The organism is Prauserella shujinwangii, assembly GCF_003001955.1.
Taxonomy (GTDB): Bacteria; Actinomycetota; Actinomycetes; order Mycobacteriales; family Pseudonocardiaceae; genus Qaidamihabitans; species Qaidamihabitans shujinwangii.
This window is the reverse complement of sequence record NZ_PVNH01000012.1, coordinates 1-224491: the sequence shown is the minus strand read 5'-3', so window position 1 is coordinate 224491 and position 224491 is coordinate 1. Positions and strand designations below refer to the sequence as shown.

The window sequence follows — 224491 nt, the reverse complement described above, 5'->3', positions numbered from 1 at the left end:
GCGCCCGCACGGGGCGCCCGCACGAGCTCGCGCCCGCCGCCGAGCTCGCCGCGCGGGTGGCCGGGACGCACCCGCGGCTCCGCACGCTCGTCGCCGACGGGCTGCCGTTCCACGAGGCGGGCGGCGCCGACGCGCAGGAGCTCGGCGCCACGATCGCCGCGGGGGTCGCCTACCTGCGGGCGCTGACCGCCGCCGGGCTCGACGTCGACACGGCGGCCGCGCAGCTCGAGTTCCGCCTCGCGGCCACCACCGACCAGTTCCTCACGATCGCGAAGTTCCGCGCCGCGCGCAGGCTGTGGGCGCGGGTGCTGGAGGTCTGCGGCGCGCGGCCCGGCGGGATGGCGCAGCACGCCGTCACCTCGCCCGCGATGCTCACCCGCCGCGACCCGTGGGTGAACATGCTCCGCACGACCGTGGCGGCGTTCGCCGCGGGGGTCGGCGGCGCGGACGCGGTGACCGTGCTGCCGTTCGATACCGCGCTCGGGCAGCCGGACGCGTTCGCCCGGCGCATCGCCCGCAACACCCAGATCATCCTGCTGGAGGAGTCGAAGCTGGCCGGGGTGATCGACCCGGCCGGCGGTTCGTTCTACGCCGAGAACCTGACCGACGAGCTCGCCAGGGCCGCGTGGCGGGAGTTCACCGCCATCGAGGCGGCGGGCGGCATCGAGGCCGAGCTGGACTCCGGCGCCCTCGCCGCGCGGCTCGCCGGGACATGGGAGCGGCGCAGGCGGCGCATCGCGACTCGCGAGGATCCGATCACGGGCGTCAGCGAGTTCCCCGACCTCGCCGAGGAACCCGTCGAGCGCCCGCCCGCACCGTCCCCTGTGGACGGCGGTGGACTGCCGCGGGTGCGCTATGCGGAGGATTTCGAGGCGCTGCGTGACCGCTCGGACGTCCACCTCGCCGAGCACGGTTCCCGCCCGAAGGTCTTCCTCGCCACGCTGGGCCCGCTCGCCGCGCACACGGCCCGCGCGACGTTCGCGGCCAATCTGTTCGCCGCGGGCGGGATCGAGCCCGTCAATCCCGGCGTCACCGAGGACACCGCAGCGCTCGTGGCGGCGTTCCGGGACAGCGGAACCCCCGTCGCGTGCCTGTGCGGCTCCGACTCCGCCTACGCCGAGCGGGCCGGTGAGGTGGCGGCCGCGCTGCGGGACGCCGGAGCGCGGGCCGTGCTGCTGGCGGGAAAACCGGCCGAACACACGGGCGTCACCGGGTTCGTCCACACCGGATGCGACGCGCTCGCCGTCCTGTCCGGCACCCTCGACACGCTGGGAGTCGCGTGATGAGCATCCCGAACTTCGCCGACGTCGAACTGGGCACACCCGGCCCCGCGGACGCCGCGGCCTGGAGTGAGGCCCTGCAGGCGAGCACCGGCAAGGGCGCCGACGCGCTGACCTGGGAGACCCCCGAGGGGATCGGCGTCAGGCCGCTCTACACCGCCGACGACCTGTCCGATGTGGACTTCCTGCACACCTACCCCGGCATCGCGCCGTACCTGCGCGGGCCGTACCCGACGATGTACGTGAACCAGCCGTGGACGATCCGGCAGTACGCCGGGTTCTCCACCGCCGAGGAGTCGAACGCCTTCTACCGGCGCAACCTCGCGGCGGGGCAGAAGGGCCTGTCCGTCGCGTTCGACCTCGCGACCCACCGCGGCTACGACTCCGACCACCCGCGCGTGGCCGGGGACGTCGGCATGGCCGGCGTCGCGATCGACTCGATCTACGACATGCGGCAGCTCTTCGACGGCATCCCGCTGGACCGGATGAGCGTGTCGATGACCATGAACGGCGCCGTGCTCCCGGTGCTGGCGCTCTACATCGTGGCCGCCGAGGAGCAGGGCGTCGAGCCGAAGCAGCTGGCGGGGACCATCCAGAACGACATCCTCAAGGAGTTCATGGTCCGCAACACCTACATCTACCCGCCGCAGCCGTCAATGCGGATCATCTCCGACATCTTCGCGTTCACCTCGCGGAACATGCCCCGGTTCAACTCCATCTCGATCTCCGGCTACCACATGCAGGAGGCCGGGGCGACCGCCGACCTGGAGCTGGCGTACACGCTCGCCGACGGCGTGGAGTACATCCGCGCGGGCCTCGACGGCGGCCTCGACATCGACGCGTTCGCGCCGCGCCTGTCGTTCTTCTGGGCGATCGGCATGAACTTCTTCATGGAGGTCGCGAAGCTGCGCGCGGCCCGGCTGCTGTGGGCCAAGCTCGTCAAGCGGTTCGATCCGGCGAACGACAAGTCGCTCTCGCTGCGCACGCACTGCCAGACGTCGGGCTGGTCGCTGACCGCGCAGGACGTCTACAACAACGTGGTCCGGACCTGCGTCGAGGCGATGGCGGCGACCCAGGGGCACACGCAGTCGCTGCACACCAACGCGCTGGACGAGGCGCTCGCGCTGCCCACCGACTTCTCCGCGCGCATCGCCCGCAACACCCAGCTGCTGCTGCAGCAGGAGTCCGGCACGACGCGGGTGATCGACCCGTGGGGCGGCAGCGCGTTCGTCGAGCGGCTCACCTACGACCTGGCGCGCCGGGCGTGGGCCCACCTCGGCGAGGTCGAGGCGGCGGGCGGCATGGCCAGGGCGATCGACGCCGGTATCCCCAAGCTGCGCATCGAGGAGGCCGCGGCGCGCACCCAGGCGCGGATCGACTCCGGGCGGCAGCCGGTCGTCGGCGTCAACAAGTACCGGGTCGACGCCGAGCAGCAGGTCGAGGTCCTCAAGATCGACAACGCCGGGGTGCGCGCGCAGCAGCTGGAGAAGCTGCGCAGGCTGCGTGCGGAACGCGACGAGGAGGCGACGCGGGAGGCGCTGCGCAAGCTCACCGCGGGCGCCGCGGCCGACCAGGGTGAGGCCAACCTGCTCGCGCTGGCCATCGACGCGGCCCGGGCCAAGGCGACGGTCGGGGAGATCTCCGACGCCCTGGAGCAGGTGTGGGGGCGGCACGCCGGGCAGATCCGTACGATCTCCGGCGTGTACCGCGACGAGGCAGGCAAGTCCGAGGGCCTGCGGCAGGCGCGCGAGCGGGTGGAGCGGTTCGCCGAGTCCGAGGGGCGCAGGCCGCGCATCCTCGTGGCCAAGATGGGCCAGGACGGGCACGACCGCGGCCAGAAGGTGATCGCGACCGCGTTCGCCGACCTGGGCTTCGATGTCGACGTGGGCCCCCTGTTCTCGACGCCGGCCGAGGTGGCGCGGCAGGCGGTGGAGGCCGACGTGCACATCGTCGGTGTGTCCTCGCTCGCGGCCGGTCACCTGTCCCTCGTGCCCGCGCTGCGCGCGGAGCTGGCCGAGCTCGGCCGCGCGGACATCATGGTCGTGTGCGGCGGTGTCATCCCGCCGCAGGACTACGACGAGCTGCGCGCGGCGGGAGCGGCGGCGATCTTCGGTCCCGGCACGGTGATCTCCGAGGCCGCCGTCGACCTGCTCGACCAGCTCGAAGCACGGCACGCGTAGCTCGATGCCCCGGCAGATCGACGTCGGCGACTACGCCAAGGGAGTGCTCGCGGGGGACCGCGGGACGCTCTCGCGGGCGATCACGCTCGTCGAGTCGCAGCGGCCCGACCATCGGGAGCGTGCCCAGGAGCTGCTGGTGGAGCTGCTGCCGCACGCGGGCGGCGCGCAGCGGGTGGGCATCACCGGCGTGCCCGGGGTCGGCAAGTCGACCTTCATCGACCAGCTCGGCACCAACCTGACCGGTGCTGGGCACCGGGTCGCCGTGCTCGCGGTGGACCCGTCCTCGACGCGCACCGGCGGCAGCATCCTCGGGGACAAAACGCGGATGGCCAGGCTCGCCGTCGACGCGGGCGCGTTCATCCGGCCGTCGCCGACTTCCGGCACGCTCGGCGGCGTGGCCAGGGCGACGCGGGAGACGATCGTGCTGATGGAGGCGGCGGGCTACGACGTCGTCCTGGTGGAGACGGTCGGCGTCGGGCAGTCCGAGGTGGCGGTGGCCAACATGGTCGACTGCTTCCTGTTCCTCACCCTCGCCCGCACCGGCGACCAGCTGCAGGGCATCAAGAAGGGCGTGCTGGAGCTGGCCGACGTCATCGCCGTGAACAAGGCCGACGGCGAGTACGAGCTGCAGGCGCGCAAGGCGGCGCGAGAGCTGTCCGGGGCCCTGCGGATGCTCTACGGCCCCGACGCGGCGTGGACGCCACCCGTGCTCACCTGCAGCGCGCTCACCGGTAACGGCCTCGGCACGGTGTGGCAGCAGATCGGCAGGCACCGGGAGCTGCTCGAGTCGTCCGGGCAGCTGGCGGAGAAGCGGGCGCGGCAGCAGGTGGACTGGACCTGGTCGATGGTCCGCGAGCGGCTGCTCGACCAGCTGTCCGCGCACCCCGGGGTCCGGGCGGTCGTGCCCGAGGTCGAGCGTGCCGTGCGGGACGGCGAGCTGACGGCGACGCTGGCCGCCGAGCGCATCCTGGCCGCCTTCTCCTCGCCCGGTCGGGGCGACACACCGCGCGCCGAGTGACGTCCACCGCGCCCGGCAGGGCAGACTTGGCGGCGTGCGCGTGCTGATTGCCGGGGTGCTGGTCGTCCTCGTCGGAGTGCTCGCCTGCGGCGGGCCCGCCCAGGCGGCGGTGCCCATCGCGGCCGCGGAGCCCGGGGTGGCGATGGGCAGCGGGGCTCCCGTGCTCGTCCAGGACCCGTCGCCCGAGCCGGGGCCGCAGCTCGACCCGCAGACCGAGGCCGACTCCCGCAAGACGAAGAACAAGCTGATCGTCGGCGGCGCCGCGCTGGTCCTGCTGCTCATCGTCATCTGGGGCCGCAAGCAGCGGAACAAGAACCGGCCCGGTAAGTAGCGCTCGCGGCGGTCCCGGACTACAGCCTGGCCGAACACTCCGTAACCGTTCAACGCAGATCCACTACCGGCTGTCTCCTCATTAGGACATCCGGGGATTACCTTCACCTGTTTGGTGCAAGACTAGGATCAAATGCGTACGACAATCATCACCCAGCGAGAGACCGCTGTTGCAGCGAGTGCTGCGCGCGTCCCGCTGGGTCCGCGCGGAGGTGCGGAGTGACGATTCTCGATTCACGGCCGGAGCGGCCTGGTGAGCCGAGCGGTGCCACCACGGCCTCGTCGTCCGGCGCGCTGATCTCCGAGACCGGCGTCAGCATGGCATCCGTGCAGGATCTCGGAGCGGGCCGCGGACCGTCCTGGCTCGACGAGTGGCTCCAGGCGCACGCCGCGGACGTGGTGGCGTGGCGCAGGCACATCCACGCCAACCCCGAGCTCGCCCGCCGGGAGTACAAGACGACCGAGCTGGTCGTCACGCTGCTCCGCTCGGCGGGCCTGCGACCGAGGGTCCTGCCGGGCGGCACCGGCGTGCTGTGCGACATCGGCAGCGGGTCGAAGTGCGTGGCCCTGCGGGCCGACATGGACGCGCTGCCGCTCACCGAGGCGACGGGGCTGCCGTTCTCGTCGACCGTGGACGGCGCGGCGCACGCCTGCGGGCACGACCTGCACACGACCGTGCTGCTGGCGGCGGCGCTGGCGCTGAACTCGGCCCCCGAGCTGCCCGGCCGGGTGCGGCTGATCTTCCAGCCCGCCGAGGAGGTCATGCCCGGCGGCGCGCTCGACGCGATCAACGCGGGCGCGCTCGACGGCGTCGACCGGATCTTCGGGCTGCACTGCGACCCGCGCCTCGAGGTGGGCCGGATCGGCACCCGGATCGGTGCGCTGACCTCGGCGGCGGACCTGGTGGAGCTGCGGCTCACCTCGCCCGGCGGGCACACCTCGCGGCCGCACCTGACGGCCGACCTGGTGCACGCGCTGGGCACCGTCATCACGTCGCTGCCGTCCGTGCTGTCCCGGCGGGTGGACCCGCGCTCGGGCACCGTCCTGGTGTGGGGTGCCGTGCACGCAGGCGAGGCCGCCAACGCGGTGCCGCAGGAAGGCCTGCTGCGGGGCACGCTGCGGACCGCCGACCACCAGACGTGGACGATGCTGGAGCCGCTCGTGGCGTCGTCGGTGGACTCGCTGCTGGCGCCCACCGGGGCCGGCTACGAGCTGAACTACCGGCGGGGCGTGCCGCCCGTAGTGAGCGACGAGCAGAGCACGATGCTGATGCGGGCCGGGGTCGAGGCCGCGCTCGGCGCGGAGGCGCTGGCGCCCACCGAGCAGTCGTCCGGCGGTGAGGACTACGGCTGGTACCTGGAGCACGTGCCGGGTGCCTTCGCCCGCCTCGGCGTGTGGCCGGGTGAGGGCGCCAAGCGGGACCTGCACCAGCCGACCTTCGAAGCCGACGAACGCGCCCTGCTCACCGGCGCGCGCGTCATGGTGCACACCGCCCTGGCCGCCCTCACCTAACCCGCGCACGCGTGTCCGCCATCTGTGTACACGTGTCCGCGACGTGCGACGCAGACACGGGTACACAGCTCGCGGACACGACGTGGGCGGTTATCCACAGGATGGGGAGTTGTCCACATTCTGTGGATTGCTGCTGTCCGAGGTGCCGCCGGACCGCAGCCTGGAGTCCATGGACATACCTGGGGATCCCCGTGGGGCGGTGCTGCGGCGCGATGCGGCCGCCGCCATCGGCGAGCGGCCGTTGCGAGCGGCGCTGGCCAACGGCGTACTCACGCAGATCTGGCGCGGTGTCGTCGTCCGGTCCGCGCACGCGCTCGACCTGCGTACCCGTGCGGCGGCCGCGGTGCTGCTCGTCGGACGTCATGCGGTGCTCTCCGGCGCCACGGCCGTCGCCCTGCACGGTTGCGCCGCCGCTGGGGACGTCGCGACGGTGCACGTGACCGTCCCGTACTCCCGGTCGGTGCGGTCCCGGCCCGGGCTGGCGGTGCACCAGAACAGGTTCGCGCCGGGTGACGTGGTGAGCGTCGACGGCCTTCCCGTGTTCGCGCTCGACCTCGCACTGGCCGACTTCCTGTGCGAGGGGACCAAGTCGGTCGCGTTCGCGAGCCTGGACCAGGCGCTGCACCGGTTGCCGGAGGAGGAACGGGACGGGTTCCGGCAGCAGGTGACCGGACGTCTGGCTTGCCGGGACGACCGGCGCGGGGTGGTGCAGGCGTCGATGCTGGCGGAGTTGGCGACCGGCAAGGCCGACTCTCCACCGGAGAGCGAGTTGTTGCTGACCGTGGTCGAAGCCGGATTCCCGGTGCCGACCGCGCAGCATCCGGTGCACACGATCGACGGCAGGCTCCTGTACGTCCTCGACCTCGCGTGGGTGGAACGACGCATCGCGCTGGAGTACGACGGTTATGCCGCGCACGAGGAGCGGGCCGCCTACGACGCCGAGCGGGACGAACGCCTGGCCAGGAGAGGGTGGATCGTCATCCGGGTACGCGCCGAGGACCTGCGGGATCCGTCGCGGGTCTTCACGGAGTTACGGGAAGCGTTCGCCAAGCGCTCGCGGTAGTGTCCGCGTTCTGCGCTCGCGTGTCCGCGTCGCGCGACGCGGACACGCGTACCCAGAACGCGGACACGGCGGCTAGGGGCCGATGCCCTGGCAGGGGCGGGTGCGGAGGTCGTTGACGTAGTCGGCGGGGGCGCCCGCCTTCTCGGCGGCGTCGGCCAGCACCCCGAGGTACCGGGCCGACGGCAGCCCGCCCTCGTAGGCGTCGAGCACGTACAGCCACGCGAGCACGGACCCTTCCATGGTCTGCACGCGCAGCCGGATCTTGTTGTGCAGGCCGAGCTCGCCGCCCTCCCACCGGTCGAGCATCGACTCGTCCAGGTGGGTGACGTCGTAGAGCACCACGAACACCCGCGACGCGGGATCCTCGACGATCGTCGCGAGCGCACCCTCCCAGCTCAGGTCCTCTCCGCCGAAGGTCAGCCGCCAGCCCTCCAGCCAGCCGGTCCCAGCCATCGGCGAGTGCGGGGCACGCTCCTTCATCTGGGCGGGATCCATGTTGGACCCGTACGCGGCATACAGAGGCACGGCCACAGCCTAACGACCACGTCCTCCCCCGAACGGATGCACTCCGCGTGTCCCTGCCTAGAGTGGGTGCAGCGCCGGGATGAGGAGGAAGGTCAGTTGACGAAGATCGTGATCATGGGCGGCGGGCCTGCGGGTTACGAGGCGGCGTTGGTGGCGGCCCAGCACGGGGCGGACGTGACCGTCGTCGAGCGGGACGGCCTCGGCGGTGCCTGCGTCCTCTACGACTGCGTTCCCTCCAAGACCTTCATCGCGTCCACCGGCGCGCGGGCCAGCCTGCACGGCTTCCACGAGCTGGGCATCAACATCGACGTCGACGACACCCGGATCGACCTGAACACCGTGCACGGCCGGGTCCGCGGGCTCGCCCTCGCGCAGTCCGCCGACATCCGGGCCCGCGTGCAGCGCGAGGGCGTGCGGGTGATCAGCGGCACCGCCCGGTTCGACGACGAGGAACCGGGCCTGGCCACCCACAAGGTCGCCGTCACCGGCCCCGGGGCGGACGAGGTGCTCGACGCCGACGTGGTGCTCATCGCCACCGGCGCCACCCCGCGCGTGCTGCCCGGCGCGGTGCCGGACGGCGAGCGCATCCTCGACTGGCGCCACCTCTACGAACTGCCCGAGCTGCCCGAACACCTCGCGGTGATCGGCTCCGGCGTGACCGGCGCCGAGTTCGCGTCGGCCTACACCGAGATGGGCATCAAGGTCACCGTCGTCTCCAGCCGCGACCGCGTGCTCCCGCACGAGGACGCCGACGCCGCCGCCGTGCTGGAGGAGGTCTTCTCCCAGCGCGGTACCGAGGTGGTCAAGCACGCGCGCGCCGACCGTGTCGAGCGCACCGAGAAGGGCGTGCGCATCCACCTGACCGACGGCAGGGAGATCGAGGCCAGCCACGCGCTGATGACGGTCGGCTCCGTGCCGAACACCACCGAGATCGGCCTCGATCGCGTCGGTATCGAGCCCGGTCCCGGCGGGTTCATCACCGTGGACCGGGTCTCCCGCACCAGTGCCCCCGGCGTCTACGCGGCGGGCGACTGCACCGGCGTGATGATGCTCGCCTCGGTCGCCAGCATGCAGGGCCGCATCGCGATGTGGCACGCGCTCGGCGAGGGGGTCGCCCCGATCAAGCTGAAGACGGTGGCCGCGAACGTCTTCACCCACCCGGAGATCGCCACGGTGGGCATCAGCCAGCAGGCGATCGACTCGGGCGAGGTGCCCGCGCGCACGATCATGCTGCCGCTCGCCACCAACGCCCGCGCCAAGATGGAGGGCCTGCGGCAGGGCTTCGTCAAGCTGTTCTGCCGGCCTGCCACCGGCGTCGTCGTCGGCGGCGTCGTGGTGGCGCCGACCGCCAGCGAGCTGATCCTGCCGATCGCGCTGGCCGTGCAGAACCAGCTCACGGTCGAGCATCTCGCGCTGACGTTCTCCGTCTACCCGTCGCTGTCCGGCTCGATCACCGAGGCCGGGCGGCAGCTGATGCGGCACGACGATCTCGACTAGCAGCGCGGGCACTCCCGTTCGCCGGTGCGTGCGGTGACACTGGTCACCTCAGGAACCGAGTCCCCGGAGTGCGACATGACGATCCGTGACACCCCCTGGCCCGACGGTACGCCGTGCTGGGCCGACCTGGTGGCGCCCGACCCGCGCATGGCGATGGACTTCTACGGTGCGCTGTTCGCGTGGGCGTTCGCCGACCAGGGTGATGAGGCGGGCAACTACCTGCTGTGCTCGCTCGGCGGCCGGACCGTGGCCGGGATCGGGAGTGTCCCGCCCGGCCAGGAGGGCATGCCTGCGGCCTGGACGACGTACCTGGCCACGTCCGACGTCGACACGTCCGTGTCCGCGGTCACCGGTGCCCACGGGCAGGTGCTGGTGCCGCCGATGGACGTGCTGTCCGCGGGCCGCATGGCCGTCGCCGCCGATCCGACGGGCGCGGTGTTCGGCCTCTGGCAGGCCGGTGACACCCTCGGCGCCCAGCTGGTGAACGTGCCCGGCGCCATGATCTGGAACGAGTGCATGACCAGGGACGCCGAGACGGCGCGGGACTTCTACCGGGACGTGTTCGGCCACGAGTTCGACGACCTGTCCGCAGGCGGGTTCCGCTACGTCACGGTGCGCGTGCGGGGTGAGGTGGCCGGCGGCCTCGGCGAGCTGCCCGGTGAGGTGCCCGCATCCGTGCCCGCGCACTGGTCGGTCTACTTCGGCGTGTCCGACCCCGACGCCGCGGTCGAGCGGGTCGAGCGGCTGGGCGGCCGCGTGCTGCGCCCGCCCTCGGACACGCCGTTCGGCCGGATGGCGCAGGTGACCGACAACCAGGGTGCCGCGTTCTGCGTGATCTCCACCGAACGGGCCACTGGCTGACCCCGCACCCGGCCGAGAAGGGGGAGCGAGGGAGCTTTACTACCGCCAGACGGGAGTAAAGCTCCCTCGCTCCCCCCTTGGCGGTGGGGGAACGGGTGGTTCAGTCCTCCTCGACCCAGTCGAAGGTGCGGGTGACCGCCTTCTTCCAGTTGCGGTACTGGCTCTCCCTGCGGTCGGGGTCCATCGCCGGGTCCCACTGCTTGTCCTGGGCCCAGTTGGTCCGGATGTCGTCCTCACTCTCCCAGAAGCCCACGGCGAGACCCGCCGCGTAGGCGGCGCCCAGTGCGGTCGTCTCGCTCACCACCGGCCGGATCACCGGCACCCCGAGGATGTCGGCCTGGAACTGCATCAGCAGGTCGTTGGCCACCATGCCACCGTCCACCTTGAGCGACTTGAGCGGAACGCCCGAATCGGCGTTCATCGCGTCGATCACCTCGCGGGTCTGGAACGCCGTCGCCTCGAGCACCGCCCTGGCGAGGTGCCCCTTGTTGACGAACCGGGTGAGGCCGACGATCACCCCGCGCGCGTCCGAGCGCCAGTACGGCGCGAACAGACCGGAGAACGCGGGCACGAAGTACGCGCCGCCGTTGTCCTCGACGGTGCGGGCGTGCTCCTCGATCTCGGCCGCGGACGAGATCATGCCCAGGTTGTCCCGCAGCCACTGCACGAGCGAGCCGGTGACGGCGATCGCGCCCTCCAGCGCGTACACCGGCTCCTGCGAGCCGATCTTGTAGCAGACCGTGGTGAGCAGCCCGTTGCGCGACAGCACCTTCTCCGTGCCCGTGTTGAGCAGCACGAAGTTGCCGGTGCCGTAGGTGTTCTTCGCCTCGCCGGGGGACAGGCACGCCTGGCCGAACGTCGCCGCCTGCTGATCGCCGAGGATGCCCGCGATCGGCACGCCGCCGAGCGCGCCCCGGGCGCGCACGTGGCCGTACTCCTCGGACGACGACCGGATCTCCGGCAGCATCGACAACGGAATGCCCATGTCGGCGGCGATGTCCGGATCCCACGACAGCGTGCCGATGTCCATCAGCAGCGTGCGGGAGGCGTTGGTCGGGTCGGTGACGTGCACCCCGCCGTCCGGGCCGCCGGTCATGTTCCACAGCAGCCACGTGTCCATGTTGCCGAACAGCAGGTCGCCCGCCTCGGCGCGCTGCCGGGCGCCCTCCACATTGTCCAGGATCCACTTGATCTTCGGGCCGGAGAAGTACGTGGCCAGCGGCAGCCCGGTCCGCTCCCGGTAGCGCTCCTGCCCGCCGCCGAGCTCGCCCAGCTCGGTGACGATGCGGTCGGTGCGGGTGTCCTGCCAGACGATCGCGTTGTAGACGGGCTTGCCGGTCGTGCGGTCCCACACCAGCGTCGTCTCGCGCTGGTTGGTGATGCCCACCGCCACGACGTCGCTGGCGTGCAGGTCGGCGTTGGCGAGCGCCCCCGCGGCGGTGGCCCTGGTGTTGGCCCAGATCTCCTCCGCGTCGTGCTCCACCCAGCCGGCCTTGGGGAAGATCTGCTCGTGCTCCCGCTGGTCCACGGCGACCACGCGGCCGGCGTGGTCGAAGATCATGGTCCGCGTCGACGTGGTGCCCTGGTCGATCGCGGCGACGTACGAACTCATGCTTGCTCCCTCGGCGTTGGCGGGTCAGGTCGTGGGCAGGACGAGGTACAGCAGCGCGGCGAGACCACCGCCGACCAGCGGGCCGACGACCGGCACCCACGAGTATCCCCAGTCGGCGCTGCCCTTGCCCCGGATCGGCAGGATGAAGGCGTAGGCGATGCGCGGCCCGAGGTCGCGCGCCGGGTTGATCGCGTAGCCGGTGGGGCCACCGAGCGAGGTGCCGATCACGAGGACGACGAACGCCACGCCCGCGTAGCCGAGGGCGGCGTTGCCGAACACCGGGATGCCGTTCGGGCCCGCCTCGGCGCCCGGGCTCAGCAGGATCCACGCGACCAGCACGAACGTGCCGATGATCTCGGTGACGAGGTTCCACGGCAGGTTCCGGATCTGTGGCCCGGTGGAGAAGATCCCCAGCGTCCCGCCCGGCTCGGGGAAGTCGTCGAACTGCAGCTTGTAGGTCAGCCAGCACAGCACGGCGCCGAGCACGCCGCCCACGAGCTGGCCCGCCATGTAGATCGGGACCTCCGCCCAGTCGAGCTGGCCGGCGACCGCCAGCCCGAACGTGACCGCCGGGTTGATGTGCGCCCCGGTCGGGTTGGCGATGCTGGCGCCGGTGAACACCGCGAACGCCCAGCCGATGTTGATGAACAGGAACCCGTTCCCGGTTCCCAGCGTCTTGCGCAAGACGTGGTTGGCGACGACCGCGGTGCCGAGCAGCACCAGCACCGCCGTACCGAGCATTTCCCAGACGAAGATCTGACCCGCGTTCATGCCTCAGCCCTCCACACTGGACACCCCTTACGCGCAGGTCAGACGCGGCGGGCAGAAGGCTTCGTCGCCGACCCACGGATCTCGAACGCTACTGCCTCGCGGGCGATCGTTCCAGGGACCGGCCGTCGTAATTCGAATCCGGGATGCGGGTGCCGGTGGACGTGTCATCCTGGAGACTGGCCATGTCGGGGCAGGCCGACCACCGTGTCCGGGGAGGATCATTCGTGGCTGCGCAGCGCGTACGGGGAACCGAGGGGCCGAGTCCGGCGCGGCTGGGACCCGAGACCAGGGAGCAGGCGTGGGATCGCCTGGGCACGGAGACCTTCGACATCGTCGTGATCGGCGGCGGCGTGGTCGGTGCCGGAACCGCGCTGGACGCCGCCACCCGCGGGTTGCGGGTGGCGCTCGTCGAGGCCCGCGACCTGGCCTCCGGAACGTCGAGCCGGTCGAGCAAGCTGTTCCACGGCGGCCTGCGGTACCTGGAGCAGCTCGAGTTCGGCCTGGTGCGGGAGGCGCTGCGGGAGCGGGAGCTCATGCTCACCCGGCTCGCGCCGCACCTGGTGAAGCCGGTCAGCTTCCTCTACCCGCTCACCCACCGGGTGTGGGAGCGGCCGTACACCGCGGCCGGGCTGGCGCTGTACGACACGATGGGCGGCGCGCGGTCGGTGCCGGGGCAGAAGCACCTCACCAAGGCCGGGGCGCTGCGGATGGTGCCCGCGCTCAAACGCGACGCCCTCGTCGGCGGCATCCGGTACTACGACGCGCAGGCCGACGACGCCCGGCACACGATGGCGGTCGCGCGGACCGCCGCCCACTACGGTGCCGTCGTGCGAACGTCCACTCAGGTCGTCCAGTTCGTGCGCGAGGCGGACCGCGTCTCCGGGGTCAGGGTGCGCGACGCCGAGGACGGCAGGGAGACGGAGGTCCAGGCCAACGCGGTGATCAACTGCACCGGGGTGTGGACCGACGAGCTGCAGCGGCTGTCCGGCAGCCGGGGCCGGTTCCGCGTGCGGTCGAGCAAGGGCGTTCACATCGTCGTTCCCCGTGACCGGATCGTCTCCGAGTCGGGGCTGATCCTGCGGACCGAGAAGTCGGTGCTGTTCGTGATCCCGTGGCGCAACCACTGGATCATCGGGACCACCGACACCGACTGGCACCTCGACCTGGCGCACCCCGCGGCGACCCGGTCGGACATCGACTACCTCCTCGACCACGTCAACGCGGTGCTCGCGACACCGCTGACCCACGACGACATCGAGGGCGTCTACGCGGGCCTGCGGCCGCTGCTGGCCGGGGAGAGCGAGGAGACGTCCAAGCTGTCGCGCGAGCACGCCGTCGCCCGGGTCGCGCCGGGCCTGGTCGCGATCGCGGGGGGCAAGTACACGACCTACCGGGTGATGGCGGCCGACGCCGTGGACGCCGCCGCGGTGGACCTGCCGGCGCGGGCGCAGTCGTCGATCACCGACAAGGTGCCGCTGCTGGGCGCGGACGGCTACCACGCGCTGGTGAACCAGGCCGACCACCTCGCCGCCGCGCACGGGCTGCACCCCTACCGCGTGCGGCACCTGCTGGACCGCTACGGCTCGCAGGTGCGCGAGGTCCTCGCGCTGGCCGAGGGGCGGCACGAGCTGCTGCGGCCGCTGGAGCACGCCCCCGACTACCTGCGGGTGGAGGCGATGTACGCGGCGAGCCACGAGGGCGCCCTGCACCTGGAGGACGTGCTGGCGCGGCGCACCCGCATCTCGATCGAGTACCCGCACCGCGGCGTCGACTGCGCCGAGCAGGTCGCCGAGCTGATGGGGGAGGTGCTGGGCTGGTCGCCCGAGACGAGGGCCCGTGAGGTGGACGTCTACCGGGCGCGCGTGGAGGCCGAGCGGGAGTCGCAGAGCCAGCCGAGCGACGAAGCGGCCGACGCCAGCCGCGCGGCCGCCCCCGAGGCGCGCCCGAAGCTGGTCGCCTCCGTGTCGTGAGTGAGCAACGTCGTTCCCACCACGTTGTCCACACACGAGCCGGTCAGGCGATGCCGCGGGAGTGGCCCGCCCAGTGCGGGGCCCGCAGCGCCTGCTTGTCCACCTTGCCGATGTCGGTCAGCGGCAGCGCACCGGCGAACTCGATCCTCGCCGGCACCGGATGGTCCTGGTCGAGCAGCGCCCGCACGTGCGCGCGCAGAACGTCCTCGCCGGGGCCGCCCGGGTCGGCGACCACCACGGCGTGCACGCGCTCGCCCTCGCCGTCCGGGCCCGGCACCCCGAACACCGCGGCCTGCCGCACGCCGGGATGGCCGGTGAGCGCGTCCTCGACCACGGTGGAGTAGACCTTCGTGCCGTGCTCCCCGGTGACGATCACGTCGTGCAGGCGGTCGAGCAGGTACAGGTAGCCGTCGGCGTCGAACCGGCCGACGTCGCCGGTGCGCAGCCAGCCACCGGTGAACGCGCGCCGGGTGAGGTCGGGCCTGCCGACGTAGCCCTCCATCAGGGCGAGGCCGCGGACGAGCACCTCGCCGACCGCACCATCCCCGGCGCCGTCGGCACCGTCGATGCGGGCCTCCATGCCGGGCACGATCCGGCCGACGGAATCGTGCCGTCCGGGGTGTCCCGCGTAGTCCTCCGCGGAGATGCTCGCGATCATCGGCGCCTCGGTGAGCCCGTAGCCCTGCCCGACCACGGGGCCGAACGCGGCGAGCGCCTGCCGCAGTCGTCGTGACGGCAGCGGGCTCGCGCCGAGGGACAGCCGCCGCACGCTGGCGGTGTCCGTGTCGGCGAGCGCGGGGTGGTCGAGCAGCCGGGCCAGGCGGGGCGGGGTGAGCGAGAGGTGGGTGACCCGCTGCCCGCCGATCGCGGCCAGCACCGCCTCGGGATCGAAACCGTCGTGCAGCACCACCGTGTCCCCGCAGAGCAGGGCGCCGAGCACGGCGCAGTTCCCGGTCAGGTGCGTCACCGGCGACACCACGAGTGTCCGGTTCGGACCATCCGGATCAGGCCGGAAGATGTGCGCCATGCCGTCGTAGATGCCGCGGTGCCCGATCAGCTTGGGCGCGCCGGTCGTGCCGCCGGAGAGGAAGACGGCGTGCACGGAGGCGGGTGGCCGCGGCGGCGCGGGCGTGCCGGGTCCGGACCCGGTGAGCGGCAGGACGCGGGGGACACCGTCCCGTGCCGGGTCGCCGAGACCGGGGTCGGCGAGCAGCACGGTGACGCCGGCCGCGGTCAGCGCGGCGCGCCGGTCGGGTGCGGTGGCCGAGGCGCCGACCAGCAGGACGCTCGCCCCGCGCAGCTGGGCCGCGAGCTGGGCGAGGACCGTCTCCGGCCGGTTGCCGCCGCGGACGGCCACGACGTCGCCGGGTCCCACGCCCTCGGCCGCCAGCGCACCGTGCAGCCGGAACAGGGCGCGGTACGCCGCGCGGTAGCTGGTGACCGTGCCGCCGTGCCGGAACGCGGGACGGTCGCCACCCGCGCGCAGGCCGTCGAGCAGCCGGCTGAGGAACGCGCTCGTCACGGCACCTGGTCCGCCGTGCGCAGCCACACCTCGTCGGCCGGGTCGGCGGAACCGGCGTGCCGGAACCCGCACCGCGCGGCGACGGTGGCCGACGCGCGGTTGTCGCGGTGATGCCGGTAGCGCACCTCCCGCAGGCCGAGACCGCCGAACCCGAAGCGCAGCGCCGCCTCCACGGCGGCCACCGCGACGCCCCGGCCCCGCGCGGGCGGAGCCACCCACACCGACGCCTCGGCGGTCCCGGCGCCGGGGTCGAGGTCCTTCAGTCCCACCTCGCCGAGCAGGTCGCCGGTGGTGGGTTCCGCGACGGCCCAGGAGCAGCGCCGCCCCCTGGCCCATTCGGCAGCGCGCAGGGCGACGTAGTCACCGGCGTCGGCGAGGGTGCCGAGCGAGACGGTCACGAACCGGCGCATCTCCGGGTCGGCGAACGCCGCCACCAGCGCGGGCCGGTCGTCCATGCGGTCGTCGGCGCGCAGTTGGCGCAGGTAGTAGCCGCCCGCGTTGATCTCCACGGGGTCCATCGGCGCCACTCTAGTCAGCGGCGGGGACGCCGGTTGCCGAGTGACCCGGCGAGCAGGGCCACGACCACGGGGATGAGGAACACGAAGATCATGCCGCGCAGCACCGTGAGGAACAGCACCAGCGCGACGATCGCGGCGATCGGCACCGCGCTCGACGCGAGCCGCCGCTGCCACGTCACGGGCGGCGCCGGTGCCGCGCCCTGCGGCGGCAGCCGCCGCAGGGTGCGCAGCACGCTCGGGCGTGGCTCCGGCAGGTCGGCGAACAGCGGTTCGAGGTCGCGGCGGACCTTCGCCGCGCTCGCGCGTGCGGAGCGCTCGTCGAAGTCGACGATGTCGAGCCGGCCCGTGCGCACGTGCTCGGACAGCGCGTCCAGGGCTTCCTGCCGCTCAGCGTCGCTGAGTCGGAACTCCGGTCTGTCGACGCCCACGTCCCCATCGTACGTGGGCCCGGCCGGGACCTCAGTCCTTGATCTCCAGCAGCACGGCGCCCTGGCTGACGGAGGAGCCGGTCTCCACGGCGAGGCCCGTGACGGTGCCCGCCTTGTGTGCGGTGACCGGGTTCTCCATCTTCATGGCCTCCAGCACCACGATCAGCTCACCGGCCTCGACGTGCTGGCCGTCCTCCACGGCGACCTTCACGATCGTGCCCTGCATCGGCGCGGTCACGGCGTCGCCGCTGACGGCGGTCTTGCCGCCGCTACCGCGCTTGCGGGGCTTGGCCTTCGCCGCGCCGCCGCCGTTGCCGCCGCCGAGCGCCAGGTCCCCCGGCAGGGAGACCTCGAGCCTGCGGCCACCGACCTCGACGACCACCGTCTGCCTCGGCGCGGCCTCCTGCTCGGCCGCCGAGGACTCCGCGGGCGCGGTGAACGGCTCGATCGTGTTGTCGAACTCGGTCTCGATCCAGCGCGTGTGCACCGAGAAGCCGGAGTCGTCGCCGACGAAGGCCGGGTCGCGCAGGATCGCGCGGTGGAAGGGCAGGACGGTCGCGAGGCCCTCGGCGACCATCTCGTCCAGCGCGCGGCGGCTGCGTTCGATGGCCTGCCGGCGGTCGGCGCCGGTGACGATCACCTTGGCCAGCATCGAGTCGAACTGGCCGCCGATCACGCTGCCCGTCTCCACGCCGGAGTCGACGCGGACGCCGGGACCCTCCGGGAACACGAGCCGGGTGACGGTGCCGGGCGCGGGCAGGAAGTTGCGGCCCGCGTCCTCGCCGTTGATCCGGAACTCGATGGAGTGCCCGCGCGGCACCGGGTCCTCGGTGAACGGCAGCGTGCCGCCCTCGGCGATCCGGAACTGCTCGCGGACCAGGTCGATGCCCGTGGTCTCCTCGGACACCGGGTGTTCCACCTGCAGCCGGGTGTTGACCTCGAGGAACGAGATCGTGCCGTCCTCGCCGACCAGGTACTCGACGGTGCCCGCGCCGGAGTAGCCCGCCTCCTTGCAGATCGCCTTCGCGGAGGCGTGGATGGTGGCGCGCTGCTCGTCGGTGAGGAACGGGGCGGGCGCCTCCTCGACGAGCTTCTGGTGCCGCCGCTGCAGCGAGCAGTCCCGGGTGCCGACGACGACCACGTTGCCGTGCTTGTCGGCGAGGACCTGGGCCTCGACGTGCCGCGGCCGGTCGAGGTAGCGCTCGACGAAGCACTCACCACGGCCGAACGCGGCCACCGCCTCGCGGGTGGCGGACTCGAACAGCTCGGGGATCTCCTCCAGCGTGCGGGCGACCTTCAGGCCGCGTCCGCCGCCGCCGAACGCGGCCTTGATGGCGACGGGCAGGCCGTGCTCCCGTGCGAACGCGACGATCTCGTCGGCGTTCTTCGCCGGGTCCTTCGTTCCCGGCACGAGCGGGGCGCCCGCCTTCAGCGCGATGTGCCGGGCGGTGACCTTGTCGCCGAGGTCGCGGATGGCCTGCGGGCTGGGGCCGATCCAGGTGAGGCCCGCGTCGAGCACGGCCTGGGCGAAGTCGGCGTTCTCGGAGAGGAAGCCGTAGCCGGGGTGCACGGAGTCGGCGCCGGACCGCGCGGCCGCGTCGAGCAGCTTCTCGAACACCAGGTAGCTGTCGGCCGCCGTGGTGCCGCCGAGCGCGAACGCCTCGTCGGCCATGCGCACGTGCGGGGCGTCCCGGTCGGGGTCGGCGTAGACGGCGACGCTCGACAGTCCCGCATCCCTGGCGGCTCTGATCACGCGGACGGCGATCTCGCCACGGTTGGCGACGAGCACCTTCGTGACGCTGGCTGCTTCGGGCACCCCTATCTCCTCCTCGCTCGCGCTGCGGAGCCACCGGTGCGCCAGGCGGCGCTCCTGCGGGCCTCGAAGCAGTCTACGAGCAGCGATGAGGCTCGTGGTGAGAGGAGGCTCACGCCCGGGAGCCGGTGTGCCGCAGCTCGTCCGGGATGAACCCGTCGAGCATGATCACGTCGTAGGGCTGCGCCTCGTAGATCTTGTCCAGGTGCTCGGTGCGCACCATCACCCACGGCTGGTGCTCGCCGCAGCCGTAGACGAGACGGTCGACGGCGGAGAACGCGATGAGCGCGACCCGGCCGTCCTCGGTGCGCCGCAGCTCGACGTTGGTCTGCTCGCCCGAGGCGTCGCTGGTGGGCAGGTACAGGACTGGGGGAAGGCTGGGATTCGTCACCCTCCCAACATAGACGTGCGCTCTCCGCCATCTCCCTTACGCTCTGCATCGCGAGGGAGGTGACGATGACGGGGACGACGGCGCCGCGGCCCGTGGTGGTGACCGCGGTGCTCGCCGCGCTGGTCACCGCGGGTGCGCTCGTCGCCGCCGCCGTCCTGCGGCCCGGTGCCGGCCCGGCCGCGGGCAGCGGGCCCGGCGCGGAGGTGTCGGCCGGGCCCGCGGCGGGCGACGGCTGCGGGGCCGCGCCGTGCCAGGTGCTCGACACGGCGTCCGTCGGCGGGATGACAGTCGAGCTGCTCGCCGACGGCGAGGGCGGGTCTGGGCGCCTGCGCGCGGGCGGGCCGACGAACGGCATCACCGCCGAGACCTCGATCACCGCCATGGGGGCCCGGCTCGGTCCCGGATCGCTGGACTGCGTGGACGCGGCGGAGCCGGTGTGCCTCGTGCGGGGCCCGCTGGACGGCGGGATCGTCGGCGAGGTGCTGGTGTGGCGGGGCGACAGCTGGCGTGCCGCCGAGCGGCCGTACTTCTCCGACGTGGGCGCGATCGTGCTGGACACCGTGTCGGGCGACGAGGTGCCCGAGATCATCGTGGTGCGGCACGAATGCGCCGGCGTCGAGTCGGCGGCGGACTGCGGGCAGACGCCGGTGCTGGCCGAGGTGTTCGACCTGCGGGGCGAGCGGCTGGGCTGCACCTACCAGTACGAGTCGCCGGGGGAGCTGCGCGGCTGGCCCCGGGTGGAGCTGGTCGACTCCGACCTGCGGGAGTGCCCCTGAGCCCGGTCAGCCGAACGCCGCGGCTCGGGCCCGCCGCACCGCGGCCTCCGTGCCCAGCTCCGCCCTGGCGTCCGCGTGCTCGAGGTAGTAGCCGAGCAGGTGGTAGACGATCACCGGGTCGGCGGAGAGAAACTTGCCGGGGATGACGATCATCGGCACCTCCCGTTCGCCCCGGCGCGTTCCCGGCAGCCGGTCCTGCCGCCACAGCCTGGTGATCTGCCGGCGCCGCCATGCCGCGTTGTCCGTCGCGCGCACCACGACGACCGGGCAGTCGCGGTAGGTGGGGTAGATCCCGACGACGTCCTGCCAGCGCAGGAACGACTCGAAGGTCCAGCCGCGCTGGTGAATGCCCTCGGGGGTCAGCAGCACCCTGCCCCGCGCGAACCTGCCGGTGGCCATGAGCGCGGGGAACGACGCGAACACGGCTGCCAGCGCGGCGAACAGGTAGCCGCTGTTGGCGTAGCCCGTACCGGGCACGGTCAGCGCGTGCCCGGCGGCAGTGGCGAAGAGCAGTGCGATCGCGGTCATGAGCGCCCCGTAACCCCGGTACAGGCTCGCGGAGTAGGGGATCTCCAGCCCCGCCCTTCCGTCGTCCGTACCGCGGCTGCCGATCGAGTCCGTGCTGGTGTGCCCGCGGAACCTCGTCTCGTAGCCGACCCAGAGGACGAGCAGCGCGATCACCGCGAGGGCCAGGCTGTACCCGCCCGTTGCCTGTCGGCCGTTCCGGAAGTAGTACAGCGCGAGCGCGACCGGCACCAGCACCAGCACGACGGCGACGAAGGCAAACGCGGCGACAACGGCAGGCCGGGTCGACCGCGGCCACTCGGCAGGTCTGGGCACCGTGTCAGAAGATGGCATCCCAGGCCTCTTTCACTCCACCAGCGACCGCGCTGGCGGCATCGCCAATGCCGTCGCCGACGACCTCAAGGGTGTCGGTCACCGCTTTGGCTCCGTCGTCGATCGCTTGACCCACGGCGCCGATTCCGTTCTCGTACAGTGAGTCGACCATTCCGGACGTGAACACTCCGACACCGGCACCAATGACAGCGCCGACGGCCGTGCCGACAGGGCCTCCGATCACGGTGCCGACAGCGGCGCCGGCACCCACGGAGGCGGCGAATCCGGCTCCACCCGAGACGATGGCCTGGTCGACCGGCTTTCCGTGAGCGATGTCGTAGGCGATTCCGCCCACCGCGAGCGCGCCACCGAGCCGGAGCCCGGAGACCTTCGCCCTGCTGGTGGCCCTCGTGGCGTCGTCGGTGAGCGCGGCCGAGGCACGGGTGCTCGCCTGCGCGCGATCGAGTTGCGTGTAGAAGCCTTTGTGGTCGAGAACCACGTCTCCGTAGGCGCGCACGTGGCGCAGGGCCTGCGCGGCGTCGTCGGCGTAGTTCCGTGCTCCTTCGAGCAGAAAGGAGCTGTATCTGGCTCCCGCCGCGGCCGCGATGGTGTTACCCGCAACATCGCTGACGGTGAGCCAGGCCTTCGGACCGACGCTGTTGGCCTCGGCGGCGATCGTCTCGACGCTGCCCTGCCATGCCCGCCGCACGGCGTCCGCGTCGTTCCGCGCCTGTTCGTACGCGCTGACCCGCGCGTCGTGAGCCTGCTGTGCCCGTACGGCGTCGTGATAGGCCTGCATCGCTTCGGGCGTTGCCGCATCGCCGGTCGGTTGCGGGCCTGGCGCCCCCGGGGCGGGGCCCGGGTCGTGGATCATGCTCCTGTCCACCGTCAGCCCGGCTTCCGATGCCTCGCCGCGGATCCGCTCCATCTCCGCCTTGGCCCGTCGCGGGTCGGCGGCGAGCTCGTCGAACTTTTGTGCCATCTTCCGCGCCGTACCGGCGAACTCGTCCGTGAGCTGGGCACCCTGTGTCATCCGGTCGCGGAACACCTCGGCCGCGGGGCCGTGCCAGCCGGCGTCGGCGTTGTTGCGGGCGTCGTAGATCTTGCTCGCCGTGTCGGTGACGCGGCTGGCAAGGGCATCCCGTACCCACGCCGCGACCTCGGTCACGCTCGCCGGGTCGCCTTCGATCCTGGTGTCGATCGGCACGGCTCACCGTCCTCCCGAGGCGCGGACGGCCTCGCCCGCCGACGTTTCGGTCTCCGTGTACGCGCGGCCGCCGTCGGCGACGGCGGCCCCCGCGGCCCGGGTGCCGATCACCAGCTGACCCGCACTGTCGGCCAGCTTGGCGAGGATCGCGGCGACAGCCGCACGCGCGTCGCCGGCATCCGGCGCCGGAGGAGCGGTGGTGCCGATCTCGTCGAGTCGGTCGGCCGCGGTACGCAGTGTGCCGGCGATGCCGTCGATCACCCCGGGGTCGGCGCGGAAGCCACCTCCTTCAGGCATCGGGGGCTCCCTGGGCGGCGTGCCGGTGTTCCGGCGGGATGATGACGTCGAGGAGGATCAGGTCATAGGGCTGGGCCTGGCGGATGTCCTCGAGAACCGGGGTGGGCACCACCATCCATGGCTGGTCGTCGCCGCAGCAGTAGTGGAGCCGGTCGAGGGCCGAATAGACCATGAGCGCCATCCGTCCGTCCCGTGTTCGCCGCAGTTCCACCACGGCGTCCGCGGGACTGCTGACGTGGGTCGTGCAGGGCAGATACACCACAGGCGGAAACTCCGGTGGTACCGGTCTGGGCGACGCTGTGGAGTTCATGCGCGGTCTCCCTCCGCGAACCAGGCTGCGTCGGACGTGGCTGGGACGAGTGTCGTGGCGGGGCCGGTTCCGCGCAATTCCGCTGGTGAGGGAAAGCTGCCGAGGGGGGTCAGGACCGCCAGAGGTCGGTGACGCGGATCCCGACCTCGGCCAGCAGGCGCCGGGTCAGCGGGAGGCTGATGCCGATCACGCTGGACGGGTCGCCGTCGACCCCCTCGACGAACCAGCCGCCGAAGCCGTCCAGGGTGAACGCGCCCGCCACGCCGAGCGGTTCGCCGGTGGCGAGGTAGGCGTCCAGCTCGTCCGGGTCGGGGTCGGCGAACCGGACGCGCGTGCGCTGGCTGCCGGTGGCCTCGCGGGTGCGGCGGCCGCCGTCGAGCCGGAGCACCGCGTGCCCGGTGAGCAGGTCCCCGCTGCCGCCCGCCATCGCCGCCCAGCGCTTGCGGGCGATCTCGGCCGTGCCGGGTTTGCCGACCATCTCGCCGCCGATCGACAGCATCGAGTCGCAGCCGACGACGACGGCGTCGTGCCCGCCGTCGGCGATCGTGTCCGCGACGGCGGCGGCCTTGGCGGCGGCGAGCGCGGTCACCAGCTCCGCCGGGCTCGGATCGGCCAGCCCGGCGGCGACGGCGTCCTCGTCGACACCGGACACCACGACGCTGGGATCGATGCCCGCCGCGCGCAGCACGGCGAGCCGGGCGGGCGAGGCGGAGGCGAGCACGAAACGCACGCCGCGAAGGCTACCGCGTGCGGTGAAGGCCACCCTGCGTGCGTTCAACGCAGTGAAGGTGGCCTTCACTGCCCCACCTGGGGGTGGGGTGGGGGTGGGGTGGGGTGTTAGGTGCCGGGGAGGTGGGAGTAGCGCCACGCGCCCTCGCCGGGGCGGGGCAGCGGGCGCATCCGGGCGGCGGGGTCGCCCCAGCGGGACCGGCGCACCGGCCGCTGGTCGCCGTTCCCCGCCGTGGACGCCGCGGAGGCCAGCCCGGCCACCACCGCCGCGAGGGCGGCGAGCTCGGTGTCGTCCGGCTCGCCGCGCACCACCCGTAGCAGCGGCGGAGCGGGGGAACGATCGTCGGTCATGGGAACCCTTCGTCGCGGGACGGTCAGAGGGGGATGTTGCCGTGCTTCTTCGGCGGCAGGGTCTCGCGCTTGTCCCGCAGCATCCGCAGCGCCCGCGCCACGTAACCGCGGGTGTGCGCGGGCGGGATCACGCCGTCGACGTAACCCCGCTCGGCGGCCACGTACGGGTTGCACAGCGTGTCCTCGTACTCCTGGATCAGCTCCGCCCGCAGCGACTCGACGTCCTTGCCCTCCTCGGCGGCGGTGGCGAGCGTCTTGCGGTGCACGATGTTCGCCGCGCCCTGCGCGCCCATCACCGCGATCTGCGCGGTCGGCCACGCGACGTTGACGTCGGCGCCGAGGTGCTTGGAGCCCATCACGTCGTACGCGCCGCCGTACGCCTTGCGGGTGATCACCGTGACCAGCGGCACCGTCGCCTCCGCGTAGGCGTAGATCAGCTTCGCGCCGCGCCGGATGATGCCGTTCCACTCCTGGTCGGTCCCCGGCAGGAAGCCCGGCACGTCGACGAAGGTCAGCACCGGCACGTTGAACGCGTCGCACGTGCGGACGAACCGCGCCGCCTTCTCCGAGGCGTCGATGTCGAGGCAGCCCGCGAACTGCGTGGGCTGGTTGGCCACGATGCCGACGCTGTGCCCGTCCACCCGGCCGAAGCCGACGATCACGTTCGGCGCGAACAGCTCCTGCACCTCGAGGAACTCGCCCTCGTCCACGACGCGGTTGATGACCTCGTGCATGTCGTAGGGCTGGTTCGGCGAGTCCGGGATGAGCGTGTCGAGCTCCCGGTCGGTGTCGGTGACCCCGTCCGGAATGGACTCACCCGTGGGCTCGGGGGCCTCGAACACCGGGGGCTCGGACAGGTTGTTGCCCGGCAGGAACGACAGCAGCTCCTTGACGTAGGAGATGGCGTCCTCCTCGTCGGAGCCGAGGTAGTGCGCGTTGCCGGACTTGGTGTTGTGCGTGCGGCCGCCGCCGAGGTCCTCGAACGTGACCTCCTCGCCGGTGACGGTCTTGATCACGTCCGGCCCGGTGATGAACATGTGTGAGGTCTGGTCGACCATCACCACGAAGTCGGTGAGCGCGGGGGAGTACACGTGCCCGCCCGCGTTGGCGCCCATGATCAGCGAGATCTGCGGGACCACTCCGGAGGCCTTCACGTTGCGCGTGAAGATCTCGCCGTAGAGGCCGAGCGAGACCACGCCCTCCTGGATCCGGGCACCGCCGCCCTCGTTGATGCCGATGATCGGGCGGCCGGTCTTGATCGCCAGGTCCATCACCTTGACGATCTTCTCGCCGTACACCTCGCCGAGTGAGCCGCCGAAGACCGTCACGTCCTGGCTGAACACGCACACGGGGCGGCCGTCGACGGTGCCGTACCCGGTGACGACGCCGTCGCCGTAGGGCCGGTTGCGGTCCTGGCCGAAGTTGGTCGAGCGGTGCCGGGCCAGCTCGTCGAGCTCGACGAACGAACCGGGGTCCAGCAGCAGGTCGATGCGCTCGCGAGCGGTCTTCTTGCCCTTCGCGTGCTGCCGTTCGACCGCCCGCGCCGAGCCCGCGTGCACCGCCTCGTCGTACCGGCGGTACAGGTCGGCGAGCTTGCCGGCCGTGGTGTGGATGTCCGGCTCTTCTGCGGGAGGCGTCCCGATCGGCTCCGTCGCGCTGCTCATGAAATGGGAGCCTAACCACCGTGCAGGGGGGTCCGCTTGTGGCGTAGGCAACGTCGGCCCTGTTCTAGGGTGTGGCGCATGCCTTCCCTCGACGCCGCCCGACTGCGTGCGGAACTGGTGCGGCCCACGGGGCCCTACGCCGCGCTCGACGTCGTGGCCAGCACCGGATCCACCAACGCCGACCTGCGTGAGGCCGTCACCGAGGGGGCGGCCGACCGCACGGTGCTGATCGCCGAGCAGCAGACCGCCGGGCTCGGCAGGCGGGGCCGGATGTGGGTGTCGCCGCCGGACACCGGCCTGTACCTCAGCGTGCTGCTGCGGCCCGAGCGGGTGCCCTTCTCCGGGTACGGCTCGCTGGCCGTCGCGGCGGGCCTCGCGGTGGTCGACACGGCCACCGAGCTGGGTGCGCGGGTGGTGCTGAAATGGCCGAACGACGTGCTGGCCAGGGACGGCAGGGGCAAGTGCGCCGGGATACTGGCCGAGGCGGTGGCGAGCGACGAGAACGCCGTGGTGCTCGGCCTCGGCGTGAACGTGCGCCGGGCCCGCGAACCGGTGCGGCCGGGTCCCGGCTCCCTGCCCGCGGTCTCGCTCGCCGAGCTGGGCGCGCGGGTCACCGACCGCACCAAGGTGGCGCGGCTGCTGCTCGCCTCGCTGCACGCCAGGGAGAAGCGCTGGCGGGCGGCCCGCGGCGACCTGGCCGCGGCGGGGCTGCTGGCCGACTACCGCGCGCACTGCGCCACGCTGGGCCAGGAGGTCAAGGTCACCGTGGCCGGGGCGAAGGCGCTCGTCGGCCGCGCGGTCGACGTCGACGAGGCCGGGGCGCTGGTCCTCGACACCACGAGCGGCAGGCGCACGGTGTTCGCGGGTGACGTCACGCACCTGCGCCCCGCCGTCGAATAGCCCGGTCGGGGACGGGACCGCGCGGTACGGTGAGCACCTCGTCAAGGACTAGCCCGGGGAGCGTTCGCGTGGCCTATCCGAGGGACCTGCTCGGCGCCGACGAGCACGTCGTCGTGCACCGGCATCCGCACTTCAAGATGCTCGTCCTTCCCGTGTTCACCCTCGTCGTGACGCTCGGCCTGGGGAGCTGGCTGGCGGTGCTGGCGAGCGACCTGCAGGCGCCGTGGGACCTGGTCGCGCTGGTCGCGATCGGCGTGGTGGCGCTGGTGCTGCTCGCCTGGCTGGTGCTGGCGCCGTTCGTGCGCTGGCGGACCACCCACTTCATCGTCACCACCGACCGCGTGATCGTCCGGGAGGGTGTGCTGCGGCGCACCGGCATCGACATCCCGATGGCGAGGATCAACAGCGTGCAGTTCGAGCACGGACTGTGGGACCGGGTGTTCGGCTGCGGCACCCTGGTCATCGAGTCGGCGGCCGACGAGCCGCTGCGGTTCGACGACATCCCCGGCGTCGAGCGGGTGCACTCGATGCTCTACCGCCAGGTCAATGTCCAGGCCGACAATCCGCACGACGACCGGGACGAGGTCGACGATGTCGACGACTTCGACGATCTCGAACCCGGACCGCGCGAGCCGGGGGAGGAGAACCCGCGGCCACGAGGACGGAGGCGCTGATCGCATGGGTGCACGGGAACTCGGCCTGCCCGAGCGGGTGCCGTCGCGGGACGGCCTGCCGGAACGGGTGACGATCTGGGAGGTCGGCCCCCGCGACGGGCTGCAGAACGAGCAGGCCGTGGTGCCGGTGGAGGTCAAGCTCGAGTTCCTCGACCGGCTGGCCGCGGCGGGGCTCGGGGTGCTGGAGGCGACGAGCTTCGTGCACCCGAAGTGGGTGCCGCAGCTCGCCGACGCCGAGGAACTCCTCGGCAGGCTCGACCGGCGCCCCGGCGTGCGTTACCCGGTGCTCGTGCCGAACGAGCGCGGCCTCGACCGCGCCCTGGCCGCCGGGGTGCGGCACATCGCGGTGTTCGGCAGCGCCACCGAGACCTTCGCCCAGCGCAACCTGAACAGCACCGTGGACGGGCAGTTCGCGATGTTCGAGCCCGTGGTGGGCCGCGCGCGGGCCGAGGGACTCGAGGTGCGGGCCTACCTGTCCATGTGCTTCGGGGACCCGTGGGAGGGGCCCGTGCCCGCCGAGCAGGTGGTCCGCGTGGGCAGGCGGCTGCTGGACCTCGGCTGCTCCCAGCTGTCCCTCGGTGACACCGTCGGCGTGGCCACCGCGGGGCAGGTGGAGCGGCTGCTCGACCTGTTCACCGGGGCGGGGGTCGGCGTCGACGCGCTGGCCGTGCACTTCCACGACACGTACGGCCAGGCCCTGGCCAACACCCACGCCGCGCTGCGGAAGGGGGTGTCCACGGTGGACTCCTCGGCGGGTGGCCTCGGTGGCTGCCCCTACGCCGAGTCGGCCACCGGCAACCTCGCGACCGAGGACCTGGTGTGGCTGCTCGACGGGCTCGGCATCGAGCACGGGGCCGACCTCGGCGAGCTGGTGGCCGCGAGCCGGTGGATGGCGGAACGGCTGGGCAGGCCGAGCCCGTCCCGGGTGGTCCGGGCCCTCGGTGGCTGACCGCGGCGGTCAAGGAACGATCGCGGCGTGCCGATCTGTACCACGGCACCCCGCGGATGGTCCGCACCGCCGGAACCCGGGCACGGCCGGAACCGGGCGGGCCGCGCGTGCGTCGAATCCCAGCCGACCGCTGTACCGCAGAACACCGACGTCGGGGAGTGTGCGCTGTGACCGAGCATCGGGCCCAGGTCGACGAGTTGCTCGCCGACTACCGGCGCAGCAGGGAGCGGCTCGCCGCCGTCCAGCGGGAGCTGGCCACCGTCAGCGCGTCCGTGACCAGTGACGACGGCCTGGTCACCGCGACGGCGGGCGCCCGGGGCGTGCTCACCGGGCTGGTGATCGCCGACGAGGCCTACCGGCGCTACCGGCCGGCCGAGCTGTCCGCGCAGGTCGTGCGCACCGCGGGGGCCGCGGCGGTCCGGGCGCTCGCCGCGGCGGGGGAGGTGCTCGCCCCCGCGCTGCCCGCGGGCAGCGACCCGCAGGCCCTGCTGCTCGGCACCGCCGACCTCGGCGCGGCCGAGCTGGTCCCCGACCCGGTCGCGGCCAACGGCACCGCCGACACCGACGATGCCGACGAGAGCTTCGAGGACCAGAACTGGCTCGAGGACGCCGAGTGGCCGAGGCCGCGATGAGCGACGGGTTCGAGGTCGACGCCGATCGGCTCGGCAGGCACGCCGGGGAGTTCGAGGCGCTCGCCGAGCGCGCCGCGCGGGTGGCGGAGGAGCTGCGGCGGGCGCTCGACGCGACCGGTGAGCCGTGGGGCGCCGATGCCGTCGGGCGCAGCTTCGCCGCCGCGCACGCGGAACCCGCTGCCGGGGCGCTCGACCGCCTGCGGCGGCTGCCGGACGACCTGGCCGGGGTCGGTGAGCGGTTCACGGCCGCGGCCGCCGCCTACCGCGCGGGTGACGAGCGGGCCGTGTCGGACGTCACCGACGCGGGCCGGACCCGGTAGCGGGGCGCGATGGGGATCGAGCTGCCCGCGGAGCTGGCCGGCATCGCCGCGAAGGTGGGGGTGCGGTGGCCGGAGGCGGACGAGGACGCGCTGCGCGAGCAGGCCACGGCGTGGCGTACCGCGGAGCGGGAACTGACCGCCCTGGCGGCCGACGCCGACGGCGCGGCGAACGGCGCGCTCGCCGCGATGTCCGGTCCGGCCGCGGACCAGGCCAGACGGATGTGGTCGGGGTTCGTGGAGCCGGACAGCGGGCGGCTCACCACCGCGGCGCGCGACGCGGGACAGGCCGCGCAGCGTCTGGAGCACGCCGCCGAGCAGGTCGGCGCCGCCAAGGCCGAGCTGGTGCGCCAGCTCGTCGACGCGGCCAAGCACGCCGACGCCGCGACCGGGGCGGCGGACGCCGGCCATCCCGCCGCCCTGCTCGGGCTGGACACCGCGCTGCGCGGCACCGCGGCCAACGTCGGGGCGGTCACCGACGGTCTCGCGGACGCGGTCGGCCCCGGCGCGGGGCAGGGCGGTCCGCCGGGGGAGCTGGCCGGCACCCACCCCGGCGCGCGCACGGCGGACGGGCAGGCGGGGCTGCTGAGCGCGGTGACGGGCCTGCCCGGGGCGGTGGTCGAGGCCGCCCTCACCCCGGTGGAGACCGTCGGCGCCGAGGTGGGCATCCGGCCGGGGCTCGCGGAACCACCCGACGACGTGCGGATCGACGACGTGCCGCCGCGCGCGCCTGCCGTGCCCGGCGAGCCGCCCGCCGTGCCCCCGGTGGCCGCGCCGTTCCGGCCCGACCCGCTCCCGCTGCCGCCCGCCGCCGACGCCGACACGGGACCGATCCCGATCGGTCCCGGGGCCGTCACGCCCCCGCGTGGCGTCGCCGGGGGAGGGTTCGCCGACGCGCCGACCCCGCCGTCCGGCTTCTCGCTCCGCCCCGACGTGCCCACCCCGCCCGCGCAGACGAGCCTGTCCGGATTCACCGGGGGTCCCGCGCCGTCGGCGGCGGGCCCGCCGGGGCCCGGACCGGCCCCCGCGCCGCCACCCCCGCCGCCCGGAGCGCCGCCGGGGCCCCAGTTCGGGCCCGCGCCCGGCGGCTACGCGGGCGGCCCGGTGGGCGGGCCCGTCCCCGGAGCTCCACCCGGGGCCGCTGGGCCGCCGCCTGGCGGGTTCTCCGGACAGCCGCCGCCCCGAGCGGGCGGGGGTTTCGCCGCTGCTCCCCGCTGGGGTCCGCAGCCGGACCAGCCCGGCCAGTACGCGCCGCACGGCAGGCCGCCGGAACCGGTCCGGCCGCAGCCGCCCGCTGCGCCCGTGCCGCTCGGCTCGCCGAGGCAGGAGCGGGCGAGCATCATCGCCCTGTTCTGCGTGCACATGTTCCCGATCGGGCACCTGCCGGTGGCGACCGACCGCCCCGCCCGGCAGCTGCCCGCGCCGCCCGCGGACGTCGACTACGCGGCCGGGCTGCGGTTCCCGCCGCACGACCACCCCCGGTCCGACGTCCTCGATCCGGGGCACGCCCTGGCCTGGCTGCGCCACGGCTGGCGGCAGCCCGCGCCGCCCCCGGCCGAGGTGCTGCCGTGCCCGCCCGCGGCGCTGACCGAGGGCCACGACCCGCTCGGCGGCCTGTCCGAACGGGAGTGGGACCACCGCTACCTGGTGCATCCCGGGGAGCGGCCCGAGTACGCGTGGCCGCCGGGGGAGCGCTACCCCGAGGGCGGGTGCACCGAGGGGGAGCCGGTGCTGCTGCCGGAGGGGACCCTGCTCGACCGGTTCGGCACCGCGCACGGCCGGGTGTTCGCGGCCGACGGCACGCCGTTCGCGCGGCGCTCGCTGCCGCCGTCGCACCTGGCGGCGGGCTACCGGCGGTACCGGGTGCGGCGCGAGGTGCCGATGTGGCGCACCCTGTCGGCGGGCTGGTTCGGCCAGCCGGGGGGCGGTGAGCGGTTCCGGTCCGTCTACTCCGCCGCCGAGCTGGTGATCCTGGGCTACCTGGCGGATGTCACGTTCGAGGAGGTCGGACAGCGGTGAACACCGAGTCGATCGTGCGGTGGCTGGAAGCGGTCGGAGTGCCGCACGAGGTGGTGTCGGTCGGCAGCGAGGCGGACAACAGCTGGTGCCTGCTGCGCAACGAGGAGCCCACCGACGACGGCGAGGTGACGTGGGAGGTGTTCTGGCGGGAGCAGGGCAACCGCTACGACTGGGCCCGGTTCACCAACGAGCAGGTCGCCTGCCACTACCTGTTCGGCAGGCTCGCGTGGGCCCAGGTCGCGCGCGGCGCCGTCGGCGTGCTCCCCTGATCGTCAGCGCACGCGGAGCAGGGCGAGCGCGGCGTCGTGCACGTGGCCGTTGGTGGACAGCGCGGAGCCGCCGTCGAACCGCTCGGCGCCGGTGAGATCGGTGAACCGGCCCCCGGCCTCGGTCACCAGGACCTGCGCCGCCGCGACGTCCCACGAGTTCACGATCGGCTCGGCGGCGACGTCCAGCGCGCCCTCCGCGACCAGGCAGTGCTGCCAGAAGTCGCCGAACGCCCTGGTCTCCCAGCACGCGTCGGTGAAGGCCAGGTACGCCTCCCTGGAGTGGTACTCGGTCCACGAGCCCAGGTCGGTCGTGGAGGCGTAGGCGTCGGCCAGCGTCCGCACCCCGGACACCGACAGCCGGTGCTCGCCCGCGTCGTCGCGCACGAACGCGCCGCCACCCGCGCTCGCCCACCAGCGCCTGCCCAGCAGCGGGGCGCTCACCAGGCCGACCACGGGGGTGCCGTCCTCGACGAGCGCGATCAGCGTCGCCCACACCGGCGCGCCGCGCAGGAAGTTCTTCGTGCCGTCGATCGGGTCGAGCACCCACACCCGGCCGGGGGCCGCCGCGGCGCCGCCCCGTTCCTCACCCGCCACCGCGTCGCCGGGCCGCTCCGCCGCCAGCACCGTGCGGATCGCGTCCTCCACCGCCGTGTCCGCGTCGGTCACCGGCGTGCGGTCGGGCTTGCTGCTGACGTCGAGATCCAGGGCGCGGAACCGCGCCGTGGTGATCTTGTCCGCGGCGTCGGCGAGCCTGCCGGCCAGCGTGAGATCGGCACCGTAGGAGGACACGGTCACGATGTTTTCATGCCCTGCCACCGTAGAGTTGGCGAGGTGAGCACCGTCCTACTTGCCGAAGACGATCCCGCGATCGCGGAGCCGCTGTCCAGGGCGTTGCAGCGCGAGGGCTACGACGTCGAGATCGTCTCCGACGGGCCGGGGACGCTGGCGGCGTGTACCCAGCGGCGGGTGGACCTGCTGGTCCTCGACCTCGGCCTGCCCGGCATGGACGGACTGGAGGTCTGCCGCAGACTCCGGGCGGGCGGGGCCGAGATCCCGGTGCTCATGCTCACCGCGCGGACCGACGAGGTGGACTTCGTGGTCGGCCTCGACGCGGGCGCCGACGACTACGTGGCCAAGCCGTTCCGGCTGGCGGAACTGCTGGCGCGGATCCGGGCGCTGCTGCGCAGGCGGGTGCCGGAGGTGCTCGACGTGGGCGGGGTGCGGATGGACGTGGGAGCGCGGCTGGTCACGGTCGAGGGCCAGGAGGTCCCGCTGGCGAACAAGGAGTTCGAGCTGCTGCGCGTCCTGATGAGCCGGGCCGGGCACGTCGTCAGCCGGGACGAGATCCTGGCCGAGGTGTGGAACGACCTGGAGTCGAAGACCTCGAAGACCCTCGACATGCACATGTCGTGGCTGCGGCGCAAGCTCGCCATCGCCGTCGAGGAGGCCACGGGACAGGCCCCGAAACCCGGTGACGGCGAGCGCATCGCGACCGTGCGCGGCGTCGGGTTCCGCTTCAACACCGAGTGACCCGTGCGCCGCCGGATCCTGCTCGCCATCCTCCTCGCGGTCGCCGTCACGGGCACCGCGCTCGGGGTCCCGCTCGGGGTGACCGGGCTGCTGCTGGTGGAGAACCTGGCCCGCGAGGACCTGGCGTCCAACGCCCAGCGGATCGCCGCGATCCTGGACGACCAGCTCGCCGACTCCCGGCCGCTGGACCTGCAGCCGGTGCGCGCGGCCGTGCCCAGGGCGGGGGAGCTCGTCGTCCGGCGGCCCGGCGCCGAACCGCTGCGCTACGGCACCGACCCCGGCGACGACGTCGTCGTGGAGAGCGTGCCGATCGCGAAGGGCGGCACGGTGCAGCTCGCCATCCCGGCGACCCCGCTGCGGACCAGGCAGACCCAGGTGGCTGTGGCGGTGATGCTGCTCGTGGTGCTGTCCGTGGGCATCGGCACGATCGTGGCCACGGTCACCGCGCAGCGCCTGGCCCAGCCGCTCCGGCACGTCGCGGGCCGGGCCGCGCGGCTCGGCGGCGGCGACTTCCGGCCCGACCCGCGGCGCTACGGGGTCGGCGAGCTGGACATGGTCGCCGAGGCGCTCGACGCCTCCGGCACCGCGCTGGCGCAGCTCGTGCAGCGCGAGCGCCAGCTCGTCGGGGACGTCTCCCACCAGCTGCGGAGCAGGCTCACCGCGTTGCAGCTGCGGCTGGAGCCGCTGGCCGCGCATCCGGACCCGGATGTCGCCGAGGACGCCCAGGCCGCGCAGGAGCAGGCGGACCGGCTGGCCGAGGCGCTGGACGAGCTGCTGGCCGCCGCCCGCGCCGCCAGCGAGGTCGGTGCCGAACCGGTGGATCTCGCCGCCACGCTGCCCGAGATCGTCGAGGAGTGGCGGCAGCTGCTGCGGGCCGAGGGCCGGACGCTGCGGCTGCGGGTGGCCGGCGCGCCCATGGCCAGGGCCACGCCGGGCCGGTTGCGGGAGGTCGTCGGCGTGCTGCTGGACAACGCGCTGCGGCACGGCGCGGGCACCGTCACGGTCACCGCGTGGCGCCCGGACGCCGAGGGCACCGTGGTGATCGAGGTGAGCGACACCGGCGCCGGGATTCCCGACGACCTCGCCCCGCACATCTTCGACCGGGGCTTCTCCGGCGGCGGGTCCACGGGCGTCGGGCTGGCGCTGGCGCGCGCGCTGGCCGAGGCCGACGGCGGCAGGCTGGAGCTGTCGGTGAAGCGGCCCGCGACGTTCAGCCTGTTCCTGCGGGTGCCCACGGCCGCCGACGTGGCCGACGTGCGCTGGCCCGCCGAGCGGGTGCCGCGCTAGACCGTCAGGCCCGGTCGCCGGTGAGCGCGGGCTCGGGCTCCTCCTCGACCTCGTTGCGGCGCTGCCCCAGCTCGTCGGGGAACACCCACTTGCGCAGGCCCCAGAACCGGAACAGCATCGCCAGCAGCATGCCGACGATCGAGCCGCTGACGAAGTCGGCCGTCTCCTGGACCAGTAGCGACACGTTCGGCTGCTGCAGGTCGAGCACGTACCGGGACGCGTACAGCGGGATCAGGTTCACCACCAGCGCGCACCCGCTGATCAGGAAGAACAGCGCCGCCTCGTGGTACCGCTCGCGGCCGCCGCGGGTGCGGAACGACCACTCCCGGTTGAGCACGTACGACACGACCATCGCGACGATGATCGCGATGCCCTTCGCCGTGGTCGGCTTCGCCTCCAGCACGGTCAGCTTGAGCAGGTACCAGATGCCGTTGTCGACCAGGAACGTGGTGCCGCCGACGATCGCGAACTTCAGCAGTTCCCGGTGCCTGACCAGCAGCGCCCGCACGGGTGCGGGCACATGCGCGAGCACGGTTTCGACAACGGCCACGACGGCAGTCTACGCATCGGGCACCCGTCCGTGCCGCCAAAGGGGTGAACGACCTCACTCCGGCGACCGGCGGTGAATGGCACATCCCCTGCGTTCAGCGCAGGCGATGTGCCATTCACCGCCCGGGGCGGGGCGTCAGCCGAGCCAGGGCACCCAGTCCCACCACCGCGGGTCGTCGGGCTCGTGCCGGGCGGGCGGGGCCGGTGGCGACGGCCGCCCGCCGGACGTCTCCGGCTCGGTCCGCTCGCCGTCGCCGGGCCGCTCGGTGGGCAGCTCTCCGGGCGCCGTGGGGGCGGGCCGGTCCGGCGTGGTCGGCTCCGGCCGCCCGTGCTCGCCGGGGGTGCTGCCCGGCTCGTCCCCGGGCGGGGAACTCTCGCCGGTCCCGGTCGGTGTCGGCGTGGTCGTCGCGGTGGTCGGGGTCGTCACGGTCGCCGAGGCCGGGGGATCCGCCGGTTTCGGCCCGCCGGGGTCCGGCCAGCGGCACGACCAGGGGCGCAGGTACCAGCACTCGAACCGCACCGTCTTCGCCGCGCTCGCCGTGCCCAGCGTGGCCGTGACCGTCACGTCGTCCACGGGCCGGAACGTCTGCGGCACGCTGATCCAGAACCGCAGCTCCTCGCCGGGTTCGAGCGGGTCCCTGCTGGTGCACCGCATCGCGCCGGTGCCGGACCCGCAGTCGACCCGGTGCCCGCCGATCACCGGGTAGGCCTCGGTGTCCGTGCCGACCTCTGCCGTCCTCGGCTGCGTGCCGTCGTTGCGGACGACGACGCGCACGGTCCGGCTCCACGGGTGCCACGCGTTGGCGGCCTGCAGGAACACGTCGTCCCTGGCCGCCACGGCCACCGGCACGCGGATGGTCACCTCGACCGGGCTGCCGGAGCTCACCGTGCCGGTGACCTCGCCGGGCCGGGCGGTCTCGTCGGCGCGCAGCCGGAAGCGCAGCACCGCGGACTCCCCGGGACGCAGCCCTTCGGTGGTGCGGCAGGTCACGGTCCCGGTGCCGCCCGGGCAGTCGACCGTCTCGGCGACCGTCCCGGCCTGGCGCGGCGCTCCGGCCGGAGCGCCGCCGCCCCCGCCCGGTGGTCCCTCGGCGGACACACCCGCAGGCAGGTTCAGGGTGACGACCACCGGGTCGGAGGTGCTGCCGCCGCCGTTGCGGACGGTGATCGGCAGCTCGACCGTGCCCGCGCCGGGCACCAGTTCGATCCCGCCGGGCGGTCCCTCGGCGGTGACCTCCGGGGGCGCGGGCGGGGGCTGTTCCGGCGCGGGCGCCGGTGCGCCGGGTGCGGGCGGCGGTGGGGGCGGGGGCGCCGGTTCCGGCTGGGGTTCCGGCGCCGGTGGCTGCGGCTGCGGTTGTGGCTGTGGTTGTGGTTGCGGCTGGGGCTGCGGTCGCGGTGGTGGCTGCGGGTTCGCCGGTGCCTCCACCGCGGGCGGCGGTTGCTGGGCGGCGGGGATGCTCGGGGCGCCCCCGCCCGCGGTCAGCGCCACCGCGACGGCGGCGGCCATCGCCACCCCCGACGCGGCCACACCCACGAACTGCCGGGGACCGCCGGCCGCGGCACCGGCGGCCGCGCCCCCCGACGAGCCCGCCGCGGCACCGGCGGCGACCGCACCGGCCGTGGCGGCGGACGCCTTCCCCGCCCCCGCCGTGGCGAGGTAGCCGAGGGCGGCGCCGCCCAGCACGAGCGGGGCCACCACCGCGCGCAGGGCGCCGTTGACGTCGGCGAGCTCGGCCGCCAGGGCGCGGCACTGCGCGCAGTCGTCGAGGTGTGTCTCCACCTGCGCGCGTTCGCGCTTGGACAGCCCGTCGCGGGTCCACGCGCCGAGCCGGTCGGCCGTGGCGCGGCACCGCTCCGCGGCCGTCTCCGCGAGGTGCACCTGCAGATACGCCTGCCGCAGGCCCTCGCGGGCCCGGTAGGCGAGCGCGGAGACGCCGTTGGGCGTGAGCCCGAGGATCGGCGCGACCTCGGCGGGGGACTGCTGCTCGATCTCGGTGTGCCACAGGACGGCCTGCCAGCGCTCCGGCAGCCGCGCGAACGCCTTGGCCGCCATCGTGCGTTCCAGCCCCGCCACCGCCGTGTCGGAGAACGGCACGGTCAGCGCCTCGGCCGCCGCCCCGCCGACCGCGGTCATGTCCTCGTTGAGGTCGACGCGCTTGTCCTTGCGCGTCTTGTCGTAGGCGGTGTGCCGCAGCGCGGTCAGCAGGTACGCGCGGAACGCGCTGTCCGGCCCCTTGCCCGCGCGCAGGGTGTCGAGCACCTTCGCGAACGCCTCGGACACGAGGTCGTCCGCCTCGGCCGTCGACCTGGTGAGCTGCCGGGCGAGGTTGCCCGCGGCGGCGACGTGCCGCTCGTAGAGGGTGCCGTACGCCGTCAGGTCGCCGTTCCGCACCGCTGCGATCAGCTCGGCATCGCTGTTGCCGTCGGGATCGGCGGGAACGGTGGACACGGTTCTCCTCTCGCGGCGCCTCTCTCGACTGTCAAGAGGCCAGGCAGCGCCAAGTGTGACGCAGCGACTCGGGGCCGTCACCTCGCGGGTGAGCCGATGACCCGAAGGGCGCAGGCGGGTTCACCCGATGACCGGAAGTCCCGAACGCCGTCACAGGTGGCCGCCGCGCTCGTCCCCTCCTCGGTGAACGAGTCGCAGCGGGACAAGGGCGGTGGTCTGTGGACGGGCCGGTGAAGGGCGTGCTGCCCGACCCGGACGGCGAGCAGCCGGAGTACGGCAGCCGGTCGCTGCTGGAGCGAGCCGCGCGCGACCGCTCCCTGCGGGCGCTGCGCGCACGCTGGCGCACCGCGAGCCTCGCCTCCGGCTGGCGGTTCCCCGGCGACTGGGCGCTGCCCGAGGTGGACGTGGTGTGCGCGGCGGTGCTCGACGGCGGCGGCGCCGATCCGGCGCCCACCGCGCTGGCCGGGCTCGGCCGGGCGCGGGCCGGCGCGGGCGCCGGGCTGGCCGAGACGCTCGCCGACCTCGCCGCCCTGCACGCGGTGCTCGCCGACCCGCACGCGAAGGACGGGTTCGTCGCGCCGGACGTCGACGCCATCCCGGCCCGGTCGATCCGGGTGACGGCGGTGGCGTGGGCGGAGGTCGCACTGGACGGTGCGACCCGGGCCGAGGTGACCGATCCGCTGACCGGCCTGCCCACGATCGCCTACCTGCGGACCCGGCTCGGCGAGCTGTACCGGCAGGCGGCGCGGGACGGGCGGCCGGTGCCGGAGGCCCACGCGCTCGTCGTGGTCACCGTCGATCTCGGGGAGACCCCCGGCTGGAACCGGCTCACCGGCATGATCCTCGCCGCGGACGCGTTGCGGGAGACCTTCGACGGCGGGGAGAGCCTGGCCGCGCTCGGTGCGTCGGTGGTGGCGGCCGTGGTCGCGCGCGACGACGGCCTCGCCGGCAGGGCGGTGCTGCTGCGCCGGGCGCTGACCCGGCGGCTGCACGTCGACGCCGACCTGCGCGACGCGGGCACGCCCCGGATCCGGCTGGTGCGCCTGCCCACCGGTCACGACGAGGCGTGTGCCCTGCTCGACCGGCTGCGCCACACCTGAACGCCCTGGTCACCTCTCGTGAGTGAGAAACGTGGTTAGAACCACGTTTCTCACTCACGAGTCGTGACCAGGCAGGGGGCTTGCGGCGGGGCTCGTCCGGTTCATGATTTCCTGGTCCGGTGAGCCACACCCTGCCCAGAACACCGCCCGGTGAGCCGTCCTCGCCGGTGCCGCCGCGCCTTTCGCTGCGGGAGTCGTTCGGCAGGCTGTCGGTTCGCCCGCGCTCGATCGCGCTGCTGGCGGCCGCCCCGGCGGTGTTCGTGCTCGCCGGGGTGCTCGGCTGGGCCTTCGACTGGCACCTCGGGGTCGACAGTGCCGTCTACCGGGCCGGCGCGGTGACCCTGCTCAGCGGCGACCCGCTGTACGAGGGCACGACGCTGTGGCCCGAGCCGTTCTGGGCGCTGCTGCCGTTCACCTACCCGCCCGCCGCGGCGCTGCTGTTCGTGCCGCTGGCCGTGCTGCCCGTCCAGGTCGCGTGGGGTGTGCTCGCGGCCGTGTCGATCCTGGCGATGGCGCTCGTGATCCGCGTGACGATCGGCGTGCTGCCGATCCGCTCCGGCGAGCTGCCGCGCTGGACCACACCCGCCCGCGCCACCCTGGTGTTCTCCGTCGTCTTCCTCGCTCTCGAACCCGTCTGGCGCACCCTGTTCCTGGGGCAGATCAACCTGGTGTTGATGGCGTTGATCGTGGTGGATGTGCTGGTGTTGTCGGTTCGGGGGAGCCGGTGGGGTGGGGTGCTGGTGGGGGTGGCGTCGGCGGTGAAGTTGACGCCGTTGATTTTCGTGCCGCATTTGGTGTTCACGGGCCGGTGGCGGGAGGCGGTGCGGGCGGTGGGGACGTTCGCGGGGTTGCAGGCGCTGATGTTCCTGCTGGCGCCCGGCGACGCCGTCCGGTTCTGGACCCACACGATCTCCGAGCAGGGCCGCATCGGCCCGATGCACTGGGCGGGCAACCAGTCCCTGAACGGGCTGCTCAACCGCGTCACCGACCTGGCGCCGTGGGCGACGCTGGCCGCGTACGGGATCGGCGCGTTGCTGGCCCCGGCCGCGATCTGGCTGATGCTGCGCTTCCACCGGCGCGGGCAGGCGCTCCCCGCGCTGCTGGTCACCGCGTTCTACGGGCTGCTCGTCTCGCCGGTGTCGTGGTCGCACCACTGGGTGTGGTGCGTGCCGCTCATCGTGCTGCTCGTGTCGCGGCTGCCGGAGACCACCCCGGCGACGGCGTGGCGGCGCTGGCTGTCGGCCGGCGCGGTGATCGTCGTGTTCGTCAGCTGCGTGCTGCTCGTGTTGCCCAACGGCCGCAACCTCGAACTGCACTGGGAGTTCTGGCAGTTCGTCGCGGGCAGCGCCTACCTGCTGGTGCCGCCCGCGCTCGCCGTGGTTCTCGCCGGTCGCTGGCTGTGGCGGCGGCGCGCCCGCACGGAACCGGGGGACGATGTCGACGCGGCCGCTGCCCACTGACCATCCGCCGCGTGCCGGCGCGTCCCGTCGCGGGTCGTCCGGAGGTCTCGCCGTGGGCGGGCTGGTCGCGCTCGCGCTGGCGCTCGGCGTGGTGGCGTGGCTCGCCGGATGGCGGCTCGGGGCGGACAGCGCGGTGTACCGCGCGGGCGCGCTGACCTTCCTGCACGGCGACCCCGTCTACACCGACCTGCGGCTGGGGACACTGCCGGACTGGGTGTCGCTGCCGTTCACCTACCCGCCCGCCGCCGTGCTGCTGTTCCTGCCGCTGGCCGCCCTGCCCCCGGGTCTGGTGTGGGGCGTGCTGCTGGCGGGATCCGTGCTCGCGCTCGCGGTGGTGGTCCGCACGCTGCTCGGGACGGGCCCGGACCGCCCCGCGGGGGCGCTGCTGCTGCCGGGGCTGACGCTGGCCGCGCTGCTGCTGGAGCCGGTGTGGAAGACGCTGTTCCTGGGGCAGATCAACCTGGTGTTGATGGCGTTGATCGTGGTGGATGTGCTGGTGTTGTCGGTTCGGGGGAGCCGGTGGGGTGGGGTGCTGGTGGGGGTGGCGTCGGCGGTGAAGTTGACGCCGTTGATTTTCGTGCCGCATTTGGTGTTCACGGGCCGGTGGCGGGAGGCGGTGCGGGCGGTGGGGACGTTCGCGGGGTTGCAGGCGCTGATGTTCCTGCTCATGCCGGGTGACGCCGCGCGCTACTGGACGCAGTACGCGCTCGATCCGGACCGGGTCGGGGCCGTGCACTGGATCTTCAACCAGTCCCTGAGCGGGCTGGTCAACCGAGCCAGCCAGGTGGCGCCGTGGTCGCCGCTCGCTGCCCTCGCCGCCGGGATCGTGCTCGCGGTGCCCGCCGTGTGGCTCGTGGTCCGGCTGCACCGCCGGGGCGACGCCGCCGGTGCGCTGCTGGTCACCGCCTGCTACGCGCTGCTGTTGTCGCCGGTGTCGTGGTCGCACCACTGGGTGTGGTGCGTGCCGCTCGCCGTGCTGTTGCTGGTACGCGGCCGCCACGCGCTGGCGGCCGCGGTCACCGTGCTCTTCCTCTCCGCGATCATCATGTGGGTGCCCAACGGCGGCGACGCCGAGTTCCGCTGGGGACCCGTCGCGTTCGCGCTGGGCAACAGCTACGTGCTCGGCGCCACAGCCGCGCTGCTGGCGCTGGCCGCCCGCGAATGGCGCCGGGGCAGGCAGCTAGTCTGAGTGCGTTATGGACACTCGGACCGGACTTCCCGTCGTGGGCATGGTGGGCGGCGGCCAGCTCGCGCGGATGACGCATCAGGCCGCGATCTCGTTGGGTCAGTCCCTGCGCGTGCTCGCGGCGGGCGAGCACGACTCGGCGGGCCTGGTCGCCGGTGAGGTGGTGTACGGCCACCACACCGATCTGGAGGCGCTGCGGTCGTTCGCGCGCGGGGTCGACGTGCTCACCTTCGACCACGAGCACGTGCCGGGAGAGCACCTGCTGACGCTGGCCATGGAGGGCTTCACCGTCCGGCCGGCGCCGGACGCGCTCGCGCTGGCGCAGGACAAGCTGCTCATGCGGGAGACACTGGCCGGGATGGGCTTCCCCGGGCCGCCGTTCGCCGAGGTGTCCGAAGTGGACGACGTGGTCGAGTTCGCGGAGAAGCACTCCTGGCCGGTCGTGCTCAAGGCCGCGCGCGGAGGCTACGACGGGCGCGGCGTGTGGGTGCTCGACGGCGTCGAGCAGGCGCGCGGGCTGGTGCCGGAACTGCTGGACGCCGGGACTCCGCTGCTCGTCGAGGCGAAGGTGGCGATGCGGCGCGAGCTCTCCGCGCTCGTCGCCCGCTCCCCGTTCGGCCAGGGCGCCGCGTGGCCGGTGGTGGAGACCGTGCAGTCCGGCGGTATCAACACCGAGGTCCTCGCGCCCGCGCCCGGCCTGACGTCGCGCCAGGTGGACGAGGCACAGGGCATCGCGCTGCGCATCGCCGAGGAGATCGGGGTCACCGGCGTGCTCGCGGTCGAGCTGTTCGAGACCGACGGCGGGCTGCTGGTCAACGAACTGGCGATGCGTCCGCACAACTCGGGCCACTGGACGATGGACGGCTCGGCGACCTCGCAGTTCGAGCAGCACCTGCGCGCGGTGCTCGACTACCCGCTCGGCACCACGGATCTGCTGTCCCCGACGGTGATGGCGAACGTCCTCGGCGCTCCGGAGCCGCCCGCGATGCGGCCGGACGAGCGGCTGCACCACCTGTTCGCGCGGTTCCCGGACGTCCGTGTCCACCTGTACGGCAAGGGGGAGCGGCCGGGCCGCAAGCTGGGGCACGTCAACGTGCTCGGCGAGCTGACCGACAGCCTGCGGGAGCGAGCGAGGCTGGCCGCGCACTGGCTATCCCACGCGGAATGGCTCGACGGCTACTCCCACCACTGAACGGAAGGGGCGCGATGAGCGCGGACGTCGGCGTGATCATGGGCAGCGACTCGGACTGGCCCGTGCTGGAGGCCGCTGGGCAGGCACTCGACGAGTTCGCGGTGCCCTACGAGGTGGGGGTCTACTCCGCGCACCGGACACCGCAGCGGATGCTCGACTACGCCACTTCGGCCGCCGACCGCGGGATCAAGGTGATCATCGCGGGCGCGGGCGGTGCGGCGCACCTGCCGGGCATGGTGGCGTCGGCGACGGTGCTGCCCGTGATCGGGGTCCCCGTGCCGCTGAAGCACCTCGACGGCCTCGACTCGCTGCTGTCGATCGTGCAGATGCCCGCGGGGGTGCCGGTGGCGACGGTGTCGGTGGGCGGCGCGCGCAACGCCGGGCTGCTCGCGGTGCGGATCCTCGCCGCGGGGGACGCCGCGCTGCGGGAGCGGATGGCCCGCTTCCAGTCCGACCTGGCCCAGCTGGTGCTGGACAAGGACGCGGCCCTGCGCTCGCAGCTCGTGAGTGAGGATCGTGGTTAGAACGACGTTCTTCACTCACGAGGTGAGATGCCCGCTTCCAGCAGCTCGACGGCCCGCCGGGCGGCGGGGTGGTCCGCGATCGACTTCTTCACCGCGACCGCGATGTGCCGCACCGGGGTCGGTGACACGACCGGCACGGACCGCAGCCCGGCGGGCAGCCCGCCGATGCCGAGCCGCGGGATCACGGTGATGCCGACGCCGGTGGCCACGAACGACATCGCGGTGCGGTAGTCGTGCGTCTCGACGGCGAACCTCGGGGTGAACCCCGCCTCGGCGCACGCGGCCAGCAGGATCCGCCTGCACGGACCGTTGCGCAGGTCGTTGTCCACCCAGCGCCGGGCGGCGAGGTCGGCCAGCGGCAGCTCCGGCAGCTCAGCCAGGGGGTCGTCGCCGGGCACGACGGCGAGGTACGGGTCCGAGGCGAGGCGCCGCACGTCGGCCGGGGTGCCGCGCTCACCCTTCGCTCCCTCGACGAAGAGGTCGATGTCCGGGTCCGCCGACGCGGTGTCCTGCCGCTCCGTCATCCGCAGGTCGAGCCGTAGCTCGGGGAACTCGGTGTGCAGGGCGGCGACGACCGGCGGCAGCCACGCCTCGCCCGCCGATCCGAAGTAGCCGATCGACAGGCTGCCCACCCGGCCGGCCCTGAGGTCGCCGACCAGGGCCTCCACCCGGCTCAGTGCCTCGAACAGCGGTTCCGACTCGGCGGCGAGCGTCTGTCCCGCCGAGGTGGGTTCGATGCCCCGGCCCGCCCGGTCGAACAGCCGCAGCCCGGTCTCCCGTTGCAGCGCGGCGAGCTGCTGGCTCACGGCGGAGGGGGTGTAGCCGAGCATCGTGGCGCTCGCGCGGATCGATCCGGTGGCGACGACGGCCCGTAGCAGCCGCAGCCGGGTGACGTCCAGCATGCTCCGAATAGTACAGAAACACTGAACGGTTGTGTAGAACTCATCGCTTGTGCTGTTCAATACCGCAGGGCGAGGATGGTGGCATGACCGAGCGACTCGATGCCCCGCCCCGGCTGTCCACCTCGACCAAAGCCGCGCTGGCCGCCGCGCTCACCGTGGTGCTGTGGGCGTCGGCGTTCGTGGCCATCCGGGACGTCGGGCACAGCATCTCCGCCGCGCCGCTGGCGCTCATCCGGCTCGTCGTGGCCGCCGCCGCGTTGACGGTCCCGATCCTCCTCCGGCGCGGCCGCGCGACCCGGATGCCGGTGACCGGCAAGGCGCTCGGGCTCATCGCCCTCTACGGCGTGCTGTGGCTGGCCGGCTACACGGTCGCGCTCAACGCGGGGGAGCAGCACGTCGACGCGGGTACCGCGGCCCTGCTGGTGAACATCGCCCCGCTGCTGGTGGCCTTCGGCGCCGGGCTGTTCCTCGGCGAGGGCTTCCCCCGGCCGCTCCTGGTGGGCTCGGCGGTCGCGCTGGGTGGCGTCGCGATCATCGCCGCGGGCTCCGGCGGCCGCAACGACGGGGCCGGTGTCCTGCTGTGCCTGCTGGCCGCGGTCCTGTACGCCGCGGGCGTGCTGATCCAGAAGTTCACGCTCCGGCACGCCGACGGGCTCACCATCACCTGGCTCGGCTGTGTCCTCGGCGCCGTGGCGCTGCTGCCCTGGCTCCCGCAGCTGGTCGCGGAGCTGCGCTCCGCTCCGGCGAGCGCGGTGCTGGGCGCGGTCTACCTCGGGCTGGTCCCGACCGCGCTGGGGTTCAGCACCTGGGCGTACGCGCTGCGGCGTACCGACGCGGGCAGGCTGAGCGCGTCCACCTACGCCGTGCCCGCCGTGTCGGTGCTGCTGTCCTGGTTGCTGCTCAGCGAGGTGCCAACGGCCTACGGTTTCGTGGGCGGCGCGATCTGCCTCGTCGGCGTGGCGATCTCCCGGCGGCGGCCGCGCGGGCGGCGCTCAGCCGTCGGCCAGCCGCAGGCCGACGACGCCGGCGACGATGAGCGCGAGGCAGCCGAGGCGCGCTGCTGAGGCGCTCTCGCCGAGGGCGATGATGCCCATCGCCGCCACGCCGAAGGCGCCGAGCCCGACCCACACGGCGTAGGCGGTGCCGACGGGCAGGTCGCGCAGCGCCAGCGTCAGCAGCACCACGCTGATCGTCGCGACGACCAGCCCGGTGACGCTCGGCCAGAACCGCGTGAAGCCGTCCGCCTGCTTCAGCGCGAACGCCCACACCAGTTCGAGCAGGGCGGCGAGGATCAGGATCAGCCAGGCCACGGACGTGCCCCTCACGCGTTGGCGCCCGCGTCGACCAGGATCGACGTGCCGGTGATGTTGCGCCCGTCCCGGCCCGCGAGGAAGGCGACCGCGGCGGCGACGTCCTCGGGTGCGTTGAACCGGCCGAGCGCGGTCAGTCGCCGCTGCAGGTGCGCGTGCTCGCCGTCGGCGGGGTTCATGTCCGTGTCGGTCGAGCCGGGGTCGACCACGTTGGCCGTGATGCCCCGCTCGCCGAGCTCGCGGGCGAGTCCCCGGGTGAGGCCGATCAGGGCCGACTTGCTCGCCGAGTACAGCGTCGTGCCGCCGTCCGGCACCCGCGTCGCGAGGTTGCTGCCGATCGAGATGATGCGGCCGCCGTCGGTCATGTGCTCCACCGCGGCCCGCGCCGCGAGCAGGACCGAGCGGACGTGGACGGCCAGCGTGCGGTCGATGTCGGCCACGGTGACCTCGGCGAGTGGTCCGTGCGGGAAGATCCCGGCGTTGTTGACGAGGATGTTGAGCCGTCCGAACTCCGCGGCCGCGTGGTTCACGGCGGCGGCGACCTCCTCCGTCCCGGTGTTGTCGGCGCGGATCGCCAGCCCGCGCCTGCCGAGCGACTCGATCTCGGCCACCACTGTCTCCGCCCGCTCGGCCGCCGTGGTGTAGGTCACCGCGACGTCCGCCCCGTCGCGGGCCAGCCGCAGCGCCGTCGCCGCGCCGATCCCGCGGCTTCCTCCGGTGACCAGCGCGGCCCTGCCTTCCAGCATGTCGTACCCCTTTTTCTGTATCAATCGATACATAAATGGTCGCGGCGGCGCCCTGGCGGCGTCAACTAATATGTAATGGTCGACACAGAAAGGGGTGCCGGATGGCGGGACGCGGCCGCCCACGCGGGTTCGACCGGGACGCCGCGCTGGACGCGGCGATGCGCCTGTTCTGGGAGCGCGGCTACGAGGCCACGTCACTGAGCGAGCTGACCGAGGTGATGGGCATCCGCTCGCCCAGTCTGTACGCGGCCTTCGGCTCGAAGGAGGAGCTGTTCCGCAGCGCCGTGGCGCGGTACCTGGAGACCGAGGGCGAGCCCGCGCAGCGCGCGCTGCGGGAGGAGCCCACCGCGCGGCAGGCGGTGGAGGTCTACCTCCGCCGCAACGCGTGCGCCTACACCGAACCGGGTGTCCCCCGCGGCTGCATGGTGGTGCTGGCCGGCACCAACTGCTCGGCGGGCAACCGCGGCGTCCACGAGTTCCTGGCCGAGATCCGCCGCCAGGACAAGGCATCGCTGCGGGAACGCCTCGACCGGGGCATCGCCGACGGCGACCTGCCCGAGGGCGCGAACACCGGCGCGCTGGCGTCCTTCTACAACACCGTCCTGTACGGACTGTCCATTCAGGCGCGGGACGGCGCCTCCCGCGACGAGCTGCTGGAGATCGTCGACGAGGCGATGGCGGCGTGGCCGGGTGCGCCGGTCAGGTGAGCTGCTCGCGCAGCTCCCGCTTGAGCACCTTGCCCGCGGCGGACATCGGGATCTGCTCGACGAAGCGCAGCTCGCGCACCCGCTTGTACGGCACCACCTGCCCGTTCACCCGCTCCAGCAGCTCCTCGGCGGTCACGTCGTGGCCCTGCGCGCGGACGACGAAGGCCACCGGCAGCTCGCCCACCTCCGCGGTGCGCCTGCCCACCACGGCGGCCGCGGCCACCTCGGGCAGGGCGACCAGCAACTCCTCCAGCTCCCTCGGGTACACGTTGTAGCCCTTGTAGATGAGCATGTCCTTCTTGCGGTCCACGATGGACAGATAGCCGTCGTCGTCGATGGTGCCGATGTCCCCGGTGTGCAGCCAGCCGTCGACGAGCGTGGCGGCGGTCTCCTCCGGCCGGTTGTGGTAGCCGGTCATCACCTGCGGGCCCCGGATGCACACCTCGCCCGGGGTGTCCGGCGGCAGCGGTTCCTCTCCGCCCTCCGGCGGGACGACCTTCACCTCGGTGTCGAAGATCGGCACCCCGACCGAGCCGACCTTGCGCGTCCCGGAGCGCCAGCTCGGCGAGAGCGTGGCGCCCATCGTCACCTCGGTGAGGCCGTATCCCTCCGCGATCACCGCGTCGGGGAGGCGCCGCTGCAGCGCATTGATCATCTCCCTGGCCAGCGGAGCGGCGCCCGACGTGACCGTCCGCACCGAGGAGAGGTCCGCCGTGTGGAACTGCGGGCACGCGAGCAGGGCGGCGAACAGCGCGGGGGCACCGCTCATCGACGTGACGCGCAGGCGCTCGGCGTCGGCCACGTAGGCGGGCGGGTCGAAGAGGTCGTGCAGCACCACCGTCCCGCCGGTGGCCACCGCGACGTTGAGGGCGCCGATCGTGCCCATCGCGTGGAACCAGGGAGTGAGGTTGATGCCGATGCCGGTGCCCAGCCGGACGGGCCACTCGTCGGCCGGCCCGGTCTGGTCGAGCGTCGGGTGGCCCGCATCGTCGAGCACGGGCACCGAGCCGGTGCCCCAGCACGCGTACTGCAGGGTGTTCACGACGACGTTGCGATGGGGCAGCCGGACGCCCTTCGAGCGGCCCGTGGTGCCGCCGGTGTAGGCCAGGTGCGCGAGGTCGGTGTGCACGTCGAGGCCGGCGTCCGGCGGCGTCTCCGGCGCGTCGCGGTGGAACGCGGCGAAGTCGGTCTGGTCGTCGGTGGTCGGCCGGTCGACGAGCACGAGCGGCACGTCCGCCTGCGCGAGGGCGCCCGCGACCGGGCCGAACGTGACCACGGCGGCGGCCTCGCAGTCGGCCAGCTGGGCGGCGAGGTCGTGCGGCGGCAGCAGTGGGTTCGCCGGGCTGAACGTGGCGCCGGAGAGCAGCGTCCCGTAGTAGGCGACCGGGTAGGCCAGGCAGTTCGGCAGGTGCAGGGCCACGGTGCTGCCCCGGCCGATGCCGTGCTCGCGCAGGGCGTTGGCGAACCGGCACGCCGCGCGCCACGTGTCCGCGAACGTCAGGTGGTCCTCGCCGTGCAGGAACGCGATGCGATCGCCGTAGCGGGCCGCGGCGGCGGCGAGAATCGAGCCGACCGGAGCGTCCGGGTAGGTCAGCGACGTGGGCAGGCCGGGCGGGTACCACTGCGTTGTGATCGTCATCACTCGACAGTAGGAACAATGCGGCCAAGGACACAAGGACGCGTGTGTGAACGACCGCTAACATCGACACTGGTACCGACTGTCGTTGAGAAAGGTGGCGCTGGTGACCGAGGGTCCTGGGCTCTACCGGCTGGCCGAGGAGCACGAGGAGCTGCGCGCCGCGGTGCGCGCGCTGGCGGAGAAGGAGATCGCGCCCTACGCCGCCGAGGTCGACGAGCAGGAGCGCTACCCGGTCGAGGCGCGCGACGCGCTGGTGCGGTCCGGCTTCAACGCCGTGCACATCCCCGAGGAGTTCGAGGGGCAGGGTGCCGACGCGATCGCGGCCTGCATCGTCATCGAGGAGGTGGCGCGGGTCGACGCGTCGGCCTCGCTGATCCCCGCGGTCAACAAGCTCGCCACGCAGCCGATCCTGCTCTCGGCGTCGGAGCAGCTGAAGAAGACCGTGCTGCCGTCGATCGCCGCCGGTGACGCGTCGGCGTCCTACGCGCTGTCCGAGCGCGAGGCCGGTTCCGACACCGCGTCGATGCGCACCCGGGCGCGGCTGGACGGCGACTCCTGGGTACTCAACGGCACCAAGTGCTGGATCACCAACGCGGGCGAGTCGACGTGGTACACGGTGATGGCCGTGACCGACCCGGAGGCGGAGAAGAAGGCGAACGGCATCTCGGCGTTCGTCGTGCACGCCGACGATCCCGGCTTCTCGGTGGGCGCCAAGGAGAAGAAACTGGGCATCAAGGGCTCGCCCACGTGCGAGATCCACTTCGAGAACTGTGTCATCCCGGCCGACCGCATCATCGGCGAGCCGGGCACCGGGCTGAAGACCGCGCTCCGCACACTCGACCACACGCGGCCGACGATCGGCGCGCAGGCACTGGGCATCGCGCAGGGCGCGCTCGACGCGGCGCTGGGCTACGTCAAGGAGCGCAAGCAGTTCGGGCAGCGCATCGCCGAGTTCCAGGGCGTGCAGTTCATGCTCGCCGACATGGGCACCAAGATCGAGGCGGCCCGGCACCTGGTCTACGCCGCCGCGGCGGCCACCGAGCGCGGCGACGCGCGCGCGTCGTTCATGGCCTCGGCGGCGAAGTCCTACGCCTCCGACGTCGCGATGGAGGTCACCACCGACGCGGTACAGCTCTTCGGCGGCGCGGGCTACACCCGGGACTTCCCGGTGGAACGCATGATGCGCGACGCGAAGATCACCCAGATCTACGAGGGCACCAACCAGATCCAGCGCCTCGTGATGGCCAGGAACCTGCTCAAGGGCTGAGCCTCCTCGTGAGTGAGGAACGTGGTGAGAACCACGTTCCTCACTCACGAGGAGGGCGGTGCCGTCGCGTCCGGGTCGGTCAGCGGCAGCGCAACATTTCCAGGTTGCGATCCGGGGGTCCGCCTGCGGGTTCGGTGACGGTGTACCCGAGTCTGCGCAGCACATCCGCTGCCTCTCGAGGCGAGTCCCGGACGATCGCTCTGGTCTGGAACGTGCGCCAGCGCTCGCGTCCGGCGTGGATCTCCTGCTCCCACTTCGGGAGTGTGTCGATCCTGAATTCGACGATGAGCATCTCGAGGAAGTCCTCGAGACACGGGCGGTGTCGCGTGCCTCCAACAGGGAGGTGCACGCGGGAGAGCAGTCCTTCATGTTGTGGATTGCAGCGGGCGAGCAGGACCGAGGTCGCGCCGCGTTCCGCGTGCACGTTCCAGTGCGCGGCCGGGATGGAGTGGGCATCGTGCACGTAGTCCACTCTCAGCAGCGGGGTGCCCTCCTGGCGGGAAGACAGCTGAAAAGTGGACTTGCGCGTCGCCAGGAACATCCGCGACCGGTCCGGGGCGCAGTGGTACGTGAGCCAGAGATCCGCGACATGCTCGCCGTTGTGCAGCAGGGGTATACCGCCTGGCTTGTCCCTTGTGCCTGGACGAATGACGCGAAAGTCGCCCTGGACGAGCACATTGAGCTGACGCAGCCTCGGATCTGCGCTGGGGCTGGGAGGCAGGACGGCGTCAAGCCGATCTTGGATCTCCTGCGCGAACCCGGTTGCCGCGTTGTCGAGGTCGAAGGTCAATCCTGCTCGCCCAGTAAGAACGCGATCTCGTCGAGCCGCTCCAGCGCGACCCGCTCGGCCGTGGTAGCGGTTTCGTGGGTGACGCGGTCGCGTAACTCCTCAGTGGTCATGCGAAGGTCGTGCAGCAGCTTCTCGCGACTCTCGATGAGTTCTTCGCGTGTCAGGTTGATCACGGTGACCGTCATCATGACCTCCCTTCCCGCGACACCTGATTGTGTATCCACCTACCGACAGTTTTATCGACAGGAGACGCCAACCCGTGAGGTTCGTCACTGTATCGTTGTGCGTGACCTGCGGTTTTCTGATCAATCATCACACGAATAGAGCAACGTTCAGCGCCGAGACACCGCGCGGGCGCCGGGACCGCGCGTGGCTCATCGGCCGGTCCGCGGTCTGCTCGGATCCCGGCTGCACGGGCCGCGACAATCGGCGCATGGAGTCTCTCACCGTTCGCCCTCCCGAGGAGGAGGAGATCCCTGCCCTCGCCGAGCTTCGCTGGCAGTGGATCCTGGAGAAGGGCGCATCCCCCTCGACTGGCCGCGACGAGTTCGTCTCGGCCTTCGCGCGGTGGGCGCGCGAGAACCGGTCCTCGCACCGGCCCGTGATCCTGCTCCGGGGCCGGGAGATCCTCGGCATGGCGTGGCTGGCGCTCGTGCCGCGGGTGCCGACACCGCTTGCCGTCGAACGTTCCTCCGGTGACGTGCAGGGTGTGTACGTCGTGGCGCACGAGCGGGGCCGGGGCCATGGCGGCCGGCTGATCGCGGCCCTCCTGCGGCTGGCCGAGGACCTCGGTCTGGAGCGGGTCACCGTGCACTCCAGCGAGCGGGCGGTTCCGGTGTACGAGCGCTCCGGGTTCACCGCCTCGCCCCGCCTGTTGCAGGCCGGGATTCCGAACCCGGCTCGTTGACGAGATCGCGGTGCGGGCCCTCGTCGTCGCCGGGTCCCCGGCGCGGCCGTCGTGACCCGGCCCGTAACCGATGGGACGGTGGTTCTCCGGAGTTCACTCGCGATGCCCGGCGGCCCGCACGAGGCACACCAGGGACACCGCGATGCCGATCGCCGATCCCACGACGGCGAAGCCCAGCACCACCCGCGCGACCAGCGCCCAGCCGACATCGGGGTCGCCGAAGTCGAACGGGAACACCGCCCAGATCCGTACGAGCGCCGCGAGGCCGATGCTCGTGGTCACGATGTCGCCGAGGGACCGCAGCCAGCGCGGATCGCGGACGAGGTAGGCCACGTTGGCGGCGATCCCGGCGACCAGGGTGGCGGTCACCAGCCCGAGCACCTCGTCCGTGCGCTCGGTGAGGAACGGAACCGCGGCCCAGCCCGGCCACGCGTGCGCCGCGTAGAGCAGGGCTCCGGAGAGGAGCGCGGCGACGAGGTAGCCGCTCCGCCGGGCCGATACGGCGCGGCCGTCCGGTCGCGTGTCTGTCGGCATCGTGCCTCCTCGGGGGCTCCGGAGCGACCGTAAGCCGGGCGTAGCCGCTCCGAGCAGGGCCGAAGGGCCTCCCAGCGCGGCCGAAGGTCCGTCCTCGCGCACGCGAGGGGAGCGCGTCCTGCTGCTACAGTCGGCACGTAGTTGAAATTTCATCTATCTGGAGGTGAAGGTGTGTCCGACTGGCTCCGGGACGTCACGGCACTGGCGGGCCGGCTCGCGGTGGCGGTGGTGTTCTTCGCGCACGGCCTCGACAAGTGGCAGCTGGGCATCGGCGGCACGGCGGACATGGTCGGCGGCATGGGGATCCCGCTGCCGACGGTGACCGCGCTGTTCCTGATCGGCGTCGAGGTGATCGGTTCGATCGCCTTCGCGGCCGGGCTGGCGCTGCCGCTGGTCGGCATCCTCTACGCGATCGACGGACTCGGCGCGCTGTTCCTCGTCCACCTCGACGCGGGCCTCACCGGGCAGGGCGGCTACGAGCTGGTCCTCGTGCTCGCGCTCGCCGGGCTCGCGCTCGGCTTCAACGGCGGCAGGCTCTCCCTGGACCACCTGCTCGTCGGCCGCAGGCGAGGTGGTGTGTCCGCGTCGCGCGGCGCGGACACGCGTGCACAGACGGCGGACACGCCGGTCAGCTGAGGTCGACCGTGGTCCGCTCCGCGTCGCGGTGCGCGGCCAGCCTGCCGGGGTCCGCGCTGGTCACCTGGACCACGTGGGCCCCGGCGGTCAGCGGCGCGAGGAGCGCGTCGATCACGCCGCCGGGCAGCGTCCACTCCCGGGTCGACAGCACCCGGTCGCCCTGCCCGATGCCCGAGGCCGTGGCGCTCTCCCGCGCCCGCCGCAGCACCTCGTCCACCGTGGCGCCGAGCAGCGCGGGCGTGTCGCCGGGGACCGGCACCAGCGGCGAGAACTCGTCGCCCGCGACGCGCGCCTCGGACAGGTAGTCCAGCGCCCCGTCGGGCACGGCGCCGCCGAGTCCCCGGCCCAGCGGATCGAGCGCGACCACCGCGACCGCTTCGGCCTCGCCCCGGTCCGCATCCGGTCCCACGAACGCCACCCGTGCGCTGGTGTCCGGGCCGACCACGTGCGCCCCGCACCACCACGCCCCCAGCAGCACACCCGCCGTCTGCCAGTGCGCGGGCAGTGCGACGGTCACCTCGTCGCCCGCCTCGACATCGAACTCCTCGACCAGCCAGTTCGCGGTCTTGGCCGCCCAGTTCGCCAGCGTGGCCACGGACAGCTCGATGCGGCTGCCCGCGGCGTCGTCGTAGTGCGTGACCGCGGGGCGGGCGGCCGCCGATGCCAGCAGCGGGTGGAGGATCTGCTCGGTGAGGCTCACGGTCTTCAACCCTAGTGCCCGCGCGGGCGGGGGACTCGCGGGTCAGTTCACGCAGGCCACGCCGTCGGCGGTGATCTGGCGCGGCGCCGCGCCCGGGGCGGCCCCGCCGCCCGACGGCGCGGGCGCGCCCCGCGCGACGCTCTGGACGAACCCGCGGACCTCGGCGACGTCGACCTCCACGATGCTCTGGCCGTCGGCGCTGTAGGTGCCGACCGCCCGCACCGGGATCGTGACGAACTCGATGTCCCCGGACGCGATGCCCTTCGCCTGCTCGGCGAACTTCAGCAGGTCCAGGTCGGGGTCGAGAACCAGCGAGCGGCGCAGCGCCTCGGTGAGCTTGTCCAGCTTGGCCGGGCTGGTCAGCGTGCCCGCGGAGAGCACCTGGTGCAGCGCCGACGCGAGGAACGCCTGCTGGCGCACGATGCGGTCGAGGTCGCCCCTCGGCAGGTTCTTGCGCTGCCGCACGAACGACAGCGCCTCGCCGCCGGAAACCACCTGCGGGCCCGCCGCGAAACTCGCGCCCGAGTCCTTGTCCGAGGTGGCGTGGTTCAGGCAGACCTTGACCCCGCCGAGCGCCTCGGTGAGCAGGTAGAAGCCGAAGAGGTTCACCTCGGCGTAGTGGTCGATGCGCACGCCCGTGAAGTCCTGGACCGTCTTGACCAGCGCGCGCCTGCCCGCCTGGTCGGATTCCCGCTCGATCTCCGCCTGGTCGGTCATGCCCTCCGCGCGCAGCCGCCGGGCGGTGGTCAGCTTCGCCGCGCCGTACGCCGAGTTGATCTTGGCCTTGCCCCCGTGGGGGACGTCCACCCACGTGTCCCTCGGGATCGAGACCGCCGTCGGCTTGGTGCCGTCCCGCGGGATGCGGAGGATGATGAGGGTGTCGGTGTTCACGCCCTGCTTGCTCTCGGTACGCAGCGTCCGCAGCACCTCGGGGGGCAGCGGGTTGCCCTGCATGTCGGTGCGGGCGTCGGCGCCGACCAGCAGGATGTCGGTGGCGAGGTCGTCCTCGGCCGGGGCCGTCGCCTCCACCTCCTCGTTCTGCCGCAGTGCGTCGGTGGTGTGGACGTTGTCCTGTGCCTCGTCGAGGGTCGAGTAGGCGTAGCCGGTGGCGAGCAGCGCCGCCGCGGACACCAGCGCCACGACGGTCCTGACCGCGCCGCGCAGCGCCCGCCCCAGCCGCCGGGGCCGCCCGGGCGGTGGGCTCTCCTGGCGCGGGTACGGCGTCGGCCTGGGCGCTGGAGTCCCGGCGGTCGCCGTGGGCTCGGCGTCGTCGGTGTTGCCCGTGTTCCCGGTGTACTCGGTGTTTCCGGTGGTGCCGGCGTCCCCCGTACCTCCCGGGGCCTCCGGTGTCTCGGCCGCCCCCGTCTCCGCCGCTTGTCCGGTATCAGACTGTTCGTCCGGCTTTTCGCCGTCGCCCTCGGCCACGCTGGTTACCTCCCCGCCCCGCGCGTGCTCCGCGTCCCCCAACTCTAGTTGACGCAGGGCACCTCGCCCGCGGTGATGGGATCACCGGTGGTCCGGTCCTCCGTGGTCGCCGGGGATTCGGCGGTGTCGGTGGCCGTCGCCGGGGTGCTCGGCTCGGACGTCCGGCGAGCGGGAGCCGGGCGCGCGACGTCGGACCGCATGGCCGAGACGGGCTCCAGGTCGAGGTCGGAACCGAGGAGCACGATCAGGGAGCCGCTGTCCACCTGGCTGTCCTCCGCCAGCTCGACCTCCTCCCCGAGCGCCTGGCGGAGGGCCTCGGCCCCCGCCTCGTCGCCCGGGGCGTGGCGGACCACCGTCGTGCTCCGGGAGTCCACAATGGCGTATCCCTCGCCCTGGAAGCCCTTGCCCTGCAGCAGCTCGCGGACCTCGGCGCCGAACCGCGCGATCCCGGACCCGTCGAACAGCTCGACGGTGAACTCCGCGGCGTCCGCGAGGTCGGTGCTGGCGGGCCCGTTGCCCGGCTCGCTCTCGGGGATGAGCTCGTCCACGAAGCCGCGGACCTCCTGCCGGTCCACCTCCAGCACGTCGGCGCCACCGATCGTGGTGTTGCCCACCACCGGGATGGTGTGGAACTCCACCTTGCCGCCGGAGAGATTGCGCATCTGCGAGGCGAACTGCAGCAGGTCCCAGTCTTCCGACAGCACGACGGACCTCTTGACCGCCGCCACGACGTCGGAGAGCTTCGACGGGCTGGTCAGCACCTCCGTGGACAGCACCTTGTGGATGACCCCGGAGAGGAACGCCTGCTGGCGCTGGATGCGGCCGAGGTCGCCGCCGTCCAGGCCGTACCGCTGCCGCACGAAGGCCAGCGCCTGGACCCCCGAGATCTCCTGCCTGCCCGCGGGCAGGTGCACGCCGGACATGGGTTCGTTCACCGGGTTCTTCAGGCACACCTCGATGCCGCCGATCGCCTTGGTGATCTCGTAGAAGCTCGCCAGGTTCACCTCGGCGTACCGGTCGATCATGCCCTGCCTGCCGATGAACCGCTCGATGGTGGCGATGAGGTTGCGCCGCCCCGCCTCCGCGGCCTTCTCCTCGGCCTCGTCCAGGCTCAGGCCGTCCCGCTGGCGCAGGGTCTGGAACGTGTCGTTGAACGCGTAGACGAACGCGCTGTTGAGCCGGTGGGTGCCGTAGCCGCCCGCGAGCTCGACCCAGGAGTCGCGGGGGAACGAGAGGGCGACCGCCCGCGTGCCGTCCTGGGGGATGTGCACCAGGATCATCGTGTCGGTGTGCCGCTCGCCGTCCGCCTCGCCCGCGTGCAGCTTGTCGAGCACCTCGCGTGGCAGGGGGTTACCCTGCGCGTCCGTGCGGCTGTCCTGGCCGACCAGCAGGATGTCGACGGCGCCGTCGAGCGGTTCCGCCTGGGGCTCCGAGTCGAACACGTCCGTGGTGGCGACACCTTCGTTGACGTCGCCGACGAACTGCCACCCGTACCAGGTGAGCGCGAGCACCGTGACCGAGACCAGCGCGACGATCACCCTGCCGGTGTGGAGCGCGACCCTCCGGATCCGCCGCCGGCGGCGGACCGGTGCCTGGACCGGTTCCCACGGCCAGTCGGTCACGCTCGCTCCTCCCAGTCAGCGGCTTGCGAGGTCCACATTACTGATGTGTTAGTTGCACGTCCGTAGGATCGGAAAACGTTGTCTGGATGTTGCGTTCTCGATCCGGTGGGGGCGTGGCAGACTGCGCGGACCGTGGCGGAAGGGAAGCAGATGCGGGTGCTGGTCACCGGGGGTGCCGGGTTCATCGGGTCGCACTACGTGCGGCAGGCGCTTACCGGCGAGTACGAGGCGGTGCGCGATGCCGAGATCGTGGTGCTGGACAAGCTCACCTACGCCGGCTGCGAGGAGAACCTGGCGCCGGTGGCGGACAATCCGCGCCTGCGGTTCGTGCGCGGCGACATCTGCGATGTGACCACTGTGACCCAGGTGATGGCCGGGGTCGATCTCGTGGTGCACTTCGCCGCGGAGTCGCATGTGGACCGCTCCATTGCCGGCGCGGCGGACTTCGTGCTCACCAACGTGCTCGGCACGCAGACCCTGTTGCAGGCCGCCGTCGACGCGGGGGTGGGCAAGTTCGTGCACGTCTCCACCGACGAGGTGTACGGCTCGATCGAGTCGGGATCCTGGACCGAGGACCACGCGCTGGAGCCGAACTCGCCGTACTCGGCCTCCAAGGCCTCGTCCGATCTCGTCGCCCGCGCGTTCCACCGCACGTACGGGCTGCCGGTGTGCGTCACGCGGTGCTCGAACAACTACGGTCCGTATCAGTTTCCCGAGAAGGTCATCCCCCTGTTCGTGACGAACCTGCTCGACGGGGAGCCGGTGCCGCTCTACGGTGACGGCCTGAACGTCCGGGACTGGTTGCACGTGGACGACCACTGTCGGGGCGTCCAGCTCGTGGCCGACCGCGGCAGGCCGGGGGAGATCTACAACATCGGCGGGGGCACCGAGCTGACCAACCGGGAGCTCACCGGGCGGCTGCTCGCCGCGGTGGGCGCGGACTGGGAGATGGTGCGGCCGGTTGAGGACCGCAAAGGTCACGACCGGAGGTACTCGGTGGACATCACGAAGATCACCACCGAGCTGGGCTACCGGCCGCGGGTCGACTTCGAGACCGGCCTCGCCGACACCGTGCGCTGGTACGCGGACAACCGCGACTGGTGGGAACCGCTGAAGAACCGTTCCGCGCTTGCTGGAAGGTGATCGTCCTTGTCCCGACTCGCAGTTCTCGTCCCCGGCGGCTCCGGCCAGCTCGGCCGGGACCTCGCCGCCCTCGGTGGCGCCGACGGTTCCGATATCGAGGTCCGCGCACCCGGCTCGGCCGAGCTGGACGTGACCGAGGCGGGCGCGGTGGTGGAGGCCGTCGCGACGCTGGCCACGTCCGCCCGCGAGAGCGGCCGGGTGCCCGTCGTGATCAACGCGGCCGCCTACACGGCCGTGGACGCCGCCGAGGACGACGAGGAACGCGCCTTCGCCGTGAACGCCGACGGCCCCAGGGTGCTCGCCGCCGCGTGCACCTCCCGCCGGGTGCCACTGGTGCACGTGTCCACCGACTACGTGTTCTCCGGCGACGGCGACCGGCCGTACGAGCCGGACGACGCGCTCGGCCCGCGTACCGCCTACGGGCGCACCAAAGCGGCCGGTGAGGACGCCGTGCTCGGCTCCGGCGCGCAGGCGTGGATCGTCCGCACCTCCTGGCTCTACGGCGCGGCGGGTGAGAACTTCGTGCGGACGATGGTGCGCCTGGAACGCGAGCGCGACACCGTGTCCGTTGTGGACGACCAGCGGGGTAGTCCGACGTGGACGGCCGACCTCGCGGGCGGCCTGCTCGAGCTGGCCGGTCTGGTGGCGGCGGGCGAGGGGCCCCGGCGGCGGATCCTGCACTGCTCAGGTGGTGGGGACACCACGTGGTGCGGTCTCGCCCGTGCGGTGTTCGCCGAGCTCGGCGCCGACCCGGAGCGTGTCCGGCCGTGCGGCACGGACGAGTACCCCCGGCCCGCGCCACGTCCGGCCTACTCGGTGCTGTCGGACGCGTCGTGGCGGGAGGCCGGGCTCACCCCGCTGCGCCCGTGGCCGGAGGCCCTGCACGCGTTCTTCCAGGACTCGTGAGTGAGAAACGTCGTTCTTACCACGTTTCTCACTCACGACGGGCGGCGCGGCGGTAGGCGGTGACGGTCGCCTCGGCACAGCGGCGCCACGTGAAGCTCGCCGTGTGCGCGCGGCGGGTCGCCGACGTGGACGCCGCGTGCGGGTCGTCCACGGCGGCGCGCAGGGCCTCCACGAGGCCGTCGACATCGCCGTAGGGCACGAGAGCGGCCAGCCCGCCGGAGACCTCGCGCAGTGCCGGGATGTCCGTGCACACCACCGGCACGTCACACGCCATCGCCTCCAGCACCGGCAATCCGAATCCCTCGTCTCGCGACGGCAGGACCAGCGCCGACGCTCCGGCCACCACCCGCTGCAGCTCCAGGTCGGTCAGGTAGCCGAGGTGGTGCGCGCGGGCGCCGGGGGGAAACGGCCCCGGCCCGGCGAACACCATGGGCGGCAGCCCGGGGTCGGTGGCGTGCGCCTTCGCCAGCCAGTCGAGCCCCTTGCGTGGCCCCGCCGCGCCGGTGAACAGCAGGTACCGCGACGGAAGCCCGAGCCGGTCCCGCAGTTCCTGGCTCGGCGGCCTGCCGGTGAACCAGCCCGCGTCGATGCCGAGCGGTGTCACCTCGATCTTGCCGCGGTCGACGTCCAGTCGCTCGGCGACGACGTCCGCGACCGCCGCGGTCGGCGTGCAGATCACGTCGGCCCGCGCGGCACCCTTGCGCACCAGCTCGGGCAGTTCGGCGTCGCTCGGCGGCAGGTCCTGCGGGGCGTCGAGGAACGCCAGGTCGTGGATGGTGAGCACGCCCGCGGCCCGGGCGGTTCCGGGCAGGACGAAGTTGGTGCCGTGCACGACATCGGTCGGCCCGGCGAACAGCTCCACCGGGGGAAACGTCGAGCGCAGCCACATCGACCGCAGCACCCGCGCCGCCACCGGCATGCCGCGGGCCCGCACACCGTGCGGCAGCACCGTGCGCAACCTGCGCCAGCCGCGCAACGTGAACGCCACCGCGCGCGTGTCCACAGTAGACAGCGAGGCGAGCTCCTCGGACAGCGACGCCGTGTACCGGCCGATGCCGGTACGTTCGCCGAGCAGGGGCGTGCCGTCCAGCAGGACGCGCAGCGGTTTCGCGGAGGGCTCAGCCACGGCGGTGTCCACCGCGCCCACGGCGTACCAGCTTGCGCACCCGCCCGCCCGCGCGGCGGGCCAGCTCCGCGGGTCCCCCGTCGGCGAGGTACTCCCGCACCAGCGCCAGGTCCCGGCGCACCAGCTCCCGGCCGCGCACCGGCGCCGAGGGCACCAGGTCCGCCGCACCGGGCAGCCGGTCGGCGGCGGGACGCGGGTTCCGGCAGAACTCGGTGAGCGGCGCCAGCACCTCCGGCCACGTGTACCGCCGGGCGACGTCGGCGATCCGCTCCCGGCAGCCCGCGGCGAACCCGGGGTCGTACAGGCACTGTTCGAGCGCGCCGGCCAGCGCCTCCGCGTCCTCGGCCGGCACCACGGCGCCCAGCCGTTCGGCGCGGACCAGGTCGGCGAACGCGTCACCGTCGGTGGTGACGATCGGCAGCCCGGCCCACAGGTAGTCCAGCACGCGGGTGCGGAACGCGAACGTCGTCTCCACGTGCTCGAAGTGCGTCGTCACACCGCAGTCGGCGTCGAGCAGCCAGTTCTGCCGCTGGCCGTACGGCACCCACTGCTCGTTGAAGAACACGTGCTTGCCGGTGAGGCCGAGCGAATCCGAGAGCCGGACGGTGCGGGTGCCGATGTCCATCTCGGCGACCTCGGGGTTCGGATGCCGCATGCCGAGGAACACCAGCCGCACGTCCGGCCGCCGCTCCCGCAGCAGCTCCACGGCGCGGACGAGGGTGAGTGGGTCGAACCAGCTGTAGACCCCGCCCGCCCACAGGATCACGCGGTCGGTGTCGGCGATCTCGTCGAACGCCGCGCGCAGGCCGGGCCCGGTGCGCCGGGGTGGCTCGGCGGGCAGCCCGAACGGCACGACGGCCAGCAGCGAGCGGGTGGTCGGGTCGGCGTCGTACAGCCGGGGCGACAGCCGCCCGAGCGCGGCGAGGTGGCCGAGCCAGAAGTGCCGCTGCCGCTGCGAGGCGCACAGGAAGAAGTCACCGCGTTCCAGCTGGGCGTCGAGCACCCGCGTGACCCCGGCGAGGTCGGCGGCGCGCCGGTCGTCGGGCGCGGCCTTGCCCTGTTCGAGCAGTTCGAGGTGCATCGGGTCGTAGAGGTCGCACACCACGATCTTGTGCGCGTGTTCCCGCTTCAGCGCGGGCGCCATCTCCAGCACGTGGCCCTGCAGGATCACCACGTCCGCCCACGCCACCGGCTCGGTCAGGTCGCGCCTGCGCGCGGCGCTGACCGGGAACGGCGCCGGTGGCGGGTCGGCGAGCGGGTTGACCGTCACCAGCCGCACGTCGTGCTCGGCGGAGAGCACCTGCGCCATGTTCCACGCCCGGATGGCGGGGCCGGCCATGCGCTCGGTGATCGCGTCGCCGGTGAGCACCAGCACCTTGCGCCGGGCGCCGAACGCCCGCTCGATGCCGAAGGCCTCCACCAGGATGTCGTGGGCGGCCAGGTAGCGGGGCAGCGGGTACGCGGGCTCGAGCGCCGTGCGCAGCAGCGGCAGCAGGTCCGCGTCGGTACGCACGCGCGCCGCCTGCTCCTCGGCTCGCGATCCGGCGAGCGAGGGGAGCAGCTCGACGAACTGGTCGATGGCGAGGACACCGGCCAGCGCCGTCCGCGGCAGCGGTACGGGATCGGTGTCGTCCGGGGAGCCGCCCCGGCGCAGATCCAGCTGACCGGGGTCCAGCTCACCGCGCGCGGTGGCGCGCCGCACGGCGAGCGCGAGCGCGGCGGGCAGCGCCCTCGCCAGCGCGTCGTCGGAGAGGTTCTTGTACAGGGCCGCCAGCGCGTTGCGCTCCAGCAGGAACGTCTCGCGGCCGGTGTCCGGCGAGTCCACCGCCGCCATCGTGCCGTGGTGGCGGTGGTAGGCGACCGACCCGGGCACGTAGCGCACTCGCCAGCCGCGCAGGTTGAGCCGCCAGCCGAGGTCGACGTCCTCGTAGAACATGAAGAAGCGCTCGTCGAAACCGCCGAGCTCGGCGAACACCGACGCGCGGACGAACATCGCCGAGCCGGTGCCGAACAGCACGTCCTTCGGCGCGTCGTGCTCGCCGGGCGGCAGCTCGGCCAGCGCGGTGCCCGCGTGCCGCTTGTAGCCCATACCGAACCAGGTGAGGCCGCCGTCCACGAAGTCGGCCGCGGTGCCCTCCCAGTCGACCACCTTGCTGGCCACCGCGGCCACCGCCGGGTCGGCGCGCAGCGCGGCCACCGCCGCCTCGACCCAGCTCTCACCGGGCCGGGCGTCGTTGTTGAGGAACCCCAGCACGGTGCCGTTCGCCTCCCGGGCACCGAGGTTGCAGCCGCCGGCGAAGCCCAGGTTCTCCCCGGCCTCGACCAGCCGCACGCCGGGCACGGCGGCGCGGATGCGCGGCACGTCGTCGCCGGGCGAGCCGTTGTCCACGCAGATGATCTCCAGGCGCGGGTAGGGCAGCCCGGTCAGCGCCCGCAGGCACGTGATGGTGTCGTCGGCCCCGCGGTAGTTCACCACGACCACCGACACGAGCGGATGTCCGGATTCCCCCTGAGCCCCGTTGGCCAACGCCGCGCTCCTTCCCACTGGCCCCCAAGATTAGCCGCGGGCCCACGCGCGCCAGAGCGCGTGTCGCCCGACCGTGCGGCGACGGCTGATCGCCCGCCGTGCGAGCAGTGTGGCAGGCAGCAGCGCGGCGACCTCGGCCAGGACCCGGCAGCGGAGCCAGGGCCGGAAGTTCGCGGCGCGCGGGCGGCCGCGGCGCAGCGGCAGCACGACGGTCAGGGCGGCGAACCGGGCGAGCTCGCGCAGCGCGACGCGGCCCGGGGCACAGCGCAGCAGCATGAGCAGCCGGTTGCGCTCGTTCCAGCGGTGGAAGCGCGGTGAGCCGGGGTGCGTGCTGGCGCCGTGCCGGTGCCGCACCACGGCCCCCGGCGCGGCGACCACGCGCCGCCCGGCCAGCCGCAGCCGCCACGCGGTGTCGGTGTCCTCGTAGTAGCAGAAGAAGCGGGCGGGCACCCCGCCCGCCTCGCGCAACGCGTCGGTGCGCAGCAGCGCCGCCCCGCCGCAGAAGCCGAACGGCTCGCCGCCGGCGGTCGCGGTGAGATCGGTCAGGTCGGCGCCGTGCCCGTCGGCGGTGAGCCGCACACCCAGCGACTGCGCGGTGCCGTCGGCGTACTCCAGCCGCGACGAGACCGCGGCGACGCCGGGCGCCATCGCGTCCTCCAGCGCGGCGAGCCAGCCCGGCGTCGGGGCGGCGTCGTCGTTGAGCCAGGCGACGTAGGGCGTGCGCACGGCGGGCAGCGCGGCGGCGATCCCGCCCGCGTAGCCGGTGTTGCGGGGCAGCCGCAGCACCTCGGGAGCCGACGGGTGCGCGGCGAGCAGCGCGGCCGTGCCGTCCGTGGAGGCGTTGTCGACCACCAGCGTCCGGTGTGGACGGTCCTGCGCGGCGAGCGCGTCGAGGCATTCGGCGACGTGCCCCGCGCCGCGCCAGGTGACGACGACGACCGTGGTGAGCACGTCGAGCAGAATAGCGGGGTGCCCGAACTCGTCGTGCTCGCCGAGCAGCTGCTGTCCCCGGTCCCCGGCGGGACCGGCCGCTACACCGCGGAACTGCTGCGCGCGCTGGCCGCGACGGCCCCGGAGGGGTGGACGGTGGGCAGCGCCGTCGCCCGGCACGCCGACGTGACGGCCGCCCGCGTGCCGGGGGTGCGGGGTCCCCGGCGGCTGCCGCTGCCGCCGAAGGCGCTGGTGGCGGCCTGGCAGGCCGGGGTGCCGCTGTGGCCGGGCGGGGCCGCCGTGCACGCCCCGACGCCGCTGGCCCCGCCGAGGGCGCCCCGGGGCCGCAGCCTGTCGGTGACCGTGCACGACACGGTGCCGTGGACGCATCCGGAGACGCTGACCCCGCGGGGCGTGCGCTGGCACCGCGCGATGATCGGCCGCGCCGCGCGGGGGGCGGACGCGCTGGTCGTGCCCACCGAGGCGGTGCGCGGCGAGCTGGCCGGGTTCGCCGCGGGACCGGCGCCGGTGCACGTGGTCGGGCACGGCGTCACCACCCTGCCCGTCGCGGAGCCGCCCGCCGGGCTGCCGCCGCGTTACGTCCTCGCGGTCGGCACCCTGGAGCCGCGCAAGGGCATCGACGTGCTCGTCGCGGCCATGGCCCTGCTGGCCGAGCCGGAGGTGCCGCTGCTGCTGGCCGGCCAGCCGGGCTGGGGCGGGCTCGACCCACTGGCGCTGGCGCGGGAGCACGGGCTCGGCGAGCACCGCGTGCGGGTGCTCGGCAGGCTGTCCGACGCCGAGCTGGCCGCCGTGCTGCGCGGGGCGAGCGTGCTCGCCGCGCCCAGCCTCGCCGAGGGCTTCGGGCTGCCGGTGCTGGAGGCGATGGCCGCCGGGGTGCCCGTGGTGCACTCGGACGCGCCCGCGCTCGCCGAGGTGGCCGGGGGCGCGGGCCGGATGGTGCCGCGCGGCGACGCGCGGGCACTCGCCACCGCGCTGCACGAGGTGCTGTCCTCCGGCCCGCTCGCCGCCGGGCTGGCGGCCGCGGGCCGGGAGCGGGCCGCCGCGTTCAGCTGGCGGCGGGCGGCGCTGGCCGTGTGGCGGCTGCACGTGCCGGGGGCCTGACCACGAATTACCGCATTCCACCCAACCGGCCGTGGCCGGCGTCGTAGTCTGCACGGGTGGCTGAACCACGCGTGCTGCTCGACGCCACGGCCGTGCCCGCGGACCGGGGTGGCGTCGGTCGCTATGTCGACTCGCTCGTCGCGGCCCTGGACGCCGGGGGCGCGCGGGTGGTCGTCGCGTGCCAGCCCCGGGACGCCGAGCTGTACGGCACGCTCGCCCCGCACGCGCAGGTGCTGCCGACGCCGCAGTCCGTCGCCACCCGCACCGCCCGGCTCGCCTGGGAGCAGACCACGCTGCCCGGCCTCGTCCGGAGACTCGCGGTGGACGTCGTCCACTCGCCGCACTACACGATGCCGCTCGCCAGCCGGGCGGCATCTGTCGTCACGCTGCACGACGCGACGTTCTTCACCGACGCCGTGCTGCACTCGTCGGTCAAGGCGCGGTTCTTCCGGGCCTGGACGGTGGCCGCGCTGCGCGGAGCGGACCTGTGCGTGGTGCCGAGCCAGGCCACCGCGCGGGAGCTGGCCAGGGCCACCGGCACCCGCCCGGCGCGGCTGCGGGTCATCCAGCACGGCGTCGACCTGGAACGCTTCCACCCGCCGTCACCGGAGGAGATCCGCGCCGCCCGCACGGCCGTCGGGCTGGGGAACACGCCGTACGTGGCGTTCCTCGGGGCGCTCGAACCACGCAAGAACGTGCCCGCGCTCGTCCGGGGCTTCGCCGAGGCGGTGGCGGGGCGCCCCGACCCCCCGGCGCTGGTGCTGGCCGGGCAGCCGGGCTGGGACGGCCAGGTCGAGCGGGCGCTGGACGCCGTGCCGCACCGGCTGCGCGTCATCCGGGCCGGATACCTGCCGTTCGACACGCTGGCGGGATTCCTCGGCGGGGCGGAACTGGTGGCCTACCCGAGCCTCGGCGAGGGATTCGGGCTGCCGGTGCTGGAGGCGATGGCGTCCGGGGCCTGCGTGCTGACCACGCGGCGGCTGTCGCTGCCGGAGGTGGGCGGCGACGCCGTCGCCTACTGTGGGGTCGGCGCGGGCGACGTCGCCGTGGCGCTGCGCGAGCTGCTCGACGACCCCACCCGCAGGGCCGCCCTGGCCGAGGCCGCGCAGCGCAGGGCGAAGGAGTTCTCCTGGGAGACCACCGCCGACCAGCACCGCGAGGCCTACGACGTGGCCTGGCACCGGTGGCGCTCCCGCCGCTAGTGCCGCGAGTGCTGCGCTCGGACCGGTGAGTGCTGCGTTCGGGCCCGCCGCCCCTCGGTCGCGCCCACGCTCGGTGACCGGTGCACAATGGCCGCGTGACCGAGCCGAAGACCTACGGCGACCGGCTCGCCGTGGTGACCGTGACCTACTCGCCGGGGGAGACCCTGGAGCGCTTCCTCGACACGCTCACCAAGGCCACCACGCGGGACGTCCACGTGGTGCTCGCCGACAACGGGTCCACCGACGGCGCGCCGGAGAAGGCCGCCGAGCGCGAGCACGTGCACCTGCTGCGCACCGGGGAGAACCTCGGCTACGGGGCGGGGGCGAACCGGGGGGTCGCCGAGCTGGACGACAGCTACGGCTGGGTCGTCATCGCCAACCCGGACCTGGAGTGGGAGCCCGGTTCACTGGACGAGCTGCTCGCGGTCGCCGAGCGCTGGCCGCGCGGCGGCGCGTTCGGCCCGCTGATCCGCGAACCCGACGGCACCGTGTACCCGTCGGCACGGCTGCTGCCCTCGCTCGGCCGCGGCATCGGGCACGCGCTGTTCGGCAAGGTGTGGCCGGGCAACCCGTGGACCCGCGCGTACCGGCAGGAACGCGGTGAGCCGGTCGAGCGCACCGCGGGCTGGTTGTCCGGGTCGTGCCAGCTGCTGCGGCGGGAGGCGTTCGACTCGGTCGGCGGCTTCGACCCGCGCTACTTCATGTACTTCGAGGACGTCGATCTGGGCGACCGGCTCGCCAGGGCGGGCTGGCTCAACGTGTACGCACCCTCGGCCGCGGTCATGCACCTCGGCGGGCAGGCCACGTCCCGGGCGTCGGCCCGGATGCTCGCCGCGCACCACGAGAGCGCGTACCGCTACCTCGCCGACCGGCACCGCGGCCCGGCGTGGCGCCCGCTGCTGCTGGCGATCCGGCTCGGCCTCGCGATCCGGCTGCGCCTGGAAACCCGCCGCTCCTGACCCGTTGGCCTACCGGCCTTCGAGGCGGCGGGAGAGCTCGGACTGGCCGCGCCGCGTGGTCGTGGTGGGCACCAGCCCGTCCAGCCGCGTCTCCTCCACCTCGCCGCCGGGCTCGTCGAGGCGCGTGGTGGGTTGCTGCTCGGTGAGGTGGCTGGGCCGCCCGTCCCCGTCCGCCATCGACTCCTCGATCATGGCGTGCGGTAGCCGGGTGGTGCTGTCCGGATCCTGCTCGTCGATGCTCCGGACGACGGATCTCGGGATCTGCTGGGTGTTCGAGGCATCCATGGGGGACGTCATGTTGTCCGGCGTCACCACCCCCTCGCGCGCCTGTGCGCGCGAGAGCAGGGCGTCCGCCCGATCGCGGGGGTCCATGCCCTCGCCTCCCGTACCTCACCCGAGGCCCTCTCCGAACGGGGCCGCCGCTGTCTGGGTCTAGGGTAGGCCCTCCGGCCTCGGACCGTCAGCGTTTCACACGGTCTGTCGTCACCGGTGGGCCAGTGAGGGAGGAATGCTCGCGATGACCGCCGTTTCCGGCGTCGATGCCGTGATCCTCGTGGGGGGCAAGGGCACGCGGCTGCGTCCGCTGACCCTGTCCGCGCCGAAGCCGATGCTGCCGACCGCGGGGGTGCCGTTCCTGTCGCACCTGCTCTCCCGCATCCGCGCTGCGGGGATCACCCATGTCGTGCTCGGCACCTCGTACCGGGCCGAGGTGTTCGAGGAGTTCTTCGGCGACGGCGCCGCGCTGGGCCTGGAGATCGACTACGTCGTGGAGGACGTGCCGCTCGACACCGGCGGCGCGATCCGCAACGTGGCGGACCGGCTGCGGGCCGACGACGCCGTGGTGTTCAACGGCGACATCCTGTCCGGCGCCGACCTCGGCGAGCTCGTCGGCACCCACCGGCGCGCGGGCGCGGACGTCACCCTGCACCTGCAGCGCGTGCCCGACCCGAGCCGGTTCGGCTCGGTGCCCACCGACGCCGAGGGGCGGGTCACCGCGTTCCTGGAGAAGACCCCGAACCCGCCGACCGACCAGATCAACGCGGGCTGCTACGTGTTCCGCCGCGAGGTGATCGAGGACATCCCGGCGGGCAGGCCCGTCTCGGTCGAGCGGGAGACGTTCCCCAGCCTGCTCGGTGACGGCGCCCACGTGCACGGGTTCGTCGACAGCTCCTACTGGCTCGACGTGGGCACGCCGGAGGCGTTCGTGCGGGGTTCCGCCGACCTCGTGCGCGGCGTCGCTCCCACGTCGGCGCTGCCCGGCCCGGTGGGCGAGGCACTGTGCCTCGACGGGGCGAAGGTGGCCGACGGTGCCACCGTGACCGGTGGTGCCACCGTCGGCAGCGGCGCCGAGGTCGCCGCGGGCGCCACGGTGGACGGCGCGGTGCTGTTCGACGGTGCCGTGGTGGCCCCGGACGCGGTCGTGGAGCGGTCGGTGCTCGGCGCGGGCGCCCGGGTGGGCGAGGGCGCGGTGCTGCGCGGGGTCGTGCTGGGGGACGGCGCCGTGGTGGGCGCGGGCTGCGAGCTGCTCGACGGCGCGCGCGTGTGGCCCGGCGTCACGCTGCCCGACGGCGGGATCCGGTTCTCCTCCGATGCCTGAACAGCCTGAACGGTACCGGCGGTGGCGCGCGCCGTTCCCGGTCGACCTCGCGGGGGTGCTGGCGCCGCTGCGCCGCGGCCGTGGCGATCCGTGCCTGCGGTTCGACGACGGCGGTCACGTCTGGGTCACGGCGAACACGGCCGACGGTCCCGGCACGCTGGTGCTGCGGGCCGGGGACACGGTCGTGGAGGCGAAGGCGTGGGGCACGGGAGCCGGGGTGCTCCTCGACGGTGTTCCCCGGTTGCTCGGCGCGGAGGACGACGACTCGGGTTTCGCCGCCCATCACGATGCCGTCGCGCGGGCGCGCCGCCGGTTCCCGCTGCTGCGGCTGGGCGCGACCGGCCGCGTGTGGGACGTGCTGGTGCCGTCGGTGCTGGAGCAGAAGGTCACCGGCTACGAGGCGCGCCGGTCGTGGCGCGAGCTGTGCCGCCGGTTCGGCGAGCCCGCGCCGGGGCCTGCCCCGGCGGGGATGCGGGTGCCGCCCACGCCCGCCGCGATCCGGTCCGTCACCGACTGGGACTGGCACCGCGCGGGCGTGGACCTGGCCCGGCGCACGACGCTGGTCGCGGCGGCCAGGGTCGCGCACCGGCTGGAGCGGGCGGCCGAGCTGCGCGGGGTGCCGGGCCGCGAGTTCCTGCGGCAGGTGCCGGGGATCGGCGTGTGGACGTCGGCGGAGATCGCGCAGCGGGCGTGGGGCGATCCGGACGCCGTCAGCTTCGGTGACTTCCACATCCCGGCTGTCGTCGGGCACGCGCTGGTCGGCAGGGAGCTGGACGACGCGGGCCTGCACGCCGAGCTGGCGCCGTACGCACCGCAGCGGCACCGCGCCGTGCGGTACCTGGAGGCGGTGGGGTTCTCGCGACCGCGGTTCGGCCCGAGGGCGGCGGTCCGGGACTACCGCGCCATCTGACCCCGCCGTGTCCGCGGTCTGTGCACGCGTGTCCGCGGTCTGTGCACGCGTGTCCGCGCGTGGTGTCGGCGTGTCCGCCGTCCGTGCGCGGCCGCGCGGCGCGGATGGCGGACACGTGAGCGCAGGTGGCGGACACGTGAGCGCGGATGGCGGACACGTGAGCGCGGATGGCGGACACGTGAGCGCGGATGGCGGACACGCCGTCAGCCCGCGAGCTCCCGGTAGGCCTCGACGAGCTGGGCCTCGGCGGCGTCGAAGTAGTCCTCGAGCCTGCGTTCGGCCGCGCCGATCTCGCCCGCGGTGACCAGGTCGGTGATGGCGCGGTTGGCCGCGAGGTAGGGCTCGTGGAACTCGCGCGGCCGGGACATGACGTGGAACGCCAGCCGCAGCTCGGCCAGCAGCTGCCGCATGGTCTCGTCCACGCGCGGGCTGCCCGCCAGGCCCGCCACGGCCTGGTGGAAGCGCATGTTCGCGGTGCCGACGTCGAGCCAGCGATGCTCGGCCGACGCGGTCTCGCCCGCCCGGACGGCCGCGTCCAGCGCGGCCACCCGCTCGCCGTCCGCGTCGCCCGCTCTCCGGATGGCGCTCGTCTCCAGCATCCGGCGGATCCGGTAGAGGTCCACGACGTCGTCGGCGGTCAGCTTGCGGACGAACACACCGCGGTGGAACTCGTGCACCAGCAGCCGCTCGTGCACGAGCAGCCGGAACGCCTCCCGCAGGGTGTTACGCGACACCGCGAGCGCGCGCCCCGCGCTCTCCTCGGACAGCCGGCTGCCGGGCGGCAGGGCCCCCTCGATGATCCGCTGGCGGAGCACGTCCGCCACCCGCTCGGCGGTGCTGGTGCGGTCGAGCAGCGAGCGCTCGCCCGCGAGCAGGTCCACCCACGGGTCCGTGGTGGTCATCCGGCCTCCGTTCTGTGACGTCTCAGTTTAACAAAGACGTTCGACAAGAGCCTTGCAGGATTGTTCAACAATTCAGTACGGTCCGGGGACCCGAGACGAGGGGAGTCCCCCATGGCCGACAAGACCAGCAACGCGGGCACGGTGGGTGCCGCGGTCAAGCGCAGTGCTCTGCTCGGCGCGGTGTTCCTGATGGCGACCAGCGCCATCGGACCCGGCTTCATCACCCAGACCACGCAGTTCACGGTGCAGCTCGGCGCGGCGTTCGCCTTCGCGATCGTCGTGTCGATCGTCATCGACATCGCGGTGCAGCTGAACGTCTGGCGCGTCATCGGCGTCTCCGGCCTGCGCGCGCAGGAGCTGGGCAACCGGGTCCTGCCCGGGGTCGGCTACCTCATGGCCGCGCTCGTCGTGTTCGGCGGGCTCGTGTTCAACATCGGCAACATCGCGGGCACCTCGCTCGGCCTGGACGCCCTGCTCGGGCTGGAGGTCAAGATCGGCGGCACGATCTCCGCGGTGATCGCGATCGGCCTCTTCCTCAGCAGGCGGGCCGGAATCGCGATGGACCGGCTGGTCGTCGTGCTCGGGCTGCTGATGATCGGGCTCACCGCGTACGTCGCGATCGTCTCCGGCCCGCCGGTCGGCGACGCGCTGCGGCAGTCGGTCGTGCCCGACACCGTCGACTTCCTCGCCATCACCACGCTGATCGGTGGCACGGTCGGCGGCTACATCACCTACGCCGGCGCGCACCGGCTGGTCGACGCCGGTATCACCGGCCCCGAGCGGGTCGCCGAGGTCAGCCGCAGCTCGGTGACGTCCCTGCTGGTCACCGGCGTGATGCGGATCGTGCTGTTCCTCGCCATCCTCGGCGTGGTCGCCGGTGGCGCCACGCTGGCCACCGACAACCCGCCGGCCGACGCGTTCGCCCACGCCGCCGGTGAGGTGGGGCTGCGGCTGTTCGGGATGATCCTCTGGGCCGCGGGCATCACGTCCGTGCTCGGCGCCTCCTACACGTCGGTGTCGTTCCTGGTGTCGTTCTCGCCCGCGCTGCAGCGGCGGCGCAACTGGCTGGTGATCGCGTTCATCGCCGTCTCGGTGACCGCGTTCCTGCTGCTGGAGCAGGCTCCGACCACGTTGCTGATCCTCGCGGGCGCGCTCAACGGGCTGATCCTGCCCGTCGGTTTCGGCGTGCTGCTGTGGGTCGCCGCGCGGCGGGCGGACCTGCTCGGCGGATACCGTTACCCGCGGTGGCTGCTGGCGGTCGGCTCGGCCGCCTGGCTGCTGACGGTGTACCTGGGGTGGAAGTCGCTGAGCGGCATCGTCGAGTTGTGGAGCTAGGAAGATGCGTGTCCTGCCGTGTGCCGACTCTGGGCTGCTCGTGGAGCTCGACGACCTGGACGCGGTCCGGGGTCTGCACGCGGCACTGCGCGCGGCGCCGCCTCCCGGCGTCACCGACCTGGTGCCCGCCGCCCGCACCCTGCTGCTGCGGCTGGACCCGGAGGTCGCCGACTCGGTGGAGATCGAGCGGGTGGTGCGGGGGACCAGGCCGGTGCCCGGCACGGAGGGGAGCGGGGAGCTGGTGCGGGTGCCGGTGGTGTACGACGGCGCCGACCTCGCCGAGGTGGCGCGGCTGACCGGGCTGACCGAGCACGAGGTGGTCGCCGAGCACACCCGGCGGGAGTGGACGGTCGCGTTCGGAGGGTTCGCACCCGGCTTCGGCTACCTCGTCGGTGGTTCGCCACGGCTGGAGGTGCCCCGGCGGGCGGAGTCCCGCACCCGGGTCCCGGCCGGCGCGGTCGGACTCGCCGGGACGTTCAGCGGCATCTACCCGAGGTCGTCGCCGGGCGGCTGGCAGCTGATCGGCCGGACCGGCCTGGAGATCTGGCGGCCCGACCGGGACCCGCCCGCGCTGCTGCGGCCGGGGGTGCGGGTCCGGTTCCAGGAGCAGCGATGACCGCGGCGCTGGAGGTGCTCGACACCGGTCCACTGTCGACGGTGCAAGACCTCGGCAGGCCCGGCTACGCGGGCATCGGGGTCGGCACGTCCGGGGCGGCGGACCGCGCCGCGCTGCGCCTGGCGAACCGCCTCGCCGGCAACGACGAGGGTGCCGCGGCGGTCGAGGTGACCTTCGGTGGGTTCGCCGCGCGGGCGCTGCGGGACCTCACGGTGGTGGTCACGGGAGCGCCGTGCCCGGTGACCGTCGGCGGGCGGGGCGCGGCGACCGACACGGTGCTGCGCGTGCCCGGGGGCGCGCTGCTGCGGCTCGGCGCACCCGAGCGGGGACTGCGCAGCTACGTGGCGGTGCGCGGAGGGCTCGACGTGGAGCCCGTGCTCGGCTCCCGGGCGACGGACGTGCTGTCCGGGCTCGGCCCGGAACCGTTGCGCCGGGGCACGGTGCTGGCCACGGGCCCACCGCCCGCGCACTGGGCCCCGGTCGGGTTCGCTCCGGTCGCCGCGCCCGCGGCGGAGGAACTGGTGCTCACGGTGGTGCCCGGCCCGCGCGACGACTGGTTCACCGCGCGGGCACTCGCCACACTGTTCGGTGCGCCGTACACGGTCACGGCCGACTGCGACCGCGTCGGCATCCGGCTCGACGGGCCCCGGCTGGACCGTGCCAGGGACGACGAGCTGCCGAGCGAGGGCATGGTGGCCGGGGCGTTGCAGGTGCCGCCAGGGGGCAGGCCGACGCTGTTCCTCGCCGATCATCCGGTGACCGGCGGCTACCCGGTGATCGCGGTGGTGGTCGCCGCCGATGTCGACAAGGCCGCGCAGGCGCGTCCTGGCCTCCGGCTCAGGTTCACCGCGCGGGGAAGGAGAGGACCATGACCAACGCGGCGCTGACCCCCGCCGAGGCGAGGGCGAAGTTCCGGGCCGGGCTGCGCGTGCCGACCTCGGGTTTCTGCGCGGGCTGGGCGCAGGCCAACCTGATCAGCCTGCCGCGCGACCACGCCTACGACTTCCTGCTGTTCGCGCAGCGCAACCCGCAGGCGTGCCCGGTGCTCGACGTCACCGAGCCCGGCGAGACCAGCGCGTCGATCTTCTCCGGCGACCTGCGCACCGACCTGCCTGCCTACCGCGTCTACCGCGACGGGGAGCTCGTCGACGAGTGCGCGGACGTGACCGGGGTGTGGCGGGACGACCTGGTGTCGTTTCTCGTCGGCTGCAGCTTCACGTTCGAGACGGCGCTGCTGGACGCGGGCGTGCCGGTGCGGCACATCGAGGCGGGCACGAACGTGCCGATGTACCGCACCAACCGGGAGTGCAGGCCCGCGGGCCGCCTGTCGGGCTCGCTGGTGGTGTCGATGCGGCCGGTGCCCGCCGAGCTGGTCCCGCTCGCGGTGCGGGTCACGGCGCGGTACCCGGCGGTGCACGGCGCGCCGGTGCACGTCGGCTCTCCCGGCCTGCTGGGGCTGGAGGACCTCGACCACCCCGACTTCGGCGACGCGGTGGAGATCCGGCCGGGGGAGCTGCCGGTGTTCTGGGCCTGCGGCGTGACCCCGCAGGCGGCGGTGATGCGGTCGCGGCCGCCGTTCGCGATCGGCCACGCCCCCGGCCACATGGCCATCACCGACGCCCGCGACCACGACTACCTCTCGTGAGTGTTTTCCGTGGTAAGAACAACGTTTCCCGCTCACGAGCGCAGGGCGGCGGTGACGATCGCCAGCGCCTCGTCGGGGCCGATGCCCATCCGGTGCGCCACCGCGGCGTACTCCGCCGCCGCCTCCCGCACCCGCTGCCTGCTGGTGTCGCCCGACGAGCCGACGAAGCTGCCCGCCCTGCCCCGCGTCTCGATGAGCCCGGCCTCCTCCAGCTCCCGGTAGGCCCTGGCGATCGTGTTCGGCGCGATGCCGAGGTCGGCCGCGAGCCTGCGCACCGTGGGCAGCTTCGTGCCCACGGCCAGCGTGCCGTCGTTGATCTGCCTGGCCAGCTCCGAGCGGACCTGCTCGTACGGCGGCACCTTGGAGTCCGCGTCCACACTGATGATCATCGCGTCGGCTCCGCGGCGGTCCGGGGCAGCGGGCGGCGGTGGTCGGTCAGGTACGTCGCTCCCCACAGCAGCAGGGCGACGGCGACGTACCCGAGCAGCAGCCCGGTGAACACCGGGCTCACCGTCATCATCGACATGACCAGCGCGACCGGCAGGCTGTAGGGCACGCCCTGGTGAGAGTCCTGGGTGCGGAGCAGGTCGTCGACGGCCAGCGCGGCGTCGCCGTCCGCGAGGGCGGGCCTGCGGACCTCCTCCCCGGCCACGAGCGCGGTGAGGACCCCGAAGACCAGGGTGCCGGCGGTGAGGATCAGCCCCAGCACCCGGTCGACGAGGTGGCCGCCGAACAGCAGCATGCCCGCGCCGAGGGCGACCCCGCCCGCGTAGGTGACCGCGACGGCGGCGAGGAACGGCGCGCCGAGCACCTCGCGGGGCAGCCGCACGGCGCTGTGCGCGGTCCTCCGGGGCAGGGTGGCGGCGATCCGTTGCTCGGCGCGCCGCTTGCGGTGCGCCAGCCACCACGCCGAGGCCGCGGCCAGCAGGTACGCCCCGGCCAGCAGCAGCGGGCCCATCAGCTCCACGCCGTCGACGGCGACGGAGAACCGGACGAACTCCCGCAGCACGGCGAACCCGATGACGAGGAACGCCAGCATCAGCGCGTGCAGGATCAGCTGATGGCGCATCCGTTCCCGCACGGTCATCCGGGCGGCCAGCAACCGGTCCGGCTCCTGGCCTGGTGCCCCGTGCCGGACCAGCCACCGGCGTGCGCGGCGCAGGCCCGCGTCGTCGACAGGTACGTTCACAACCCCTCCTTTGTAGCATTGCTTGTCCCAAGAAGGTGACACAAAACATGCTACAAAGTCAACCCCGCCCCGGTCTGGGGCAGTGCCATTCACCGCCGGGGACGGCGGGCGGCCCCGGGCGTCAGGCGCGGTCGAGCGCGGTGGCGAGCAGCTCGGTGAGGTCCTCGGTGTCCGGGGGCAGCGCCGTCGCGGGCCACCAGCGCAGGTCGTCGGACTCCGCGCTGCGCACGGCCTGCGCGCCCCGCGGCGCGCGCACCAGGAAGCGCACGTCGAAGTGCCGGGTCGGCACTCCCAGCGAGCACGTGATCGGATGCACCTCCAGGTGCAACGGCTCCGGGTCGATCCGCAGTCCGGACATCCCCGACTCCTCCCGCGCCTCGCGCAGCGCGGCCGCCGCCAGCGACTCGTCACCAGGCTCGCAGTGCCCGCCGAGCTGCAGCCAGCGGCCGACCCGGGGGTGCAGGGTGAGCAGCACCCGCTCGCCGGTGTCGTCCAGCACGACGGCCGACGCCGTCAGGTGTCCCGCCGCGCACTCCCGCGCGCAGGCGTCGGCACGGGCCACCAGGAAGCCCAGGTAGGCCTGCCGCAGCGACTCCTGCGCCGCCGTCGGGGGCTGCCAGCTCTCCAGGCTGGACAGTGCGGAGGCGTGCAGGCTCACCACTCCACCAGCCCTTCCCCGAGGTCTCTCGGCTCGCGCGGCCCGGAGGGGCCCGCCGCAGGGTGGCCGATCGCCACGGCGCCCAGCGGCTCCCACTCCGGCGGCAGGCCGAGCGTGCGGCGCACCACGTCGGCGGCGAAGATCGTGGAGCCGATCCAGCACGAGCCGAGGTCCTCCGCGGCGAGCGCCACGAGGAGCCCCTGCACCGCGGCCCCGGCCGCGACGGTGAACATCGTGTGCTCGCACGCGTTGCGCCGGTCGTCGGGGTAGGTGTGCGCACCCTCGGCGACCAGGAACGGGACCACCACCTCGGGCGCGTCGAACAGGATGTCGCCGCGGCGCAGCCGCTTCGTGATCTGCTCCTCGGTGAAACCGTCGCCGGCCAGGTCGGCCCGCCACGCCTCCCGCATCGCGCCGAGCAGCTCCTCCCGGCGCGCCCGGTCCCGCAGCCAGCCGAACCGCACCGGCCGGGTGTGGTGGGGCGCCGGTGCGGTGAGCGCGGCCCCGATGGCGCGGCGCAGCACGTGCTCGTCCACCGGCTTACCGCTGAACTCGCGCACCGAGCGGCGCACCAGCACCGCCTCGCGGCGGCCCTGGGCGATCGCCTCGGCGGTGCCGAGCCGGAACAGGTCCTCCTCGGCCGGCCGCACGAGGTCCCGCGCGGTCGACGACTCGTCGCCGACGCGCAGCCCGCGGACGACGGCGACCGGGGTGCCGCCGAGCTTGCCCTTCACCAGATCCGCCGCGGCGGCGATCTCGTCGGCCACGGCGATCTCGGTGACTTCCAGCTCGTTGCCCTGCCCGTCCACCGAACCGGCGTAGGAGTGCAGCACGCGCAGGCCCGAGGACCCGATGGCCGCGTCGGTCTGCCCGTTGCGCCACGCCCGCCCCATCGTGTCGGTGACCACCACCGCCACCTCCACGCCGAGCCGCTCCCGCAGCCCGTTGCGCAACGCCAGCGCGGAGGCGTCCGGGTCGGCGGGCAGCAGGGCGACCTCGTCACCGGCCACATTGGACGCGTCGACACCGGACGCGGCCTGTACCACGCCGATCCGGTTCTGGGTGATGACCGTCCGCCCGATCCGCGCCAGCACGCGCACGGACTCCTGCTCCACCAGCCTGCGCCGGGCGGCGTCGCGAGCCTCCGGGTCGCGGGGCACGCGGATCAGCCTGCCCTCGATCTTGGACACGATCTTGCTGGTCACCACCACGACGTCGCCGGAGCGCAGCCAGCGTGCCGCGTCCGCGATGGCGCCGGTCAGGTCATCGCCGGGCCGGAACTCCGGCAGGCCCTCCACCGGGAGGATCTCCAGCCGCTCCGCCGCGTGGTCGTGCTCAGTCAAGGTCCACCCCGGCCAGGTTCAGCGCCGCGCGGGCCATCCCCGCGGTGGCGTCCACATCGGACATGATGAGCGGCACGGCGCGCACGGCGACGCCCGGCACGTCCACCGACTCGCCCGCCTGCACCAGCCACCCGTCCAGCAGTCCCTCGTCGGACGTCTGGCGGGAGCCGTAGTGCCTGCCGACGCCCTCGGCGGACGTCTCCACGCCGATCGCCGCCAGGCACGCGTCGGCCATGCCCCGCAGCGGCTTGCCGCCGATGATCGGGGAGACGCCCACGACCCCGGCCTCGGTCTTGCGCACGGCGTCGCGGACCCCGGGCACCGACAGCACCGTGCCCACCGACACCACCGGGTTCGACGGGGCCAGCAGCACCGCGTCGGCCTCCGCGATCGACTCGAGCACCCCGGGCCCCGGCACCGACTGCTCCGCGCCGACCGGCACGATCGAGTGCGCGGGCAGCTGCGCCCGGTAGCGCACCCACCACTCCTGGAAGTGCAGGGCCTTGCGCTGCCCTGGCAGGTCCGGGTCGTCCACGACGACGTGCGTCTCCACCCGGTCGTCGGTCATCGGCAGCAGCCGGGCCCCCGGCCGCCACCGGTCGCACAGCGCCTCCGTCACGGCGGAGAGCGGGTAGCCCGCCTTGAGCATCCGGGTCCGGATGAGGTGCGTGGCGATGTCCTTGTCGCCGAGCCCGAACCAGCTCGGCTCCGCGCCGTAGGCGGCCAGCTCCTCCTTGACCGTCCACGTCTCGCCCGCGTGCCCCCAGCCCCGCTCGGGGTCGATACCGCCGCCGAGCGTGTACATGCAGGTGTCCAGGTCGGGGCAGATCCGCAGACCGTGCAACCACACGTCGTCGCCGGTGTTGACGATCGCGGTGACCTCGTGCGGGGACGCCTCGGCGGGCTCACCGATCCCGGGCAGGCCCAGCGCGGCCTTCACCCCGAGCAGGAAGCGGGCACCACCCACTCCGCCGACTACAACCACAACCTTCACAGGGCCCGATCCTTCCACGCCGGACGGTTCACCGGGCGCCGGGAACCCAGTACCGGTAACGGTGGTGCTCGCCGAACCCGAGCCGCTCGTACAGGGCGAGTGCCCGCTCGTTGCGCACGGACACCTGGAGTGCACAGCGCGTGGCGCCGTGCCGCCCGGCCCAGCCGCCGACGGCCGCCATCAGCGCGGTGCCGAGGCCCTGGCCCCGGTACTCCGGCCGCACCGCCAGCCTGGCCACGAGGAGCACGCCGCCCGCCACCGCGCCGCGCACCGCGCCGACCGTGCGGCCCTCGCGGGTCGCGACCCCGTAACCGACCCGCGCGCCGCCGGTGAGCACGTGCCGCTCCGCCTCGGTGGGCTCGGGCCGGTCCACGGTCAGCTCCCACCAGCCGGGCGTCGGCGCGCCGAGCACGCGCACCCCGTCCTCGCCGGTCCCGCGGGCTCCCGGCCGGAGCGGTCCCAGCAGCACGGACACCTCGTGCCCGTTCACGTAGGTCTCGTGGGGCACCCAGCCCGCGCGGGCGAGCGCGTCCTCGACGGGGCCGCCCCGCACGGCCTGCGCCATGGGCTCGATGCGGTGGGCGTGGGCGAACTCACAGATCTCGGACAGCGCGTCCGGCACCGGGCGGCCCGGGTCGCCGAGCGCCAGTGCGCTGTTGGCCCGGCCGGTGAAGCCGCCCGCGGCCCGCAGGCGCCAGTCGCCGAGGCGCCGTTCCACCTGTGCCGGCCACGCGTCGGCGCACGCCTGCTCGAGCTTCTCCGCGGGGTTCACCACTAGATTGGTACCAAAGGCGCAGACAGGAGGGCCGATGAGCATCGCGCGAAGGGACGACCGGCACAACGCCGACCTGGCCAAGGAGATCGCCGACAGCTTCAACCGGGCCGTGCGACCTCCCCGGGGTGACGAGAACGACGCCGACAACACCGACAACACCGACGGCACCGAACCGGAACGTCCCCGGTTCGTGGTGACCGGTGATCGCCGCGTACCGGAGCGGAAGCCGGAGCGGGACCGGTAGGCCGCATAGGATGCCGGGCGGGACAGCTGTAATGTCCGCATTCGGGCCAGACCACTGAACCAGGAGTACGCAGTGACCTACGTGATCGCCGAGCCCTGCGTCGACGTGCTCGACAAGGCATGCATCGACGAGTGCCCCGTCGACTGCATCTACGAGGGCGAGCGGATGCTCTACATCCACCCCGACGAGTGCGTCGACTGCGGAGCCTGCGAGCCGGTGTGTCCGGTCGAAGCCATCTACTACGAGGACGACGTCCCGGACGAGTGGAGTGCCTACACCAAGGCCAACGTCGACTTCTTCGACGAGCTGGGCTCGCCGGGCGGCGCGTCCAAGGTCGGCAAGACCGCGCACGACCCGCAGTGGATCAAGGACCTGCCGCCGCAGGGCGAATGAACCGCCTGCCCGACTTTCCCTGGGACTCGCTGGCCGGTCAGAAAGAGCTGGCCGCCGCGCATCCGGACGGGATCGTCGACCTGTCGGTCGGGACGCCGGTCGATCCGGTGCCGGAGAGCATCCGCGCCGCGCTGGCGTCCGTGTCCGGCGTGCCCGGCTACCCGGCGACGCACGGCACGCCTGCGCTGCGGTCCGCCGCCGTGGCGGCGCTGCGCAGGCGGCACGGCGCCGAGGGCGTCGAACCCGATGCCGTGCTGCCCACGATCGGGTCGAAGGAACTGGTCGCGTGGTTGCCGACGCTGCTCGGCGCCGGTCCCGGCGACCTGGTCGTCATTCCCGAGCTCGCCTACCCGACCTACGAGGTGGGCGCCCTGCTGGCAGGCGCCTCCGTGCTGCGGGCGGACGGCCTCACGGCGCTGGGCCCGCAACGGCCCAGGGTGCTGTGGCTGAACTCACCGTCCAACCCCACCGGGCGGGTGCTCGGAGTCGAGCACCTGCGCAAGGTCGTGGAGTGGGCGCGCGAGCGCGGCACGATCGTGGTGTCCGACGAGTGCTACCTCGCGCTGGGCTGGGAGGGCGAGCCGGTCTCGCTGCTGCATCCGTCCGTCCACGGCGGGCGGCTCGACGGCCTGCTCGCCGTGCACTCGCTGTCGAAGTCGGCGAACCTGGCCGGGTACCGGGCCGGGTTCGTCACCGGTGATCCGGCGCTGGTCGCCGACCTGCTCGCGGTGCGCAAGCACGCGGGCATGATCGTGCCGAGGCCGGTGCAGGAGGCCATGACCGTCGCGCTGGGCGACGACGAGGCCCTGCGGGAGCAGCGCGAGCGCTACGCCGCCCGCCGCGCCGTGCTGCGCAAGGCGTTGCAGGACAGCGGTTTCCGCATCGACCATTCCGAGGCGGGTCTGTACCTGTGGGCCACGCGCGACGAGGACGCGGCCGTCACGGTCGACTGGCTCGCCCGGCACGGCATCCTGGTCGCGCCCGGCTCGTTCTACGGGCCCGCGGGCGGCCGCCACGTGCGCATCGCGCTGACCGCCACCGATGAGCGGGTGGACGCCGCGGCCGCGCGGCTCAGCGCGCTCTGAAGGTGGCCTGCACTGCCGTCACGGCAGCACGGCCCTCGCCGCCGCGTCGATGTCGGCCACCAGGCCGCGCCACCGCCGCCTGGCCTCGGCGCGCTTGGCCAGCTCCCGCTCGACGATCCGGCCCGCGACGAAGCCCACGTGGGCGTCGGCGCCGGTCGCCGTGCCGAGCAGGTCCCGCATGCGCGACACCGCCACGACCGCGTCCTGGTGGTCGCCGAGCACGGTCTGCAGCCGCTTGGCCGCCTTGACCAGGCCGCGCAGCCTTTTCGCCTGCTTCCTGCCCGCGGCGGGCCGCGCGAGCTCGGCCGCGTACCGCAAACGCTTGCTGTGGATGCGCAACGCGTGCAGGTCGTCGTCCGGCGGGTCCTCCGGGAGCGCGGCGGCCGCCTTGACCAGCCTGCGGTGCGGCTTGCGCAGCGACCCGACCAGCACGGTCCTCGCCTCGCCGTCCTCGGCCTCCCCCTGCCCCGGCTCGATGTCGGGCCGCTGGGTGAGCCGGGCGGCCGTGCTCAGCAGTGCCGCGTAACGCTCGGACGACAGCGCCCGGTTCAGCCTCCGCTTGGCCTGCCCGCGCTGCCGGACGAACTCGGAGACCAGCCTGCGCCCGGCCGCCTGGTCGGCGACCTCGAAGTCCGCGACCACCTCACGCAGGTGCCCGATGAGCACGTCGTAGTCCCGCACCTCGCCCAGCGCCGCGCCGAGCCAGCCCAGCTCGGCCCGCACCTGCTCCGCCTCCGGGCCGAGCAGCTGCCTGCCCAGCTTGAGCACGCTGCGCATCCGCCGGGTGGCCACCCGCATCTGGTGCAGGTCCTCGGGATCCTTGCCGGCCCGGGTCCCCGGCTCGCGGGAGGTCAGGGCACGCAGCTCGGTGTCCAGCTTCGCGCGCAGGTGCTGGGCGGGGGAGTCACCGGGGCCGGCCACGACCGGTTCGGCGGGCAACGAAACGGTAGTCACCGGATGAAGTGTAGGTGAACACGCCGCGTGGCGGTCGTGAGTGAAGAACGTGGTTAGAACAACGTTCTCCACTCACGACCACCACGCGGCGGGCAGGCTCGGTGCGCCTCAGTCGTTGGCGTGCAGGGCGGCGTTGAGCTCCACGCCGGCGCCCTGCTTGGGCACGACCTCCACGGCGCCGGTCGACGAGTTCCTGCGGAACAGCGCACCCGAGATGCCGGACAGTTCGCGTGCCTTGACGGCCCTGCCCTCGGCCTGCACCTTCGTGCCCGCCGTGACGTACAGCCCGGCCTCGATCACGGAGTCGTCACCGAGCGAGATGCCGACGCCGCCGTTCGCGCCGATCAGGCACCGCTCGCCGATCGAGATCACTTCCTTGCCGCCACCCGACAGCGTGCCCATGATCGACGCGCCACCGCCGACGTCCGTGCCGTCGCCGACCACGACACCGGCCGAGATGCGGCCCTCCACCATGGAGGCGCCCAGCGTGCCCGCGTTGAAGTTGACGAACCCCTCGTGCATCACGGTCGTGCCGCTCGCGAGGTGCGCGCCCAGGCGCACCCGGTCGGCGTCGGCGATCCGGACGCCGCTGGGCAGCACGTAGTCGACCATGCGCGGGAACTTGTCCACGCCGTAGACGGTGACGGCGCCCCGGGCGCGCAGCCGCAGCCGCGTGGCCTCGAAGCCCTCCACCGGGCACGGTCCGTGGTTGGTCCACACGACGTTGGACAGCAGTCCGAAGATGCCGTCGAGGTTCTGGCCGTGCGGGCGGACCAGGCGGTGGGAGAGCAGGTGCAACCGGAGGTAGACGTCGTGCGTGTCGGCGGGCGCGGTGGCCAGCGCGGGGATCGTCACGCGCACGGCGACGACCTCGACCGCGCGGTCGGTGTCGGGGCCGAGCAGGCCCGCGACGGCGTCGCCGAGGCTCGCCACGGCCTGCTCCGTGGTCAGCCGCTCGGTGCCGCCCTCGGCGTCCGGACCGCCCTCGATCAGCTTCGGGTGCGGGAACCACGTGTCCAGCACCGTGCCGTTCGCGACGGTCGCGAGGCCGACGCCGGTGGCGCCGGTGGTTTCGGGATTCGGGGTCTCGCTCACGGCCGTAACCGTAACGCGTCGGGTCAGCGGGGATTCGCCGTGACGCCGGGCAGCGTCGCGATCTCGGCCTCGACCTCCCGCAGCGCGTCGGCGACGTCCCGCAGCGCCTGCGAGCACGCCGGGGCCGCGGCTGCCTTCGCGCAGCCGTTGTCCCGGTACGCGGCGATCGCCTCGCCCAGCGCGCTGCCCGCGTCCTTCAGCTCCGGATGGTCGCCACCCGCGTACTTCGCCGCGTTGCCCGGCACGCTGGCGAGCTGGGTGACGTACTTCTCGCACTCCGGAGGCGCCAGCCCGGTGGGCTCGCGGAAGCACGGGTCGTTCATCAGCAGGTCGATCTTGTCGTACAGCGCTCCGGGGCCGGGGTCCGGCGACCGCTTCGGTTCCGGCCCGGCCTCCCCGGAGCAGGCCGCCAGCGGCAGCAGCGCGGCCGCGGCGACGGCGGCGAGGACAACTCGGGTGCGCACGCCCTCACCGTACGCAGCTCCCAGTACCGTGCGTCCATGGCCTCGCTCGATCCCCGCACCGATCCCGTCGATCTCACCGCCGCGCTCGTCGACATCGAGAGCGTGTCCGGCCACGAGGCGGTCATCGCCGACGCCGTGGAGGCCGGGCTGCGCGAGCACGCCCCGCACCTGGAGGTCGTGCGCCACGGGGACGCCGTGCTGGCCCGCACATCGCTGGGCAGGCCGTCCCGGGTGGTGCTGGCCGGGCACCTGGACACGGTGCCGGTGAACCGGAACCTGCCCGCGACGTGGACGGGTTCCGGAGCCGACGCGGTGCTGCACGGCCTCGGCACGGTGGACATGAAGGGCGGCGACGCGGTGTTCCTGCACCTCGCCGCCACGCTCCGCGCGCCGAGGCACGACGTGACGTTCGTGTTCTACGACTGCGAGGAGGTGGAGGCCGAGCGCAACGGGCTGGGCCGCATCGAGCGCGAGCTGCCCGGCTGGCTGCGGGGCGACCTCGCGATCGTGGGCGAGCCGTCGAACGCGGTGATCGAGGCGGGCTGCCAGGGCACGATGCGGGTGGAGCTGCGCCGCACCGGCGCCCGCGCGCACACCGCGCGCGCCTGGATGGGCGACAACGCCATCCACGGCCTCGCCGAGCCGCTGCGCAGGCTCACCGCCTACGAGCCGCGTGTGGTGGAGATCGACGGGCTCACCTACCGCGAGGGCCTGCAGGCCGTCCGCGTGACCGGCGGCGTTTCCGGCAACGTCGTGCCCGACGAGGCGGTGCTGTCGGTGAACCACCGGTTCGCGCCGGACCGCACGCCCGAACAGGCGGAGGCGCACCTGCGCGAGGTGTTCGACGGCTTCGATCTGTCCGTTGTGGACTGTTCGCCGGCCGCCCAGCCGGGGCTCGGCGCGCCCGCCGCCGCGGAGCTCGTGCGCGCCGCCGGGGGGCGGGTCGCCGCGAAGCTCGGCTGGACCGACGTCGCCCGCTTCGCCGCGCTCGGCATGCCCGCGGTGAACTTCGGGCCCGGTGACCCGACGCTCGCGCACACGCGGGAGGAGCACGTGCGGGTGGCGGAGATCACCCGCGTCGCGGAGGTGCTCCGGTCCTTCCTCGGCGGAACCTCCTAGGGTAGGCGCCGTGAGCGAGCACGTGAGCCAGAACGCGGAGACCGACGCGGAGCACCCGCCGGAGAAGCACCGGGGCCCGGTGGTGCTGCGCCGGGGACGGCGCGCCGAGGACACGACGACCGACCAGCGCCTGCTGGACTCCCGGGGTCCCAGCGACTGGGTCCACACCGACCCGTGGCGGGTGCTGCGCATCCAGGCGGAGTTCGTCGAGGGCTTCGGGGCGCTGGCCGAGGTGCCGCGCGCGGTGACGGTGTTCGGATCCGCCCGCACGCCGCGCGACCACCCCGAGTACGAGCTGGGCAGGCAGATCGGCGCCGCACTGGCCAACGCGGGGTTCGCGGCGATCACCGGGGGCGGGCCGGGCTCGATGGAGGCCGTCAACCGCGGTGCCTCGGAGGCGGGCGGGCTGTCCATCGGCCTCGGCATCGAGCTGCCGTTCGAGCAGGGCCTCAACCCGTGGGTCGATCTCGGCGTGAACTTCCGCTACTTCTTCACCCGCAAGACGATGTTCATCAAGTACGCGCAGGCGTTCATCTGCCTGCCCGGCGGGTTCGGCACGCTCGACGAGCTGTTCGAGGCGCTCACGCTCGTGCAGACGAAGAAGGTGACGAAGTTCCCCGTGGTGCTGTTCGGCTCGGCGTACTGGGGCGGGCTCTACGAGTGGGTGCGCGGCACCGTGCTCTCCGAGGGCAAGATCGGGGAGCGGGACGCGGCGCTGCTGCACGTGACCGACGACATCGACGACGCGGTCGGGATCGTGCTCGAGGCCTACAAGGCTTGGGAGGACACGCATTGATCGGACGGGTCTGCGTCTTCTGCGGCTCCTCGCCGGGGCGGGACGCCCGCTACGCGCGGGACGCCGCGGCGGTGGGCACGCTGCTGGCCGAGCGCGGGATCGGTGTGGTGTACGGCGGCGCGAGCGTCGGGCTCATGGGTGCCGTCGCCGACGCCGCGCTCGCCGCGGGCGGCGAGGTGATCGGCGTGATCCCGGAGAACCTCCTGCGCGTCGAGATCGCCCACGAGGGCCTCACCGAGCAGCACGTGGTGGCCAACATGCACGAGCGCAAGGCGAAGATGGCCGCGCTCGCCGACGGGTTCCTCGCGCTGCCCGGCGGCGCGGGCACGCTCGAGGAGCTGTTCGAGGTGTGGACGTGGGCCCAGCTCGGGCTGCATGCGAAACCGATCGGGCTGGTCGACGCGGGCGGCTACTACACGCGGCTCGGCGAGTTCATCGACCACATGGTCGAGGAGGGTTTCCTGGACACCCGCAGCCGCGACCTGGTGACGATCGACGCCGACCCGGCCGCCCTGCTCGACGCCTTCGCCCGCCACCGTGCCGAGCCGGTCGACAAGTGGGCCAGCTGATCGTCCCCCAAGGTGGCCTTGGGGGACGGCGTCCGGCTCAGGCGGCGTCGGGACGCCGGTGGTAGGCGTCCACGTACTCCTGGCCGGACAGCTCCATGATCGCGTACATGATCTCGTCGGTGACGGCGCGCCGGATCGCCGGTGCCGCGTCGAGCCCGTCGTAGCGGGAGAACTCGAGCGGCTCGCCGAAGCGCACCGTGACCCGGGCCGGTCGCGGGATCCTGCGGCCCACCGGCAGCAGCCGCTCCGTGCCGGTCAGCGCCACCGGCACCACCGTCGCCCCCGTCGCCAGCGCCAGCGCGCCCACACCGGTGTGCCCGCGGTGGAGCCTGCCGTCCAGCGAGCGCGTGCCCTCCGGGTAGATGCCGAACGCGCCTCCCGCGTCGAGCACCTTGCGCGCCGCCTCCAGCGCGGCCAGCCCGGCCTTGGCGTTGCCCCGCTCCACCGGCACGTACCCGAGCGCGGCGAGGAAGTTCGCCACGAACCGGCCGCGCAGGCCCCGGCCCGCGAAGTACTCGGCCTTGCCGAGGAACTTCACCGGGCGCGGCGTGACGATCGGGATCACCGCGGTGTCGACCGCCGACCGGTGGTTCGCGGCGAGGATGACCGGCCCGTCCAGCGGGACCTTGTCCGCGCCCCGCACGTCGGGCCGGTACAGCGCCCGCGCCAGCGGTGCCAGCAGCCAGCGGATCAACAGGTGCAACACATCTCCTCCCGGGGCTCGGCCGCCAGGATGGCACGATCACAGCCATGACGTCGCTGCGCTGGTTCGCCGAACGGACCTGGCAGGCCCCCGGGTGGCCGGTCGCCGAGCTGGTGCGTGCCAAGGGGGCTCGCACCGTGTCCGTCGTGCTGCCCGCGCTGAACGAGCGGGAGACGGTGGCCGGGGTGGTCGGCTCGGTGCGCCCGCTACTGGGTTCGCTGGTCGACGAACTGGTGGTGGCCGACTCGGGTTCCACCGACGACACCGCCGAGGTCGCCGCCAGGGCCGGGGCACGGGTGGTGCACCGCGAGGACGTCCTGCCGGACTGGGCTCCGCGGCCCGGCAAGGGCGAGGTGCTGTGGCGCTCGCTCGCGGCCACCGGCGGCGACGTCGTGGTGTTCCTCGACTCCGACCTGGTCGACCCCGACCCGGCGTTCGTGCCCGCGCTGCTCGGGCCCGTGCTCACCGAGCCGGGCGTGCACCTGGTCAAGGGGTTCTACCGGCGCCCGCTGCGGCTGGAGACCGCCGAGATCGGCACCGGCGGGGGGCGGGTCACCGAGCTGCTGGCCAGGCCCGTGCTCTCGGCGTTGCGGCCCGCGTTGTCCGGGCTGGTGCAGCCGCTGGGCGGGGAGTACGCGGCGACGCGGGAGCTGCTGGAGTCGGTGCCGTTCGCGGCGGGGTACGGCGTGGAGATCGGGTTGCTGCTCGACGCCGAGGCCCGCTACGGCGTGGACGCGCTGGCACAGGTGAACCTCGGCGTCCGCAAGCACCGCAACCGCTCGCTGCTGCAGCTGGGCGTGATGGCACGGCAGATCCTCGGCACCGCGCTCGCCCGCTGCGGCGTCGACGCCGCGAGCACCGAGCTGACGCAGTTCGTGCAGGTCTCCGGCGAGTGGCTGCCGGACGTGACCGACGTGCTGGTCGCCGACCGGCCCCCGATGCGGGAGGTGCTGGCGGCGCGCGGGTGAGCGCGGGGGTGTGTCACGATCGTGGCGTGACCACCGCGCTCATCTACCTCGTCATCATGCTGCTCGTGGCGGCTGTGGTGTTCCTGCTGGCCGCCGTCGTGTTCGGGCGGGGCGAGGAGCTGGCGCCGCTCGCTCCGGGCAGCTCGCCGACGAGGCTGCCCGCCGAGGACATCACCGGCGAGGACGTGGGCGCCGTGCGGTTCCAGCTGGTGCTGCGGGGTTACAAGATGTCCGAGGTCGACTGGGTGCTGAGCAGGCTGGGCTCCGAGATCGACGGCCTCCGGGAACGGGTGGCGCAGCTGGAGGCGGAGCTGGCGGAGCACCGGCTGGCGGACCGCCGGGAGGCGTCGCGATGACCGACGTCGTCGTGTCCGTCGACGTCGCCGCGCCCGCGGGCACGACGTGGCTGGCGCTCACCGACTGGGGCAGGCAGCGCGAGTGGATGCTCGGCACCGAGGTGCGCGTGGTGTCGGGCAACGGGCGCAGCGTCGGGTCGCGGCTGGAGGCCTTCACCGGCATCGGCGGGATCGGGGTCACCGACACCATGGAGATCACCAGCTGGGAGCCGCCGGTGCGGTGCACCGTCCGGCACCTCGGGAAGATCGTGCGGGGCACCGGCGCCTTCCACGTGCAGGAGCGCGGCCCGCAGCGGTCGGTGTTCATCTGGTCGGAGCAGCTGGACCTGCCGCTCGGCGTGGTCGGCAGGCTGGGCTGGCCGCTGGTGAAGCCCGCGTTCGTGCTCGGGCTGCGGCAGTCGCTGCAGCGGTTCGCGCGGTTCGCCGAGTCCTACGTGGTGGGCGGATGACCGAGCTGCTGGGGGAGGACGGTGTCGCGCGCTGCTCCTGGGGCAACACCGCACCCGACTACGCCGAGTACCACGACACCGAGTGGGGTTTCCCGCTGCGCGGTGAGGCCGCGCTGTTCGAGCGGCTCTCGCTGGAGGCGTTCCAGTCCGGGCTGTCGTGGCTGACGATCCTGCGCAAGCGGGAGGCGTTCCGGCGGGCGTTCGCCGGGTTCTCCCCGGAGCGCGTCGCCCGCTTCGGGGACGACGACGTCGCCCGGCTGCTCGCCGACGCCGCGATCGTGCGCAACCGGGCGAAGGTGCTCGCCACGATCAACAACGCGCGCGCGATCGCCGACCTCGACGTGCCGCTCGACGAGCTGCTGTGGTCGTTCGCCCCACCGGCCGAGGGCAGGCGGCGGCCGCGCACGATGGCGGAGGTGCCCGCCGTGACGGCGGAGTCGAAGGCGATGGCCAAGGAGCTGAAGCGCCGCGGGTTCGTCTTCGTCGGCCCGACCACCTGCTACGCGCTCATGCAGGCCACCGGCATGGTCGATGACCACGTGGCCGGCTGCTTCCGGGCCTCCGGGATGTCCTGAGTGGCTCGTTACTGACGTTCTTCGCCAGTAACGAGCCACTCATGACCGTCACTTGCCGGAGAAGTCGGGCTTGCGCTTCGCGACGAAGGCCTCCACGGCCTCGGTGTGGTCGGCGGTCGCGCCGAGCGCGGCCTGCGCGGCCTCCTCGGCGGCCAGCGCCTCCTCCAGGGTGCTCTCCGCCGCGGTCGTCAGGGTGCCCTTGATCTTGGCGTACGCCACCGTGGGGCCCGCCGCGAGCCGGGCGGCCAGCGCGTGCGCCCTCGTGGGCAGCTCCTCGTCGGTGACCACCTCGCTCACCAGCCCGATCCGCAGCGCCTCGGTGGAGTCCACCGTGCGTGCCAGGAGCATCAGCTCGGCCGCGCGGCCGTAGCCGATCAGCCGCTGCAGGGTCCACGAGGCTCCGGAGTCCGGGCCGAGCCCGACGTTGGCGAAGGCCATCATGAAGTTCGCCGAGCTCGCCGCGATCCGCAGGTCGGCGGCGTAGGCGAAGGCCGCGCCCGCGCCCGCGGCCGGCCCGTTCACCGCGGCGATCACCGGCTTCGGCATGTCGACGATCGCCCGCACGATCGGGTTGTAGTGGTCGGAGACCGTGCGCAGGGGTGCCGGATCGCCCGACTGCAGCATCCCGACGTGTTCCTTGAGATCCTGCCCGGCGCAGAACGCCTTGCCGGAACCGGTGAGCACGACCGCCCGCACGTCGGCGTCCTCCGCCGCCCCGCGCAGCGCCCCCAGCAGCCGCTCCTTGAGCTCGACCGTGAGCGAGTTGTACGCCTGGGGCCGGTTCAGGGTCAGGGTGCGCACGCCGTCGGCGTCAGCGCTTCGCAGCACGTCCTCTGTGGTCACTGGAAAATCCTTCCGTTACGCGTTCCGCCCCGCGAGTCTGACAGCCTCGCGAGCCGCATACCAGCACCTATGCCGCACGTTAAGATCGGTCCGTGTTCGCGGCCTTCGGCTGATGGGGGACAATGGTCACAACCCGGTTGCTTTGGCGAGCGCGACCCGGGCGCGCTGGTTCAGACGGAGGGAGCACGCTATGGCGGCCATGAAGCCCCGGACCGGAGATGGTCCCCTCGAAGTGACCAAGGAGGGGCGGGGCCTCGTGATGCGCGTACCGCTCGAGGGTGGTGGGCGACTCGTCGTCGAACTGTCGGCCGAGGAGGCCAAGGATCTCGGTGCGGCCCTTCAGGAGGCCACCAGCTAGAACGCCGTTCCCCACCGCTCGCCAGCACCGACTCGCTTCGGCTGGCCCGTTCACCGTGCCCAGGAGGCAATCCGATGGCCCGCTCCCCGCTGCCGTCCGTGCCCAGCCGGCTGCCCGACGTCGAGGTCGCCGACGCCGCCCGCCGGGGGACACCGCTGGCGGTCGTCATCCCCCAGCGGTCCGCGGAGGGCGAACCGTCACCGTACGCCGGGCTGATCGCGGACCTGCGGGCCACTGGCAAGGCGGGTGAGGTGCAGACCGTGCCGGGCGACCCGTCGGCGGGGCCCCGCTGGCTGGTCGGCGCGGGCGACGGCGAGGGAAGGCACTACCGCGGCGCGGGTGCGGCGTTCATCCGTGCCGCGAACGCGTTCGCGGCCGCCGCGGCGGACACCGGCGCCCGCCCGCCCCGGTCGGTGCAGGTCGAACTGCCGGGGGACGCCGGGGCGGAGGCCTGCGCCGAGTTCGTGCTCGGCGCCCTGCTCGGCGGCTACCGCTACGACGCGGGCAGCGGGGAGCCGAAGCCCGAGGTGCGCTCGCTGCGGCTGCTGCCGGGAGGCGGTGCCGAGGAGGTCGAGCGGGCCGCCGACGCGGTCCGCCGGGCCCGCGAGCTGGCGGCCGCCTCCGCCTTCGCGCGGGACCTCGCCAACACCCCATCCAACGTGAAGAACCCCGCCTGGCTCGCCGGGGTCGCCGAGCGGGTGGCCGGTGAGGTGCCCGGCCTCGCCGTGACCGTGCGGGACGAGGAGTGGCTCGCCGCGCGGGGCTTCGGCGGCGTGCTCGCGGTGGGCGGCGGCTCGGCCAGCCCGCCCCGGCTGATCGAGCTGAGCTACCGGCCGCGCGGGGCGAGCGGGCACCTGCTGCTGGTCGGCAAGGGCGTCACGTTCGACACGGGCGGCATCTCGATCAAGCCTGCCGAGGGCATGCACCTCATGCGGACCGACATGTCCGGCGGCGGCGCGGTGATCGCCGCCATGCGGGCCATCGCCACGCTCGCGCCGCGCGTGCGGGTCACCGCGCTCGTGCCCGCGGCCGAGAATCACGTGTCCGGCTCCGCGTACCGGCCCGGCGACATCGTGCGGCACTACGGCGGCCGCACGACGGAGGTCGCCAACACCGACGCCGAAGGGCGGATGATCCTGGCCGACGCGCTCGCCTACGGTGTGCGCCGGTTCTCGCCGGACGCGGTGGTGGACGTGGCGACGCTGACCGGCGCGATGAAGGTGGCCCTGGGCCTGCGCACGGGCGGGCTGTTCGCGACCGACGACGCGCTCGCCGAGCGGATCGCCGCCGCGGGGGAGCGGGCCGGCGAGCGGTGGTGGCGCATGCCCCTGCTCGACGCGCACGCCGACGACGTGCGCGGCGAGATCGCCGACGTCCGGCAGGCGCCGCCGGGTCCCGGCGGCATCACGGCGGCGCTGTTCCTGCGCGAGTTCGCCGGCGGACTGCCGTGGGCACATCTGGACATCGCGGGGCCCGCGCGGTCCGAGAAGAACTACGACGAGGTGGTGCCCGGCGGCACCGGCTTCGCCGCGCGCACGCTCGTGGAGCTGGCGGTGTCCTTCTCCGCCTGAGCCAGCACGAAGTCGCGGAAGCCCGCGACGGCCGGGCTCAGCGGCGGGTGCGCGGGCCACACCAGCCCGATCGCGCGCGTGACCCTCGGTCGCAGGGGCACCTCGACCACCCCGGCCGGTGCGCCCGGCTCGAACTTCGGCAGCAGTGCCACCCCCAGCCCGGCGGCGACGAGCCCGCGCACGGTGTCCGACTCCTGCCCCTCGAAGGCGACCTTCGGCGTGAACCCCGCCCGCGCGCACAGCTCGTCGGTGATCCGCCGCAGCCCGTAGCCGGGTTCGAGCTGCACGAACTCCTCGCCGGCCAGCTCCCCGACCTGGATCCGCCGCCGCCCGGCGAGCCGGTGGTCCGCCGGGACGGAGAGGAACAGCTCCTGCTCGGCGAGGGTGCCGGAGGCCAGCGCCGGGTCGTCCGGCGGCGGCGCGACGAGCGCGAGGTCGATCTCCGCGGCGGCCAGCCGGTCCAGGATGTCCTGGCGGGATCCCTGCTCCAGGCTGAAGCGCACGTGCGGGTGCCGGGCGCGGAAGTCGCGCAGCAGCCCGGGCACGAGCGAGCGGCCGAGCAGGTGCAGGAAGCCGAGCACGACGTGCCCGCGTTCCGGCTCGATCTCCTCCCGCGCCGACCGGACCCCGCCGCGCAGCACGCCGACCGCCCGCTCGGCGGCCTCGGCCAGCAGCGCGCCCGCCCTGGTCAGCCGGATGCCCCGGCCCGAGGGCGCGGTCAGCGGAGCGCCGAGCAGGTCGCCGAGGGCCGCGATGCGCCTGCTGGCGGTGGGTTGCGGGACACCGAGCAGTTCGGCCGCGCGGGTGACGTTGCCGGTGTCGCGCAGGGCGGCCAGCAGCGCGGCGTGCGGCGCCAGCTCGGCCGCGACGCGGTCGTCCTCCCACTCATTCGTCATGGTATTGATTATGCGCGTCGTACGTATTGGACGTATTGGTTAGCTGCGCTTAGCGTCGACCGTATGACGACCGTGGTGCCGCAGCGGGTGTCCGTGCGCCGGGTGACCGTCGCCGTCGCGGCGGCGGGAATCTGCTCGTTCACGCTGCTCTACGCGCCGCAGCCGCTGCTGCCGCAGCTCGCGGCCCGGTTCGCGCTGGGCCCGGGTACCGCGTCGCTCGCGGTGAGCGTCGCGACCGGAGCGCTCGCGGTCATGGTGCTGCCGCTGGCGGTGCTGTCGGAGTTCGTCGGCAGGCGGCCGGTGATCCTCGGGTCCGTCCTGGCCTCGGCCGCGCTCGGGTTGCTCCTGCCGCTGGCCCCCTCGTTCGAGGCGCTGCTCGTGCTGCGGGCACTGCAGGGCGCGGCGATCGCGGGCTTCCCCGGGGTCGCCGCGGCGTACCTGGTGGAGGTGCTGGGCCGGTCGGGCGTCGCCGCGGCCGTCGGGGCGATGATCGCGGGCAACACGGTCGGGGGCATGCTCGGCAGGCTCGCCAGCGGGTTCACCACCGGCTGGCTCGGCTGGCCCGGCGCGCTGGCCTGCGCCGGCGTCCTCGGCCTCCTCTTCGCGCTACTCACCGTCACCACCCTGCCCCCCACCCCGGAGGAGCGAGGGAGCTTTACTACTGACAGACGAGAGCAAAGCTCCCTCGCTCCCCTCGGGGCGGGGTGGGGGCGGCCGGGTCGGTTACGGAGCGTGCTGGCCGGGGTGGGGGTGGCGCTGCGGCGGCCGGTGCTGCTCGCCCAGTATGCGGTGGCGCTGCTGGGGATGGGCGCGTTCGTCGCGCTTTACAACGCCGCCGGCTTCCGGCTCACCGGCGAGCCGCTGGCGCTGAGCCCCGCCGTCGCGTCCCTGGTGTTCCTCGCCTACGCCATGGGCTCCGTCTCGTCGGCCACCGCGGGCAGGCTCGTTGGCCGGCTCGGTCGCCGCCGCTGCCTGCTCGCCGCGCTCGCAACCACGGCCGCGGGCGCCGCGCTGACGCTGCCCGACTCGCTGCCGCTCGTGGCCGCCGGGTTCCTCGTGCTCACCGGCGGGTTCTTCGCCGCGCACGCCGTCGCCAACGGGTGGGCCGCCGCCGAGGCGCCCGCGCGGGCCCGCGGCCAGGCCGCCGGGCTCTACACGTTCGCGTACTACCTGGGCAGCAGCGTCGGCGGGACGGTCGGCAGCGTCGTCTACGGCCACGCGGGCTGGGGCCGGCTCATCGCCGCGGTCACCTGCTGGCTGGCGGTGGCGTGCGCGCTGGTCGCCGTCGTCAGCAGGTCGCCGCGGCCAGCAGGCCACCGCCCACCGGGATGAGCGCGGGCACCAGCCGCGCGTCCTCCCGCACCGCCCGCACCACCTCCCGCAGGGCCAGCGCCTCCGGTTCCCGCCGGGCGGGCTCCACCGCCCTGCCCCACGGCAGCACGTTGTGGAACACGATCGCGCCCCCTGGCCGCAGCAACTGCACGCCCAGCTCGCAGTACCCGGGGTACTCCAGCCGGGCGGCATCGACGAACACCAGGTCGTAGCCGCCCGAGGTGAGCCGGGGCAGCACGTCGAGCGCACGCCCCATGATGAGCCGCATCCGCCCCGCCGCGAAGCCCGCCTCCAGGAACGTCGCGCGGGCCGACCGGTGGAACTCCGGCTCGATGTCGATCGAGGTGAGCACCCCGTCGGGCGCCATGCCCCGCAGCAGGTAGAGCCCGCTCACCCCCGCGCCGGTGCCGATCTCCACGACGGCACGGGCCTGCAACGACGCGGCCAGGAAACTCAGCGTCGCCCCACTGGCCGGCGTCACCGCCGAGCAACCGAGGTCCTCCGCCCTGGCCCGAGCGGCGACGAGCACGTCGTCCTCGGGGAGGAATCCCTCGATGAAGTCGCCGAGATCGAGCGACCCGGCGAGGTGCGTCTCGGAGCTCACGGGGTGAGGTTAGCGCGACCGGGCTACATCGACGGTGAACCACGCAGTTTTACCTGGCGATATCGGTCGTCGGACTCTCAGGTTCCTCTCAGTGCCGTCTCACTAGAACCATAAGGAAACCGGCGAGACTTCGTCTCAACCCGGGGAACACCGGACGCGTCCCGCGCGTTGAGCCGAGTAGTTAGGGGATCAGCCCGATGGAGGTGCCTCCGCTGCCGTCGCAGAACAGCCTGAAGGCCGCAGACCAGCCGGCCACGCCCGCAGTGGTGAGCGCCGCGGGTGACCAGGGCGAAGCCGCCTGGACGCCACCGTCCTGGGACGAGGTCGTGCGCGAGCACGCCGACCGCGTGTACCGCCTGGCCTACCGCCTGACCGGCAACGCCCACGACGCCGAGGACCTCACGCAGGAGACGTTCATCCGCGTGTTCCGCTCCCTGGCCTCCTACAAGCCGGGCACGTTCGAGGGCTGGCTGCACCGCATCACCACCAACCTGTTCCTCGACATGGCCCGCCGCCGTTCGCGCGTGCGCATGGAGGGGTTGCCGGACGACACCGACCGCATCGTCGGCGACGACCCCAGCCCCGAGCAGGTGTACTCCGACACCCACCTCGACCCCGACCTGCAGGCCGCGCTCGACGAGCTGCCGCCGGAGTTCCGGGCCGCCGTCGTGCTGTGCGACGTCGAAGGCCTCTCCTACGAGGAGATCGGCGCGACCCTCGGGGTTAAGCTCGGCACCGTGCGCAGCAGGATCCACCGCGGCAGGCAGGCGCTGCGGGCGTCGTTGGAGCGCAGGCGCGCGCTCAAGCAGGAGGCGTACGCATGACGGAACGCCGGGGCTGGGATCTCGGGGAGTCGCATCTGCTGCCGGATGCGATCGTCGCTTTCGTCGACCGTGAGCTGACCCTGGGCGCCCACGAACGCGCGGCCGCCCACGTGGCCCGCTGTCCCGGTTGCGCCGCCGAGGTCACCGCGCAGCGGCAGGCCAGGGCCGCCGTGCGCACGGCGCAGGCACCCGCGATGTCGCCGGGGTTCCTCGCGAGCCTGCGGTCCATCCCCGAGCACACCGACCTCTCCGGTACCCCGGACAACCTGGCCGTCGACCCCAACGGCCAGCTCGTCGCCGTCCAACGTCCCGACCGCGTCGCCGGCCTGCGGGACGGGCTGCCGCCCGCCGCCGCGCTGACCTCCGGTCCGCTCGGGTCCGCCCCGCTGGGCAGCTCGCCCAACGTGCTCGGCAACGGCCAGCGCCTCGGCTCGACGCGGCGCCGCGCCGCGCAGGGAGCCGGGGTGGTGGTCTCCGGGCTCGTGCTCAGCGCGCTGGCCTTCGTCGTCACCCCCGGCGGCGACGTCGCCGACGAGCCGTCCCGGCGTCCCGGCGAGGTGCTGCCCGCGCAGTTCGGCGCCTACCACAGGGCCACCGCGACACCCACGAAGACCACGGCGCCGCCGACCACCTCGACCCACGCCGCCGCCGCGCCGATCTCCGGCCCACGCTGACTTCACCACCGTCACGGCAGAATTCCCCTTCTGAGCGTGGCGTATCGTCACGCCGGGCACTCCGCGTGCCAGGTCAAGCACTGAAGCCGTCTGCCGGGGAATGATGAGCCAGCCACCGAACTCGCACCACGAGGAGGCGGGCGGGCAGGAGGGCAGGCTCCGGCCGCGCCCACTGCACCGCCCTTCCGTGGACCCGGCGCAGGCCGCGACGTTCGGCAGGCCCCGTGGCGTCGAAGGCTCCTTCGACCCGCCCGCGCAGGGCCGGGAACACGGCGGCGGCCATGGCAACGGCAATGGCAACGGCAACGGGGCAGGCCACCAGCTCGTCTCGGCACCACCGCCCCCGGAGTCCCTGGTCGAGGCGTTCCGGCGCCCGCCGGGCGCGGACGGTGTCGTGCTCCAGCGGCCCGACGACGACCCGGGCACCGGTTCCCGTGCCGACGGGGAACCCGAGGCGCCGCTGTGGTCGTCGTCCGGGGATCCCTGGCGCGACCCCGGTTCCGGTGCCGTCCTGGGCGGCCCCGCCGTGCCCGCCGCCGACGGGGCGGACGAACGCGCCGAACGGCCGCGCGGACCGCTGCTCAGCCTGCCCGAGGTGCTCTTCGGCAGGCGCGTCAAACCCACCGCGCTGGCGCTGCTCGGCGTCGTCGCGCTGCTGGTCGGGGCGGCGGGCGGGTTCGTCGGCTGGGGGCTGGCCAACGCGGGCAACTCGCTCACCGGCGAGCTGAACATCGCGGAGGCGCAGGCGGGCAAGGAACGCCCCGCCGGCTCGATCGCCGACATCGCCCGCCGCGTGTCCCCCGCCGTGGTCTCCATCGAGGTCAAGTCCGGGCAGTCCGGCGGGGTCGGCTCCGGCGTCGTCATCGACCCCGAGGGCTACGTCGTCACCAACCACCACGTCGTGTCCCAGGCCGCCCGCGACGACGCCGCCGGGATCACCGCCGTGTTCATCGACGGCACCCGCGCCGAGGCCAGGATCGTCGGCACCGACCCGAAGACCGACCTCGCCGTGCTCAAGGTGAACGTCTCCAACCCCGTGGCCATCGAGGTCGGCAGGTCGGCCGACCTCGCACCGGGCGACGCCGTGGTGGCGGTCGGTTCGCCGTTCGGCCTGGAGAACACCGTCACCGAGGGCATCGTCAGCGCGCTCAACCGGCCGGTCACCGCACCCGGCGAGAACGGCGAGCCGCCCATCACCTACGACGCCATCCAGACCGACGCGGCCATCAACCCCGGCAACTCGGGCGGCGCGCTCGTCGACTCCACCGGCGCGCTGGTGGGGATCAACTCGCTCATCCGGACGGTCGGCACCGGCGGCGAGGGCGGCAGCATCGGGCTCGGCTTCGCCATCCCCGTCGACCAGGTCGTGCGGATCAGCGAGGCGCTGATCGCCGACGGCGAGGTCAAGCACGCCGACATGGGCGTCAACGCCGCCTCCGTCGCGGCCAACACCTCCGAGGGCGCGCAGGTGCGGAACGTCGTCACCGACGGCCCCGCCGACAAGGCGGGCATCACCGAGGGCGATGTGATCACCATGGTCGGCGACCGGCAGGTGCGCAACGCCGCCGAGCTGACCGTGGCCGTGCGCGAGCACGAGGTCGGTGAGGTCGTGCCGGTCCGGATCGTCCGCGAAGGCCGACCGTTCACGGTTGATGTCACCTTGGGTTCAGACTGACGAGGTACCCTGTCCGCAGCGGGACCCGAGGCGGAGGTTCGACGTGTTCGAAAGCATTGGCTGGGGCGAGATCGTCGTCCTCATCGTCGCCGGCCTGTTCATCCTCGGTCCGGAGCGGCTGCCGGAGGCGGCGGCGTGGCTGGGCCGCAGCGTACGGAAGATGCGGGACTTCGCCACCGGAGCCCGCCAGCAGCTGCGCGAGGAGATGGGCCCCGAGTTCGACGAGTACCGCAAGCCGCTCGAGGATCTGCGGAACCTGCGCAGCTTCGACCCCAAGCGGGCGGTCACGCAGCACCTGTTCGACGGCGACAGCGACCCGCTCGGGCTCAACGAGATCAACGGCAACGGCTCGAACGGCGGCACCAAGCCCAACGGCCACCCCGCCCCGGCTGCCCAGCAGACCGAGCCGCTCAAGCCGGGCGAGAAGCCCCCGGTCGACCCCGACGCCACCTGAACCCCGCCGTGTCCGCGATCTGCGCACGCGAGTTCGCGTCGCACGACGCGGCCACGTGTGCGCAGATCGCGGACACGGCTCCCGGCGCTAGGCCGGGCTGACGTTCAGCATCTTGCCGGCGAGGCCGCGGGCCCGCACCGACAGCTTCCGCGCGGCGTCGGCGAGCACCTGCGCGGCCGCCGCGTCCGGGTGCGAGAGCACCAGCGGTGTCCCGGCGTCGCCCTGCTCCCGCAGCCGCGGGTCGAGCGGCACCTGACCCAGCAGCGGCACCTCGGCACCCACCGACGTGGTCAGCGAGTCCGCCACGGTCTGCCCGCCGCCGGTGCCGAAGATCTCCATACGGGAGCCGTCCGGCGTCTCCAGCCACGACATGTTCTCGATGACCCCGGCCACCCGCTGCCGGGTCTGCAGCGCGATCGCTCCCGCGCGCTCGGCGACCTCGGCCGCCGCCTGCTGCGGCGTGGTGACCACCAGCAACTCCGCGTTCGGGATCAGCTGGGCCACCGAGATGGCGATGTCACCGGTGCCGGGCGGCAGGTCGAGCAGCAGGATGTCCAGGTCGCCCCAGAACACGTCGGCGAGGAACTGCTGCAACGCGCGGTGCAGCATCGGGCCACGCCACACGACCGGGGTGTTGCCGGGTGTGAACATGCCGATCGAGATCACCTTCACGCCGTGCGCCTGCGGCGGCATGATCATCTTCTCGACCTTGGTGGGCTTCTCGCCCGCACCCAGCATGCGCGGCACCGAGTGGCCGTAGATGTCGGCGTCCACCACGCCGACGGACAGCCCCTGCTCGGCCATCGCCGCGGCGAGGTTGACGGTCACGCTGGACTTGCCGACGCCGCCCTTGCCCGACGCGACGGCGTACACCCTGGTCAGCGAACCGGGCTGGGCGAAAGGAATCACCGGCTCCTCGGCGTCCCCGCGCAGCGACTTGCGCAGTTCGGTGCGCTGCTCGTCGCTCATCACGTCGAGCTCGACGTGCACGTCACGCACGCCGGACACCTTCTTGACCGCCTCGGTGGTGTCGCGGGTGATGGTCTCCTTCAGCGGACAGCCCGCCACCGTCAGGTAGACGGCGACCGTGACCGTGCCGTTCTCGCCGACCGTGACGTCCTTCACCATGCCGAGGTCGGTGATCGGCTTCTTGATCTCCGGGTCCTGGACGTTCTTCAGCGCCTCGCGCACGTCCTCGACGCTGGGGATCTCCTTCGTGGTGGTCACTGCTCGGGCACCCGACCTTCTTCCGAGGGGACGCGGTTTGCACTCCCCATGCTACGTGCCCGCTTCCGCCGTCAGCCCGGCTGTGCCGCGCCCGACTCCTCCCGCCGGGCGCGGCCGCGGACGGCACGGCCGTCGCCCGCACCGAGGTCCTCCCGCAGCCGGTCCAGCTCCCCGCGCAGGTAGTCGCGAGTGGCGACCTCCCCGACGGCCAGCCGCAGCGCGGCCAACTCCCGCGCCAGGTACTCGGTGTCCGCCTTCGTCTGCGCCGCCCGCGCGCGGTCCTCCTCCAGCGAGACGCGGTCGCGGTCGTCCTGCCGGTTCTGCGCGAGCAGGATCAGCGGCGCCGCGTACGCGGCCTGGGTGGAGAAGGCGAGGTTGAGCAGGATGAACGGGTAGGGGTCCCAGCGCAGCGACGCCGCCGTGATGTTCACGATGATCCACACGATCACGATCAGCGTCTGCCAGAACAGGTACTTGCCGGTGCCGAGCAGTCGGGCCAGCCGCTCGGAGAACCGCCCGAACGCCTCCGGGTCGATGTTCACCGTGAGCCGCCGCGAGCTGCGGGGCTGGTCGAGGCGGCGGCGGGGGATCGGCTCAGGCACGTTCGTCCTCCTCGGACGGCTCGGTTCCGACATCGTGCAGCCCGGTCTCGCGCCACCCCTCGGGCAGCAGGTGGTCGAGCACGTCGTCCACCGTCACGGCGCCGACCAGGTGATCCTCGGCGTCGACGACCGGCGCGCACGCCAGGTTGTACGCGGCGAAGTACCGGGTGACCTCCGCCAGCGACGCCGAAGGGCGCAGCGCGGGCAGGTCCGTGTCCGCCGCCGCGGCCACCAGCTCGGCGGGTGGCTCCCGGAGCAGCCGCTGGAAGTGCACGCAGCCGACGTACCGGCCGGTCGGCGTCGCGCTCGGCGGCCTGCACACGAACACCATGCTGGCCAGCGCCGTGGTCAGGTCCGGGTTGCGGATGTGCGCGAGCGCCTCGGCGACCGTCGCGTCCGGGGTCAGCACCACCGGCTCCGGTGTCATCAGCCCGCCCGCGGTGTCGGCGGAGTACTCGAGCAGCCGCTTCACCGGCTCGGACTCGTCCGGGTGCATCAGCTCCAGCAGCCGGTTCTGCTCGGCGGGCGCCAGCTCGGACAGCAGGTCGGCGGCGTCGTCCGGGTTCATCGCCTCGAGGATGTCGGCGGCCCGCTCGTCGGCGAGGTAGCCGACCAGCTCCTTCTGGTCCTCCTCGGGCAGCTCCTCCAGCACGTCGGCGAGGCGCTCGTCGTCCATGGCGTCGGCGACCTCGTGCCTGCGCTTGAGCGGCAGGTCGCGCAGGGTCGCCGCGACGTCCACCGCGCGCATGGTGTCGAACAGCATGAGCAGCTGGCCCGCGCCCTGCGGCTGCCCGGTGAGGTCGGTGAGGCCGAGCCCGGCGACCTCGTCCCACGGCACCACGCGCAGCGGCGACCGGCGGCGGGCCAGGCCGAGCCTGCCCCTGGGCTCGCGGATGGCGAGCCTGGCGAGCACCCAGTCGCGGGTGCGGGTCGGTTCCATCGCCGCGTCGACCACGGTGACGCGCGTCCCGGTCTCCGCGAGCCAGGCCCGCGCGTCGAACAGCTGGCCGAGGACGAGCACCTCGTTGGGGCGCTGGTGGAAGCGGCGCATGTTGACCGAGCCGCTGCCGAGCGTGACGGCGTTCGGCTCGATCGCGGTGACCCGCAACATGGGCACGAAGACTCGGCGACGGGTGGCCAGCTCCACGACCAGGCCCAGCACCCGGGGCGGCAGCTGGTCCAGGCGGAGCCCGACGACGAGGTCCCGCACCTTGCCGATCGACTCACCGTCGGGACCGAACACCGGTAGCCCGGCCAGCTGAGCTGCGTAAACCCGGTTGACGGGAGCCATGGCGCCAGCCTATTGCGTGCGCCGCGAGGATGCCCGTCGCGCGCGGCGCGGCGTAGCATCGAGCGAACAGGGGGCTCGGGCACCCGGGAGCGGGCCATGTTGGTGGAGATCCTGACCGCCGCCGTCGTCGTCGCCGCCGTGGGAGCCGCCGGGCTGGCGGCCGGCGTGCGGGTCGTCAAGCAGTACGAACGCGGTCTCGTGTTCCGCTTCGGCCGCGTGCGGCACCCGCCGCGCGAGCCGGGGCTCGTGCTGATCGTTCCCGGCGTCGACCGCATGCGCAAGGTCAACCTGCAGATCGTGACGCTGCCGGTGCCCGCGCAGGACGGCATCACCCGCGACAACGTGACGGTCCGGGTGGACGCGGTCGTGTACTTCAAGGTGATCGACCCCGTGCAGGCGGTCGTGGGTGTCGAGGACTACCGGTTCGCCATGGGCCAGGTGGCGCAGACGTCGCTGCGCTCCATCATCGGTAAGAGCGACCTCGACGACCTGCTCTCCAACCGGGAGCGGCTGAACGAGGGGCTCGAGCTGATGATCGACAGTCCCGCGCTGTCGTGGGGCGTGCACATCGACCGTGTGGAGATCAAGGACGTCGCCCTACCCGAGGCGATGAAGCGGGCGATGTCCCGGCAGGCGGAGGCGGAGCGGGAACGGCGCGGCCGGGTGATCGCCGCCGAGGGCGAGCTGCAGGCGTCGGAGAAGCTGGCGCAGGCGGCGGCGCGGATGGCCGACACCCCGTCGGCGTTGCAGCTGCGGTTGCTGGAGACGGTCGTGGAGGTGGCGGCGGAGAAGAACTCCACGCTCGTGCTGCCGTTCCCGGTGGAGCTGCTGCGGTTCCTGGACCAGCGCGCCCGGGAGGGGGAGCCGGTGGAGGCCCCCGCACACCAGCGGCAGGGGGCCGACCGTGGCGCTGCCCACCCTGTCTCCACGGAGTGACCGTTTTCGGGTCATACTCAGCGGTAACCCGCGCCGGGGCGTCAGCGCTTCGGCGCCCCCGTGCCCGAAGGGAAGTTGCATGGCCCGCCTCGCCCAGACCGCCGGCCTGACCGACGTGCAGACCGAGATCCTCGCCACCGTGCGTGCCTTCGTGGACAAGGAGATCATCCCGCACGCGCAGGAGCTCGAGCACGCCGACACCTATCCCGCCGACATCGTCGAGGGCATGAAGGAGATGGGGCTGTTCGGCATCACCATCCCCGAGGAGCACGGCGGTCTTGGCGAGTCGCTGCTGACCTACGCCCTGGTGGTGGAGGAGATCGCGCGCGGCTGGATGAGCGTGTCCGGGGTGATCAACACGCACTTCATCGTGGCGCACATGATCTCCCGGCACGGCACGGAGGAGCAGAAGCGGCACTTCCTGCCGAGGATGGCCACCGGCGAGGTGCGCGGCTCGTTCTCGATGTCCGAACCGGACCTCGGCTCCGACGTGGCGGCCATCAAGACCAAGGGCACCCGCGACGGTGACTCCTACGTCATCGACGGGTCGAAGATGTGGCTGACCAACGGCGGCACGTCGAACCTCATCGCGCTGCTGGTGCGTACCGACGAGGGCGCGGAGAAGGCGCACCAGAACCTCACGACGTTCCTGGTCGAGAAGCCGGAGGGCTACGGCGAGGTGCTGCCCGGCCTGACCATTCCCGGCAAGATCGACAAGATGGGCTACAAGGGCGTCGACACCACCGAGGCGGTGTTCGACGGCTTCCGCATCGGTGCCGGCAAGGTGCTCGGTGAGCGCCCCGGCAAGGGCTTCGCGTACATGATGGACGGTGTCGAGGTCGGCCGGGTGAACGTGGCGGCGCGGGCGTGCGGCATCGCGATCCGCTCGTTCGAGCTGGCGATCGAGTACGCGCAGCAGCGCAGGACGTTCGGCAAGCCGATCGCCGAGCACCAGGCCGTCGCGTTCAAACTCGCCGAGATGGCCACCAAGGTGGAGGCCGCGCACCTGATGATGGTCAACGCGGCGCGGCTCAAGGACTCCGGCGCGCGCAACGACGTCGAGGCCGGGATGGCCAAGCTGCTCGCGAGCGAGTACTGCGCGGAGGTCACGCAGGAGGCGTTCCGCATCCACGGTGGCTACGGCTACTCGAAGGAGTACGAGATCGAGCGGCTGATGCGCGAGGCACCGTTCCTGCTCATCGGCGAGGGCACCAGCGAGATCCAGAAGACGATCATCAGCCGCGGCCTCCTCCGGGACTACAAGCTCCGCTCGTGAGGGTGAACTCGGTCACGAAGACGAGTCGGACGGGCCGTCGGCCGCCAGGCGTTCACCCGGCCGGACCAGCGCCGGCGCCGGCCGCGGGTCGTCCGGCCAGGTGGGGTTCGCGCCGGTTTAGCGATGTTGGCAGGATGGATACATCCACGAGTAGCCGCTGCGGACGTGCGGGCGGCTGACCACGCAGCAGGGCTCAGGTGATGATCGTGACCGGTCCATTCTCGTCGGGGCGGCAGGCCGCGGGCCAGCCACGCCTGCCGACGCCGCCCACCGGGTGGCCGATCGGCTCCTACGGGACCTACGAGGAGGCGCAGAAGGCCGTCGACTACCTCGCCGACAACGACTTCGCGGTGCAGGACGTGACCATCGTCGGTGTCGACCTGATGCTGGTCGAGCGCGTCATCGGCAGGCTCACGTGGGGCAAGGTGCTCGGCACCGGCGCGCTGTCCGGGGCCTGGTTCGGTCTCTTCGTGGGGTTCCTGCTCGCCCTCTTCGGCAGCGGGCAGGGCATCTCGTACGCGCCGGTGCTGGTGGGCCTGATCGCCGGTGTGCTCTTCGGTGTCGTCTTCGCCGCCACCAGTTACGCGTCCACGCGTGGCCGCCGGGACTTCTCCTCAGCCAGCCAGCTCGTCGCGGGCCGCTACGACGTACTCTGCCAGCCGCGCAACGCGGAACGCGGGCGTGACCTGCTCGCCCGGCTGGCCATGGGGACATCCGGCTGATCGACTCCTCACGCGTCCGGGTGCCGGAATCATTACTGTCGGTGCTTGCGCCGGCTACCCCGCAGGAATAGGTTTTCCTCCTGCACGACGGGGTGCGGGCGCGGCTCCCCCCGCGCCGGGCGTCCGACCGGACGCGAGCGCTTCGGCGTGCGCGTTCGGAAGGAGACCCGATGGGGAAGGTCAACGCACGCCACCGCCGGGGGCGCTCACCAGGCAGGGCGGTGGCGGCAGCCGGCGCGGTCGCCGTGGGCGCCGGGATGCTCACCGCCTGCGGTTCCGAAGGCGGCATGAAGATCAACGTCTATTACGCGCCCGAGGACAACTTCCAGGCCGTGGTGGACCGCTGCACCGCCGAGGCGAACGGCCGCTACGAGATCGTCTACAACAAGCTGCCGCGCGGCGCGGACGGGCAGCGGGAGCAGATGGTCCGCAGGCTCGCCGCCGGTGACGAGACGATGGACGTGCTGGGGCTCGACGTCACCTGGGTGCCGGAGTTCGCCGAGGCCGGCTGGGTCGAGGAGTGGACCGGCGAGGACAAGGCCGAGGCCACCGAGGACGTCCTGCCGGGCCCGCTGGAGACGGCCACCTGGGACGGCAAGCTCTACGCGGCCACCAAGAACACCAACGTGCGCCTGCTCTGGTACGACGACCGGATCACCCCCGAGCCGCCGAAGACGTGGGACGAGATGATCGCCATGTCCCGCGAGCTGAAGCGGCAGGGCAAGCCGCACGAGATCCTGTTCACCGGCGCCCAGTACGAGGGCCTGGTCGTCACGTACAACTCCCTCGTCGAGTCCGCGGGCGGCCGCATCCTGTCCGAGGACGGCCAGTCGGTGGTCATGGACCAGGGAGCCGTGCGGGCACTGGAGATCCTGCGCGAGGTCAGCGCCTCCGGGCTCACCGACCCGTCCCTGACCAACATGAAGGAGGACGAGGTCCGGCTCGCCTTCCAGGGCGGAGGCGGCGCGTTCCAGCTCAACTGGCCCTACGTCTACGCCTCCTACGCCGCCGAGAAGCCGGACGACCTGGCGCACTTCCAGTGGGCGCCGTACCCGTCGGTGCTGCCGGGGCAGGCGGGCCGCACGACCATCGGCGGGTACAACCTCGCGGTCAGCGCGTCCTCGCGGCACAAGCCGGAGGCCTTCGAGGCCGCACTGTGCCTGCGCAGCGCCGAGAACCAGAAGTTCTCCGCGCTCAACGACGGCGTGCCGCCGACGATCGAGTCCGTCTACACCGACCCGGAGCCGCTCGACCCGAGCCGGCCCGCGGATCCGGAGGACAACCCGAGCATGGCGACCGAGTACCCGATGAAGGACACGATCCTCGAGTCGTTGAAGAACGCCGCCGTGCGCCCGCTCACCCCGGCCTACCAGAACCTGTCCACCGTCATGTCCAAGGTGCTCTCCCCGCCGTCGGACATCGATCCCCAGGGCACGGCCGAGGAGTTGCGGCAGCAGCTCTCCGACGCGCTCGACTCGAAGGGCGTGATCCCATGAGCGAGACGGTTCAGCAGCGCGCGGACACGGGGACACCGGCCCCGCCCGCGCGGGGCAAGCCCGCGTTGTCGGAGGGCAAGAAGGCGGAGCGGCGGCTGGGCCTGCTGCTGTGCGCGCCCGCGGCGATCGTGATGCTCGCGGTGACGGGCTGGCCGATCATCTACTCGCTCTGGCTGTCCCTGCAGCGCTACGACCTGCGGTTCCCGGCCGAGCGGCAATTCGTGGGCATCGAGAACTACGTGGCCGTGCTGTCCAACTCGTACTGGTGGACCGCGTTCGGCACGACGCTGTTCCTCACCGTGGTTTCGGTGGCCATCGAGCTGGCGCTCGGCATGGCGCTGGCGCTGATCATGCATCGCACGCTGGTCGGGCGGGGTCTCGTGCGGACGGTGACGCTGGTGCCGTACGGGATCGTCACCGTGGTGGCGGCGTTCTCCTGGTACTACGCGTGGACACCGGAGACCGGCTACCTGGCCAACCTGCTGGCCGGCGAGGGCGCCCCGCTGACCGAGCGCTGGCCGTCACTGATGATCATCATCCTGGCCGAGGTGTGGAAGACGACGCCGTTCATGGCGCTGCTGTTGATGGCCGGGCTGGCGCTGGTGCCGGACGACCTGCTCAAGGCCGCGTCGATGGACGGCGCGAACGCCTGGCAGCGGTTCACGAAGGTCATGCTGCCGGTGATGAAGCCGGCGATCCTGGTGGCGTTGCTGTTCCGCACCCTGGACGCGTTCCGGATCTTCGACAACATCTTCGTGCTGACCGGCGGTTCGAACGACACGTCGTCGGTGTCCATGCAGACCTACAACAACCTGATCAAAGGACTGAACCTGGGTATCGCCTCCGCGATGTCAGTGCTGATCTTCATCAGCGTGGCGATCATCGCGTTCATCTTCGTCAAGGTGTTCGGCACCGCCGCGCCGGGCAGTGACCAGGAAGGGAGGCGCTGATGGTGATGGGGACATCCACCGCGGCCCGGAAGGCCCGGTGGGCGATACTGGACATCATCGTGGTGGTCTACGCGCTGGTACCGGTGCTGTGGATCGCGTCGCTGTCGTTCAAGACCAAGGAGACGCTGGCCGACGGCAACTTCGTCCCGCGCGAGTGGACGCTGCAGAACTACGCCGAGATCTTCGCGACCTCGGAGTTCATCCGCCCGCTGATCAACTCGATCGGGATCGCGAGCATCGCGACGCTGATCGCGGTGGTGCTGGGCATGATGGCCGCGTACGCGATCGCGCGGCTGGACTTCCCCGGCAAGCGGACGCTGATCGGGGTGTCGCTGCTGATCGCGATGTTCCCGCAGATCTCGCTGGTGACACCGCTGTTCAACATCGAGCACGCACTCGGCCTCTTCGACACCTGGCCGGGGCTGATCCTGCCCTACATCACCTTCGCCCTGCCGCTGGCGATCTACACGCTGTCGGCGTTCTTCCGGGAGATCCCGTGGGAGCTGGAGAAGGCGGCGAAGATGGACGGGGCCACCCCGGCGCAGGCGTTCCGGCGGGTGATCGCGCCACTGGCGGCGCCCGGCGTGTTCACCACGGCGATCCTGGTGTTCATCTTCGCCTGGAACGACTTCCTGTTCGCCATCTCGCTGACGTCCACGGAGGCGTCCCGCACGGTGCCCGCCGCGCTGGCGTTCTTCACCGGGACCTCCCAGTTCGAGGATCCGACGGGGACGATCTCCGCGGCCGCCGTGGTGATCACCATTCCGATCATTGTGTTCGTGTTGTTCTTCCAGCGCCGCATCGTGGCGGGGCTGACCTCCGGTGCGGTGAAGGGGTAACCAATGGCTGAGATCGTGCTCGACAAGGTGACCAAGACCTACCCGGACGGGGCGCGTGCGGTGTCCGACATGGACATCCAGATCGCCGACGGCGAGTTCGTCATCCTGGTCGGCCCCTCCGGCTGCGGCAAGTCCACCGCGCTCAACATGATCGCGGGGCTGGAGGACATCTCCGACGGCGAGCTGCGCATCGACGGAGTACGGGCCAACGAGAAGGCACCGAAGGACCGGGACATCGCGATGGTGTTCCAGTCCTACGCGCTGTACCCGCACATGAGCGTGCGCGAGAACATGGCCTTCCCGCTGCGGCTGGCCAAGATGGACGACGCGTCCGTGCGGGCCAAGGTCGAGGAGGCCGCGAGCATCCTCGACCTGACCCAGCACCTCGACCGCAGGCCGTCGAACCTGTCGGGTGGCCAGCGGCAGCGGGTCGCGATGGGCAGGGCGATCGTGCGCAGCCCCAAGGCGTTCCTGATGGACGAGCCCCTGTCCAACCTGGACGCGAAGCTGCGCGGGCAGATGCGGACGTCGGTGTCGAAGCTGCAGAAGCAACTGGGCACCACCACCGTCTACGTCACGCACGACCAGACCGAGGCGATGACCCTCGGCGACCGGGTCGTGGTGCTGCGGGGCGGCGTGGTGCAGCAGATCGGCTCCCCGCAGTTCCTCTACGACCAGCCCGCGAACCTGTTCGTGGCCGGGTTCATCGGGTCTCCCTCGATGAACTTCGTGCCCGCGAGCCTGGAGGACGGCGCGTTGCGCAGCCCGCTGGGCACCATCCCGCTGGGCGACCGCATCCGCAGGCTGGTCGAGGCCGCCGACGCGCCGAGGGAGGTGATCGCGGGCATCCGGCCCGAGCACTTCGAGGACGCCGCGCTGCTCGAGGAGGGTCATCGCGGGCAGGGCGCGACGTTCACGGCCCCCGTCGACGTGCTGGAGTCGATGGGCTCGGAGAAGTACGCCTACTTCACCGTGGAGGCTCCGCTGGCGAGCACGGCGGAGCTGCAGGAGCTCGCCGCCGACGCGGGCGCCTCGGACGTCCCGGGCAGCGGCTCGACCATCGTCACCCGGTTGTCCGCGTCGTCGGCGGCCAGGGAGGGCGACAACGTCGAGGTCTGGTTCGACACCGACAAGCTCCAGCTGTTCGACCCGTCCTCGGGCCGGAACCTGACCTACTCCGGCTGACCGGCCGCCCCGGCTCGTGAGTGGCAACCGTGGTTAGAGCCACGGTTGCCACTCACGAGCGCGCCTGGGCGGATTCTCAGGGAACAGGTGCCACGATCTCCGTGTTGCTGCGAGCAGGGAGGTCGGAGCGTGCACGAGCAGGGGGAGCTTTCCGAGCGCCGCGCCCGCTGGAGTGGCGCGTTCTCCGTCGTGTCCGGGGCGCTGGCCGTGCTGGCGTTGTTCGGGCTTGCCCGGTCCGTGCTGGCGATGACGTATCTCAACGTCCGCTTCGTCGACGAGGTCGACCCGCTGTCGCGGGCCGTCAGCTACTACGTCTTCGTGGAGCGGGGTGCCGACGTCTTCGACGCCACGCTGGGGATGGTCGCCACCGCCACCGTGACCCTCCTGGTCGGCATGGCCCAGTTGCGTGTCCGCCTGGGGACGCCCGCGGTGCTGTTGTTCGTCGCCTGGTCGGTGGCGCTCGTGCTGTGCGCGCTGTTCCCCACGGACAACGCGCCGCGCATCGAGACGGCGAGCGGCTGGATCCACCAGTTCGCAGGTGCCTCGCTGTTCGTGACCCTGCCGCTGGCCGGGCTGACGCTGGCCAGGTCGCTCGCCGGGCAACGGGGGTGGGCCACCGCCGCGCGGATCGTGCGCGGGCTCGCGCTCGGCGGGGTCGCGCTGGCCCTCGGCTACCTGGTCGCCCGGCTGCCCGACCTGTTGCCGTGGTGGGAGTTCCCCGCGGTGCTCGACCTGCGGCGGATCTCGGGGCTGGTCCAGCGGGCCCTGTTCGCGGTGGAGCTGGGCATGCTCGTGGTCCTCGCGGTGACGCTGCTGCGGTCGGCGCTGGCGTCCCGCCGGGTGACCGCCGGGCCCGCCGCCGCGCGCGCCGAGACCGCCGTGCGGGACGCTGGTGGGGAGTACGCGGCTTCCCGGGAGACGTCATGATGCTGGTCGCGATCGTCTGCGCGGTGCTGGGCGCCGCCTGCAGCGCGGTCGGCGCCCAGCTCCAGCACCGCGGGGTGCGCGCGGAGACCACCGAGAGCGGGTTGACGCTGCGCAAGCTCGGCAGGTTGGTGCGCAACCCACAGTGGCTGCGTGGTTTCCTCGTGCTGTTCGCCTGCGCGGTGCTGCAGATCCTGGCGCTCACGTTCGCCCCCGTCACGGTGGTCGCGCCGATCGTGGTGCTCGCGTTGCCGATGGTCGCGTTGCTCAACGCGCGGGAGCTGGACGTCGCGGGCTGGATCGCGGTCGCCGCCACCTCGGCCGCGATCGCCCTGTTCGTGTCCAGCACGGCCGGGGCCGTGGTGGAGGAGCGGGACATCGTGCCCAGCGCCGTGCTCAGCGCGGGGCAGTACGTCGGCCTCGGCGTGCTGGTGCTGTGCCTGCTCGCGTTCGGCACCCAGGGCACAGTGCGCTGCATGGCGCTCGCGATGGCGGCGGGTGCCGCGTACGGGCTGGTGGCCGTGCTCGTGCGGGACGTGACGTTCACGGTGCGCACCGAGGGTCTCGCGGCGACGCCGCTGCTGTCGCTGGCCGGCCTGGTCCTGGCCTTCCTCGCCGGATCCTGGCTCATCCAGCTCGGCTACGCGAGCGGCCCGCCCGATGTCGTGGTCGGCTCGCAGACCGTGCTGAACCCGGTGGTCGCCACCGCGATCGGGTTCTTCCTGCTCGGGGAGGCCCGCGGTGTGGAGGCCGGCCTGCTCACCCGGCTGGTGGTGTGCGGTGTGGTCGCGATCGCGGGGGTGGCGGTGCTGGCCCGGCACCATCCCGACGCCATCGAGCGCAGGCGGCTGCGCCGCGCCGCGAGGACCGCCGGGACATCCTGAGCGCCCGGCCGCGGAGCCCCGCCGTGCGGCGGGGCGGCTCACTCGCTGACCGGTCCCGGACGGTCCTCCTGGGCGAACGCCGCGTCGAGCAGCATCCGGGCCAGCCTCGCGAGTTCCCGGTCGCCGTGCATGCGGAGCCTGGCGACGGCGAGGTTGTAGCACTCGGCGTCCGCGCGAGGCCCGATCACCCACACCACGACGGCGGTCCCGTCGGCTTCGACGCGGTACACGATCCGGAAGGCGCGGTTTCCGACGACCAGCTTGCGGAAGGTGGTCAGGTCCCCGCCGGGGCGTGAGCCCAGCGGCTCACCGCGTTTCTCCGGTTCGTGCTCCAGCTTCCTGAGCGCCTTCAGCACCACGACCCTGGCCGAACCGTCCAGGTCGCGAAGGTCCTCCCGGGCGTCGTCGGTCAGCTGAACCCGTGCCATCCGCGCTCAGGTCCTGTCGTCCTCGTCCTCGGCGTCGACCTCGTCGAGGTCGACGCCGAACTCCGCGGCGACATCGGTCAGATCGTGCCGTCGGCCGGAGTCGGTGATGGTGCGCGCGAGGGCGATGCTCAACAGCCGCAGGTTCTCCTCGGCTTCCTCGATCCGCTCCAGCCGGTTGAAGGTGCCGATGTCGGCCAGGACGGCGGCGGGTTTGTTGTTCTTGACCACGACGAAGTTGCGACCGGTCTCGGTGACGTCGCGGACAAGGCTGGAGAAGGTCTTGGCGGCGTCGGTGACGCTCACGATGTCGTCGGTGTTGAACTTCACGGTGCCCTCCCCGGTACGGGTGCAGGTCCGATACTACCCCGATCACCACAGAATAGACTTCTCGAATCTACGGCGAAATCGGAGTAGAAGTCTCAGTGCCGCTGGACGCGCAGGGCCTCGATCACGTCGTCGTCCCAGCGGTGGGTGCGGATGAGCCGGTAGCGCTCGCACGCGACCCACAGGTACGCCTCCGCCTCGGTGCGCTCGCCGACCAGCTCGGCCTGGCGCACCATGCGGACCACGGGCACGTACTCCGAGTCGTACCAGCGGGCGGCGACGGCGGCGCGGTCGAGGAACGTGCCCTCGTCCTGCATCAGCCGGAAGCCCCACGCCTCGACGTGCTCGCCCAGCCTGGCGTAGTCCCACGGGTCGGTGAGCACGATCGCCGCCCGCGCCTGCCCGGTCAGCGGCACCCGCTCCAGGAACAGCCTGCGATAGTCCTTGACGATCAGGTCGCCGCGGAAGCGGATGCCGGCCGGGTCGAGCTTGGTCCGCACCTCGGTGACGTAGGCGTCGATCGTGGCCAGCCCCAGCGCGTGCGCCACCGACACCCGGTGGTGGCCGTCGACGACGAAGTGCAGCTCGCCGACCCGGTACACCTCGATCGGTGGAATCGCCTCACCGCGCCTGCTCGCCAGCGCGAGCCGTTCCCAGCGCTGGCGGACGCGGCCGGACGTGGGCCGGAACCGGCGGTCGAAGTCGCGGCCGCGGTCCACGCTGCCGACGATCGAGGCCAGCCGGATCACCCGCAGCCCGATCCTGCGCTCGCCGTCCCAGCCGAGCGCGGCGATCACCTCGTCGAACGGCAGCATGATGTTGACGTCGTCGGGTTCCCGGCGCAGCCACGCGGCCAGCCGCGAGAGCACCTGCCTGCGGCGGGCGCGGAGGAAGTCGTGCTCGGCGTCGGCCCTGGGGAATCCGGTGTCCCTGTTCACGGAGAACCTCCGCTGCCGAGTTCGAGCACGTGCCTGCCCACGACGTTGCGCACCCGAGTATCCCCGATCCGGTGCTCGGCGGGCCGTTCCCCGTGCGGGTGGACGTGCCCGTGCAGCAGCCAGGCGGGCCGCAGCCGCTCGACGGTCCGGTGCAGGCAGGTGAAGCCGCGGTGCGCCGGGTCCTCGCGGTCACCGACGCCACGCGGCGGAGCGTGGGTGAGCAGCACGTCGACGTGCCGGCCGTCCCGGCGCGCCCGCCACCACGCGCGGACGGCCAGCCGCCGTGCCCGGCGGGCCTGCTGCGCCTGTGTCCACTGGTTGGGGCCCTCGCGGTAGCGCGGGGAACCGCCGAGGCCGGCGATGCGCAGCCCGGCGACGTCGACCACCCGGCCGTCGGCGTTCACCCCGCCCACCGGACCCGGCCACGGCTCGGGGAAGCCGGCGCGCAGCGACAGGCCGGCGGAGCGGGTGAAGCCGGAGAGGTCGGGGTCGTGGTTGCCCGGCACGAACACCAGCGGCCGGTCCAGCGCCGAGGCCAGGAACTCGAGGTAGTCGAACGGCAGGTCCCCCGCGGCCAGCACGAGGTCGACGGGGAGGCCGCGGACCTGGTCGGTCCACAGCCGCTCGTCGACCTCGTCGGCGACCACGAGGGCCCTGGGCATGGCCCGAGCGTACGGCCGTCAGTGCGTGGTCAGCGCGGCGTCGGGGTTCTTGGTGATGATGACGGTGACGATGACGAGCCAGGTCAGGGCACAAGCGAGGCCCCAGAACTTGAGGTTGGTGAGCATCCGTGCCATGGCGGAACTCCCTTGCTGGTCGAAGATCGCGGAAGGACGACTGGAGGCGGGGCCGACGGCCCAGGGCGTCTCTCCCAGTCCCGTGGCCTGCCGCACCGCGGTGTCAGCGCGGCGCGACGGCGGAAGACCGGGAGACACGCCCTAAAGCCATCGGTTCTTCCGGAATATTCGATAGAGCAGCAGGCAGAGCCCGAGGATGACCGCGATGGTCACCGGGTAGCCGTAGCGCCAGTTCAGCTCCGGCATGTAGTCGAAGTTCATGCCGTAGATCCCGGCGATGGCGGTGGGCACCGCGATGATCGCCGCCCACGCCGTGATCTTGCGCATGTCCGAGTTCAGCTGGAGGGTGATCTTTCCCAGCGTGGCGTCGACGAGCGTGGTGAGCAGCTCGTCGAACGCCGTCACCCGCTCCGCGACCGTCGTGACGTGGTCGTGGACGTTGCGGAAGTAGGAGTGCACCTCGGCGGGCACCAGTCGCGAGTAGCCCTCCGAGAGCCTGCGCAGCGGCGTGGCCAGCGGTGCGACGGCGCGGCGCAGCTCGAGGATCTCGCGCTTCATCAGGTAGATCTGCTCGGAGGTCACCCTGGTGCGCGGCGCGAAGACCTCGGTCTCCATCTCGTCGATGTCGTCCTCGATGCGGTCGGTGACATCGAGGAAGTGGTCGACGACGTGGTCGGCGATGGCGTGCAGGACCGAAGCGGGGCCCGAGGCCAGCCGCTCCGGATTCCCGTCCAGCTCCCGGCGCAGGTGCGTCAGGCCGGCGTGGTTGCCGTGCCGCACGGTGATGATGAAGTCGGTGCCGAGAAACGCCATGAGCTCGCCGGACTCGACGATCTCGTTGGCCGTGGTCGGCGAGTCGTGCTCGACGTAGCGCACGGTGCGGAACACCATGAACAGGGTGTCGTCGTACCGCTCCAGCTTGGGCCGCTGGTGGGCGTGCACGGCGTCCTCGACGGCCAGCTCGTGCAGTCCGAACGTCTCGGCGATGCCCTGGATCTGGTGGGCGTCGGGCTCGTGCAGGCCGATCCAGACGAAGCCCTCACCGCGCGAGCGGACCTCCTGGACGGCCTCGGTGTGCGTCCAGCGGCCGGGGAGACGCTCGCCGCCCACGTACACCCCGCAGTCGACGACGTACGCCGACAGCGGCACGGGCACGGGGGGCCGTACGGTGCGGTTCGCACGGCCGTTGGCCCGGCCGCGCAGGCCGCCGAGGGAAGGAATCGCGGGCATGGGGATCTCCTGGCTGTGACGTCGTTGGCCATGACGACGCGCCGTGCGGAAAGGGGTCCGCTCGGCACTACCAGCGTCCCGGCCGCAGCCGGACTACGGAGCCAGGAAGAAGGCTTCGCCGGAACTGGACGCGGGAACGCTGGTGCTACTAGGGAGCGGACTATCGCCACTACTCATCGTGCGTTCCTCACCTCCTTCGGCCGGCGGGCGTGGTGTTGCTCGCGTTGACGGGATCTGTCCCGATAGTCGAGGGTACTCCTCAACATCAGGGTATGTCGCCGCAGGGCGGTGTGACGTTACTTCCGGCACGTCCGGCTTTCCAGCGAGGAGGATCCCAGGTGCAGTTCGGGCGGTACTACGAGGAGTTCGAGGTCGGTGCGGTGTACAAGCACTGGCCGGGCAAGACGGTCACCGAGTACGACGACCACCTGTTCTGCCTGCTCACGATGAACCACCATCCGCTGCACATGGACGCGCACTACGCGGAGGAGACCACCGACTTCGGCAGGAACGTGGTGGTGGGCAACTACGTCTACTCCCTGCTGCTGGGCATGTCGGTGCCCGACATCTCGGGCAAGGCGATCGCGAACCTGGAGGTGGAGTCGCTGCGGCACGTGAAGCCGACCTTCCACGGCGACACCATCTACGGTGAGACCGAGGTGCTCGACAAGACGCCCTCGAAGTCGAAGGACGACCGCGGGGTGGTGTACGTGGAAACCCGGGGGTACAAGCAGGACGGTCAGATCGTGTGCACGTTCCGCCGCAAGGTGATGGTGCCGAAGCGGTCGTACGGCGAGGCGCGCGGCGGCGAGCAGCCCGGGCGCCCGGTTCCCCATGAGTGAGCCGGCATGACCGACCTGGAACTCGTCCGCACCCGCCTGCGCCGGTTCGCCGAGCGCGAGGCCGCGGGACTGTCGCCCCTCTACGAGCACCTCGCGGCACGGGCTGCCGAGGACACCGACGTGGCGGCGCTGCTCGCCGAGGCGCCCGAGCCGGACGCGCGTCCCACCCTGCTGCTGGCCGCCGCGCACCGGCTGATCCAGGCCGAGCCCGTTCACGACCTGTCGCGGTACTACCCGTCGCTCGGCGGGTTCGACGGGGTCGACGCCGAGACGTGGCCGATGTTCCGCGCGTTCCTGCTGGAGCGCGCCGACCGGGTGCGCGAGCTGGTCCGGACGCGGTCCACGCAGACCAACGAGGTGCGCCGGGCCGCCGCGCTGTACCCGGCCGTGGCGCTGGCCGCGCGGCAGGCGCGGGGCAAGGTCGGGCTGCTGGAGGTGGGGTGCAGCGCCGGACTGCTGCTCGGTATGGACACCTACGCCTACCGCTACCAGTGCGAGGGCGGGGAGCAGCTCGCCGCGGGCCCGGCGAAGGCCGCGGTCGGCCTGCACTCCTCGCTGGAGCTGGCCGGCGGCGCCGCGCTGCCGAAGATCCCGAAGAAGCTGGCCACGGGGGCGAAGGTGGGTCTGGACCGCTCCCCGGTCGACGCCTCCGACGAGGAGGAGCTGGCCTGGCTGGAGGCGTGCGTGTGGGCCGACCAGCCGGAGCGCATCCGGCTGCTGCGCACGGCGGCTGCCGCCCAGCGCAGGAACCCGCCCGAGCTGGTGGCCGGTGACGCCGTGGACGACCTGGCGGCGGCGGCCGGGCGGGTGCCCGCCGAGCTGCCGCTGGTGGTCTTCACCAGTCACCTGCTGGCCTACCTGCCGGAGGAGCGCAGGGCGGGACTCGTGGACGCGCTCGGCGATCTGGCCTCGGGCCGTCCACTGTGGTGGGTCAGCCAGGAGGTGTACGACGCGGCGCTGCGGTACGTGCTGCCCGGCCGGGAGGACCTCGCCTTCGACCGCACTCAGCAGGCCGTGCTCGGCGTCGCGACGTGGGACGGCGGCGTGCCGCGCGGCCAGGCACTGGCCCTGGTGGCGCCGCACGGGGGCCGGATGACCTGGGTGGCCTCCTGAGATCCCGGGACCCGGTCTCCAGCCGGAGATTGTGAGCCGCGCGGGCGGTGGCGAGGATGGGGTGATGGGCGCCACACCCGAACCCGAGACCTGGTACACGCCGCTCACCCCGCTGTCCTTTCTGGAGCGTTCCGCCGAGGTGTTCGGCGACAAGACCGCGATCGTCCACGGTGACCGGCGCATCGGCTACCGCGACTTCGCGGCCGAGGCCACGCGGGTGGCCCACGCGCTGCGCGCCTCCGGGGTCGAGCCCGGGGACCGCGTCGCCTACCTGCTGCCGAACATTCCCGAGATGCTCGTCGCCCACTTCGCCGTGCCGCTGGCCGGTGGCGTGCTGGTCGCCGTGAACACGCGGCTGGCTCCCGCCGAGATCCACTACATCCTCGCGCACTCCGGCGCGAAGGTGCTGGTGGTGGACGCGGCGTTGCACGGCTCCGTGCCCGCGGACGCCCCGGTCGGCGAGATCGTCACGGTCACCGACCCGGTCTCCGGCGCGCGACCGGACCCCGCCGTCGGCGGCATCTCCTACGCCGACCTGCTCGCCAGGGGCGGCGCCGGGCCGGACGAGCCACTGCCGTGGACGGTGGCCGACGAGCGCGCCACCATCTCGATCAACTACACGTCCGGCACGACGGGCAGGCCCAAGGGCGTGATGTACCACCACCGGGGCGCGTACCTGAACGCGCTCGCCGAGGTGATCCACTCCCGGCACACCACCGAGTCGCGCTACCTGTGGACGCTGCCGATGTTCCACTGCAACGGCTGGTGCACCACCTGGGGCGTCACGGCGGCAGGCGGCACGCACGTGTGCCTGCGCGCGGTCGACGGCGCCGAGATCTGGCGGCTGCTGGACACCGAGGGCATCACCCACCTCAACGGCGCGCCGACCGTGCTGAACACGATCACCGGGCACGAGGCCGCGCACCCGCTCGACCGGGAGGTGGTGGTGACGACCGCGGGTGCCCCGCCGAGCCCCACGGTCATCCGGCGGATGTCGGCGCTGGGAGCGCGGCTGGTGCACGTCTACGGGCTCACCGAGACCTACGGCCCGTACACGGTGTGCGAGTGGCAGGACGGCTGGGCGCGGCTCGACGTGGAGCGGCGCAGCGCGCTGCTGGCGCGGCAGGGGGTCGGGATGGTCGTCACCGACGGTGTGCGCGTGGTGGACGACGAGATGCGGGACGTGCCGCGCGACGGCGCCACCATGGGCGAGGTCGTCATGCGCGGCAACAACGTGATGTCCGGGTATTTCGCCGACCCGGAGGCCACCGCGAAGGCGTTCCGGGGCGGCTGGTTCCACTCCGGCGACCTGGGCGTGTGGCATCCCGACGGCTATGTCGAGCTGCGCGACCGGGCGAAGGACATCATCGTCTCCGGCGGGGAGAACATCTCGACGATCGAGGTCGAGGCGGCGCTGGACTCGCATCCCGCCGTGCACGAGGTGGCCGTCGTCGGCGTCCCGGACGAGAAGTGGGGCGAGCGGCCGAAGGCCTACGTGGTGACCAGGCCGGGCGAGTCGGTGGACGCCGAGGCGCTGCGGGAGCACGCCCGCGCGCGGATCGCCCGCTACAAGGTGCCGGACGCCGTGGAGTTCGTGGCCGAGCTGCCGAAGACGTCGACCGGCAAGATCCAGAAGTTCCAGCTGCGCGAACGCGAGTGGGCAGGGCACGCCAACCGCGTCCAGGGCTGAGCGGCGGAGCCGATCGTCCCGGCGCAGGTCAGGTGCGGGGGAGGGCGTTCCAGGCACGGAGCGTGCCCGCCAGGCCGTCGGTGAGCTCGCCCGCGCGCTCCATGGCGGCGAACGTGGCCGCGTCGACCCAGCGGGCGTCGGCGGCGTCGTCCGCCGCGGTGAGCCTGCCGCCCGCGACCTCGCAGGCGTAGTCGAAGATCTCGTACGGCCCGCGCGCGACGCTGCCGACCAGCGGGCCCGGTCGTACGCTCAGCCCGGTCTCCTCCCGCAGCTCCCGCACGACGGCGTCGGGGTCGGACTCCCCGGCCTCGACCCGCCCGCCCGGCAGTGACCACCTTCCCCTGGCCGGCTCGTGTGCCCGCTGGATCAGCAGCAGCCTGCCCGCGTCGTCGTGCACGATCGCGCCGACGCAGCGCACGGTGCTCACACCCGCACCGGGAGCCGTTCGGGGCCGCGCAGGTTGATGCGGCCGTTCCAGGCGACCTCCCCGTCGAGCGCGAGGCCGGGGAAGCGCCGCACGAGCCCGCCGATGGCCGTCCTGGCCTCCAGCCTGGCGAGCGCGGCGCCGAGGCAGTGGTGCGGGCCGCCGCCGAACGACAGGTGCTGGCGGGCGTCGGGCCGGCCGAGCCGCAGCTCGTCGGCGTCGGTGCCGAAGAAAGCGGGGTCGCGGTTGGCGCCGGCGAGGTTGGCGAGTACGAACGAGCCGGCCGGGATCTCCCGGTCGCCCACGCGGTACGGCGCCAGCGTGATCCGCCTGCTGCTCTGCACGGGGCTGTCGTAACGCAGCAGCTCCTCGACGGCGTTGCCGATCAGCCCGGGGTCCGCGCGCAGCGCGGCGAGCTGGTCCGGGTGGCGCAGCAGCGCCAGCGTGCCGCCCGCGATGAGGTTCACCGTGGTCTCGTGCCCGGCGACGTACAGCAGCACGACCTGGGCGACGAGCTCGTCGTCGCCGAGCACGTCACCGTTGTCCTCGGCCGTGATCAGCGCGGTCAGCAGGTCGTCGGCGGGGTGCTCGCGCTTCCACGCCACCACGTCGGCCGTCATCGCGGTGAGCTCCGCGTCGGCGGCCGCGATGGCGCGCACCACGTCGGGTTCGGTGACCGGCTCCAGCGAGCGGACCAGCAGGCCGGTGAGGCCGCGGAGCCGCTCGTGGTCGGCGGGCGGCATCCCGAGCATCCGCGAGATGACGGCGAACGGCAGCGGGAACGCCAGCGCCTCGACGAGGTCGGCGGAACCCGCGTCGGCGATCCGGTCGAGCGCCTCGTCGACGAGGGTGTCGACCCCGGGGGTCAGCGCCTCGACCGCGCGCGGGGTGAACGCCTTCGACACCAGCCGCCGCAGCCGGGTGTGGTCGGGCGGGTCCTTGTCGAGCATTGACATCCCGCCCGCGCGCCGGTCGCCGAGGTCCGCGCCGAGCTCCTCGTAGAGTTGCCCGAGCGGACCGGGAGTGGCGTGCCGCGCGTCGACGGAAAGGCCAGCCCGCAGCAGTGCGGACACGTCCGCGTACCGCGAGAGCAGCCAGAACCCGAGCGGGTGGTGGTGCACCGGGACGCGTTCGCGCACCTCGCGGTAGTGCGGGTACGGGTCGTCGGTGAAGCCCGGGGCGAACGGGTTGAAGACGAAGTCCTCGTCGGCTGTGTCGGCGGCGGCACCGGTCATGCTCCCACTGTGCCCGAGACCGGGCCCCGGATGGAGCCCTGACCGGAGCGTGTGGCGGACAACGGCTCCGTGTGATCACGGAGGGTAGTTATCGAATGTGATTTCCGCTGTCTACTGACCCAAGCGACGGACTTTCCTCCCGTAACGCTGTGCAGTGCGGTACAAACTTAGTGGCACCTTGCCGGACAGGTCTGCACTCGAGAGACGGGATTGATCGCCGTGAACGCGAAAAAGCTTGCGACAATCGCTGGTATCGCGTTGGTCCTCTTCTTCGTGATCGCCCAACCAGGAAACGCGGCGGGCCTCGTGAACAACATCATCGGCTTCCTCCGCGACGCGGCCGAGTCGGTCATCACGTTCGTGAGCAACGTGTTCAGCTGACAGGGGTTAGCCTTAGCGTATGTTCGCGCCGCGCGACCCCGACGAGTATCTGCTCGACACGGAGCGGAGGGTCATCCGCATCCGCAGGCACTGGGCGTGCCTGATCTGGGACATGTTCGAGGCCGTCGCGCTGATCGCGATCTGCGTCATGGTCTCGTACATCCTGCCGCCCGCGATGTGGGTGCTGCAGAACGTGCTGTGGTACGCGGCGCTGTTCGTGGTGCTCCGCTTCGCCTACCAGGTCATCGAGTGGTGGGTGGAACGGCTGGTGGTCACCGACAAGCGGTTCATCATGACCACCGGGGTGTGGACCACGAAGGTCCTGATGATGCCGATCACGAAGGTCACCGACCTCACCTACGAGCGGTCCTTCTGGGGCCGCATGTTCGGCTACGGCACGATGGTCGTCGAGTCGGCGGGGCAGATCCAGGCGCTCAACCGCATCAGCTACCTGCCCCGGCCGGAGGACTTCTACGACACGATCTCCGAGCTGGTCTTCGGTGACAAGCAGAAGCAGGCCGAGCGCTTCTCCATGATCAAGGCCCAGCGGGCGGCGCGCGGGAAGAAGATGGTCGGCTGATCGCGCCGCGCACCGCCGTCGGAGAATGGCGGGGTGCGCATCGACCTGCATACCCATTCCACGGTCTCGGACGGGACGGACAGTCCCGCCGAGCTGGTCGAGGCCGCGTTCCGCGCCGGTCTCGACGTCGTCGCCCTCACCGACCACGACACGACCGCGGGCTGGCAGCCCGCGATCCAGGCGCTCCCGCCCGGGCTGCGGCTCGTGCCCGGGGCCGAGCTGTCGTGCGAGTCGGTGGGTGCGGGCGGCAGGCGGGTGAGCGTGCACCTGCTGGCCTACCTGTTCGATCCCACGTCGCCCACGCTGGTCGCCGAGCAGCAGCGGCTGCGGGTGGAGCGCCGCAGGCGGCTGCGCGCGATGGCGGCGCGGATGGCGGAGGACGGGCTGCCGGTGGACCCGGACGAGATCATGGGCCTGCTGGACCCGGACGCGCCTGCCGGCCGCCCGCACCTGGCGCAGGCGCTGGTGCGGGCGGGCCTGGTGGAGACCGTGGACGAGGCGTTCGCGACGTTCCTCGGCAACGGCCGCGGCTACTACGTGCCGCGGGCGGACACCCCGGTCGAGGCCGCGATCGACATGATCCGCGACGCGGGCGGGGTGACCGTGCTGGCGCACCCGTTCGCCTCCTCCCGGGGGCCGACGGTGACGGCGGAGGTCATCGCCGCGCTCGCCGAGCGCGGCCTCGCCGGGCTGGAGGTCGACCACCCGAACCACGACGACGCGGCGAGGGCCGCACTGCGGGACCTGGCGAAGCAGCTCGACCTGCTCCGCACCGGGTCCAGTGACTACCACGGCACCAACAAGACGATCGGGCTCGGCCAGGAGACGACCGACCCCGAGCAGTTCGAGGCGCTGACCGAGCGGGCCACCGGTGCGGCGGTGCAGGTGGGCCGGGCGTGACCGTCGCCGACTACTTCGACGTCACGCTGTTCTTCGAGGCGACCATCACCCTGGTGGTGATCATGGATCCGCCCGGGACCGTGCCCGTCTTCCTCAGCCTGGTGGGCCGCAAGGCACCGGCCGCGCGGGCGCGGGCGGCGCGGCAGGCCGTGCTCGTGTCGCTGCTGGTGGTCACGCTGTTCGCGGTGGCGGGGCAGGCGATCCTGGCCTACCTGGGCATCGGGATCCCGTCGCTGCAGGGCGCGGGCGGGCTGCTGTTGCTGCTGATCGCGCTCGACCTGCTCACCGGGAGGGGCAGCACCGAGCCGCAGGCCGCGGAGGACGTCAACGTCGCGCTCGTGCCACTGGGCACGCCGCTGCTGGCCGGGCCGGGCGCGATCGCGGCGACGATCGTGTTCGTCCGCGAGGCGCACGGGCACGTCGGCGCCTACGTGGCGCTCGGGCTGGCGATCGTGACCGTGCACCTGGTGCTGTGGGCGTGCATGCGGTACTCCGGCGTGGTGATCCGGGTGATCCGGGAGAGCGGCATCACCCTGCTCGCCAAGATCGCCGGCCTGCTGCTGGCCGCCATCGCCGTCCAGCTGATCGCCGACTCGGTCCGCGGCTTCGTCGCCGGCACCTGACCCCACCCCGCCGGGGGAGCGAGGGAGCTTTACTACCGCCAGACGGGAGTAAAGCTCCCTCGCTCCCCCGGGGCGTGCGGGGGTGTCGGGGCGGGTGCGTAGGGTGAGCGATCGGGGGACCGTCCGACCGGGGGTGAGACATGGCGCAGCTCGGGTTCGACTTCGGGGTCCAGCCGCGCAGGCTGACGAAGGTCACGCCGGCCCGGCTGTCGACGTTCGACGACTGCCCGCGCCGGTTCCGCATGAGCTACCTCGACCGGCCGACGCCGCAGCGCACCGGCCCGTGGGCGCACAGCACGCTCGGCGCGGTGGTGCACAACGCCCTGCGCGCCCTGTTCGACCTGCCGCCCGACCGGCGCACCCCGGCCAGGGCGGCCGCGCTCGTCACCGAGCAGTGGCAGGACGGCGGCTTCGCCGACGCCGCGCAGGCCGACGCCTACCGCGAGCGCGCCCGCCAGTGGGTGGCCGACTACGTGGAGCGACACGACGTCACGGCCGATCCGATCGGCGTCGAACGCTGGATCTCCGCGCCGGTCAGCGTCGACGAGGGCCCGCCCTCGCTGATCGTGGAGGGCCGCGCCGACCGCATCGACGTGCGGGACGGCGAGCTCGTGATCGTCGACTACAAGACCGGCAAGCGGGAGCCCGACGAGTACGAGGCGAGGGGTTCGCAGGCGCTGGCCATGTACGCGGTCGCGGCGGCGCGCACGCTCCGCAGGCCGTGCCGCCGGGTCGAGCTGCACCACCTGCCGACCGGCGAGGTCGCCGCCGCCGAGCACACCGGGGACAGCCTGCGCAGGCAGCTGCGCCGCGCGGGGGAGACGGCCGACGAGATCCAGCTCGCGACGGATACCCTTGCCGCGGGAGGGGACCCCGACGAGCTGTTCCCCGCCCGGACCGGACGGCGCTGCGCTTGGTGCGACTTCCGGCCCAGCTGTGCCGAGGGACAGCAGGCCGCGCCCGCCGCGCGCTCCTGGGAGCTGCTGGCGCCATGAACTGGAACAACGCTGGAACGGACGTGCCCGGCATCGACGGGGCCGACACGGTGGAGCTGCACGCGCACGCGCCGGGCGCCGCCGAGCCGAGGCGGGTCCGGCGCGGTCGCTGGTGGCGCGCGCTCACCGGGTCATTGGCCGCGGGCCTCGCGGTGGTCGCGCTCGTGCTCCTCGGGGCGCAGATCGCGGGCTGGCTGTCGGGCTGGGCGGGTCCGGGCGGCGTCCCGGTGGCCGGTCACCTGATCGGTGCCGTGCTCGCGCTCGCCGCGCAACGCGTGGCCGACCGCGCGCGGGGGCCTGCCGCCGCGGCGGCCGCGGCCGGGGTGCTCGGAGTGACAGGCGCGGTGCTGTGGCTGTTCTGGTGGTGGTGAGGCTCAGCCGCGCGGCAGGAACGCGCGCAGCGCGGCCGTGACATCCTCCGGCCGCTCCAGCGGCGGCAGGTGCCCGGTGCCGGGCAGGTCCACCCGCCGCGCGCCGGGGATCCGCTCGGCCAGCAGCACCGACACCTCCTGGATCTCCGGCACGTCGGCCAGCCCGCGCACCACGAGCGTCGGCACGGTGACCTCGGCCAGCCGCTCCTTCGCCGGTGGCCGCAGCAGCTTCCCCGGCCGCTGCGGCCGCGACCAGTGCCGCCGGTTCAGGTCGGTGTCCATCGCCAGCGCGAGCCGCCAGACCTCCGCGGGCAGGTCGCGCCACGACCGGTCCGGCCCGGCGACCAGGAACTCCGTCTCTGCCCGGGCGTAGACCGCGAGCTCGGTCTCGTCGATCTCGGCCACCTCGCCGCGGCGGTAGGCGCTCAGCCGGTCGGCGCCCAGCACGTCGTGCACCCGCCGCCGGTAGCGCTCCAGCATCGACGGCGGCCACTCGTGCCCGGAGAGGCCGGGTGCGGCCAGCGCGAGCGCGGCGATCCGGCCGGGCTCGGCCAGCGCGGCGTCCAGGGCGGTCCGCCCGCCGTCGGAGGCGCCGACGAGCGCGGCCTCCGGGACGTCCAGCGCGTCCAGCAGCGCGAGCAGGTCCTCGTGGTAGGCGAAGTCGCCATCCGCGTCGGTCGATCCGCCGTACCCGCGCCAGTCGTACCGGATGACGCGGTACGTGTCCGCCAGCGCGTGGAACTGGTGCTCCCACATCCTCCGGTCGGCGCAGCCCGCGTGGACGAACACCACGGTGGGACCGGAGCCCGCCTCGTCGTAGGCGAGCCGGGCGCCGCCGACCGCGACCGTGCTCATCGCCCGTCCAGCCAGGACAGCCACTCGGTACGCAGGATCTCCAGCAGGCCGGGCGGGTTCTCCGTGTTGGGAGCGTGCCCGGCCCGCTCCACCAGGGCGAACGGCACGTCCAGCCGCCGCGCCATGTCCTTCTGCGCCGGCAGCGGCCAGGCGTCGTCGTGCTCGCCGGCCACCACGAGCCCGGGCACGTTGCGCGCCCGCAGCGCCGCCGCCAGCTCGTCCACGCGGTCCGGCTCGGTGCGCAGGCCGACGGCCATGCCGAGCAGGCCGTGCCGGCTGGAGCGCACGAACCGTTCCCGCAGGAACGCGCGGAGCTCCTCGGCGAGCACGGCGCGGGCCGGGTTGGCGGCGTCGAGCTGCTCCCGCAGCGTGTACACGGCCTCCACGCCGCGCTGCCGCAGCATCGGCTCACCCACCTGCAACGCGTCGAGCCGCGCGCCCGACGGCAGCCTGCCGGGGCCGCTGCCGAGCAGCGTCAGGCCCGCGACGTCCGCCCCGGCGAGCACGGCCGCCCTGGCGACCAGGCCACCGAAGGAGTGGCCGAGCAGCAGCACCGGCGATCCCCACCCGGCCAGGGTGCCGACCAGCTCGGCGACCACCTCACCGAGCGCGGAAGGCAGGTACCGGGACTCGTCGTCGGGCCCGGGAGACTCGTACTGGCCGGGCAGGTCGACGGCGACGGGCCGCAGCCCGGCCTCGGCGAGGGGGTCGAGCAGCGGGGCGAAGTCCTCCTTGGACCCCGTGTAGCCGGGCAGCAGGAGGGCGGTGGCACGGGCGCCCGCGAGCTCGGGTCCGAGGAGCGCCGCGAGGGGGCCGTGCCGGCCCGGTAGCTCGGCCCGCCGCCCGCCGTGCGGCGACAGCTGCGAGAACGCGGCGGTCATCGCAACGCCACCAGGGTGCCTCCCCGTTGTTCCAGCAGTACCGGCCCCGCCGAGGCGGTACCGATCTCTCCGCGGTAGCCGCCCCGGTCGACCGAGACCGTGCGCACCAGGCCGCCGGTGCGCTCGTCGAGCACGGCGAGCCCGCCCTCGATCGGGACGACCACCTGCCCCGCGTACAGCGTACCGGGACCGAGCGTGTCCTGGAGAGTCCATTGTGGAGCAAGGTCGGTCGCGGACAGCGCGATGGTGCGCGATCCGGTGAACCAGAAGACGGTGTCCTCGCCGCGCGCCGTCGGCACCACCCGGCCCGGCGGGACGGCCGCCAGCTCCTCCTCGGGCACGTCGAGCGGGTAGGTCGCGCGCTGCTCGCCCCGCGGGCCGTACACGACGAGCTGCCCGCGCTCCGGGAGGGCGACGGCCGCGACGTCACCGGCAAGGGCCACGAGCTGCCCCGTGCGCTCCGGAAGCAGGGTGCTGAACTCCTCCTCCGGCTCGTCGCTGTTCTCCGGCGCGGCCTTCAGCACGGTGAGGCGGTCGGCGCGCTCGCCTGGACAGCGCTCGACCACACCGACCTTCCCGGTCGCGGCGGCCACGGAGCGGTAGGCGCAGCCGGTGCGGGGTTGCTTGCCGGGGTTGACCTTGGCGTAGACCTCGCCGTACTCCATGCTCCGCACGAGGTCGTCCCGCCAGGTGTTGAGCAGCCGCTCGCCGGTGGTGGTCACGTGGCTCTCGCCGACCACCAGCCGGGTGCCGAGCTCGGCGTCGCCGTTGCGCTGCGCGGTCCTGGCCCCGGTGTCCGGGTCGAGCTGCGTGACCTCGCTGCACCCGGTGCCCTTGGTGTAAACGGCGAGCACCTTCGACCACGCGCCCGCCACCGTGCACAGCTCGAGATCCCTGGCGTAGCGCCAGCGCACGTCGCCGGACAGCGGGTCACGGCCCGCGACCTCGCCATCCGCGCCGGTCACCACCGCGTTGCCCTCGGCGACGGGAACGGGGGTGGCCTCGCTCGGCGCGCGCCAGGCCTCCGTCAGCGTCGCGGGCACCTGCTCCGGCGCGGCGGGCAGGGCGGGGCCGGGCGGCGCCGTCTCCTGCGTGGTGGCGCGGCTGTCGCTGAACGTCCAGACGAGCGCCCCCGCCGCCAGCCACGCCACGGTCAGCAGCGCGGCGATGGCCCGGTCGCGACCCCGGCTCCACGGTGAGCGCCCGCGGCGGGACGGCACCGCGTGCCGGGGCCCGCGCGCGATCGGCACCGGGGACACGTACCGGCCGTCGGCGGCGTCACCGCCTGCCCCGGTGCCGTCCGTGCTGTGCCACCCGTGGGGCTCGTTCACCTGCCCGTGCTCCTGCTCTGGCTCCTGACGACGGGTCGGGGTCAGTCTGCCGAAGCGGGCGTTTCGACGGTGTTGGCCGTACCGCCGCGCCGGCTGCGCCTGCGGCGGCGCGCGGGCCGCTCACCGCCCTCGCCGGAGCCGGACTCGGTCTTGTCGTTGGTGGCCGACGCCTCGCCGGTCGGCTTGCTGCCGCCGCCCCTGCTCCGGCGGCGCCGGGGACGGCCGCCACCCTCACCGCTGTCGCCCTCGGTGTCACGCTTGCCCTGGTCGGCGGCCCTGGCCGCGTCGACGGCGGCCGAGGCGTCGCTGCCACCGCGCGTGCGCTTGCGGGGCCTGCGCTTGCGCGTACCGGAGCTGGAGCCCGAGCCGGAGCGTTCCCTCCGGCCCTTGCCGCCCAGGTTCTCCTCCGGCTCGGCCGCGAGCCCGGCCCTGGTGCGCTTGGCCAGCGGAAGCCTGCCCGTTGCGTCGGCGGGGATGCCCAGGTCGGTGCGGAGGTGCTCCGACGTGGAGTAGGTCTCCACCGGCTCCGGCATGTCCAGCCCGAGCGCGTCGGAGATCAGCTTCCAGCGCGGCTCCTCGTCCCAGTCGACGAGGGTGACCGCGACGCCGGTCTTGCCCGCGCGGCCGGTGCGGCCGATGCGGTGCACGTAGGTCTTCTCGTCCTCGGGCGTCTGGTAGTTGATCACGTGCGTCACGTCGGTGACGTCGATGCCGCGGGCCGCGACGTCGGTGGCGACCAGCACGTCGACCTTGCCGGAGCGGAACGCGCGCAGCGCCTGCTCGCGGGCGCCCTGCCCGAGGTCACCGTGCACAGCGGCCGCGGCGAACCCGCGCTCGGCGAGGTCGTCGGCCACCTTCTGGGCGGTGCGCTTGGTGCGGGTGAAGATCATCGTCAGCCCGCGGCCCTCGGCCTGCAGCACCCGCGCGACCAGCTCCGGCTTGTCCAGCGAGTGCGCGCGGTAGACGAACTGCCTGGTGCGCTCGTGCACCGCGCCCGCGTCGTTCTCCTCGGCGCGGATGTGCGTCGGCTTGTGCAGGAAGGTGCGGGCCAGCGTGATGATCGGGCCGGGCATGGTGGCCGAGAACAGCATCGTCTGCCGCTGTTCGGGCACCATCCGCAGGATGCGCTCGATGTCCGGGAGGAAGCCGAGGTCGAGCATCTCGTCGGCCTCGTCCAGCACCAGCATGCGGACCTTGCCCAGCACCAGGTGCCGCTGCTCGGCGAGGTCGAGCAGCCTGCCGGGCGTGCCGATCACGACGTCGACGCCCTTGCGCAGCGCCTCGATCTGCGGCTCGTAGGGGCGGCCGCCGTAGATGGCGAGGGTGCGGACGCCCAGGTGCTTGGCCGCGTCGGTGAGGTCGTGGGTGACCTGCAGGCACAGTTCCCTGGTCGGCACCACGACGAGCGCCTGCGGGGTGCCGTCGCCCGGCACGTCGATCCGCTGCAGCAGCGGCACGCCGAAGCCGAGGGTCTTGCCCATGCCCGTGCGGGCCTGGCCGATCACGTCGTCGCCGGCCAGCGCCAGCGGCAGGGTCAGCGACTGGATCGCGAAGGTGCGCTCGATGCCCGCCTCGGACAGCGCGCGGACGATCTCGGGGTGGACGCCGAACTCGGCGAACGTCGGGTTCTCCGGCTCGACGGGGGCGCCGGCCTGCAGCGGGTGGGAAGGATCGGTGGGCGGCACCCCGGTCTCGCTGTGCTCCAGCGTCACCGGATCGGTGCCGTGGTTGTCGTTCTGGTCGATGGGAAATCGCCTCTCTCATACCAGCGCGCACGGCCAGGTATTGCCCGACACTCGACCACGCGGAGTCCGTTTCCGCTTCGCGGACTCGGCGAAGCCGTCCCGGCGCGGGAATGCCGCTCGAGGCGCGCACGCACACTCGGTTCTGCCTGAAGGCCGGGGGCGGCGCGTGGCCGCAGCACGTCAACCGACCTTCTCTATCACTTGGCAGTGTAGCCGGACCACCTGGGCGCTCGGTGAGCATGGTCGCACCGGACGGCGTGTCGTAGGTCTCCCTCCGTGGCACTACGGTGGCTGTCGTGAGTGAGGCGAAGGCTCAGCCGACTGGGATCGGCTCCGGGGTGGTGGATCTCCTCGGCGTGCTCGCGTACGGCGAGCTGTCCGCGTTCGACCGGCTGGCCGAGGACGCGCGGACCGCGCCGACGCTGTCCGGGCGGGCGGCGCTGGCCGAGATGGCCGCCGCCGAGATCGGGCACTACGGCAGGCTGCGCGACCACCTCGCCGCCCACGGCGTTCCGGTGGAGGACGCGATGGCCCCCTTCGTGGCGCCGATCGACGCGTTCCACGCCTCCACGGCGCCGAAGTCCTGGCTGGAGTCGCTGGTCAAGGCCTACGTCGGCGACGGTCTCGCCGCCGACCTCTACCGCGAGATGGCGCAGTGGCTCGACGAGGAGACGTGCGGGCTGGTGCTGGCGGTGCTGGCCGACACCGGGCACTCGGCGTTCGCCGAGCGCGAGGTGGCCGCCGCCATCGAGGCCGACGGCAAGCAGCGGGACCGGCTCGCGCTGTGGGGCCGCAGGCTGCTGGGGGAGGCGCTGACCCAGGCGCAGTACGTGGTGGCCGAGCGGGACGGGCTGGCCGAGCTGATCGTCACCGGCTCGGGGGACCTCTCGGGCATCGCGGCGCTGTTCCGGCGGCTGCAGCAGGGCCACACCAAGCGGATGCAGGTGCTCGGACTCGGTTAGCCTGGGACCGGCAGGCAACGATCCAACGGAGGCGGAGGTCGCACGTGGAGGTCAAGATCGGCATCAAGGACACCCCGAGGGAGCTCGTGGTGTCCAGTGGCCAGTCGGCCGACGAGGTCGAGAAGCTGGTCTCCGAGGCGCTGGGTGCCGACGACGGCCTGTTCCGCCTCACCGACGACAAGGGCCGCAAGTACCTCGTGCCCGCGGACCGGATCGCCTACGTCGAGATCGCGCCGTCCGACGTGCGCAAGGTTGGCTTCGCCGTCGGCTCCTGAGCCCGGCCGACTTGAGTGAGGGCCACCTTCACTGCGTTGGACGCAGTGAAGGTGGCCTTCACTGCCCGGGCGGCTAGACCTCCTCGAGGGAGGTGGGGACCGTGAACGGCGGGGTGCTGGTGCCCAGCAGCCGGTAGCGGTCCCACGGGTCCGGATCCGACAGCTCGCCGCTCGCGGAGCCCTCCGGGGTGCGGATCTCGATCTTCCGCTTCTTCCCGGCCGCGAGCTCGGACACGCGCTCGTCGGCCCGCACCCGGCCGTACCAGTGGTAGTAGCCGTCGATCGGCTGGAAGTGCCCGCGCAGCTCCACCTCGACGGGCACCTCGGCGCCCTCCAGCAGCAGCGTCGCGGGGCCGGTGTAGCCGTCCTCGTGATCGGCGTGGTCGGCGTGCTCACTCATGCCGGGTCTCCCGTCCTCTCGGTCTTCCGGTCGGCCAGCTTGACGACCTTGTTCTCGTCCAGCGGCTGATCGGGGTCGATCACGATGCCGCGCTGGCGGCACAGCCCGTCGATGGCGGCCCAGATGATCTGCGTCAGGTACTCGACCACGCTGTCGCGGCTCATCGTCCGCTTCTCCAGCCACCACTCGCCGGTGTTCTGGACCATGCCGACGATCCCGTACGCCCACGGCTCCGCGGCGCCCGAGTCCATGTCGAACATGCGCATGTAGTCGCCGAGCAGCGCGGTCAGCGCGGTCGCGATGACCTCCTTGTCCTCCGCCACCACGTCGGCGTCCACCGGCTTGTCCTGGAACGTGCCGCGCGCGAGCAGCCGGTACAGGTTCGGGTGCTCCTCGATCACGGTGAAGAACGCGTCGAGCGCCATGCGGATGCGCGGCACGGGCGCCAGTTCGGCGTTGATGGCCGGGATCAGGCGCTGGAACAGGATCTCGGTGCCGCGCTGGCCGAGCGCAAGGTAGAGGTCCGCCTTGTCCTCGAAGTGCCGGTAGAGCACCGGCTTGGTCACGCCCGCCGCCGCGGCGACGTGCTCCATGCCCAGGTCGGGACCGTGCTCGTCGAGCGCCCGCAGCGCGGCCTCCACGAACTCGGCGCGCCGCGCGATGCGGTGCTTGCGCCAGCGGTCCCGGCGGGCGTCGCCCGCGCTGCCCGCCTCCTGCTTGCCGGGGTGCTTGCTGTCGCGCTTGACACGGTCGGACATGCCGTTCATGCTACCAGAAGTAACTGTTACCCGAAGTTACATACGTGGGGAAGGTGGGTGTCGACGATGACGCGGACCCTCGGCGAAGCCGGCCGCGAGAAGACCGCGGAGCGGCTGCTCAAGTCCTCGGCGAACAAGTTCTACGACCCCGAGGTCGACATCGACTGGAACGCGCCGCTGGCCGAGGGCAAGCGCTACATCCCGGAACACCGCTCCACGCTCTACGGCACCGACCTGTGGGAGCGGCTGACTCCCGAGCAGCGTGTCGAGCTGGGCAAGCACGAGCTCGCCAGCGTGGCCACCAACGGCATCTGGTTCGAGATCCTGCTCATGCAGATGCTGCTCAAGGAGCTCTACGACGCCGACCCGACGACCAGCCACGCGCAGTACGCGCTGACCGAGATCGCCGACGAGTGCCGGCACTCGACGATGTTCGCCCGCATGGCCGAGCGCATCGGCTGCCCGCCGTACGGCCCGGTCGCCTTCCGCAGGCGGCTCGGCAAGATCCTGCCGACCATCGGCTACGGGCCCGCGCTCTACGGCTCGATCCTCGTCGCGGAGGAGGTCCTCGACCGGCTGCAGCGCGAGCAGATGAACGACCCGCAGATCCAGCCGCTGGTGCGGATGGTCAACCGCATCCACGTCCTCGAGGAGGCGCGGCACGTCACGTTCGCGCGCGAGGAGGTCACCCGCGGCATGGCCCGGCTGTCCAAGGCCGAGCTGGGCTACCAGCGGCTGCTCATCGCGATCGTCTCCCACGAGATCACCCGCAGCCTGGTGAACCCGGCCGTGTACAAGGCCGTCGGCATCCGGCCACGGGACGGCTACCGGGCCGCGATGAACAACCCGCACTGGCAGGAGACCGTCCGCTACTCCGGCGAGCGGATCATGGAGTTCCTCGGCGAAGCCGGGCTCGTCGGCGCGCCCGGCATGTACTGGTGGCGCCGCTCCTTCCTGGTGCGGGACCGGTGAGCGCCCCCGCCGCCACACGCCAGCCGCCGTTCGTGACCACGGACGGCACGCCCCTGCACGTGACCGTGACCGGGCCCGGTGCCGCCGCGACCACGCTCGTGCTGGTGCACGGGTGGACGCAGGACCACCGGACGTGGGACCGGGTGCTGCCGCGGTTGCCGCGCTCGCTGCGGGTGCTGCGGTACGACCTGCGCGGGCACGGCGCCTCCGCACCCGCGCGGCCCGGCACCGCCACCATCGACCAGCTCGCCGACGACCTCGCCGAGTTGCTCGCCGACCGGGTGCCCGAGGGCAGGATCGTCCTGGCCGGGCACTCGATGGGCGGGATGACGATCATGGCGCTGGCCGACCGGCACCCCCGGCTCGTCGGCAGCCGGGTCGACGGCGTCGCCTTCGTCGCGACGTCGTGCGGCCAGCTGGACCGGATCACGCTCGGCCTGCCCGGGGTGGCCGGCAGCGGGGCGGCCCGCGTCGAGCGGCGGCTGGCGAACCTGCTGGTCTCCTACCGCAGGGACGCGCTGCCGCTCCGCCCCGCTGCCGCCAGGGCGGGCGCGCGCCTGCTCGTGTTCGGCAGGCGCCCGGACCGCGCGGCCGTCGCCTCGGTCGCCGACCAGCTGCTGCGGGCCCACCCCGCCAGCGTCGGGGGGTTCCAGCAGGCCATCTCGCTGCACGACCGCCGCGTCGCGCTCGCGGCGTTGCGCACCACGTCCGCGGTGGTACTGGCGGGCGACCGCGACCGGCTCTGCCCGCCGCGGCACGCCGAGGCGATCGCGGCCGAGCTCCCCGGAGCCCGCTTCGTCCGCTACCCGGGCGCGGGTCACATGCTCCCGCAGGAACGGGCCGCCGACGTGGCGAGCCAGCTCGCGACGCTGCTGCGCACGGCCGCGCGGACCGGCTGAGCCAGGCAGGCGGCACTCGCCGGGCGGGTCGTGCGGGGCGCCGCTCAGGACTGCGGTGGCTGCTGCTGCAGCGGGAAGCCGCCGCCGATGCCCCGCCACGCGAGCGTGGACGTCAGCGCCACGGCCTCCTCGCGGCTCATCGAGCTGTGGTGGGCGAGCCAGAACCGCGCGGAGACCTGGCTCATGCCGACCAGCCCCACGGCCAGCAGGCGCGCCTTGTCCTCGTCCAGCCCCGCGTCGGCCGTGATGGTCTCCGTGATGGCGTCCACGCTCGCCGACGTGGCGCGGTCCACGGCCTCCTGCACCGCGGGCTCGCCGCGCAGGTCCGACTCGAACACCATGCGGAACGCGCCCGCGTCGCCGTTGACGAAGTCGAAGAAGGCGCCGACCGCGTTCTGCACGCGCTGCTTGTTGTCGGTCGTGGAGTTCAGGGCCTCCTCCACCCGGCTGACGAGGTGGTCGACGTGGCTCTCCAGCAGCGCGATGTAGAGGTCCAGCTTGCCGGGGAAGTGCTGGTAGAGGACGGGCTTGCTGACCCCGGCCTGCTCGGCGATGTCGTCCATGGCGGCGGCGTGGTAGCCGTTCGCCGCGAACACCCGCTGGGCGGCGGTCAGCAGCTGGGCGCGGCGCTCGTTGCGCGGCAGCCGTACCCCCCGGCCGAACTGCGTCCCGGTGCCCTCACCGCCGTTGTCGCGCTCCAGCCGCGCCGTCTCCGTCATCCCGCCTCCACTTCACGCGTTCGCCGTGCGAGCGGGTTCGCCGCTCGCGAGGCACCCCTGAACATTACTCGCCGGTATGCACACGGCCCAAGGGCGAGGCATCCTGGACAGGTGTCCGAGACCCTGTCCCGCCGGGAGACGCCTTCGGTGGAAGGCCCCAACCGGCGCGCCCCGCTGACGCACGTGCCGTTCACCCATCGCTCCCTGCCGCCGCTGGACCAGACGCGGGCACCGTGGACCGGTGCGGTGGAAACGGTAGGCGATGTGACTCTGCACGTTCGCCGAACACCGGGTGCGGACGAGGAGACGGTGGTGTACGTGCACGGTCTCGGCGGCTCGTCCACCAACTGGACCGACCTCGCGGCCCAGCTGTCACCGTTCGCCGGTGGCGTCGCCGTGGACCTGCCGGGCTTCGGCTTCTCCGAGCCCGAGCCGGACTTCGACTTCAGCCTCGCCGCGCACGCCCGCGTTCTGGGCGAGTTCGTCGCGGGCCTGGGCGAGGGGCCGGTGCACGTGATCGGCAACTCGATGGGCGGGGCGGTGGCGCTGCTGCACGCCGCCCAGCGGCCCGAGCTGGTCCGGACGCTCACGCTGATCTCCCCGGCGATGCCCGACCGGCGGCTGGATCCGCGGCGGCTGTCCGACCCGCGCATGGCGCTGGCCTACCTGCCGTTGCTCGGCAAGCCGGTGCGCCGCAAGCTCGCCGCGCTGCCACCGGAGGAGCGGGCCGAGCAGGTGATCCGGCTCTGCTACGCCGATCCGGACGCGTTCCCCGGCCACCGGCTGGCCGAGCTCGCCGAGGAGCACGGTGCGCGGGCCGCGCTGAGCTGGTCGAACAGGGCGATGGCGCAGAGCACGCTGGAGATCTTCCGCACCTGGTTCTGCATCGGCCAGCGGTCGCTGTGGTCCGTGGCGCCCACCGTGGAGGTGCCCACCCTGGTGGTCTGGGGCAGCCAGGACAAGGTGATCTCGGTACGGCGCGCCCCGCGGACGGCGTCGCGGCTGCCGCGCGCCCGGCTGCTGGTGCTGCCCAGGACCGGGCATGTGGCGCAGATGGAGCGCCCGGTGACCGTCGCGAAGGCTGTTCTGGGTATGTGGGAGGCCGTCGAGGCCGGCACCTGGTAGCCCGTTCGTGTGATCCCGATTCCGCCGGTGACCAGCCGGTCGCGCGGGGTGTGACCGTCCGCATATGGCACCCTGGGGCCGTGGAACGGGTGACGTACGGAGCGCGAGGGGAAGGGACGCGGCCCGCGTCCTCGTCTTCGCGGTCGTCCTACTCCCGGGAGCACTACGGGCGGTCCCGGCCGGGTCCGGGCAGGGCACGGCCCGCGGAGGACCGGTACGAACCGGGGGGACGGCGCACGACCGCCGAGCCGCTGCGGGCGTCCTGGCAGCCCGCCGCCGAGGAACGGGGTGCCGGGGCGGAGCCGCCCTCGCGGGTGCGGCGGATCACGCGCACCTACGGCTGGCGGGCCTACGCGGTGCCGGTGCTCGTCGTGCTCACGGCGCTGGTGGTGTTCGACACCGCCCGCTCCGGCGAGCAGCCCGCGCAGGGCAGCCCTTCCCCGGGGCCGAACAGCCCCGTGGCCAGCGCGAGCCAGGACCCGCTGGTCAGCGAGAACCCGGCCGAGCCAGCGGACCTGGACATCCCGACGGCGAAGCTGCCCGAAGGCGGCGGCTACACGAAGGCGGGCCGCGGCACGTGGCACGTCGTCCCCGGACACGGCGAGAAGGTCGGGGACGGGCAGCGGCTCTACACCTACACCGTCGAGGTCGAGGACGGTATCGACCCGGCGAGCTACGCGGGGGACGACAGCTTCGCGAAGGCCGTCGAGGGCGTGCTGTCCGATCCGCGGAGCTGGACGAGCACCGGCGACATCGCGCTGCAGCGGGTGGACGCCAGCGACCCGCCTCCCGACTTCCGGGTGAGCCTCACCACGCCCGACACCACCCGCAGACCCGACATCTGCGGCAACTCGATTCCCTACGACGCGTCCTGCTACCGCAGCGACGTGCAGGGGGAGAGCCGCGTCGTGATCAACCTGGCGCGCTGGGTGCGCGGCGCGCTCGCGTTCGGCGGTGACCTGGTCGGGTACCGGCAGTACGCCATCAACCACGAGGTGGGGCACGCCCTCGGCCTCGGTCACAAGCCGTGCGCGAAGGACGGCGCGCTGGCGCCGGTGATGATGCAGCAGACGTTCGGCGTGGCCAACGACTACGTCGCGAAGCTGAACGACACCCCGGGCGGCGACCAGGGCTCGGTGCCCGCCGACGGCAAGGTCTGCAAGCCCAGCTCGTGGCCCAACCCGCAGGCCAAGTAGGGCACCGCGGTTCCCTGGCCACCCGTCCAGTATGTGGACGCGGGAAGATGAGGCGGCCCGCACCGGTTATAGATGGGTGGACCGCGATTCGCGCGAGATGGAGGACCCGATGTCAGGCACGCTGCCGCCGCTCGTCGAGCCGGCCGCCGAGCTCACGAAGGACGAGGTCGCCCGGTACAGCAGGCACCTCATCATCCCGGATGTCGGGATGGACGGGCAGAAGCGGCTGAAGAACGCGAAGGTTCTGGTCATCGGTGCGGGCGGCCTGGGCAGCCCGGCGCTGCTCTACCTGGCCGCCGCCGGGGTCGGCACGCTCGGCATCGTCGACTTCGACGTCGTCGACGAGTCCAACCTGCAGCGCCAGGTCATCCACGGCCAGTCCGACATCGACAAGCCGAAGGCCGTCTCGGCCAAGGAGTCGGTGGCGGAGGTCAACCCGTTCGTCGAGGTCCGGCTCCATCAGGAGCAGCTGACCAGCGACAACGCGCTGGACATCTTCCGCGACTACGACCTGATCCTGGACGGTACCGACAACTTCGCCACCCGGTACCTGGTCAACGACGCCGCCGTGCTGCTCGGCAAGCCGTACGTGTGGGGCTCGATCTTCCGGTTCGAGGGCCAGGTCAGCGTGTTCTGGGAGGACGCGCCGAACGGCAGGGGCCTCAACTACCGCGACCTCTACCCCGAGCCGCCGCCCCCCGGCATGGTGCCGTCGTGCGCCGAGGGCGGGGTGCTCGGCGTGCTCTGCGCGTCGATCGGCTCGATCATGGTGAACGAGGCGATCAAGCTGATCACCGGTATCGGCGAGCCGCTGCTCGGCCGCCTGATCAGCTACGACGCACTGGAGATGCGCTACCGCGAGGTGAAGATCCGCAAGGACCCGGAAACGCCCAAGATCACCGAGCTGATCGACTACGAGGCGTTCTGCGGCGTGGTGAGCGACGAGGCGCAGCAGGCCGCGACCGGCCACACGATCACCCCGGCCGAGCTGAAGGCGAAGTTCGACGCGGGGGAGGACTTCCAGCTCATCGACGTCCGTGAGCCGCACGAGTACGAGATCGTGAACATCAAGGGCGCGAAGCTCATCCCCAAGGACCGCATCCTGTCCGGGGAGGCGCTGGCCGAGCTGCCGCAGGACAAGCCGATCGTGCTGCACTGCAAGTCCGGTGGCCGGTCCGCCGAGGCGCTGGCCGCACTGCACAAGGCGGGCTTCCGCGACGCGACCCACCTCGGTGGCGGCGTGCTCGCGTGGGCCAGGCAGATCGACCAGAGCCTGCCCACGTATTGACGGCTCCGTTGCCACCCCGCCAACGGCAGCATCCCGGCGGAGCAAGGGAGCTTTACTACCGTCAGACGAGAGTAAAGCTCCCTTGCTCACCCGGAGAGGGAGCGGAGGAGTTGCGCGAGTTCGTGCAGCACGGCGGAACCGGCCGGGGCGCCGGGGACCGGCTCCGGTAGCCAGACGGCCAGCGCCACTCCCGCCAGGGACACGGCCAGCGCGGGGCCCCGCACCGCCCACCGGCGGACCAGGACGGCCGCCACGAGCGGGAACGGCAGCGTCAGCAGCGGGATGGTCACGACCGCCACTCCGGGCACGTCGAGCGCGGTGAGCGTGGCCGCGACGAACAGCACGCCACCGGAGCAGAGCGCCGTGTACACCAGCGCCCAGCCGAGGCGCGTGCCGTGCCCGGCCGTCAGCCACGCCACCCCGGGCGTGGCCGAGGCGGCCGCGTAGGACAGCACGGCGAGCATGCCCAGCGGGGGCACGAGCAGCGCCGGGGCGCGCAGGAATCCCGCGAGGACGACGAGCCAGCCGGCCAGCAGCACCGTCAGCGCGCCCACCAGCCACAGCGCCGCGACGTGGGCGGCGACGTGCCAGGGGCCGTCGTGCCGCCGGGTCACCTCGGTCATCGGCGTCATGACCGGCAGCCTGCCAGGCCCCGCGCCCGGCGCCGTCCGTAGATCTACGCAGAATCCGCGTCTCCACCACGGCGGCGCGGCGGCGCCGCGGAACCGCCGGCGCGCGGTAGCTTCCTGGGCTGTGGCCCACCGCAGCGCACCACCTCCCGCGCACGTGTGCGCGGCGTTCGGCGTGGCCGCGGCCACGGCCGAGCCGCTGCCCGGGGGCCGCGCGTGGCGGTGCGGCGGGATCGTGCTCCAGCCGGTCACCGACCGCGCCCACGCCGTCTGGCTCGCCCGCACACTGGCCGCGCTCGACGTGCCCGACCTGCGCGTGGCCCGGCCCGTGCGGGCCACCGACGGCCGGTCGCTGATCGGCGGCTGGCGCGCGAACCACTACGTGTCGGGCACCCCCGAGCCCCGGCCCGACGACGTCGTCCTCACCGCCCTCAAGCTGCACCAGGCCACCGCGGGCCTGCCGCCGCCGGACCGAAGACCCGGTCCCGCCGACATCACCGCGGCCGCCGACCGCATCGCGTGGGACGAGCGCGACCACCAGCTCGACGAGACCAAGGGCGGCCGCTGGTTCGAGATCCTCGCCCCCGCCCGCAAGCCCGTCCGGCTGCCCGACCAGCTGGTGCACTGCGAGCTCTTCGGCAACGTCCTGTTCGACGGGGACGCCCCACCCGGCATCGTGGACTTCGTCCCGTGCCTCCGTCCCGCCGAGTACGGCGCGGCCGTGGCCGCCGTCGACGCCGTCGCCTGGGGCGACGCGGGCGCCGAGCTCCTGCGCCGCTGGTCCCACCTCCCCGAGTGGCCGCAGCTGCTGCTGCGGGCCGTGCTGTTCCGCCTCGCCTTCCACGCGCTGCACCCGCGGTCCACCGCCGCCGCCCTGGACGGCCTGCGCGCCGCCGCCAGCGAGGTCAGCGAGCTGCTGTGAGGCTGAGCACCGACCTCGCCGCCGCACCCGAGGACGTCTGGCGGCACGTCACGAGTTTCGCCGGTATCAACGACGAGCTGCGCCCGCTGCTGTCCATGACCGTGCCCCCGGCCCTGCGGGGCCGTGCCGCGCTCGACGCCGCCGCGCCCGCCGTGCCCGTGCGGCTCGGCCGCAGCGTGCTGCTCCTGTTCGGCGTCCTGCCGGTCGAGTGCGACGACATCGGCCTGGTGGAGTTCGAGCCACCGCACCGCTTCCTCGAACGGTCGCGCATGCTCACCGCCGACGTCTGGGAGCACGAGCGCACCGTGGCGCCGCTGCCCGCCGGGCACTGCCGCGTCACCGACCGGGTGCGCTTCCACGCCCGGTTCCCTCCGGCGGGGCTGGTCCTCGGCTGGACGGTGCCCCGGCTGTTCCGGCACCGGCACGCCCGGCTCGCCGCGCGCTTCGGCCGCTCACCGGCAGTGTCCTGATGTCATGAGTGTCCGGCGTGCGCGGGTCCCGGCGGATGCCGATCTCACCGGGGTGGCGGTTCGCGGAGCGAGCAATGTCTCCTGCGCGAAACATTCAGCCACGCGGGAGTAACACGGCCTCCCTAACGTCGGGCACCGCCGACGAGCAGGAGGTGCCCGTTGACGCCGGTGACCCTCGCCGCAGCAGCCACCCACCCGACCGACCCCGCGGCCGGGCAGGTCGACACCCACTGCCCGTACTGCGCCCTGCAGTGCGGCATGACGCTCCGCACCGGTGCGCGCACCGCGATCGCGCCGCGGGAGTTCCCCACCAACGCGGGCGGCCTGTGCCAGAAGGGCTGGACCGCCGCCGCACTGCTGGACTCGCCGGCCCGGCTCACCACCCCGCTCGTCCGGGTGGCCGGGGAGCTCCGCCCGGCGAGCTGGGACGACGCGCTCGACCTGGTCGCGGGCAGGCTCCGCGACCTCCAGGCCGCGCACGGCCCGGACGCCGTCGCGATCTTCGGCGGCGGCGGCCTCACCAACGAGAAGGCGTACCTGCTCGGCAAGTTCGCCCGGGTCGCGCTGGGCACGTCGCAGATCGACTACAACGGCCGGTTCTGCATGTCCGCCGCGGCGGCCGCCGGCGGCAGGGCGTTCGGCGCCGACCGCGGCCTGCCGTTCCCGCTCACCGACCTCGCCGGGGCCGACGCCGTGCTGCTCGCGGGCGCCAACCCGGCCGAGACCATGCCGCCCTTCGTCCAGCACCTGCGCGGTGCGGCCGCCAAGGGCGGGCTCGTCGTCGTGGACCCGCGCCGCACCCCCACGGCGGAGCAGGCCAGCCTGCACCTGGCTCCGGTTCCGGGCACCGACCTGGCGCTGGCACTGGGCATCCTGCACGCGGCCGTGGCCGACGGCCACCTCCGGCAGTCCTATCTGGACGAGCGCACCACCGGATTCGCGGCCGTGTGGCGGATCGCCGCCGCGTACTGGCCGGAGCGCGTCGAGCGCATCACCGGTGTCGCCGCCGCGGACCAGCGTCGCGCGGCGGACCTGCTCGCCCGCGCCCGCAACGCCTACGTGCTCACCGCCCGCGGCACCGAGCAGCACGCCACCGGCACCGACACGGTGAGTGCCTGGATCAACCTCGCGCTCGCGCTGGGCCTGCCGGGCACGCCGGGATCCGGGTTCGGCTGCCTCACCGGTCAGGGCAACGGCCAGGGCGGCCGTGAGCACGGGCAGAAGGCCGACCAGCTGCCCGGCTACCGCAGGATCGACGACCCCGCCGCCCGCGAGCACGTCGCCCGGGTCTGGGGCGTGCCCGCCGCGTCGCTGCCCGGTCCCGGCCGGTCCGCCTACGAGCTGCTGGACGCGCTCGGCACCGAGGGCGGCCCGCGCGCGCTGCTCGTGTTCGGCAGCAACGTCACCGTCTCCGCGCCGCGCTCCGCGCACGTCACCGAACGGCTGTCCGGGCTGGACCTTCTCGTCACCGCCGACCTCGTGCTGTCGGAGACCTCGGCCACGGCCGACGTGGTGCTGCCGGTCACCCAGTGGGCGGAGGAGGACGGCACCATGACCAACCTGGAGGGCCGGGTCCTGTTGCGGCGCAAGGCCGTCGATCCGCCCGAGGGCGTGCGCACCGACCTGGAGGTGCTGTCCGCGCTCGCCGGGCGGCTCGGTCAGCCGGAGGACCGGTTCCCCGCCGACCCGGAGACCGTGTTCACCGAGCTGCGGGCCGCCTCGGCGGGCGGGATCGCCGACTACTCCGGCGTGAGCTACGGGCGACTCCGCGCCGGGGAGGCCCTGTACTGGCCGGTGCCCGGCGACGACCACCCCGGCACACCCCGGATGTTCCTCGACGCCTTCGCCCATCCGGACGGCAGGGCCCGCTTCGTCCCGGTCACGCACACCGGCCCGGCCGAGGTGCCCGACGCGGAGTTCCCGCTGCGGGCCGTCACGGGCCGCGTGCTGCAGCACTACCAGTCCGGGGCGCAGACCCGCGCGATCGGCGAGCTGGCCGCCGTCGTCCCGGAGGCCTTCGTCGAGCTGCACCCGGACACCGCCGCCCGCGCCGGGCTCGCCGAGGGCGACCTCGCCCGCGTCGCGTCCCGGCGCGGCGTGATGCGGGCCAGGGTGCGCTGCGTCGGCTCGCTGCGGCCCGACGTCCTGTTCCTGCCGTTCCACTTCCCCGACCGGCAGCGCGCCAACCTGCTGACCAATCCCGCGCTCGACCCGGTCAGCCGGATGCCCGAGTTCAAGGTCTGCGCCGTGCGGGTGACCAAAGAGGACGGTGCGGCATGAGCCCGCGGAACGTGGTGGTGCTCGGTTACGGCATGGCGGGCGCCCGGCTGGCCGAGGAGATCCGGCACCGGGACCCCCTGGCCGAGCGCGTGGCGCTCACCGTGGTCGGCGCCGAGCCGCACCACGCCTACAACCGCGTGCTGCTGTCCTCCGTGGTCGGCGGCACCCTGCGGCCCGAGGCCGCCGCGCTGCACGACCGGGACTGGGCCGCCCGGCACCACGTGGACCTGCGGCTCGGTGTGGCGGCGACGGCGATCGACCGGGCCGTGCGCCAGGTCACGCTCTCCGACGGCGGCACGGTCGGCTACGACGCGCTCGTGCTCGCCACCGGCAGCACGCCCTGGCTGCCGCCGGTGGAGGGCCTGGTCACCGACTCCGGGCCCGCGGAGGGCGTGGTCGCGTTCCGCACCCTCGACGACTGCGCGCGGATCCTCGACGCCGCCCGGGTCGGCGCGCCGGTGGCGGTGCTCGGCGGCGGGCTGCTCGGGCTGGAGGCCGCCAGGGGTCTCGCCGGACGCGGCAACCTCGTCACGGTCGTGCACCCGATGGGGCACGTGATGGAGCGGCAGCTCGACGCGAGTGCGGGCCGGGCGCTCGCGCGCACGCTCGCCGGGATGGGCATCGACTTCCGGCTCGGCACGGCCGCCGCCCGGTACGTGCCCGGCGACGGGCTCAAGCTCGCCGACGGCGGCCACGTGCAGGCCGACCTGGTCGTCGTGTCGGCCGGGGTGCGGCCCGAGACGGCGCTGGCCGAGGACGCCGGCCTCGCGGTCGACCGCGGCGTGCTGGTGGACGACGCGCTGCGGACCACTGACGGGCGCATCCACGCGATCGGCGACTGCGCCCGGCACCCCGGAACGGTGTCCGGGCTGGTCCAGCCCGCGTGGGAGCAGGCAGGGATCCTGGCCGACCTGCTCACCGGCGCCGACACGGCGGCCCGGTACCGGGGCACCCCGGTGGTCACCCGGCTCAAGGCGCGGGGCGTCGATCTCACCGCGCTCGGCGACACCCAGACCGACGTGGCCGACGAGAGCGCCGAGGTGCTGGCGTTCGACGACCCGGCCCGGGGCCGGTACGCCAAGCTCGTCCTGCGCGACGACCGGGTGACCGGGGCGATCCTGCTCGGGGTCCCGGACGCGGCGGCCACCATCGCCCAGCTCTTCGACCACGGCGTGCCCGCGCCCGGCGACCGGCTCGCGCTCCTGCTGGGGCGGGCGCTGCCGTCGGGCGCGCCGGCCGCCGCCAGCCCCGCCGACCTGCCCGCGTCCGCCGTGGTGTGCCGCTGCAACTCGGTGACCAAGGGCGCACTCGTGGACGCCTGGCGTGGCGGCGCGTGCTCGGCCGCCGAGCTGGCCACCGCCACCAGGGCGAGCACCGGCTGCGGCAGCTGCTCCGGCGCCGTCCGCGGCATTGCCGACTGGCTCGCCAGCACCGCTTGAGTCCCCCGGCTCGTGAGTGAAAAACGTCGTTCTCACCACGTTTCTCACTCACGAGCCCTGACCAGCAAGGAGAGGCACGTGACCGTCACCGCCGAGAGGCAGCTGGAGGACTCCCCGCCGAAGCGGGGCCGCTGGATCGACCACTGGGAACCGGAGAACCCCGAGTTCTGGCAGCGCACGGGGAAGCGGGTGGCGTGGCGCAACCTCGCCTTCTCCATCCTCGCCGAGCATCTCGGCTTCAACGTCTGGATCCTGATGAGCATCGTGGTCACCTTCCTCGGTGACCTCGGGTTCGGCTTCAGCGTCGGGCAGACGTTCTGGCTGCTGATCCTGCCCAACCTGATCGGTGCCGCGCTGCGCGTGCCCTACACGTTCGCGATCCCGAAGTTCGGCGGCCGGGCGTGGACCACGATCAGCGCCTCCCTGCTGCTGATCCCGTGCGGCATGCTGCTCACCGCCGTCACCACCGGCGCGCCGTACTGGTTCTTCCTGCTGACCGCGGCGGCGATGGGCTTCGGCGGCGGCAACTTCTCCTCGTCGATGACCAACATCTCGTTCTTCTTCCCCGAGGGCAAGAAGGGCCTGGCGCTCGGCCTCAACGCCGCGGGCGGCAACATCGGGGTCGCGGTGACGCAGCTGTTCGTGCCGATCGTCATCAGCATCGGCACCGGGATCCATCTGGCCTACGCCGCGCTGATGTGGATGCCGGTGATCGTCGTCTCGGCGGCCTGCTCGTGGCTGTTCATGGACAGCCTCACCTCGGCCAAACCCGACGGGCAGTCCTACCGGATGGCGATGACCAGCAAGCACACCTGGGTGATGGCGTTCCTCTACATCGGAACGTTCGGCTCCTTCATCGGCTTCTCGTTCGCGTTCCCGTCGCTGATCAAGATCAGCTTCGTGGACTTCGAGGGGTTCGTGGCGCTGGCGTTCCTCGGGGCGCTCATCGGATCGGTGTCCCGCCCGCTCGGCGGGTTGCTGGCCGACCGGCTCGGCGGCGCGCGCATCACGCTGTGGAACTTCCTCGGCCTCGCCCTCGGCGTGGCCGGCGTGATCGTCAGCGTCGAGGCGAACAGCTTCGCCCTGTTCTTCGGGGCGTTCATCTTCCTGTTCGTGCTCACCGGGATCGGGAACGGCTCGACGTACCGGATGATCCCGATGATCTTCGCGGCGGAGACGCGCAGGCGCGTCGCGTCGACCGGTGAGGACGCCGGCGCCGCGCTCAAGGCGGCCAAGCGGCAGGCGGGTGCCGTGGTCGGCGTCGTCGGCGCGGTGGGCGCGTTCGGCGGCGTGCTGATCAACCTGGTGTTCAAGTTCTCGCTGGAGGGCGGCGGCACGCTGACGCCCGCGCTGGTGGCGATCCTCGGCTTCTTCCTCGTCTGCACCGCTACGACGTGGTGGTTCTACCTGCGGCGCAGCTTCGCGGTGCGGCGGGTGCCGAGCCTCGCCCACGCGCGGGTGTGAGGCGTTGGTAACGCGGCCGCAACACGGCGGAAGCGGCCGTGACACGAGTCGTGGTGAGCATGAGAGCAGTCTCGACGGAGGGTTGCAGATGAGCCGAACGGTGGTTGTCGCCGGACACGGGATGGTCGCGCACCGGCTGGTGGAGGCGATCCGGTCCGAGGACACCGACGGGCAGTGGCGCATCGTCGTGCTCGGGGAGGAGCGGCGGCCCGCGTACGACCGGGTCGCGCTCACCTCCTATGTGGACGGATGGGACGCCGGCGCGCTGGCGCTGCCCGGCGCCGACTACGCCGGTGCCGACGCCGTCGAGCTGCGCCTCGGTGACCCCGTGGTGGAGGTCGACCGGGCGGCCAAGCGGGTGGTCACCGCATTCGGGCACGTCCAGCCGTACGACGCGCTCGTGCTCGCCACCGGGTCGCGGCCGTTCGTGCCGCCGGTGCCGGGGCACGACCTGCCCGGCTGCTTCGTCTACCGGACGATCGAGGACCTCGACGCCATCCGGGCGGCCGTGGAGCGCGCGCGAGCGGGCCGGGGCAGGCCGGCCGCGGCGGTCGTGGGCGGCGGGCTGCTCGGCCTGGAGGCGGCCAAGGCGCTGCGCGACATGGGCCTGTCGCCGCATGTCGTCGAGATGGCGCCGCGGTTGATGCCGCTGCAGGTCGACCAGGGCGGTGGTGCGCTCCTGCGCAGGCTGATCACCGACCTCGGGCTGACCGTGCACACCGGCACGTCCACCGAGGCGATCGAGGCCGACCGGGGCAGGCTGTGCGCGCGGCTCGGCAACGGCACCGAACTGGACGTCGACCTCGTGGTGTTCTCGGCCGGTGTGCGGCCGCGCGACGACCTGGCCCGGCAGTGCGGGCTCGACCTGGGCGAACGCGGTGGCGTGCTGGTGGACGCGGCCTGCCGGACCAGCGACCCGGACATCTACGCGATCGGCGAGTGCGCGGCGCTGGAGGGCCGGGTGTACGGCCTGGTCGCGCCCGGCTACTCGATGGCGGAGGTCGCCGCCGCGGTGCTGCTCGGCAGGGACGCCGCGTTCCCCGGTGCCGACACCTCCACCAAGCTCAAGCTCATGGGCGTCGACGTGGCCAGCTTCGGCGACGCCCACGCCACCACCGAGGGGGCGCTGGAGGTCGCCTTCCACGACGCCGTGAACGGCACCTACAAGAAGCTCGTGGTGTCCGAGAACGCCGGAGCCTCCCGCACGCTGCTCGGCGGCGTGCTGGTCGGCGACGCGAGCGACTACAACCTGCTGCGGTCCCTCGTCGGCAGCCCGCTGCCCGCCGACGCCGCCGCGATGCTCGCGCCCGCGGGCGCCGACGGCGGTGCGGTGGGCGTCGACGCGCTGCCCGAGCAGGCGCAGATCTGCTCGTGCAACGCGGTCACCAAGGGTGCCATCGTCAAGGCGGTCACCGAGGACGGCTGCGACTCCGTCCCGAAGATCAAGGCCTGCACCAGGGCGGGGACGTCCTGCGGGTCGTGCGTGCCGATGCTGGGCAAGCTGCTCACCGCGTGCGGGGTCGAGCAGTCCACGGCGCTGTGCGAGCACTTCGCGGTGTCGCGGGCGGAACTGTTCGAGATCGTGCGGGCCACGCGGATCACGACGTTCAGCGAGCTCATCGCCAAGCACGGCAAGGGCAGCGGCTGCGCGATCTGCAAGCCCGCGGTGGCGTCGATCCTCGCGTCGCTCGGCACCGGGCACGTCCTGGACGGCGAGCGGGCCACGCTGCAGGACACCAACGACCGGTTCCTCGCCAACCTGCAGCGCAACGGCACCTACTCGGTGGTGCCGCGCATCCCCGGTGGCGAGATCACCCCGGACAAGCTGATCGTGCTCGGCGAGGTGGCCAAGGAGTTCGGGCTCTACACCAAGATCACCGGCGGGCAGCGGATCGACCTGTTCGGCGCGACCGTGGAGGCGCTGCCGCGGATCTGGCGCCGCCTGGTCGACGCCGGGTTCGAGTCGGGGCACGCCTACGGCAAGGCGCTGCGGACCGTGAAGTCGTGCGTGGGCAGCACGTGGTGCCGCTACGGCGTGCAGGACAGTGTCGGCCTCGCGATCGCGCTGGAACTGCGCTACCGGGGGCTGCGCTCCCCGCACAAGCTGAAGTCGGCGGTGTCCGGCTGCGCCAGGGAGTGCGCGGAAGCCAGGGGCAAGGACTTCGGGATCATCGCCACGGAGCAGGGCTGGAACCTCTACGTCTGCGGCAACGGCGGCGCGACGCCCCGGCACGCCGACCTGCTCGTGTCCGACGTGGACACCGACACGCTGGTGCGGATCATCGACCGGTTCCTGATGTTCTACATCCGGACCGCGGACCGGCTGCAGCGCACCGCGTCCTGGCTGGAGGACCTGGAGGGCGGCCTCGACCACCTGCGGGAGGTGGTCGTCGACGACAAGCTCGGGATCTGCGCGGAGCTGGAGGCCGCGATGGCCGAGCACGTGGCGAACTACGCGGACGAGTGGAAGGGCGTGCTGGACGACCCGGAGAAGCTCGCCAGGTTCACCTCGTTCGTCAACGCGCCCGGCGTCCCCGACCCGACCGTGGAGTTCCGCACCGAACGCGAGCAGCCGGTGCCCGTGCTGCTCGGAGTACCGGAGGTGGTGAGCCGATGACCGCGGTGCCCGAACTGGCCGGGCTGACCTGGGTGCGCGTGTGCGAGGTCGACGCCGTCCTGCGCGGCGGCGGTGTCGCCGCGCTGCTGGCGGACGGAACCCAGGTCGCGGTGTTCCGGACGCAGCACGACGAGTTCTTCGCACTGTCCAACCGGGACCCGTTCAGCGGCGCCGCGGTGCTGTCCAGGGGCATCGTCGGGGACGTCGGCGGCGTGCCGGTGGTCGCCTCACCCGTCTACAAGCAGCAGTTCGACCTGACCTCGGGGGTCTGCGTCGAGGACGGTGGGGTGCGCGTCCGGACGTTCCCGGTGCGCGTCGCCGACGGCGTGGTCCACGTCGGCTCGCCGTGACGGGGATCCCGCCGCTGGCCGGGTACGCCGTGGGCATCACGGCGGCCCGCAGGGCCGACGAGCTGGGCGCGCTGCTGGTGCGCAAGGGCGCCACGGTCCGCTACGGGCCCGCGATCCGGATCGTGCCGCTCGCCGACGACACCGAGCTGCGCGGGGCCACCCGGGAACTGCTCGACGAGCCCGCGGACGTGGTCGTCGCGACCACCGGCATCGGCTTCCGCGGCTGGATCGAGGCCGCCGAGGGGTGGGGACTGCGCGACGAGCTGATCGCCTGCCTTGCCCGCGCCACCGTGCTCACGCGGGGCCCGAAGGCGAAGGGCGCGGTCCGGGCCGCCGGGCTGGCGGAGGCGTACTCGCCCGCGTCGGAGAGCAGTGCCGAGCTGCTGGCGCACCTGCTCGGCTCCGGGGTGGCGGGCAAGCGGGTCGCGGTGCAGCTGCACGGCGAGCCGCTGCCGCACTTCGTGGACTCCCTGCGCTCCGCGGGTGCCGAGGTGGTGCAGGTGCCGGTGTACCGCTGGGTGGGCCCGGCGGATCCCGGCCCGCTCGACCGGCTCATCGACGCGGTGCTCGACGGCTCGATCGACGCGCTGCCGTTCACGAGCGCACCGGCGGCGGCGAGCACGCTGGCGATGGCGCGGCGCACGGGCAGGCACGCCGAGCTGGTCGACGCGCTCACGCGGCGGGTGGTGGTGGCCTGTGTCGGACCGATCACGGCGGGGCCGCTGGCCGCGCTGGGAGTTCCGGCCGTGCTGCCCGAGCGGGCCCGGATCGGCGCGCTCGCCCGGACGCTGGCCGAGGAGCTGGTGGCCCGCTCGCCGCGGCTGCGCGCGGCGGGGCGGCGGATCGAGCTGCGCGGTCAGGCGGCCGTCGTGGACGGCCGGCTGTGCGAGGTGGCACCCGCGCCGATGGCCGTGCTGCGGGCGCTCGCGCGGCGGCCGGGGCACGTCGTGTCACGGCGTGAGCTGACGGCCGCGCTGCCCGGCGGGGGCGAGGAGCACGCCGTGGAGACGGCCGTCGGCAGGCTGCGCACGTCGCTGGGCGAGAGCAGGCTCGTGCAGACCGTGGTCAAGCGCGGCTACCGGCTCGCGGTCCCGACGGGGGAGGACGCGTGATCGTCCTGGTCGCCCACGGCACGCGCGACCCCGAGGGACCGCGCGCCATCGCACTGCTGGCGCGGCGGGTGCGGGCGCGCGGCGTCCCGGTGGCGGTCGCCTACGCCGACGTGCGGGCTCCCGACGTGACGACCGTGCTCGACCGGGTGCGCGGGCCCGCGGTGGTGGTGCCCGCGTTCCTCGCCGCCGGGTACCACGTGCGGACCGACGTGCCCGCGCAGATCGCCGCCAGCCGCAACGGCGACGCCGTGCTCGCGAAGCCGTTCGGCCCCGCTCCGGAGCTGGTGGCGGCCGCGGCCGACCGGCTCAGCCAGGCGGGACACACTCCCGGTGACGCGGTCGTGCTCGCGGCGGCGGGTTCCCGCGACCCGAGGGCGCTCGCCGACGTCGGCACCGCCGCGCGGTCGCTCGCGGGGCGCCTGGGCGCGCCCGTGCGCGTCGGGTACGCGGCCACCGCGGAGCCGCGGATCACCGATGCGGTCGCCGCCGTCCGGGCGGGCGGCGCGCGGGTCGCGGTGGCGTCGTGGCTGCTGGCGCCGGGCCTGTTCCAGCGGCGGCTCGCCGAAGCCGCGCCGGACGTGCTGGCCGAGCCGATCGGCGCCCACCAGGCGGTGGTGGACCTGGTGCTGCGCCGCTACGCCGAGGCCCGCGCCCTCGTGCGCGCCTGACGTTTCCTCACGAGCCGGGCCAGCGCACCGCGACCTTGTCCTGGCCCCGGACGGCGGCCACCAGCTCGGCCTCGGCCTCCACCCGCGCCCGGACGGAGCGCGGCAGCGGCCGGAACGGGTCCACGGTGATCTCCAGCCGCCTGCCGGACGCCTTCGCCCGCCACGTGCCCGCGATCTCGCCGTCGGCGAGCAGCGCACCCGGGTTGCCGAGCACCCGCCACAGCTCCTGCTGCCGGGCCTTCTCCGGTACGAGCAGCGCCCGGTCCCGCGCCTGCAGGTACGGGTCACCCGGCGGGAGCAGCCGCACGAGGTCCGGTTCGGGTGGGTGTTCCAGCTCGGCGAGCCGGTCCGCGGGCAGGTGGGCCGTACGGCCCTCGACGCGGACCTCGGCGAGGTCACCGGGCCACAGCTGCCCGGCGACGATCGCGCGGGTGGAGCCGACGAACCCGGCGGCCTCGCCCGCGGTGGCCGGGCCGTGCAGGCGCAGGTAGCACTGCACGGTCCCGGTCGCGCCGGGCACATCCGCCTCCGCCGGGATCCGGGGCCTGCCCGGGACCGGGACCAGCGTGGCCGGGCTGGCCCCCGGCACCAGCGCCAGCCCGGCCAGCGGGGCGGCCAGCCGCATGAGCTGCTCGTGGATATGGGTGGCCTGGCAGCCGCGGCACCAGCGGCTCAGCGCGTCCGGCACCAGCCTGGTGACCGCGGCGCTCGCCGCGCCCTTCGTCATCGCGTGCCCGACCGCCTTCCGCAGGGACCGCGCGGCGGTCAGCAGGATCTCCCGCGCGGGCATCCCGGCGGCCTCGGCCTCCGCGGGCCGCCACCCCAGGCGCGCGAGCGCGTCCGCGTCGTCCACCGGGAACAGGGCCGGGAGCAACCCGGGGAACTCGCTCGCCCGGTGGTAGTGCGGCGCGCCGCGATGGGTCCAGGCGAGCGTGAACCGCTCGTCGTCCTCCAGCGACAGCGCGGCGGAACCGGTCCGGGCCGCCACGGCGAGGGACGCCGTGGCCCGGCCGCCCACGTCCTGCACGCCCAGGTCGAGGACCGCCAGCGCGGCCGGGTCGGTCCCCGCGCGGTGCAGCCCGTGCGCGGCGATCCGGTAGGCCAGCACCTGTGCGCGCTGCACGTCGGGCATCGTGCCCTCCCCTCCCGCCGATCAGCCGAGCCGGTAGTCGAACGTGTACGGCATCGACTCGGCGTTCCCGGCCATGGAACCGGTCCCGGTCAGGCCCGTCAGCTCACCCGTTCCGGAGCCGGGAACCACCGACCAGGTGTCGCGGATGCCGCTCGCGTCGTAGGCGACGTCGTGCCGGACGAGGAAGCTGCCCCGCCTGCCGTCCACACTGCCCTCGATCCGCTCGAAGCCGGGTGCCGTCTGCCCGGCCCCTTCGTAGCCGGGCTCCGCGTAGTACAGCAGGTAGTCGCAGGTGGAGGTGCCCTCGATGACACCGGTGTAGCCGAACGTGGTGTGGGCGTGGGCGAACCGGGGGCCGTCCTCGGGACCGGCCACGACGTGTTCCTCCCAGGTGCGCATCGTGCAGGTGTTCTCGCTCATGAGCCGCACTCTGCCGGATCCACCTGACACCTTCTGTCAGGTTTTCCGGGCAGAATCGGGAGCATGCGGGCGAGCAGGCTGCTGTCGGTGCTGCTGCTGTTGCAGAACCGGGGGCGGATGACGGCCGAGGAGCTGGCCGGGGAGCTCGAGGTGTCGGTGCGCACGGTGTACCGGGACATCGAGGCGCTGTCGGCCGCGGGCGTGCCCGTGTACGGCGACCGCGGCCGGGCGGGCGGCTACCAGCTGGTCGCCGGGTATCGCACGCGGCTGACCGGGCTCACCGAGGAGGAGGCCCAGTCGCTCTCGCTCGCCGGGCTGCCGGTGGCCGCGGCCGAGCTGGGCCTGGGCACGGTGCTCGCGGCCGCCCAGCTCAAGCTGCACGCCGCGCTGCCCGACGAGCTGCGCGACCGCGCCGGGCGGGTCGCGCAGCGGTTCTTCCTGGACGTGCCCGGCTGGCACCGGGGCGTCGAGAGCCTCGACCAGCTGGCCCCGGTGGCGCGGGCGGTGTGGGAGCAGCGGCGGCTGCGCGTGCGGTACCGGCGCTGGGACCACAGCGCGGTCGAGCGGGAACTGGAACCGCTCGGGCTCGTGCTCAAGGCGGGCAGCTGGTACCTCGTGGCGCGGTGCGACGGCGGCGAGCGCACCTACCGGGTGTCCCGCATCGACGCGCTGGAGGAAGGGGAGACCTTCGCCCGGCCGGACGGCTTCGACCTCGCCGCCTACTGGCGGGACTGGTCGGCGGGCTTCGAGCGGCGGATGTACCCGCGGACCGCGCTGGTGCGGCTGTCGCCGCTCGGCCGGGACCTCGTACCGTTCTTCCTGGGGGCCGTCGGCGCACGAGCGCTGCGGGACAGTGGGACGGAACCGGACGAGGACGGGTGGTCGCTGGTGGAGCTGCCGGTGGAACAGGGCGCGCCCGCGCTCGGCCAGCTGCTGCCCTTCGGGCCGGAGCTCGAGGTGCTGGAGCCCGCCGACCTGCGGGAGCGGGTCGCCGGGGCGGTGGCCCGGATGGGCGCGCTGTATGGGTGAGCTGAGCGGGGTGACCATCGGGGTCACGGCGGAGCGGCGCGCGGAGGAGTTCATCGGCGCGCTGGAACGGCACGGCGCCACGGTGTGGCACGCGCCGACGATCCACATCGTGCCGCTGCCGGGCGACGAGCGGCTGCGGGCGGCCACCGAGGACGTCGTGGCCGGTGCGGCCGACCTCGTGGCGGTCACCACCGGCCAGGGCTTCCGGGGCTGGGTTTCCGCCGCCGAGGAGTGGGGCCTGGCCGACGAGTTGCTCGCCACGCTGGGCCGGGCGCGGCTGTTCGTGCGGGGACCCAAGGCGAAGGGCGCCGTGCGCGGCCAGGGGCTCACCGAGGCGTGGTCGGCGCCGGGCGAGACCAACCGCGAGCTGTTCGAGCGGCTGCTCGCGGAGGGCGTGCGGGGCAGGCGGGTCGCCGTGCAACTGCACGGGGCGCCGCTGCCCGAGTACACCGGTGCGCTGCGCGAGGCCGGCGCGTCGGTGGTGGAGGTGCAGCCCTATCGCTGGCAGTGGCCCGCCGACCTCACCCCCGCCTACCGGCTGCTGGACGGTGTCCTCGCGGGCCAGGTGCGGGCGCTGGCCTTCACGAGTGCCCCGGCCACGGCGAACCTGCTGACGCTGGCGCGGGACGGCGGGCGGCTCGACGCGCTGCTGGCGGCCCTGCGGGAGCGGGTGCTGTGCGCGTGCGTCGGCCCGGTGACGGCGGCGCCGCTCACCGACCTGGGGGTGCCGACCCGGCAGCCGGAACGGCAGCGCCTGGGTGCCCTGGTGAAGCTCCTGGTCGCCGAGCTGCCCCCCGCGGCTCGTGAGTGAGAAACGTTGTTCTAACCACGTTTCTCACTCACGACCGGTACCACCTCGACCAGGTCCTCGATGCCCACCAGGTCGCGGGCATTGCGGGTGTAGAGGCGGGCGTCGTGTGCATGGGCGGTCGCCGCGATCAGCAGGTCCATCGTGCGGGCCCGGGGTTGGCGACCCGTCCTGGCCACCGCGGCGGTGAGCTGGCCGTAGCTCGCGGCGACGGCATCGTCCACGGGCAACGGATCGAAGCGCCGTTCGAGCGCGGTGAGCCGCCGCAGCCGGGCAGCCCTGGTCCGGTCGTCCCTGGCCACGAGCACGCCGAAGTGGAGCTCGGCGAAGGTCGCGGCGCTGATGGCCAGCTCGCCGGGCAACGGTGACACACTGGGCGCGATGACGACGCTCGTGTGGAGAACGCCCTTCATCGCTCGGGCCACGGATCCCGCACAGTCTGGTCGATCAGGTCGCGATCCCGTTCCCAGTCCTCGTCCGGTTCGCTGCCGAACACGTCCGCGATGTCGGAGAACGCTCGCCAGCGCCGCGGCGCCACCGGGACCAGCCGGGCGCTCGGCCTGCCGGCCACGGTGATCGTGACCTCCTCGCCCGCCTCGACCTGCCGGACCAGGTCGGAGGCGTACTGGCGCAGCTCGCGCAGGCCCACTGTCGTCATGACACCACTATGGCACTAGTGCTACCCCGGTTTCCCCGGTTGCGGCGAAGGGCTACTCCTCTTCCTCGAGGGGTTCACCCGCGTCGAGTTTGCGCAGGTTCTCCCGGCCCGCGTCCTCCTCGCTGGCGCCCCGGCGCCAGTAGCCGCAGAAGGTGATCGCCCGCTTGTCGACGCCGCGCTCACGGACCAGGTGCCTGCGCGTGAACCGCACCAGGCTCGACTCGCCGGCCAGCCACGCGTACGGCTGCCCGGCGGGCAGGTCGGCGGCGCGGACGGCGGCCAGCACGGCCTGCCCGTGTGCCGCGCCGGAGCGGTGCACCCACCGGAGGTCCACCTCGCCCCGCGTGGCGAGGTCCAGCTCGTCCTCCGGTCCCTCCACCTCGACGAACACACGGGCGGCCGCGCCGTCCGGCAGCGCCTCCAGCAGCGCGCCGATCGCCGGGATCGCCGACTCGTCGCCGACCAGCAGCTGCCACGAGGTGCCCTCCGGCACCGCGTAGAGGCCGTGCGGGCCGAGCAGGGCCACCTCGTCGCCCGGCTCGGCGCGCTCGGCCCACGCGGAGGCGGGTCCCGGGTCGGCGTGCAGCACGAAGTCGATGTCCAGCTCGCGGGCCTCCGGCCGGTGCGCGCGGACGGTGTAGGTGCGCATCGGCGGCCGCACGCCGTCCGGCATCGCCAGGTAGGTGCGGTACCAGGAGACGGTGTCGTCGCCGTGCACCGGTGGCGGCAGCCGTGGCCGCCGGTGACCCTCGGGCGGGAAGAACACCTTGACGTACTGGTCGGGCGCCACGCTGGTGAAGTCCCGCAGGTCCGTGCCGGTGAACGTCACGCGGGTCAGTCGCGGCGCGATCCGCCGGGCCGAGGTCACCTGGACGGTGCGGTAGGTCAGCTGCGGACGCGTCGCCTGCGTGGTCATTAGGCTAGGCTAACCTATTCTGGCTGCCACCGATACCTCCGCAGGTCGACCCGCTGCCCGTCGGCCAGCACGCCCTCACCCCGCAGCAGCTCGAGCTGGCGGTGCACCAGATGTGGCGCCGGGGTCCCGTTCGCCCGCAGCACCCGGTGCCACGGCACGTCCTGGCCGTCCTCGGCGAGGATCCGCCCGACCAGCCGGGGCGTCGGCGCGCCCGCGGCGGCCGCCACGTCGCCGTAGGTGGCCACCCTGCCCGCCGGGATCGTCGCGATGATCTCCCGCACCCGCTCGTGCAGTTCCTCGTCCATGCGCCCGCCCGCCGTGCCGCTGTCCGGTTCTGTCCCCCGCTCATGATTCCATCAGCACGTGAGCGGACGACGGCCACAGACCCACGCGCGGCTGGTGCGCTCACCCGCGCAGCCACCGCCGCCCCGCCGGTGGGACGACGCCGCGCGGGCACTCCTCGCCGGTCCGCGCGGGTTCGTCCGGGTGCTGGGCGGCCCGGGTTCGGGCAAGACGACCCTGCTGGGCACGGCCGCCGCCACCCGCGTCCGGCAGGGTGCCGACCCGGAGAGCCTGCTCGTGCTCACGGCGTCCCGCCGCGCGGCCGACGCCCTGCGCACCGACATCACCCGCGGTCTCACGGCGGACCCGGAGCACGCGGGCCGCACCGTCCGGGAACCCGTCGTCCGCACGGTCCACTCGTACGCCTTCGCCGTGCTGCGCCTGCAGGCCGGGCTGCGCGGCGAACCGGCGCCGCGCCTGCTGTCCGGCCCCGAGCAGGACGTCGTGGTACGCGAGCTGCTGGCGGGCGACCTCGAGGCGGGCGCGGAGTACTGGCCCGAGCACCTGCGCCCCGCGCTGACCGTGCCCGGTTTCGCCGAGGAGCTGAGGGATCTGCTGCTGCGGGCCGCCGAACGCGGGCTCGGCCCCGAGGACCTGGTGAAGCTCGGCCGCCAGCAGCAGCGTCCCGAGTGGACGGCCGCGGGCCGGTTCTGGCGGCAGTACGAGGAGGTCACCCTGCTGCTGGGTGCCGGTGGCAGCGGGCTCGGCAACCCGGGCGCGCCCGCCCTCGACGCGGCCGAGCTGGTGGCGAGCGCGCTGGTCGAGCTGGAGGGCGACCCGGCGTTGCTGGCCAGGGAACAGGGCCGGGTGCGGCACCTGTTCGTCGACGACGCGCAGCACCTGGATCCGCTGCAGTTCCGCCTGCTGCGCCTGCTCGGCAGCGGCGCGGACGACTTCGTGCTGGCCGGTGACCCCGACCAGGCCGTGTTCTCCTTCCGTGGCGCCGATCCGCGGCTGCTCACCGACGCCGACCCCGACGGTGCCCGCACCATCACGCTCACCAGGGGGCATCGCATGGCCGCCGCGGTGCGCGCCGCCGTCGGCACGGTGGCCGCCGGGCTGCCCGGCGCGGCCCGGCACCGCGCGCCCGGCCCGACGGACGGCGCGGCGGACACGGAAGGCACCGTGCGCACCCGGCTGCTGCCCACGCCCGCGGCCGAGGCGAGCTGGATCGCCGACCAGCTGCGCCGCGCGCACCTCGTGGACGGCGTCCCGTGGTCGGAGATGGCGGTGCTCGTGCGCTCGCCCGCCCGCTCGTTCCCGGTGCTGCAGCGCGCGCTCGGCGCCGCGCGGGTGCCGATCGCCTCGGCCACCGAGGAGATGGCGCTGGCCCGGCAGCCCGGGGTCCGGCCGTTGCTGACGGTGCTGCGCCTGGCCGCCGACCCGGACACCCTCGACGCCGACGTCGCCGAGATGCTGCTGGCCTCGCCGCTCGGTGGCGCCGACCCGCTGGCGCTGCGCAGGCTGCGGCGCGGTCTGCGCAGGCTGGAGGTCGCCGCGGGCGGGGAGCGGGGCAGCGACGAGCTGCTCGTTGAGGTGCTGCGCGAGGGCGACGTGCTCGCCGGGCTCGGCGACGCCGAGGCCGCGCCGGTGCGCCGGGTCGGGCGGCTGCTCACCACCGCGCGCGACGCGATCCGGCGTGGCGCCGGGGTGGAGGACGTGCTGTGGGAGGTGTGGCAGGCCAGCGGGCTGGAGTCCCGGCTGCTGCACCAGGTGACGCGGGGCGGGTCGCTCGCCGCGCAGGCCGACCGCGACCTCGACGCCGTGGTGGCGCTGTTCCACGCCGCGGGTCGCTATGTCGACCGGCTGCCGAAGGCGAGCGTGGCCGGTTTCGTCGACTACCTCGGCTCCCAGCACATCGCGGGCGACAGCCTCGCGCCGGTCGCCGCGCGCGGCGAGGGGGTCTCCCTGCTGACCGCCCACGGTGCCGCCGGCCGGGAGTGGACGGTGGTGGCCGTCGCCGGTGCGCAGGAGGGCAGCTGGCCCGACCTGCGCCTGCGCGGTTCCCTGCTCGGCGTCGAGCGGCTGGTCGACCTGCTGTCCGGGGTGGACGACGACGTGGTGTCCGCGACCGCGCCGATCCTCGCCGAGGAGCGCAGGCTGTTCTACGTCGCCGCCAGCCGTGCCCGGCGGGCGCTGCTCGTCTCCGCCGTGCAGGGCGAGGACGAGCAGCCCTCCCGCTTCGTCGACGAGCTGGTCGGCGAGGTCACCGGCGAGCCGGGCCCGGACGTGCGCCAGTACACGCGCGAGCGCTCGCTCGTGCTCGCCGAGCTCGTCGGCGAGCTGCGGTCGGTGGTGTGTGACGCGGAAGCCGACCCGGGCCGCAGGCGGCTGGCGGCCCGGCAGCTGGCGCGGCTCGCCGACGCGGGCGTCCCCGGCGCGCACCCCGACTACTGGTACGGCCTCGCCCAGCCGTCCACCGAGACGCCGCTGTACGCGCCGGGCGACGTCGTGCGGGTCAGTCCGTCCACTGTGGACGTGCTGGCCAAGTGCCCGCTGCGGTGGCTGCTCGAACGGCACGGTGGCAGCGACCCGGCCCAGCTGGCCGCGGTCACCGGCACCCTGGTGCACGCGCTGGCGCAGGCGGCCGCGACCGGCGCCGACGAGGAACAGCTGCGGGCCGAGCTCGACCGGGCGTGGGCGCGCGTCGACGCGGGCGCGCCCTGGTTCTCCCGCCGGGAGCGCCGCCGCGTCGAGCAGATGGTGCGGAACTTCCTGACCTGGCTGCGGACCAGCCGCGACGAGCTGACCCAGCTGGCGGTCGAGCTGGACATGGAAGCCGAACTGCCCGCCGAGGCCGAGGAGCTGCGGGTGAAGCTGCGGGGCCGGGTCGACCGGCTGGAGCTCGACCGGCAGGGCAGGCCGGTGATCGTCGACGTCAAGACCAGCAAGAGCGCCGTCAGCGCGGGCGACGCCGAGAAGCACCCGCAGCTGGCCGCCTACCAGCTCGCGACCCTGCTCGGCGCGTTCGCCGAGCACGGCCGCGAGCCCGGCGGCGCCCGGCTGGTGTACGTCGCGAAGGCGAACCAGAAGACGGGTGCCACCGTGCGCGACCAGCCCGCGCTCGACGACGAGTCCGGGCGGGAATGGCTGGCGCTGGTGCGGGCCGCCGCCGCGTCGGCGGCGGGCCCCGGCTACGCCGCGCACGAGAACGCCGACTGCGACCGCTGCCCCGGCCGGGGCGCGTGCCCCCTGCGGCCCGAGGGCAGGCAGGTGACGGGACCGTGAGCATCACCGGCACCGCCCGCGCCAGCGGCACTGTCGTGCCACCCGCCGAGATCGCCCACGCGCTCGGCCTGCACCCGCCGACCGAGGAGCAGGCGGCGGTGATCGCGGCCCCGGCCGAGCCCGCGCTCGTCGTGGCGGGCGCCGGAGCCGGCAAGACCGAGACGATGGCGGCACGCGTGGTGTGGCTGGTCGCCAACGGATTCGTGACGCCCGACCGGGTGCTGGGCCTGACGTTCACCCGCAAGGCGGCCCGCCAGCTCGCCGACCGCGTCCGCGCCCGGCTGCGCAGGCTGGCCGGGTCGGGCCTGCTGGACCGGCTGGACCCCGGCGGGCAGCGCAGGCTCGCGGTGCTCGCCGGCGAGCCGACCGTGCTCACCTACCACGCCTACGCCGGGCGGCTGCTCGCCGAGCACGGCCTGCGGCTGCCCGTCCAGCCGGGGGCGCGGCTGCTGTCGGAGACGGCGTCGTGGCAGCTGGCGTACCGCGTCGTGTCCTCATGGGACAGTGACCTGGAGACCGACCGGGTGCCCGCCTCGGTCACGGCGCACCTGCTCGGTCTCGCCGGGGAGCTGGGGGAGCACCTGGTGGACCCCGACCGGCTGCGGGAGTACACCGAACGTTTCTGCCGCATCGCCGAGAACGCGCCCCGCGCCAAGGGGCAGCGCGCGGCCCCGCCGGTCGCGCTCACCGAGATGGTGGCCGCGCAGCGTCTCCGCCTGCAGCTGCTCCCGCTGATCGAGGACTACCAGCGGCGCAAGCGCGCGGAGGGCGCGCTCGACTTCGCCGACCAGATGGCGCTGGCCGCCCGGCTCGCCGACACGCACGCCGACGTGGTCGCGGGCGAGCGCGCGCGGTACGGCGCCGTGCTGCTCGACGAGTACCAGGACACCGGGCACGCACAGCGGGTGCTGCTGCGGGCGCTGTTCGGCGGCGCCGACCCGATGCCGGTCACGGCCGTGGGCGACCCGGCGCAGGCGATCTACGGCTGGCGCGGGGCGAGCGCGGCCAACCTGCCCCGGTTCGCCACCGACTTCCCCCGGCACGAGGGCGACCGGCCGGTGCCCGCCTCGCGGTACGGGATGCTCACCAGCTTCCGCAACCCGCCGGAGGTGCTCACGCTGGCCAACGCGGTGGCGGAGCCGCTGCGCGCGGCCGGTCTCGGCGTCGAGCGGCTGCGGGCGCGCGAGGGCGCGGGACCGGCGGACATCCGCTGCGCGCTGCTGGCCGACGTGCGCGCGGAGCGGGAGTGGCTCGCGGACGCGCTGGCGGAGGTGTGGTTCGGTGAGCGCGCCGAGAGCGGGAGCCCGCCCACCGCCGCGGTGCTGGTGCGCAGGCGGGCGGACATGGCGCCGATCGCCGCCGCGTTGCGGGCCCGCGGCCTGCCGGTCGAGGTGGTCGGGCTCGGCGGGCTGCTCGACGAGCCCGAGGTCGCCGACCTCGTGGCTACCCTGCGCGTGCTCGCCGAGCCGCTCGCGGGCACGGCCGCGGCGCGGCTGCTGACCGGCGCCCGCTGGCGGATCGGCGCGGCCGACCTCGCCGCGCTGTGGCGGCGGGCGCAGGACCTGTCCGCCCCCGCGGGAGACGAGTCCGCGATCGTCGCCGAACGCGCCGAGCAGGCGGGTCTGGTGGACGCCATCGACGACCCCGGTGACCCGGAACGGTACGGCTACTCGCGGGAGGGCCTCGCCCGCGTCCGCAGGCTCGCCACGGAGCTGGCCGCGCTGCGCCGCAGGCTCGACCAGCCGCTGCCGGAGCTGGTCGCCGACGTCGAGCGCACGATGCTGCTCGACGTCGAGGCGCTCGCCCGGCCGGGCGGCGCGGGCCGGGCGCACCTCGACGCGTTCGCCGACGTCGTCACCGAGTACGCCGAGAACGCGCCCACCGCCACCCTGCTGTCCTTTCTGGACTACATCGCGACGGCGGAGCACGCGGAGGACGGGCTGCCACCGGGCGAGGTGGAGGTGGTGCCCGACCGCGTGCAGGTGCTCACCGTGCACTCCGCCAAGGGCCTGGAGTGGCGCGTCGTGGCCGTGCCGCACCTGGTGCGGGACGTCTTCCCCGGCAGGCGCCGCTCGTCGTCGTGGCTGAAGACGGTGCCCGAGCTGCCCGCCGCGCTGCGCGGGGACGCGCAGGACCTGCCCGAGCTGACGTGGCGCGGCGACGAGGACCGCAAGGAGGTGCTCGACGCCTGCGCCGAGCACGAGCGGCGGTTCGCCGAGCGACACGCCGAGGAGGAGCGGCGGCTCTGCTATGTGGCGCTCACCCGGTCCGAGCACTGCCTGCTCGTGTCGGGTCACTGGTGGAACGAGGGCAGCGGCAAGCCGAAAGGCCCCTCCGACTTCCTCACCGAGATCGCCGGCGTGCTGGCCGAGCAGGACGGGGTGGGGACGGTGGCGCACTGGGCTCCCGAGCCGGAGCCGGACGAGCCCAACCCGCTGCACTCGTCGGCGCGGGCGGCCGCATGGCCCGCCGACCCGCTGGGGCAGCGCCGTTCCGCCGTGCGCGAGGGGGCCGAGCTGGTGCTGGCCGAGCTGGCCGGGCTCGCGGGCCCCGGCCAGACCGCGTTGTTCGGCGGCGGTGACGTGGCCGACCCGGCGGATCAGGAAGGCGGCTCACCGGACACGGCGCAGGACGACCCGGACGGCTGGATCGCCGACACCGACGTGCTGCTCGCCGAGCGGGCGCGGGCCGTGGGCACGGGGGAGCGCATCCTGCTGCCCGGGCAGCTCTCGGTGAGCCAGCTGGTGGAGCTGGCAGGTGAGCCGGAGGCGCTGGCGCGCAGGTTGCGCAGGCCGCTGCCGGTGCGGCCCAACGTCTACGCCCGCCGCGGCACGGCCTTCCACGGCTGGCTGGAGCGGCGCTTCGCCGGGGAGCGGCTGTTCGAGATCGACGAGCTGCCCGGCGCCGCGGACGCCGACAGCGCCGACACCGACGCCGAGCTGGAGTCGCTGCGGGAGGCGTTCGAGCGCAGCGAGTGGGCACACCGCACCCCGCACGACGTGGAGGTGCCCTTCTCCACCGACATCGAGGGCGTGACGGTCCGGGGCCGGATGGACGCGGTCTTCGCCGATCCGGACGGTGGCTGGACCGTGGTGGACTGGAAGACCGGCGCGGTGCCGGACTCCGCGCGGCTGCCCGCGCTGGCCGTGCAGCTCGCCGCGTACCGGCTCGCCTGGGCTGGGCTCACCGGCGCGCCGCTGGAGAAGGTGCGCGCGGCGTTCCACTACGTCCGTGCCGACCGGACCGTGCGGCCGGTGGACCTGCTCGACGCGGAGGGGCTGCGGGCGCTGCTGAGGTCGGTACCGGAGGCCGGGTGAGCCGCGCGGCCGGGTCCGCGGCACAGGCCCGGCGGAAGGCCGGGGCGCGGGACTAGGCTCCCGGCTGTGGTGATCAAGCGGATGGGCCGGCGGGCGGGTGCCGAGCAGCTGGCCGACCTGCCGGGGCATGCCCTGGCCGGCGTCGTGCGGATGCCCGAGACGACGGTGAGCCCGCTCAACGCGATCGTCCGCCGGGTCGTCGGCGCGGTCCTGGTGCTGTTCGTGGTCGTGCTCGTCGTCTACCTCGACCGCGACGGCTACCAGGACTCCAAGGGCGACGGCGTGTCCTTCCTGGATGCCATCTACTACGCGACCGTGTCCCTGTCGACCACCGGGTACGGCGACATCTCGCCGGTCACGGACACGGCGCGACTGGTCAACATCGTGCTCATCACGCCGCTGCGGGTGTTGTTCCTGATCGTGCTCGTCGGCACCACACTGGAAGTACTCACCGAGCGGTCCCGGCAGGCGCTGCGGATCCAGAAGTGGAGGCGCACCGTGCGTGACCATGTCGTGGTCGTCGGGTTCGGCACCAAGGGCCGGTCCGCGGTGAACACGCTGCTCGTCGACGAGAACGTCGAGCCCAACCAGGTGGTCGTGGTGGACACCGACCAGCAGGCGCTGGACTCCGCGGCCGCCAGGGGACTGATCACCGTGCACGGTTCGGCCACCCGGGGCGACGTGCTGCGCGTCGCGGGCGTGCAGCGGGCCAGGTCGGTGGTGGTCGCCGCCAACCGCGACGACACGGCGGTGCTCGTCACCCTCACCGCCCGCGAGCTGGCCCCCAAGGCGCACATCATCGCGTCCGTGCGGGAGGCGGAGAACGTGCACCTGCTCAAGCAGTCCGGCGCCGACCAGGTGGTGGTGTCGAGCGACACCGCGGGCCGCCTGCTCGGCATGGCCACGCGCACCCCGCTGGTGGTGGCGATGGTGGAGGACCTGCTCACCCCGGAGGCGGGGCTCGCCATCGCCGAACGGCAGGTCGAACCGGAGGAGGTGGGCGGCTCGCCGCGGCACCTGCCCGACATCGTGCTCGGCATCGTGCGCGAGGGCAGGCTGTTCCGGGTCGACGCGCCCGAGGCCGACGCCATCGAAGCGGGCGACCAGTTGCTCTACATCCGCAAGGTCACCCCCGCCGAGGAGAAGGCGAACCGGGCGAACAGAACCGGCTGACCGGGGACGCGCCGGTCGGGTGACCCCCGGCGGGGCCGGTCAGCCTGGGTTTCGCCGCCCCCATCTGGAACCATGGACCGTGTGCGACAGCGAGTGAAGCGAGGACGGCGCCCGCCGTCGCTCACCTGGAAGGTACTCGGTGTCGCCAGCCTCGCCGGCCTGTGCGTCGTGCTCGCCGCGTGGTGGGCAGGCCCGTCCCTGTTCAGCGTCCCGGAGCCGGAGCAGCGGCGGGTCGTCACGGCCACGGTCACGTTGCCCGCCGAGTGCACGACACCGGACGCGGAGGAGACCGTGCGGTTCGAGCTGGACGGCACGACCCGCGACGGCACGCTCAGCGGCTGCGGCCACGACCAGGACGAGCAGGTGCGCATCGCGGTGCCGTCCGATGCGGGCGGCAGCGGCCTGGTCGAGGTGAGCCTCGCCGGCACGGCGCCGGGGATCGGCGACCTGCGCCGCCCCGCCGGCTTGTTCCTGCTGGTGCTCAGCTGCGCCGCCGGGGGTGTGTACGCCTACCTCGTGGTGCGCGGGCCCCGGCTCCGTACCGCCCTCGCGTAGCGCGCCCGGCCGGTCAGCTCACGTCGGCGGGGGCGGCGGCGAAGGTGTTGCACTGGGCGATCCGGTTGTGCACGGCCCCGGTCCGCCACCAGCCCGCGTAGTGGGCGTTGCTGCCATGGTCGTGGGTGCCCGACGTGTCGTCGCCGCGGGTGTCCTGGTCGCGCCACGCGTTCTCGTACATCTCCCGGGTGATGGACCCGCCCCGCTCGACGTGCGAGCCGAGGAACATGCCCGAGAAGCACTGCGCCTGCAGCTCCTTGCGGCGGGACATCTCCTGCCCGGCGGGGCTGTCCTGGCCCACGGCGTAGATGCGTTCCCACGCGGCGTCCATGATCCCGGCCAGCTCCTGCACGTGGTGGCCGTACTCGTGCGCGAACAGCGCGAGGTACACGCCCGGGCTGTCGCCGTACTGGTCCGTCTGCAGCCCGGCGAACGGCACGTACAGGTCGTTCTCGCAGTAGTAGGCGGCCGTGGCGATCCCGACCTGGATCGTGCCGCATTCGGTCTGGAAGCTGCTGCGCTTCGGGAAATGCAGTTCGGGCGAGGAGAACGGGAGGTCGTAGTGCTCCAGCAACGGCCGCCACGCGGCGTCGAGGCAGCGCCGGGCGGCCGTGAAGAAGGCCTCCGCCGACGCCTGGTCGCTGCGCCAGGCGGGCAGGTGGCACGCCAGGTTCTGCAGGCCCGCCTCGGGGTCCCGCAGCAGCGGGTGGTCGGCGAGCTTGAGGACCTTCCGGGGACCCGGCGCGGCGGACGGGGAGGGCAGGGTCGTCGTGGGGGCGGGCGGCGACATCGTCGTGGTGGTCTCGGCCGGGCCGCTCGGGGAGGGGCTGGGGGACGCGTCGCTCGTCGTCGCGCCCGGGTAGCTGCGGAACCCCGACCCGGCCGACGGCCGGTCGTCCCCGCCGGGCACCGTGAGGGCGATCACCAGGATCACCACGGCGAGCGCCGCACCGCTGACCACCGCCGCGATGGCGGGCCCCCGCGAAGGCCGCCGGGGCGGGACGGCACCCGCCCAGTGGCCGGGCCACTGCGGGCCGTGCGGTTGCGTCATTCGTGGGGTCCCCGGGTCGGCTGGTCTCCTGCGAAGCATAACGAGCACGCCACGGGCGATCGTGTGCTGCGGAGAAACTCCGCGGAGCTTGCATAATCGCCCCCACGATCCATGACCAGAGGACAGGAGCGAGGATTTCCCCATGACGGATTCGACCGGCTGGTCCACGCCGAACCCGGACGACGATCCACGGCACGGCCAGGGCCCGCAGGGGCAGTATCCCCGCTACCCCGGGCAGCCGGAGGGCAGCGGTGCGGGCGGCGCGGGTGGCCCGCTCGGCCACGGCAAGCCGGGGGTGATCCCGCTGCGCCCGCTCGGCCTCGGCGAGATCCTCGACGGCGCCATCACCACCATGCGCAAGCACGCGGGCGTGGTCTTCGGCTCCTCGGCGATCGTCGCGGTGATCAGCGCCGCGCTCTACCTGATCACGGACTTCTTCGTGCTGGACTCGCTGAACCAGGTCGTCACGATCGACCAGAACGCGAGCCCCGAGGAGCAGCTGGACCAGGCGTTCGCCGCCATGGGCGACAGCCTCGCCACCAACGGCGTCGCCGCCCTCATCACGCTGCTCACGCAGACGTTCCTCGCCGGTTTCCTCACCGTGGTGGCGGGCAAGGCGGTGCTCGGCAAGCCGATCGGCGCCGGTGAGGCGTGGGCCGAGCTCAGGCCCAGGCTGCTGCCGCTGTTCGGGCTCACCGTCGTGGTGACCCTGATCGTGATGGTGGGCCTGATCCTGTGCATCCTGCCCGGCATCTGGCTGTGGGTGCTGTTCGGTCTGGCCACGCCCGCGCTGATCCTGGAACGCGGGAGCATCGGGCAGTCGCTGGGCCGGTCCCGGCTGCTCGTGCGGGGTGCCTGGTGGCGCGTGTTCGGCGTGCTGCTGCTGGCCATGGTCATCACCACGCTGATCGCCCTCGTCATCGGCGTGCCGTTCAGCGCGATGGGCGGCGCGTTCTCCACCGCCGAGCTGTCCTTCGGCGACATGCTGATCATCCGGATCGGTGACGCGATCGCCCAGACCATCACCGTGCCGTTCGTGGCCCTGGTCACCGCGCTGCTCTACATCGACCAGCGGATGCGCAAGGAAGGGCTGGACCTGGAGCTGGCGCGCGCGGCGGGGACGGCGTAGCGCCGGTGCCGCTCGCCGACGTACCCGTCGACATCGGCCGCGACGACGCCCGGCGCGCCGCCCGCGCCGAGCTGGCCGACCCGGCCTACGCGGACGCCGAGCCGTCCCCGCTGGCGGCGGCACTGCGGTGGGTGGGCGAGCGCCTGGCCGACCTGTTCGCGCTCGCCGGTTCGCTGCCGGGCGGCCCTGCGGCTGTGGTCGTGCTCGTCGGGCTGGTGCTGGCGCTGGTGGTGCTGATCCGGCTGCGGGTCGGGCGGACGGCGCGGCACCGCGCTCGCCGTGCCGGTGCGGTGTTCGCGGGCAGGGCACGCTCGGCGGCCGACCACCGGCTGGCCGCCGAGCAGGCGTTCGGCAGGGGAGACCTGGCGGAGTCGGTGCGGGAGCGGTTCCGCGCGATCGTGCGGTCGCTGGAGGAGCGCGGTCTGGTCGACGAGCGGCCGGGCCGCACCGCCGACGAGGCCGCGGCCGAGGCCGCCAGGGTCCTGCCCGTGGCGGCGGAGGAGCTGCGGGCGGCCGCACGGCGCTTCGACGCCGTTCACTACGGCGGCCTCCCGGCCGGCGCGGAGGACTACCGCAGGCTCACCGTGCTGGACGAGACGCTGGCGGGCAGCAGACCGGCAGGCGTGCCGTGACCGCGGCGGACACGTCGGTCTCGCCGGACGCCCGGCGCGTGTGGCGGGCCGCCCGCGCTCCCGTCGTCATCGTGCTGGCCGTGCTCCTGACCGGGGTGGTGCTGGTGCTCGCCCGGGGCGGCGGGGACGCCGCGCTCGATCCCCGCTCGTACGGGCCCGGCGGGACCAGGGCGCTCACCCGGCTGCTGGCGGAGCAGGGCGTGCGCGTCGAGCCCGTGTACTCCAGCGCCGACGCCGACCCGGCCGGCGCGACCGTGCTCGTCGCCAGGCCGGGGCTGGTCGAGCCGGACACGCTGGCCGCGCTCGCCCGCCGGTCGGCACACCTGGTGCTCGTGGCCCCGGACGAGGCGGCGCTGGAAGCCGTCGCCGATGCCGTCACCACCGCCGGGGACGGGCAGCTCGGCACCGAGGCCCGGCCGCCGGACTGCGCGCTGCCCGCGGCCACCGGTGCGGGTGTGGCCGAGCTGGGCGGGACCGCCTACCGGGGCCCGGTCACCTGCTACGGGGGCGGGCTCGCGCGGGCAGGCGACGTCACCGTGCTCGCCGGGGGGCACCCGCTGACCAACGGCGCGCTGGCCGAGGAGGGCAACGCGGCGCTGGCGATGCGCCTGCTCGGCGCGCACGAGCGGCTCGTCTGGTACCTGCCGTCGGCGGGTGACCCGGGCCTGCGCGACGGGGACCGGTCGCTGTACGCGCTGCTGCCGCGCGGGTGGGTGTTCGGCGCCGTGCAGGCGGGGATCGCGGTCGCGCTGCTCGCCCTGTGGCGGGCCCGCCGCCTCGGCCGGGTCGTCACCGAGCCGCTGCCGGTGGTGGTGCGGGCGGCCGAGACCGTCGAGGGCCGGGCGCGGCTGTACCGCCGCGCCGCCGCGGCCGACCACGCCGCGCAGGCGCTGCGCGAGGCGTCCCTGCGCAGGCTCCGGCCGCTGGCCGGGCTGGGCCGGGACGCCGCGCCGGAGACGGTGGTCGCCGCCGTCGCCGCCCGCACCGGGCGCGCTCCCGCCGAGGTCGGCGCCGTGCTGTACGGTCCGGCTTGGCCTGGCGGGCCCCCGCCGTTGACCGACGATTCCCAGCTGGTCCGGCTGGCGGACGCGCTGGACGCACTCGAGAGGGAGAGCGAGGTCAGGCAGTGACTGCAGGGACCGCAGGGACCGCAGGGAGCGCGGGGACCGCACCCCGCGATGCGCTCATCGCGCTGCGCTCGGAGGTCACCAAGGCCGTCGTCGGCAACGACGCCGCCGTGACCGGGCTGATCCTCGCGTTGCTCTGCCGGGGCCACGTCCTGATCGAGGGCGTGCCGGGGGTGGCGAAGACGCTGCTGGTGCGCACGCTCGCGGCGGCGCTCGACCTGGAGACCAACCGCATCCAGTTCACGCCGGACCTGATGCCGGGCGACGTCACCGGCTCGATCGTCTACGACACGCACTCCGCGGAGTTCTCCTTCCGCGAGGGCCCCGTGTTCACGAACCTGCTGCTCGCCGACGAGATCAACCGGACCCCGCCCAAGACACAGTCCGCGCTGCTGGAGGCGATGGAGGAGCGGCAGGTGTCGGTGGACGGCAGCCCCCGGCGGCTGCCCGACGAGTTCGCGGTGGTGGCCACGCAGAACCCCGTCGAGTACGAGGGCACCTATCCGCTGCCGGAGGCACAGCTCGACCGGTTCCTGCTCAAGCTGGTCGTGCCGCTGCCCGCGCGGGAGGAGGAGATCGGCATCCTCACCCGGCACGCGCAGGGCTTCGACCCGAGGGACCTGGGCGCCGCCGGGGTCGCTCCGGTCGCCGGTGCGGCCGACCTGCGCGCGGCTCGCGCGGCGGTGCGGCAGGTGACGGTGGGTCCTGAGGTCATCGGCTACGCCGTGGACGTGTGCCGCGCGACGCGGGCGGCCCCGGGCGTGCGGCTCGGCGTGTCGCCCCGGGGAGCGACCGGGCTGCTGGCCGTGGCCAGGGCCTGGGCGTGGCTGTCCGGCCGCGAGTACGTGACTCCCGACGACGTCAAGACCCTGGCCAAGCCCGCGCTGCGGCACCGCGTCGGCCTGCGGCCCGAGGCCGAGCTGGAGGGCGCGACCGCGGACGGTGTGCTCGACCGCGTGCTGGCGTCGGTCCCGGTGCCACGCTGATGGCACTCACCGGCAGGGCGGGGCTGCTCGCGCTGGCGGGCGCGCTGGTCGTGGGGCTGCTGCTGCCGTCGTGGCCGGGGGTGCTCGCCGTGACCGGGGTCGTGCTCGCGGGCGTCGGGGCGGACCTGCTGCTGGCCGGCGGCGTGCGGCGGCTGGAGTTCGGCCGGTCCGGGGACGACGCCGTGCGGCTCGGCGCGGAGGCCGAGGTGGCACTGCGGGTCGCCAACCCGGGCGGCAGGCCGGTGCGCGGCGTGCTGCGGGACGCGTGGGTCCCGAGCGCGGGCGCCGTCGCCGACCGGCACCGCCTGCACGTTCCGGCGGGCGAGGCACGCGTGGTCCGCACCCGGCTGCGCCCGACCCGGCGCGGCGACCGGCCCGCGGAGCGGGTGACGGTGCGGTCGGTCGGGCCGCTGGGGCTCGCCGCGCGCCAGGGGTCGCACGAGGTGCCGTGGACCGTGCGCGCGCTGCCGCCGTTCCACAGCAGGCGGCACCTGCCGGGCATGCTCGACCGGCTGCGGGAGCTGGACGGGCGCCGGGCCGCGCTCGTGCGGGGCAGGGGCACCGAGTTCGACTCGCTGCGGGAGTACGTCACCGGTGACGACGTGCGCTCGATCGACTGGCGGGCGACGGCGCGGGCGGCGGACGTCATGGTGCGCACGTGGCGGCCGGAACGCGACCGGCACATCGTGCTCGTGCTGGACACCGGGCGCACGGCGGCCGGCCGCGTCGGCGACGGGACACGACTCGACGCGGCGATGGACGCCGCGCTGCTGCTGGCCGCGCTCGCGGCCAGGGCAGGCGACCGGGTGGAACTGCTCGCCTACGACCGGCGGGTGCGGGCGAGCGTGCAGGGCGCGGGCCAGGCGGAGCTGCTGCCGTCGCTGGTGTCGGCCATGGCGCCACTCGAACCCGAACTGGTGGAGCTGGACGCGCGCGGCCTCGTCCGCGAGGTGCTGCGCCGTACCCGGCGCCGTTCGCTCGTGGTGCTGCTGACCGGGCTCGACCCGGCGCCGCTGGAGGAGGGGCTGCTCCCCGTGCTGCCGTCGCTCACCGCGCGGCACCGGCTGCTGATCGCCGCGGTCGCCGATCCCGCGGTGGCGGAACTGGCGCGCGGCCGGGGCGACGCGGAGAGCGTCTACGGCGCCGCGGCCGCCGAGCGGACCCTGGCCGAGCGGGCACACGTCACCGCCCTGCTGGGCCGCCACGGCGCCGACGTGGTCGACGCGGACCCCGGCGCGCTGCCGCCCGCCCTCGCCGACCGCTACCTCACCCTGAAGGCCACCGGCCGCCTGTGACCCCCTCCCACCGCCCGCCGGGGGTGAGCGAGGGAGCTTTACTAGCGTCTGGCGGTAGTAAAGCTCCCTCGCTCACCCCCGGGCGGGGGCTTCGTCACCGGCCGCGCGGGGGTCGAGGTCGCCGGTCTCGCCCGCGGCGGCGGCGCGCCTGCCGAGTACGAAGACGTAGGCGAGGAACGCCGCCTCGGCGGCGACGCCGATCCCCACCCGCGCCCACGTCGGCAGGCCGGACGGGGTCACGAACGCCTCGATCAGCCCCGAGACCAGCAGCACCACGACCAGCCCCAGCGCGATCACGACCACCGAGCGGCCCTCGCGGGCGAGCGCCGCGGACCGGCTCCGCCGCCCCGGGTCGATCACCGTCCAGCCGAGCCGCAACCCGGTTCCGGCGGCCACGAACACCGCCGTGAGCTCCAGCAGCCCGTGCGGGGCGAGCAGGCCGAGGAAGAACTCGCCGCGCCCGGCCGCGGTCATGAGCCCGATCCCGACGGCGAGGTTGAGCGCGTTGGTCCACAACACGAACAGCACCGGCAGCCCCAGCAACACGCCGAGCACGAGCGACGCCGCCGCCACCCGCGCGTTGTTCGTCCACACCTGCGTGGCGAACGAACCGGCCGGCTCGCTCGAGTAGTACGCCTCGTAGCCACCGCCGGGACGGGTCATGGCCCTGATCTCCTCGGGCGCCGCGATGGTCGCGCGCACGGCCTCGTCCCCGGCGATCCACGCCGAGAGCACGGCGGTCACCCCGAGAAACACCACCGTCGTGGCGACCCACCACGGCCAGCCGCGGTACACGGCGGCGGGGAACCGGCGGGAGAAGAACAGCCCGACCTCCCGCCACGCCGGGTTGTGCGTGCCCGTCACCGCCGACCGTGCCTTCGCCACCAGCGCCGACAGCCGCGCCAGCACGGCCGGGTCCGGAGCCGACGACCGCACGATCGACAGGTGTGTCGCGGCACGCTGGTAGAGCCGCACGAGCTCGTCGGCCTCCGGGCCGCGCAGCCGCCCGCTCCGCCGCACCAGCTCGGCCAGCCGGTCCCATTCGGCGCGGTGCGCGGCCACGAACACGTCCAGGTCCACGCGACCTCACCCTGCCTTTCCCCGCGCTGCCCGCACCACCATACTTTTCCGGGTGCGGCCCGAATCCGACCTCGTCACCGGGGACGCCGTCGTCCTGGACCTGACCCTCGCCCGGTCCGCGACCCGCGCGCTCGGGCTGGCGATCGACGCCCTGGTGCAGGTGCTCGCGCTACTGGTCGTGGCCGTCCTGTTCGTCGTGGTCGGTGATCTCGACGGTGTGCTGCTCGGCGCGCTGATCGGCGCGGCGACGCTGCTGGTGCTCGTCGGCTACCCCACGACCTTCGAGACGCTGAGCCGGGGCCGCACGCTCGGCAAGCTCGCCCTCGGCCTGCGGGTGGTGCGCGACGATGGCGGCCCCATCCGGTTCCGGCACGCGTTCACCCGCGCGCTCACCGGAGCCTTCGTCGACTTCGGGCCGTTCTGGCTGTGGAGTGTCGTCGGCTTCCTCGTGTCGCTGAGCTCGCGGAAGGGCAAGCGGGTCGGCGACTTCCTCGCCGGGACCGTCGTGCTGCGGGACCGCGCGCCGGCGGAGTCCACCCCGCTGATCGGGATGCCCCCCGCGCTGGCGCACTGGGCGAGCCGGCTCGACCTGTCGGCGCTGCCGGACGACGCCGCCCTGTCCGCCCGCCAGTACCTCGCCCGGTACGGCAGCCTCACCGAGGAGGCCCGCGAGCGGCTCGGCAGGCGGATCGCCGACGAGATCGCCGGGTACCTCGGCGCGCCGGTGCCGCCGCAGGTTCCGCCGTGGGCGTACCTGTCGGCCGTGCTGGTGGAACGGCGGAACCGCGACCACGCCCGCGTGGCGGGAGTCCCGCCCTACCCGCCGCAACCGGGATCCCCCGCTCCGGGCCCAGCACCGCCGTGGACCCCGGAACCGGCGGACCAGGAACGTCCCCGCGGCGGGGAGGACACCGGACCGTTCGCCCCGCCCGGCTGAGCGGGCTCCCGCTCAGCCGAGCGCGTCGGCGATCAGCTCGTCGCTGAGCGCGCGCAGCCGCTGCCGGGCCTCGCGGTCGTGTGCCTGCCGGTGCGGGGTGGACTCCTCGGTGCCGGTGAAGAACCGGCCGGTGGTGCCCTCGAGCGCCGGGTCGGTGAGCAGCCGCAGCACCGCCGCCCCGCCCTCGGCCACCGTGCTCGCGGGGCGGACGCCCGCCTCGCGGACCATCCCGGTGTCCATGAACGTCGCCGGGTGCACCGCGTTGACGGTCACGCCGCTGCCGTCCAGCTCCTCGGCGAGGTCGATCGTGAACATCACCTGCGCGAGCTTGCTCTGCCCGTAGGCGCGCCAGCCGGTGTAGCCGTGCCACAGCAGCGGGTCCGAGAAGTCGATGTCGTGTTGCCCCGCCGACGCGACATTGACGATTCGCGCCGGCGCGCGCAGTACCGGGAGGATCTTTCGCGTCAGGTGGTAGCCCGCGAGGTAGTTGACGGCGAACCGGAGCTCGATGCCGTCGGCGCTCACCTCCCGCCCGTCCCCGCCGGGCCCGGAGCCGACGCCCGCGTTGTTGACGAGCCCGTCCAGCGGACCGTGCCGTTGCCTGATCTCCTCGGCCAGCCGCTCGACCTGCCGCAGGTCGGCGAGGTCGGCGCGGAGCACCTGGGCCCCCGGTCCGGCGCGCACGGCACGCAGCCGGTCCGCGTTCCTGCCGTGCGCCAGCACGGTGGCCCCGGCCTCCGCGAGCTCGCCCGCGACGTACCGGCCGAGACCGCTCGTCGCGCCCGTGACCAAGATCCGTCGTCCTGTCAAGTCCTTGTTCACCGAGCCCCTTCCCGGTCCGTTCGCCGATCCCGCGGACGGTCGCGGACCTCCCGTAGGGTGTGCGTCATGGCCGTACCCGAGCTACACAGATTCACTCTCGACAACGGCCTGCGGGTCGTGCTCGCACCCGACCGGACCGCCCCGGTCGTGGGGGTCAGCGTGCACTACGACGTGGGCTTCCGCTCGGAACCGGAGGGGCGCACGGGTTTCGCGCACCTCTTCGAGCACCTCATGTTCCAGGGCAGCGAGAGCCTGGAGAAGCTGGCCCACTTCCGCTACGTGCAGGGCAGTGGCGGCGTCTTCAACGGCTCGACGCACCCCGACTACACCGACTACTTCGAGGTGCTGCCGTCGGCCGCGCTGGAGCGTGCCCTGTTCCTCGAGGCCGACCGGATGCGGGCGCCGAAGCTCACCGCGGAGAACCTCGCCAACCAGATCGACGTGGTGAAGGAGGAGATCCGGCTCAACGTGCTGAACCGGCCGTACGGCGGGTTCCCGTGGATCCTCCTGCCACCGGTGCTGTACTCGACGTTCCCCAACGCGCACAACGGCTACGGCGACTTCACCGACCTCGAGCAGGCCACGATCGACGACTGCGCGGCCTTCTTCGACACCTACTACGCGCCGGCCAACGCGGTGCTCACCGTCGCGGGCGACTTCGAGATCGACCGGGCCCGCGCGCTCATCGAGAAGCACTTCGGTGACGTGCCCGCCCGGCCGAAGCCGCACCGCCCGTCGTTCGCCGAGCCGCGCCCCAGCGGCGAGCTGCGCGGCAGCCACACCGATCCGCACGCCCCGCTACCCGCCCTCGCCGTGGGCTACCGGATGTCCGACCCCGTCAACGAGCTGGACGGCTACCTGGCCCACCTCGTGCTGGCCGGACTGCTCACCGACGGCGACGGCTCCCGCCTGCAGCAGCGCCTCGTCCACCGGGAACCGCTGGTGACCGACATCAACGCGGGTGCCGGGCTGTTCGGCCCGTTCGAGGCCCGCGACCCGGACACGTTCTCGATCACCGCCATCCACGCGCCCGAGGTCAGCGCGGAGCGGGTGCTCGGCGCGCTGGACGAGGAGCTGGAGTCGCTCGCCACCACCCCGCCCGGCGAGCAGGAACTGGCGAAGATCACCGCGCGCTGGAGCGCCAACCTGCACTCCGACCACGACCGGCTGATGTCGCGCACGCTCGCCCTCGGCTCGTTCGAGCTGCTCTACGGTGACGCGAGCCTCGTGCACGGCCTGGCCGACCGGATCGGCGCGGTCACGGCCGAGGAAGTGGCCGAGGCGGCCAAGGCACTGCGACCCGACTCGCGTGCCGTGCTCCTCGTCGAACCGGAACAGGGAGGTGCCCAGTGACCGCCGCAGCCCACCGCAGCGCGGTCGAGATCGGAGCGACGCCGCAGGGGCCGCGGGAGGTGCCTCCGCTCGGCGAGCAGCGTGCCGCCGCGGATCTGTCCCATGTGGACACCGTGCTCGGCAACGGCCTGCGCGTGCTGGCCGTGCGCAAGGCCACCGTGCCGCTCGTCGAGGTGCGCCTGCAGATCCCGTTCGCGGGCGACGACCCGATGCACCCGGCGACCGCCGAGGTGCTCGCGGAGACACTGCTCACCGGCACTCGGCGGCGTGACCGGATCGCCATCGACACCGAGCTCGCGCTCATCGGTGGTGAGCTGGGCACCGTCGTCGACCCGGAGCACCTCGCGGTCTCCGGCACCTCGCTGGCCAGCGGCCTGCCCACGCTGCTCGACGTGCTCGCCGACGTGCTCACCGGCGCCACCCACGTGGACGACGAGGTGGCCAGGGAGTCGGCCCGGATCGTGGAACGGCTCGCGGTCGCCCGCACCCAGCCCCGCGTGATCGCCAGGGAGGCGCTGCAGCGGCGCCGCTACGGCGACCACCCCTACACCCGCGAGATGCCGAGGGCAGAGGACGTCGCCGAGGTGACGCCCGAAGCGGTGCGGGCCCTGCACGGGCAGGCCGTGCTGCCGAGGGGATCCACACTCGTCCTGGTCGGCGACATCGACCCCGACACCGTGGTCGGCGACGTGGAGCGGGCGCTGACGGGCTGGGAGTCCGACCGGTCCGCGGCCGCCCTGCCCGCGCTGCCCGACCTCGCCGGCGGGGACATCCTGCTCGTGCCGAGGGCGGGTGCCGTGCAGTCGCAGATCCGCCTCTCGGCGCAGGCGCTGCCCCGCACCGACCCCCGCTATCCGGCCCTGCAGCTCGCCAACCTGGCGTTCGGCGGCTACTTCTCCTCGCGGCTGGTGGAGAACATCCGTGAGGACAAGGGCTACACCTACGGCGCCCACTCCGGCTTCGAGTTCACCGGCAGCAAGGCCACCGTGCAGGTCGAGGCGGACACCGCCAACGAGGTCACCGCGGCGGCGCTGCTGGAGACCCGCTACGAGCTGGGCAGGCTCGGACTGGTCCCGCCGACCGACGCCGACGTGGAGTCGGTGCGGCAGTACGCCATCGGGTCGCTGCTGATCGCGACGTCGTCACAGGGCGGGCTGGCCGGCCAGCTGTCGGCGCTCGCGGCGGTGGGACTGGGCCCCGAGTGGCTGGCCGCGCACCCGGAGCGGGTGGCGCGGGTGACCACGGAGGAGGTGGCGCAGGCCGCGCTGGACTTCTTCGCCCCCAGCCGGTTCACCGGTGTCGTGGTCGGTGACGCCGACACGCTCGCTCCGCAGCTGAACGCCCTCGGCGGCGTCACGGTGGAGCGGCCGGAGTGACGACCAGCCCGCCGTTCCAGCTGGACCGGCTGCCGACCCTGTCGCGGTCGACCGCCGACCGGCAGGAACAGCTGCGGAACGATCCCGGGCGGCTCGTCGCGCGCTGGCCGACCGCGCGGGTGGTGCTGCTCGACGACAAGGGCCGCACGCCCGTGCCCGCCGACACCGTCGGGGGCGCGGGCGTGCCGCTGTCGGTCCGCAAGGCGCCGGACTTCGGAGCCGAGCCGCCGGAGGACGCGGTGTTCCTCGGCGAGTGGGAGGGCGCCGACTACTGGGCGCTGCCCGGCGCGCCGGAAGGGGACACCGAGACGGTCCGGGTGGCCGGCGGCTGGGGCTTCCCGTACGAGGCGCCCGCCGCCGACGGCGAGGTGTGGATCGACCTGCGCGGGCACGGGGCCCTGCTCGACGACACCGCCGCGGGCCTGTTCACCACCGCCGTCGCGCTGCGCAACTGGCACCGGCGGGGAGGCTTCTGCGCCCGCTGCGGCGGCACGGTGCGCCGCGTCCAGTTCGGCTGGGCCACCCGCTGCCAGTCGTGCGGCCGCGAGGAGTACCCGCGCACCGATCCCGCGGTCATCTGCCTCGTGCACGACGACGTGGGCACCAACGGCGAGCACGTCCTCCTCGCGCGGCAGCCGGTCTGGCCGCCCGGCCGGTACTCCGTGCTGGCCGGGTTCGTCGAGGCGGGGGAGTCGCTGGAGGCCTGCACGGAACGGGAGATCCGGGAGGAGGTCGGCGTCGAGGTCCGCGACGTCCGCTATCTGGGCAGCCAGCCGTGGCCGTTCCCGCGCTCGATCATGCTGGGCTTCGCCGCGCGCGCCGACCGTGCCGCCGAGCCGGTGCCCGCCGACGGTGAGATCGAGGACGCCCGGTGGGTGGCGAGGGCCGAGGTGCGGGCCGCGTTCGACGGTGAGCACGCCGAGCTGGCTCTGCCCGGCAACGCGTCGATCGCGCACGTGATGCTCAGGGCGTGGGCCAGGGCCGATCCCTGACCAGGCCGGCGACGATGTCGTCGGCGGGTGCGGCGATGTCCACGGTGCGGCCGGGCTCGTCGGGCTCCAGTGGTTCGAGGTCGGCCAGCTGCGAGTCGAGCAGCGCCACCGGCATGAAGTGTCCCCGCCGGGCCGTCAGACGGCGGGCGAGCAGGTCCCGATCGCCGTGCAGGTGCAGGAACCACGCGGGCCCGCCGGCGCGCAGCACGTCGCGGTAGCGCCGCTTCAGCGCGGAGCAGGTGACGACGCCTCCGCCGTGCGTGTGCGCGCCGATCCAGCGCGCGATGGCACGCAGCCACGGCATGCGGTCGGCGTCGGTGAGCGGGACGCCCGCGGACATCTTCGCGATGTTGGCGGGTGAGTGGAAGTCGTCGGCCTCGGCGTAGGGCACCCCGAGCATGGCCGCCAGCGCCGTCCCGACGGTCGTCTTGCCGGACCCGGCCACGCCCATCACGACGATCACGGTCATCGCACACCTCGTCCCGCGCCGTACTGTGTCGTGCTCCGCCGTACTGTGCCCTGGGTCCACCGTACGGCCGGGCGGTGGTCGAGTAGCCTGCCCCGCGACGGATTCTCCGAGGCCGGGGGGCGACACGGGGTGAGCGCGGCGCGAGCTGTCGGACTTCTGCTGGGGGTACTCGCGGACGGTGCCGTGACCCACCCGGCGCGGGAGCGGCCGGTCGCCGCGTTCACGCGGGCGGCCAGGGCCGTCGAGTCGCGGATCTACGCCGACCACCCGCTGCCGGGCGCGGTGCACGCGGGTGCGCTCACCGGCACCGCGGTGGCACTCGGGCTGCTGGCCGAGCGAGCGACCCGGCACCGGCCGGTGCTGCAGGCCGCGGGCACGGCGGTCGCCACCTGGCTCGTGCTCGGCGGCACGCGCGTCGCCACCGACGGCGCCCAGCTCGCCCGCGACCTGGAGACGGGCAGGCTCGACGGCGCGCGCGAGCTACTGGCCGGCTGGGACTCCCGCCGCACCGCCGACCTCGACGTGATCGGCCTGTCCCGGGTGTCCGTCGAGACCGTCGCCGAGCACACCGCCGACCAGGTCGTCGCGCCGCTCGCCTGGGGTGCGGTCGCGGGCGTGCCCGGTCTGCTCGGCGCCCGCGCGGTCGGGGTGCTGCGCACGGTCGCCTCGGCCCGCGACCCCCGGTACCGGCGGTTCGGCCTGGCTACGGCGCGGCTGGACGAGCTCGTGCAGCTGCTGCCCACGCGCGCCGCCGCGGCGCTCACCGTCGCCGGGGCTCCCGTCGTCGGCGGATCCGCGGGCGCGGCGTGGCGGGCATGGCGCCGCGACACCGTGCTGCACCCGAGCCCCAACGCCGGACGCGTGGAGGCCGCGTTCGCGGGCGCGCTGGAGGTGCGCCTCGGTGGCCGCGCCGCGTACCCGCACGGCGTCGCCGAGCTGCCCGTTCTCGGTGACGGCCGCAACCCGGACGCCGGGCACGTCACCCGGGCCGTGGAGCTTTCCAGGGTGGTCGGCTGGCTGGCCGGTGGCGCGTCGGCGCTGCTGGCCCTGGTGCTCGGCGCGCGCCGCCGGTCCCGCCGCCGAGCCCGGTGACGGTGCCGGCAGGCCGGCGCCTCACCCGGTCGCGTCCGGCGTGCGGCGCAGCAGATGGTGCCGCGCGCCCCGGTCGCCGGGGCCGTCGCGCCCGGCCAGCCGTCCCGCGATGGCGGCGCGGTGGTCGGCGTCCTTGTTGCCGCCGAACTTGAACTTGGCCCGCACTCCGGTCACCGTCAGCTCGACCCCGCGGATGGCCGGCAGCAGCCGCCGGTCGGGTTCCGCGCCGGGACGCACGGGCACGCGAGTGCCCGCGGTCTCGAACCGGGCGAGCATCCGGTTCAGCAGGTCCGCCTTCTCGTCCGGGTCGTCGATCACCCGGGCCGTGCACTCCAGCTGCACGGAGGCGTAGTACGACGTGGGCACGCCCAGCGCCGGGTCGCCGCCGGGCGCGGCGTTCCAGTCCGCGGGGACGTACGCGTAGTCCCCGGTCACCGCGAACAACGCCCTGGGGTTCTCCGCCAGCAGCGGCCACACCGGGTTGGGCCGCGCCAGGTGCAGCCACACGGTGTGCCCGCCGTCGCGGGCGTCGAAGGCGTAGTGCGCGGGTTGCACCACCGGCAGCTCGCGCCTTCGGCCGGACGCGACCAGTTCGCCGAAGTCGTGCTGCCGGAGGAACGTCACCCACTCGTCCGCGCCGGTGGCGGCGTCCCAGGGATGGATGAGCACGAGCCCACCCTGCCTCGACCGAGTGGACTGGGAACAGGGCCATTCTCGCGGTATTCGGAGATGCCACTTCAGCCGCGGCGGGCACCGTCCAGGCCGGCCTCGCGGCGCTCGTCCTCGGCGAGGATCTCCGCGACCGACTTGCGGCGCTCCGGCTTCGGCCGGTCGCCCGAGAGCACGCCGCCGGGCTTGAGCTCGCGGATCGTGAAATACAGCCACGCGAACAGGGTCATCGAGCCGAACGCGATCCACTGCAGCGCGTAGGAGAAGTAGGGTCCCGCGTCGAGCTTCGGCAGCGGCAGCGCACCCAGCACCCCCGGCTGGCCCTCGGCCAGCTGGAAGTACCCCGGCCGGAGGTCGAGGCCCGTCGCCGCGCCGACCACCGAGGAGCTGACGACGTAGCTGTGCAGCCTGCCCTGCGTCGACGCGTTGGCGAACGCCGGGCGGCCCTGCGGGTCCACCTCGTCCTGCCGCACCCGCGCCTCGACCCGCACCTGCCCCTCGGGCGGCGCGGCGTACGGCGGCACCCGCGTGTGGTCGTCCGGGCGGACGTATCCCCGGTCGACCAGCACCAGCTGTCCGTCCGTGGTGCGCAGCGGGGTGAGCACCTCGAACGCGGGTTCGCCCTGCACGGTGCGCAGCCGGGCGATGACCTCGTGCTCGGGCAGGTACGTGCCCCGCAGCTCCACGCGCGTCCACTCAGTGCGCTGGCCGGGTGCCTGCCCCGCGGGGAGCACGCGGTCGAGCGGTCGCGGTGGCGCGGTGAACGACTCGGTTAGCGCCGCGTTGCGGGCCTGGCGCTCGTCGTCGCGGTGGAACTGCCACGGCGCCAGCAGCGTGTAGCACGCGGTGGCGAAGACGAACACCACGAGCGTGAGCGCCAGCCAGCCGGGCCGGAGCAGGAACTTCCACCGCACCCCTCAACGGTATGTGGTCGCCCGCGGCCGCGGCACGTCAGCCCCGCCACAGCTGGTCAGCGCGGACCGGCGTGGGTCAGCGCTGCCGCTCCCGCGGTGGCGTCAGGCCCGCAGGGCCGCCCGGGCCGCGGCCAGCGCCTGCCCGGCGTAGCCCCCGCCGAAGACGGCCGCGTGCATCAGCAGCGGGAACAGCTGGTGCAGGTCCACCCGGCCGGTCCAGCCGTCGGCCAGCGGGGCCCCCGCGTCCCGCGCCGCGTCGGCGTACGCGCCGAGGACGTGGTCGAGCAGCGGCGTGCCGAACAGGCGGAGCATCGCCAGATCCGTTTCCCGGTGCCCGCCGTAGGCCGCGGGGTCGATCAGCCACACCCGGCCGTCGGCGGCCCAGTGCACGTTGCCGCTCCACGCGTCGCCGTGCAGCCGGGCGGGCGGCTCCGGCGGGCCGGCCAGTTCCGGCAGCCGGGCGCACACCTCGTCGAACACCGCCGCCTGCCCCCGGTCGAGCAGTCCCGCGTCGACGCACGTGCGGACGTACGGTTCGACGCGGTGCCGTGCGTAGAACGTGGGCCAGTCGGCGTGCTCCTCGTTGCGCATCGGCGCGAGGCCCATCCACGCGTCCACCGGCCCGCCCGGCGGCGGCGAGCCGAACGCGGGCGCACCCCGCAGGTGCAGGGCCGCGAGGCCGCGGCCGAACGACTCCGCGGCCGCGATGCCCGGTGCGCCCGGCGCGACGTAGTCGAGCACGATCCACTCGTCGTCGGCGCCGTGCACGGCGGGAACGGGCACGTCGCCGTGCTCGGCGAGCCAGCGCAGCCCGGCCGCCTCCGCCTGCGTGGCCCGCGCGCCCGCGCCGCGCTTGGCCACCACCCGGCGATCGTCGGCGAGTGTGACCAGGGTCGTCTCTCCGCCGAGGCCGCGGCCGCCGGTGGCCTCCGTGCCGACGTGCCGGGCCACGGCCCGCAGTGCCTCGTTCCTGCTCATCGGTTCTCGCGTACCCAGTCGAGGATCCCCGGTACCGCCCGCTCGATCATCGCCAGCACGTCGGCGAAACCGTCGCCGTCGCCGTAGTAGGGGTCGGGCACCTCGGCGCCCTCCGGCGCGGCCGGGTCGAACGAGCGCAGCAGGCGCACCCGGTCGCCGTCGCCGACGAGCCTGCGCAGCGCCTTGGCGTGGCCGCGGTCGGCGGCCAGCAGCAGGTCCGCGTCGAGGTGCTCGGCCCCGACCTGCGCGGCGACGTGCGCGACCGCGTAGCCGTGCGATTCCAACGTCCGCGTGGCCCTGGGGTCGGCGGGCTCGCCGACGTGCCACGGCCCGGTGCCCGCGCTCGTCACCCGGACCTGGTCGGCGAGCCCGGCCCGCCGGAGGTGCTCGCGCAGCACGACGGCCGCCATGGGAGAGCGGCAGATGTTGCCGGAGCACACCACGCAGATGTGCAGTGTCGCGTCTTGCCCTGAACCGGAACCTGGCATGGCCCTCAGTGTGCCGAACCGCCCGCGCGACGTGCGTGGGAGGATCGAACCCATGCCCGCGACAGTCTCCGACGTGATCGCCGCCCTCGATGCCGCCTACCCGCGCGAGCTGGCCGAGGACTGGGACGCCGTCGGCCTGGTCTGCGGTGACCCGGCCGAGCCGGTGGAGCGGGTGCTGGTGTGCGTGGACCCGGTCGAGGCGACCGTGGCCGAGGCGGTCGAGCTGGGCGCGCAGCTCATCGTGGCGCACCACCCGCTGCTGCTGCGCGGCGTGCACGGCGTGCCCGCGGACACCGCCAAGGGCAGGCTGGTGCACCGCCTGATCCGGTCCGGCATCGCGCTGTTCTGCGCGCACACCAACGCCGACGCGGCCCGGCCCGGGGTCTCCGACGCGCTGGCGGAAGCGCTGGGGCTGACCGTGTCGCGCCCGCTGGCCCCGCACGCGAACGGCGAGACCGGCATCGGCCGGATCGGCGAGCTGGCCGAGCCCGAGCCGTTCGCCGCGTTCGTGCGGCGCGTCGCCGGCGCGCTGCCCGCCACCCGGCCCGGCGTCTACGGCGCGGGCGCCGAGGACCGTCCCATCCGGACGGTCGCGGTGTCCGGCGGGGCCGGGGACGGTTACCTCGGTGCCGCGACCGAGGCCGGCGTCGACGCCTACGTGACGGCGGACCTGCGGCATCACCCCGCCGGAGAGCACCTCGAGCGGGTGGGCGAGGCGCCCGCGCTGGTGGGGGTCACGCACTGGGCCAGCGAGTGGCCGTGGTGCGCGCAGGCCGCCGCCGTCGTCCGCGCCGTGGGCGGCGTCGACGCGCACGTCTCCACGCGGTGCACCGATCCGTGGAACATCCGAGGACAGGAAGAGGCACAGTGAAGGCAGATCCCGCCGTGCAACGGCAGTTGCTCGACCTCGCCAAGGTGGACGCCGAGCTCTCGCGGGTGGCGCACCGGCGCCGGAACCTGCCCGAGCTCGCGGAGATCGCCGAGGCGGAGAAGCGGCTGCGGGAACGCCGCGACGCGCTGGTGGCCGTCCAGACGACCGTGTCCGACCTCGACCGGGAGGTGGCGAGGCAGGAGCGGGAGGTCGAGTCGGTGCGGGCGCGCGCGGACAAGGACCGCAACCTCATGCAGTCCGGTTCGGTGTCGGCCAAGCAGCTCACCGACCTGGAACACGAGCTGGCCACGCTGGAGCGCAGGCAGAGCGCGCTGGAGGACGACCTGCTGGAGCTCATGGAGCGCAAGGAGGCGGCCGAGCTCGACGCGCAGCGCACCAGCGCCGAGGTGAGCAAGGCGGAACAGGAGGTCGGCGACGCGGGCTCGCGGCGCGACGAGGCGCTGGCCGATCTCGACACCACCGAGGCGCGCAGGCGGGAGGACCGCGAGCGGCTGGTGCCCCGGTTCCCCGACGACCTGCTCGCCCTGTACGAGCGGGTGCGGGAGCAGCGGGGGATCGGCGCCGCGCTGCTGCGATCCCGGCGCTGTGGCGCGTGCCAGCTGGAGCTGGACCGCAACACGATCGCCGAGATCAAGGCGGCGCCCGAGGACGAGGTCGTGCGCTGTGACAACTGCGGCGCGATCCTCGTGCGCACGCTGGAGTCGGGCCTGTGAGCCGGCACGTCGTCGTCGAGGCCGACGGCGGGTCGCGCGGCAACCCCGGTCCCGCGGGATACGGGGCGGTGGTGAAGGACGCCGAGACGGGGCGGGTGCTCGCGGAGCGCAAGGAAGGTCTCGGGGTGGCGACCAACAACGTCGCCGAGTACCGCGGCCTCGTCGCCGGTCTGGAGGCGGCCGCGGAGGTCGGTGCCTCCACAGTGGACGTCCGGATGGACTCCAAGCTCGTGGTCGAGCAGATGTCCGGCCGGTGGAAGATCAAGAACGCGGTGCTGCAGCCGCTCGCGCTGCGGGCCAGGGACCTCGCGGCCGGGTTCGACCGGGTGCGGTACGAGTGGATCCCGCGGGCCGACAACGCGCACGCCGACCGGCTCGCCAACGAGGCCATGGACACCCAGGCCGGCGCCGCCGAGGAGGGCGAGGAGGCCGAACCGGAACCCCCGGCCCGCAAGGAGACGTCGTCGCCGAAGGCGTGGACGGGGGCGACCGGCAGCCCCACCCGGTTGCTGCTGCTGCGGCACGGGCAGACCGGGATGTCGATCGACCGGCGCTACTCGGGGCGCGGCGACGTGCCGCTCACCGAGCACGGGCGGTGGCAGGCCGGGGCCGCCGCGAAGCGGCTCGCGGCGATGACCGGGCTCGGCCCGGACGTGCCGGTGGTCGCCTCGCCGCTGACGCGGGCGACGCAGACCGCGCAGACCGTGGCCGACGCGCTCGGCGGCCGCGTGCGCACCAGCCAGGGCCTCGTCGAGACCGACTTCGGGGCGTGGGAAGGGCTGACGTTCGCCGAGGCGGCGGAGCGGGACCCGCGCGTGCACCGGGCGTGGCTCGGGGACTCGTCGGTGCGGCCACCCGGCGGGGAGAGCTTCGACGAGGTGCACCGCAGGGTGCGCAGGGCGCGGGACGAGATGCTGGCCGAGTACGGCGGGCGGACCGTGGTGGTGGTCAGCCACGTCACGCCGATCAAGGCGCTGCTGCGGATGGGCCTCGACGCGGGGCCTTCCCTGCTGTTCCGCCTGCACCTCGACCTGGCGTCGCTGTCGATCGTGGACTTCTACCCCGACGGCAACGCCTCGGTCCGGCTCGTCAACGACATCTCGCACCTCGGCTGAGTTCTCCCGGGGCTCGATACTCCCTGGCAGCCGTGCCGCCGGGAGGGGAAGCTGGAGACGAGGAGTCCGCTTCGAGTCTGTCGAGCCGAGCGAGGTGTGCGGTGGGGAGGCACCCGCGACGTTCCGCCGACCCGGCCGCGCGCCGGCGCCGACGGCGGCTGTGGCTCGACGCCGTGCTGGCGCTGGCCGGGGTGGGCGTCGCGGTGTGGCGGCTGGCGCCGACCTTCGCGGAGGCCGGTGACCCGGCCGCGCTGTTCGCCGGGCTCGGGTGGGACTGGCTGGCGGTGGCGCTGGTGCTCGCCGTGGCGTCGCTGGCCGCCTACGGAGAGCTGTACCGGGCGCTGCTGGCTTCCGGCGGGCAGCGGCTGCCGAGGGCGTCGGTGCAGGCGGTCACCTTCATCGGCAACGCGGTGACCCAGGCGATGCCGTCGGGCGGCTCGCTGGCGGGCGGGGCGTACTCGGCGACGGCGCTGCGCAGGCGAGGGGTGGACACGGCACTGGCGGTGTGGGCGGTGGCCGTGGCGGCGGCACTGACGGCGGTCACGCTCCTGGCGCTCGCACCGCTGGGCCTGGCCGCCTACGGGGTGCTCAGCGTGCCCGCGGGCGTCGCGCTCTCGGCCGGGATCGCCGTCGCGTGCTGGGCTGCCTGGCGGGCGAGCGGCCGGGAACGGGTGGTGGACGCGGTGGCGCGCGGAGTGCTGGCGGTGGCCCGCAGGCTGCCGTACGTGCGCCGCACCGACTGGCCCTCGCGGCAGGCGGGGCGGGTGAACCGGTTCGTGCGGCGGATCGGGCACCTGCGTCCCGCTCCCCGGCACTGGGCGGCGTTCGGCGGGATCGCGCTGGCGACGTGGCTGCTGGACTTCCTGGCCCTGGCCGCGTGCGTCGCGGCGGCGGGCAGTGCCGTGCCGTGGGCGGCGCTGGCCGTGGGATACCTGATCGTGCAGCTCAGCATCGGGCTGGAGCTGACCCCGGGCGGCACCGGTCCCGCCGAGGCCGGCCTGCTGGCGGCGCTGCTGTCGGGTGGGGTGGCGGCCGGGCCCGCCGCGCTCGTGGTGGTCGTCTACCGGGCGCTGACGCTGCTCGTGCTGGGGTTGCTCGGGTGGGCCGTGTTCGCCGGCGTGGCCGTGCGGCGGGCGCGCCGGCGGAGGCGGGCGGTATCCTCGTAGGTGGTGGACGAGCTGGCAGGGCGGCCGCGACGCGGCACCATCGGTGCCGTATCGAGGAAAGTCCGGACTCCGCAGGGCAGGGTGGTTGCTAACGGCAACCCGGGGTGACCCGCGGGACAGTGCCACAGAAAACAGACCGCCTGGCCGGTCCGGCCAGGTAAGGGTGAAACGGTGGTGTAAGAGACCACCAGCGTCCCGGGTGACCGGGGCGGCTGGGTAAACCCCACCCGGAGCAAGGCCAAGAGGGAGCTCCGGCTCCTGCGCAGGCGTTCGAGGGCGGCCCGTCCGATGCCTGCGGGTAGGCCGCTGGAGCCTGTCGGCAACGGCAGGCCGAGAGGGATGGTCGCCCATCGTGGCCCGCAAGGCGCCACGGGGACAGAATCCGGCTTACATGCCAGCTCGTCCACCACCGGTTCGCCGAGCCAGGGTGTGTCTCGCGCCAGCAACGGCTCAACTCCCCCCGCCGCACGGGTCCGCGCGCTACCCGGCGGGCTCGACCGCGTCGCCGGTGTCCGGCAGGGCGGTCAGTGCGGCGGTGATCGCCGGGATGTCCTGGTACTCGCGCCAGTGCGTGATCAGGCCGTCGTGGACCCGCAGGACGGCGATGCAGGTCACCGAGGCGCGCAGGCCCGTGCTGGTGACCGTTCCGGTCAGTTCGTACTCGACGACGATCACCTCGGGATCGCCGGTCTGGTATGTGGCCAGTTCACGGAACCGCTCGAACCGCACCAGCAGGCCCGCGCCGCTGGTGCGGTAGTACGCCAGCCACGCCTCGCGGCCTTCGTGGCGCCGCATTCCCGGCGGGGCGAACGGGGTCTCGACCACGACGTCGTCGGCCAGCAGCTCGGCGGGAAGGAGCGTGGCGTCGGCCCCTCCCCGCCCAGGACCGCGTCCTGCATGCGCCGGTAGGTCACGAGTGGACCCGCCGTGCCGGGAGTCGATGGGGTCATGGCCGCACCTCCGAATAAGATGAGTGATACTCACTATCATATAGTGAGCGTGACTCATTTTGTCAATGAGGAGGGCCAGTGCACCGAGACGGCATGCCGCCTGCCGACCACGAGGAGGCCGAACGACCGCTGCGCGCCGACGCTCGCCGCAACCGCATCCGGATCCTGGAGGCGGCCGGGGCCGTGTTCGCCGAGCAGGGCGCATCGGCCTCCACCGAGGCGGTGGCCGAGCGTGCCGGGGTGGCGATCGGCACGGTGTTCCGGCACTTCCCGACCAAGCCCGCACTGCTCCAGGCCGTGGTGATGAACCTGCTCGACCAGCTCATCACCGAGGTCGACGCGCTGGTCGAAGACTCGGCGCCGGGCACGGGCCTGTTCGAGCTCTGCACCCGGGTCATGGAGATCAGCGCCCAGAACGGCGCCGTGTTCGAACGGCTCGCCGAAACCGGGACCCGGGTCCACGTCGGGGACGCCCTCGCCCGGGTCCGGCCCGCCGTCGAGCTGCTGCTCGACCGCGCCAGGAACGCGGGCGCCGTCCGCGGCGACCTGCGACCGGACGAGCTGACCGCGCTGCTCGCGGCGCTCTGCCAGGAAGCGATGACCGGCGAGTGGAGCCAGGGTTTCCGCCGTCGCGCGCTGACCATCCTGTTCGACGGGATGCGACCCGGCGCGCGGCCCCGGGACGGCGACGGCCAACAGGGTTGGCGCACTGCTAACAATGAGTAGGGTTCGCGTCCATGGACGCTGAAGAAGCCCGCACCACCGCGTACCGCTGCCACCGGGTGCTCGACCCGCTGCACTCGCTCATCTACTTCGCGCCGGAGGCCGAGCAGGAGTTCACCGCCGTCGGCCTGGAGAAGGGGCGCATGCCCTACTTCGCCAGCCGGTCGGCGCCGCTGGGTGCCGTCGGTTCCGGCGTGGTCGCCGCGACGTTCTACAACTTCAACCCCGAGCTGGTCGCCCGGCACATCCCGAGGGCGTGGACCCTGGCGTCACCGGACCGCATCCTGGAGGCCCGGTTCATCGCCGCCGAGACGGCCCTGCGCAGACTGCTCGGCGACGAGATCGCCGACTCCGCCGAGATCCGGGAGCTCGCGGAGCTCACGCGGGAGGCCGCCGAGGGCTGCTACCCCGACGGCAGGCCGCTCTACGCCGCCCACGCCGACCTCGACTGGCCCGGCGAGCCCCTGCTGGTGCTCTGGCACGCGATCACCCTGCTGCGCGAGTTCCGCGGCGACGGCCACATCGCCGCCCTCGTCAACCACGGCTACGACGGGCTGGCCGCGCTCGTCTCGCACACCGCCACCGGCAAGGGCTTCACCGAGGAGGCGGCGCGGAAGCTGCGCGGCTGGTCCGAGGAGCAGTGGTCCGGCGCCGTCGCGGGACTGCGCGAACGGGGCGTACTGGACACCTCGGGCGCGCTGACCGAGCAGGGTGTGCGTGAACGGGAGTTGATCGAGGAGGAGACCAACGCCGCCGCCACCCGCCCGTGGGAGCGGCTCGGCGCCGACAAGGCCGCGCGGGTGCAGGAACTGGGCAGGAAGCTCAGCCGGACCGCCGTCGCGGCGGGCGCCTTCCCGCCCGGCCTGTTCGCCGCCGCACGCTGACCTGTCCGCCGGTGAGCGCCCACGCGCGGCGCTCACCGGCGTTTCGCGCAGCAAAACCCTCACAATGGGGGAACCGTCACACTCCGTCAGCAAAAACCGGGGCCGAGGTGAGCTCCCCGTAACCGATTTCACCCGTCGGCGTGGGCATCCGTGCCGACCTCGTTCGGTGCGACGGTAACTACACCGAGGTGATTATCGGCGCCGAACGGGGCATGGTTCACTGGTACCGCCATCATCCAAGGGTGGCTGTCCGCACTCACAGTGAGAAGGATGTACGCATGTGAGTGAGTCCATGCGCACACTAGGAAATCCGGGTGGACTGGGTTAAACCTGGACGCCGTAGCGGCGATGATGGAGGGCGGACGAGTTTCAGTGAGACGGGCCGTGGAGCGGGCCGGGCGGTTGCGGCAGAGCCGCCCATGCCACCTTTGACCGCTACTTCACGTAACGCCATGATGTTATTCGAACACGGCAAGTGCTGGAACCTCCGCGGAGCGCACACCGGTGCGTTTCGCACCACGCTCCGCGCACTCGGGAGTACGCGATGACCACGATGACGCTTGCGGCGCTGGCGCAAGGAGAGCTCGGCACGGGCAACGTCCGGGCCTGGATCCTCGACAACATTGTCCCGCTGGTACTGCTCGCGGTCGCGCTGCTGCTGCTCTGGCTGGGCGGCGGCAAGGGCGACAACGCCGGCGTGATGCGCAGGCTGGCCGGTGTGGTGATCGCGCTGGCGATCATCGGACTCGCCGTCAGCGGCCTCGGTGTCGATGTCGGCGAATGGATCGCCGGCTTGTTCACCGGCTGACGCGGGGCACGGGCAGTGCGCATTCGAACCGATGACGAGGTCTACCGGGTCGACGCGGTGTGGCTCGGCCCGCCGAAGGCGACGTTCCCCTGGCGTGCCCGATATGTCGCGTGGGGCGTCGGGATCCCGGTTTTCCTGGTCGTGCTCGGCGTCGAGCGGCAGATGGGGATCGGCTTCGGCTTCTTCTCCACCGCGTGGGCGTTCGTCGCGACCATCGCCATCACGCGCCTGATCACGGCCAAGATCAGCCACGAGCGGCCGCTCGGCGCGGTCTTCACGATGTGGATGCGGGAGCTGTACGCGCCAAGGGAACGCAAGAGCGGCACCGGCGGCGCGGTGACCGCGAGCAAGATCAGGGTGCGGGCCGAACGGCCGCGGCCGAAGAACCGGCGCGGCCCGGCCGCGCGCGCCCGGGAACCGGACAGACAGCAGCCAATGGGGGTGGTGTCCCCGCCGGGGACAGGCAGGAAGACAGCACGAGCGCGCCGCCGCCGGTCACCGGCGCCGGTCGGGAGGTAGTCGTTGTTCGGTCGCGGCAGCAGCCGGCGAGCAGGGCAGGCACAGTCGACGCAGGCACCGGGTGGCCGAGGCAGGAGGCTGCCCGGTGAGCAGGCCATTCCCAGCTACACCCCGTCGATCGCGGTGCGCAGCATCGACGGACACCTCGTGCGCACGGGCAACGAGATCTACGCCTGGTACCGGCTGGCGCCGCAGCGCTGGTCGTTCCGGTCCGACTCCCAGCGCCGCGACCTGGTCGCGGCCATCGCCGGTCAGTACGCCGAGCTGCAGGGCCGCTGGCTGCACCTGCGGGTGACCACCCGGCCCTACCCGATCCGCATGTGGGCCGAGGCGCACGTGCACAACGCGCACAACCGGCCCTCCGACGTGCCCGGCGCACTGTCCTTCGACGACTACCTCGTCGGCGAGCAGCAGCAGCTCCTGGGCCGGTCGATGGCGGAGAAGGAGGTGTACCTGGGCGTCCAGGTGCAGACCCGGCGCGTTGTCGACCGGGCCGTCGAGCGGGCGGCCCCGCTGCTGCGCCGGATCCTGCCCGAGGCCGTCGACGCCGAGCTCGCCGCGCTGGACTCCGAGGTGGAGCACCTGGACGGCGTCATCGGTTCGGCCGGTCTGGAGGGCAGGCCGGTACAGGCCGAGGAGATGTCCTGGCTGATGCACCGGTCGTGCTCGCTGGGCCTGCCCGCGCCGCGCAACCTGCCCGCGGTGCCGGGCGCCGAGTGGGAGCCGGAGGACCTGGCGAGCTTCACCGACGCCGCCGACTTCCACTGCGAGCCGTACGCGCCGACCGTCGCGGTCCGCGGCCGCACCGGCTCCAACGCGGGTGTCAAGCGGCACGTCGCCGTGCTCACCGTCGGCCAGATGCACGGGCTCCAGATCCCCGAGGTCGACGATCCCTGGGTGCAGCACGCCGACCGGCTGCCCGCCTCCGTCGAGTGGTCGGCCCGCATCTACGTGCGCAGGCCCGAGGACGTCGCGAGCGAACTGCAGCGCCAGATGAACAAGGTGCGCTCGCAGGTCAAGCACTACACCGACGAGCACGAGCTGGAGCCACCGCAGTCGCTGGCCCGGCAGGCCGCGCGGGTGCTGGAGATCGACGACGAGATGACCTCGGGCTTCACCGCGCTCGCCACCCGGGTGCGCTCGTGGTGGCGGCTCGCCGTGTCCGGACCCACCGAGCGCGACGCGCTCAAGCTCGCGCAGCAGCTGCTCGACCTGTACAAGCCCAAGGTCGCCATCGAACACCCCGAGGCGCAGTACGCCCTGGCCAGGGAGTTCATCCCGGGTGAGCCGCTGGCCTCCGCCGCGTACATGCGGCGCGGCTCGGTGGTCTGGGCCGCCTCGGCGGTGCCGACCGCCACCGCCGAGGTCGGCGACCGGCGCGGCATCCTGCTCGGCGAGACCTGCACGGCCACCCGCCGCCCCGTGGCGTGGGACCCGTGGATGGCGCAGGAGATCCGCGACGGCTCGGGTCTCACCGCCGTCGTCGCGGGCCTCGGCGGCGGCAAGTCGTTCCTCGGCGGCGGCGTCGTCTACAAGACACTGCGGGCGGGCGCGCACTGGACGATCCTCGACCCGTCCGGGCCGCTGTCGCGCATCTGCGACCTGCCCGAGCTGCGGCCGTACGCGCGGCCGATCAACCTGCTCAACGCGCAGCCGGGCATCCTGAACCCGTACCGGGTGGTCGCGGAACCCCAGCTCGAACACTTCCTGGACGAGGACGACCCGGAGCGCGCGTGGCGGCGTGAACGGGCGCTCGCCGGCGCCACCCGGCGCCGCCTCGTGCTCGACGTGCTCTCCGGCGTGCTGCCCTACGACGTGGCGCGGATGGCGCAGACGCGGATCGTGCTGCTGCGCGCGGTCCGCGCGGTCGGCGGCCGGTTCGACGCCCACCCCGGCCAGGTGATCGACGCGCTGCGGCGCGACTCCAGCGAGCACCACGAGCACGCGGTCGTCGTCGCCGACTTCCTCGACGAGCTGCGCGAGCGCATGTCCCTGCTCATTCCGGAGGCCGACGCCGACCCGTACTCGGAGGGCCGCGACGACCGGCTCACCGTGCTGACGATGGCCGGGCTGACCCTGCCGAAGGAAGGCGTGGGGCGCGAGCACTGGACCGACGCCGAGGCGCTCGGCGTGGAGATGCTCAACCTCGCCGCGTGGCTCACGCAGCGCTCGGTGTACGAGAAGCCGAAGGACGAGCGCAAGGGCGTGTGGATCGACGAGGCGTTCTTCCTCTCCGAGGTGCCCACCGGCCGGGTCCTGATGAACCGGTTCGCGCGGGACTCGCGCAAGTGGAACGTCCGCGTGCTGCTGTCCTCGCAGATCCCCGCGGACTTCCTGCGCATCCAGGGCTTCGTGTCCCTGCTCGACTCGGTGTTCGTCGGGCGGCTCGACGACGAGGAGGCGCAGGCCGACGCGTTGCGCCTGCTGAAGGTGCCGGTCGGCGTCGGCTACGAGCAGGTGGTCGCCGCACTGGGCAGGCGCCCCGGCGGGCAGCGGGACACCGTCGAGCGCGACCGCGAGCCGAGGCAGTTCATCTTCGGCGACGGCGCCGGCGGTGTCGAGCGGATCCGGGTCGACTTCTCCGGTCCGCACCTGGAGCACCTGCGGGCCGCGATGGACACCACCCCCGGCTCGCTGCCGGAGAAGCCGCCCGCGCGGCCCGGTTCGCCACCGGAGGCGGAGCCGGAACGCGTGCACGTGCCCGAGCCGCCGGAGGACGACTTCGAGGAGGACCTGGAGCTCGAGGCGGAGCTCGAGGTCGGGCTCACCGAGGACCAGCTGCTCGACGAGCACCTGCCCGACGGTGCGCCGAACGGCTCCGGCGACACCGCGGGCGGCAGGCGGGAGCAGCGGGCTGGCGCCGGGAAGAACGGCACCGGACGGGACGCGGCATGAGCGCCCTGCTGATCGTGCTGGCCCTGCTCGCCGGCGCGGGCGCGTGGCGCGCCGCCCGGCGCGGGCGCGCGGCGGGCCGCGCCGTGCGCACCCGGAAAAGACTCCGGTCGCTGGTGCTGGTCATCGCCTTCCTCGGGCTGCAGACGGTGGCGCTCGCCCCGCCCGCCCTGGCGCAGGACTGCGAGGCGCCCAACCCGGAGCGGCCGGGGTCGGGCATGGTCGGCGCCATCGATCCTCCCGCTACCCACGGTGAGAACGGCAGCGCTTACCTGGACTACAGCTATGCCGGCATGGTCTGGCACACCTACCAGGAGGACTGCAGCGGGGTGATGTCCGGGGTCTCGGACCCGGACACCACCATCGACACCTGGGCGGGCAACCAGCTGTTCAACATCGCGAAGAACATCGTCGGCGCCACCAACTCGCTGCACTACACGGTGCTCGAGGGCGGGCTGCTGAACCCGATCCACAGCGCCGTCTCCTCCGGCGCCGAGAAGGTCTACAACAACATCTACACCCAGCTGTTCGGCCTGGTCGCGCTGCTGCTGGCCATCATGATGTTCCGCAACATCTGGCGCGGCGACCTCTCCACCGTGAGCAAACGCGCGCTGTTCGCGCTGGGCGCGGTGTGGCTGGCCGCGTCCTCACTGGCGCTGCTGCGGTACTTCGACCCGATCGACCAGGCCATCGTGCAGACCACGACCAACATCCAGGCCGGGTTCATCGACGAGTCCGAGGACCGGATCGTCCGCGAGATGCTCCCGACGGACCTGCACAACCAGGTCGTCTACCAGAACTGGCTGCGGGGCGAGTTCGGCTCGCCGGACGCGCCGCAGGCCGAGGAGTTCGGCCGCCCGCTGCTGGACGCGCAGGCCTTCACCTGGGAGCAGCTGCGCAACGGGGACGACGCCGACCAGTCCGTCGTGGACGAGAAGAAGGCCGCGTACAAGGAGATCGCCACCCAGCTCGGTCCCGCGACCGGGTACTTCACCGGCGAGGACGGCAGCCGCACGGGCTCCGGCTTCCTCGCCCTGCTGCAGAGCCTCGCGTACGCCCTGTTCCAGCTGTTCGCGAAGGCGGCGGTCCTGCTCGCGCAGGTGCTCGTGCGCCTGTTCACGCTCACCGCGCCGCTCATCGGCCTGGTCGCGCTGTTGCACCACGACATCCTGCGCCGGGTGGGCAAGGTCGTCGGCGTCGTCGCCTTCAACCTGCTCGTGCTCTCGGTGCTGGCCGGGGTGCACGCCCTGCTGCTGCGGGCGATCTTCGGCGCGAGCGGTTCGCTGTCGATGGTCACGCAGCTGGTGATGGCCGGGCTCGTGACGATCCTGCTGTTCCTCGTGGGCAGGCCGGGACGGCGGCTGTGGCAGATGGTCGAGATGTCGGTCGGCATGGTCGGCGCCGCGGTGCCCTCGCCTCGCTCCGGGCTGTTGTCCCGGTTCCGCAAACGCTCCACCGAGCCGTCGCCGCAGGACGAGTTCTGGCAGAACGTCCGCGACAACGACGAGGCCGAGGGTGGCGCGCGGACCAGGGGCTCGACCGGTGCCACCACGGGTGGTGCCCGCTTCCGTCCCGAGGCCACGGTGTTCGCCACGGCGCAGCGCCTCGACGACCCGGCGGCGGGCGGGTACCCCGGCTACTCCGGCGCCGACCGGGCCGGGTTGCCCGCGGCCCGGCCGGCGTTGCCTCCGGGCGGCGGCCCGGGTGCCGGCGCGTACGCGGGCTACCCGCCCGGCCGTTCGCCGGGTGACTACCTGCGGGCGGGCGCCGCCACGGTGTCCCGGCCGAGCAGGCGGGTGGACACCGCACCCGTGTCCGACCGCGGCTGGGACCGCGGCGACGACGGCGACCCGCTCGTGGTGCCCTCGCGGATGGCCGCGGACGGGCCGGTCCGCGAGTCGGCGCACGCCGCCCCTGGCGGCGCGGTGCCGCCGCAGCGCTCCGGTGCCGGAGCGCCCCGCCGGGTGGAGCCGGAGATGGTGGCCGGCAAGCCGGTGTTCGTCCTCTACCGGCCCAGCCGTGGGCTCGAGGTGCGGGACGAGCTTCGCGACACCGACCACGCGATCCGGTAGGAGGGAGCGGGCATGCCGATCCGAACCCACCGGGGCAGGGCAGCGGTCTACCGGAGGCTGTGGGGCTGGCCGCTGCGCTCGCCGACGCACCTCGCGGGGGCGCTGGTCCTGCTCGTCGCGCTCGTCGTGGCGGCGGGCATCCTCGTGCCCCGCGTCTTCGGCGAACCCGCCGGGGCCGGCACCGGGGACGGGCGGTCGCCGGGGACCGGGGACCGCCCGGGCTACTCGGACTACGTCGCGGACCCCGCGGACGGCGGGAGCAGGCTGCCCACCCGGCTGTCGGAGCCGCTGGAATCACCGACCTCGGCGCCGCCCGAACCCGCGGCACTGCGGGTCGCCGAGCAGTGGGCGACCGCCTGGGTGAACCACCCGAAGGGCATCAGCAACGAGCAGTGGCTGGAGAACCTGCGGCCGCTCACCACCGAGGAGTACCTGCCGAGGATGGAGAGCGTGAACCCGGCGAACATCCCGGCCACCAGGGTCACCGGAGAGCCGGAGGTCACCAGCTCCTTCACCAGCTCCGTCGACGTCACCATCCCGACCGACGGGCCCGCGCTGAGCCTCACCGTGGTACGCACCAACGCGGGCTGGCGGGTCGCGCAGTACGACGCCGCGGAGTGACCCGTGCGCGCCGGTCTGTTCCTCGCCTTCGTCACCGCTGGCGTCGTCGCCGTCCTGCTGGCCGCGGGCACCGTAGCGATCATCGACAGCCAGCGGCAGCAGGCGCTCGGCGTCACCCCGCTGAGCTGCGACGCCGCGATCGGACCCACCCAGCCAGGGCAGGGCGACATCGGTGCCGCCGACGCGGCCAACCTGACCGAGGAGCAGCGCGCGATCGTGTCGCTGATCATCTCGATCGGCAAGAAGCGGCAGCTCTCGCCGAGGGCGTGGCAGATCGCGATCCAGGCGGGCATGACCGAGTCCGGCCTGCGCAACCTGCACTACGGCGACCGCGACTCGCTGGGCATCTTCCAGATGCGGCCCTCGATGGGCTGGGGCACGGTCGCGCAGGTCACCAACCCGCCGTACCAGGTCAACAAGTTCTACGACGTGCTGCTGTCGATCCCCGGCTGGGAGACGATGCGGCCCGGCGACGCCGCGCAGGCGGTGGAGCGCTCGGCCTTCCCGGACCGCTACCACAAGTGGGAGCCGATGGCGGTCCACCTCGTGGAGAACATGGGCGAGGTGGTGGACGCCACCGGTTGCGGCGAGGGTCTCGGCGCGGCGCTGCCGCCGAACAAGGCCGCCGCGGCCGCCATCGAGTTCGCGCTCGGCGAGCGGGGCAAACCCTACGTGTGGGGTGCGACGGGACCGGACTCCTACGACTGCTCGGGCCTCATGCTCCGGGCGTACGAGGCGGCGGGGATCACCCTGCCGCGGGTGTCCCGCGACCAGTACAAGGCGGGCGCGATGCTGCCGGTGGAGAAGGCGCAGCCGGGCGACCTGCTGTTCTGGGCGTACGACGAGACTGACCCGAAGACGATCCACCATGTTGCGATGTACCTGGGCGACGGGAAGATCGTGGAAGCCCAGCAGAGCGGGGTCCCCGTGCACGTCCGCGACGTCTCGTTCGACGAGGCGGAGCTGGTGGCACAGGCGATCCGGCCCGGTGTGTGAGGAGGCTGTCGAGAAGTGGCCAGGAAGTGGGGCAAGCGCGGGAAGGGCAAGCGGGATCCCGCGCTGGACGTCGACCCGCGTGCCATGTTCGGTCCACCGCCGCAGCCGCGGAGCGCGCCGCCCGCGTCGAGCACGCCGCTCGCGGACCACCTCGGCCGGGGCTGGCCCGGCGTCGACGGCGGCTACATCGTGCTGCCGCGCTCGCTCGCGGAGGGCATGCCGCTGCCCTGGCAGCAGCAGCTGGTTCACCTGCTCGCACAGTTCCACGACACCCACGCCCGGCTGTCGTGGCCGGTGTACCGGGTGGTGCCGTCGCGTCCGGAGCGGCTCGTGGACCTTGACGAGGATCAGCTCGCGGAGGCGGGCTACCTGGTGGAGATCGACACGGACGGCGAGATGGTCTACCGCGAGCGCAACGGCCGCAAGGTCGAGCGGCCCGAGGAGACCACCGTGCTGGTGTCCTGTCTCGACCCGATCCCGCCCCGGACCCGGCAGCAGGCAGGCCCCGAGCAGCAGGGCGGGGCCCGCACCGGCCCCGCTCCGATGAACATCGGCCCGCAGCCGGTGTGGCGCACCACGGGACAGACGGCGCGACCCGTGCCCGCGCCGCCGCTGCCCCCGCCACCCACCGCGCCCGCGGTGGCCGAGCCGCGCCCGGCCGAACCGCCCCGGCCGGACCAGGGCGGCGAGCAGGCCCGGCCCGCGGAACCGGGGGAACCGGGGGGACCGCCCGCGCCGTCCGCGTCGTCAGCGCTGGGGGAGCAGCCGCCGCAGCGGCACCAGCCCGCGCCGCCGGAAACACCGGAAACACCGGAAACGCCCGAAACCCCGGAGCAGCCCGCCGCCGAACCGCCGCGGTCCGAGGTGCCACGGCCCGCGGAGCCGAGCACGCCGCCGGGAGGTGTGCACAGGCCACGCGGCTGGTTCGACGAGATGCCGTCGGACCCGGAGCCGGGGACGGGCCGGGGCGGCGGCGAGTTCGGGCCCACCGGGGAGCCCACGGAGATCCCGTACCGCTACCGCCACTGAGCGGCGCGAGCGGTGGCCTTCCCCGGCCGCGCGTGCCACGCTCGGATCATGGCCACGGACACGAACGACCCGAACCCGGATACCGGCTGGTGGTACAACACGCGGACGGGTGAGGTCGAGCACGGCAATCTGTCGCGCTCGATCGACCGGCTGGGGCCCTACCCGGACGAGGCGACGGCTCGCCGCGCCCTCGAGATCGCCCGTGAGCGCACCCGGCAGGCCGACCGGGCGGACGCCGAGTGGCGCGGGGACGACTGACCGGCCCGGTCGGCTACCCGCGCACGAGCGGGCCCGGTACGAACTCCGGGTCGACCTGCTCGGCCAGCTCCCGGCCTGCCCAGGCCCGCGCGTTGCGCAGGTGGAACTCCACCGCCTGCGCCTGGTACCGCGCCCAGTCCCGCGTTTCGGCATCCACAGTGGACAGCATCGTGCGCAGCGTGCCGAGGTTGTGCGGCTCCAGCTCGCCGATCGGCCTCGGCCGCCCGCGCTCGGCCGCCCGCACGTGCTTCGAGGCCGAGACCCAGCCCAGCAGGTCGTCGCCCACCTGCTGGTGCAGGAACTCCACGTCCTCGGCGTCGGTCACCTTGTTGCCGACCACCGCGAGCCGGATGCCGAAGTCCCTGGCGTAGTCGGTGTACTGCCGGTACACGCCCACGCTGCGCACGGTCGGCTCGCAGACCAGGAACGTCACGTCGAACCGGGTGAACAGGCCGGACGCGAACGCGTCGGCGCCCGCGGTCATGTCCACCACCACGTACTCGCCCGGCTCGTCGACGAGGTGGTTCAGCAGCAGCTCGGCCGCGCCCACCTTGGAGTGGTAGCAGGCCACGCCCAGGTCGTCGTCGGCGAACCGGCCGGTCACCGCCAGCCGCACGCCGCCGACGTCCCGCACGCACGCGTCGGTGATCGGGTTGTCCTCGCCCAGCGTCAGCAGCCGCGAGCCGCGGCCCGGCGGCGTGGTCTTGATCATGGCGTCCGCGCTGGGGATCCTCGGGTTGTCGCCGCGCAGGTAGTCCTTGATCAGCGGCAGGTGGTCGCCGAGCGTGGGCAGCGCGGCGGCGTCCTCCTCGGACGCCCCCAGCGCCACCGCGAGGTGCTGGTTGATGTCGGCGTCGATGGCGAGCACCGGGTGCCCCGCGTCGCCGAGGTACGCGGTGAACAGTGCGGCCAAGGTGGTCTTGCCACTGCCGCCCTTGCCGACGAAGGCAACTTTCACTGCCGACTCCTGAAAGTGGTTCTGGTTTTCATTGTCTTCGATCGCAAGGTACACCCGGGTGGCCCACACCCGAACGGGCCATCTCGGCGGCGCGATCGCGTTAGGGTGCGAATGTGGCACTCGTGGTCCGCGCCTCGGGCGGCAGCGACTTCGCCTCGCTGCGCGCCGAGTTCGAGCTGCCGGAATCCTTCCCGGCCGAGGTGCTGGCGGAGGCCGGGGCCGTGGCGGGCGACCCGGCCGAGTTCGCCGGCGGCCGGGAGGACGCCACCGACCTGCCGTTCGTGACCATCGACCCGCCGGGGGCGAAGGACCTGGACCAGGCGGTGCTGGTCGAACGCCGCCGGAACGGCGGTTTCCGCGTCCGCTACGCCATCGCCGACCTGGCCGCGTTCGTCCCGCCCGGCGGGCCGATCGATCGGGAGGCACGCCGCCGGGGGCAGACGCTGTACCTGCCGGACGGCAACGTGCCGCTGCACCCGCCCGAGCTGTCCGAGGACGCGGCCAGCCTGCTGCCCGGCCGGATCCGGCCCGCCGTGTTGTGGACGATCGACACCGACTCCGGTGGCGAGCCGACCGCCGTGGACGTCCGGCGGGCGCTGGTGCGCTCGGTCGAGCGGTTCGACTACGAGACCGTGCAGGCCGGCCTGGCCTCGGGGGAGGAGCATCCCTCGATCGCGGCGCTGCCTGAGCTGGGCAGGTTGCGGCGCGGGCTGGCGGTCGAACGCGGTGCCGTCGAGCTGCAGCTGCCGGAGCAGGAGATCGTCGGCGACGGCGACGGCGGCTGGCTGCTCGCCCAGCGGCCACGCACCGACGTCGACGCGTGGAACGCGGAGATCTCCCTGCTCACCGGGATGTCGGCGGCCGCGATCATGCTGCGGGCCGGGATCGGCGTGCTCCGCACGCTGCCCGACGCCGATCCCGGCGCGGTGGACTGGCTGCGCCGCTCGGCGTCGGCGCTCGGCATCGAGTGGCCCGGGGAGACGAGCGTCGCCGAGCTGCTCGCCGGGCTCGACCCCGAGCGGCCGGAGTCCCTCGCGCTGTACGCGGGCACCACCCGCCTGCTCCGCGGCGCGGGCTACACCGCCTTCGACGGGAACGACCCCGAGATCGCCACGCACGCGGGCATCGGCGCCCCGTACGCCCACGTCACCGCGCCGATCCGCAGGCTCGTCGACCGCTTCGCCACCGAGGTCTGCCTCGCCGTCACGCACGACCGGCCCGTGCCGGAGTGGGTGCGCGCGGCGCTCGCCGAGCTGCCCGACCTGATGAACGCCTCGGACAACCGCGCCGCCCGCGTCGAGCGGGCCTGCCTCGACCAGGTGGAGGCGTGGATCCTCGCCGAGCACGTCGGCCGGACCTTCGACGCCGTGGTGCTGCGGGCCGAGGAGAACCGCGCCGAGATCCTCATCGAGGACCCGCCGGTGCTGGGGCGGTGCACGGGCACCGGCTTCCCGGACAGCGGCCGTATCCCCGTCCGGCTGACCTCGGTGGACCCCGTGGCCCGCAAGATCTCCTTCGAGCGAGCGTGACCGGACGATGAGCGAGAACTGGACGGGAACCGAGACCGAGCTGCGCGACCGAGTTCGCGCCGGGCACAGCGTGGTGGTGAACGTGCGGAAGTCGGGACCGCACCGGCACCTCGTCCCGTGGCTGGTCGACCACGGGCTGCTGGTTTACGTGGGACACGCCGGCCACCGGCACTCCTGGCCGGAGTCCGACTTCGCGAACCCGTTCGTCAAGGAGGGCAAGACCGACCGCGAGGCCATGCTCCGCCACTACCGGGAGTACCTCGCCGAGCGGCCGGACCTGCTGCGCCGCCTGCGCGACGGCGAGCTGTCCGGCTACGCCCTCGGCTGCTGGTGCGCTCCCCGGCCCTGCCACGCCGACGTCCTGCTGGAGTACTGCGCATGACCGGCCTGATCGACGACCTCGGCGCCGACGTCCCGCTGACCGCGCCGCCGCGGCGGGTGGTGTCCCTCGTGCCCGCGCTGACCGAGGCCGTGGCGACCACCGTGCCCGGGGTGCTGGCGGGCGCCACCGACTACTGCACCCACCCGCCGGACCTCGGCGTGCCCCGCGTCGGCGGGTCGAAGTACCCGAAGGTCGACGCCGTGCTCGACCTGCGCCCGGACCTGGTGCTCGCCAACTCCGAGGAGAACCGGCCCGGGGACGTGGCCCGCCTGCGCGAGGCGGGCGTACCGGTGTGGGTCATGGCGGCCCCGGGCACCGTGCCGCAGGCGCTCGGCTCCCTGCGGGCGCTGCTCACGAGCGCCTTCGGCGTCCCGGCCCCGGACTGGCTCGCCGAGGCGGAGCGACGGTGGGCGCGGCCGAGGCCGGTGCGGGCACGGGCGCTCGTCCCGGTGTGGCGCAAGCCGTGGATCGTGCTCGGCCGCGACACCTTCGGCGGCGACGTGCTGCACCGGCTCGGCGTCGCCACCGTGTACTCCGCCCACGCGGAGCGCTATCCCCGCCCGAAGATCGGGGAGCTGCGCGCCCGGTTCGCCGAGGGCGCGGCCGACCTGCTCGTCCTGCCCGACGAGCCGTACGAGTTCACCGCCGACGACGGTCCGGAGGCCTTCCCCGGCGTGCCGTACGTGCTCGTGTCCGGCCGCTACCTCACCTGGTACGGGCCCTCGCTCGTCGACGCCCACCGGGAGCTGGACGCCGCGATCACAGCGGCAGTCCGGTGAGGACGGTCACCCGCTCCTCGGTGAGGTCGGCCATCGCCGCGGCCGGGCCCTCGCGGCCCACGCCGGAGTCCTTCACCCCGCCGTAGGGCATCTGGTCGGCGCGGAAACTCGGCACGTCACCGACGACGACGCCGCCGACGTCCAGGGTGGCCGCGGCCTCGAAGGCCGTTGGCAGGTCGCGGGTGAACACCCCCGCCTGCAGGCCGAAGCGGGAGGCGTTGACCCGCTCGAACGCCTCGGCCACCGACGCCACCGGGTTCACGCACACCACCGGTCCGAACACCTCGTCGGCCATCACCGCGACGTCCTCCGGCACCTGCGCGAGCACCGTCGGCTCCACGGTGGCGCCGGACCGCCTGCCACCCGCGAACCGGCGCGCCCCCGCGGCGACGGCCTCGTCCACCCACGCCGTCACCCGCTCCGCGGCGGCGGTGTCGATGAGCGGGCCGACGTCGGTGCCTGGCGCGCGCGGGTCGCCGGTGCCCAGCGCCGCGACCTTCGCCAGCACGCGTTCGGACAGCTCGTCGAAGACGTCGGCGTGCGCGTACACCCGCTGCACGGAGATGCACGACTGGCCCGCCTGGTACATGGCGAACGTCGCGATGCGCTCCGCGGCGAGGTCGAGGTCCGTCCAGTCGGGACAGACGACGACCGCGGCGTTGCCGCCCAGCTCCAGTGCCACGTGCTTGCGCGGTACCGCGTCCCGGATGCGCCAGCCCACCGGCACCGAGCCGGTGAACGACACGACGGGCAGGCGCGGGTCGGCGACCAGGCCGGCGGCCACGTCGTTGCCGACCGGCAGGATCGACCAGCTGCCCGCGGGCAGCGCGGTCTCGGCGAGGATGTCGCCGAGCGCGAGCGCCGTCAGCGGGGTCGCGGGCGCCGGTTTGAGCACGATCGGCGCGCCGACCGCGAGGGCGGGCGCCACCTTGTGCGCCACCAGGTTCAGCGGGAAGTTGAACGGCGTGATGCCGAGCACCGGACCGCGGGGCACCCGGCGCACGAGGGCGAGCCGCCCGGTTCCGCCCTGGTCGGTGTCGAGCCGCTGCAGCTCGCCCGAGAACCGCCGGGCCTCCTCGGCGGCCCACCGGAACGTCGACGCGGCGCGGCCCACCTCGGCCCGTGCCCACCTGATCGGCTTCGCCGACTCGGCGGTGATCAGGGCGGCCAGCTCGTCCGCGCGCTCGGTGATGGCGCGCGAGACGTGGTCGAGCGCGGCGGCCCGGACGTGCGCGGGCAGCGCCGCGGTCTCCCGGCGTGCGGAGTCGGCGGCCCGGACGGCGGCCTCGACGTCGGCGGCGGAGGGCACGTGGTGCGTGCCCGCGACGCCACCGTCGTAGGAGTGGTGGACGGTGGCGGTCCCCCCGCCTGCCACGGGCTTGCCCGCGACCCAGAACGGCGCGGTCACCGGCCCGCCTCCGCCCGGACGGCCCGGTCCAGCACGGAAAGGCCCTCGTCGAGCAGGTCGTCCGGCAGCACCAGCGGCGGCAGCAGCCGGACGACGTTGCCGTGGGTGCCGCAGGTCAGCACCACCACACCGGCCTGGTGGCAGGCCGCGGCGACCCGCCGGGTGACGTCCGGGTCGGGCTCGTCCGTGCCCGGCCGGACGAACTCGGCGGCGAGCATCGCACCCCGGCCTCGCACGTCGCCGATGATCCCCGTCTCGTCCGCCAGCGCGCGCAGGCGCGGCAGTGCCGTCTCGCCGATGCGCCGGGCCGCGGCGGCCAGGTCGCGGGTGCGCAGGGTCTCGATCGCGCCGAGCGCGGCGGCGCAGGCGATCGGGTTCCCGCCGTAGGTGCCGCCGAGCCCGCCGGGCGGGACGGCGTCGAGCAGGTCGGCGCGGCCGGTCACGGCGGCCAGCGGCAGCCCGCCCGCGATGCCCTTCGCCGTGGCGACCAGGTCGGGCACCACGTCCTCGTGCTCGCTGGCGAACCAGTCCCCGGTGCGGCAGAAACCGGTCTGCACCTCGTCGGCGACGAACACGGCACCCTGCTCGGAACACCAGCGGGACAGCGCGGGCAGGAAGCCCGGCGCGGGCTCGACGAACCCGCCCTCACCCTGGATCGGCTCGATCACCACGGCGGCCACGGAGTCGCCGCCGACCTGCTTGTCGACGCGGTCCAGCGCGGCCGCGGCGGCCTGCTCGCCGGTCAGCCCGTCGCGGTACGGGTAGGAGCCCGGCACCCGGTACACCTCCGGGGCGAACGGGCCGAAACCGTGCTTGTACGGCACCGACCTGGCGGTCAGCGCCATCGTGAGGTTGGTGCGGCCGTGGTAGGCGTGGTCGAACACCACGACCGCCTGCCGTCCGGTGGCCACGCGGGCGATCTTCACCGCGTTCTCGACGGCCTCGGCCCCCGAGTTGAACAGCGCCGAGCGCTTGGCGAAGTCGCCGGGGGTGAGTTCGGCGAGCGCCTCGCACACCGCCACGTAGCCCTCGTAGGGAGTGACCATGAAGCAGGTGTGCGCGAACCGCTCCGCCTGCTCGCGCACGCGGTCCACGACGGCGGGCGCGGCGTGCCCGACGTTGGTCACGGCGATGCCCGAGCCGAGGTCGATGAGGGTGTTGCCGTCGGCGTCGGTGAGCAGTCCGCCGCTGGCGGAGGTGACGTACACCGGCAGCACGGAGCTCACGCCCGCCGCGACGGTGGCCGCGCGCCGCTCCTGCAGCGCGCGGGAGGCCGGGCCGGGGATCTCGGTCCGCAGGCGCGCCGAGGTGGCTGGTGTGGTCGAGGCCGTCATGTCACCCAGCATGGGCCGGCGAACCGGGGACGTCAGCCTGCCGGAATGGCGAACCGGCGGGCTAAGATTCGCCAACATGGCACTGACCCTGCGCGGCCTGGCCGCCCGGCCCTCGCTTGGCCTGCGCGTCCGCGCGGGTGCGGCCGGGCTCGACCGCGGGATCGCCTGGGTGCACCCCACCGAGCTGGCCGACCCGACGGCGTTCCTCGACGGCGGCGAGCTGCTGCTCACCACCGGCCTCACCCTCGGCGCCGAGCCGGCCGCCGACTACGTGGACCGGCTCGTGGCGGCGGGTGTGGCCGGGGTGGGCTTCGGCAGCGGTCTCAGCCACGACGAGGTGCCGCCCGCGCTGGTCGCGGCGGCGGGGGAGGCGGGGCTGCCGCTGCTGGAGGTGCCGAGGCGCACGCCGTTCATCGCCATCACCAAGGCGGTGTCGGCGGCCGTGGCCGCGGACGAGTACGCGGCCGTCGTGCGCACGGGCCGGGGACAGCAGGAGCTGACGCGCACCGCGCTCGCCCGCCGGGGGCCCGGCGCGCTCGTGCGCAAGCTCGCGCGGCTCGTCGACGCGTGGGTGCTGTTGCTCGACGGCAGCGGAGCCGTGCGGGAGGCGGCGCCCGCCGCCGCCCGGTCCCGCGCCGGTGCGCTGCGCGGCGAGCTGCGGCAGGCGGGCAGCGGGTCCCTGGTGACGACGGTGGGCGGCGACGAGGTGCTGGTGCAGGCGCTGGGCAGCCGGGGGCGCGGGTTCCTCGCGGTGGGCTCGCCGCACCGGCTGGACAGCGCCGACCGGCACGTCGTGACCACGGCGGCGTCGCTGCTGTCCCTGGCGCTGGAGCGGGACCGCGCGCGGGGGGAGAGCCTGCGCGGGTTGCGGTCCGGGCTGGCCGGGCTGCTGCTGGGCGGGCAGGCCGGACTGGCGCTGGAGACGATCGGCACGGTGTTCGGCGCCGTGGCCGGACCACCGTGGACGGTGACGGTGCTCGCCGGTACCGCACGGGCCCGCGCCGTCGCCGTCGAGTTGCTGGAGACCGAGCCCACCGGGGCGTTCTTCGCCGAGTACGACGGCGCCGTGCTGGTGCTCGGCGCCGAGCGGGACGCCGTGCGGGTCGCCGAAACCGCGGGCCTGCACGCGGGTGTCTCACCGTCCACAACGGACGTCGCGGCGGGGTACCGGCAGGCGAGGGCGGCCGCGGAGGCGGCGCTCGCCGAGCGCAGGCCCGTGCTGCGCTTCGCCGAGCACGCGGGTGGCGGGCTGCTGGAGCTGGTCGGGCCGGACCGGGCGCGGGCCTTCGCCGACGCGCTGCTCGGCCCGCTGCGCGACCATGCCGGGACGGGGCGCGGTGAGCTGGAGGATTCGCTGCGGTGCTGGCTGGAGCACAACGGGCACTGGGACCGGGCCGCGGCGCGGCTGGGCGTGCACCGGCACACTTTGCGCAACCGCATGGCGAAGGTGGCGCGGCTGACCGGAAGGGACCTCGACCGCCCCGGCACCCGCGCCGAGTTCTGGCTGGCCCTGCACGCGGGCCCGTGAGCGCGGGCCGTGGTCAGGGCGAGACGAGCAGGGCGATGGGGGCGTCCCCGCAGCGGCGCAGGGTGACGCCGTCGGTCACCATCGGTTCGGCGCCGCCGCTCCACCACGCCGGGATGTCGATCGCCCGCACCAGCGAGCCGGTCGCCTGCCGGGCGCTGTTGGAGACCACGACCCGGCCCTGGGCGTTGACCAGTGCCGCGCGGCCGGGGAGCCCGCGCAGCCTCGGCCGCAGCACGTGTTCCAGCTCCCGGACGAAGACGTCGGCCCCGACCACGCCCGCGAACCTGCCGCCGGGGCGGACCGGCACCGTGAAGGTCATCGTGTACTCGTCGGTGCACAGGTAGTCGACGTAGGGCCCGGTGATGTGCCTGCGGCCGGTGTCCCTCGGCACCGTGAACCACGACTGGCGGGTGTAGTCGAGGAAGTGGTCGCTCGCCGGGTCGAGGCTGACGCACAGCCGGCTGGGAGCGGCGTCGGAGGTCCTCGTCCACCACTCGAAGCCGAGCTCCTGGTCGGCGAGCGCGTGTGGTGCGGTGATGCAGCCCGCCCCGACGACGAGCCCGCGTGGCCCCGCCAGGATCCGCAGCACGCCGGGTCGCAGCCGGTCGAGGTCGGCCGCGCGCACCCCGGCCTCGCCCGCGCCGGCGAACAGCGCGTCGGCCTGCGTGACGAGCGGGGCCAGGCTGTCGAACACTCCCTCGACCAGTGCCGAGACCGCCTCGGCCATCTCGTCGCCGACCAGCGTGCGCGTGTTCTTCACGATGGATCCCACCTTGCGTCTCCTGCGATCGGGGCAGCTTAGGGCTCAGGGCGCCAAAAGGCCTAGGTGCAGCTCCGCCAACCGGTCGATCGCTGCCAAGATGTGTTCTTCGGTGAGCCTGCGGGCGAGCTCGCCGTCGGCGTCGGCGATGGCGTCGGTGATGGCCTGGTGCTCGGCGTAGGCGTCCTCGTGCGGCCCGGCGTCCCCGGTCGCGAGCCAGAGCAGGGCGCCGAGCTCGCCCTGCAGCCGCACCTCCTGGTGGGTCAGCCGCGGTGACTGCGCGGCGGCGGCGACCTCCAGGTGGAAGTGCCGCTCGGCGCGGGACGCCTCGGCGCCCTTCGCGTCGCGCAGGTCCTCCGTGGCCAGCTCCAGCCGCTCGACGTCCTCGGCGGAGCTGCGCTCGGCGGCCAGCCGGGCGGCCGCCCCCGCCACGGCGATGTAGTGGTCGCCGAGGTCGCGCAGGTCGGTCAGGGTCAGCGTGCGCAGCCGTTCCCGCAGGGAGGCCGCCGCCGGGTCGCGGGGCGCGCGGACGAAGCTGCCGCCGGTGCGCCCGCGCCGGGTCTCGACCAGCCCCTGCTGCCGCAGCGCCATGAGCGCCTCGCGCACGGTCACCGTCGAGACGCCGAACTGGCCTGCCAGTTCCGCCTCGCTGGGCAGCTGCTCCTCGTCGGCGAGCAGCCCGAGCGTGATGGCGTCGACCAGCCGTCTCGTGACGGCCTCCACCCGCCCGGTCTGGTCCAGCGGCGCGAACACCGCCGTGCGCGCACCGTGCGAGATCCGCTTCGCCATCGTCCCCTCGGCTCCTCGTCGAACGCCAGAACTCCCCGATGGAGGCAATCTTGCCCCAAAGTCTTGTCCTATTACATATGGAGTTATATGTTTTCGCGCCATGCGACAGCTCAAGCACTTCGTGGGCGGCGAGTACGTCGAGCCCGCTGGCGACACGGTCGCCGACATCATCGACCCGGTCACGGGGCAGCCGTACTGCGCCGCGCCGGTCGCGGGCGCCGAGGACGTCGACCGCGCCCTGCGCGCCGCGGCCACCGCCTTCGAGACCTGGCGGGACGCCACCCCCGCCGACCGGCAGCTGGCCCTGCTGCGCATCGCGGACGCGATCGAGTCGAGGGCCGACGAGGTCATCGGCGTCGAGTCGGCGGACACCGGCAAGCCGCTCGCGCTGACCCGCGCCGAGGAGCTGCCGATGGTGCTCGACCACCTCCGCTTCTTCGCCGGTGCCGCGCGGGTGCTGGAGGGCAGGGCCGCCGCCGAGTACCTGGCCGGGCACACGTCGTTCGTGCGGCGCGAGCCGGTCGGCGTGTGCGCGCAGGTCACGCCCTGGAACTACCCGCTGATGATGGCCATCTGGAAGATCGCCCCCGCGCTCGCGGCGGGCAACACCGTGGTGCTCAAGCCGTCGGACACCACCCCCGCCTCGACGTTGCTGCTGGCCGAGATCTGCGCGGAGTTCCTGCCCGCCGGGGTGCTCAACGTGCTCTGCGGCGACCGGGACACCGGCCGCGCGCTGGTCGAGCACCCGATCCCGGCCATGGTCTCGATCACCGGCTCGGTCCGCGCCGGCGTGGAGGTCGCCGGCGCGGCGGCCGCCGACGTGAAGCGGGTGCACCTGGAGCTGGGCGGCAAGGCGCCCGTGCTGGTGTTCGCCGATGCCGACGTGGCCGCCGCCGCCGAGGCCGTCGCCGCCGCCGGGTACTTCAACGCGGGCCAGGACTGCACGGCCGCCACCCGGGTGCTCGTGCACTCCTCGGTGCACGACGACTTCCTCGCCGCGCTGACCAGGCAGGCCGAGGGCACGCGCACCGGGCGTCCGGACGACCCGGACGTGGCCTACGGGCCGCTCAACAACGCCGACCAGCTCGCCAGGGTCTCCGGGTTCGTCGAGCGGTTGCCCGCGCACGCCACCGTCCACAGTGGCGGTCAGCGCGAGGGCGAGACCGGGTTCTTCTACCAGCCCACGGTGATCGCGGGCGTCCGGCAGGACGACGAGATCGTGCAGGACGAGGTGTTCGGCCCGGTGATCACGGTCCAACGGTTCGGCGACGAGGCGCAGGCCGTACACCTGGCCAACGACGTGCGGTACGGGCTCGCGTCGTCGGTGTGGACCGGCGACCACGCCCGCGCGATGCGGCTGTCCGCGCGGCTCGACTTCGGCTGCGTGTGGATCAACACCCACATCCCGCTGGTCGCCGAGATGCCGCACGGCGGCTTCAAGAAGTCCGGCTACGGCAAGGACCTCTCGCTCTACGGGTTCGAGGACTACACCCGCGTCAAGCACGTCATGACCGCGTTCTGACCGGAGGAAGGACAACCGACCATGTCGCCGAACCAGGCACCGTCCCTGGCGGTCCAGGACCCGGCAGGGGAGCGGGCGGGGCGCGACGCCGAACCCGCGGTGCGCCTGCGCGCGCTGCGCAAGGCGTTCGGGCCGGTCACCGCGGTCGACGGCGTCGACCTCGACATCGCGCAGGGCGAGTTCTTCTCGATGCTCGGGCCCTCCGGTTCGGGCAAGACCACCGTGCTGCGCATGATCGCCGGGTTCGAGCTGCCCACCAGCGGCACCGTCGAACTCGCCGGGCGGGACGTCAGCACGCTGGCGCCGTTCCAGCGGGACGTCAACACGGTGTTCCAGGACTACGCGCTGTTCCCGCACATGAACGTCCTCGCCAACGTCGAGTACGGGCTGCGGGTCAAGCGCGTGCCGAGGGCGCAGCGCAGGGAGCGCGCCCTGGAGGCCCTGCGCACGGTGCGGCTGGAGGACTTCGCGGGCCGCAAGCCCTCCCAGCTCTCCGGCGGGCAGCGGCAGCGGGTCGCGCTCGCCAGGGCGCTGGTGAACCGGCCGAGGGTGCTGCTGCTCGACGAGCCGCTCGGCGCCCTGGACCTGAAGCTGCGGCAGGCCATGCAGGTCGAGCTGAAACAGATCCAGCGCGAGGTCGGCATCACGTTCGTCTTCGTGACCCACGACCAGGACGAGGCGCTCACCATGAGCGACCGCATCGCGGTCTTCAACAACGGGGCGATCGAGCAGGTCGGCAGCCCCGTCGAGGTGTACGAGCGGCCGGCGTCGGCGTTCGTCGCCGGCTTCGTCGGAACGTCCAACCTGCTCAGCGGACCCGCCGCGGAGCAGGTGATCGGCAGGCGCGGGATCTACAGCATCCGGCCGGAGAAGATCCGCATCGACGCCGACCTCGCCGTCCCGGCGCAGGCGGGGGAGACCAGCGCGACGGGCGCCGTCACCAGCGTCGTCTACGCGGGCGCCACCGTCCGCTACGAGGTGTCGCTCGACGCGGGTGGTCAGCTCTCGGTCGTCCGGCCGAACGAGGGTCCCGCGGCCGACGCGCTGCGGCTCGACGGCAGCCGGGTCCGGCTCGTCTGGCGCGACGAGCACAGCTTCCGCGTCGCCGCCGGAAGTTGAGACCAATCCACAGGTGAAGGAGAGAGAACCGATGAACAAGCGCAAGACCGTCCGCCTGCTGGCGGGCCTGGCGTGCGTCGGCACGGTGCTGGCCTCGTGCGGCACCACCGGCGGCGACTCGTCGCAGGGTGCCCCCGGCGGCCAGGGCTTCCAGCCGCCGGACCTGGCCGCGCTGGAGACCCTGGGCGAGCCGGAGGGGCAGCTGAACATCCTCGCGTGGCCCGGCTACGCCGAGGACGGCTCCAACGACCCGGCCGTGGACTGGGTGACCCCGTTCGAGAAGGAGACGGGCTGCCAGGTCAACGTCAAACCGTTCGGCACCTCCGACGAGGCCGTCAACCTGATGAAGACCGGCGAGTACGACGTGGTGTCCGCCTCGGGCGACGCCTCGCTGCGGCTCATCGCCGCGGGCGACGTCGAGCCGGTCAACACCGACCTCATCCCGAACTACCCCGACGTCTACGACTTCCTCAAGAACAAGACGTGGAACAGCGTCGACGGCACGTCCTACGGCGTGCCGCACGGCTGGGGCGCGAACGTGCTCGCCTACCGCACCGACAAGGTGAAGCCCGCTCCCGACTCGTGGTCGGTGGTGTTCGACGAGAACTCGCCTTACCGGGGCAAGATCACCGCGTACGACTCGCCCATCTACATCGCCGACGCCGCGCTGTACCTGATGAAGCACCGCCCCGAGCTCGGCATCCAGAACCCGTACGCGCTGGACGACAAGCAGTTCACCGCCGCCGTGGACCTGCTGAAGAAGCAGCGGCCGATGGTGAGCGAGTACTGGTCGGACTACCTCAAGGAGAGCCAGGCGCTGAAGAACGGCGACGTCGTCGCCGGTACCGCCTGGCAGGTGACGGTGAACCTGACCGAGGCCGAGGGCGCCCCGGTGAGCTCCGTGCTGCCGTCCGAGGGCGCGACCGGCTGGTCGGACACGTGGATGGTGTCGGCGAAGTCGGAGCGCAAGACGTGCGCCTACCAGTGGCTGAACCACATCATCAGCCCGGAGGCCAACGCCGCCGTGGCCGAGTACTTCGGCGAGGCCCCGGCCAACCCGAAGGCCTGCGACCTCACCGAGGACCCGAAGCACTGCGACAACTACCACGCCGGTGACGCCGAGTACGCCTCGCAGATCTGGTACTGGACCACGCCGATCGCGCAGTGCGTCGACGGCCGGACCGACGTGAAGTGCAAGGACTACGGCGAGTGGACCCGCGCCTGGACGGAAATCAAGGGCTGACCGACCACCGGGGTCGTGAGTGAAGAACGTGGTGAGAACGACGTTCTTCACTCACGACCCCTGACCAGCGGGAATCGAGATGACGACGACGACCACGCCGCCTACCCCGCCCACGCCGCCCGCACCCGCCCCGCCCCGGCGGGCGCGCACGCTGGACACGGCGTCGAGCTTCCTGCACCGCACCCCGCGGCTGCGCCTCGGCCTGCTGCTGTCCGCGCCCATGCTCTGGCTCGGGCTGGCCTATCTCGGTGCGCTCGCGGCCCTGTTCGTGACCGCCTTCTGGCACACCAACACCTTCACCGGCGAGATCGTCCGCGAGTGGACGCTGGACAACTTCGTCACCCTGTTCACCAACGACGTCTACCGGACGATCACCGTGCGCACGATCGGCATCGCCGCGCTGGTGACCCTGGTCGACGCCGTGCTGGCGTTCCCGATGGCCTTCGCCATGGCCAAGTTCTGCTCGCCGAGGGCGCAGCGCATCCTGGTGATCGCCATCATGACCCCGCTGTGGGCCAGCTACCTCGTCAAGGCCTACTCGTGGCGGATCATGCTTTCCGGCAACGGGGTGGTCGACTGGTTGCTGGCACCGTTCGGTGTGGACAGTCCGGGCTACGGCCTGACCGCCACCGTGCTCACGCTCGCCTACCTGTGGCTGCCGTACATGATCCTGCCGATCTACGCGGGCCTGGAGCGGCTTCCGGACTCGCTCGTGGACGCGTCGGGAGACCTCGGCGCCCCGCCGTGGCGGACGTTCCGGTCGGTGGTGCTGCCGCTGACCTTTCCCGCGATCGTCGCCGGGTCGATCTTCACGTTCTCGCTGTCCCTCGGGGACTACATCTCGGTGCGCATCGTCGGCGGTGCCAACCAGATGCTCGGCAACGTCGTGTACGACAACATCGGCGCCGCGAACAACCTTCCGTTCGCCGCCACCGTCGCCACCGTGCCGGTCGTGATCATGCTTGGCTACCTCGCCGTCGTGCGCCGCACCGGCGCGCTGGACAACCTCTAGGAGCACCGCCCCATGACCGTTTCCCGGACCACGAGGATCGCGCTGTTCGGCGCGCTGGGCCTCGGCCTCGCCGTGATCTACTTCCCGCTGCTGGTGGTGCTGCTGAACTCCGTCAACGCCGACACCACGTTCGGCTGGCCGCCCTCGAGGTTCACGCTCGAGTGGTGGAGCCGCGCGGTCGGCAACCAGGGCGCGCTGGAAGCGCTGTGGACGAGCGTGCGCGCGGGCCTCGCCGCGACGGGGATCGCGCTCGTGCTCGGCACCATGGCGGCGTTCGCGCTCCAGCGGTTCCGGTTCTTCGGCCGGGACTCGGTGTCCCTGCTGATCATCCTGCCGATCGCGCTGCCCGGCATCGTCACCGGCATCGCGCTCAACAACGCGTTCCGCACGGTCCTCGGCATCGACCTCGGGTTGCTGACCGTCGTCATCGCGCACGCGACCTTCTGCATCGTGGTGGTGTTCAACAACGTCATCGCCCGCCTGCGCAGGCTCGGCGGCAACCTCGAGGAGGCGTCGATGGATCTCGGCGCCAACGGCGTGACGACGTTCCGGCTGGTGACGTTCCCCATGCTGCGCTCGGCGTTGCTCGCGGGCGGGTTGCTCGCCTTCGCGCTGTCGTTCGACGAGATCATCGTCACCACGTTCACGCTCGGCGCGGGCCTGGAGACACTGCCCATCTGGATCCTGAACAACCTGTTCCGGCCCAACCAGGCGCCGATCGTCAACGTGGTCGCCGCGGTGCTCATCGTCGTGTCGACCGTGCCGGTCTACCTGGCGCAGCGGCTCTCCGGCGACACCGCCAGCGGCGGCCGCATCTGAGTCACCGGCGCGCGAAACGGTCCGTGGCCGCGCGGAGGGCGGCGAGCACGCCGGGGTCGGTGACGGCGTGCCCGGCGCCCTCCACGAGCACCAGCTCGGAGCCCGGCCACGCGCGGTGCAGCTGGTACGCCGTCACCGGAGGGCAGACGGCGTCGAAGCGCCCCTGCACCAGCACCCCGGGGACGCCGGCGAGCGTGCCGGCGTCGCGAATCAGCCCGCCCTCGGGCAGCCACGCGCCGTGCGCGAAGTAGTGCAGCGCGATGCGGGCGAACGGCACCGCGAACGCGGGAGCGCCGTACCCGGCGGCGAATCCGGGCCCCGGCACGGTGGACACGATCGCTCCCTCCCAGCTGCTCCACGCCACCGCGGCCCGCTCGCGCACCGCGGGGTCGGGGTCGTCGAGCAGCCGCCGGTACGCGCCGAGCGGGTCGCCGTCCGCCCCGTCGAGCGGCGCGAGGTAGTCCGCCCACGCCTCGGGGAACAGGTGCGCCGCGCCACCGCGGTAGAGCCAGTCGAGTTCGCCTCGCCGGACCGTGAAGACGCCGCGCAGCACCAGCTCGGTCACCCGCTCCGGATGCCGTTGCGCGTAGGCCAGCGCCAGCGTGGCGCCCCACGAGCCGCCGAACAGCTGCCAGCGGTCGATGCCGAGGTGTTCCCGCAGCAGTTCCATGTCCGCCACCAGGTGCCAGGTGGTGTTGACGGACAGGTCGGCGGCGGGGTCGCTGACGTGTGGCGTGCTGCGCCCGGCGCCGCGCTGGTCGAACAGGACGATCCGGTAGGCCTCGGGGTCGAAGTGCCTGCGCGTCAGCGGTGAGCCGCCGGTACCGGGCCCGCCGTGCAGCACGACCACCGGTTTGCCGTCCGGGTTGCCGCTGACCTCCCAGAACACCTCGTTGCCTTCGCCGACGTCGAGCATGCCCTGCGCGTGCGGCCGGATGGCGGGGTAGAGCTCGTCCATGCGCCCACCCTGCCGTACCCGCCGCACTCCGCGGGCGCGGCGTCACCGAGCGCAGCCGGATCGCCGTCGCGACCTGTCCCCGCACGTCCTGAGTGGCCCGTTGCGGACACTTCTCGTCCGCAACGGGCCACTCAGGGCAGCCGTCAGTGGAAGGCGTGGTCGGCAGCGGGGAACTCGCCCCGGCGCACCTCGTCGGCGAACGCCCGTGCGGCGCCCGACAGCACACCGGCCAGGTCGGCGTAGCGCTTGACGAAGCGCGGCGCCTTGCCCCGGCGCAGCCCCGCCATGTCCTGCCAGACCAGCACCTGGGCGTCGCAGTCCGATCCGGCGCCGATGCCGATGGTGGGGATGTGCAGCTCGTGCGTCACGCGTTTGGCGACCTCGGCGGGCACCATCTCCATCACCACGGAGAACGCGCCTGCCTCCTGCAGCGCGACGGCGTCGGCGAGCAGCTCCTCACCCGCGGAGCCGCGGCCCTGCACCCGGTAGCCGCCCAGGTTGTGCTCGCTCTGCGGGGTGAACCCGATGTGCCCCATCACCGGCACCCCGGCCGACGTGATCGCCTCGACGTGCGGCGTGAACCGGCGCCCGCCCTCCAGCTTCACGGCGTGCGCGCGGCCCTCCTTCATGAACCGCACGGCCGTCTCGAGCGCCTGCTCCGGCGAGAGCTGGTAGGAACCGAACGGCAGGTCCGCCACCACCAGCGCCCGCTCGACCGAGCGGGTCACGGCACGCACGAGCGGGAGCAGCTCGTCGACGGTGACGGGGAGCGAGGTGTCGTAGCCGAACACGTTGTTGGCGGCGGAGTCGCCGACGAGCAGCACCGGGATGCCGGCCTCGTCGAACAGCTGCGCGGTGTACATGTCGTACGCGGTGAGCATGGGCCACGGCTCGCCGCGTTCCTTCATTTCCCGCAGGTGGTGGATGCGGACCCTCTTGCGCGGCGCGTCCGCCTGCGCCGAGGCGCCGGAACCGTACGGGGCGGTCACCTCGCCGGAGGCGCCGCTGCCAGTCGTGGACATCGTTGTCGACCGTCCTTCCCTCGAGGCCTCCGCGAGGTCCCCGGGTCTGTGGATCGCTGATGACATGAGCGTGGCACCGGGGACTGCGCGCTCCCAAGCCCCTGCGACCAGCTTCACACGGCGGCGTCCCGGCCGCAGCCGGGCCGTGACCAAACCGGTGGCGAATTCTTGTGCAGATGCACGTGCGCGCGTGATAGGAACTCGCCATGGCGTCGGTCTTCCACCGCTCGGCCACGCTCGTGGCGGTTCGCGTGGTGACCGTGACCATGCTGGGCCTGGCCGCGGTGGCGCTCCTGGGCTGGCTGGCCGAGTTCGCCCTGCCGACGGGGGTGTCCCCGCTGCGCGCGCCGCTCGGGGAGCTCACCGCCGACGGCAGGCCCTACCGCGAGGTGTTCCGGACCGCGGAGATCACCGCCGCCGTGCTGTTCGCGCTCGCGTGCCCGCCCCTGCTCCGGCTCGCTCCCGTGCACTGGCAGGCCAGGGCCACGGTCGGCGCCGTCTTCGTGTCCGCGATGCTGCTGCTGGCCCACGCCGTGTTCACGCTCGACTGCGCGCCGTCGGCCGGCGAGGTGTGCGCGGAGCCGTCGCTCGCGCACCGCGTGCACGAGGTCGTCACAGTGCTGCTGCACACGGGCTACGTGGTCGCCACCGTGGTGCTGATGCTGTGGTGGCGGCACACCTGGCGGGCCGTGGCGGGCACCGTGCTCGCCGTGCACCTGCTGGTGTGGCCCATGGGCGGGCTGCTGGAGGTGCTCGGCGCGGGGGAGCTGACGGGTGCGGCCATGCGCCTGCAGCTGCTGGCGGTGGCGTTTCTCGTCGGCGCCGCCATCGCGTACCTGCTCGACGTGGGCAGGACGGAACAGCCCTAGCGCCCGGCGTCCTTCAGAGGTCGAACAGCGTCGGCTCCGCGGAATGCGCGTTCTCGATCGAGAGCATCCGCAGTTTCGTGGCCGTGCCGCCGGTGGCGGAGAAGCCGCCGGTCCTCCCGCCCGCGGCGAGCACCCGGTGACACGGCACGATCGGCGGGAACGGGTTGTTCCCGAGCGCCCGCCCCACCGCGCGGGCCGCGCCGGGCTCGCCGAGCCGGTGCGCGATCTCGCCGTAGGTCAGCGTCGCACCCGGCGCGATGGTGCGCGCGATCTCGTACACCCGGCGATGGAACTCCGGGACACCGGTCAGGTCGAGCACCGCCGCGGACAGGTCGGCCCGCTCGCCGCGCAGCAGGGCGGTCACCGCGTCGATCGTCTCCGCGACCGGCGGCGGAGGCGCGAGCTCGGCCGCGCCGGGATGGTGGCGGCGCAGCCGGTCGCGCGTGCGGTCCGCGGTCGCCTCCGGCAGGCAGCAGCCCACGATGCCGCGTTCGTGCCAGGCGATCCCGCAGTGGCCGATCGCGGTGGGGAACACCGCGAACCCGTGTGCTGTCATGGCCTTCCCGTCCGGAGTGGATGCCGCCGTGCGGTCAGCCGGCGGCGAGGCAGAACGGATGTCCCTCGGGATCGGTGAGCACGACCCAGTCCCCGTTCCCCGGCTGGAAGTCTGGCACGGTCGCGCCCAGCGCGACCAGCTCCTCGATCGCGGCGTCGACGTCGGGGACGGCGAAGTCGAGATGCGCCTGGGCGCGGTCGTCCGGCCACGCGGGAGCCCGGTAGCCGGCGACCCGCTGGAAGGCGAGCTGGATCGGGCCGTCGCCGAGGTAGGCGCCGTCCTCGTCGCCGCTGGTGACCGGCCAGCCGGTGACGCGGGCGTAGAACGCCGCGAGCGCGGCGGGGTGGGCGCAGTCGAGGATGATCGCGGTCGGTCGGGCCTGAGCGGGCATGGCCGGGCTCCTTCGCTTTCCGGTTTCGTCGTTTCCGGTGAGCCTGCCGCCGCGCGCCCCCTGCGGTCTTGAACATCCTTGCGGCGTCCGGGAGTGTCGGTGGGCGGGCGTAGCGTGTCGCCGTGCGTTCGGCGGTGGAGCTCGCCACGGGTGAGGGGTTCGGCGTGTCGGCGGTGTACTGCCGCGAGGACCGTCCCGGGTGGTCGGCGGGGGAGGAGCGGACCGGATACGGGGTGGTGCTCGTGCGCCGCGGCCGGTTCCGGCGCCGCTGGCGCGGGGCCGAGGTCGGCGCCGACCCGGCGCTCGGCTACGTCAGCGTGCCCGGTGACGAGGAGCGCTTCGCGCATCCGCACGGCGGCGACGTGTGCACGTCGATCACGGTGTCCGAGGAACTGTGGCACGCGACGGCGGGGGAGGGCCCGCTCACCGCGGAGCGCGGCGTGTACGTCGACGCGCGGCTGGAGCTGGCGCACCGGCGCTGCCTGGCCGCCGTGGGCGACGTGCGGTTCGCGCTCGCCGAGGAACTGCTGGAGCTGCTGGCGGGCACGGTCCGCCGGCTCACCGACCGGCCCGTGCCCGCCGCCGCCCCGCCGGGAGACCGCGCGCTCGTCACGGCGGCCAGGGAGGCGGTGGCGGCGGAGCATCCCGCGGCCGAAGGCCTGTTCCCGCTGGCCGCGCTGCTCGGGGTCTCGCCGTACCGGCTGAGCCGGGCCTTCCCGCGCGAGCTCGGCGTCTCGCTCACCCGGTACCGCAACCGGGCCCGCGTCGGCAGGGCGCTCGACCGCCTGGCCGCGGGTGAGACGGACCTCGCCGCACTGGCCGCCGACCTCGGCTTCGCCGACCAGGCCCACCTGACCCGCACCGTCCGCGCCCACCTGGGCCACACCCCCGCCACCCTCCGCTCCCTGGCGAGCAAGGGAGCTTTGCTCCCGTTATAGGCGAGCGAGGGAGCTTTGCTACCGCCACGGGGGAGCGAGGGAGCTTTACTACCGTTCGGACCCGGGCGATCAGGCCCCCTCGTGCGTCTCCCGCCACGCATTGGTGAGCGGCAGCCTGCGGTCCCGGCCGAACGCCTTGAACGTGATCTTCGTGCCCGGCGGGTACTGCCTGCGCTTGAACTCGGCCCGGTCGACCATGCGCACCACCTGGTCCACCACCGCCGGATCGAAGCCCGCGGCGAGCAGGTCGGCGAACCCGCGGTCGCCCTCGACATAGTCGTCCAGGATGTCGTCCAGCAACGCGTAGTCCGGCAGCGTGTCGGTGTCCAGCTGGTCCGGCCGCAGCTCGGCCGACGGCGGCTTGGTGATCGAGTTCTCCGGGATCGGCGGGGTCTCGCCGCGCTTCTCCGCCTCCGCGTTGCGCCAGCGCGCCAGTGCCCAGACGTGGGTCTTGAACACGTCCTTGATGGGAGCGAACCCGCCGACCGCGTCCCCGTAGATGGTCGAGTACCCCACCGCGAGCTCCGTCTTGTTCCCCGTGGCGAGCACGAGGTGACCCTCCAGGTTGGACAGCGCCATCAGCAGCATGCCGCGGACACGTGCCTGGATGTTCTCCTCGGCCAGCCCGGTACCGGCCAGCTTCAGCTGGTCGACGTAGACCCGGACCATGTCCGCCACCGGCTCGACGCGGAAGTGGCAGCCGAGCCGCCGCGCCAGTTCCGCCGCGTCCGACCGGGAGTGTTCCGTCGAGTACTCCGACGGCATCGACACGCCGTACACGGCGTCGGCGCCCAGCGCGTCGACCGCGAGCGCGGCGGTGACCGCCGAGTCGATCCCGCCGGAGAACCCGAACGTCACCGAGCGGAAGCCGTTCTTGCGCACGTAGTCGCGCAGGCCGACCACCAGCGCCGACCACACCTCGGCCTCGTCCGGCAGCGGCTCGCTGATCGCGGGCTCGGCCGGCGGCTCGAAGGCGGGCGCGGGCTCGTCGCTCAGCACGCGGCGGCGCACGCGCAGCCCCTCGTACTCGCCCTCGGGCGCGTGCTCGCCCGAGGGCAGGTCGAGGTCCGCGAGCAGCAGGTGCTCGACGAACTGCGGCGCCCGCGCGAGCAGCTCGCCGTCGGTGCCGACGACGATCGAGTCGCCGTCGAACACCAGGTCGTCCTGCCCGCCGATCAGGTTCGTGTAGACGATCGGGGCGTTCGCCTCGGCCGCCCGGCGCGCGACGAGGGGCAGCCGCACGTCGTCCTTGGCCCGTTCGTAGGGCGAGGCGTTGGGAGCGACGACCACGTCGACACCCGCGTCGCCGAGGGCCGCGACCGGACCGCCCTCCTGCCAGATGTCCTCGCAGATCACCATGCCGATGTCGAGGCCGTGCAGGCGCAGAACGTCCAGTGTCCGGCCCGGCTTGTACCAGCGGTGCTCGTCGAAGACGCCGTAGTTGGGCAGGTGGTGCTTGAACTGCCGGGCCACCACCTCGCCGCGGTACAGCGCGGCGGCGGCGTCCCGGGGACCGGCCTCGTCGCGGTCGAGGTAGCCGACGTAGGCGAGCAGATCGCCGCAGCCCGCGTCGGCGAGCAGCCCGGCGAGCCGCTGCACCCGCGCGCGCGAGGCCTCGGCGAACGTCTCGCGCAGCGACAGGTCCTCCACCGGATAGCCGGTGAGCGACATCTCGGGGAAGACCACGACGTGTGCCCCCGCGTCGGCGGCCTTGCGCGCCCACTCGACGTGCAGGTCGGTGTTGCCGTCGAGGTCGCCGACGGTCGGGTTCACCTGGGCGAGAGCCATACGCAGTTGCGGCATGCGGCCATTCTCGCCTACACCCCACGGCCCCACACCCGCCCGTGACCAACCCCGCGGAGGGGGAGCGAGGGAGCTTTACTACCGCCAGACGGGAGTAAAGCTCCCTCGCTCCCCCTCCGGGGCGGCACGAACGGAGTGTCAGCTGCGCTTCTTGCGGAGCATGCTGCGCACCTTCTTGAGCGCCTGCTCCGCGTCGGAGTCGAACGGGTTGTCGTGCACCAGGTACGTCCAGGTCGAGGTCGGCCTGCGGACCCCGGCGGCGGCCAGATCCACCCCCGACTCGGTGACCTCCGCCTCGAGCAGCGTCTTCGCCGAACGCTGCTCGGCCTCGCCGACGATCTTGTGGAACTCCGGGATCGCCGCGCGGTGGAACTCGTCCAGCGGGGCCTCCCTCGCCAGCGCCCGCAGGTGGATGGTCTCGCGCACCTCGGCGAGGAAGGCCAGGTGGTCCGCCCACAGCTGGTCGAGGTGGAACAGCACGATCTCCCGGCACACCTGCGTCAGCGTCGCCTCGTCCAGCTTCTCCGCCAGCTCGGCGCAGCGGTCCGGCTCCGCCTCCGCGAGCCGCTCCCGCGCCAGTTCCGACCGCAGCACCGCGTCCCGGTGCCGCAGCAGCTCGGCACGCTGGCGCTCGATCAGCCGCGTGTAGCGCCACGTGTTCCGGTGGATCTCCAGGTCGACGCCCTCCGCCACCCGCTGCGCGTGGTTGATCTGCCGCTGCGCGGCCGCGTCGGTGACCTCACCGGTCTCGGGGTCGGCCTCGATGTCCTCCGGCACGTCCGGCGCGTGCGACAGCACCAGCTCGTCGTTGAGGCTCGCGAAGAACACCGAGCTGCCCGGGTCGCCCTGCCGTCCCGCACGCCCGCGCAGCTGGTCGTCGAGCCTGCTGCTGGGGTAGCGCGCCGTGCCGATCACGTGCAGCCCGCCGAGCCCGGCCACCCGCTCGTGGTCGGCGCCGTCGGCCCCGCCGAGCCGGATGTCGGTGCCCCGGCCCGCCATCTGCGTCGACACGGTGATCCGGTCGTAGGTGCCCGCCTCGGCGATGATCGCCGCCTCCTCGGCGTCGTTGCGCGCGTTCAGCACGACACACGGCAGGTCCGCCTTGGCGAGCTTGTCGGCCAGCTCCTCCGACTCGGCCACGTCCTGCGTGCCGACCAGGATGGGCCTGCCGCTCTCGTGCACCGTCCGGATCTCCTCCACGATCGCCCGCAGCTTCTGCGACGGCGACGCGAAGATCCGATCGCGGTGGTCGGTGCGGATGGTCGGCGTGTTGGGCGGGATGACCGCGACCTCGAGCTGGTAGAACTCGCGCAGCTGCTCGGCCACCGCCGCCGCCGTCCCCGTCATCCCCGCCACCTGCGGGTACCGCGCGATGAGGGCCTGCACCGTGATCGAGTCGAGGATCTCGCCGTGGTCGGACGGCGGCAGCTGCTCCTTGGCCTCCACCGCCGCCTGCAGCCCGTCCGGCCAGCGCTGCAGCTCCGCGACCCGCCCCCGCGAGGCGTTGATGAGCTGCACCTTCCCGTCCCGCACCAGGTAGTCGACGTCTCGCGTGAGCAGCGCGTGCGCGTGCAGGGCGATGTTGACGGCGGCGAGCCGCGCCGAGCCGGACTCGTCGTAGAGGTCGATGCCGCCGAGCGACTTCTCGACCACCGACGCGCCCGCGGCCGTCAGCCACGCGTTGCGGCCGTCCGGATCGGTCTCGTAGTGCAGCCCGTGCCGCAGGCGGCGGACGATGTTCGCCACCTCCTCGTCGGCCATCCCGGCGTCCACGGAACCGGCCATCACCAGCGGCACCCGGGCCTCGTCGACCAGCACCGAGTCGGCCTCGTCGACGATCGCGACCTCCGGCTCCGGCTGCACGAGGTCCTCGGGGCGCGTCACCAGCCGGTCGCGCAGCACGTCGAAGCCGACCTCGCTCACCGCGCCGTAGCAGACCTCGGAGTGGTACGCCGCCCGCCGGTCCTCGGTGGTCAGGGACGGCTCCACCCAGCCGACGCCGACTCCCAGCAGGTCGTAGACCGGCCGCATCCACTCGGCGTCCCGGCGGGCGAGGTAGTCGTTGACGGAGATGACGTGCACGCGCTTGCCCTGCAGCGCGTACCCGGCCGCGGCGAGCGCGCCGGAGAGGGTCTTGCCCTCACCGGTGGCCATCTGCACCACGTGCCCGGTGAGCAGCCCCATCGTGCCGAGCAGCTGCACGTCGAACGCGCGCTCGCCGAGGGCGCGGCGGGTGGCCTCGCGGCCCAGCGCGCACAACTCGGCCAGCCACTCCTGGTCCACCGGATCCCGCTCGCGCATCGCCGCGGCGGCCTCGGTCAGCTCCGTGTCCGACAGCTTCTCCAGCTCCGCCTCGCGCCGCCCGATCGCGGGGAGCAGTGCCTCATACCGGGTCAGTTCCGCGCTCGCCGGACGCTGGATGAGTCTTCGCAGCCGCCTGCCGACCCGGTTCAGCATCGCCACCCGTGGCCTCCCTCGCTTCGTGCCGACTCCCCAACGCACTGGTGGTGCGCTGGAGTTCCCGCGTCGATGGCACGATCGTCACGTGCCCTTCCCGAAACGCTACCTGTCCCGACCGGCTTGTCTACTGGCGATCGTCGCCCTCACCGCCGGCCTGACCGCATGCACGCAGGACGACCAGGACGGTGCGCGGAGCGGCCCGGCCGGGCCCGTGCCCGCCGGGCTGGAGCGGTTCTACGCCCAGCAGCTCGACTGGGGCGACTGCGGCCCGTTCGCGACGACCCAGAGCGCCGCGTCGGCCTTCTCCGGCGAGGGGCTGGAGTGCGCGCGGCTGACGGTCCCCCTCGACTACGGCAGGCCCGAGGGCGCCACGATCACGCTCGGCCTGCTGCGCAAGCGGGCGGGCGACGACGGCGACCGGATCGGCTCACTGGTGCTCAACCCGGGCGGTCCCGGCGCCTCCGGGATGCAGGCCGCGGCGTCGATCGCGGGCAGCGTCACCGGGTCCCCGCTCGGCGAGCGGTTCGACGTCGTCGGCTTCGACCCGCGCGGCGTCGGCGCCAGTGACCCGCAGGTCGAATGCCTCACCGACGCCGAACGCGACGCCGACCGCGCCAGCGACACCGAGGTCGACGGCACTCCCCAGGGTGTGGCCAGGCAGGAGGCGGAGGCGAAGGAGTTCGCGGCCAAGTGCGCGCGGCGCACCGAGCACGGCGAGGAGATGCTCGCCCACCTCGGCACCCGCGACGTCGTCAAGGACCTCGACGTGCTGCGTTCCGCGCTCGGGGACGAGAAGCTGACCTACCTCGGCTACTCGTACGGCACCCGCATCGGCTACACCTACGCCGAGGCGTTCCCGCGCAACGTCAGGGCGCTGCTGCTGGACGGCGCGCTCGACCCGGAGCAGGACGTCGTGGACTCCCTGGTCGCGCAGGGGGAGGGCTTCGCGAAGGCGTTCGCCGAGTTCGCCGCGTGGTGCGCCCCGCAGCAGGACTGTGCGCTCGGCTCCGACCCGGACGGCGCGACGAAGGCATACCGGGAACTCGTCCGGCCGCTGATCGACAACCCGGTCACCCTCGGCGACGGGCGCAGGCTGTCGTACGAGGACGCCACCACCGGCACCATCCAGGCGCTCTACAGCGATCAGTTCTGGGAGCAGCTGAACACGGGCCTCAACGAGCTGAAGCGGCACCGCGGCAGCACGCTGATGGCGCTCGCCGACATGTACAACGAGCGCGGTCCGAACGGGCACTACGCGTCGACGCAGGACGCCTTCACCGCGATCCGCTGCGTCGACGACCCGCGCGTCACCGACAAGGCCAAGATCCTGGCAGCGCAGCGCCGGTACGAGGAGGTCGCGCCGTTCCTCGACGACGGCGAGCCGGACTCCTCGGCGCGGGACGCGTGCGCCTTCTGGCCGGTGCCGAACACCTCCGAACCGCACCTGCCGGACGTCGAGGGCGTGCCGCCCGCGCTGGTCATCTCCACGACGAACGATCCCGCCACGCCGTACCAGGCCGGGGTGCGCCTGGCGAAGGCGATGGGCGGCAGGCTGCTGACCTACGAGGGCACCCAGCACACGGTGTTCCTGCAGGGCGAGGCGTGTGTCGACGAGGCGGGCATCGCGTACCTGGTGGACGGGACCCTGCCGGAACGGGGCACGCGCTGCTGAGCCGGGCTAACTGGTGGGTGCCGGCGTCGGGTCCACGGGCGCGTTGTGCCGGGACAGCGCCAGTTCGAGCATCACGGCACCCTCGTTCGGCTGCCGCGGCGGGATCTGCATCCACACCCGGACCAGGTCGCGGCTGGGCCGCTCGCTGATCCAGAACTTGACCGTGACGTCCGACCGGATGCCGGGGATCAGCCGGGAGACGACCTGTTCCGGCACCTGGCCCGCCACCCGGTAGGTCGGGATCTCGCCGATCCGCTCGCGGTTCTCGGTCTCCAGGCCCGTGGCGCCGAGGAGCAGGCCGCGCAGCCCGTGCTCCGGGTCGAGCACGCGCGCCGGGGTGAACTGCTCGGGTGCGGGCGTCTCGGTGTGGTTGCCCTCGTCGTCGGTGAGCGAGAGCGTCCCGTCGGCGAGCCGGAAGTCGTACTGCACGCGCTCCGTCCGCTCCTGCACGTCCGCCTCGCCGTGCGCGAAGCCGGACGCGCCGCCGCCGCGTGCCGCCTCGCCCGCGACCTCCCGCACGGGCAGGCCGGGGACGGGGCCGCTCAGCCCGAGTTCGAAGGACACGCTGCGCAGGTCGCGCAGGGCCTCGGCGGAGGCGCCGACGAGCGCCCCGGCTGCGGGCAGTGTCCGGTCCTCGCCGGGGTCCGCCGAGCAACCGCCGACGACCACCAGCACGAGCACCAGTGCGATGCGGCGGAGGAGCATGCCGCCCACGTTAGCGGGACGCGGAGAAGGTGCGCCGGTAGGCCAGCGGCGCCACCCCGATCGTCGAGCTCAGGTGCTGCCGGAGGGAAGCCGCGCTGCCCAGCCCGGCCTGCTCGGCCACGCGGTCCACTGGCAGGTCCGTCGTCTCCAGCAGGTGCCGCGCGTGCAGCACGCGCTGGCGGGTGAGCCACGCCCTCGGCGGCAGTCCCGTCTCGGCGCGGAACCTCCTGCTGAACGTCCGCACGCTCATCCTGGCGTGGGCGGCGAGGGTGGCCAGGTCGAGCGGTTCGGCGAGCCGGTCGAGCGCCCACGCGCGGGTGGCCGCGGTGCTGCCCTCGTTCGCCTCGGGCAGGGGGCGGTCGATGAACTGGGACTGCCCTCCGTCGCGCCACGGCGGCACCACGCAGTAGCGCGCGGCCACGTTGGCCACCTCGCTGCCGTGGTCCTCGCGCACGACGTGCAGGCACAGGTCGACGCCCGCGGCCAGCCCCGCCGAGGTGAGCACGTCCCCGTCGTCGACGAACAGCACGTTCTCGTCCAGGTCCACGTCGGGGTAGAGGCGGCGGAACTCGTCGGCGTGCGCCCAGTGCGTGGTCGCGGGCCTGCCGTCGAGCAGCCCGGCCGCGCCGAGCACGAAGGCCCCGGTGCAGATGGACATGATGCGGGCATGGCCGGGGATCAGGGCGAGCGCGGCGGCGATGTCGCCAGGCAGCGTGCCCGTGTGCCGCGGCCCGTGCACGCGGGTGCCGGGGATGATCACGGTGTCGGCCTGGGCGAGTGCCTCGGGTCCGTGGTCGAGGGTGGCCGTGTACCCGGCGCTGACGCGTACCGGCCGGTCGTCGACCCCGCAGATCCGCACGTCGTAGAGCGGCTGCCCGGCGCGCTCCGCCGAGCGGAAGATCTGCGGCGGGATGTGCAGGTCGTAGCCCACCACCTCGCCGATCGCCAGTACCACCACCCGGTGCATGGCAAGAATCTTACAGATATTGGCATTCTTGCCACTCGTGCGGCGTCCGGCCGCCGAGCAAGCTGACTGCCGTGACCGACCTGCGTACCTCCGTCCCCTCCGCGCCCACCAGGTCCCGCCGCCCGCACTGGGCGTGGCTCGTCGCGTTCGCCGCGTTCGTGGCCCTCGTCGGCGCCGCGGGCTTCCGCGCGGCACCCAGCGTGCTCATCGATCCGCTGCACGAGGAGTTCGGCTGGTCCCGGAGCACCATCTCGGCCGCCGTGTCGGTCAACCTGCTGCTGTACGGGTTCATCTCGCCGTTCGCCGCCGCGCTGATGGAACGCCTCGGCATGCGGCGCGTGGTGACGGGCGCCCTCCTCCTGGTGTCCGCGGGCAGCGGGCTCACGGTGTTCATGACCGCGAGCTGGCAGCTGTTGCTGTGCTGGGGCGTGCTCGTCGGCACCGGCACCGGCTCGATGGCGCTCGCGTTCGTCGCCACCGTGACCAGCCGCTGGTTCGTGCGGCATCGCGGTCTGGTCAGCGGCGTGCTCACGGCCGCGGGCGCGGCGGGCCAGCTCGTGTTCCTGCCGCTCGTCGCGATGCTGGCCACCGACCACGGCTGGCGGCTCGCGTCGCTGGCGGTCTCGGGCGGCGCGCTGGCCGTGGTGCCGGTCGTGGTGCTCCTGCTGCGGAACCGGCCCTCCGACGTGGGCACCACGGCGTACGGCGCGACCGAGGCCGAGGAGGCGCCTGCCGTGCCGGGCAGCAGCGCGGCCAGGGCGCTGCGGGTACTGCGGGACGCGCTGGCCAACCGCACGTTCTGGCTGCTGGCGGGCGGGTTCGCGATCTGCGGCGCGTCCACCAACGGGCTCATCGGCACGCATTTCGTGCCCGCCGCCCATGACCACGGGATGCCGCACACGACCGCTGCGGGCTTGCTCGCGCTGGTGGGCGTGTTCGACGTCGCGGGCACCATCGCCTCCGGCTGGCTCACCGACCGCGTCGACCCGCGCAAGCTGCTCGGCGCCTACTACCTGCTCCGCGGCGCCTCGCTGCTGGTGCTGCCGATGCTGTTCGCGCCGACCACCGAGCCGCCGATGTGGGCGTTCATCGTGTTCTACGGCCTCGACTGGGTCGCGACCGTGCCGCCGACCGTGGCGCTGTGCCGTGACCGGTTCGGCCTCTCCGGGCCGATCGTGTTCGGCTGGGTGTTCGCCTCGCACCAGGTGGGAGCCGCCGTCGCGGCCTTCGGTGCCGGCTTCACCCGCGACCAGCTCGGCTCCTACGACCTGGCGTGGTTCGTGGCGGGCGGCCTGTGTGCGCTCGCCGCGCTGATGTCCCTGCGCATTTCGCCCGACCGGGCGGGCAGCCCCGAAACACCGCGTTAACACGACCCGCATAGGGTCGCTGGCATGGATCGCCAGCAGGAGTTCGTGCTGCGCACGCTGGAGGAACGCGACATCCGCTTCGTGCGGCTCTGGTTCACCGACGTGCTGGGTTTTCTCAAGTCGGTGGCCGTCGCCCCCGCCGAGCTGGAGGGGGCGTTCAGCGAGGGCATCGGGTTCGACGGCTCGGCCATCGAGGGTTTCGCGCGGGTGTACGAGTCCGACATGGTCGCCAAGCCCGACCCGTCGACCTTCCAGGTGCTCCCGTGGGAGACCCCGGAGGGTGGGCACTACTCGGCGCGGATGTTCTGCGACATCGCCATGCCCGACGGGTCCCCGTCCTGGGCCGACCCCCGGCACGTCCTGCGCAGGCAGCTGTCGAAGGCGGGCGAGGCCGGATTCACCTGCTACGTGCACCCGGAGATCGAGTTCTTCCTCCTGGCCGGCCTGACCGAGGACGGCAGCGAGCCGGAGCCCGCGGACAACGGCGGCTACTTCGACCAGGCCAGCCACGCCACCGCGACGCACTTCCGGCGGCACGCGATCGAGGCCCTCGAGGCGATGGGTATCTCCGTCGAGTTCAGCCACCACGAGGGCGCCCCCGGCCAGCAGGAGATCGACCTGCGTTACGCCGACGCACTGACCATGGCCGACAACGTCATGACGTTCCGGTACGTGGTCAAGGAGGTCGCGCTCATGCAGGGCGTGCGCGCGACGTTCATGCCGAAGCCGTTCACCGGCCAGGCCGGCTCCGGCATGCACACCCACGTGTCGTTGTTCGAGGGCGACCACAACGCCTTCTACAGCCCGGAGGACCCGTACGAGCTGTCGGAGACCGGCAAGGCGTTCGTGGCCGGCCTGCTGCACCACGCTCGGGAGATCTCGGCCGTGACCAACCAGTGGGTCAACTCCTACAAGCGGCTGATCAGCGGGGGAGAGGCGCCGACGACCGTGTCCTGGGGACGGGCGAACCGGTCCGCGCTCGTGCGGGTGCCGATGTACTCGCCGGGCAAGGCCTCCTCACGCCGAGTGGAGATCCGCACCATCGACTCCGCGTGCAACCCGTACCTCGCGTACTCCGTCGTGCTCGCCGCCGGGCTGAAGGGCATCGAGAAGGGCTACGAGCTGCCGCCCCCCGCCGAGGACAACATCTGGTCGCTGACCGACTCCGAGCGCAAGGCCGCGGGGTACGCGCAGCTCCCGCAGAACCTCGGTGAGGCGCTGGTGGAGATGGAGCGGTCCGAACTGCTGCCCGAGGCGCTCGGCGAGCACGTCTACGACTTCTTCCTCCGCAACAAGCGGGTCGAGTGGGACAACTACCGCAGCGCGGTCACCCCCTACGAGCTCCGCACCCTCCTCCCGGTCCTCTGAGCAGCGGTTTTCCCGGAAGGGGACCCCCCTGTTCGCAGGCTGGTGGCGGGCAGGTAATCTTTTCTTCGTCGCCGGGGAGACCGGGCCGGGGATCCGGAAGGGTTCCGCGGGGCCCGGGTTACCAGGCGGGGGAATACGAACCAGGCTGCACGGGTTGTGTAGTATGGGTGTTCCCCAAGGCCAGAGCGCCGGGTCGGGCGGAGTTGACACCGCGAACCGGACCGGGTAACGTTGCTGGTCGGCCCTGAAGTAGGGCAACAACCCTCCGAGTGAAGTCAAACGACGAAACGTCGTGGGTTGTCTGTCGCTTCGGGTCACAATAACTTGCAGGATGTTTGTGCGTGTTGTTTGAGAACTCAACAGTGTGCTAGTGAATTTATGCCAGTAGAGCTTGTTTTTTGGACCCTGTTTTTGGGGTTTCTTTGAGGCCGCGCATGTTTTTTGTGTGTGGTGTTTTTGGGATCATGCATTGTTGGAGAGTTTGATCCTGGCTCAGGACGAAC

227 protein-coding genes and 1 other RNA gene (1 of these 228 cut by a window edge) are annotated in these 224491 nt (G+C 73.4%); 136 read left to right on the top strand and 92 right to left on the bottom strand.

The annotated features are described in order from the left end of the window. The 6 genes from B0I33_RS26750 to B0I33_RS26725 all read left to right on the top strand — a co-directional run. Window positions 1-1283, top strand: the 3' portion of a protein-coding gene (locus B0I33_RS26750) for a methylmalonyl-CoA mutase family protein (RefSeq protein ID WP_106181681.1). It extends 604 nt beyond the left edge of the window; only the last 1283 of its 1887 coding nucleotides appear in the window; the start codon falls outside the window, past its left edge; it ends in the stop codon at window positions 1281-1283. Then, window positions 1283-3460, top strand: coding sequence for a methylmalonyl-CoA mutase (gene scpA, locus B0I33_RS26745; protein ID WP_106181679.1), 2178 nt, complete (start codon window positions 1283-1285; stop codon window positions 3458-3460). The genes B0I33_RS26750 and scpA overlap by 1 nt, the downstream gene beginning before the upstream one ends. Window positions 3461-3464: 4 nt before the next feature. Continuing rightward, a complete protein-coding gene (gene meaB / locus B0I33_RS26740) occupies window positions 3465-4478 on the top strand; it encodes a methylmalonyl Co-A mutase-associated GTPase MeaB (protein ID WP_106181677.1) in 1014 nt (337 codons plus the stop codon). A 34-nt stretch (window positions 4479-4512) separates the two neighbouring features. After that, the gene (locus B0I33_RS26735; RefSeq protein ID WP_106181676.1) at window positions 4513-4809 is read left to right on the top strand and encodes a hypothetical protein; all 297 of its coding nucleotides are present in this window, start codon (window positions 4513-4515) and stop codon (window positions 4807-4809) included. 218 nt (window positions 4810-5027) lie between these two features. Further along, a complete protein-coding gene (locus B0I33_RS26730; protein WP_106181674.1) occupies window positions 5028-6320 on the top strand; it encodes an amidohydrolase in 1293 nt (430 codons plus the stop codon). A gap of 169 nt (window positions 6321-6489) precedes the next feature. Continuing rightward, complete coding sequence (locus B0I33_RS26725; RefSeq protein ID WP_106181745.1) at window positions 6490-7383, top strand: endonuclease domain-containing protein; 894 nt, start codon at window positions 6490-6492, stop codon at window positions 7381-7383. A 72-nt stretch (window positions 7384-7455) separates the two neighbouring features. Here the strand turns inward: B0I33_RS26725 and B0I33_RS26720 are convergent, their stop codons facing one another. Beyond that, complete coding sequence (locus B0I33_RS26720) at window positions 7456-7908, bottom strand: gamma-glutamylcyclotransferase family protein (protein WP_181193461.1); 453 nt, start codon at window positions 7906-7908, stop codon at window positions 7456-7458. Between the two features lie 96 nt (window positions 7909-8004). On the opposite strand from B0I33_RS26720, the gene B0I33_RS26715 reads away from it, so the two are divergent. Beyond that, complete coding sequence (locus tag B0I33_RS26715) at window positions 8005-9405, top strand: NAD(P)H-quinone dehydrogenase (RefSeq protein ID WP_106181672.1); 1401 nt, start codon at window positions 8005-8007, stop codon at window positions 9403-9405. A gap of 75 nt (window positions 9406-9480) precedes the next feature. After that, entirely contained in the window at window positions 9481-10266 is a 786-nt protein-coding gene (locus tag B0I33_RS26710; RefSeq protein WP_106181670.1) for a VOC family protein, read from the top strand. A gap of 100 nt (window positions 10267-10366) precedes the next feature. Here the strand turns inward: B0I33_RS26710 and glpK are convergent, their stop codons facing one another. Next, on the bottom strand, window positions 10367-11878 hold the full coding sequence (gene glpK / locus B0I33_RS26705; RefSeq protein ID WP_106181669.1) for a glycerol kinase GlpK: 1512 nt from the start codon (window positions 11876-11878) through the stop codon (window positions 10367-10369). Window positions 11879-11902: 24 nt separating this feature from the next. Beyond that, complete coding sequence (locus tag B0I33_RS26700) at window positions 11903-12649, bottom strand: MIP/aquaporin family protein (RefSeq protein WP_106181667.1); 747 nt, start codon at window positions 12647-12649, stop codon at window positions 11903-11905. A 224-nt stretch (window positions 12650-12873) separates the two neighbouring features. On the opposite strand from B0I33_RS26700, the gene glpD reads away from it, so the two are divergent. After that, window positions 12874-14619 carry a glycerol-3-phosphate dehydrogenase gene (gene glpD / locus B0I33_RS26695; RefSeq protein WP_245901099.1) on the top strand — a complete coding sequence of 582 codons (1746 nt, stop codon included), beginning with the start codon at window positions 12874-12876 and terminating at the stop codon, window positions 14617-14619. Between the two features lie 43 nt (window positions 14620-14662). Here the strand turns inward: glpD and B0I33_RS26690 are convergent, their stop codons facing one another. The 5 genes from B0I33_RS26690 to B0I33_RS26670 all read right to left on the bottom strand — a co-directional run bounded on the left by B0I33_RS26690 (window position 14663) and on the right by B0I33_RS26670 (window position 19291). After that, entirely contained in the window at window positions 14663-16141 is a 1479-nt protein-coding gene (locus tag B0I33_RS26690; RefSeq protein ID WP_106181664.1) for a class I adenylate-forming enzyme family protein, read from the bottom strand. Then, window positions 16138-16659 (bottom strand): GNAT family N-acetyltransferase, encoded by a 522-nt coding sequence (locus tag B0I33_RS26685; RefSeq protein ID WP_106181662.1) that lies wholly within the window; start codon window positions 16657-16659, stop codon window positions 16138-16140. Before B0I33_RS26685 ends, B0I33_RS26690 begins: the two co-directional genes overlap by 4 nt. Window positions 16660-16673: 14 nt before the next feature. Then, window positions 16674-17087, bottom strand: a complete 414-nt coding sequence (locus B0I33_RS26680) for a DUF1707 SHOCT-like domain-containing protein (protein ID WP_106181660.1) — start codon at window positions 17085-17087, stop codon at window positions 16674-16676. Window positions 17088-17118: 31 nt separating this feature from the next. Next, window positions 17119-18903 carry an acetyl/propionyl/methylcrotonyl-CoA carboxylase subunit alpha gene (locus B0I33_RS26675; RefSeq protein ID WP_106181659.1) on the bottom strand — a complete coding sequence of 595 codons (1785 nt, stop codon included), beginning with the start codon at window positions 18901-18903 and terminating at the stop codon, window positions 17119-17121. Between the two features lie 109 nt (window positions 18904-19012). Beyond that, window positions 19013-19291 (bottom strand): SAV_915 family protein, encoded by a 279-nt coding sequence (locus B0I33_RS26670; protein WP_106181657.1) that lies wholly within the window; start codon window positions 19289-19291, stop codon window positions 19013-19015. A gap of 65 nt (window positions 19292-19356) precedes the next feature. Between B0I33_RS26670 and B0I33_RS26665 the strand changes: the two genes are divergently transcribed. Beyond that, entirely contained in the window at window positions 19357-20067 is a 711-nt protein-coding gene (locus B0I33_RS26665; protein ID WP_106181655.1) for a hypothetical protein, read from the top strand. Window positions 20068-20073: 6 nt separating this feature from the next. Here the strand turns inward: B0I33_RS26665 and B0I33_RS26660 are convergent, their stop codons facing one another. From B0I33_RS26660 to B0I33_RS26630, 7 genes are all read right to left on the bottom strand, one after another. Continuing rightward, window positions 20074-20925: a hypothetical protein gene (locus B0I33_RS26660; RefSeq protein WP_219927273.1), complete on the bottom strand. Its 852-nt coding sequence runs from the start codon at window positions 20923-20925 to the stop codon at window positions 20074-20076. Then, complete coding sequence (locus B0I33_RS26655) at window positions 20912-22111, bottom strand: hypothetical protein (RefSeq protein WP_106181652.1); 1200 nt, start codon at window positions 22109-22111, stop codon at window positions 20912-20914. Before B0I33_RS26655 ends, B0I33_RS26660 begins: the two co-directional genes overlap by 14 nt. A gap of 3 nt (window positions 22112-22114) precedes the next feature. Then, complete coding sequence (locus B0I33_RS26650; RefSeq protein WP_146147564.1) at window positions 22115-22408, bottom strand: hypothetical protein; 294 nt, start codon at window positions 22406-22408, stop codon at window positions 22115-22117. After that, window positions 22401-22718, bottom strand: a complete 318-nt coding sequence (locus tag B0I33_RS30825; protein WP_106181648.1) for an SAV_915 family protein — start codon at window positions 22716-22718, stop codon at window positions 22401-22403. Before B0I33_RS30825 ends, B0I33_RS26650 begins: the two co-directional genes overlap by 8 nt. A 109-nt stretch (window positions 22719-22827) precedes the next feature. Beyond that, entirely contained in the window at window positions 22828-23448 is a 621-nt protein-coding gene (locus B0I33_RS26640) for a Maf family protein (RefSeq protein ID WP_106181646.1), read from the bottom strand. Between the two features lie 107 nt (window positions 23449-23555). After that, window positions 23556-23798 carry an acyl-CoA carboxylase subunit epsilon gene (locus B0I33_RS26635; RefSeq protein ID WP_106181644.1) on the bottom strand — a complete coding sequence of 81 codons (243 nt, stop codon included), beginning with the start codon at window positions 23796-23798 and terminating at the stop codon, window positions 23556-23558. Window positions 23799-23821: 23 nt separating this feature from the next. Further along, on the bottom strand, window positions 23822-25462 hold the full coding sequence (locus B0I33_RS26630; RefSeq protein WP_106181643.1) for an acyl-CoA carboxylase subunit beta: 1641 nt from the start codon (window positions 25460-25462) through the stop codon (window positions 23822-23824). A gap of 78 nt (window positions 25463-25540) precedes the next feature. Here B0I33_RS26630 and B0I33_RS26625 point away from each other — a divergent pair, with 78 nt between their 5' ends. The 7 genes from B0I33_RS26625 to B0I33_RS26595 all read left to right on the top strand — a co-directional run bounded on the left by B0I33_RS26625 (window position 25541) and on the right by B0I33_RS26595 (window position 31222). Continuing rightward, window positions 25541-26362: a biotin--[acetyl-CoA-carboxylase] ligase gene (locus B0I33_RS26625; RefSeq protein WP_106181641.1), complete on the top strand. Its 822-nt coding sequence runs from the start codon at window positions 25541-25543 to the stop codon at window positions 26360-26362. 68 nt (window positions 26363-26430) lie between these two features. Continuing rightward, window positions 26431-27036 carry a PH domain-containing protein gene (locus tag B0I33_RS26620; RefSeq protein ID WP_106181639.1) on the top strand — a complete coding sequence of 202 codons (606 nt, stop codon included), beginning with the start codon at window positions 26431-26433 and terminating at the stop codon, window positions 27034-27036. 4 nt (window positions 27037-27040) lie between these two features. Continuing rightward, window positions 27041-27985 carry a hydroxymethylglutaryl-CoA lyase gene (locus B0I33_RS26615; protein WP_106181638.1) on the top strand — a complete coding sequence of 315 codons (945 nt, stop codon included), beginning with the start codon at window positions 27041-27043 and terminating at the stop codon, window positions 27983-27985. A gap of 167 nt (window positions 27986-28152) precedes the next feature. Next, window positions 28153-28617 carry a YbaB/EbfC family nucleoid-associated protein gene (locus tag B0I33_RS26610; protein WP_106181636.1) on the top strand — a complete coding sequence of 155 codons (465 nt, stop codon included), beginning with the start codon at window positions 28153-28155 and terminating at the stop codon, window positions 28615-28617. After that, window positions 28599-28937, top strand: coding sequence for a hypothetical protein (locus B0I33_RS26605; RefSeq protein ID WP_245901096.1), 339 nt, complete (start codon window positions 28599-28601; stop codon window positions 28935-28937). Before B0I33_RS26610 ends, B0I33_RS26605 begins: the two co-directional genes overlap by 19 nt. Before the next feature lie 9 nt (window positions 28938-28946). Next, window positions 28947-30953 (top strand): TNT domain-containing protein, encoded by a 2007-nt coding sequence (locus B0I33_RS26600; RefSeq protein WP_106181634.1) that lies wholly within the window; start codon window positions 28947-28949, stop codon window positions 30951-30953. Next, entirely contained in the window at window positions 30950-31222 is a 273-nt protein-coding gene (locus B0I33_RS26595) for a hypothetical protein (RefSeq protein WP_106181633.1), read from the top strand. The genes B0I33_RS26600 and B0I33_RS26595 overlap by 4 nt, the downstream gene beginning before the upstream one ends. Before the next feature lie 3 nt (window positions 31223-31225). Here B0I33_RS26595 and hisN read toward each other — a convergent pair whose 3' ends face one another. After that, on the bottom strand, window positions 31226-32017 hold the full coding sequence (gene hisN, locus B0I33_RS26590; protein ID WP_106181631.1) for a histidinol-phosphatase: 792 nt from the start codon (window positions 32015-32017) through the stop codon (window positions 31226-31228). Between the two features lie 9 nt (window positions 32018-32026). Between hisN and B0I33_RS26585 the strand changes: the two genes are divergently transcribed. Both B0I33_RS26585 and B0I33_RS26580 read left to right on the top strand, forming a co-directional pair. Beyond that, window positions 32027-32752 carry a response regulator transcription factor gene (locus B0I33_RS26585; protein WP_106181630.1) on the top strand — a complete coding sequence of 242 codons (726 nt, stop codon included), beginning with the start codon at window positions 32027-32029 and terminating at the stop codon, window positions 32750-32752. Between the two features lie 3 nt (window positions 32753-32755). Beyond that, on the top strand, window positions 32756-34039 hold the full coding sequence (locus B0I33_RS26580; RefSeq protein WP_106181628.1) for an ATP-binding protein: 1284 nt from the start codon (window positions 32756-32758) through the stop codon (window positions 34037-34039). Window positions 34040-34043: 4 nt separating this feature from the next. Here B0I33_RS26580 and B0I33_RS26575 read toward each other — a convergent pair whose 3' ends face one another. Next, the gene (locus tag B0I33_RS26575) at window positions 34044-34589 is read right to left on the bottom strand and encodes a GtrA family protein (RefSeq protein WP_106181626.1); all 546 of its coding nucleotides are present in this window, start codon (window positions 34587-34589) and stop codon (window positions 34044-34046) included. 135 nt (window positions 34590-34724) lie between these two features. Next, a complete protein-coding gene (locus B0I33_RS26570) occupies window positions 34725-37037 on the bottom strand; it encodes a sigma-70 family RNA polymerase sigma factor (RefSeq protein WP_106181625.1) in 2313 nt (770 codons plus the stop codon). A gap of 242 nt (window positions 37038-37279) precedes the next feature. Here B0I33_RS26570 and B0I33_RS26565 point away from each other — a divergent pair, with 242 nt between their 5' ends. The 5 genes from B0I33_RS26565 (at window position 37280) to purE (ending at window position 42499) form a co-directional block, all read left to right on the top strand. Beyond that, the gene (locus tag B0I33_RS26565) at window positions 37280-38137 is read left to right on the top strand and encodes a GGDEF domain-containing protein (RefSeq protein ID WP_425440525.1); all 858 of its coding nucleotides are present in this window, start codon (window positions 37280-37282) and stop codon (window positions 38135-38137) included. Window positions 38138-38256: 119 nt separating this feature from the next. Further along, entirely contained in the window at window positions 38257-39597 is a 1341-nt protein-coding gene (locus B0I33_RS26560) for a glycosyltransferase 87 family protein (protein ID WP_106181623.1), read from the top strand. Next, entirely contained in the window at window positions 39587-40786 is a 1200-nt protein-coding gene (locus B0I33_RS26555; RefSeq protein WP_425440524.1) for a glycosyltransferase 87 family protein, read from the top strand. Before B0I33_RS26560 ends, B0I33_RS26555 begins: the two co-directional genes overlap by 11 nt. 7 nt (window positions 40787-40793) lie before the next feature. Further along, window positions 40794-41975, top strand: coding sequence for a 5-(carboxyamino)imidazole ribonucleotide synthase (locus tag B0I33_RS26550; protein WP_106181620.1), 1182 nt, complete (start codon window positions 40794-40796; stop codon window positions 41973-41975). Window positions 41976-41989: 14 nt separating this feature from the next. Further along, window positions 41990-42499 carry a 5-(carboxyamino)imidazole ribonucleotide mutase gene (purE, locus tag B0I33_RS26545; protein WP_106181618.1) on the top strand — a complete coding sequence of 170 codons (510 nt, stop codon included), beginning with the start codon at window positions 41990-41992 and terminating at the stop codon, window positions 42497-42499. 11 nt (window positions 42500-42510) lie between these two features. On the opposite strand, the gene B0I33_RS26540 is transcribed toward purE, so the two are convergent. After that, the gene (locus B0I33_RS26540) at window positions 42511-43401 is read right to left on the bottom strand and encodes a LysR family transcriptional regulator (protein ID WP_106181616.1); all 891 of its coding nucleotides are present in this window, start codon (window positions 43399-43401) and stop codon (window positions 42511-42513) included. A gap of 83 nt (window positions 43402-43484) precedes the next feature. On the opposite strand from B0I33_RS26540, the gene B0I33_RS26535 reads away from it, so the two are divergent. Continuing rightward, on the top strand, window positions 43485-44465 hold the full coding sequence (locus tag B0I33_RS26535) for a DMT family transporter (protein WP_106181615.1): 981 nt from the start codon (window positions 43485-43487) through the stop codon (window positions 44463-44465). On the opposite strand, the gene B0I33_RS26530 is transcribed toward B0I33_RS26535, so the two are convergent. Together B0I33_RS26530 and B0I33_RS26525 are read right to left on the bottom strand one after the other, a co-directional pair. Beyond that, complete coding sequence (locus tag B0I33_RS26530) at window positions 44394-44711, bottom strand: DMT family transporter (RefSeq protein ID WP_106181739.1); 318 nt, start codon at window positions 44709-44711, stop codon at window positions 44394-44396. The two genes, B0I33_RS26535 and B0I33_RS26530, sit on opposite strands and share 72 nt — an antisense overlap. 11 nt (window positions 44712-44722) lie before the next feature. Next, entirely contained in the window at window positions 44723-45457 is a 735-nt protein-coding gene (locus B0I33_RS26525; protein ID WP_106181614.1) for an SDR family NAD(P)-dependent oxidoreductase, read from the bottom strand. A 101-nt stretch (window positions 45458-45558) separates the two neighbouring features. Between B0I33_RS26525 and B0I33_RS26520 the strand changes: the two genes are divergently transcribed. Beyond that, the gene (locus tag B0I33_RS26520; protein ID WP_106181612.1) at window positions 45559-46164 is read left to right on the top strand and encodes a TetR/AcrR family transcriptional regulator; all 606 of its coding nucleotides are present in this window, start codon (window positions 45559-45561) and stop codon (window positions 46162-46164) included. Here the strand turns inward: B0I33_RS26520 and B0I33_RS26515 are convergent. Beyond that, window positions 46157-47803: a class I adenylate-forming enzyme family protein gene (locus B0I33_RS26515; protein ID WP_106181610.1), complete on the bottom strand. Its 1647-nt coding sequence runs from the start codon at window positions 47801-47803 to the stop codon at window positions 46157-46159. The two genes, B0I33_RS26520 and B0I33_RS26515, sit on opposite strands and share 8 nt — an antisense overlap. Window positions 47804-47906: 103 nt before the next feature. Here B0I33_RS26515 and B0I33_RS26510 point away from each other — a divergent pair, with 103 nt between their 5' ends. Next, window positions 47907-49070, top strand: coding sequence for an acyl-CoA dehydrogenase family protein (locus B0I33_RS26510; RefSeq protein ID WP_106181609.1), 1164 nt, complete (start codon window positions 47907-47909; stop codon window positions 49068-49070). Window positions 49071-49149: 79 nt separating this feature from the next. On the opposite strand, the gene B0I33_RS26505 is transcribed toward B0I33_RS26510, so the two are convergent. Both B0I33_RS26505 and B0I33_RS26500 read right to left on the bottom strand, forming a co-directional pair. Beyond that, window positions 49150-49860 carry a hypothetical protein gene (locus tag B0I33_RS26505; protein WP_106181608.1) on the bottom strand — a complete coding sequence of 237 codons (711 nt, stop codon included), beginning with the start codon at window positions 49858-49860 and terminating at the stop codon, window positions 49150-49152. Next, window positions 49857-50045: a hypothetical protein gene (locus tag B0I33_RS26500; protein WP_106181737.1), complete on the bottom strand. Its 189-nt coding sequence runs from the start codon at window positions 50043-50045 to the stop codon at window positions 49857-49859. Before B0I33_RS26500 ends, B0I33_RS26505 begins: the two co-directional genes overlap by 4 nt. 248 nt (window positions 50046-50293) lie before the next feature. Between B0I33_RS26500 and B0I33_RS26495 the strand changes: the two genes are divergently transcribed. Next, on the top strand, window positions 50294-50767 hold the full coding sequence (locus B0I33_RS26495) for a GNAT family N-acetyltransferase (protein WP_106181607.1): 474 nt from the start codon (window positions 50294-50296) through the stop codon (window positions 50765-50767). 93 nt (window positions 50768-50860) lie between these two features. Here the strand turns inward: B0I33_RS26495 and B0I33_RS26490 are convergent, their stop codons facing one another. Continuing rightward, window positions 50861-51301 carry a hypothetical protein gene (locus tag B0I33_RS26490; RefSeq protein WP_106181606.1) on the bottom strand — a complete coding sequence of 147 codons (441 nt, stop codon included), beginning with the start codon at window positions 51299-51301 and terminating at the stop codon, window positions 50861-50863. A 171-nt stretch (window positions 51302-51472) separates the two neighbouring features. On the opposite strand from B0I33_RS26490, the gene B0I33_RS26485 reads away from it, so the two are divergent. Continuing rightward, window positions 51473-51937, top strand: a complete 465-nt coding sequence (locus B0I33_RS26485; RefSeq protein WP_106181605.1) for a DoxX family protein — start codon at window positions 51473-51475, stop codon at window positions 51935-51937. Here B0I33_RS26485 and B0I33_RS26480 read toward each other — a convergent pair. Genes B0I33_RS26480 through B0I33_RS26470 form a run of 3 tightly spaced genes read right to left on the bottom strand, consistent with a single transcriptional unit; the run spans window position 51930 to window position 55684 of the window. After that, the gene (locus tag B0I33_RS26480; RefSeq protein WP_106181604.1) at window positions 51930-52637 is read right to left on the bottom strand and encodes a TIGR03089 family protein; all 708 of its coding nucleotides are present in this window, start codon (window positions 52635-52637) and stop codon (window positions 51930-51932) included. The two genes, B0I33_RS26485 and B0I33_RS26480, sit on opposite strands and share 8 nt — an antisense overlap. A 42-nt stretch (window positions 52638-52679) precedes the next feature. After that, the gene (locus tag B0I33_RS26475) at window positions 52680-54062 is read right to left on the bottom strand and encodes an LCP family protein (protein WP_106181603.1); all 1383 of its coding nucleotides are present in this window, start codon (window positions 54060-54062) and stop codon (window positions 52680-52682) included. Window positions 54063-54106: 44 nt separating this feature from the next. Beyond that, window positions 54107-55684 (bottom strand): LCP family protein, encoded by a 1578-nt coding sequence (locus B0I33_RS26470; RefSeq protein ID WP_106181602.1) that lies wholly within the window; start codon window positions 55682-55684, stop codon window positions 54107-54109. Window positions 55685-55834: 150 nt separating this feature from the next. Between B0I33_RS26470 and rfbB the strand changes: the two genes are divergently transcribed. Both rfbB and rfbD read left to right on the top strand, forming a co-directional pair. Further along, the gene (gene rfbB, locus B0I33_RS26465; protein WP_106181601.1) at window positions 55835-56827 is read left to right on the top strand and encodes a dTDP-glucose 4,6-dehydratase; all 993 of its coding nucleotides are present in this window, start codon (window positions 55835-55837) and stop codon (window positions 56825-56827) included. Window positions 56828-56833: 6 nt separating this feature from the next. Continuing rightward, a complete protein-coding gene (rfbD, locus tag B0I33_RS26460; RefSeq protein WP_106181600.1) occupies window positions 56834-57733 on the top strand; it encodes a dTDP-4-dehydrorhamnose reductase in 900 nt (299 codons plus the stop codon). A gap of 28 nt (window positions 57734-57761) precedes the next feature. Here rfbD and B0I33_RS26455 read toward each other — a convergent pair whose 3' ends face one another. From B0I33_RS26455 to B0I33_RS26445, 3 genes are read right to left on the bottom strand one after another with little or no spacing between them, the layout of a single operon-like run. Next, window positions 57762-58859 carry a glycosyltransferase family 4 protein gene (locus B0I33_RS26455; RefSeq protein ID WP_106181736.1) on the bottom strand — a complete coding sequence of 366 codons (1098 nt, stop codon included), beginning with the start codon at window positions 58857-58859 and terminating at the stop codon, window positions 57762-57764. Then, complete coding sequence (locus B0I33_RS26450) at window positions 58852-61386, bottom strand: glycosyltransferase (protein ID WP_106181599.1); 2535 nt, start codon at window positions 61384-61386, stop codon at window positions 58852-58854. Before B0I33_RS26450 ends, B0I33_RS26455 begins: the two co-directional genes overlap by 8 nt. Window positions 61387-61416: 30 nt before the next feature. Beyond that, entirely contained in the window at window positions 61417-62337 is a 921-nt protein-coding gene (locus tag B0I33_RS26445) for a glycosyltransferase family 2 protein (RefSeq protein ID WP_245901092.1), read from the bottom strand. Between the two features lie 18 nt (window positions 62338-62355). On the opposite strand from B0I33_RS26445, the gene B0I33_RS26440 reads away from it, so the two are divergent. The 3 genes from B0I33_RS26440 to B0I33_RS26430 all read left to right on the top strand — a co-directional run bounded on the left by B0I33_RS26440 (window position 62356) and on the right by B0I33_RS26430 (window position 65599). Beyond that, entirely contained in the window at window positions 62356-63438 is a 1083-nt protein-coding gene (locus B0I33_RS26440; protein ID WP_245901091.1) for a glycosyltransferase family 4 protein, read from the top strand. 56 nt (window positions 63439-63494) lie between these two features. Continuing rightward, window positions 63495-64640: a glycosyltransferase family 4 protein gene (locus tag B0I33_RS26435; protein WP_106181597.1), complete on the top strand. Its 1146-nt coding sequence runs from the start codon at window positions 63495-63497 to the stop codon at window positions 64638-64640. Between the two features lie 95 nt (window positions 64641-64735). Continuing rightward, the gene (locus tag B0I33_RS26430; RefSeq protein WP_106181596.1) at window positions 64736-65599 is read left to right on the top strand and encodes a glycosyltransferase family 2 protein; all 864 of its coding nucleotides are present in this window, start codon (window positions 64736-64738) and stop codon (window positions 65597-65599) included. Between the two features lie 9 nt (window positions 65600-65608). Here the strand turns inward: B0I33_RS26430 and B0I33_RS26425 are convergent, their stop codons facing one another. After that, the gene (locus B0I33_RS26425; RefSeq protein ID WP_106181595.1) at window positions 65609-65971 is read right to left on the bottom strand and encodes a hypothetical protein; all 363 of its coding nucleotides are present in this window, start codon (window positions 65969-65971) and stop codon (window positions 65609-65611) included. A gap of 145 nt (window positions 65972-66116) precedes the next feature. On the opposite strand from B0I33_RS26425, the gene manB reads away from it, so the two are divergent. Together manB and B0I33_RS26415 are read left to right on the top strand one after the other, a co-directional pair. Then, the gene (manB, locus tag B0I33_RS26420; RefSeq protein ID WP_106181732.1) at window positions 66117-67196 is read left to right on the top strand and encodes a mannose-1-phosphate guanylyltransferase; all 1080 of its coding nucleotides are present in this window, start codon (window positions 66117-66119) and stop codon (window positions 67194-67196) included. After that, entirely contained in the window at window positions 67189-68106 is a 918-nt protein-coding gene (locus B0I33_RS26415; protein ID WP_106181594.1) for a DNA-3-methyladenine glycosylase family protein, read from the top strand. The genes manB and B0I33_RS26415 overlap by 8 nt, the downstream gene beginning before the upstream one ends. Before the next feature lie 203 nt (window positions 68107-68309). Here B0I33_RS26415 and B0I33_RS26410 read toward each other — a convergent pair whose 3' ends face one another. Next, window positions 68310-69008: a GntR family transcriptional regulator gene (locus tag B0I33_RS26410; RefSeq protein WP_106181593.1), complete on the bottom strand. Its 699-nt coding sequence runs from the start codon at window positions 69006-69008 to the stop codon at window positions 68310-68312. A 111-nt stretch (window positions 69009-69119) separates the two neighbouring features. Between B0I33_RS26410 and B0I33_RS26405 the strand changes: the two genes are divergently transcribed. From B0I33_RS26405 to B0I33_RS26390, 4 genes are read left to right on the top strand one after another with little or no spacing between them, the layout of a single operon-like run. Continuing rightward, window positions 69120-70343 carry an NRAMP family divalent metal transporter gene (locus B0I33_RS26405; RefSeq protein WP_106181592.1) on the top strand — a complete coding sequence of 408 codons (1224 nt, stop codon included), beginning with the start codon at window positions 69120-69122 and terminating at the stop codon, window positions 70341-70343. Between the two features lie 4 nt (window positions 70344-70347). Beyond that, window positions 70348-70959: a 5-oxoprolinase subunit PxpB gene (gene pxpB, locus B0I33_RS26400; RefSeq protein WP_106181591.1), complete on the top strand. Its 612-nt coding sequence runs from the start codon at window positions 70348-70350 to the stop codon at window positions 70957-70959. Beyond that, a complete protein-coding gene (locus B0I33_RS26395) occupies window positions 70956-71831 on the top strand; it encodes a 5-oxoprolinase subunit C family protein (protein ID WP_106181590.1) in 876 nt (291 codons plus the stop codon). Before pxpB ends, B0I33_RS26395 begins: the two co-directional genes overlap by 4 nt. Window positions 71832-71842: 11 nt before the next feature. Then, on the top strand, window positions 71843-72604 hold the full coding sequence (locus B0I33_RS26390) for a putative hydro-lyase (protein ID WP_245901109.1): 762 nt from the start codon (window positions 71843-71845) through the stop codon (window positions 72602-72604). A gap of 32 nt (window positions 72605-72636) precedes the next feature. Here B0I33_RS26390 and B0I33_RS26385 read toward each other — a convergent pair whose 3' ends face one another. The 6 genes from B0I33_RS26385 to B0I33_RS26360 form a co-directional block, all read right to left on the bottom strand. Continuing rightward, window positions 72637-72993 (bottom strand): GntR family transcriptional regulator, encoded by a 357-nt coding sequence (locus tag B0I33_RS26385; RefSeq protein ID WP_106181588.1) that lies wholly within the window; start codon window positions 72991-72993, stop codon window positions 72637-72639. Beyond that, a complete protein-coding gene (locus B0I33_RS26380; protein WP_106181587.1) occupies window positions 72990-73793 on the bottom strand; it encodes a hypothetical protein in 804 nt (267 codons plus the stop codon). The genes B0I33_RS26385 and B0I33_RS26380 overlap by 4 nt, the downstream gene beginning before the upstream one ends. Window positions 73794-73914: 121 nt before the next feature. Then, on the bottom strand, window positions 73915-74451 hold the full coding sequence (locus B0I33_RS26375) for an NUDIX hydrolase (RefSeq protein ID WP_106181586.1): 537 nt from the start codon (window positions 74449-74451) through the stop codon (window positions 73915-73917). Beyond that, window positions 74448-75794, bottom strand: coding sequence for a coenzyme F420-0:L-glutamate ligase (locus B0I33_RS26370; RefSeq protein ID WP_106181585.1), 1347 nt, complete (start codon window positions 75792-75794; stop codon window positions 74448-74450). Before B0I33_RS26370 ends, B0I33_RS26375 begins: the two co-directional genes overlap by 4 nt. Beyond that, a complete protein-coding gene (cofD, locus tag B0I33_RS26365; RefSeq protein ID WP_106181584.1) occupies window positions 75787-76788 on the bottom strand; it encodes a 2-phospho-L-lactate transferase in 1002 nt (333 codons plus the stop codon). Before cofD ends, B0I33_RS26370 begins: the two co-directional genes overlap by 8 nt. Before the next feature lie 28 nt (window positions 76789-76816). Beyond that, a complete protein-coding gene (locus tag B0I33_RS26360; protein WP_106181731.1) occupies window positions 76817-77560 on the bottom strand; it encodes a GNAT family N-acetyltransferase in 744 nt (247 codons plus the stop codon). Window positions 77561-77597: 37 nt separating this feature from the next. Between B0I33_RS26360 and B0I33_RS26355 the strand changes: the two genes are divergently transcribed. The 3 genes from B0I33_RS26355 to dapC all read left to right on the top strand — a co-directional run bounded on the left by B0I33_RS26355 (window position 77598) and on the right by dapC (window position 79285). After that, on the top strand, window positions 77598-77807 hold the full coding sequence (locus B0I33_RS26355) for a hypothetical protein (protein ID WP_106181583.1): 210 nt from the start codon (window positions 77598-77600) through the stop codon (window positions 77805-77807). Between the two features lie 72 nt (window positions 77808-77879). After that, a complete protein-coding gene (fdxA, locus tag B0I33_RS26350; protein ID WP_009152606.1) occupies window positions 77880-78200 on the top strand; it encodes a ferredoxin in 321 nt (106 codons plus the stop codon). Continuing rightward, window positions 78197-79285, top strand: a complete 1089-nt coding sequence (gene dapC / locus B0I33_RS26345; RefSeq protein ID WP_106181582.1) for a succinyldiaminopimelate transaminase — start codon at window positions 78197-78199, stop codon at window positions 79283-79285. Before fdxA ends, dapC begins: the two co-directional genes overlap by 4 nt. Window positions 79286-79303: 18 nt before the next feature. On the opposite strand, the gene B0I33_RS26340 is transcribed toward dapC, so the two are convergent. From B0I33_RS26340 to B0I33_RS26330, 3 genes are all read right to left on the bottom strand, one after another. Next, window positions 79304-80239 carry a CHAD domain-containing protein gene (locus B0I33_RS26340; protein WP_106181581.1) on the bottom strand — a complete coding sequence of 312 codons (936 nt, stop codon included), beginning with the start codon at window positions 80237-80239 and terminating at the stop codon, window positions 79304-79306. Window positions 80240-80347: 108 nt separating this feature from the next. Then, window positions 80348-81334, bottom strand: a complete 987-nt coding sequence (gene dapD, locus B0I33_RS26335; RefSeq protein WP_106181580.1) for a 2,3,4,5-tetrahydropyridine-2,6-dicarboxylate N-succinyltransferase — start codon at window positions 81332-81334, stop codon at window positions 80348-80350. Between the two features lie 23 nt (window positions 81335-81357). Beyond that, entirely contained in the window at window positions 81358-81798 is a 441-nt protein-coding gene (locus B0I33_RS26330; RefSeq protein ID WP_106181579.1) for a hypothetical protein, read from the bottom strand. 36 nt (window positions 81799-81834) lie between these two features. On the opposite strand from B0I33_RS26330, the gene dapE reads away from it, so the two are divergent. Genes dapE through B0I33_RS26315 form a run of 3 tightly spaced genes read left to right on the top strand, consistent with a single transcriptional unit; the run spans window position 81835 to window position 84282 of the window. Beyond that, complete coding sequence (dapE, locus tag B0I33_RS26325; RefSeq protein ID WP_106181578.1) at window positions 81835-82917, top strand: succinyl-diaminopimelate desuccinylase; 1083 nt, start codon at window positions 81835-81837, stop codon at window positions 82915-82917. Between the two features lie 10 nt (window positions 82918-82927). Further along, window positions 82928-83713: an LOG family protein gene (locus tag B0I33_RS26320; RefSeq protein WP_245901089.1), complete on the top strand. Its 786-nt coding sequence runs from the start codon at window positions 82928-82930 to the stop codon at window positions 83711-83713. Beyond that, window positions 83713-84282, top strand: coding sequence for an LOG family protein (locus B0I33_RS26315; protein WP_106181729.1), 570 nt, complete (start codon window positions 83713-83715; stop codon window positions 84280-84282). Before B0I33_RS26320 ends, B0I33_RS26315 begins: the two co-directional genes overlap by 1 nt. A 37-nt stretch (window positions 84283-84319) precedes the next feature. Here B0I33_RS26315 and B0I33_RS26310 read toward each other — a convergent pair whose 3' ends face one another. After that, complete coding sequence (locus B0I33_RS26310; RefSeq protein WP_106181577.1) at window positions 84320-84988, bottom strand: lysophospholipid acyltransferase family protein; 669 nt, start codon at window positions 84986-84988, stop codon at window positions 84320-84322. Window positions 84989-85041: 53 nt separating this feature from the next. Between B0I33_RS26310 and B0I33_RS26305 the strand changes: the two genes are divergently transcribed. The 4 genes from B0I33_RS26305 to B0I33_RS26290 are packed head-to-tail and all read left to right on the top strand — an operon-like array spanning window position 85042 to window position 87333. Continuing rightward, window positions 85042-85953: a glucosyl-3-phosphoglycerate synthase gene (locus tag B0I33_RS26305; protein ID WP_106181726.1), complete on the top strand. Its 912-nt coding sequence runs from the start codon at window positions 85042-85044 to the stop codon at window positions 85951-85953. Window positions 85954-85979: 26 nt separating this feature from the next. Further along, window positions 85980-86309, top strand: a complete 330-nt coding sequence (locus B0I33_RS26300) for a DivIVA domain-containing protein (protein WP_106181576.1) — start codon at window positions 85980-85982, stop codon at window positions 86307-86309. Continuing rightward, window positions 86306-86758, top strand: a complete 453-nt coding sequence (locus B0I33_RS26295; RefSeq protein WP_106181575.1) for an SRPBCC family protein — start codon at window positions 86306-86308, stop codon at window positions 86756-86758. Before B0I33_RS26300 ends, B0I33_RS26295 begins: the two co-directional genes overlap by 4 nt. Further along, window positions 86755-87333 carry a DNA-3-methyladenine glycosylase I gene (locus tag B0I33_RS26290; protein WP_106181574.1) on the top strand — a complete coding sequence of 193 codons (579 nt, stop codon included), beginning with the start codon at window positions 86755-86757 and terminating at the stop codon, window positions 87331-87333. The genes B0I33_RS26295 and B0I33_RS26290 overlap by 4 nt, the downstream gene beginning before the upstream one ends. A 48-nt stretch (window positions 87334-87381) precedes the next feature. Here the strand turns inward: B0I33_RS26290 and B0I33_RS26285 are convergent, their stop codons facing one another. Continuing rightward, window positions 87382-88176, bottom strand: a complete 795-nt coding sequence (locus B0I33_RS26285) for an enoyl-CoA hydratase-related protein (RefSeq protein WP_106181573.1) — start codon at window positions 88174-88176, stop codon at window positions 87382-87384. Between the two features lie 190 nt (window positions 88177-88366). Between B0I33_RS26285 and B0I33_RS26280 the strand changes: the two genes are divergently transcribed. Both B0I33_RS26280 and B0I33_RS26275 read left to right on the top strand, forming a co-directional pair. Continuing rightward, window positions 88367-88534 carry a DUF3117 domain-containing protein gene (locus tag B0I33_RS26280; RefSeq protein WP_009152618.1) on the top strand — a complete coding sequence of 56 codons (168 nt, stop codon included), beginning with the start codon at window positions 88367-88369 and terminating at the stop codon, window positions 88532-88534. Window positions 88535-88608: 74 nt separating this feature from the next. Further along, window positions 88609-90105, top strand: coding sequence for a leucyl aminopeptidase family protein (locus B0I33_RS26275; RefSeq protein WP_106181572.1), 1497 nt, complete (start codon window positions 88609-88611; stop codon window positions 90103-90105). On the opposite strand, the gene B0I33_RS26270 is transcribed toward B0I33_RS26275, so the two are convergent. Beyond that, window positions 90027-91001, bottom strand: coding sequence for a LysR family transcriptional regulator (locus B0I33_RS26270; protein ID WP_106181571.1), 975 nt, complete (start codon window positions 90999-91001; stop codon window positions 90027-90029). The genes B0I33_RS26275 and B0I33_RS26270 overlap by 79 nt on opposite strands. Window positions 91002-91064: 63 nt before the next feature. On the opposite strand from B0I33_RS26270, the gene B0I33_RS26265 reads away from it, so the two are divergent. Continuing rightward, on the top strand, window positions 91065-92333 hold the full coding sequence (locus tag B0I33_RS26265; RefSeq protein WP_106181570.1) for an MFS transporter: 1269 nt from the start codon (window positions 91065-91067) through the stop codon (window positions 92331-92333). Here B0I33_RS26265 and B0I33_RS26260 read toward each other — a convergent pair. After that, on the bottom strand, window positions 92290-92937 hold the full coding sequence (locus tag B0I33_RS26260; RefSeq protein ID WP_106181569.1) for an O-methyltransferase: 648 nt from the start codon (window positions 92935-92937) through the stop codon (window positions 92290-92292). The genes B0I33_RS26265 and B0I33_RS26260 overlap by 44 nt on opposite strands. A gap of 197 nt (window positions 92938-93134) precedes the next feature. On the opposite strand from B0I33_RS26260, the gene sigE reads away from it, so the two are divergent. The 4 genes from sigE to tatB all read left to right on the top strand — a co-directional run bounded on the left by sigE (window position 93135) and on the right by tatB (window position 96564). Next, on the top strand, window positions 93135-93761 hold the full coding sequence (gene sigE / locus B0I33_RS26255) for an RNA polymerase sigma factor SigE (RefSeq protein WP_106181568.1): 627 nt from the start codon (window positions 93135-93137) through the stop codon (window positions 93759-93761). Then, window positions 93758-94435, top strand: a complete 678-nt coding sequence (locus B0I33_RS26250; protein ID WP_106181567.1) for an anti-sigma factor family protein — start codon at window positions 93758-93760, stop codon at window positions 94433-94435. The genes sigE and B0I33_RS26250 overlap by 4 nt, the downstream gene beginning before the upstream one ends. A gap of 103 nt (window positions 94436-94538) precedes the next feature. Beyond that, complete coding sequence (locus tag B0I33_RS26245) at window positions 94539-96110, top strand: S1C family serine protease (protein ID WP_106181566.1); 1572 nt, start codon at window positions 94539-94541, stop codon at window positions 96108-96110. 43 nt (window positions 96111-96153) lie between these two features. Then, entirely contained in the window at window positions 96154-96564 is a 411-nt protein-coding gene (gene tatB / locus B0I33_RS26240; RefSeq protein WP_106181565.1) for a Sec-independent protein translocase protein TatB, read from the top strand. 87 nt (window positions 96565-96651) lie between these two features. Here the strand turns inward: tatB and B0I33_RS26235 are convergent, their stop codons facing one another. The 3 genes from B0I33_RS26235 to B0I33_RS26225 all read right to left on the bottom strand — a co-directional run bounded on the left by B0I33_RS26235 (window position 96652) and on the right by B0I33_RS26225 (window position 99684). After that, window positions 96652-97791, bottom strand: coding sequence for an Mrp/NBP35 family ATP-binding protein (locus B0I33_RS26235; RefSeq protein WP_106181564.1), 1140 nt, complete (start codon window positions 97789-97791; stop codon window positions 96652-96654). Window positions 97792-97862: 71 nt separating this feature from the next. Next, window positions 97863-98393: a DUF1003 domain-containing protein gene (locus tag B0I33_RS26230; RefSeq protein ID WP_245901088.1), complete on the bottom strand. Its 531-nt coding sequence runs from the start codon at window positions 98391-98393 to the stop codon at window positions 97863-97865. Next, entirely contained in the window at window positions 98386-99684 is a 1299-nt protein-coding gene (locus tag B0I33_RS26225) for a magnesium transporter MgtE N-terminal domain-containing protein (RefSeq protein WP_106181562.1), read from the bottom strand. The genes B0I33_RS26230 and B0I33_RS26225 overlap by 8 nt, the downstream gene beginning before the upstream one ends. A 96-nt stretch (window positions 99685-99780) precedes the next feature. Between B0I33_RS26225 and B0I33_RS26220 the strand changes: the two genes are divergently transcribed. From B0I33_RS26220 to B0I33_RS26180, 9 genes are all read left to right on the top strand, one after another. Next, the gene (locus B0I33_RS26220; protein WP_106181561.1) at window positions 99781-100620 is read left to right on the top strand and encodes a slipin family protein; all 840 of its coding nucleotides are present in this window, start codon (window positions 99781-99783) and stop codon (window positions 100618-100620) included. Between the two features lie 79 nt (window positions 100621-100699). Next, window positions 100700-101896 carry an acyl-CoA dehydrogenase family protein gene (locus B0I33_RS26215; RefSeq protein WP_106181560.1) on the top strand — a complete coding sequence of 399 codons (1197 nt, stop codon included), beginning with the start codon at window positions 100700-100702 and terminating at the stop codon, window positions 101894-101896. A gap of 200 nt (window positions 101897-102096) precedes the next feature. Beyond that, window positions 102097-102618 carry a YflT domain-containing protein gene (locus B0I33_RS26210; protein ID WP_106181559.1) on the top strand — a complete coding sequence of 174 codons (522 nt, stop codon included), beginning with the start codon at window positions 102097-102099 and terminating at the stop codon, window positions 102616-102618. Between the two features lie 170 nt (window positions 102619-102788). Then, a complete protein-coding gene (locus B0I33_RS26205) occupies window positions 102789-104114 on the top strand; it encodes an ABC transporter substrate-binding protein (protein WP_106181558.1) in 1326 nt (441 codons plus the stop codon). Continuing rightward, window positions 104111-105064, top strand: a complete 954-nt coding sequence (locus B0I33_RS26200; RefSeq protein ID WP_106181557.1) for a carbohydrate ABC transporter permease — start codon at window positions 104111-104113, stop codon at window positions 105062-105064. Before B0I33_RS26205 ends, B0I33_RS26200 begins: the two co-directional genes overlap by 4 nt. Then, window positions 105064-105903 carry a carbohydrate ABC transporter permease gene (locus B0I33_RS26195; protein ID WP_106181556.1) on the top strand — a complete coding sequence of 280 codons (840 nt, stop codon included), beginning with the start codon at window positions 105064-105066 and terminating at the stop codon, window positions 105901-105903. Before B0I33_RS26200 ends, B0I33_RS26195 begins: the two co-directional genes overlap by 1 nt. 3 nt (window positions 105904-105906) lie before the next feature. After that, window positions 105907-107088 (top strand): ABC transporter ATP-binding protein, encoded by a 1182-nt coding sequence (locus B0I33_RS26190; protein ID WP_106181555.1) that lies wholly within the window; start codon window positions 105907-105909, stop codon window positions 107086-107088. Window positions 107089-107217: 129 nt separating this feature from the next. Beyond that, window positions 107218-108015 carry a DUF998 domain-containing protein gene (locus B0I33_RS26185; RefSeq protein WP_245901087.1) on the top strand — a complete coding sequence of 266 codons (798 nt, stop codon included), beginning with the start codon at window positions 107218-107220 and terminating at the stop codon, window positions 108013-108015. Then, window positions 108012-108896 carry a DMT family transporter gene (locus B0I33_RS26180; protein WP_106181554.1) on the top strand — a complete coding sequence of 295 codons (885 nt, stop codon included), beginning with the start codon at window positions 108012-108014 and terminating at the stop codon, window positions 108894-108896. The genes B0I33_RS26185 and B0I33_RS26180 overlap by 4 nt, the downstream gene beginning before the upstream one ends. 38 nt (window positions 108897-108934) lie before the next feature. On the opposite strand, the gene B0I33_RS26175 is transcribed toward B0I33_RS26180, so the two are convergent. The 5 genes from B0I33_RS26175 to corA all read right to left on the bottom strand — a co-directional run bounded on the left by B0I33_RS26175 (window position 108935) and on the right by corA (window position 112613). Further along, the gene (locus B0I33_RS26175; protein WP_106181553.1) at window positions 108935-109324 is read right to left on the bottom strand and encodes a type II toxin-antitoxin system RelE family toxin; all 390 of its coding nucleotides are present in this window, start codon (window positions 109322-109324) and stop codon (window positions 108935-108937) included. A 6-nt stretch (window positions 109325-109330) separates the two neighbouring features. Continuing rightward, window positions 109331-109651 (bottom strand): type II toxin-antitoxin system Phd/YefM family antitoxin, encoded by a 321-nt coding sequence (locus B0I33_RS26170; protein ID WP_106181552.1) that lies wholly within the window; start codon window positions 109649-109651, stop codon window positions 109331-109333. Window positions 109652-109743: 92 nt separating this feature from the next. Then, window positions 109744-110586, bottom strand: a complete 843-nt coding sequence (locus tag B0I33_RS26165) for a ParB N-terminal domain-containing protein (protein ID WP_106181551.1) — start codon at window positions 110584-110586, stop codon at window positions 109744-109746. Next, window positions 110583-111248, bottom strand: coding sequence for a metallophosphoesterase family protein (locus tag B0I33_RS26160; protein ID WP_106181550.1), 666 nt, complete (start codon window positions 111246-111248; stop codon window positions 110583-110585). Before B0I33_RS26160 ends, B0I33_RS26165 begins: the two co-directional genes overlap by 4 nt. A gap of 276 nt (window positions 111249-111524) precedes the next feature. Next, window positions 111525-112613, bottom strand: coding sequence for a magnesium/cobalt transporter CorA (gene corA / locus B0I33_RS26155; RefSeq protein WP_106181549.1), 1089 nt, complete (start codon window positions 112611-112613; stop codon window positions 111525-111527). 338 nt (window positions 112614-112951) lie between these two features. Between corA and B0I33_RS26150 the strand changes: the two genes are divergently transcribed. The 3 genes from B0I33_RS26150 to B0I33_RS26140 all read left to right on the top strand — a co-directional run bounded on the left by B0I33_RS26150 (window position 112952) and on the right by B0I33_RS26140 (window position 116258). Beyond that, complete coding sequence (locus tag B0I33_RS26150) at window positions 112952-113455, top strand: MaoC family dehydratase (RefSeq protein WP_106181548.1); 504 nt, start codon at window positions 112952-112954, stop codon at window positions 113453-113455. 6 nt (window positions 113456-113461) lie between these two features. Then, entirely contained in the window at window positions 113462-114568 is a 1107-nt protein-coding gene (locus B0I33_RS26145; protein WP_106181547.1) for a DUF2332 domain-containing protein, read from the top strand. A 64-nt stretch (window positions 114569-114632) separates the two neighbouring features. Further along, entirely contained in the window at window positions 114633-116258 is a 1626-nt protein-coding gene (locus B0I33_RS26140; protein WP_106181546.1) for an acyl--CoA ligase family protein, read from the top strand. 28 nt (window positions 116259-116286) lie between these two features. On the opposite strand, the gene B0I33_RS26135 is transcribed toward B0I33_RS26140, so the two are convergent. After that, window positions 116287-116685: an NUDIX hydrolase gene (locus tag B0I33_RS26135; RefSeq protein WP_106181545.1), complete on the bottom strand. Its 399-nt coding sequence runs from the start codon at window positions 116683-116685 to the stop codon at window positions 116287-116289. Next, on the bottom strand, window positions 116682-117917 hold the full coding sequence (locus B0I33_RS26130; protein ID WP_106181544.1) for a cytochrome P450: 1236 nt from the start codon (window positions 117915-117917) through the stop codon (window positions 116682-116684). The genes B0I33_RS26135 and B0I33_RS26130 overlap by 4 nt, the downstream gene beginning before the upstream one ends. A 219-nt stretch (window positions 117918-118136) precedes the next feature. On the opposite strand from B0I33_RS26130, the gene B0I33_RS26125 reads away from it, so the two are divergent. From B0I33_RS26125 to B0I33_RS26100, 6 genes are all read left to right on the top strand, one after another. Beyond that, window positions 118137-118298 carry a hypothetical protein gene (locus B0I33_RS26125; RefSeq protein WP_181193459.1) on the top strand — a complete coding sequence of 54 codons (162 nt, stop codon included), beginning with the start codon at window positions 118137-118139 and terminating at the stop codon, window positions 118296-118298. A gap of 19 nt (window positions 118299-118317) precedes the next feature. Next, a complete protein-coding gene (locus B0I33_RS26120; protein ID WP_106181542.1) occupies window positions 118318-118878 on the top strand; it encodes a PH domain-containing protein in 561 nt (186 codons plus the stop codon). A gap of 33 nt (window positions 118879-118911) precedes the next feature. Further along, on the top strand, window positions 118912-119778 hold the full coding sequence (locus B0I33_RS26115) for a PHP domain-containing protein (protein WP_106181541.1): 867 nt from the start codon (window positions 118912-118914) through the stop codon (window positions 119776-119778). Next, window positions 119775-120401 (top strand): MarC family protein, encoded by a 627-nt coding sequence (locus B0I33_RS26110; protein WP_106181540.1) that lies wholly within the window; start codon window positions 119775-119777, stop codon window positions 120399-120401. The genes B0I33_RS26115 and B0I33_RS26110 overlap by 4 nt, the downstream gene beginning before the upstream one ends. A 140-nt stretch (window positions 120402-120541) precedes the next feature. Continuing rightward, on the top strand, window positions 120542-121396 hold the full coding sequence (locus B0I33_RS26105; RefSeq protein WP_106181539.1) for a RecB family exonuclease: 855 nt from the start codon (window positions 120542-120544) through the stop codon (window positions 121394-121396). Further along, on the top strand, window positions 121393-121767 hold the full coding sequence (locus B0I33_RS26100) for a hypothetical protein (protein WP_245901085.1): 375 nt from the start codon (window positions 121393-121395) through the stop codon (window positions 121765-121767). Before B0I33_RS26105 ends, B0I33_RS26100 begins: the two co-directional genes overlap by 4 nt. A gap of 3 nt (window positions 121768-121770) precedes the next feature. On the opposite strand, the gene B0I33_RS26095 is transcribed toward B0I33_RS26100, so the two are convergent. The 4 genes from B0I33_RS26095 to B0I33_RS26080 are packed head-to-tail and all read right to left on the bottom strand — an operon-like array spanning window position 121771 to window position 126546. Next, window positions 121771-122622: an alpha/beta fold hydrolase gene (locus B0I33_RS26095; protein ID WP_106181538.1), complete on the bottom strand. Its 852-nt coding sequence runs from the start codon at window positions 122620-122622 to the stop codon at window positions 121771-121773. Then, window positions 122619-123503 carry an alpha/beta fold hydrolase gene (locus B0I33_RS26090; RefSeq protein WP_106181537.1) on the bottom strand — a complete coding sequence of 295 codons (885 nt, stop codon included), beginning with the start codon at window positions 123501-123503 and terminating at the stop codon, window positions 122619-122621. Before B0I33_RS26090 ends, B0I33_RS26095 begins: the two co-directional genes overlap by 4 nt. After that, complete coding sequence (locus B0I33_RS26085) at window positions 123500-124834, bottom strand: Rv3212 family protein (RefSeq protein WP_106181536.1); 1335 nt, start codon at window positions 124832-124834, stop codon at window positions 123500-123502. The genes B0I33_RS26090 and B0I33_RS26085 overlap by 4 nt, the downstream gene beginning before the upstream one ends. 41 nt (window positions 124835-124875) lie before the next feature. Next, window positions 124876-126546, bottom strand: coding sequence for a DEAD/DEAH box helicase (locus tag B0I33_RS26080; RefSeq protein ID WP_106181535.1), 1671 nt, complete (start codon window positions 126544-126546; stop codon window positions 124876-124878). A gap of 329 nt (window positions 126547-126875) precedes the next feature. Between B0I33_RS26080 and B0I33_RS26075 the strand changes: the two genes are divergently transcribed. Together B0I33_RS26075 and B0I33_RS26070 are read left to right on the top strand one after the other, a co-directional pair. Further along, window positions 126876-127541 carry a ferritin-like fold-containing protein gene (locus B0I33_RS26075; protein ID WP_106181534.1) on the top strand — a complete coding sequence of 222 codons (666 nt, stop codon included), beginning with the start codon at window positions 126876-126878 and terminating at the stop codon, window positions 127539-127541. A 44-nt stretch (window positions 127542-127585) separates the two neighbouring features. Continuing rightward, on the top strand, window positions 127586-127816 hold the full coding sequence (locus B0I33_RS26070; protein ID WP_106181533.1) for a DUF3107 domain-containing protein: 231 nt from the start codon (window positions 127586-127588) through the stop codon (window positions 127814-127816). Window positions 127817-127889: 73 nt separating this feature from the next. Here B0I33_RS26070 and B0I33_RS26065 read toward each other — a convergent pair whose 3' ends face one another. Continuing rightward, window positions 127890-128216 carry a DUF4873 domain-containing protein gene (locus tag B0I33_RS26065; RefSeq protein ID WP_106181532.1) on the bottom strand — a complete coding sequence of 109 codons (327 nt, stop codon included), beginning with the start codon at window positions 128214-128216 and terminating at the stop codon, window positions 127890-127892. Next, entirely contained in the window at window positions 128213-128983 is a 771-nt protein-coding gene (locus tag B0I33_RS26060) for a TetR/AcrR family transcriptional regulator (RefSeq protein ID WP_106181531.1), read from the bottom strand. The genes B0I33_RS26065 and B0I33_RS26060 overlap by 4 nt, the downstream gene beginning before the upstream one ends. Window positions 128984-129040: 57 nt before the next feature. Here B0I33_RS26060 and B0I33_RS26055 point away from each other — a divergent pair, with 57 nt between their 5' ends. Further along, window positions 129041-129946 (top strand): AurF N-oxygenase family protein, encoded by a 906-nt coding sequence (locus B0I33_RS26055; RefSeq protein ID WP_106181530.1) that lies wholly within the window; start codon window positions 129041-129043, stop codon window positions 129944-129946. After that, window positions 129943-130845 carry an alpha/beta fold hydrolase gene (locus B0I33_RS26050; protein ID WP_245901083.1) on the top strand — a complete coding sequence of 301 codons (903 nt, stop codon included), beginning with the start codon at window positions 129943-129945 and terminating at the stop codon, window positions 130843-130845. Before B0I33_RS26055 ends, B0I33_RS26050 begins: the two co-directional genes overlap by 4 nt. A 44-nt stretch (window positions 130846-130889) precedes the next feature. Here the strand turns inward: B0I33_RS26050 and B0I33_RS26045 are convergent, their stop codons facing one another. Further along, on the bottom strand, window positions 130890-131564 hold the full coding sequence (locus B0I33_RS26045; protein ID WP_245901082.1) for a TetR/AcrR family transcriptional regulator: 675 nt from the start codon (window positions 131562-131564) through the stop codon (window positions 130890-130892). Between the two features lie 111 nt (window positions 131565-131675). Between B0I33_RS26045 and B0I33_RS26040 the strand changes: the two genes are divergently transcribed. The 3 genes from B0I33_RS26040 (at window position 131676) to moeZ (ending at window position 135173) form a co-directional block, all read left to right on the top strand. After that, entirely contained in the window at window positions 131676-132689 is a 1014-nt protein-coding gene (locus B0I33_RS26040; RefSeq protein ID WP_106181528.1) for an alpha/beta fold hydrolase, read from the top strand. Window positions 132690-132769: 80 nt separating this feature from the next. Beyond that, on the top strand, window positions 132770-133885 hold the full coding sequence (locus B0I33_RS26035) for a DUF3152 domain-containing protein (RefSeq protein WP_106181527.1): 1116 nt from the start codon (window positions 132770-132772) through the stop codon (window positions 133883-133885). Between the two features lie 109 nt (window positions 133886-133994). Then, window positions 133995-135173 (top strand): adenylyltransferase/sulfurtransferase MoeZ, encoded by a 1179-nt coding sequence (gene moeZ, locus B0I33_RS26030; RefSeq protein ID WP_106181719.1) that lies wholly within the window; start codon window positions 133995-133997, stop codon window positions 135171-135173. A gap of 86 nt (window positions 135174-135259) precedes the next feature. Here the strand turns inward: moeZ and B0I33_RS26025 are convergent, their stop codons facing one another. Then, the gene (locus B0I33_RS26025; RefSeq protein WP_106181526.1) at window positions 135260-135805 is read right to left on the bottom strand and encodes a hypothetical protein; all 546 of its coding nucleotides are present in this window, start codon (window positions 135803-135805) and stop codon (window positions 135260-135262) included. A gap of 121 nt (window positions 135806-135926) precedes the next feature. On the opposite strand from B0I33_RS26025, the gene B0I33_RS26020 reads away from it, so the two are divergent. The 9 genes from B0I33_RS26020 to B0I33_RS25980 all read left to right on the top strand — a co-directional run bounded on the left by B0I33_RS26020 (window position 135927) and on the right by B0I33_RS25980 (window position 147124). After that, window positions 135927-136724, top strand: coding sequence for a TIGR02569 family protein (locus B0I33_RS26020; protein WP_245901079.1), 798 nt, complete (start codon window positions 135927-135929; stop codon window positions 136722-136724). Beyond that, window positions 136721-137194: an SRPBCC family protein gene (locus B0I33_RS26015; protein WP_106181524.1), complete on the top strand. Its 474-nt coding sequence runs from the start codon at window positions 136721-136723 to the stop codon at window positions 137192-137194. Before B0I33_RS26020 ends, B0I33_RS26015 begins: the two co-directional genes overlap by 4 nt. A gap of 168 nt (window positions 137195-137362) precedes the next feature. Then, window positions 137363-139474, top strand: a complete 2112-nt coding sequence (locus tag B0I33_RS26010) for a molybdopterin oxidoreductase family protein (RefSeq protein ID WP_281259458.1) — start codon at window positions 137363-137365, stop codon at window positions 139472-139474. Then, on the top strand, window positions 139471-140913 hold the full coding sequence (locus B0I33_RS26005) for an FAD-dependent oxidoreductase (RefSeq protein ID WP_106181523.1): 1443 nt from the start codon (window positions 139471-139473) through the stop codon (window positions 140911-140913). Before B0I33_RS26010 ends, B0I33_RS26005 begins: the two co-directional genes overlap by 4 nt. Before the next feature lie 78 nt (window positions 140914-140991). Next, window positions 140992-142377: an MFS transporter gene (locus B0I33_RS26000; RefSeq protein WP_106181522.1), complete on the top strand. Its 1386-nt coding sequence runs from the start codon at window positions 140992-140994 to the stop codon at window positions 142375-142377. A gap of 88 nt (window positions 142378-142465) precedes the next feature. Continuing rightward, window positions 142466-144994 carry a nitrite reductase large subunit NirB gene (gene nirB, locus B0I33_RS25995; RefSeq protein WP_106181521.1) on the top strand — a complete coding sequence of 843 codons (2529 nt, stop codon included), beginning with the start codon at window positions 142466-142468 and terminating at the stop codon, window positions 144992-144994. Next, a complete protein-coding gene (nirD, locus tag B0I33_RS25990) occupies window positions 144991-145344 on the top strand; it encodes a nitrite reductase small subunit NirD (protein WP_106181520.1) in 354 nt (117 codons plus the stop codon). Before nirB ends, nirD begins: the two co-directional genes overlap by 4 nt. Next, on the top strand, window positions 145341-146456 hold the full coding sequence (locus B0I33_RS25985; RefSeq protein WP_106181519.1) for a uroporphyrinogen-III synthase: 1116 nt from the start codon (window positions 145341-145343) through the stop codon (window positions 146454-146456). The genes nirD and B0I33_RS25985 overlap by 4 nt, the downstream gene beginning before the upstream one ends. Continuing rightward, entirely contained in the window at window positions 146453-147124 is a 672-nt protein-coding gene (locus B0I33_RS25980) for a sirohydrochlorin chelatase (RefSeq protein WP_106181518.1), read from the top strand. The genes B0I33_RS25985 and B0I33_RS25980 overlap by 4 nt, the downstream gene beginning before the upstream one ends. A 7-nt stretch (window positions 147125-147131) precedes the next feature. Here B0I33_RS25980 and B0I33_RS25975 read toward each other — a convergent pair whose 3' ends face one another. Both B0I33_RS25975 and B0I33_RS25970 read right to left on the bottom strand, forming a co-directional pair. Then, entirely contained in the window at window positions 147132-148256 is a 1125-nt protein-coding gene (locus tag B0I33_RS25975; protein ID WP_106181517.1) for a DNA glycosylase AlkZ-like family protein, read from the bottom strand. A 21-nt stretch (window positions 148257-148277) separates the two neighbouring features. Beyond that, complete coding sequence (locus B0I33_RS25970; protein WP_106181516.1) at window positions 148278-148676, bottom strand: DUF3224 domain-containing protein; 399 nt, start codon at window positions 148674-148676, stop codon at window positions 148278-148280. A 63-nt stretch (window positions 148677-148739) separates the two neighbouring features. Between B0I33_RS25970 and B0I33_RS25965 the strand changes: the two genes are divergently transcribed. Further along, window positions 148740-149705, top strand: a complete 966-nt coding sequence (locus tag B0I33_RS25965) for a helix-turn-helix transcriptional regulator (RefSeq protein ID WP_106181515.1) — start codon at window positions 148740-148742, stop codon at window positions 149703-149705. Then, window positions 149698-150516: a uroporphyrinogen-III synthase gene (locus tag B0I33_RS25960; RefSeq protein ID WP_106181514.1), complete on the top strand. Its 819-nt coding sequence runs from the start codon at window positions 149698-149700 to the stop codon at window positions 150514-150516. Before B0I33_RS25965 ends, B0I33_RS25960 begins: the two co-directional genes overlap by 8 nt. Before the next feature lie 11 nt (window positions 150517-150527). On the opposite strand, the gene B0I33_RS25955 is transcribed toward B0I33_RS25960, so the two are convergent. The 4 genes from B0I33_RS25955 to B0I33_RS25940 are packed head-to-tail and all read right to left on the bottom strand — an operon-like array spanning window position 150528 to window position 152392. Then, a complete protein-coding gene (locus tag B0I33_RS25955) occupies window positions 150528-150938 on the bottom strand; it encodes a type II toxin-antitoxin system VapC family toxin (RefSeq protein ID WP_245901077.1) in 411 nt (136 codons plus the stop codon). Then, window positions 150923-151171, bottom strand: a complete 249-nt coding sequence (locus tag B0I33_RS25950; protein ID WP_106181512.1) for a type II toxin-antitoxin system Phd/YefM family antitoxin — start codon at window positions 151169-151171, stop codon at window positions 150923-150925. Before B0I33_RS25950 ends, B0I33_RS25955 begins: the two co-directional genes overlap by 16 nt. A gap of 52 nt (window positions 151172-151223) precedes the next feature. Next, a complete protein-coding gene (locus B0I33_RS25945; protein WP_106181511.1) occupies window positions 151224-152087 on the bottom strand; it encodes a siderophore-interacting protein in 864 nt (287 codons plus the stop codon). A gap of 14 nt (window positions 152088-152101) precedes the next feature. Beyond that, the gene (locus B0I33_RS25940; protein ID WP_106181510.1) at window positions 152102-152392 is read right to left on the bottom strand and encodes an MGMT family protein; all 291 of its coding nucleotides are present in this window, start codon (window positions 152390-152392) and stop codon (window positions 152102-152104) included. A gap of 58 nt (window positions 152393-152450) precedes the next feature. Between B0I33_RS25940 and B0I33_RS25935 the strand changes: the two genes are divergently transcribed. The 4 genes from B0I33_RS25935 to B0I33_RS25920 all read left to right on the top strand — a co-directional run bounded on the left by B0I33_RS25935 (window position 152451) and on the right by B0I33_RS25920 (window position 160702). Continuing rightward, window positions 152451-155657: an ATP-dependent helicase gene (locus B0I33_RS25935; protein WP_245901075.1), complete on the top strand. Its 3207-nt coding sequence runs from the start codon at window positions 152451-152453 to the stop codon at window positions 155655-155657. A gap of 2 nt (window positions 155658-155659) precedes the next feature. Continuing rightward, entirely contained in the window at window positions 155660-158974 is a 3315-nt protein-coding gene (locus B0I33_RS25930; RefSeq protein ID WP_106181715.1) for an ATP-dependent helicase, read from the top strand. Between the two features lie 81 nt (window positions 158975-159055). Next, window positions 159056-160147: a potassium channel family protein gene (locus tag B0I33_RS25925; protein ID WP_106181714.1), complete on the top strand. Its 1092-nt coding sequence runs from the start codon at window positions 159056-159058 to the stop codon at window positions 160145-160147. Window positions 160148-160228: 81 nt separating this feature from the next. Beyond that, a complete protein-coding gene (locus B0I33_RS25920; RefSeq protein ID WP_245901073.1) occupies window positions 160229-160702 on the top strand; it encodes a hypothetical protein in 474 nt (157 codons plus the stop codon). A gap of 13 nt (window positions 160703-160715) precedes the next feature. On the opposite strand, the gene B0I33_RS25915 is transcribed toward B0I33_RS25920, so the two are convergent. Continuing rightward, on the bottom strand, window positions 160716-161753 hold the full coding sequence (locus B0I33_RS25915; RefSeq protein WP_106181507.1) for a neutral zinc metallopeptidase: 1038 nt from the start codon (window positions 161751-161753) through the stop codon (window positions 160716-160718). A gap of 142 nt (window positions 161754-161895) precedes the next feature. Between B0I33_RS25915 and B0I33_RS25910 the strand changes: the two genes are divergently transcribed. From B0I33_RS25910 to B0I33_RS25890, 5 genes are read left to right on the top strand one after another with little or no spacing between them, the layout of a single operon-like run. Continuing rightward, the gene (locus B0I33_RS25910; protein WP_106181506.1) at window positions 161896-162882 is read left to right on the top strand and encodes a DUF7847 domain-containing protein; all 987 of its coding nucleotides are present in this window, start codon (window positions 161896-161898) and stop codon (window positions 162880-162882) included. A gap of 5 nt (window positions 162883-162887) precedes the next feature. Continuing rightward, a complete protein-coding gene (locus B0I33_RS25905; protein ID WP_106181505.1) occupies window positions 162888-163514 on the top strand; it encodes a DUF4129 domain-containing protein in 627 nt (208 codons plus the stop codon). Continuing rightward, the gene (locus tag B0I33_RS25900; protein ID WP_181193458.1) at window positions 163511-164644 is read left to right on the top strand and encodes a DUF4350 domain-containing protein; all 1134 of its coding nucleotides are present in this window, start codon (window positions 163511-163513) and stop codon (window positions 164642-164644) included. Before B0I33_RS25905 ends, B0I33_RS25900 begins: the two co-directional genes overlap by 4 nt. Further along, window positions 164641-165627 carry an AAA family ATPase gene (locus B0I33_RS25895; RefSeq protein ID WP_106181504.1) on the top strand — a complete coding sequence of 329 codons (987 nt, stop codon included), beginning with the start codon at window positions 164641-164643 and terminating at the stop codon, window positions 165625-165627. The genes B0I33_RS25900 and B0I33_RS25895 overlap by 4 nt, the downstream gene beginning before the upstream one ends. Then, on the top strand, window positions 165627-166922 hold the full coding sequence (locus B0I33_RS25890) for a DUF58 domain-containing protein (protein WP_106181503.1): 1296 nt from the start codon (window positions 165627-165629) through the stop codon (window positions 166920-166922). The genes B0I33_RS25895 and B0I33_RS25890 overlap by 1 nt, the downstream gene beginning before the upstream one ends. Before the next feature lie 72 nt (window positions 166923-166994). Here the strand turns inward: B0I33_RS25890 and B0I33_RS25885 are convergent, their stop codons facing one another. Beyond that, window positions 166995-168002, bottom strand: coding sequence for a stage II sporulation protein M (locus tag B0I33_RS25885; protein WP_106181502.1), 1008 nt, complete (start codon window positions 168000-168002; stop codon window positions 166995-166997). 52 nt (window positions 168003-168054) lie between these two features. Between B0I33_RS25885 and B0I33_RS25880 the strand changes: the two genes are divergently transcribed. After that, window positions 168055-168939: an RDD family protein gene (locus B0I33_RS25880; RefSeq protein WP_181193457.1), complete on the top strand. Its 885-nt coding sequence runs from the start codon at window positions 168055-168057 to the stop codon at window positions 168937-168939. 12 nt (window positions 168940-168951) lie between these two features. Here the strand turns inward: B0I33_RS25880 and B0I33_RS25875 are convergent, their stop codons facing one another. Further along, the gene (locus B0I33_RS25875) at window positions 168952-169749 is read right to left on the bottom strand and encodes an SDR family NAD(P)-dependent oxidoreductase (RefSeq protein WP_106181710.1); all 798 of its coding nucleotides are present in this window, start codon (window positions 169747-169749) and stop codon (window positions 168952-168954) included. A gap of 78 nt (window positions 169750-169827) precedes the next feature. Between B0I33_RS25875 and B0I33_RS25870 the strand changes: the two genes are divergently transcribed. The 3 genes from B0I33_RS25870 to nudC are packed head-to-tail and all read left to right on the top strand — an operon-like array spanning window position 169828 to window position 173482. Beyond that, window positions 169828-171114 carry a M16 family metallopeptidase gene (locus B0I33_RS25870; protein ID WP_106181500.1) on the top strand — a complete coding sequence of 429 codons (1287 nt, stop codon included), beginning with the start codon at window positions 169828-169830 and terminating at the stop codon, window positions 171112-171114. Then, on the top strand, window positions 171111-172490 hold the full coding sequence (locus tag B0I33_RS25865; protein WP_106181499.1) for a M16 family metallopeptidase: 1380 nt from the start codon (window positions 171111-171113) through the stop codon (window positions 172488-172490). Before B0I33_RS25870 ends, B0I33_RS25865 begins: the two co-directional genes overlap by 4 nt. Then, the gene (gene nudC, locus B0I33_RS25860; protein WP_106181498.1) at window positions 172487-173482 is read left to right on the top strand and encodes an NAD(+) diphosphatase; all 996 of its coding nucleotides are present in this window, start codon (window positions 172487-172489) and stop codon (window positions 173480-173482) included. Before B0I33_RS25865 ends, nudC begins: the two co-directional genes overlap by 4 nt. Here the strand turns inward: nudC and B0I33_RS25855 are convergent. After that, a complete protein-coding gene (locus tag B0I33_RS25855; protein ID WP_106181497.1) occupies window positions 173454-173951 on the bottom strand; it encodes a gluconokinase in 498 nt (165 codons plus the stop codon). The two genes, nudC and B0I33_RS25855, sit on opposite strands and share 29 nt — an antisense overlap. A gap of 129 nt (window positions 173952-174080) precedes the next feature. Between B0I33_RS25855 and B0I33_RS25850 the strand changes: the two genes are divergently transcribed. Then, the gene (locus tag B0I33_RS25850; protein WP_106181496.1) at window positions 174081-175043 is read left to right on the top strand and encodes a cobalamin biosynthesis protein CobD/CbiB; all 963 of its coding nucleotides are present in this window, start codon (window positions 174081-174083) and stop codon (window positions 175041-175043) included. 21 nt (window positions 175044-175064) lie between these two features. Here the strand turns inward: B0I33_RS25850 and B0I33_RS25845 are convergent, their stop codons facing one another. The 4 genes from B0I33_RS25845 to B0I33_RS25830 form a co-directional block, all read right to left on the bottom strand. Beyond that, on the bottom strand, window positions 175065-175712 hold the full coding sequence (locus tag B0I33_RS25845; RefSeq protein WP_106181495.1) for an FMN-binding negative transcriptional regulator: 648 nt from the start codon (window positions 175710-175712) through the stop codon (window positions 175065-175067). A gap of 68 nt (window positions 175713-175780) precedes the next feature. Then, entirely contained in the window at window positions 175781-176626 is an 846-nt protein-coding gene (locus B0I33_RS25840) for an SURF1 family cytochrome oxidase biogenesis protein (RefSeq protein WP_106181494.1), read from the bottom strand. A gap of 102 nt (window positions 176627-176728) precedes the next feature. After that, a complete protein-coding gene (locus B0I33_RS25835; protein ID WP_106181493.1) occupies window positions 176729-177604 on the bottom strand; it encodes a fructosamine kinase family protein in 876 nt (291 codons plus the stop codon). Next, on the bottom strand, window positions 177601-178092 hold the full coding sequence (locus B0I33_RS25830; RefSeq protein ID WP_106181708.1) for a low molecular weight protein-tyrosine-phosphatase: 492 nt from the start codon (window positions 178090-178092) through the stop codon (window positions 177601-177603). The genes B0I33_RS25835 and B0I33_RS25830 overlap by 4 nt, the downstream gene beginning before the upstream one ends. 52 nt (window positions 178093-178144) lie before the next feature. Here B0I33_RS25830 and B0I33_RS25825 point away from each other — a divergent pair, with 52 nt between their 5' ends. The 5 genes from B0I33_RS25825 (at window position 178145) to rnpB (ending at window position 182384) form a co-directional block, all read left to right on the top strand. Next, window positions 178145-178963, top strand: coding sequence for a Nif3-like dinuclear metal center hexameric protein (locus B0I33_RS25825; RefSeq protein WP_106181492.1), 819 nt, complete (start codon window positions 178145-178147; stop codon window positions 178961-178963). Next, window positions 178960-179697 (top strand): zinc ribbon domain-containing protein, encoded by a 738-nt coding sequence (locus B0I33_RS25820; protein WP_106181491.1) that lies wholly within the window; start codon window positions 178960-178962, stop codon window positions 179695-179697. The genes B0I33_RS25825 and B0I33_RS25820 overlap by 4 nt, the downstream gene beginning before the upstream one ends. Next, the gene (locus B0I33_RS25815) at window positions 179694-180812 is read left to right on the top strand and encodes a bifunctional RNase H/acid phosphatase (protein ID WP_106181490.1); all 1119 of its coding nucleotides are present in this window, start codon (window positions 179694-179696) and stop codon (window positions 180810-180812) included. The genes B0I33_RS25820 and B0I33_RS25815 overlap by 4 nt, the downstream gene beginning before the upstream one ends. 101 nt (window positions 180813-180913) lie before the next feature. After that, entirely contained in the window at window positions 180914-181978 is a 1065-nt protein-coding gene (locus B0I33_RS25810; RefSeq protein WP_181193456.1) for a flippase-like domain-containing protein, read from the top strand. A gap of 8 nt (window positions 181979-181986) precedes the next feature. Beyond that, an RNA gene (gene rnpB, locus B0I33_RS25805) (RNase P RNA component class A) lies at window positions 181987-182384 on the top strand. 74 nt (window positions 182385-182458) lie between these two features. On the opposite strand, the gene B0I33_RS25800 is transcribed toward rnpB, so the two are convergent. Beyond that, on the bottom strand, window positions 182459-182968 hold the full coding sequence (locus tag B0I33_RS25800; RefSeq protein ID WP_106181488.1) for a nuclear transport factor 2 family protein: 510 nt from the start codon (window positions 182966-182968) through the stop codon (window positions 182459-182461). Window positions 182969-183006: 38 nt separating this feature from the next. Between B0I33_RS25800 and B0I33_RS25795 the strand changes: the two genes are divergently transcribed. From B0I33_RS25795 to B0I33_RS25750, 10 genes are all read left to right on the top strand, one after another. After that, a complete protein-coding gene (locus B0I33_RS25795) occupies window positions 183007-183654 on the top strand; it encodes a TetR/AcrR family transcriptional regulator (RefSeq protein WP_245901072.1) in 648 nt (215 codons plus the stop codon). Window positions 183655-183665: 11 nt separating this feature from the next. After that, on the top strand, window positions 183666-184535 hold the full coding sequence (locus tag B0I33_RS25790; protein ID WP_106181486.1) for an SCO6745 family protein: 870 nt from the start codon (window positions 183666-183668) through the stop codon (window positions 184533-184535). A gap of 544 nt (window positions 184536-185079) precedes the next feature. Beyond that, window positions 185080-185343 carry a hypothetical protein gene (locus B0I33_RS25785; RefSeq protein ID WP_106181485.1) on the top strand — a complete coding sequence of 88 codons (264 nt, stop codon included), beginning with the start codon at window positions 185080-185082 and terminating at the stop codon, window positions 185341-185343. A gap of 15 nt (window positions 185344-185358) precedes the next feature. Beyond that, a complete protein-coding gene (locus tag B0I33_RS25780) occupies window positions 185359-185862 on the top strand; it encodes a hypothetical protein (protein ID WP_106181484.1) in 504 nt (167 codons plus the stop codon). Between the two features lie 3 nt (window positions 185863-185865). Then, window positions 185866-188757, top strand: a complete 2892-nt coding sequence (locus B0I33_RS25775; protein ID WP_106181483.1) for an ATP-binding protein — start codon at window positions 185866-185868, stop codon at window positions 188755-188757. Further along, window positions 188754-190826: a hypothetical protein gene (locus B0I33_RS25770; RefSeq protein WP_106181482.1), complete on the top strand. Its 2073-nt coding sequence runs from the start codon at window positions 188754-188756 to the stop codon at window positions 190824-190826. Before B0I33_RS25775 ends, B0I33_RS25770 begins: the two co-directional genes overlap by 4 nt. 12 nt (window positions 190827-190838) lie before the next feature. Continuing rightward, window positions 190839-191447 (top strand): hypothetical protein, encoded by a 609-nt coding sequence (locus B0I33_RS25765; RefSeq protein ID WP_106181481.1) that lies wholly within the window; start codon window positions 190839-190841, stop codon window positions 191445-191447. A gap of 3 nt (window positions 191448-191450) precedes the next feature. Continuing rightward, a complete protein-coding gene (locus B0I33_RS25760) occupies window positions 191451-192443 on the top strand; it encodes a C40 family peptidase (RefSeq protein ID WP_106181480.1) in 993 nt (330 codons plus the stop codon). A 15-nt stretch (window positions 192444-192458) separates the two neighbouring features. Beyond that, window positions 192459-193472, top strand: coding sequence for a hypothetical protein (locus tag B0I33_RS25755; protein WP_106181479.1), 1014 nt, complete (start codon window positions 192459-192461; stop codon window positions 193470-193472). A 48-nt stretch (window positions 193473-193520) separates the two neighbouring features. Beyond that, window positions 193521-193730: a hypothetical protein gene (locus B0I33_RS25750; protein ID WP_106181478.1), complete on the top strand. Its 210-nt coding sequence runs from the start codon at window positions 193521-193523 to the stop codon at window positions 193728-193730. 13 nt (window positions 193731-193743) lie between these two features. Here B0I33_RS25750 and B0I33_RS25745 read toward each other — a convergent pair whose 3' ends face one another. Then, window positions 193744-194688, bottom strand: a complete 945-nt coding sequence (locus B0I33_RS25745; RefSeq protein ID WP_106181477.1) for an ATP-binding protein — start codon at window positions 194686-194688, stop codon at window positions 193744-193746. A 113-nt stretch (window positions 194689-194801) separates the two neighbouring features. On the opposite strand from B0I33_RS25745, the gene B0I33_RS25740 reads away from it, so the two are divergent. Genes B0I33_RS25740 through B0I33_RS25730 form a run of 3 tightly spaced genes read left to right on the top strand, consistent with a single transcriptional unit; the run spans window position 194802 to window position 197378 of the window. Further along, window positions 194802-196217 carry an RNB domain-containing ribonuclease gene (locus B0I33_RS25740; protein WP_146147562.1) on the top strand — a complete coding sequence of 472 codons (1416 nt, stop codon included), beginning with the start codon at window positions 194802-194804 and terminating at the stop codon, window positions 196215-196217. A 7-nt stretch (window positions 196218-196224) separates the two neighbouring features. Continuing rightward, complete coding sequence (locus B0I33_RS25735; protein WP_106181476.1) at window positions 196225-196599, top strand: DUF4326 domain-containing protein; 375 nt, start codon at window positions 196225-196227, stop codon at window positions 196597-196599. Window positions 196600-196604: 5 nt separating this feature from the next. Then, the gene (locus B0I33_RS25730) at window positions 196605-197378 is read left to right on the top strand and encodes a helical backbone metal receptor (protein ID WP_106181705.1); all 774 of its coding nucleotides are present in this window, start codon (window positions 196605-196607) and stop codon (window positions 197376-197378) included. On the opposite strand, the gene B0I33_RS25725 is transcribed toward B0I33_RS25730, so the two are convergent. Continuing rightward, entirely contained in the window at window positions 197359-198786 is a 1428-nt protein-coding gene (locus B0I33_RS25725) for an aldehyde dehydrogenase family protein (protein ID WP_106181475.1), read from the bottom strand. The two genes, B0I33_RS25730 and B0I33_RS25725, sit on opposite strands and share 20 nt — an antisense overlap. Then, the gene (gene gabT, locus B0I33_RS25720; protein WP_106181703.1) at window positions 198783-200120 is read right to left on the bottom strand and encodes a 4-aminobutyrate--2-oxoglutarate transaminase; all 1338 of its coding nucleotides are present in this window, start codon (window positions 200118-200120) and stop codon (window positions 198783-198785) included. The genes B0I33_RS25725 and gabT overlap by 4 nt, the downstream gene beginning before the upstream one ends. Before the next feature lie 76 nt (window positions 200121-200196). Between gabT and B0I33_RS25715 the strand changes: the two genes are divergently transcribed. Further along, window positions 200197-201648: a PucR family transcriptional regulator gene (locus B0I33_RS25715; RefSeq protein WP_106181474.1), complete on the top strand. Its 1452-nt coding sequence runs from the start codon at window positions 200197-200199 to the stop codon at window positions 201646-201648. Between the two features lie 13 nt (window positions 201649-201661). Here the strand turns inward: B0I33_RS25715 and B0I33_RS25710 are convergent, their stop codons facing one another. Both B0I33_RS25710 and B0I33_RS25705 read right to left on the bottom strand, forming a co-directional pair. Beyond that, on the bottom strand, window positions 201662-202375 hold the full coding sequence (locus B0I33_RS25710) for a cache domain-containing protein (protein ID WP_106181701.1): 714 nt from the start codon (window positions 202373-202375) through the stop codon (window positions 201662-201664). A 78-nt stretch (window positions 202376-202453) separates the two neighbouring features. Continuing rightward, window positions 202454-203197, bottom strand: coding sequence for a FadR/GntR family transcriptional regulator (locus B0I33_RS25705; protein WP_181193455.1), 744 nt, complete (start codon window positions 203195-203197; stop codon window positions 202454-202456). Between the two features lie 100 nt (window positions 203198-203297). Here B0I33_RS25705 and B0I33_RS25700 point away from each other — a divergent pair, with 100 nt between their 5' ends. The 5 genes from B0I33_RS25700 to B0I33_RS25680 all read left to right on the top strand — a co-directional run bounded on the left by B0I33_RS25700 (window position 203298) and on the right by B0I33_RS25680 (window position 208912). Then, window positions 203298-204719 (top strand): gamma-aminobutyraldehyde dehydrogenase, encoded by a 1422-nt coding sequence (locus B0I33_RS25700; RefSeq protein ID WP_106181473.1) that lies wholly within the window; start codon window positions 203298-203300, stop codon window positions 204717-204719. A 21-nt stretch (window positions 204720-204740) separates the two neighbouring features. Continuing rightward, window positions 204741-205838, top strand: coding sequence for an ABC transporter ATP-binding protein (locus B0I33_RS25695; protein WP_106181472.1), 1098 nt, complete (start codon window positions 204741-204743; stop codon window positions 205836-205838). A 31-nt stretch (window positions 205839-205869) separates the two neighbouring features. Further along, entirely contained in the window at window positions 205870-207081 is a 1212-nt protein-coding gene (locus tag B0I33_RS25690) for an ABC transporter substrate-binding protein (RefSeq protein WP_106181471.1), read from the top strand. Window positions 207082-207301: 220 nt separating this feature from the next. Next, on the top strand, window positions 207302-208093 hold the full coding sequence (locus B0I33_RS25685) for an ABC transporter permease (RefSeq protein ID WP_245901103.1): 792 nt from the start codon (window positions 207302-207304) through the stop codon (window positions 208091-208093). Between the two features lie 12 nt (window positions 208094-208105). Continuing rightward, window positions 208106-208912: an ABC transporter permease gene (locus B0I33_RS25680; protein WP_181193454.1), complete on the top strand. Its 807-nt coding sequence runs from the start codon at window positions 208106-208108 to the stop codon at window positions 208910-208912. 1 nt (window position 208913) lies between these two features. Here the strand turns inward: B0I33_RS25680 and pip are convergent, their stop codons facing one another. Continuing rightward, a complete protein-coding gene (gene pip / locus B0I33_RS25675) occupies window positions 208914-209870 on the bottom strand; it encodes a prolyl aminopeptidase (protein WP_106181469.1) in 957 nt (318 codons plus the stop codon). Window positions 209871-210013: 143 nt separating this feature from the next. Beyond that, window positions 210014-210892 (bottom strand): 3-methyl-2-oxobutanoate hydroxymethyltransferase, encoded by an 879-nt coding sequence (panB, locus tag B0I33_RS25670; RefSeq protein ID WP_106181468.1) that lies wholly within the window; start codon window positions 210890-210892, stop codon window positions 210014-210016. Between the two features lie 206 nt (window positions 210893-211098). On the opposite strand from panB, the gene B0I33_RS25665 reads away from it, so the two are divergent. Further along, the gene (locus B0I33_RS25665) at window positions 211099-211761 is read left to right on the top strand and encodes a DUF998 domain-containing protein (protein WP_106181467.1); all 663 of its coding nucleotides are present in this window, start codon (window positions 211099-211101) and stop codon (window positions 211759-211761) included. Between the two features lie 13 nt (window positions 211762-211774). Here the strand turns inward: B0I33_RS25665 and B0I33_RS25660 are convergent, their stop codons facing one another. Both B0I33_RS25660 and B0I33_RS25655 read right to left on the bottom strand, forming a co-directional pair. After that, entirely contained in the window at window positions 211775-212317 is a 543-nt protein-coding gene (locus B0I33_RS25660; protein ID WP_106181466.1) for a methylated-DNA--[protein]-cysteine S-methyltransferase, read from the bottom strand. A gap of 34 nt (window positions 212318-212351) precedes the next feature. After that, entirely contained in the window at window positions 212352-212708 is a 357-nt protein-coding gene (locus tag B0I33_RS25655) for a VOC family protein (protein WP_106181465.1), read from the bottom strand. Window positions 212709-212830: 122 nt separating this feature from the next. Here B0I33_RS25655 and B0I33_RS25650 point away from each other — a divergent pair, with 122 nt between their 5' ends. Then, window positions 212831-213646: a helix-turn-helix domain-containing protein gene (locus B0I33_RS25650; RefSeq protein ID WP_106181464.1), complete on the top strand. Its 816-nt coding sequence runs from the start codon at window positions 212831-212833 to the stop codon at window positions 213644-213646. A gap of 69 nt (window positions 213647-213715) precedes the next feature. Here B0I33_RS25650 and B0I33_RS25645 read toward each other — a convergent pair whose 3' ends face one another. Together B0I33_RS25645 and secA2 are read right to left on the bottom strand one after the other, a co-directional pair. Continuing rightward, window positions 213716-215449 (bottom strand): NAD+ synthase, encoded by a 1734-nt coding sequence (locus tag B0I33_RS25645; protein WP_106181463.1) that lies wholly within the window; start codon window positions 215447-215449, stop codon window positions 213716-213718. A gap of 138 nt (window positions 215450-215587) precedes the next feature. Then, entirely contained in the window at window positions 215588-217906 is a 2319-nt protein-coding gene (gene secA2, locus B0I33_RS25640) for an accessory Sec system translocase SecA2 (RefSeq protein ID WP_425440523.1), read from the bottom strand. Window positions 217907-218063: 157 nt separating this feature from the next. Here secA2 and B0I33_RS25635 point away from each other — a divergent pair, with 157 nt between their 5' ends. After that, window positions 218064-219581 (top strand): alpha/beta hydrolase, encoded by a 1518-nt coding sequence (locus tag B0I33_RS25635; RefSeq protein WP_245901101.1) that lies wholly within the window; start codon window positions 218064-218066, stop codon window positions 219579-219581. Window positions 219582-219587: 6 nt separating this feature from the next. On the opposite strand, the gene B0I33_RS25630 is transcribed toward B0I33_RS25635, so the two are convergent. After that, on the bottom strand, window positions 219588-220286 hold the full coding sequence (locus tag B0I33_RS25630; protein WP_106181461.1) for an LppX_LprAFG lipoprotein: 699 nt from the start codon (window positions 220284-220286) through the stop codon (window positions 219588-219590). 10 nt (window positions 220287-220296) lie between these two features. Next, the gene (locus B0I33_RS25625; protein WP_106181460.1) at window positions 220297-221253 is read right to left on the bottom strand and encodes a GlxA family transcriptional regulator; all 957 of its coding nucleotides are present in this window, start codon (window positions 221251-221253) and stop codon (window positions 220297-220299) included. A 71-nt stretch (window positions 221254-221324) separates the two neighbouring features. Between B0I33_RS25625 and B0I33_RS25620 the strand changes: the two genes are divergently transcribed. Together B0I33_RS25620 and B0I33_RS25615 are read left to right on the top strand one after the other, a co-directional pair. Then, window positions 221325-222620, top strand: coding sequence for an MFS transporter (locus tag B0I33_RS25620; protein WP_245901070.1), 1296 nt, complete (start codon window positions 221325-221327; stop codon window positions 222618-222620). Between the two features lie 24 nt (window positions 222621-222644). Next, window positions 222645-223988 carry a glutamine synthetase family protein gene (locus B0I33_RS25615; protein ID WP_106181459.1) on the top strand — a complete coding sequence of 448 codons (1344 nt, stop codon included), beginning with the start codon at window positions 222645-222647 and terminating at the stop codon, window positions 223986-223988. Window positions 223989-224491 lie beyond the last annotated feature (503 nt).

What these genes read in the sequence shown, in the direction of transcription:
- scpA (WP_106181679.1), top strand. Translation starts at nt 1,283, where the DNA reads ATGAGCATCCCGAACTTCGCCGACGTCGAACTGGGCACACCCGGCCCC.
- meaB (WP_106181677.1), top strand. Translation starts at nt 3,465, where the DNA reads ATGCCCCGGCAGATCGACGTCGGCGACTACGCCAAGGGAGTGCTCGCG.
- B0I33_RS26725 (WP_106181745.1), top strand. Translation starts at nt 6,490, where the DNA reads ATGGACATACCTGGGGATCCCCGTGGGGCGGTGCTGCGGCGCGATGCG.
- B0I33_RS26710 (WP_106181670.1), top strand. Translation starts at nt 9,481, where the DNA reads ATGACGATCCGTGACACCCCCTGGCCCGACGGTACGCCGTGCTGGGCC.
- glpK (WP_106181669.1), bottom strand. Translation starts at nt 11,878, where the DNA reads ATGAGTTCGTACGTCGCCGCGATCGACCAGGGCACCACGTCGACGCGG.
- B0I33_RS26700 (WP_106181667.1), bottom strand. Translation starts at nt 12,649, where the DNA reads ATGAACGCGGGTCAGATCTTCGTCTGGGAAATGCTCGGTACGGCGGTG.
- B0I33_RS26685 (WP_106181662.1), bottom strand. Translation starts at nt 16,659, where the DNA reads ATGGACCCCGTGGAGATCAACGCGGGCGGCTACTACCTGCGCCAACTG.
- B0I33_RS26665 (WP_106181655.1), top strand. Translation starts at nt 19,357, where the DNA reads ATGACGGGGACGACGGCGCCGCGGCCCGTGGTGGTGACCGCGGTGCTC.
- B0I33_RS26660 (WP_219927273.1), bottom strand. Translation starts at nt 20,925, where the DNA reads ATGCCATCTTCTGACACGGTGCCCAGACCTGCCGAGTGGCCGCGGTCG.
- B0I33_RS26650 (WP_146147564.1), bottom strand. Translation starts at nt 22,408, where the DNA reads ATGCCTGAAGGAGGTGGCTTCCGCGCCGACCCCGGGGTGATCGACGGC.
- B0I33_RS30825 (WP_106181648.1), bottom strand. Translation starts at nt 22,718, where the DNA reads ATGAACTCCACAGCGTCGCCCAGACCGGTACCACCGGAGTTTCCGCCT.
- B0I33_RS26635 (WP_106181644.1), bottom strand. Translation starts at nt 23,798, where the DNA reads ATGACCGACGATCGTTCCCCCGCTCCGCCGCTGCTACGGGTGGTGCGC.
- B0I33_RS26630 (WP_106181643.1), bottom strand. Translation starts at nt 25,462, where the DNA reads ATGAGCAGCGCGACGGAGCCGATCGGGACGCCTCCCGCAGAAGAGCCG.
- B0I33_RS26625 (WP_106181641.1), top strand. Translation starts at nt 25,541, where the DNA reads ATGCCTTCCCTCGACGCCGCCCGACTGCGTGCGGAACTGGTGCGGCCC.
- B0I33_RS26615 (WP_106181638.1), top strand. Translation starts at nt 27,041, where the DNA reads ATGGGTGCACGGGAACTCGGCCTGCCCGAGCGGGTGCCGTCGCGGGAC.
- B0I33_RS26600 (WP_106181634.1), top strand. Translation starts at nt 28,947, where the DNA reads ATGGGGATCGAGCTGCCCGCGGAGCTGGCCGGCATCGCCGCGAAGGTG.
- B0I33_RS26585 (WP_106181630.1), top strand. Translation starts at nt 32,027, where the DNA reads ATGCCCTGCCACCGTAGAGTTGGCGAGGTGAGCACCGTCCTACTTGCC.
- B0I33_RS26550 (WP_106181620.1), top strand. Translation starts at nt 40,794, where the DNA reads ATGGACACTCGGACCGGACTTCCCGTCGTGGGCATGGTGGGCGGCGGC.
- purE (WP_106181618.1), top strand. Translation starts at nt 41,990, where the DNA reads ATGAGCGCGGACGTCGGCGTGATCATGGGCAGCGACTCGGACTGGCCC.
- B0I33_RS26540 (WP_106181616.1), bottom strand. Translation starts at nt 43,401, where the DNA reads ATGCTGGACGTCACCCGGCTGCGGCTGCTACGGGCCGTCGTCGCCACC.
- B0I33_RS26535 (WP_106181615.1), top strand. Translation starts at nt 43,485, where the DNA reads ATGACCGAGCGACTCGATGCCCCGCCCCGGCTGTCCACCTCGACCAAA.
- B0I33_RS26525 (WP_106181614.1), bottom strand. Translation starts at nt 45,457, where the DNA reads ATGCTGGAAGGCAGGGCCGCGCTGGTCACCGGAGGAAGCCGCGGGATC.
- B0I33_RS26520 (WP_106181612.1), top strand. Translation starts at nt 45,559, where the DNA reads ATGGCGGGACGCGGCCGCCCACGCGGGTTCGACCGGGACGCCGCGCTG.
- B0I33_RS26515 (WP_106181610.1), bottom strand. Translation starts at nt 47,803, where the DNA reads ATGACGATCACAACGCAGTGGTACCCGCCCGGCCTGCCCACGTCGCTG.
- B0I33_RS26500 (WP_106181737.1), bottom strand. Translation starts at nt 50,045, where the DNA reads ATGACGGTCACCGTGATCAACCTGACACGCGAAGAACTCATCGAGAGT.
- B0I33_RS26495 (WP_106181607.1), top strand. Translation starts at nt 50,294, where the DNA reads ATGGAGTCTCTCACCGTTCGCCCTCCCGAGGAGGAGGAGATCCCTGCC.
- B0I33_RS26490 (WP_106181606.1), bottom strand. Translation starts at nt 51,301, where the DNA reads ATGCCGACAGACACGCGACCGGACGGCCGCGCCGTATCGGCCCGGCGG.
- rfbB (WP_106181601.1), top strand. Translation starts at nt 55,835, where the DNA reads ATGCGGGTGCTGGTCACCGGGGGTGCCGGGTTCATCGGGTCGCACTAC.
- B0I33_RS26425 (WP_106181595.1), bottom strand. Translation starts at nt 65,971, where the DNA reads ATGGACCCCCGCGATCGGGCGGACGCCCTGCTCTCGCGCGCACAGGCG.
- manB (WP_106181732.1), top strand. Translation starts at nt 66,117, where the DNA reads ATGACCGCCGTTTCCGGCGTCGATGCCGTGATCCTCGTGGGGGGCAAG.
- B0I33_RS26415 (WP_106181594.1), top strand. Translation starts at nt 67,189, where the DNA reads ATGCCTGAACAGCCTGAACGGTACCGGCGGTGGCGCGCGCCGTTCCCG.
- B0I33_RS26410 (WP_106181593.1), bottom strand. Translation starts at nt 69,008, where the DNA reads ATGACCACCACGGACCCGTGGGTGGACCTGCTCGCGGGCGAGCGCTCG.
- B0I33_RS26405 (WP_106181592.1), top strand. Translation starts at nt 69,120, where the DNA reads ATGGCCGACAAGACCAGCAACGCGGGCACGGTGGGTGCCGCGGTCAAG.
- pxpB (WP_106181591.1), top strand. Translation starts at nt 70,348, where the DNA reads ATGCGTGTCCTGCCGTGTGCCGACTCTGGGCTGCTCGTGGAGCTCGAC.
- B0I33_RS26395 (WP_106181590.1), top strand. Translation starts at nt 70,956, where the DNA reads ATGACCGCGGCGCTGGAGGTGCTCGACACCGGTCCACTGTCGACGGTG.
- B0I33_RS26385 (WP_106181588.1), bottom strand. Translation starts at nt 72,993, where the DNA reads ATGATCATCAGTGTGGACGCGGACTCCAAGGTGCCGCCGTACGAGCAG.
- B0I33_RS26355 (WP_106181583.1), top strand. Translation starts at nt 77,598, where the DNA reads ATGAGCATCGCGCGAAGGGACGACCGGCACAACGCCGACCTGGCCAAG.
- dapC (WP_106181582.1), top strand. Translation starts at nt 78,197, where the DNA reads ATGAACCGCCTGCCCGACTTTCCCTGGGACTCGCTGGCCGGTCAGAAA.
- dapE (WP_106181578.1), top strand. Translation starts at nt 81,835, where the DNA reads ATGGCCTCGCTCGATCCCCGCACCGATCCCGTCGATCTCACCGCCGCG.
- B0I33_RS26295 (WP_106181575.1), top strand. Translation starts at nt 86,306, where the DNA reads ATGACCGACGTCGTCGTGTCCGTCGACGTCGCCGCGCCCGCGGGCACG.
- B0I33_RS26290 (WP_106181574.1), top strand. Translation starts at nt 86,755, where the DNA reads ATGACCGAGCTGCTGGGGGAGGACGGTGTCGCGCGCTGCTCCTGGGGC.
- B0I33_RS26280 (WP_009152618.1), top strand. Translation starts at nt 88,367, where the DNA reads ATGGCGGCCATGAAGCCCCGGACCGGAGATGGTCCCCTCGAAGTGACC.
- B0I33_RS26275 (WP_106181572.1), top strand. Translation starts at nt 88,609, where the DNA reads ATGGCCCGCTCCCCGCTGCCGTCCGTGCCCAGCCGGCTGCCCGACGTC.
- B0I33_RS26270 (WP_106181571.1), bottom strand. Translation starts at nt 91,001, where the DNA reads ATGACGAATGAGTGGGAGGACGACCGCGTCGCGGCCGAGCTGGCGCCG.
- B0I33_RS26265 (WP_106181570.1), top strand. Translation starts at nt 91,065, where the DNA reads ATGACGACCGTGGTGCCGCAGCGGGTGTCCGTGCGCCGGGTGACCGTC.
- sigE (WP_106181568.1), top strand. Translation starts at nt 93,135, where the DNA reads ATGGAGGTGCCTCCGCTGCCGTCGCAGAACAGCCTGAAGGCCGCAGAC.
- B0I33_RS26250 (WP_106181567.1), top strand. Translation starts at nt 93,758, where the DNA reads ATGACGGAACGCCGGGGCTGGGATCTCGGGGAGTCGCATCTGCTGCCG.
- B0I33_RS26245 (WP_106181566.1), top strand. Translation starts at nt 94,539, where the DNA reads ATGAGCCAGCCACCGAACTCGCACCACGAGGAGGCGGGCGGGCAGGAG.
- B0I33_RS26225 (WP_106181562.1), bottom strand. Translation starts at nt 99,684, where the DNA reads ATGGCTCCCGTCAACCGGGTTTACGCAGCTCAGCTGGCCGGGCTACCG.
- B0I33_RS26220 (WP_106181561.1), top strand. Translation starts at nt 99,781, where the DNA reads ATGTTGGTGGAGATCCTGACCGCCGCCGTCGTCGTCGCCGCCGTGGGA.
- B0I33_RS26215 (WP_106181560.1), top strand. Translation starts at nt 100,700, where the DNA reads ATGGCCCGCCTCGCCCAGACCGCCGGCCTGACCGACGTGCAGACCGAG.
- B0I33_RS26210 (WP_106181559.1), top strand. Translation starts at nt 102,097, where the DNA reads ATGATCGTGACCGGTCCATTCTCGTCGGGGCGGCAGGCCGCGGGCCAG.
- B0I33_RS26205 (WP_106181558.1), top strand. Translation starts at nt 102,789, where the DNA reads ATGGGGAAGGTCAACGCACGCCACCGCCGGGGGCGCTCACCAGGCAGG.
- B0I33_RS26200 (WP_106181557.1), top strand. Translation starts at nt 104,111, where the DNA reads ATGAGCGAGACGGTTCAGCAGCGCGCGGACACGGGGACACCGGCCCCG.
- B0I33_RS26195 (WP_106181556.1), top strand. Translation starts at nt 105,064, where the DNA reads ATGGTGATGGGGACATCCACCGCGGCCCGGAAGGCCCGGTGGGCGATA.
- B0I33_RS26190 (WP_106181555.1), top strand. Translation starts at nt 105,907, where the DNA reads ATGGCTGAGATCGTGCTCGACAAGGTGACCAAGACCTACCCGGACGGG.
- B0I33_RS26180 (WP_106181554.1), top strand. Translation starts at nt 108,012, where the DNA reads ATGATGCTGGTCGCGATCGTCTGCGCGGTGCTGGGCGCCGCCTGCAGC.
- B0I33_RS26175 (WP_106181553.1), bottom strand. Translation starts at nt 109,324, where the DNA reads ATGGCACGGGTTCAGCTGACCGACGACGCCCGGGAGGACCTTCGCGAC.
- B0I33_RS26160 (WP_106181550.1), bottom strand. Translation starts at nt 111,248, where the DNA reads ATGCCCAGGGCCCTCGTGGTCGCCGACGAGGTCGACGAGCGGCTGTGG.
- corA (WP_106181549.1), bottom strand. Translation starts at nt 112,613, where the DNA reads ATGCCCGCGATTCCTTCCCTCGGCGGCCTGCGCGGCCGGGCCAACGGC.
- B0I33_RS26145 (WP_106181547.1), top strand. Translation starts at nt 113,462, where the DNA reads ATGACCGACCTGGAACTCGTCCGCACCCGCCTGCGCCGGTTCGCCGAG.
- B0I33_RS26140 (WP_106181546.1), top strand. Translation starts at nt 114,633, where the DNA reads ATGGGCGCCACACCCGAACCCGAGACCTGGTACACGCCGCTCACCCCG.
- B0I33_RS26130 (WP_106181544.1), bottom strand. Translation starts at nt 117,917, where the DNA reads ATGACCGGTGCCGCCGCCGACACAGCCGACGAGGACTTCGTCTTCAAC.
- B0I33_RS26120 (WP_106181542.1), top strand. Translation starts at nt 118,318, where the DNA reads ATGTTCGCGCCGCGCGACCCCGACGAGTATCTGCTCGACACGGAGCGG.
- B0I33_RS26105 (WP_106181539.1), top strand. Translation starts at nt 120,542, where the DNA reads ATGGCGCAGCTCGGGTTCGACTTCGGGGTCCAGCCGCGCAGGCTGACG.
- B0I33_RS26100 (WP_245901085.1), top strand. Translation starts at nt 121,393, where the DNA reads ATGAACTGGAACAACGCTGGAACGGACGTGCCCGGCATCGACGGGGCC.
- B0I33_RS26095 (WP_106181538.1), bottom strand. Translation starts at nt 122,622, where the DNA reads ATGAGCACGGTCGCGGTCGGCGGCGCCCGGCTCGCCTACGACGAGGCG.
- B0I33_RS26090 (WP_106181537.1), bottom strand. Translation starts at nt 123,503, where the DNA reads ATGACCGCCGCGTTCTCGCAGCTGTCGCCGCACGGCGGGCGGCGGGCC.
- B0I33_RS26065 (WP_106181532.1), bottom strand. Translation starts at nt 128,216, where the DNA reads ATGAGTGAGCACGCCGACCACGCCGATCACGAGGACGGCTACACCGGC.
- B0I33_RS26060 (WP_106181531.1), bottom strand. Translation starts at nt 128,983, where the DNA reads ATGAACGGCATGTCCGACCGTGTCAAGCGCGACAGCAAGCACCCCGGC.
- B0I33_RS26055 (WP_106181530.1), top strand. Translation starts at nt 129,041, where the DNA reads ATGACGCGGACCCTCGGCGAAGCCGGCCGCGAGAAGACCGCGGAGCGG.
- B0I33_RS26045 (WP_245901082.1), bottom strand. Translation starts at nt 131,564, where the DNA reads ATGACGGAGACGGCGCGGCTGGAGCGCGACAACGGCGGTGAGGGCACC.
- moeZ (WP_106181719.1), top strand. Translation starts at nt 133,995, where the DNA reads ATGTCAGGCACGCTGCCGCCGCTCGTCGAGCCGGCCGCCGAGCTCACG.
- B0I33_RS26025 (WP_106181526.1), bottom strand. Translation starts at nt 135,805, where the DNA reads ATGACGCCGATGACCGAGGTGACCCGGCGGCACGACGGCCCCTGGCAC.
- B0I33_RS26005 (WP_106181523.1), top strand. Translation starts at nt 139,471, where the DNA reads ATGAGCCCGCGGAACGTGGTGGTGCTCGGTTACGGCATGGCGGGCGCC.
- nirB (WP_106181521.1), top strand. Translation starts at nt 142,466, where the DNA reads ATGAGCCGAACGGTGGTTGTCGCCGGACACGGGATGGTCGCGCACCGG.
- nirD (WP_106181520.1), top strand. Translation starts at nt 144,991, where the DNA reads ATGACCGCGGTGCCCGAACTGGCCGGGCTGACCTGGGTGCGCGTGTGC.
- B0I33_RS25975 (WP_106181517.1), bottom strand. Translation starts at nt 148,256, where the DNA reads ATGCCCGACGTGCAGCGCGCACAGGTGCTGGCCTACCGGATCGCCGCG.
- B0I33_RS25970 (WP_106181516.1), bottom strand. Translation starts at nt 148,676, where the DNA reads ATGAGCGAGAACACCTGCACGATGCGCACCTGGGAGGAACACGTCGTG.
- B0I33_RS25965 (WP_106181515.1), top strand. Translation starts at nt 148,740, where the DNA reads ATGCGGGCGAGCAGGCTGCTGTCGGTGCTGCTGCTGTTGCAGAACCGG.
- B0I33_RS25960 (WP_106181514.1), top strand. Translation starts at nt 149,698, where the DNA reads ATGGGTGAGCTGAGCGGGGTGACCATCGGGGTCACGGCGGAGCGGCGC.
- B0I33_RS25950 (WP_106181512.1), bottom strand. Translation starts at nt 151,171, where the DNA reads ATGACGACAGTGGGCCTGCGCGAGCTGCGCCAGTACGCCTCCGACCTG.
- B0I33_RS25945 (WP_106181511.1), bottom strand. Translation starts at nt 152,087, where the DNA reads ATGACCACGCAGGCGACGCGTCCGCAGCTGACCTACCGCACCGTCCAG.
- B0I33_RS25940 (WP_106181510.1), bottom strand. Translation starts at nt 152,392, where the DNA reads ATGGACGAGGAACTGCACGAGCGGGTGCGGGAGATCATCGCGACGATC.
- B0I33_RS25925 (WP_106181714.1), top strand. Translation starts at nt 159,056, where the DNA reads ATGGGCCGGCGGGCGGGTGCCGAGCAGCTGGCCGACCTGCCGGGGCAT.
- B0I33_RS25915 (WP_106181507.1), bottom strand. Translation starts at nt 161,753, where the DNA reads ATGACGCAACCGCACGGCCCGCAGTGGCCCGGCCACTGGGCGGGTGCC.
- B0I33_RS25910 (WP_106181506.1), top strand. Translation starts at nt 161,896, where the DNA reads ATGACGGATTCGACCGGCTGGTCCACGCCGAACCCGGACGACGATCCA.
- B0I33_RS25890 (WP_106181503.1), top strand. Translation starts at nt 165,627, where the DNA reads ATGGCACTCACCGGCAGGGCGGGGCTGCTCGCGCTGGCGGGCGCGCTG.
- B0I33_RS25870 (WP_106181500.1), top strand. Translation starts at nt 169,828, where the DNA reads ATGGCCGTACCCGAGCTACACAGATTCACTCTCGACAACGGCCTGCGG.
- B0I33_RS25855 (WP_106181497.1), bottom strand. Translation starts at nt 173,951, where the DNA reads ATGACCGTGATCGTCGTGATGGGCGTGGCCGGGTCCGGCAAGACGACC.
- B0I33_RS25835 (WP_106181493.1), bottom strand. Translation starts at nt 177,604, where the DNA reads ATGAGCAGGAACGAGGCACTGCGGGCCGTGGCCCGGCACGTCGGCACG.
- B0I33_RS25830 (WP_106181708.1), bottom strand. Translation starts at nt 178,092, where the DNA reads ATGCCAGGTTCCGGTTCAGGGCAAGACGCGACACTGCACATCTGCGTG.
- B0I33_RS25825 (WP_106181492.1), top strand. Translation starts at nt 178,145, where the DNA reads ATGCCCGCGACAGTCTCCGACGTGATCGCCGCCCTCGATGCCGCCTAC.
- B0I33_RS25800 (WP_106181488.1), bottom strand. Translation starts at nt 182,968, where the DNA reads ATGATAGTGAGTATCACTCATCTTATTCGGAGGTGCGGCCATGACCCC.
- B0I33_RS25790 (WP_106181486.1), top strand. Translation starts at nt 183,666, where the DNA reads ATGGACGCTGAAGAAGCCCGCACCACCGCGTACCGCTGCCACCGGGTG.
- B0I33_RS25785 (WP_106181485.1), top strand. Translation starts at nt 185,080, where the DNA reads ATGACCACGATGACGCTTGCGGCGCTGGCGCAAGGAGAGCTCGGCACG.
- B0I33_RS25770 (WP_106181482.1), top strand. Translation starts at nt 188,754, where the DNA reads ATGAGCGCCCTGCTGATCGTGCTGGCCCTGCTCGCCGGCGCGGGCGCG.
- B0I33_RS25765 (WP_106181481.1), top strand. Translation starts at nt 190,839, where the DNA reads ATGCCGATCCGAACCCACCGGGGCAGGGCAGCGGTCTACCGGAGGCTG.
- B0I33_RS25750 (WP_106181478.1), top strand. Translation starts at nt 193,521, where the DNA reads ATGGCCACGGACACGAACGACCCGAACCCGGATACCGGCTGGTGGTAC.
- B0I33_RS25735 (WP_106181476.1), top strand. Translation starts at nt 196,225, where the DNA reads ATGAGCGAGAACTGGACGGGAACCGAGACCGAGCTGCGCGACCGAGTT.
- gabT (WP_106181703.1), bottom strand. Translation starts at nt 200,120, where the DNA reads ATGACGGCCTCGACCACACCAGCCACCTCGGCGCGCCTGCGGACCGAG.
- B0I33_RS25715 (WP_106181474.1), top strand. Translation starts at nt 200,197, where the DNA reads ATGGCACTGACCCTGCGCGGCCTGGCCGCCCGGCCCTCGCTTGGCCTG.
- B0I33_RS25710 (WP_106181701.1), bottom strand. Translation starts at nt 202,375, where the DNA reads ATGGCCGAGGCGGTCTCGGCACTGGTCGAGGGAGTGTTCGACAGCCTG.
- B0I33_RS25705 (WP_181193455.1), bottom strand. Translation starts at nt 203,197, where the DNA reads ATGGCGAAGCGGATCTCGCACGGTGCGCGCACGGCGGTGTTCGCGCCG.
- B0I33_RS25700 (WP_106181473.1), top strand. Translation starts at nt 203,298, where the DNA reads ATGCGACAGCTCAAGCACTTCGTGGGCGGCGAGTACGTCGAGCCCGCT.
- B0I33_RS25695 (WP_106181472.1), top strand. Translation starts at nt 204,741, where the DNA reads ATGTCGCCGAACCAGGCACCGTCCCTGGCGGTCCAGGACCCGGCAGGG.
- B0I33_RS25690 (WP_106181471.1), top strand. Translation starts at nt 205,870, where the DNA reads ATGAACAAGCGCAAGACCGTCCGCCTGCTGGCGGGCCTGGCGTGCGTC.
- B0I33_RS25685 (WP_245901103.1), top strand. Translation starts at nt 207,302, where the DNA reads ATGCTCTGGCTCGGGCTGGCCTATCTCGGTGCGCTCGCGGCCCTGTTC.
- B0I33_RS25680 (WP_181193454.1), top strand. Translation starts at nt 208,106, where the DNA reads ATGACCGTTTCCCGGACCACGAGGATCGCGCTGTTCGGCGCGCTGGGC.
- pip (WP_106181469.1), bottom strand. Translation starts at nt 209,870, where the DNA reads ATGGACGAGCTCTACCCCGCCATCCGGCCGCACGCGCAGGGCATGCTC.
- panB (WP_106181468.1), bottom strand. Translation starts at nt 210,892, where the DNA reads ATGTCCACGACTGGCAGCGGCGCCTCCGGCGAGGTGACCGCCCCGTAC.
- B0I33_RS25665 (WP_106181467.1), top strand. Translation starts at nt 211,099, where the DNA reads ATGGCGTCGGTCTTCCACCGCTCGGCCACGCTCGTGGCGGTTCGCGTG.
- B0I33_RS25660 (WP_106181466.1), bottom strand. Translation starts at nt 212,317, where the DNA reads ATGACAGCACACGGGTTCGCGGTGTTCCCCACCGCGATCGGCCACTGC.
- B0I33_RS25655 (WP_106181465.1), bottom strand. Translation starts at nt 212,708, where the DNA reads ATGCCCGCTCAGGCCCGACCGACCGCGATCATCCTCGACTGCGCCCAC.
- B0I33_RS25645 (WP_106181463.1), bottom strand. Translation starts at nt 215,449, where the DNA reads ATGCCGCAACTGCGTATGGCTCTCGCCCAGGTGAACCCGACCGTCGGC.
- secA2 (WP_425440523.1), bottom strand. Translation starts at nt 217,906, where the DNA reads ATGCTGAACCGGGTCGGCAGGCGGCTGCGAAGACTCATCCAGCGTCCG.
- B0I33_RS25630 (WP_106181461.1), bottom strand. Translation starts at nt 220,286, where the DNA reads ATGCTCCTCCGCCGCATCGCACTGGTGCTCGTGCTGGTGGTCGTCGGC.
- B0I33_RS25625 (WP_106181460.1), bottom strand. Translation starts at nt 221,253, where the DNA reads ATGCACCGGGTGGTGGTACTGGCGATCGGCGAGGTGGTGGGCTACGAC.
- B0I33_RS25615 (WP_106181459.1), top strand. Translation starts at nt 222,645, where the DNA reads ATGGATCGCCAGCAGGAGTTCGTGCTGCGCACGCTGGAGGAACGCGAC.